We start from the raw sequence: 225,015 nt of genomic DNA on the forward strand, positions 1-225,015 counted from the left end.
GGTCCAGCGGCTCGTGGCCGCGGTCAACGAGCAGTTGTGGGTCGGGCACTTCGACCTGTGGACCACCACCGGCATGATCATGCACCGGCAGGCCCTGGTGCTGCCGGGCGGGCTCATCGCCTCCACCGGCCAGTGCGAAGCCATGCTCGCCGGCGCCATCCACGCCTGTGAACGCTATTTCCCGGCGTTCCAGTTCGTGGTGTGGGCGGGCAAGTCCACGACGGAGGCCATGGACGCGGCGATGTTCGACACGGTGGGCGAGGCGTAAGAGCACTCTCCCGAGGGCCGCGAGCGAGCCCAGCTTTCTCCCATCGTCGTCCTGGCGAAAGCCAGGACCCATACCGCGAGGTCTCTCCGTAGCTCGCGATGCTTGTTGCTCCGCCATCCATCCACTAGAACCAGCCGGGGTAATGGGTCCTGGCCTTCGCCAGGGCGACGGCGGTGGCAGCAGCGATGGCGAACAGCACTCTCGAAAACATCACCGGCACCATCCTGCTCGCCGGCGCCGGCAAGATGGGCGGCGCGATGCTGACCGGATGGCTTTCGGGCGGGCTCGATCCGCGCCGCGTCGCGGTGATTGATCCGCACATCTCGGCCGAGATCACCGCACTTGCCGCCAGGGGCGTTGCGCTCAATCCGGACATGGCGACGGCGGGCCAGGTCGAGACGCTCGTCGTCGCGGTGAAGCCGCAAATGTTTCGCGAGGCCGGCGCCAAGCTGAAGCCGTTCGTCTCCGACAAGACCTTGGTGGTGTCGATCATGGCGGGAACCACGATCGCCTCGCTTGAGGAGGTCTGCGGCGGGGCGGTGGTGCGCGCGATGCCGAACACCCCGGCCGCGATCGGTCGAGGCATCACGGTGGCTGTCGCCGCGAACAAGGTCAGCGAACCGCAACGCGCGGTGGCCGACGCGCTGCTGCGCGCCACCGGCTCAGTCGAATGGGTCGACGACGAGAGCCTGATGGACGCGGTGACCGCGGTGTCCGGCTCGGGCCCGGCCTATGTGTTTTTGCTGGCCGAAGAGCTCGCGCGCGCCGGCGTCGAGGCGGGATTGCCCGAGGCGCTGGCGACGAAACTCGCGCGCGAAACCGTCGCCGGCTCGGGTGAATTGCTCCACCAGTCGGAGCTTGCCTCCGGCACGCTGCGCCAGAACGTCACCTCGCCCGGCGGCACCACGGCCGCGGCGCTCGGCGTGCTGATGGGCGAGCCCGGCCTGCGCGAACTGATGATCCGCGCGATCGCGGCGGCGACGCAGCGGTCGAAGGAATTGGCGAAGTAGCTGATCCTCATCGTGAGGAGGCGCAAAGCGCGCGGCGGACGGTGCTGCGCACCGCCGCGAGAACCATGCAGGCCCGGCTCGCCTGTCGCCATCCTTCGAGACGACCGCTGCGCGGTTTCCTCAGGATGAGGGCAGCGCAGGCGGCTCCTACGTCGCCCCCAGCCGCTTGTTGAACATCTCGACATTGACGAGCCCGCGCGCGTGGCGGCCTTCGCCGAGTTTTCGCTTGCCCTCGAAGGCCTCGACCTCGAAGCGGATGACGCGGCGCTCGACTGCGACCACTTTCGCAGTGGTTCGCACCGTCGCACCGACCAGGGCTGCTGCGAGATGACGGATATCGACCTCGGTGCCGACGGTGACCCAGCCCGGCTGAAGCGCGGCGCGGATCGCATCGCCCGACGTCATCTCCATCTCCAGGATCATCATCGGCGTCGCATAGACCATCGGCATGCCGGGCACGAAATGCCCGACCGTGCGCTCTACCGGCACCACCAGCGTGCGTTCGGCACTCATGCCGACCTTGATGAAGTCGCGTGCGTCCATGGGGCCACTCCATCGTCCTGGACAAGCGAGCAAAGCGAGCGCCGATCCAGGACCCATTACCCCGACTCAACATCGTCACGCGCGGTCTAAACCACGACCTGCTGCAACAACTGCCGCTTGGGGTAATGGGTCCTGGCTTTCGCCAGGACGACAGTTGCGTTTGCAGTTACAGCGATGGCTACTTCTTCGCAGCCGCCGCGCGCTCCACGAACGTCTTGCCGCCCTTCATCTTGTGGCGGAGCGGGGCTTCATTGATCTGGATGACGACGGCGTCGGCATCGACGCCGAGATTCTTCACCAGCGCCTGGGTGATGTCGCGCATCATGCCGGCCTTCTGCTCGTCGGTGCGGCCTTCGGCCATGCTGACAGTGATCTCAGGCATTTTTCTCTCCCTTGGGCCGAACACCGGCCATTGACGGGCGCCATCAAACAGGAGGCGGATGCCCGGGACAAGCCCGGGCATGGCGGCGTCAGCGAATAGCTAGCCCCAGCTCACGTCATGGCGCGCTAGCACCTCGCGAACTTTGGCGACAAGATCGGCCTCGCTGCACGAGAACTGCGCCGGGCGGCTCTCACGCCATTCCTGGTTGGAAGCGATCGCGGCTGCCGCCTTCGCGCCCTCGATCAGATCCTTGATCTGCACCTCGCCACGCGCTTTTTCATCCGAGCCCTGGATGATGACGCAGGGCGCATTGCGGCGATCGGCATATTTGAGCTGGTTGCCCATGTTCTTGGGATTGCCGAGATAGAGCTCGGCGCGGATGCCGGCGGTTCGCAGCGATGCGACCATCTTCTGATAGTCGGCGACGCGGTCGCGGTCGAACACGGTGACGACGACGGGGCCGAACCCGGGCTTCGTGTCGAGCTTGCCGAGCAGCGTCAGCGCGGCCTGAAGCCGCGACACGCCGATCGAGAAACCGGTCGCCGGCACGGGCTCGCCGCGGAAGCGCGAGACCAGGCCATCGTAGCGTCCGCCGCCGCCGACCGAGCCGAAGCGCACCGGTCGGCCCTTGTCGTCCCTGGTCTCGAGCAGCAGTTCGACCTCGTAGACGGGGCCGGTGTAATATTCGAGGCCGCGCACGACAGAGGGGTCGATCTTGATGCGATCCGCACCGTAACCCGACGCCGTCACCAGTTTCGCGATCTCTTCCAGCTCGCTTACGCCGGCCTGACCGACTTCGCTCTTGGCTAGATAGGTTTCCGCCGCGGCAATGGCCTCTTTCCAATCGTCGCGCGGTTTGGTGATGGCGAGAACGACGTCAGCTTCCGACGCGCTTAGATTGGCGCCCTTCGTGAAGTCGCCCTTGCCTTCTTCGCCTCCATCCCATCTGCCGGGACCGAGGAGCTTGCGAACTTCCTCGGCGGGAAACTTATCGAGCTTGTCGATTGCGCGCAGCACGGTGAGCCTGCGCGCTGCGTTCTCTTCGCCGCCGAGCCCGATGGCTTCCAGAACGCCGTCGAGCACCTTGCGGTTGTTCACCTTCACGACATACGAGCCGCGCGCAATGCCCAGCGCCTCCATCGTGTCGGCCGCCATCATGCAGATCTCGGCATCGGCCGCCGGCGTTGCCGAGCCCACCGTGTCCGCATCGAACTGCATGAACTGGCGGAAGCGACCGGGACCCGGCTTTTCATTGCGGAAGACGTAGCCGACCCGGTAGCTGCGGTAGGGCAACACGAGAGCGTCGGTGCCGTATCGCTCGCCGACGTAGCGGGCGAGCGGCGCGGTCAAATCGTAGCGCAGCGAGATCCACTGCTCGTCGTCGTCCTGGAACGAGAACACGCCCTCGTTCGGACGATCCTGGTCGGGCAGGAACTTGCCGAGCGCATCGGTGTATTCCATCGCCGGCGTTTCCACAGGCTCGAACCCGTAGAGCTCGTAGACGGTGCGGATCTTTTCCACCATCTCGCGCGTCGCCCGGATCGCGGCGGGATCGCGATCCTCGAGCCCGCGCGGCAGGCGCGCCTTCAGTTTTTGGGGTTTTTTGGATTTCTCGGCCATGCGCGGCATTTACCAGCCGACGCGCGAAGCGGCAACTGCCGGGTAGGCCCTTACGGCTGCTCCATCCGTGCCCGCAGCGCATCGGCATCCGCTTTCGGCAGCGACTTCAGCGTTGGCTTGATGGTTTCCCCGCCGACGATCTTGCCGTTGCGCATGAACATCCAGTCCGAGATGTCGGCTTCAGTGAATTCGACCTTGTCGCCCGCCCGCTTGCCCGGCAGATCGCGTGGCTCGTTGGCGAAGAGGCCGGAATAGCCCCCATTGGGTAGCTTCTTCACCTCGGCCATCCAGATGTGCTCACCGCCTTTGCGGGTCGAAAAGTGCACCTTCAGGGCGTGCCCCGTTTCCGACGGTTTCGGCGCCTCGTAGGAGGCCCAGAAGGTCGGCAGCGTGCCGCGGGCGCGCGCGATCGCGGTGTTCATCTCCGGATCGGTGTTGCGCACGTCGACGACGGGCGAACGGCCCTCAGCGGAGACGTCCGGCTTGGGGCCGATGGTCAGGATGCCAAAGACGGTGACGCCGGTGATTGCGGCGAGAACGACCCATTTCAGGGACTGGGGAAGAGTGGATGTCATGATCGGATTGTCCGGAAAACTCGATGTCCAGGTATTCGAGGTCTCGGACTTTGTCGCACGATCATCGTGTCGCGTTCATTGCGCCTCTCTCTCCCCGCGAGCGGAGAGAGAGAGGGCAAAAATCAAGACAGATTGCGGATCCAGTTATGCGGATCGTTGGTGCGGCCGTACTGGATGTCGACGAGCTGCTTGCGCAGGCCCATGGCGACGGGGCCGGCGGCGCCGCCGCTGATCTCGAAATCGCCGCTCACTGAGCGCACCGTACCGATCGGCGAGATCACGGCGGCCGTGCCGCAGGCAAACGCCTCCTTCAGCTTGCCGCTTGCCGCATCCTTGCGCCACTGGTCGAGCGAATACGGCTCCTCGCGCACGGTTTTGCCGGCGTCTTTGGCCAGCGCAATGATGGAATCGCGGGTGATGCCGGGCAGGATCGTGCCGAGCGGCGGCGTCGAGAGCGAGCCGTCGTCGAACACGAAGAACACGTTCATGCCGCCGAGCTCTTCGATGTAGCGGCGCTCGATCGCATCGAGAAACACGACTTGGTCGCAGCCGTGCTGGATCGCTTCGGCCTGGGCGCGCAGGCTTGCGGCATAGTTGCCGCCGCATTTGACGGCGCCGGTGCCGCCGACGGCAGCGCGCGTGTAGTTCTCGGACACCCAGATCGAGACTGGCGCGGGGCCGCCCTTGAAGTAGGAGCCGACCGGCGAGGCGATCACCGCGAAGATGTATTCGGACGACGGCTTGACGCCGAGGAAGGTCTCGCTCGCGATCATGAACGGGCGCAGGTAAAGGCTGCCCTCGCCGCCCGGCATCCAGGCGCGGTCGATGCGCACGATTTGCTCGACGGCCTCGATGAAGACGTCTTCGGGGAGCTGCGCCATCGCCATGCGGTCCGCCGAGTCCTTGAAGCGCCGCGCATTGGCGTCGGGGCGGAACAGGTTCACGCCGCCGTCGTCGCGCTTGTAGGCCTTGAGGCCTTCAAAAATTTCCTGGGCGTAGTGCAGGACGGCGCCGGCCGGATCGAGCTGGAAATTGGCGCGGGCCTCGACACGCGCCTCGTACCAGCCGCCCTTGGCCTGGTTGTAGCGGACCACCGCCATGTGATCGGTGAAGACCCGCCCGAAGCCGGGGTCCACCAGCTTGGCGACCCGATCCTTCTCGGGGGTCGGATTGGATGCGGGCTGGATGTCGAATTTCATGCTCATGTCCTTGCCTCCCGCTGCCGGTAGCGGCGCCGTTGTGGCACCCACCTGCCCCGATTTGGGCCCGGCTGGCTCAATTGGTTTCTGGCCGGACCGCCGCCAGCCTTGTTACGGCCGGTTTCCGTGGCCAGCATGTCACCGAGGACATGCTTTTGCGGAAGACGGAAGTCCAGTATGTTTTGCCGAAATGCCGTTCGACAATCGCACGGTTGATCTGCTCCGGCCGTCGCCGCCTGTCTGGCCCACTGGGGCCGCCTTGCTTCGATGCCCACCCGACGCGAAACGATCTAAAATTTCGTACGGGCCGATCGTTTTGTAACATTGAGACCAAGATACGTCAATATGCCTGACATAAATTTCGCGACTCCTTCTCAAGAAGCTGCCGGGCCGCGGCCGGCCGCAGACGACGGAGGCAATTTGCGCTGGGATATCATCGAACTGCTGTTCTTCGCCTATCGCGATTTCGTCGGCGATCCCGACCAGGAGCTGGAGGCGTTCGGCTTCGGCCGGGCCCATCACCGCGTCATGCACTTTGTTTATCGTTATCCCGGCCTCAAGGTCGCCGACCTCCTCGACGTCCTGCGCATCACCAAGCAATCGCTCGGCCGGGTGCTCAAGCAGCTCCTGGACGAGGGCTATATCGTCCAGAAGACCGGCGACAATGATCGCCGCCAACGCCTGCTGTTTGCGACACCGAAGGGCGAGGCGCTGGTGCAGAAGCTCGCCGGTCTCCAGACCACGCGCATCACCAAGGCGCTCGCCGAGATGGCGCCGCAGGATGCCGAAACCGTCAAGCGCTTCCTGCGCGCGATGATCGACCGCGACGATCCCGACAAGGTGCTCGAAACGATCTTCGCCACCGTCAATCAGGACAAGGAGTGACCGTGCCGCTCGCTGCCACGCTCGCACGCCCGCCGGCACGCCCCGCCGACGATGCTCCGCATCTCCTGCTGGTTGACGACGACCGCCGCATCCGCGACCTGCTCTCGCGTTTCCTTGCCGGCGAAGGCTATCGCGTCTCGACCGCCGCCAGCGCCAGCGACGCCCGTTCCAAGCTTTTGGGCCTGCACTTCGACCTCTTGATCCTGGATGTCATGATGCCCGGCGAGACCGGCTTCGATCTCGCCCGTTTCATCCGGACTTCGTCCTCGGTGCCGATCGTGATGCTGACGGCGCGGCATGAAGCCGAAGCGCGCATCGAGGGCCTGCAGATCGGCGCCGACGATTACGTCGCAAAGCCGTTCGAGCCGCGCGAGCTTGCGCTACGCATCAACAACATCCTCAAGCGCGCTGCGCCGCCGCCGCAGGCCGCTGCAGTGGAGAAGATCGCGTTTGGCCCGTACATCTATCACCTCGACCGCGGCGAACTGCGCCAAGGCGAAGACGTCATTCACCTGACCGACCGCGAGCGCGAGATGCTGCGGATCCTGTCGGAGACACCGGGCGAGACCGTGCCGCGCAGCGCGCTAACCGGCAATGGCAGCGTCAACGAGCGCGCTGTCGACGTGCAGATCAACCGCCTGCGGCGCAAGATCGAAACCGATCCCGCCAATCCGCTGTTCCTCCAGGCCGTGCGCGGCATCGGCTACCGGCTGGTAGCCTCGCCATAAAGAGTGAAGCGCCACCGATGAGCACGATCGATAGCGGCCTGACGCTTTTGAAGAGCGCCGCCGGCCGCGTCTCCGCCGCCAATGGCTGGATGGGCAACGCCTTCAAGGGCTGGATGCCGACCGGCCTCTACGCGCGTGCGCTGCTGATCATGATCGTGCCGATGGTGATCCTGCAATCGGTCGTCGCCTTCGTGTTCATGGAGCGGCACTGGAACACGGTGACACGGCGCCTGTCGGCCGCGGTGGTGCAGGACATCGCCGCGCTGATCGACGTCTACAAGGGCTATCCGCAAGACAAGGATCGCGACCAGATCCGCCGCATCGCGCAGCAGCGCCTGGGCCTCGTCGTCGATTTCCTCCCGGCCGGCGACATGCCGCCGCCGGGACCCAAGCCGTTCTTCTCGCTGCTCGACCAGACGCTGTCGGTGCAGCTCGGCCGCCAGATCGGGCGCTCCTTCTGGATCGACACGGTCGGCCGCTCCAATCTGGTCGAGATCCGGATCCAGCTCGACGACGCCGTGATGCGCGTGTTCGCGCAGCGCAGCGCCGCCTATGCCTCGAACTCGGAGATCTTCCTGTTCTGGATGGTCGGAACGTCCTCGATCCTGCTGATCGTCGCGGTGCTATTCCTGCGCAACCAGATCAAGCCGATCCTGCGACTTGCCGACGCCGCCGAGAGTTTTGGCAAGGGCCGCGAGGCGCCGAATTTCCGCCCGCGCGGCGCGCGCGAGGTGCGGCGCGCGTCGGTCGCCTTCCTCGAAATGAAGTCGCGCATCGAGCGGACGATGGAGCAGCGCACCGCGATGCTCGCCGGCGTCAGCCACGATCTGCGCACGATCCTGACGCGGTTCAAGCTCGAGCTGGCGCTGATCGGCGACAGCCCCGAAATGGAGGGCATGCGCAAGGACGTCGACGAGATGTCGATGATGCTCGAGGACTACCTCGCGTTTGCTCGCGGCGATTCCGGCGAGCAGTCGCAGCCGACCGACATGGCCCAGGCGCTCGAGGAGCTGCGCAGCGACGCCGAACGCCACGGCCACACGGCGACAGTCGCATTCAACGGGCTGCCCGTGGTCACGGTGAAGCCGGCCTCGTTCAAGCGCTGCCTTGCCAACCTCGTCACCAACGCCGCCCGCTACGGCAAGAGCATCGCCATCACCGGCCAGCGCGATCACCGTTATTTGACCGTGACGGTCGACGACGACGGGCCGGGCATTCCCGCACACCTGCGCGAAGAGGTGTTCAAGCCGTTCCTGCGGCTGGACAACGCCCGCAACCAGGATGAAGGCGGCACGGGCCTGGGCCTCGCGATCGCCCGCGACATCGCCCGTTCGCATGGCGGCGACATCACACTTGGCGACAGTCCGATGGGCGGATTAAGAGCGAGCGTGCGGATACCGGTGTAACCGGTGATGTAGCCCGGATGGAGCGTAGCGAATCCGGGATTCTTTCTTCGCGATCGATGCACCGGTCCCGGATTTCGCTTCGCTCATCCGGGCTACGATCTTCCTTACTTCGGCAACAGCGCCTTCAGCTTGTCCATGTCGCGCACGTTCATCTTGAAGCCGCCGGGCATCACGATGTCGCCGGGCTTCTGGTCCGGCTTGCAGGCCCCTAGCCATTTCGCTTCGAGCTGCATGGTGGTGTCGCGGCCTGCCGCGCCGGCGGCGCCGCCTTGCGCGTGCGACGATGTCTTCACCGTATAGGCCGAATTGAAATCGCCAGTGATCTCAGCATGCGAGGTCGTGCTGATGCCGGCGACATTGCATTCGGAATCGCTGACATAACCGGTTGCGGTCTTCTTGATGTCCTGCTTGGCGCAGATCTGCTTGGCCATCGGGGAGATGTTGTTGTTCATCTCCTTGTCGACGGTCTCGTCGGTGCAGTGCTGCATGGTCATCTCGGGCACCGGCGTGCCGGTCCTGACCATCTTCAATTCCCACAGGCCCGCCTTGCGCACCGGCAGGTCGTCAGCGCGGGCGCTGGCTGCCGACAAGACGAGGCAAAGTGCGGAGCCGAGCAAAGCGAGTTTGCGTGTCATGTCGGAAGCTCCCGGCTGCGATGGCGGCGTTGCGAAAGCGCCTCAGTAGAGCGTGCGGATCGGCTGGTCGGCCGCGCCATAGGGCACCCAGCGGCAGGAGAACGAGATGTAGCCGCCCTCATAGGCCTGCATCGCCAGGAATTTGGCGACCTTGCCGTAGCGGGCGCAGTGATCGACCGCGACCTGCCGCGCATCGACCTGGGTTGCCATCGAATAGGCGATGATTCCGCCAGTGTCGTTGCCCTTGAACGGAGGCACCGGAAGCAGATCGGCGCGCGCCGACTGGCTCGCCATCATACCCAAGGCAAGTAGGCCCGCGGCCGCAATGATTCGCATTCCCGTCACTCCGATTGGTTGGCGGCAGTTTACGGTGTCGGCGCGGCGGTGGAAAGAACCGATGGCCGGTCCAACGCAGCATTGCGGTCAACTCGTCGGCAAGTGTTGCCGCGCTGCACTTGACCTCCCCCGGCCTTCGCGGCACCGTCCGACCCTTGCAGATCATGCTGTCTGGATCATCCATGCGCGCCTCGACCTTCCTGAAATCGCTCCGCTTTGCCGCCGTGCTCGGCCTCCTGTTCGGGGCGCTGTCGCTCGGTGAGGCCAGGGCCGCCAATCCGCTGGAGCTGAATTTCTGGCTGAGCGGGCCGCGTTATGACGGCAACGTTTCCGAATGCGACCGGGCGCTGCCGACGATCGCCAGCCAGTTCTGGGAGAAAGAAAGCTCGTTCTGGAATTCCTCGTTGAAGATCACCGGCTTCGCCGCGGTTCACGAGACCGCGTTCCGGCCTTGGGCATCGGATAACATCCCCCGCCGCTATTGCACCGGCGAGGCCATGCTCACGGACGGCAAGATGCGCAAGGTGCACTTCTCGATCGTCGAGGACGGCGGCTTCGCCGGCTACGGTCAGGGCGTGGAATGGTGCGTGGTCGGGCTCGACCGCAACTGGGCCTACAACCCGGCCTGCCGCGCCGCCAAGCAATAATTGCGCTGATCCGGACCGATCAGGCGGCCCAACGATGGTCGCCCGAAATTTGTTCTTGAAATGTTCCTATCGCCTGCTAGGCTCGTCTGCACAGTCTAGTTGAGGGGCGTCGCCATGTTTCATTCCAGATTGCATTCGTTCTCGCGCCTGATGATCTCGCTGACGCTTGCGGCCGGGCTGGCTGCACTGGCCGGCGGCGCAAAGGCCCAGGACAAGCGGCAGAACACGCCCGGTGAGTTCGACTTTTATGTGCTGTCGCTGTCGTGGTCGCCCTCCTTCTGCGAAGAGGCGGCGGAGCGCGGCGGCCGCTCGCAGATCCAGTGCAGCGGACGGCCCTACGCTTTCGTGGTGCATGGTCTGTGGCCGCAATATGAGAACGGTTTTCCGGAATATTGCCAGCGGCCTTCGCCGCGGCTGAACCGCAGCATCGTCTCCTCCATGCTCGATCTGATGCCGGCGCCGGGGCTGATCTTCAACGAATGGGACAAGCACGGCACCTGCTCGGGGCTCGCCGACCGCAGCTATTTCGAGACGATCCGGAAGGCGCGCGCCGCGATCAAGATTCCGGCCGAATATCTCGATCTATCGCAGGCCAAGACCGTGGCGCCGGCGGAAGTGGAGGAGGCCTTCATCAAGGCCAATCCGGGCCTCAGCAATGCCGCCGTCTCGATCACCTGCAACCGGACGCGGCTATCGGAAGTCCGCATCTGCCTCAGCAAGGACCTGCAATTCCGCGCCTGCGAGGAGATCGACCGCCGCGCCTGCCGTCGCGACCAGGTGGCGATGCCGCCGATCCGGGGTGGGTAGCCCAGGCGTCGTGCCTCTTTGCTCAGGCCGTCACGTGGCGTAGTGCTCTTGCATGAATTACCGCCACGCCTTCCATGCCGGCAGCTTCGCCGATGTCATCAAGCACATCGTGCTGGCGCGCATCATCACCTATCTCCAGGACAAGCCGGGCGCGTTCCGCGTCATCGACACCCATGCCGGCGCCGGCCTCTACGATCTCGAAAGCGACGAGGCGCGTCGCGGCGGCGAGTGGCTGACGGGCATTGCGCGGCTGATGCAGGCGCGGCTGTCGAACGACGCCATGGCGCTGACCAAGCCCTATCTGGACATCGTCCGCGCCTTCAATCCGAAGGGCGAGCTCAAGGCTTACCCGGGCTCGCCGCTGATCGCACGCGGCCTGCTGAGGCCGCAGGACCGCCTCTTGCTCTGCGAGCTCGAGCCGCAGGCGCGCAAGGCGCTGATCGGCGTGCTGCGCCACGACGAACAGGCCCGCGTGGTCGACCTCGACGGCTGGATGGCGCTGCCGGCTTTCGTGCCGCCGAAGGAACGGCGTGGGCTCGTGCTGATCGATCCCCCGTTCGAGGCGAAGGACGAGTTCGAAAAGCTCGAAGAGGCCTTCTCGACGGCTTTCGCGAAATGGCCGACCGGTATCTATGTAATCTGGTATCCCGCCAAGAGCCGGCGCGCCACCGACGCGCTGGTGCAATCAGTGGCGCGGCTCGCAGCCGCAGCAAAACCGCCGGGAAAATGCCTGCGCCTCGAATTCAGCGTGGCGCCACAAGCCGACGGCGCAGCCCTCACCTCCAGCGGGCTCTTGATCGTCAATCCCCCTTACACACTGCACGGCGAGCTCAAGACGATCCTGCCCGAGTTGGAAATGCCGCTCGGCCAAGGGGGCGCTGCCAGATTCCGATTAGAGGTGCCAAGGCCGTAACACTCCGGCATCTTGGGAAAAATATGCAGGAGCGGTGGTCAATCTGCAGAGAACCGTATTATGCTGTTGCGGTGACTGGCTTTACGTTCCGCTTCCGCGAATGGTTGCGGCGGAGTGAAGGCCTAAGAAAGATCCAGTCGGACCGAATGGTCTGCCCAAGGATGGCCAGCTCCCGGGCTTCGTAAGGCCCGGTCATGTCGTGACGTGCGTCTGCGTCACGACGGAGGAGCAATGAGGGGGAGTTTCCCGATGGCCATGACGGGAACGGTCAAGTTTTTCAACGGTGAGCGCGGCTACGGATTCATCAAACCGGACGACGGGGGCCGCGACGTCTTCGTGCATATTACTGCTGTGGAGCGGGCCGGACTGAAGGACCTTGCCGAAGGACAGCGTATTACTTTCGAAGTCGAACCGGACAAGAAGGGCAAGGGGCCGAAGGCGGTCGATTTGGTCATCCTTCCCTAGCGAGTCCGACGCGAAACACCGGCGCAAAAAAAAATCCCGGCCGCGAGCGGCCGGGAGGCTGTAGTCCGGTATTTTCTTCTTTGGGTATCAGAAGTGATAGTTCACGCCTGCGCGCACAACGCTGGCGCTATAGCCGTTTGACACGCCTGTAATCGCGAACTGACTCGTCGACAGATCGATGTAGAGATATTCGAGCTTGGCGCTCCAGTTCGGCGCGAAACCAACTTCCGCGCCGGCGCCGATGGTCCAGCCGGCGCTGGTATGCGACTCCGTCCAGCCGAACGTCTGCGCGCGCAGCTCGCCGAAGGCGAGGCCCGCCGTGCCGTAGAACAGCACGTTGCTGAGGGCATAGCCCGCGCGGCCGCGCAGGGTGCCGAACCACGGATTGGAGAACTTCCACGGCGCGAAGGTATCGTCGGCACCGGCGGCCTGGATGTCACCTTCGACACCGAACACCCACGGGCCGGTCTGGAAATTGTAACCGGCCTGAACGCCGCCGACGAAGCCCGACGGTTTTGCGGGATTGTTGTTCACCGAGCCCCATTCGTAGCCGAGATTGGCACCGAGATACGGACCGGCCCAGCTATAGGCGTTGAGCGGCTGATTGACCGTGTAGGGCGCACGCTGCCCGTAATTGAGATCGGCGGCCTCTGCCGAAGCCGTCCAGCCGACTGCAGCCAACGCGGCTGCGCCCACAACGAGCCTCTTCATCACATACTCCAACGCAACTGCCGTCACCCGGCGCGATGCCTGCGCCGCCGCGCGAGGCAAAACCGCATGGTTACGGAACCACAACTATTTCGCGTAACATTTATCGAGAGTTTTAAGTTAAAGGCCTGTTAAGCCGGGTTACCGCGCTGTTAACAGGCTTAAGCAAGCGTTACCGGGAACTGCGCCGCCATCCTGTGCGTGCCGCACGGCCGGAACTTCAAATCGGCACCCGCAACGCCTAAATTCGCACCATGGTTCACGATTCCACCGACAATCCGGACGACGCACGTGCGCGCAAACCCGTGCGCGGCAACGCGCCCGACGTCCCGCCCCAAGAGACGGAAGCGGCGCCGCCCGACCTCGATCCCGCCACAGCAAACGGGGACGACGAGGACGACGCACGGCTGCCGGACATCCTGGAAGAGAGCGGCACGGTCGGCGAAGAGCCGCTGGCGACCGGCCACGAGGCGATCGAACGCGCGGTCCGCCTCGCCCCCACCTCGCCCGGCGTTTACCGCATGCTCAATGGGAATGCCGACGTGCTCTATGTCGGCAAGGCCAAGAACGTCAAAAAGCGCCTGTCGAACTATGCGCGCCAGAGTGCGCCGCAGCCGGCGCGCATCCTGCGCATGATCGCCGCCACAGTTACCGTGGAAATCATCTCGACCCACACCGAGACCGAAGCGCTGCTGCTGGAGGCCAACCTCATCAAGCAGCTTCGGCCGCGCTTCAACGTGCAGCTGCGCGACGACAAGTCGTTTCCCTATATCCTGATCACGGGCGACCATTGGGCGCCGCAGATCCTGAAGCATCGCGGCGCGCAGACGCGGCCCGGTCGCTATTTCGGCCCGTTCGCCTCGGCCGGCGCCGTCAACCGCACCATCACCGCGTTGCAGCGCGCATTCCTGATCCGCTCCTGCACGGATTCCTTCTTCGAGAGCCGCTCGCGGCCCTGCCTGCTCTACCAGATCCGCCGTTGCGCCGGCCCCTGCACCCGCGAGATCGACTTCCCCGGCTACACGACCCTGGTGCGCGAGGCGAGCGACTTCCTGTCCGGCAGGAGCCATGCGGTGAAACAGGAGCTTGCCGCCGAGATGGAGAAGGCCTCCGGTGAGCTCGAATTCGAGAGCGCCGCGCTCTACCGCGACCGCCTCGCTGCGTTGTCCGCGATCCAGTCGCAGCAGGGCATCAATCCGCGCACGGTGGAAGAAGCCGACGTGTTCGCCATCCACCAGGAGGGCGGCTTCTCATGTGTCGAGGTGTTCTTCTTCCGCACCGGGCAGAACTGGGGCAACCGCGCCTATTTCCCGCGCGCGGAGAAGACGTATACGCCGGAAGAGGTGCTCGGCTCCTTCCTCGCCCAGTTCTATGACGACAAGCCGCCGCCGAGGAACATCCTGCTCTCGCACGAGATCGAGGAGAGCGAGCTGCTCGCCAACGCGCTGTCGATAAAGGCCGGCCGCAAGGTCGAGGTTTCCACGCCGAAGCGCGGCGAGAAGAAGGAGCTCGTCACCCACGCGCTCACCAACGCGCGCGAGGCCCTGGGCCGCAAGCTCGCGGACACCGCGACGCAGAGCCGCCTGCTGGACGCCATGGCTACGACCTTGAGCCTGCCGCATGCGCCGAAGCGGATCGAAGTCTACGACAACAGCCATATCCAGGGCACCAACGCGGTCGGCGCCATGATCGTCGCCGGCCCCGATGGCTTCGTCAAAAACCAGTACCGCAAGTTCAACATCAAGTCGGAAGGGATCACGCCGGGCGACGACTTCGCCATGATGCGCGAAGTGCTGGAGCGCCGCTTCAAGCGCCTGATCAATCCGCCCGAAGAGGGCGCGGCCAAAACCAAGGACGACGACTTCCCGCAATGGCCCGATCTCGTGATCATCGACGGCGGCCGCGGCCAGCTCAACGCGGTCCGGGAGATCTTTGCAAATCTCGGCCTGACCCAGGTGGCGCTGATGTCCGTGGCCAAGGGGCCGGACCGGGATGCCGGCCGCGAGACCCTGTTCATGCCGGAGCGCGAGGCGATCAAGCTGGAGCCGCGCGACCCCGTGCTCTATTTCATCCAGCGCCTGCGGGACGAGGCGCACCGCTTCGTCATCGGCTCGCACCGCAAGCTGCGCAAGAAGGACATCCGCGAGGCCGGCTTGCAGGAGATTCCGGGCATCGGCCCGTCACGCAAACGTGCCTTGCTGCATCATTTCGGAACCCTGAAGGAGATCGAACGGGCCTCGATCACCGATCTCGGCAAGGTTCCGGGGGTGAGCGCCGAGAGCGCCCGCAGGATTTTCGAGTATTTCCACCCTCAGCCGGGATGAAATAAAAGGGGGCCGCGGTCATATGGTCGTCGCATCCCGCACCCCATTTGGGAGCGGAACGGTTGACCTTCAGGCTGCAGCGGTATTGGTAGGACGGATGAACATCGCCACGACACGAGGGACCACCAGCCGCGCGATGTCCCTCCCGAACATCCTGACCTACGGCCGGATCGCCGCGATCCCGGTCGTGGTCGGGTGCATCTACGCACAGTCGATCATGGACGGTCCGCTGTGGCTGCGATGGGTTGCGGTCGCCATCTTTATCGCGGCTGCGGTCACTGATTACCTCGACGGCTATTACGCGCGGATCTGGAATCAGCAATCGGCGTTCGGCCGCATGCTCGATCCGATCGCCGACAAGCTTCTGGTCGCCTCGTGCCTGCTGATGCTGGCCGCCGACGGCATCATTCACGGCTGGTCGCTGTGGGCCGCCATCGTGATCCTGTGCCGCGAGATCCTGGTCTCGGGCCTGCGCGAATATCTTGCCGCGCTGCGCGTCAGCGTGCCCGTGACCAAGCTTGCGAAGTGGAAGACGACGGTTCAGCTCATCGCCATCGGCTTCCTGCTGGCCGGTCCCGCCGGCGATGAGGTGGTGCCCATGGTCTCGATGACCGGGCTGGCGCTGCTCTGGGCCTCGGCGATCCTCACCATGTACACCGGCTACGACTATTTCGGCGCCGGCATCCATCACCTCATCAAGGAGGATGAGGGATGAAAGTGAAGTACTTCGCCTGGGTGCGCGAGCGCGTCGGCAAGGCCGAGGAGACCATCGAGCCGCCCGCGACCGTGCGCACGGTGGAAGAGCTGATCGCCTGGCTGTCCGGCCAAGGCGAAGCCTACGCCTACGCGTTCGAGAAGCCGAAGGTGATCCGCACCGCGATCGACCATGCCCACGTCAAGTCGGACGCCGCGATCGCGGGCGCTCGCGAGATCGCGTTCTTCCCGCCGATGACCGGCGGCTAGACCATGCCCGCCACCACCTGTCGCGTCACCATTCGTATCCAGCAAGACGATTTCGACATCGCGCGCGAGATCGCGGTGCTGACCGGGAACCGCACCGACATCGGTGCAGTCGTGAGCTTTTCCGGCATCTGCCGCGGTGACGAGGACAGCGCCAAGATCGCCGCGCTCTCGCTCGAGCATTATCCGGGTATGGCCGAGGAAGAGATCAGGCGCCATGCCGACGAGGCCACCTCGCGCTGGCCGCTCAACGGCGTCACGGTGATCCATCGCGTCGGCCGTTTCATGCCCGGCCAGAACATCGTGCTGGTGCTGACCGCCTCGCAGCACCGCCAGGCAGCGTTCCAGGCAGCCGAGTTCCTGATGGATTATCTGAAGACCAACGCGCCGTTCTGGAAGAAGGAAGAGAGCGCCACCGGCACCGGCTGGGTCGAGGCCCAGGCCCGCGACGATGAAGCCGCCGCACGCTGGACCCGATCCTGATGGCAACGACATCCAAAAAGACCGTGCGCGGCCGCGCCGCGCCAAAGCTCGCGAAAGTGGGGCGCGGCGAGCTTCTCACGCTGATCGATTTCGTCCGCTATGCGGTGAGCCGCTTCAATGAGGCCAAGCTCGCCTTTGCCCATGGCACACCCGATCCGGTCGCGGAAGCGGCCTTCCTGGTCTGTGAAGCCCTGCACCTGCATCCCGAGCAGTTCGAGATTTTTGCCAACGCGCGCGTTACGGCCGCCGAGGGCAGGACCATCATCGATCTCGTCCATCAGCGCGTCACCACCCGCAAACCGGCCGCCTATCTCGTCAACAAGATCTACATGCGCGGCCTGCCGTTCTATGTCGATGAGCGCGTCATCGTTCCCCGCTCCTTCATCGGCGAGCTCCTGGAGTCGCATTTCGGCGGCGACGGCGAAGCCGGCTCGCTGATCGACGACCCCAGCGCGGTCGAACGCGTACTCGATCTCTGCACTGGGTCGGGATGCCTCGCGATCCTCGCGGCGCATCATTTTCCGAATGCCACGATCGACGCCGTCGATATCTCCAAGGGCGCGATCGACGTCGCCAGACGAAATGTCGGCGAATACGGGCTCGATGACCGGATCAGCCTGCATCGCGGCGACCTGTTCACCCCGCTCGGTGACGCCAAATACGACCTGATCATCACCAACCCGCCTTATGTCGATGCCGAAGGCATGGCGGCGCTGCCGCCGGAGTGCCGGGCCGAGCCGAAGCTCGCCTTTGACGGCGGCGCCGACGGTCTCGACGTTGTGCGCCGGATCCTGCGCGACGCGCCCGGCCATCTGACGCCGGATGGCGGGCTGATCTGCGAGATCGGCCGCGGCCGCGAGCTCGTCGACGAGGCCTTTCCTGAACTACCGCTGCTCTGGCTCGACACCGAGGACTCCGAGGGCGAAGTGTTCTGGATCGCGGCAGCCGATCTCGGCTGATCGATCACGACGGGCAGACCTCGTCGGAACAAGTCAAATACCGCCACGTTCATCCCCCGACGAATTTTCTCGCACTCGGAGGATCACCGCATGCTTGCGCCATCGGGCGAATTGCTGCGCGCCGGCGTCGCGCTCAAGCTCAACCATCTCAAGCGCGCCGCCCAATCCTATGCCCGCGACCGGAGCAATCAAGCCACGGGGCGCATGACGTCTTACGCGACTGCGGCCGGACTGCTCGCCGTTGCGGGCTTGTTCGTCGTCGCAGCCTTCTTTGTCGGATTGATCGCCCTGTACCGCTGGGTTGCGATCCATTACGGGCAATTCTGGGGATTCGGCGCCGCCGGCGGTGTCCTCCTAGTCCTGGCCGCCGCCTGCGCCGGCGTGGCCATGGCTCAGATGAAGCGCAAGACCAAGCCGATCTTGCCGCTTGCCAGCCGCCTACGGGTGGCGATCGCCACCCCGCGCATCCCGCGCGGAACGGTGAAGCAGGCCGTGAAAGAGGTCGCGACGACAATTCCCCTCGCGCCGCTCGCGCCGGGCGAACGGGGACATGACCGAGGACATGGCGGCAGCACGTGGCCGGCTCGGTCCAACCGGCCCGTGCAACTCGGGCTGATGCTCGCGGCCGTTGGGCTGGTCGGGCTGACGGCCGCGCGCCGGCGGCGTCACGGCCACGGAGCGGATACCTGAAAATGCCTCTGCGGCGCGCCGAGCAATTCGACAGCTGGCTGTTAGTGGCAGCCACGACCGTGTTCGTGCTCACCGCGGAACGGTATTTCCAGGATTCTGGCCTGATCCGGCCGGGACCTCCGCAAGACCACCGCAACGGCGAGGCGAATTCGCCGGAAACGAGCCCGACGGGCGCAGCCTCGCAGCCCGGCCGCGGCCGCCGTGCGAAAAGCCCGTTCGCGATCCCGTGGGCAGGCTGGAAGGACATCCTCTGGCGCACCTATCAGCGCATCGACGAGGATCGCCTGCTCGCGACCGCCGGCGGCGTCGTCTTTTTCGGGCTGCTCGCGATCTTTCCCGCCATCACAGCTCTGGTTTCATTCTATGGCCTGTTCGCCGATCCCTCGACGATCAGTTCCAACCTGCATTCGCTCGCGATGATGCTGCCCGAGGGCGCGTTCCAGATCGTCGAGGACCAGGTGGCGCGCGTCGTGTCGAACGGCGGCGCCACCCTTGGTGTCACTTTCCTGTTTGGACTCGTGCTCGCGATCTGGAGCGCCAATGCCGGCGTCAAAGCCATCTTCGACGCCCTCAACGTCGCCTATGAGGAGCGTGAAAAGCGCAGCTTCATCCGGCTGAACACGGTTTCGCTGGCCTTCACGGTCGGCGGCATCGTTGCCCTGCTGCTGATGGTGGGCACCGTCGTCGCCTTCCCGCTTGCGCTCAACCACCTCGGCATGGCGCCCGAAAGCAAGCTGATCGTGGCGCTGGCGCGATGGCCGGTGCTGTTCGTCATTCTCCTTGCGGCGCTCGCCATCCTCTACCGCTTCGCGCCCAGCCGCGACGCCCCGCGCTGGCAATGGCTGAGCCCTGGAGCGGTAACGGCGGCGATCCTCTGGATCGCCGGCTCGGCGCTGCTGTCCTGGTATCTCTCGGAATTCGCCAATTACAATGCGACCTACGGCTCGCTCGGCGCTGCGATCGGCTTGATGATGTGGATGTGGATGTCAGCCATCGTCATCATGTTCGGGGCCGAACTGAATTCGGAGATCGAACGGCAGACCCTGCGCGACACGACCGCCGGGGCGCCCAAGCCGCTTGGCACCCGCGAGGCGGTCTCAGCCGACACGGTCGGCGCTGCGGCGCCATCCTGACTCCGAGATCGGGCCGCTATCCCCTCGAATCAACAATGATGTTAAGCTCATGCCGCTTGGGGGAGCATGCGGCGTGACGGGATCGAGACGCCACCCGTGTTTTCCCGGTCAGGCAGTCAGCTCTTGAGGCGTAACGCGCGGCATGATTCGTATTTCGACGATCTTCATCGCCATCTGCATGGTTCTGGTCGCCGCCTCGCTTGGGCTCGTGCTCTATGCGGTCGCCGGCATCAGCGGAACCGAATCCGCGATCGTGGCGCTGACGGCGCTGACCTTCCTGATCCTCTACAATGCAGTGTCGATGCGACTGCGCGACCGCAGCGACGTCGGCGACCAGATCGCCGATCTTTCGCGCGGCACCGCCGATCTCGCCCGTCAGGTCGCCGAGTTCGGCCGCCGGCTCGCCACGATCGAAGCACGCATCGCCTCTTCCAATTCGGCCAACTCCGACCGCATCCAGTCGGTGGTCGGCGAGATCAACGAGCTCGGCGGACTGGTCAGGCAACTCGCCACCACCGTGTCGGCCCACGAGGATCTGATGGCCGGCAACGCGCCGGTGCCGGCCCCCGCGCCGGTCGCAAGGCAGGAGCCGGAGGCGCCGCTCGACCTGATGGCCACGCTTGAGGAGGAGCGGCCGGCTGCTCCTCCCCCGGTTCCCGCGCCGCCGCCGTTGCGGCCGGCAGCACCGGCGATCCAGACCCAGACCGCCAATCCGGTTCAGACCTCCAACGGCCGCAACCAGACCCAATTGCTGGCGACGCTCCGCAACGCGATCGACGAGAACCGCATCGACATCTTTCTCCAGCCGATGGTGTCGCTACCGCAGCGCAAGGTCCGCTTCTACGAGGCGGTGACGCGCCTGCGCGACGAGCGTGACCAGCTGGTCGCGGCGGAGGAGTTCATCAGCATCGCGGAGGCCTCCGGCCTGATCGGGCGCATCGACAACATGGTGATGCTGCGCTGCGTCCAGGTGCTGCGGCGCCTGATGGTACGCAACAAGGAGGTCGGCGTGTTCTGCAACGTCGCGGCTTCCACGCTCGGCAATTCCACGACCTTCGCGCAATACCTCGATTTCCTCGAAGCCAACCGGGCGCTGGCGCCGTCGCTGGTGCTGGAATTCAAGCAATCGACCTTCCGCAATCTCGGTCCGGCCGAGACCGAAAATCTCGCCGCGCTCGCCCAGCGCGGCTTCCGTTTCTCGATCGACCATGTCACCGATTTGCGCATCGAACCGCGCGAGCTCGCCGATCGCGGCGTGCGCTTCATCAAGGTGCCGGCTTCGCTGCTGCTCGACCCCAGGCAGGCTTCGGCCTCGGACATCCACCCCTCCGACCTTTCCGACCTGCTCGGCCGCTTCGGCATTGACCTGATCGCCGAGCGGATCGAGGGCGAGCGCGCCGTGATCGACCTGCTCGATTATGACGTGCGGTTCGGCCAGGGGTTCCTGTTCGCGCCGCCCCGGCCATTGCGGCCGGAGGGGCCATCTGCTACCGCCGCGCCGAACCAGGCACAGGACACTCAGGGATCCAATGGCTCCGGCACACCCAGCTCAAGCGCAACGTCGGCTGCGTCTGCGCCACAGCGCGTCACCGGCAACGCCGCGCTCGCGCGCCGCATCTGATCGGCCGCACGCATCATGACCACGCTGCATTTCGCTGAAAGCCTGCGTGAACTCGTGGCGGGCGTGGATGTCGTGCTCAGCGATATCTGGGGCGTGGTCCATAACGGCCTCGAATCCTTCCCCGAAGCCTGCGAGGCGCTGCATACCTATCGCAGCCGCGGCGGTACGGTCATCCTGATCACCAACGCGCCGCGCCCGGCCGACTCCGTGCAGCGGCAATTGCGCAAGCTTGGCGTCGCCGACGAGACCTATGATGCGATCGTGTCTTCAGGCGACCTGACGCGGCTCTATGTCGCCGACCATCCCGGCCGCAAGATGTTCTGGCTCGGGCCGGAGCGCGACAACTCGATCTACCGCGGCCTCGATGCGGTGATCGCGCCGCTGGAGGAGGCGGATTACATCGTCTGCACCGGTCTCTACGACGACGAGACCGAGACGGCAGAAGACTATCGCGGCATGATGCTCAAGGCGCGCGAGCGCAAGCTGACGCTGGTCTGCGCCAACCCCGACATCGTGGTGGAAAAGGGCGACCGCCTGATCTATTGCGCCGGTGCGATCGCGGAGCTCTATCGCGAGCTCGGCGGCGAGGTGATCTTCTACGGCAAGCCGCACCGGCCGATCTACGAGCGCGCGATGGCGCTCGCCGGCGAACGCCAGGGCCACCAGATCGACCGCAAAAAGGTGCTCGCGATCGGCGATTCCGTCCGGACCGACCTCACCGGCGCGCGCGAGTTCGGCATCGATTGCCTGTTCGTGACCCGCGGCATCCATGCCGAGGAGTTCGAGGGTCTCGACCAGCTCGACCCGGCTTCGGTGCTGGAATTGTTCGGCCATCCGCCGAAGGCGCTGATGCGCGAACTGAAGTGGTAGCGAGTTGATCGTCATTCCCGCTTGATATGGGGCATCGATTCCGGAACGACGAACCCGACGCAGAAAGCCCGGGACAATCGCCCGGGCCTTCCGAATTCAACCGATGGCTTCGATCGCGCCTTACGCGCTTGCCATGTCCGGGAAGACCGCCTCGATCTTGGTCTTCAGCGTCGCCGCGTTGAACGGCTTGACGATGTAGTTGTTCACGCCGGCCTTCTTGGCCGCGATCACGTTCTCGGTCTTTGATTCGGCCGTGATCATGATGAAGGGCGTGGTGGCGAGGTTCGGATCTGCGCGCACTTCGCGCAGCAGGTCGTAACCCGTCATCGGCTCCATGTTCCAGTCGGAAATCACGAGCCCGTACTTCTTGCCGCGCATCTTGTTCAGCGCTGCCGAACCGTCGCTTGCATCATCGATATTCTCGAAGCCAAGCTGCTTCAGGAGGTTCCTGATGATACGGATCATGGTGCTGTAGTCGTCAACCACCAGAACCGACATCGACAAATCAACCGCCATCTCGACTCCCCCAACGCAAACCCAGGAAATATTTACGATCGGACCTGCCGGGCCGGAGCCCCGCGGTTCCACGCCCAAGGACTAGCACCAAGGCGTTAAACAGCGCGTTAACTGGGAACGCCCCCGGTGGACTGAAATCGCTTTCGATGCGGGAGCTCCCTCCCGCTTGACTTCATCCGGCCCGCCGCGCCACGGTCCCGGCCGGTCCCGCCGGTTCGAGAATTCCCCTGATGGCTCCGCATTTTACCGTTATCCGCGACACCACGCCGGACTCTGCCATCGCAAGGGGTGCCGTGGTCGCTATGGGCAATTTCGACGGCGTTCATCTCGGCCATCGCGCCGTGATCGCCGCAGCCCTCGAAATGGGCAGGATCCATGGCCGCCCGGCGCTGGCATTGACCTTCGAGCCGCATCCGCGCCGGTTTTTCAGCCCCAACACCCCGCAATTCCGCCTGACCGACGAGCGGGCCAAGCTGCGGCTTCTGGCCGGCACCGGACTTGACGGCGCCGTGGTCATGACCTTCGACAAGTCCCGCGCCGGGACCAGCGCGCAAGACTTCATTCACCATGACCTGATCGGGCGCCTGGGCATCGGCGGGATCGCAGTCGGCTACGACTTCCACTTCGGCAAGGGTCGGGTCGGCTCGCCGAGCCTCCTTGTCAACGAGGCGCCCCGGCTCGGCATCGAGGTCGACGTGCAGCCGCATGTCGACATCGACGAGCGGCCGGTCTCGTCCAGCGCGATCCGGATCGCGCTCGCCGAAGGCCAACTCGACGAGGCCACGGCCATGCTCGGCGCGCCCTGGTTCATCACCGGCGAGGTCATCCACGGCGAGAAGCGCGGCCGCGACCTCGGTTATCCCACCGCCAACATCCGTCTCGATGCCAATTGCGGCCTCAAGCACGGCATCTATGCGGTGCGGGTCGGCCGCGGCGCGGAGCGGCTGGACGGGGTGGCAAGCTTCGGTCGCCGCCCGACGTTTGATAATGGCGCGCCGCTGCTGGAAATCTTCCTGTTCGACTTCAAGGGCGATCTTTACGGACAGACGCTCGACTGCGCCTTTATCGGCTTCATCCGCGAGGAGCTGAAATTCGACGGCTTGGAGGCCCTGATCCGCCAGATGGACGACGATTCCGCCTGCGCCCGCGCCATGCTCGCCGCCGCCCCGGACGCGTTTCCGAGGCTTGGCGTCATCGATTGAGGTCGAAAACCGGCCCGCCGAACCTTTTGCGCTTCCCCCGCCCCCCTGCTATGGAGAGCCCATGTTTGCGCGGCGCATCATAGGGATTAGCGGCCCGGCTTCCGCCTGAGCTTTCGGCTCGGCGCAAGACCGGGATGTTGTCGTTTCACCCGCGATTCCGCATCGCCATCCGTTCCCGCGCCTTTCCGAGCCAGTCAGCCTCATGTCCGACAAGCCACAAAAATCTCAAAAATCCGAAGCCAAAGACTATTCCAAAACCCTGTTCCTGCCGCAGACCGAATTCCCGATGCGCGCCGGCCTGCCGCAGCGCGAGCCGGAGCTGCTGAAATACTGGAACGACATCGGCCTCTACGACAGACTGCGCCAGGAAGCCCAGGGCCGCGCCAAATTCGTGCTGCATGACGGCCCACCCTACGCCAATGGCAACATCCATATCGGGCACGCGCTGAACAAGATCCTCAAGGACGTCGTGACCAAGAGCCAGCAGATGCTCGGCTTCGACTCCAACTATGTGCCCGGCTGGGACTGCCACGGCCTGCCGATCGAATGGAAGATCGAGGAAGAGAACTACCGCTCCAAGGGCAAGCAGAAGCCCGACTTCCGCGACTCCGCCGCGATGGTGGCGTTCCGCAAGGAATGTCGCGCCTATGCGACACACTGGATCAACGTGCAGCGCGAGGAATTCAAGCGCCTCGGCATCATCGGCGACTGGGATCATCCCTATCAGACGATGAGCTATCCCGCGGAGGCGCAGATCGCCCGCGAGCTGATGAAGTTCGCCGCCAACGGCACGCTGTATCGCGGCTCCAAGCCGGTGATGTGGAGCGTGGTCGAGAAGACCGCGCTCGCCGAGGCCGAGGTCGAGTACGAGGACTACACCTCCGACATGGTGTGGGTGAAGTTTCCCGTCACGTCCCCGGCACATGGTGCGCTCGCCAATGCTTCGGTCGTGATCTGGACGACCACGCCCTGGACACTGCCCGGCAACCGCGCGATCTCGTTCTCGCCGAAGATCGCCTACGGCCTCTACAAGGTCACGGATGCGGCCGCGGACAATTGGGCGAAGACCGGCGATCTCCTGATCCTGGCTGATGCGCTTGCCGCAGAGGTCTTCAAGCAGGCGCGCGTCACGGCCTATGAGAAGGTGCGCGACATTCCCGGCGACACGCTGGACGCCGTGGAGTGTGCCCATCCCTTGCGCGGCCTCGATGGCGGTTACACGTTTATCGTGCCGCTGCTCGCCGGCGAGCATGTCACCGACGATACCGGCACCGGCTTCGTGCACACTGCGCCGAGCCACGGCCGCGAGGATTTCGACGTCTGGATGGCCAACACCCGCGAGCTCGATGAGCGCGGTATCTCGACCGCGATCCCCTACACTGTCGACGAGAACGGCGCCTATACCGCGCAGGCCCCCGGCTTCACCGGCAAGCGCGTGCTCAACGACAAGGGCGAGAAGGGCGATGCCAACGAGGCCGTGATCAAGGCGTTGATCGAGGCCGGCAAGCTGCTCGCGCGCGGCCGCCTCAAGCACCAATATCCGCATTCATGGCGCTCGAAGAAGCCGGTGATCTTCCGCAATACGCCGCAATGGTTCATCGCGATGGACAAGGATGTCAGCGAGAATGGCCACGCCAGGAAGGGCGATACGCTGCGGGCCCGCGCGCTGCAGGCGATCTCGGTCACGCAATGGGTGCCGCCGTCGGGCGAGAACCGCATCAACGGCATGATCGCCAATCGTCCGGACTGGGTGATCTCGCGCCAGCGCGCCTGGGGCGTTCCGATCGCCGTGTTCGTGCGCGAGAAGAGCGACGGCTCGGCCGAGATCCTGCAGGACGAGATCGTCAATCAGCGCATCGCCGAGGCCTTCATGGAGGAAGGCGCTGACGCCTGGTACATGGAAGGGGCCCGCGAGCGCTTCCTTGGATCGCGCGCGAAGGAAGACTGGAAGAAGATCGACGACATCTGCGACGTCTGGTTCGATTCCGGCTCCACACATGCTTTCGTGCTCGAGGATCGCCAGAACTTCCCGCAGCTCGGCAACATCGTCCGCAAGGTCGATGGCGGCGACGACACCGTGATGTACCTGGAAGGCAGCGACCAGCATCGCGGCTGGTTTCATTCCTCGTTGCTGGAAAGCGCCGGCACGCGCGGCCGCGCGCCATATGACATCGTGCTCACCCACGGCTTCACGCTCGACGAGAACGGCCGCAAGATGTCGAAGTCGATCGGCAACACCGTTGAGCCTCAGAAGGTGATCAAGGATTCGGGCGCGGATATCCTGCGCCTGTGGGTCTGCGCCACCGACTATGCCGACGACCAACGCATCGGCCCGGAGATCCTGAAGAACACCATCGAGACCTATCGCAAACTGCGCAACACCGTGCGCTGGATGCTGGGAACGCTGGATCACTACAAGCCGGCCGACGCAGTCGCGCCCGCCGACATGCCTGAGCTCGAACGGCTGATGCTGCACGAGCTCGCGGTCCGTGCTGCCGTCGTCCGCAAGGCCTATCAGGAGTTCGACTACAAGACCGTGGTCGCGACCTTGTCCGCCTTCCTGAACAGTGAGCTCTCCGCGTTCTATTTCGACATCCGCAAGGACACGCTGTATTGCGATCCGCCGTCCTCGCCGACGCGCAAGGCGGCGCTGACCACGATCGACCTGTTGTGCAGCTCGATCCTGAAATGGCTGGCGCCGATCCTCAGCTTCACCGCGGAGGAGGCCTGGCGCATGTACAGGCCTGACGCCGAGCCCTCGGTGCACCTGACGCAGTTTCCCGACGACCTCGAAAGCTTGCGCGACGACAAGCTCGCCGCGAAGTGGGAAGCGATCCGCAACGTCCGCCGTGTCGTCACTGGGGCGCTTGAGCTCGAACGCGCCGCCAAGAACATCGGCTCGTCGCTGGAGGCCTCGCCGGTGATCTATGTCGCCGACCGCGACATGCTGGCGACGCTCTTCGACACCGACCTCGCCGAGATCTGCATCACCTCGAACTACGAGGTGCGCGAGGGCGAGGCGCCGGCGTCTGCGTTCCGACTCGATACCGTGCCCGGCGTCGCCGTCGTGGTGGAGAAGGCTGTCGGCACCAAATGCGCCCGTTCCTGGAAGATTTCGCCGACGGTGGGTGAAGACCCCGAATACCCCGACGTCACCCCGCGAGATGCCCAGGCGCTGCGCGAATGGAAGGCGCTGGGGGTCAGCATCTAGGTCTCACCGTCGTCCTGGCGAAAGCCAGGACCCATTATCACCGCCGCCAATTGCGACGAAGGCTGATGACCACAAGTCTTTCAAACAACGACCGCCTCGGCGTATGGGTCCTGGCTTTCGCCAGGACGACGACGGAGCGTGTTGTGGCCGACTGCCCATGACCCCGCTCCGCGCCGGCATCCTCGCGGCCCTGGTCACGCTCGTGGCCGACCAGGCCTCAAAGCTCTGGCTGCTGAACGTGTTCGACCTCGCCCGTCGCGGCGCGGTGAGCGTGACCCCGTTCTTCGACCTGGTGCTGGCCTGGAACATCGGCATCAGCTTCGGCTGGCTCCAGAACGACGGTCAGGCTGCGCAAATGGCGCTGATGGCTGTGAAGGTCCTCGCGGTGGTTGCGCTGGCGATCTGGATGGCTCGCTCCCACACCCTGCTGGCAACCATCGCGCTCGGCCTGATCATTGGCGGCGCCATCGGCAACGGCATCGACCGCCTCGCCTATGGCGCGGTGGTCGATTTCGCCCTGTTTCACATCAATATTGGCGGAAATACCTATAATTGGTACGTGTTCAACCTCGCGGACGTGGCCATCGTTGCTGGCGTGGCGGCGCTATTGTATGATTCCTTCCTGGGGGTACCCGCCGCAAAAGCGCCCTGATCCCGGCCGATACGGACCGGCAGGCGGAACCTTGCTGTTGCGAGGGATTATGCCGCGCGAGAGCGGCAAACTGCCACATTTTGGAACAGGTACAGTGATGCGCAGCTCGAAGACCAGCGGTTCGATGGTTGAAGACCCCCGGCAGGGGTTCTGGCGGGCGTTGAAATTGTCCGCTGTCGCGCTCGGCATCGGTCTCGTCATGTCGGCTGGCGCCGCCCGCGCCGGTGACGACGGCGAGGACGACGACGACATGACCTTCGAAGAGAAGCTCATCGACAATCTGATGTCGGGCATCGGCGCCAAGAGCATGGAGAAGAAGGGTATCGAATACCGCGAGCGGTCGCCGCTGGTGGTGCCGCCCAAGCTCGACCTGCCGCCGCCCGCCGGCGTTGAAGCCAAGAACGCACCGAACTGGCCGAAGGACCCTGACGAGAGACGCCGCAAGGAGGCCATCGCGCAGCGGAAGAAGGCCGTCAAGGCCACCGAGAGCTGGCAGGCAGGCCGGGCGTTGTCGCCCGCCGAGATGGAGGTCGGCAGGACAGCCGCACCCGAGCGCACCAGCAATGATCCTATTCAGCCGGGCACCAACGGCAATCCGTCGCTCAGCCCCGCCCAGCTCGGTTTCACCGGCGGTCTGTGGGGCATGATGTCGAACAACAAAGGCGAGGCCAAGCAATTCACGACCGAGCCGCCGCGCCAGTCGCTGGTCGAGCCGCCGCCGGGCTACCAGACGCCGTCGCCGAGCTACGCCTATGGCGCCGGAGAGGACAAGACACGGCGGACCTATTTCGACATCATGTCCGGCAAGGACAAGGAACAATAGCCTCCTGTCCCTTTGCGACATCCCGACAGACGCGGTCCCGCACCGGCGGCTCGTGCGCGCCGGACGCGGTCTTTGATTGCTTATCAGTAACTTGCGCCCGAGTTGAGTTCTCTGCTTCGTGACGCGAAGCGTTTGCCGCACGGTGTACCATGCCGTGCCTCCGAGCCGGACATCCGGGCTCGGCCTTTCATAAGGATCATGATGTCCTCTTACCGATCGGCTGCCCGCCTCCTTGCCGCGCTGCTTTCGACGTGTGTCCTCACGGCCGGCGCATCGCTTGCGCAGACCACGGTGACATCGGCTCCACCCGCCAGCTTCACGCTCGGAAACGGAATGCAGGTCGTGGTGATTCCGGACCACCGCACGCCCGTCGTCACGGAAATGATCTGGTACAAGGTCGGCTCGGCAGATGAGACGCCGGGCAAGTCCGGGCTCGCGCACTTCCTCGAGCACCTGATGTTCAAGGGCACATCGAAGCATCCGGTCGGCGAATTCTCCCAGACCGTGCTCCGCGTCGGCGGCAACGAGAACGCCTCGACCTCGGTCGACTACACCAACTACTACCAGCGCGTGCCGCGCGAGCAGTTGCCGACCATGATGGAGTTCGAGGCCGACCGCATGACCGGCCTGATCCTCAAGGACGAGAACGTGTTGCCCGAGCGCGACGTCGTGCTCGAAGAATACAACATGCGCGTCGCCAACAATCCGGACGCACGGCTGAACGAGCAGATCATGGCCGCGCTCTATCTCAACCATCCCTATGGCCGGCCGGTGATCGGCTGGCACCAGGAGATCGAGAAGCTCGATCGCGAGGATGCGCTCGCCTTCTACCGCCGCTTCTACGCGCCGAACAACGCGATCCTGGTGATCGCCGGCGATGTCGAGCCCGCCGACATCCGCCCGCTGGTCGAGCGTAATTTCGGCTCCATCCCGGCTCAACCCGCGATCCCGGCACGCCGCGTCCGCCCGCAGGAGCCGGAGCCCGCGGCGCCGCGCACCGTGACCCTGGCCGATCCGCGCGTCGAGCAACCCGGCCTGCGACGCTATTACCTGGTGCCCTCGGCGACCACGGCCGCGGCCGGCGAAAGCGCGGCCCTCGACGTGCTGGCGCAACTGATGGGCAGCGGCAGCAATTCCTATCTCTACCGCGCGCTCGTGGTCGACAAGCCGCTCGCGGTCTCCGCCAGTGCCAGCTATTCGAGCATCTCGCTCGACCCGACCCAGTTCGCGATCTCGGCTTCGCCCAAATCCGGCGTCAGCTTCGCCGAGGTCGAGCAGGTGGTCGACGGCGTCATCGCCGACATCGCGCAGAACCCGATCCGCGCCGAGGATCTCGAGCGGGTCAAGACCCAGCTCATCGCCGAGGCGATCTACGCCCAGGACAACCAGGCGGTGCTGGCGCGCTGGTATGGCGGCGCATTGACCACAGGCCTGTCGATCGAGGACATCCGGAGCTGGCCAGATCGCATCCGCGCCGTTACCGCCGAGCAGGTCCGCACCGTCGCGCAGAAATGGCTCGAGAAGAAGCGCTCGGTGACGGGCTATCTGATCAAGGACACCGGCGCCGCCAAGCGCGAGGAGAAGCGTTCGTGACCTATCCCTTCCTTCGACGTGTCTCATTCTCCCTCGTCACCGGCGCGGCACTCGCGCTTGCTACCGTCTCGCCGTCGCAGGCGGCAGCAAAGATCCAGCATTTGACCTCGCCGGGCGGCATCGAGGCCTGGTTCGTACAGGATGCGACTGTGCCGCTGATCGCCATGGAATATTCCTTTGCCGGCGGCTCGGCCCAGGACCCCAAGGACAAGTCGGGCGTCGCCAATCTGGTCGGCGATCTCCTCGACGAAGGCTCCGGCGATCTCGATTCCAAGACTTTCCATGAGCGGCTCGACCGCCGCGCCATCGAGCTCTCCTTCAGCGCCACCCGCGACACCTTCCGCGGCAGCCTGCGCATGCTGCGCGACAACAAGGACGAAGCCTTCGACCTGCTGCGGAGCGCGCTGACCTCGCCGCATTTCGAAACCGCCGATGTCGAGCGCATCCGTTCGCAGGTGATCTCGGGCCTGCGTCGCGAGACCACCAACCCGACCTCGCTGGCGAGCCGCAAATTCCTGGAGGTCGCCTTCGGCGATCATCCCTACGGTAGGCAGTCCAACGGCAACCTCGACAGCGTTCCGGCCATCACGGTCGCCGACATGAAGGATTATGTCGGCCGCGTGCTCGCCAAGGACACGCTGAAGATTGCAGTGGTTGGCGACGTGGATGCCGATACGCTCGGCAAGCTGCTCGACCACACGTTTGGCAGCCTGCCCGCCAAGGCCAATCTCGTGCCGGTCCCCGACGTCGAGGCCGCCAAGCCGCCGCAACGCGCTTTCGTGACGCTCGACGTGCCCCAGACCGTGATCACCTTCGGCGGCCCCGGAGTGAAGCGCAGCGATCCGAACTTCATGGCGGCCTATGTTGTCAACCACATCCTCGGCGGCGGCGGGTTGTCCTCGCGGCTCTATCGCGAGGTGCGCGAGAAGCGCGGGCTGGCCTATTCGGTGTTCGAATCGCTGCTCTGGATGGAGCATTCGGCGGTCTTCATCGGCAATACCGGCACCCGCGCCGACCGTGCCGGTGACACCATCGACGCCATCGACAAGGAAGTGCGCCGGATCGCCGAGGAAGGCCCGACGCAGAAGGAGCTCGACGAGGCCAAGTCCTACCTCAAGGGCTCGCAGATGCTGGCGCTCGACACCTCCTCGAAGCTCGCGCAGGCGCTGCTGCAATATCAGCAGGACAAGCTGCCGATCGACTATATCGAGAAGCGCAACGCCGTCGTGGATGCGGTCACCATGGACGACGCCAAGGCGGCCGCAAAGCGCCTCTGGGGCCAGGGCCTGCTGACCGTCGTCGTCGGCCGCGCTCCGCAGGCCGCGGCGCAACCCGCAGCCGCACCGGTGACGAAGTCGAACTGACGTCTTCCATACGCTTCCTGAAATGGCCGGGCTCGCCCGGCCATTTGCATTTCGGGGCGCCATTGCCGAACTTGGGCGTCCGGGATATGTCCGGGCATCACGAATGGTGCCACCATGCTGCGGATATCCCGCGATCTCGTCATCGACGAGGACGACATCGAGATCGGCTTCGTCCGCGCCTCCGGCCCGGGCGGGCAGAACGTCAACAAGGTGGCGACCTCGGCGCAATTGCGCTTCGACACCCGCAAGCTGACGCTTCCGGAGGATGCCGCGCTGCGCCTCGCCCGGCTCGCAGGGCAGCGCATGACCAAGGACGGCGTCATCGTGATCCAGGCCCAACGCTTCCGCACCCAGGAGCGCAACCGCCAGGACGCCATCGACCGCCTTACGGAGATGCTCGGAGAAGCCATGATCCGGCCGAAGCCCCGGCGCGCGACAAAGCCGACCTTTGGCTCCAAGCAGCGCCGGCTCGAGGGCAAGAAACACCGCAGCGACATCAAGTCGAAGCGCGGGCGCGGTTTCGACGACTAGCAGAGATTGCAAAAGAACTCCGGCCGCAGGGCGACCGGAGTTCTGCCGTCTTACTCCATTGGCTAGTAGCGCTTGCCCGTGGCTGCACCGCCCGGCGCGGAATCGTCGGCGGTCCCTTTGTGTGCAGCACTGCCCGTGGTGCCAACCGTGCCCCTGGTGCCCTTCGTCGGCTTCATGCCCGTCGTCTCGCCCGCCGTGCCCGGCTGGGCGTTCATCTCCTCGTCGCCGCTGCCCATCGTGCTACCTTGCATGGGTTTGCTTTGCACGGTGCCGCTAGGCTTGGCGCCAGACGACGTACCTTGCGCGAGAACAGGTGTCACAATGAGGGCCGAGACGGCGCATGCGATTGCGGAGGTCTTCACCAACTTCATCCATTTCTCCTGGATTTTCGCGATGATCGGTTCGGCGGCTTGATGCGCCGTCCGCCTGAGCCGAACCAATCCATCGCGTTACGAGCTCGAACGGCGCGACCGCAATGCAACCTGTCTCGTGTGGTGATCGTTTAGGGATTTGACGGCGGTTTCGCGGAATTGTCCTCCGCATATACGGCAACGCGGAACAACGCACCCGCGTGCACCTCCGCACGCAGCGAAACAGCCCGCTACTACCACCGCATGTTTTGCCGCGCCTAGAGTTTGCGCACGCGGAATTGACGTGGACGGGCGGACTTTTGACGATGCGCGCGATCGTGCTGGGATTGTGCACCGCGATGGTGCTGGTGGTGCGGGTGGCCGAGGCGCAGATGCCCTTGCCGGCTGCAAAGCCTCCGGATGGCGCAACACTGTTCAAGCAGCAATGCGCGGTGTGCCACACCACGAACCTGTCAGAACCGGTGCGGCAGGGTCCGCCGCTGGTCGGGATCGTCGGGCGGCCCGCCGGCAAGCTCGAAGGCTTTCACTATTCAGAGCCCCTCGCAAAAGCAGCCTTCGCCTGGGACGAGACGAAGCTCGACGCATGGCTGACCAATCCGCAAGCCGTGATTCCCGGCGTGGTCATGGTGTACCGGCAGGCGAAGCCGGAGACGCGCGCCGCCATCATCGCCTTTCTTAAGGAGCAGAACTGAATGGCAAAGCCGGTCCATTCCATGATCCGCGCACTCGACGAGGCGCGCTCACTCGACTTCTACAGACGGGCCTTTAGCCTGGAAGTCACCGAGCGTCTGAAGTTCGCAGACTTTGCCCTGATCTATCTGCGTCACCCCTCCTCACCCTTCGAGTTGGAGCTGACGGTCAATTTCGATCGCAAGGAGCCATATGCGCTCGGCGACGGCTACGGACATCTCGCCGTGGTGGTCGAGGATCTCGATGCCGAACATGCCCGCTTCGAGCGCGAGAAGCTCGCACCGGGTCCGCTGCGCGACTTCAAGCACCACGGCAAAACGCTGGCGCGCTTCTTCTTCGTCGGCGACCCCGACGGCTACAAGATCGAGGTGATCCAGCGCGGCGGACGTTTCAACTGATCGACCACAAAATTCAAATCACAAAAATCGAAGGAAGAATGCCATGAGGGAAGTCGATCGTCGAAGCAAGCACAGCCGCCGCGTCTTTCTCAAGGGCGCCGCGACCGCCGTGCCGGTCGCAGCAGTCGCGACCAGCGTCGCCGTCAGCATCGAGGGCGCATGGGCTGACGAGACAAGCGCGCTTTCGCCCGCGACGATGAAGACGCTGCTGAAGGTCGCGCGCGATATCTATCCGCACGACGTCCTCGGCGACAGCTATTACATCACCGCGATCAAGCCGTGGGACGGCAAGGCGGCGAAGGACGCGTCCGTCAAGTCGCTGATCAGCGACGGCATCACACGGCTCGATCAGAATGCGCGTGATCGTCACAAGGTGGCTTACGCTGAAGTGCCCTGGGAAGCCGATCGCGTGGTGCTGTTGAAGGAGATCGAGCAGAGCGACTTCTTCCAGAAGGTGCGCGGCGACCTCATCGTCTCTCTCTACAACCAGAAGGAGGTCTGGCCGCGGTTCGGCTACGAGGGCTCCTCCGCCGAGCACGGCGGCTACATCAATCGCGGCTTCGCCGATATCGACTGGCTGCCGAAGGCTTGAGGCCCACCCAAAGGTTCAGGAGAACGCATATGGCAAAATTCGATCTGAACGACTCCGGCGTTGTGGTGATCGTCGGCTCCGGTGCCGGCGGCGGCACGCTGGGCAACGAGCTTGCGCAGAAGGGCGTCAAGGTGGTCATCCTCGAAGCTGGCCCCCGCATCGAAAATCAGGACTTCGTCAACGACGAGTGGGAGAGCTTCTCTCAGCTCGCCTGGACCGATGCGCGCACCACATCCGGAACATGGCGCGTCGCAAAAGACTTCTCGGGTCTTCCCGCCTGGATCGTCAAGGCGGTCGGCGGCTCGACCACACATTGGGCCGGCGCATCGCTGCGGTTCGACGAGCACGAGTTCAAGGTGAAGAGCACCTACGGCAACCTTCCCGGCGCCAACCTGCTGGACTGGCCGGTCACCCTTGCCGAGATGGAGCCGTGGTATGCCAAGGCCGAGAACAAGATGGGCGTAACTCGCACCAATGGCATTCCCGGACTTCCCGGCAACAATAACTTCAAGGTGATGGAGGCCGGCGCAAAGAAGCTCGGCTACAAGACCGTGCATACCGGCAACATGGCGATCAACAGCCAGCCACGCGACGGCCGCGGCGCCTGTCAGCAGATCGGCTTCTGCTTCCAAGGCTGCAAGTCCGGCGCGAAATGGTCGACGCTTTACACCGAGATACCCAAAGGCGAGGCGACCGGCAATCTCGAGGTCCGTCCCGCGAGCATGGCGGTCAAGATCGAGCATGACGCCGGCGGCAAGGTCACCGGCGTGGTGTACGCCGACGAGACGGGCGCGATGCAGCGCCAGAAGGCCCGCATCGTTGCGGTGGCCGGCAATTCGATCGAAAGCCCGCGGCTGCTGTTGAACAGCGCATCCACGATGTTTCCCGACGGCCTCGGCAACTCATCGGGCCAGGTCGGCCGCAACTACATGCGCCACATGACCGGCAGCGTCTACGCCGTCTTCGAGAAATCGGTGCACATGTATCGCGGCACCACCATGGCCGGCATCATCCGCGACGAGGCCGCAAATAATCCGAAGCGCGGCTTCGTCGGCGGCTACGAGATGGAGACACTGTCGATCGGCCTGCCCTTCATGGCGGCGTTCCTCAACCCCGGCGCCTGGGGACGTCCGTTCACCGCAGCGCTCGACGGTTATCCCAGGATGGCCGGCATGTGGCTGGTCGGCGAGGACATGGCGCAGGAGACCAACCGCATCACGCTCGATCCGACCGTGAAGGACAAGTTCGGCCAGCCGGTCGCAAGCGTGCACTTCGACGATCATCCCAACGATCTCGCGATGCGCGCGCACGCGCACAAGCAGGGCGCTGCGGTCTACGATGCCGTCGGAGCCACCGTGAGTTATCCGACACCGCCCTATCCCAGCACGCACAATCTCGGTACCAACCGGATGAGCGAGAAGCCCAGGGATGGCGTGGTCAACAAGTTCGGGCAAAGCCACGACGTCAAGAACCTGTTCGTCTCCGACGGCAGCCAATTCACCAGCGGCGCAGCCTGCAATCCGACTCTGACCATCGTTTCGCTGGCGATCCGGCAGGCGGATTACATTGCCGGCGCGATGCAGAAGAAAGAGATCTGACGTCCGACGTCCATCGGCTCGGAATGGAGCACACCGTTCCCTTCCCGCCATTGCGAGCGACGCGAAGCAATCCAGAATCCCACCGCGGTGACGGCCTGGATTGCTTCGTCGCAAGAGCTCCTCGCAATGACGGAGGGGCTATTCAGCCGCATCAAGAATGGGTGCGACGGCGACCTTGAAATCCCGTACCGGCGCCAAGCTCCGGGAGCGATAGATCAGGCAGGAGCAGCGCAGCAACGAGGCAAAATTGTTGACCTCGCCGTGATGGTCGAGCACCTCGTTGTAGAGCGTCGTCAGGAATTTGCCGACGCTCATGTTCTCCTTGGCCGCGATCTCCTCCAGCGTGTCCCAGAACGCCATTTCCAGACGGATCGAGGTGCAATGCCCACCGATCCGTAAGGAGCGGGTCTGGGATTCATAGTCGCGTTGGGGCTGATGCGCGAAGAGATGGCACATGGCGTCCTCCCGTCCTGTTGCCGTTTTTTCGCGATGCTACACCGCAGCCCGGTACCCCACAATCGGGACGGCAGCCGGAGATCGATCCATCCCGGTTGCGCGATTTTCTCGAACGTCCAATCCCATCAATGCGATAGACAGCCCTTTTCCCCAGCCCGCCACGTTCCTGTTGCCCAACACATGCTTTTGACGCAACACGGCCTAGAATAGCGTCCCGAATCTGAAATCGAACTCATGCCCGTCCGCCAATTACCCGAACAGGTCGTCAACCGCATCGCCGCCGGCGAGGTGGTCGAACGTCCCGCTAGCGTGGTCAAGGAACTGGTCGAGAACGCGATCGATGCCGGCGCGAGCCGGATCGACGTCTTTACCGATGGCGGCGGGCGCCGGCGGATCGGCATCACCGACGACGGCGGCGGCATGACCGCCAAGGACCTGTCACTGGCGGTCGAGCGTCACGCCACCTCCAAGCTCGACGACGAGGACTTGCTGCAGATCCGCACGCTCGGATTCCGCGGCGAGGCGCTGCCCTCGATCGGCTCTGTGGCGCGGCTCGCCATCACCACGCGGCACGCCGGCGAGCCGCACGCCTGGGCGCTCAATGTCGAGGGCGGCGAGAAATCCGAGATCATGCCGGCCGCGCTCGCGCATGGCACGCGGGTCGAGGTCAACGACCTCTTCTACGCGACGCCGGCGCGGCTGAAGTTCTTGAAGACCGACCGGACCGAGGCGGAAGCGATCCGTGAGGTGGTGCGGCGCCTCGCGATGGCGCGGCCCGAAATCGCCTTCACGCTCGCGGGCGAAGAGCGCGCGCCGGTGACCTGGGCTGCGGCGCTGCCCGGCGTCGCCGGTCGCCTGACGCGTCTCGGCGACATTCTGGGGGCAGAGTTCCGCAGCTATGCCATCGAGGTCCATGCCGAGCGCGAGGGCGTGGTCGTCGCCGGCTATGCCGCAGCGCCGGCGCTGACCAAAGCCAACGCGCTCGGGCAATATCTCTTCGTCAACGGCCGCCCGGTGCGCGACAAGCTGATCCTAGGGGCAGTGCGCGGGGCCTATGCCGACTATCTGCCGCGCGACCGCCATCCGGTGCTGGCGCTGTTCGTCACGCTCGATCCGCGCGAGGTCGACGCCAACGTGCATCCGGCCAAGACCGAGGTGCGGTTTCGCAACGCCGGCCTCGTCCGCGCGCTGATCGTGCACGGATTGAAGGAAGGGCTTGCACGGGAGGGCCGGCGTACGGCGGCTAACAGCGGCGAGAGCGCGCTGTCGTCGTTCCGCCCCGCATTCACGCCGCGCCCGGCAAGCTGGGACTGGCGGGCGTCGCCATCCGCCCCGGTCGCGCCGATGCCGTCATTCGACGGCTCCGCCGTGCCGGCATTTACCGAACGGGCGCAAGCGGCGTTCGACGTCGGCGCACCCAGCGCGGACGTGCGGATCGAATCCCAGCCGGTCAGTGACCTGGTCGACCGCCCGCTCGGCGCTGCGCGCACCCAGATCCACGAGACCTATATCGTCTCGCAGACCCGCGATGGCTTAATCATCGTCGACCAGCACGCCGCGCATGAACGCATCGTCTACGAGCGGCTGAAAGCCTCGCTGGCGGAGAACGGCGTGCAGCGGCAGATCCTGCTGATCCCCGAGATCGTCGAGATGGACGAGGCCACGGTGGAGCGCCTGCTCGAGCGCAGCGAGGAGCTGGCGTCATTTGGCCTCGCGGTCGAATCCTTCGGCCCCGGCGCAGTCGCGGTGCGCGAGACGCCGTCGCTGCTCGGCAAGACCAATGCAGGCGGGCTCTTGCGCGATCTTTCCGAGCACATGGCCGAGTGGGACGAGGCGCTGCCTCTGGAGCGCCGCCTGATGCACGTCGCCGCCACCATGGCCTGCCACGGCTCGGTGCGCGCCGGCCGAAGGCTGCGGCCGGAGGAGATGAACGCCCTGCTCCGCGAGATGGAGGACACCCCGAACTCCGGCCAGTGCAATCACGGCCGCCCGACCTATGTCGAGCTGAAGCTGTCGGATGTCGAGAAGCTGTTCGGGCGAAGGTAATATTCGAAGTTACGGCCGCTTCAAAAACACGAACTCCGTGTCGTCATAAGCGCGCCGCTCCAATTCCTCGAAGCCCTCCGGCGTGACGAACTGCGCAACCTTTGCCTCTTCCACGACGAGCAGCGCACCCGGCGTCAGCCAGCCGCCGTCGCGCAAGCTCGCAAGCGCCTTCTCCGCAAACCCCTTGCCATATGGCGGATCGAGAAACACCAGCGAGAACGGCTCGACCGGATGCGCAGGGCCGAGATCGGTCGCATCGCGGCGATAGACTTTTGTCACGCCGCCCAAGCCCAGCGTCTCGACATTATTCCGCAGCAGGGCGCGCGCTTCCGCGCCGTTGTCGACGAACAGCACGAATTTCGCGCCGCGTGACGACGCTTCGATGCCCAGCGCGCCGGTGCCGGCGAAGAGATCGAGCACGCGCGCATCCGCAATCGGATCGTCATAGGCGTGCACGAGGATGTTGAACACGGACTCGCGCAGGCGGTCCGCCGTGGGGCGGATGTCGCGCGAGGACGGTGAGGCCAGATTGCGCCCCTTCAAGCGACCGCCGACGACGCGCAACGTCAGTCCTCCTTCGGCGCCAGATCGCGTTTGCCGTGGTAGCCGCGCTTGGGACGGCGCGGCGGGCCGTAGCCGCTCGCCTCAGCCTCGTTGCGCTCGCGCGCTTCCTCGCTCCCGGTGCGTTGCACCAGCACGCGGCGGCCCTTGCGGTCGTTGATCACGCCGCGCTTGGTCGCCGGCTTCTTCTCGCGCGGCGCGTCGTCTCCCTCATGCGAGGCAGATTTCTGCGGCACGTCGAACTGCGCGCCCGACTTCTCGATGATCTTTTCGCCGAGCTGGTCGCGCAGCACCCGGGACTTGATCTCCTCGACCTGGCCCTCGGGGACCTCGCCGAGCTGGAACGGGCCGTAGGACACCCGGATCAGCCGGTTCACCTCGAGTCCGAGATGAGCGCAGACGTTGCGCACTTCGCGGTTCTTGCCCTCGCGAATCGCGAAAACCAGCCAGACATTGGCGCCCTGGTCACGCTCCAGCGTGGCGTCTATCGGACCGTATTTGATGCCCTCGATCTCGATGCCGTTCTTCAGCTCGTCGAGCTGCGCCTGCGTGACGTCGCCATGGGCGCGGACACGGTAGCGGCGCAGCCAGCCGGTGTCCGGCAGCTCGAGCGTGCGCGCGAGCCCGCCATCATTGGTGAGCAGCAGCAGGCCCTCGGTGTTGAAGTCGAGCCGGCCGATCGAGATCAGCCGCGGCAGACCTTCGGGCAAATTGTCGAACACGGTCGGACGCCCCTCGGGATCGTCATGGGTCGTCATCAGGCCGCGCGGCTTGTGATAGAGGAACAGCCGCGTGCGCTCGCGCTCCGGCAACGGCTTGCCGTCGATGGTGACGACATCGTTGGAGGTGATGTCGAGCGCAGGCGAATTGATCACCCGGCCGTTGACGCTGACGCGGCCCTGCGTGACCATCTCCTCGGCGTCGCGGCGCGAGGCGAGGCCCGCGCGCGACAGCACCTTGGCGATACGCTCACCGGCCTTCTTCGGCTTGACCTCTTCCTCGCGGCGCGGTCGCCGCTCGGAATCACGATCGCGCTCTCGATAGGCGCCGCGACCGCCGAAGGCGGGACGCTTCTCGAAGATCCTGCTCTCGTCCTCGTTTTCGCGACGTGGACGATCGCCGGAAGGCGCTTCGCTGCGGGGATGCTCGTGCCAGTCGGAACGGCCCTCGGAACGCTCGCGCGGACGATCGAATTTCGGGCGATCGCCGCCGCGATCGAACCTCGGACGATCATCGCGCGGACGATCGAACTTGGGACGATCGAATTTGGGCCGCTCGCGGAACGGACGATCACCCGATGTGCGATCGTCGCGCGAACGCGAAAAGCGCGGACGGTCGTCGCCGCCGCCTTGCCGATCATCGCGCTTCTGCCAGGGCTTGTCCTGACCACGGTCGCTGCCGCCGAAATCCTTGCGCGGACCCTTGCTGAAGTCCTTGCGCGGCGGCCGGTCACCGCGCGGAGCCGCATCGCGCTTCTGCCAGGGTTTCGAATCGCTGCGCTCGCTGCGATTGCGGTCCGGTGCGCCGCGCGAAAACTTCCGCTCGCCGTCGAACTTGCGTTCCGGACGGTCGCCACGCGGCGCGTAAGGTCGCTTGTCGCCAAACTTCGCGTCACCGGTTCGGCCGGCCGGACGGGAATCGTCGCGATCCCTGCGCGGCGGACGGTCATCACGCCCATAGGACGGGCGATCACCGCGCGGCTTGAACGGCCGCTTGTCGCCATCGTGCGAGGGGCGATCAGAAAATGGGCGGTCGCCACGGGGCTTGAACGGGCGCTTCTCGCCGTCGCGCGACGGACGATCGGAAAACGGACGGTCTTCACGCGGCTTGAAGGGACGATCGCCGCGCGGCTTGAAGCTGCGCTCGCCACGATCCTCGCCGCGCGGCCGGTCTTCACGCGGCCGGTCTTGGCGATTGAACTTCGGGCGGTCGCTGAAGTCGCGGCGCGGGGCATCGCCCTCCTCGCGGCGGCGGAAGGGACGGCTGTCGCGGTCGCCGCGGGGCGGGCGGGCGTCGCCTTTGTCCCCGGGAGGGCCCCGCTTGGCGAACTTCTTGTCGGGCCCGCGTGGCTTGCCGGAGCGGCCCTTGGCGGGGCCGCCCTTGGCCGGGCCGCGATCACGCCGGCCGCGGGAATCGTTGTCTTTGTCGCTGTCGCGAGGCATGAATAATCTCACTCAGGGGGTGGCCAGAAAGCATTGTGCGCGCTCGTCTCGAGCCGCATGCTCAGGCAAAATCGGTAAGCACTTCTGCTGAAGGCGCAGCTACTAGCAGGTTTCTCGGGATGATACGAGGCTTGAAAGCCCCCTCTTTCATGGATTTGGCGCTCAAAACGGCCGAAAACGCCGGAAAGGCGGGCGAAGTTCCGATCGGATGCGTCGTGGTCCGCAATTACGAGGTCATCGCCACCGCGGCGAACCGGACGCTGACGGACTACGACCCCACGGCGCATGCCGAGATCGTTGCGCTGCGCGAGGCGGCCAAAAAGATCGGCAGCGAGCGCCTGGTCGACTGCGACCTCTACGTGACGCTGGAGCCGTGCACCATGTGTGCGGGCGCGATCTCGTTTGCAAGGGTGAGGCGCCTGTATTACGGCGCCGCCGACCCCAAGGGCGGCGCGGTTGAATCAGGCGTGCGGTTCTTCACCTCGCCGACCTGCCATCACGTCCCGGATGTTTATTCCGGGGTCGGCGAGAGCGAGTCGGCGCGGATGCTCAAGGACTTCTTTCGCGAGCGGCGCTAGGTCGCCGCGCACCGCTGTCATGCCCCGCGAAGGCGGGGCATCCAGTACGCCGCAGCTTATCGATTCAACAAGCACCGTCTCGGAATACTGGATCGCCCGGTCAAGCCGGGCGATGACAGTTGGGCCTAAGCCGAGAAGAACTCGCGCAGCGCCTTGGCGGTGACATCGGGGTTCTCTTCGGTGAGGAAGTGTCCGGAATCCACCGGCATGCCCGCGACGTTGGTCGCCCATTGCTTCCAGACATCGAGCGGGGTGGCGGCGGCTTGCGCGACGCCGGCATTGCCCCACAGCGCCAGCATCGGAATCGTGATCTTCTTGCCGGCCTCGAAATCGGCCTTGTCGAGATCGTAATCGAAATAGGCGCCGGCGCGATAATCCTCGCACATCGCGTGCACGCGGGCGGGATCGCGGAACGGGGCGATGTAGTGTTCGAGCGCGCGCGCGTCGATCGCCTCCAGCGTCTTCGACCTGGTCTGGCTCGCCATCTTGAAGCGCAGGAAGAACTCGCCGTTGCTCGAGATCAGTGTTTCCGGCAGCGGGGCCGGCTGCGCCAGAAAAGTCCAGTGATAGATCTTCAGCGCGTAGGCGCGGTTCATCCGCTCCCAGTAATTATAGGTCGGCAGGATATCGAGCACGGCAAGCTTCGACAGCCGGCCGGGATGATCGAGCGCCAGCCGATAAGAGACGCGGCCGCCGCGATCGTGGCCGGCGAGCGCGAAGTGCACATGGCCGAGGCGCTCCATCGCCTCGACCATCGCTTTCGCCATCGCGCGCTTGCTGTAGGGGATGTGCAGCGCATCGCTCTCGGGCATGTCGGACCAGCCATAGCCGGGCAGATCGGCGATGATCAGCGTGAACCGGTCAGCCAGCTGCGGCGCGACGCGGTGCCACATCACGTTGGTTTCGGAGAAGCCGTGCAGCAGCAACAGCGGCGGTCCCTTGCCGCCGACGCGGGCGAAGATGCGGCCGAAGGAGGTGTTGATCCATTCGGAGGCGAAGCCGGGATAGAGGTCGGCGAGATCGGACATCTTCTGCATCCTTATCTGTCAGCGCGGGATCTGTTCAGTCTCGAGAATGCCCCAAAACAAAAAAGTTGAAAAACAACCCCATGCACAGTAGCTAAGTCCAACAGCCGCCTACACAATTTCGGAGTGCCGTCGGGCGGGACCGCACATTGCGCGCGCGTGCGAAAAAAGCCTGTCAGCGCTCGCTCAGCTCTTGGACTTCTCGGCATCCACCGCCTGCCAGCCGATGTCGCGGCGGCAAAAACCTTCCGGCCAGTTGATGCGGTCGACGGCCTGATAGGCGCGCACCTGCGCCTCCGTCACGGTCTTGCCGAGCGCGCAGACATTGAGCACGCGGCCGCCATTGGCGAGGATGGCGCCGTCCTTCTCGACCGTGCCGGCGTGGAAGATCTCGGCGGTCTCGACCTTGGCGGCGTCATCGAGCCCCTCGATCCGCGTGCCTTTCTGATAGTCGCCGGGATATCCCTTCGCCGCCATCACCACCGTGAGCGCGGAGTCCGGATGCCAGCGGAGGTCAAAGTTCTTCAGCTGCCCGTCGCAGGCGGCGAGGAAGGCCGGCACGATGTCGGACATCATCCGCAACATCAGCACCTGGCACTCGGGATCGCCGAAGCGCACGTTGAACTCGAACAGCTTTGGGCCCTGCGTCGTCAGCATGATCCCGGCGTAGAGGATGCCGCGAAACGGCGTGCCGCGCTGCTTCATGCCTGATACCGTCGGCAGAATGATCTTCGCCATGATCGCGTCGTGGACCTGAGGCGTCACCAGCGGCGTCGGCGAATAGGCGCCCATGCCGCCGGTGTTCGGGCCGAGATCATGGTCGAACACGCGCTTGTGGTCCTGGGCGGACGCCAGCGGGATGGCGATCTCGCCGTCGCACAGCGCGAAGAAGCTGATCTCGCGGCCCGGCAGAAACTCCTCGATCACGACCTCAGTGCCGGCGTCGCCAAAGGCGCCCTCGAACATCATGGCGATGGCGTCCTCGGCCTCGCGCACGGTCTTGGCGACGACGACCCCCTTGCCGGCGGCAAGCCCATCGGCCTTGACCACGATCGGCGCGCCCTGGCTCTGGACATAGGCGCGCGCATCGGCGGCATTGGTGAAGCGCTGGTAGGCGCCGGTCGGAATACCGAATTCGGTGCAGAGCGCCTTGGTAAAACCCTTCGAGCTTTCGAGCTGGGCGGGGATTTTGTTCGGACCGAACGCCTTGATGCCGGCGGCGGTGAGGTCATCGACGATACCGGCCGCCAGCGGCGTCTCCGGGCCGACCACCACGAGCTCGACCGCATTCGTCTTGCAGAAGGCGATCACGGCGGCATGGTCGGTGACGTCGAGCGCCACGCATTCCGCCTCGCGCGCGATCCCGGCATTGCCCGGCGCGCACCAGAATTTGGTCACCAGGGGAGAGGCCGCGATCTTCCACGCCAGGGCATGTTCGCGGCCGCCGGAACCGAGCAGGAGAATGTGCATCGAAGGCTCGAAATGAGGGGTTTTGCTGGGGGCGGAGGTCGCATGAATCGGGGTGGGGCTCAAGGGGGAAACGCCCCCTCACTCCGGCGCTTGGCGAAGCCGAGAGCCCGGGATCCATCGTGCCGCGCCACGCGCACGGGTTGGCGACACTTACGAATTTTCCGCTTTCGGCGGAATACGAACATCGCCGAAGCTGCTACTGACCCCACCCGGTCGTGAATGACCAAGCGGGTCGCCTCTCTAATGACAATCGCACCCGATACACCGCCTCGACGGCGATCTGATTGCCGGTGTGGCGCTGCCGGCGCCAGCCGCGATCACCGCGCAGTGGCAGGCGGCAGCGAAGCGGCCGATTTTAGACGACATGAGGGATTCCAACACTTGCTGCAACGTCCGTTGACACCATTGTTAGTGGCGCGGGAATCGCTCGCCAACATGCGAAGTATCAGTCAAATCGACTCAGGAAAGAGCGTGATGAGCGCCAGTGTGGCTGCAGTAAATGCAGCGCAAGACGCGGCCGGATACGGGGCCATAGCATTCTATGAAAGGCTTCAAACTTGGTTCGGCGGTACGGGGGGAAGCAGTGAGCTGCCGCCGCGATGTCACCTCTGAGATAAGATACCCAATGCAATATCGACCGGGGCGAGGTTAGTGCATCAGATCTACCTGGAGGGCCCACTTCACCACGCGACTGCTTCTGTTTGAGCCGCGAACGGTTGCAGGTCATCGGCGCCATACCGCTCAGGGTGCTGGGTATGGTGAATCGGCTAAGCCCGGTATCGTCGGGACGGGTAGAAGATAGAAGGCTCTACTGCATCCTACAGGATTCTCGCGCCGTTTGCCTTTGGCCGTTCGCCATTATCAATCCAAAGGAAATCGATCGCAGAGTATTGCAGCTGCGAGATCAGATCTGTTCAGCAGTGGTCTCCAGCTTAGTCCCGCGGCTCGTCAGTAGGCGACGTGGATTTCTCAACGCGCTCATTTGTAGCGGAACTGGACCGGGAAGATGACGAAGGCTTCGACTGGCTAAGCCAAAACGGCAGGTTGCTCGCTCTTTGTTCAGCAGATTCAAGCTGACGAAATAGCCACCCGGACTCCAGCCTTACTGTGCTAGCCATTTTGCAACCCTCCATGGTGTTTCTTAAAAGGCCATGCCATGAAGTTGCATGATTCTCTCTGAGCGAGAGTAAATCCCGATTTGTTCTACACTACAACTGAAAAGAATTAAGGAAGAATTAAGGAAGTATTAACAAGTACAATTCCGGGGATAATTGATGAGTGTTGATAGAATTCCTCATCCTGAACTGTTTTACGGCTTGGTTGCCCCAGTCGGCGTTGATCTTGACATGATCATCGAGGTTCTAAACACGGAGCTTATACTTCAAAAGTACAATACGTCGATCATTCAGGTCACTGAAATTATGAGGGATGTACCCTCTAATATTGTCCTGAAGGATGAGCCGTACTTAGATCGGATAAATAGCCGTATCGAATATGCCGATGAGATATGTAGCCGAGTCGAGCGCGAAGACGCTCTCGCTGCAATTACCATCACGGCAATTCAGTCGATACGCGAGGGCCTCAATAAAGAGCTTTCCGACAAAAAGGGTGAAGCCCTCCCGGCAGACCCCAAGGCGCTTCAAGAAGCACTCCAACAGCCGATACCCCAACGCGCCTATATTCTGCGGCAATTCAAAAGACCAAAAGAAATTGCACTTCTAAGACAGGTATACGGGAAACAATTCTTTCAGATATCGGCCTACAGTTCTCCGGCTGAACGCGAACTCCTTCTCAAGAAGAAGATCAAAGCTTCTAATTTCGGCGGTCTCGAAGAAAGCGAGGCTGAGTGTCAAGCTATCGCATTGATGGCTAAAGATTACCAAGAGAGCGACCGAACTCACGGGCAGCAGATCAGGGAGACATTTCCGCTTGGCGATGTGTTCGTCGACGGCGTCAATCGCAAGAACTGCGAAGCTATGATCAAGCGCTTCGTGAATCTGATCTTCGGAGACAACTCTCTCACCCCGGACCGCCACGAGTATGGGATGTATCTCGCCAAGTCGGCCGCACTGAGGTCAGGAGACCTGTCGCGGCAAGTGGGAGCAGCCGTTTTCAGGGAAAGCGGTGAGGTCGCGACTCTCGGATGTAATGAGGTGCCCAAGTATGGAGGAGGAAGTTATTGGTCAGATGGATCGGATGACAAACGCGATTTTGCCCTAGGAGAGGACCCCAACGAGCGGATAAAGCGCGAGATCCTGCACGATACTTTAGAGACTCTATTCGAACGCAAAAAATTGGCTGAGCAAATCGATTCCATAGCGGCCGTCAGGAACATAATGGCGGATGATGCGCTTCGGAAATCAAAAATAATGGACCTGCTAGAATTCGGTCGAGTGATCCATGCCGAGATGTCTGCGATCACCGATGCGGCCCGCTTGGGGATACCTCTGAAGAATGGAAAACTCTTCTGCACCACGTTCCCCTGCCACATATGTGCGAAGCATATCGTGGCTTCCGGCTTAGACACGGTCGTATTCTTAGAGCCTTATCCCAAAAGTTATGCACGCGAACTCCACTCAGACTCAATCGAGATCGAGGGCGCCGAGGAGGCAGCAAAAGTCAAGTTCATCCCATTCCTGGGTATATCGCCATTACGCTATCGAGATTTTTTTGAGAAGGGGCGCCGAAAGAACAAGGATACTGGGAAGATTATCCGATGGGCTGCTGGGATTGGAGTGCCGATCATTGAAATCTATCATCCGGTGTACATCAATCTCGAAACGCTGGTTTCCAACGAACTCAAAAAAGATATTAGGCTGCGTACTAAACCTAGAGACGCGTGACTGCAGCTAACTCGAAATCGAAACTGGCTTGGCAATGGCCTTTAAGCTGCGGACAACCGTAGAGGCGACATGACTAGGCAACTGAAGTTAACGCGATTTAGAGACTTCTCTATCAACGATCCCTTCTTCGATAGTCTGAAACGCGGATATCCTAATTCGTTCGAGCGATGGTTCGTTCGAAAAGCCGACGAAGAACTTTACGTGGTGATCGACGACCTCAAACGCCTTAGCGGCATGATCTATTTGAAGGAGGAGTTTGGCGCCGTCGAGGATGTCGAGCCTAAGTTACCCGACGGTAGGTGGCTGAAGGTTGGGACGCTGAAAATAGAGGGACGAGGAACGAAACTAGGCGAACGTGTGCTCAAGAAAATTCTTGATACGGCAATCGGCGCTCGAATGTCAGGCGTCTATATGACGGTCTTCGACGTGCATGCGGAGCTGATTCAGCTATTCGAGCGGTACGGGTTTTCTAAACATTCCACCAAGAAAACTGCAGACGGTGAAGAGATTGTTCTCGTTAGGACTTTGGATCGTTTTGTCGGCGATCTAGTGGCCGACTATCCGTTCATTCGAACACGCGATCAAAGGGCCTGGCTGTTGGCAGTCTATCCGGAATATCACTCGCAGCTATTGCCGGACTCAATCTTGAGCAATGAACCGCGCGAGATACTCCGCGATGTTTCCCACACTAACACCATACACAAGGCGTATATCGGGAGAGTTCCCCTCAGCCGCATGCGGCGCGGCGACTCCATCGTAATTTACCGCACCACAGACGGACAAGGTCCCGCCTTTTATCGTTCAGTAGCGACATCTATCTGTGTCGTCGAAGAAGTTAAGAGCAAGAGTGATTTTGTCGACGCGGATCACTTCGTTTCGTACGCTGAAGCCCACAGCGTGTTTCCAGCGGATCAACTCAGAAACCAATTCGAAACCAATGATCGTTTATACATTGCTAAAATGATGTACAACGTAGCCTTCAGCAAGCGTGTGACCAGAGGGCGCTTGCTTGAAGAGGCTCAAGTCAGCGAACAGCCCCGTTGGGATCTGAGGGAGCTGACACGAGACCAGCTGCAGGCGATCATCAGATTGGGGAATGTTGATGCTCGTATTGTTATCGATTAGGCCCGTGCACGTTGCGAACATTTTGGCCGGGACAAAAACCTTCGAATTCAGGCGTAAAATTTTCGCTCGAAAAGACATAAAGCGTGCGCTGATCTATTGCACCAAACCGGTTGGCAGATTTGTAGGCGAGTTTGAAATTGCTGACATCCTTTGTGATCGCCCTGACAAGCTATGGCGGAAGACGAGATCAGGTTCTGGAATCTCAAAGCAATTCTTTGACAACTATTTTGAAGGGCGCGACCAAGGCTACGCGCTGAGAATAGGGCGTGTTGAGGCCTTTTCAAAGCAATTAATCCCGAACGAAGTGATGGACGGGTTTTGCCCTCCACAATCCTTCATGTATGTAAGCAGTCAATTGGGGACGGTCTGATCGGAGTTCGCTTGCATTGCGGCGGTTCATCGTATTCGGGGTGTCGGGAGTAGGTAAGACAACGGCCTGTCTTGACTTCGTGACGCGCCACCCACTCTTTCTCTTCTTGAGTGCTAGCTCTCTCATTGCCGAAGCGAAGGGAGTGTCTCTAAAGAGTCTCCGAACCGCCAGCGTACAGCAGTTGATAGCCAATCAAGAGGTGCTTCAACTAGCTGTCGAACACCGACTTCAAAAGCACGGCTCATCAAGTTTCATCCTTGATGGTCAATGTGTCCTTGATAACGGCAGTGAGATCGTCGTTCTTCCAGCAGAGGCGATAGCGCCGTTTCGTGCAAATGGGCTGATCCTGCTAGAGGCGCCCGCATCTACAATCTTTGATCGGCGGTCCAGGGACGATCGCGAGCGACCCCAACGTTCGATAGAGGAAATTGCGGAACAGCTGGCAATGAACAGAGAAGCTGTCCAGCGCTATGCAACGCATCTGAAAGTTCCATTCGTCTTTGCTGAGGCCAAGGAGGAGCTTAGCTTAGACGGGGTCGTCGAAGAACTCTCCAATTCGTTGTAGGCAAGCTCCACCGCATCGCGGACATAAAGGCCCGTGTGGGCAGAGGTCATTTGGAACTTATAATATTCGAAGATCCTTTCGAACGCAGGAAGCTTGCTCTCGCTCACTGTTAGATGCGGCCGGTCGCTGCCGAGCCAGTCGAGCAGGGCATCGAAAACTCGCAACCCGAGGCCGCGGCCAAAGTGTGACTCGGCAATTCGAACCGTACAAATCTTACTCTCCGTCTCGTCCTTCTTTCCTATTCCCACGCCGATAAGACTGCCATCACGCTCAATGCGAACGAGCTGCCGGCTTCGATTGCGCAAGCCGGGAACGACGCGCGTTAGATACCAATCCTCAAACCCAGGGTAATCGGCCGAGAGAGGTAGTAGAAATGCCAAAGCTTCGTTTTCATGTGGCGTGATCGTTGCCAGCAGTTTCGCTCGATCTTCCCTGTTTCGTACGGCTCGCTGCTCAGTCATTTTGGCCCCCAACCAAATTTGCGTTTCCATTAGCAGAAGATTGCTCGGCCTTCGCACTTACATCTGTGCCCCCGCGTGGTCGAGCATGCCGATCGTTCAAATCTCCTATTTTGACCTGTGAGGGTGGTTGAGTCCGCTCCCAAATCCATGAGGCAGATAGATTGCCAAGGATGCCAAAGATGAACGCTACTGCAAAAGAGGTGAGCAGCAGCGGCCAGCTGACTAAACGAGTCTGCATTTTGACAAAGGCAGAAAAGTCTCTGATTGGCTTTTCATCCTTACCTTCATCCTTCCAGTGGATGACGGTCATTCCACGCGGAATTCCGGTCGGGACATACTTGGTCCAGAGATCGTTTTCGAGCACTCTCTTCTTGTGCGTTTTATCCCAGCTAATCGTCGTTACGTCTGATTGAACAGGCACTGCGGTTAGAAACGCGACCAATATGGTTGGCACCAGCGTGCCATCGCCTTGACGCATCAGGGTTTCGATGCTTCCCGGCAGTGTTCTTGCCTCATTGAGACGGAAGTCCAAATATTCAACAACGCTGAAGCCGGTCTGAAGGAAACGATCGTATGGCTTGACCGTCTTGACGAAAGGATTCCTTTTATCGGCTCCCACGTAGTAGGCGCGAAGGCGGAAATATACTGGCTTGTCTGCCGGATGCTGGTAGCAAGCTTCCGTGATCGCCTTCTGAGTGATTGTTACTACCAGACCTTCTGCGTTTGGGCTTTGGATAAGCTGGGTCGGGTCAATCGAATCGCCGACTGTAGGAAAAACGTGAACGCGGCAGAAATTGCCGTTAGCTGCCTCGACTAAGTCAATCCGCTTCGGACCAGGAGCACCAAGCAAATGCGAGGAGAGCTGAAGGTTGAAAATGCCTTGCGCTATCTCCAGTTCGGCAAATCGATGGCCGCAATCCTCTAGTCGCCAATCGGTGCCGACGCCGGGCAAGTAAACTGAGAACTGGTCAACCTCGGCGGCGCCCCGCAAGAAAATGCCGATCTCAACAAAGTCTTTGCCTGCAATCTCGGAAAGCTTTTTGGCGTCCGAAGTTTTCTTAACTTTCGAGCCAGCGATACGCCAATAATTGAAATGAACCTCTACTGTGGCTGCGGTCGCAGTTCCAGCTTTCCGCCTGCCCCACACGGCCATACTGCCGTCAGCTGTCATGAGTCTGATTCTCCCCAACCGGGCGTGATCCTACCACATGTGGATGGCGTAGCTGCTAATTACGCAACTCTGGGTCGCCACGCCGAAGCGTATGCTGAGTTCTAAATGGATCGAAACCTAACGCAGCTTTTGGGCGTCGCCGATTTTGGGTTCTGTGGGGCTATCTCATTCTGGAATCTCAGAACAAAACTGTGTAACAATCTTGAAGATGAGGATGAAAACATCCATAGTATCAATATTTAAGCGGGTTGGCTAGGCAATCCTGTCCTGGGCACCATCTTCTTGAAGATCGCTGATCCCTCTACCAGTGTTGCCGATGGCTACACCTGCCTCCCCGCAATAATCTCCTGCAACGTCGCCACATGCCGCGCGAAGGCGGCGCGGCCCGCGGCAGTCGCGGTGACCGTGGTCTGCGGCTTCTTGCCGACGAAAGCTTTCTCCACCGAAACATAACCCGCCTTCGCCAGCGTCTCGATATGCGCGCCGAGATTGCCGTCGGTCGCGCCGGTGAGCTTTTTCAGCCGGGAGAATTCCAGGCCTGCGGTTGCCGGCAGCGCGTTCAGCGCCGCCATGATCTTCAGCCGCAACGGCTGGTGGATGATGTCGTCGAGCTCGGCCATCAGATCCGCCGCATCCAGAGGCCGCCGAGGATCAGGCCACCGCCGTTGACGAAGGCCATCCAGAGCGGGAACGCCTCGCCGATGTAGAAATAGCCGATCAGCGTCAGCGCGGAGATGCCTAGACCGATCGCAATGAAGGCATAGCCGAACCAGAGACCCGCCAGCGAATAGAACAGCATGAAGTAGAGCGGCCAGAACGTGCCCAGCTGGCGCGGACCGAAATGGCCGATCACGTTGGTGCATAGATAACCGAAGGCGAAGAACAGCAGGAACAGCAGAAGCAGTCTGATGTCGAAGCCGCGACCATGGGAGTGGCGCGGCGGATTGACCAGGCGGAGCACAACCATACCGACAACGCCGACAACATCCACGGCAACCCAGGCGTAGACGGCATAGACCGGCCAGAGCCAGGTCGCGAGATTGCCCGCGAACACCAATACGCCCCACCAGACGGCAGCATAGCTCGCCAGCTCGTAGAGCTGCGATTGCTTCACGCGCTGGACGATGTCGTCGATATCGGCCAGCGCTGCGGACGCCTCTTTGCTGTCGATCATGACTGCCCTGCCCCGCGCGTTGCCACATCATCGGCGATGATCGCGATCGCCTTCGGGTTGGTGACGATACCCATGTGGTTGATGCCGTCGATGATCTTGACATCGACCGACGGCTTGATGGCCTGCACTACTTCCGCATATTTGTCCGAGATCATCATCTCGTCCTCGGCGCCGCCGAAGATCGTGATCGGATGGGTCGTCGCCGGAAGATCGATGCGATAGCCGCGCGTGCCGAAATTGCGCGTCAGGCGGTCCGAATAGGTGGAGACGAGATACTTTGCCGAACTCGCCGGCACGGCGAGGGCGAGCACCGGAAGCTGCGCGCAACAGTCGATGCCGAGCTTGCGCAGGGTGGCGAGCCCGAGAAAGCGCGGCAGGTCGAAATTGGCCCAGCCGCCGGCACGCGGCTTGTTGGTCGGTGCGTCATAGCCGAGGTAGGGCGCCAGCAGCACCGTGCGCACGAACATGTCCTGCATGATCGGCGTCGCGGCGACGCGCAGCGAGAAGCCGGCGCCGGCGGAATGGCCGATCAAGGTGAGCGGCAGATCCGGCGCGCTCTTGCGCAATTCGGCGACGAAATCGACGAGGTCGTCTTCGAGCTGGCCGACATAACCGATGTCGCCGCGCGTGCCGGAGCCGCCATGGCCGCGGATGTCGAGCGCCCAGGTCTCCACCCCGCGCGAGGCGATCGCATGGGTCAGCGCATGATTGACGGTGCCGCTGGAGCCGGAGGAGCCGTGGATGAAGATCGCGCCACGGCCCGTCGCGGCTCCAATGGGGGCGTAGTGGCGGAAACCGATCCAGGTGCCGTCGCGGGCCTGAAAGCGTTCCAGGGCCGGCAGCGTGGACCAGTCGATGCCCTTGGCGGAGTCGGAGACCGATCGCATCTCCGGCGGTCGTTCCAGTGGCGTTGCAATCATCGCGGCCAGGATCAGCGCGACACCGCCGACCGCACACAAGGCCCATTTCAGTCCGCTCAAAACGCCGCGCAGCAGTCGAATGGCCATGATCAATTCTCCTCAAATCGGTTCAATATAGAGCACTCTATAGTACAGAGTACTCTTCTGGTCAATCCCCGGATTGGCGCCGTGCGGCGAAAATCCTTAACGTCGGGTCTGACCCCAAAATGCCGAATCGTTTGCCGATGCCGACTGCAGAGCCTCTGCTCAACACCCCCGAATTCACCGTTTCCGAGCTCTCGCAGTCCCTGAAACGGACGGTGGAGGACACCTATGGCCATGTCCGCGTCCGCGGCGAGATCTCCGGATTCCGCGGCGCGCACTCCTCCGGCCATTGCTATTTCGCGCTCAAGGACGAGAGCGCCAAGATCGAGGCGGTGATCTGGAAGGGCGTGCACGGCCGCATGCGCTTCAAGCCCCAGGAGGGGCTCGAGGTCATCGCCACCGGCAAGCTCACGACCTATCCGGGCTCCTCGAAGTACCAGATCGTGATCGAGGCGCTGGAGCCGGCCGGGATCGGCGCCCTGATGGCGCTGATGGAGGAGCGCAAGAGGAAGCTCGCCGCCGAAGGCCTGTTCGACGAGGCGCGCAAGCAGCTGCTGCCGTGGCTGCCGGAGGTGATCGGCGTCGTGACCTCGCCGACCGGCGCCGTGATCCGCGACATCCTGCATCGGCTGGAGGACCGCTTTCCCCGCCACGTGCTGGTGTGGCCGGTCAAGGTGCAGGGCGAAGGCTCGGCCGAGCAGGTCGCGGCCGCGATCCGCGGGTTCAATGCGCTGCCGGAGGGCGGCAAGATTCCGCGCCCCGACGTGCTGATCGTCGCGCGCGGCGGCGGCTCGTTGGAGGATCTCTGGTCGTTCAACGAGGAGATCGTGGTCCGTGCCGCGGCCGAGAGCATGATCCCGCTGATCTCGGCGGTGGGGCATGAGACCGACATCACGCTGATCGATTTCGTCGCCGACAAGCGCGCGCCGACGCCGACGGCGGCGGCCGAGATGGCGGTGCCGGTGCGCAGCGATCTCTTTGTCGAGGTCGGCGATCTCGGGCGACGCACCCGCGCCTATTGGCAGCGCAGCCAGGAGAGCCGTCGCAGCGAGTTGCGTGCGGCCGCGCGCGCGCTGCCGGCAGCCGGCGACCTACTGGCGATCCCGCGGCAGCGGCTTGATTCGGCCGGCGCGTCCCTGCCCCGCTGCCTCAAGGCCAACACGCACGCGCATTTCCGCAGGTTCACCGCCGCAGGCGCCAAGCTGACGCTGCGGGTGCTGCACGGCCAGATCGCGCAGGCCGATCATCGCCTCACGGTGTGCGGCGAGCGGCTCGGACTGTCCACGCGCTCGCTGCTGCGACGGCGACGCGACCGCTTTGCCGGGCTGGAGGTGCGCTTGCGTGCCTCAAAGCTCTCCAATGCGCAGGCGCAGCGCAACGCGATTCACCGCCAGCGCGAGCGCACGCATCGCCTTGCCGAGCGCGCGGGCCGCGCACTGGCGACGCTGTTGCAGCGGCTCGATGCCCGCGTCGAGAACAGCGGCAAGCTGCTCTCCGCGTTGTCCTATCGCGGCGTGCTCGCGCGGGGCTTTGCGCTGGTGCGCGACGAGGCCGGCCATCCGCTGCATTCAGCGGACGCGATCGGTCCCGGCGCAAGGGTCGAGATCGAGTTTGCGGATGGCCGTGTGGGTGCGACCGCGGATGCGGATCGGCCGGCGGCTGCAGCGAAGCGCGCGCCATCGCAAGCCAGGGCGGCGACGCAGGATTCCAAGCCCGCGCCGAAGCGCGTGGGCAAGCCGGTGGATCAGGGGAATTTGTTTTAGAGGCGCGAGGGCGTCGCGCCACCCTCGCCGTCATTCCCCGCCTTGTGCGCAATTGCGCACTGGAGCGGGGAATCCAGTACGCCGCGGCTTCTCCATGAATCACAGCCACCTCGGAATACTGGATCGCCCGGTCAAGCCGGGCGATGACAGTGAGTGTGTGGCGCGCGCATGCAGCGCCAACCTCGTCATTGCGAGCGCAGCGAAGCAATCCAGAATCTTTCCGCGGTGGGACTCTGGATTGCTTCGCTGCGCTCGCAATGACGGTGTGGCAGCAGTCCGCCTACCGGCAGGACAAGCCCGCGTCGATCGTGGTCCAGAAGCCGCAATGTTCCGGCGCACGCATTGGCGCGCCGGCATGGGCTTCGAACAGATGGGCTTCGAACAGGAAGACCGCGACGGTGAAGACGATCAGGGCGGAGGAGAACAGGACGAAGCGATTGCGCATGGGATTGCGTTTAATCGACATCGTGGTCGAATGATGGCGTCGTCACGGGTTGAAACCATCACGGCGCGGCAACCGTAGATTCACGGTCGGCCATTCTCCGTGCAGGGCGGTGGTCGATGCGGGGCTGTCCGCTGTTGTTCCCTCGGGCGGCCCCGCCTTCGCTTCTCACGAGCTAGGGCGCGGCGAGCCCGCTACCGCGCCAGCCACTCCACGACTTCCTTCTGCGACTCCGCGCGCGCTGCCGCATCGGTGCCGAGATGGCCGTGCTCGGGCGCGGCGGCATCAAGGCTGCCGGCGGCTGCGTGCAGCGGCGTGTTGGCGCGGTCGAAATCGTGATAGGCGCCGGGATAGACCACGATGCGCGCGAGCGCGCTGCGGCCATGCGCACCATCGACCATCTGGCGGCAGGCCGGCGGCGACGAGACGTCGTCATTGCCGCCGATCAGCACCAGGGTCGGCACCCGTGTGCTCCACCCCAGGCCTGCGGAAATCCTGCAGTCCGGATAGAACGCGATCGCGGCGCGGAAATCAGGGCCCGCCTCGCGCGCAAGGCTTTGCGGACGCACGGCCCAGAGCAGCGCGCTGGCGCCATTCGCCCAGCCCATCAGGCTGACGCGGTCGCGCGCAACCCAACTCTGCCGCATCAACCAGGCGCGCGACGCCGCGATGTCGGTGACGCGTTCGCGCCGCGCCTTGACGTGCATTTCCTTGACGCGGCATTGCGGCCCGAGCTCGCGCGAGCCGTAGCTGTCAGGAAGCAATACGGCGTTGCCGGATTTGAGCAGCCGCTCGGCCCATTCGCGATAGCGCGGCAGCACGGAATCGGAATGGCCACCGAGCCCGCCGCAGCCGTGCAGCGCGATCACGGTCGGAAACGGCCCCGCGCCCTCGGGCTTGTAGAGCTGCGCATGCAGCACGCCGGACGCCAGCGGAATCTCGACCTGCTGCGGCGCCGGCGACGCTTGCGCGGCCGAGATCAGGAACGTCAGGAACAGGGCGGTGAACGGAAGGCGCATCGAACTTTGCCGTTGGATCCTTCGCTCAAGCACTATCACGCGGAAACGGCGCCAAAACATCACAAACCGGTGGGTTTACCGGGCGGACAAGCCACCCTATCTATGCTACATCCCGTCCAACACATCGTGCCCTCCAAGGTGATCCCGGAGCGGCCTTCCACGGAGACTTTCGACCGTGCTGAACAAGTTCGGCCCCTCGGGCCATGGCGAAGCGCAGGTGCAGTATCTCGACGGCGATTTCCGCGTGATCTCGCCGGGGACTTTCGTGCGCTGCGCGATCACCGATACGCGGATCCCGCTCGACGAGTTGAAATACTGGAGCGTGGACCTGCAGGAAGCCTACGCCACGCCGGCCGCCGTGCTCGAGCGGCATTACCCGGGCGCGCCCAAGCCGCAAGCCTGAGGCGGCGGACGCGCGTCTATTGCTGCTCCGCGCCATGCGTGCCCACGCAGGTTTTGATGAAACTCTTCCTGGTCTCGCCGAGGATCTTCTGATCGATCGCCTGCTTCAGACAATCCAGCCGCGCCTGCGCCATGCAGAGCTGCATCTGGTCGCGCCTGTCCTGTGCCTTCAGAGCTGAGGCAGGTGACGCGCTTGGTCGCCGGGACCGGCACTGTGGCGCTCGGAGCAGCGGGCGACGTCGTCTGTGCAAGCACGGGCGCAGCGATCAGACACGCAACGCTGGCGACAACAATCGCGGACGGCAGTTTCATCGAATTCTCCCGATCGGTTCGAAACCGATAGGAGCTTTGCGATGAATGTCGCGTGAATGGCGGCTGCCGTCGGCTAGCAAAGCGCAGCTTCCCTGCCCACGTAGCACGACAGGTGCAGCTTATCGCGAGGCATGCGAATGGTCCGCCTCGGCGTCGCGACGATGTTCGCGCGCGCATGAAGTGCGCGTCTCACAGCAAATATCTCCGTCATGCCGATCCACGTTGCATCGAAGAGTGCTTGCACTCCGTGGTTAGTCATTTCGCGTTGTGGTTGGATTCTTTGTTGCGATTGGCGCTCTTAGGTTGTTTGACGAAGTCTTGGTGAAACAAAGCGCCGCTATGCTTCATCTTAGGTAATTGGCCCTGCTCTTTTTATCGCACAGACAATCAAGTCGGCCAAACGGCCACTGAGCTCTGAATTGGCGCAGTCTGTGAACGGGCTCATATCGAAGAGCCATCTGTCGGGCTACGATCACCTCGAAAATTCGCGGTGGAATATCTGTAAATCGAAAATCAACGATGGGGGTGATCATGCCCACCATATTAGACCTGCTCTATCGTGAATATTGCCGCGCCCGCCTCGCTGAAATGCGGAAACAGCTTCTGATCGCAGCTGAACGCTTTGAAGCTCTCGACGCGCATCATCATCCGGATCAGGGTGACGATGAGAGGACGGACGCACAACGCAAGACCGGTCGCCGCGCGCCGAATTGAAGCGGCCCGAGACCGGCGATCTCTCCCGCGCAGCAGTGACCAAGCAGTTGGCAACAGTTTGGGAGGCAGCAATGAATACACCCGAGTACTATACCGCCATGGTAGCCTGCGTCTCGTGCCTGACCATTATCGGATTGATGGCCGTTGGGGCGTGGTGAGCATGATTGACTGCTGAACCGCAATCGCAGGCGTTCGGAGGTCGCTGGCAACGGAGGCTGGAAGGCCTTCGCCTTGCCTCGGCTTGCAAACATTATTCTTGCTGTGAGGTGAAGCGTTGCCGCCGCTTCGGTTCGACTGCGGCGGCTTCGCTTCAGATCCGGATGTCAGCTTCCGGGCGGGGTATACGAAGAACGCAGCTTCGCCGCGTTCTGGCGGACCTGCTTGATCTCGTCCTGCGTGAACAGCCGCGTCAGTTTCACGTTCTGCAGGGTGCCCGCCGTGACGGTCAGGCCGGAAATGGCCGGAGCCGCACCCGGATCAGGCACATCGAAGATCACCAAAACGCCAGGGCCGTCGGCCGCAACGCTGAACATCGAAATCAGCTTTCCGCCGGCCGCTTCGATGAGTTTTCTTGCGGCCTCCTGACGATCGGTCTTGGGGTTCTCCAAAATGGCATTGAGAGCGCGTGGTGTGTATTGTCCGGTGAGGCAAAAATGCATGGCATGTTCTCCTCTGGGTTTTTGGCAATGACTTTCCCTGCCGTTCCGAACTCGTCGTTACGGCCGCTGCATCTGAAATGATGAAGGTACTGCCCGCCGTGGGCATAAACGCCGCCGATGATTTCCGGGAGTTCGGCACGTCCCGGTGACGGCTCTCATGAAAGGTTACATCAACTCTCGAACGTGCGGAAGGAAATTCATCGGCCGCGACATGTCGTCCCGATCAGATGTCGCCCACCTTACGAGATCATCGCCTGGAAAACCGCCGCTCGCGCGCTTTGTAGAGATGATCGCTGATCAACTGCCTGAGCGCAGCCGGGTCGTCGAATTCGAGCTGGACGGCGAAAGGCACGATGCCATCCGGCACGCCTTCGCGGCCGTGCAGGCGGGCGAGATCCTTTTCCGTCGTCACCAGCGTCAGCTGCCCGCGCTGCGCCTCCGCAGCGAGGGCCGCGATCTCGTCGTTCGAAAACATGTGATGATCGGCGAAGGCCCGCGTAGCCGCGACCTCGATGCCGCTGGCGCGCAACGTGCGAAAAAACCGTTCGGGATCGCCGATGCCGGCGAACGCGAACACCGGCTTGCCCAACAGTCTTGCGATCGATCCGGCGTCGGGTTTCAGCCGCGCGCGCAGCTCCGGCTTGTTGCGCCTGGCAAGCTCGGCGGCGACATCGTCGGCGGCGCGGCCGCCGCCGATCACGACCAGCGCGTCGGTGCGCGCGAGCTGCGCCTTTAGCGGCGCACGCAGGGGACCGGCCGGAAACACTTTGCCGTTGCCGAGGCCGCGCTCGCTGTCGATCACGATCAGCGAGGTGTCCTTTAGAAGACGCGGGTTCTGGAAACCGTCATCCATCAGGATGACGGTGGCGCCTTGCGACTTCGCCAGCACGACGCCGTCGAGGCGGTCGCGTGCGACCGTGACAGGAACGTCGCGCGCCATCATCAGCGGCTCGTCGCCGATGTCGGATGCGGTGTGACGCATCCGGTCGACCATCACCGGACCCTTGAGGCTGCTGCCATAGCCGCGACTGAGCACCACCGGCGTCTCGCCGAGCTCGCGCAGGAGCTTCGTCAGCGCCAGCACGGTCGGCGTCTTGCCGGCGCCGCCGACATGGTAGTTGCCGACGCAGATCACGGGGATGCCGGCATCGACGCCCTCGCGCAGCATCCGCCGTTCCGTGATCGCGCCATAGAGCGCACCCAGTGGCCCCAATGCGTACGATTCGAGGGAACGTGGCCGGTACCAGAAGGCCGGCTCACGCATTGGCGGCCCCCATCTCGATCCGCAACTGCAGAAGATAAGGCTCGAGCGCGGTCATGGTGCGATCGAGTGCGCCGCCGAGATCCTCGACCACGCCGGCGCCCGATCGCTGTATCTTCTGGCGCAGGGCAGGATCGGCAAGCAGCTGGCCGAGCTGCTTGATCAGCAGCTCCTGCGTGTCGGCCTGGCGCGCGCCGCCGCTGTGATCGAGCGCCTCGTAGACATCGGCAAAATTGAAGACGTGCGGACCATGGACGATGGCCGCGCCGAGCTTGATCGCTTCGATCGGATTCTGGCCGCCATGGTGGATCAGCGATCCCCCCATGAACACGATGTCCGAGAGGCGATAGAACAGGCCGAGCTCGCCCATGGTGTCGGCGATATAAACGTCGGTGGCCGCCGTCGGCAGCTCGTCGCGCGAGCGCAGGGCCGGCTTCAGGCCGGACGCCGTGATCAGGCCCGTGATCGAGGAGCCGCGATCCGGATGGCGCGGCACGATCACGCTCAGGAGCTGCGGGAAGAAACCGCTGAGGCTGCGATGCGCCGCTACCAGCATCTCCTCCTCACCCGGATGGGTCGAGGCCGCCACGATGATCGGACGCCCGCGCGTCATCGCCAGCAGCCGTTCGAGCTTGGCGAGATCGGCCGGCGGAGCCGGCACGTCGAGCTTGAGATTGCCGGTGGTGACGACGTCGCGGCCGCCGAGCGCCGAGAAGCGCTCGGCATCGGTCTTCGACTGCGCCAGACAAATGTCGAACCGCGACAGCAGCGCCGAGATGGTGCCCTGCATGCGGCGCCAGCGCGGGAACGAACGCGGCGACATCCGCCCGTTGATCAGCACCATCGGCACGCGGCGCGCGGCGCCGGCCAGGATCAGGTTCGGCCACAGATCGGATTCGATGAACAGCGCCAGCGACGGCTTCCAATGGTCGAGGAAGCGCGCGACATAACGCGGGGAATCATACGGCACGTATTGATGGATGACGTCGGGCGGAAAGCGCTTTGCCACAATCGCAGCCGACGTGACCGTGCCCGAGGTGAGCAGAATGCGCAGGTTCAGATCGCGCAAGCGCTCGATCAGGGCCGCCGCGGCGAGGACCTCGCCGACGCTGGCGCCGTGAATCCAGACCAGCGGACCGTGCGGCCGCACGTCCCGGGAGAGGCCCCGCCGTTCGCCGACGCGCGCGGGATCTTCCTTGCCCTGCTTCAGGCGCCGCTTGATCAGCACAGGCGCGAGCGGCACCAGGCCGCGCGCCAGGCGCCGGTACATCCGCAGCGTCAACGGCAGCGAGCCGGGCAGCGATTTAGGCATCTGCAGGTCCCGGCCGGCCGAGTTGCGCATAGGCGCGGCGGGTCGCCTCGTTCAAGGTCTCCTCCAGCTCGAGCCGCAGCGCTTCCATGGTGGCGGCGTTCGCATCCGGCGGAACGTGGATTTCCTTGATGCCGACCAACGCGCCCCGCCCGAACGGCAGGTTGATGGTGGTGCGGTCCCAGTTCTGGAGCCGGACGAAGCGGCTGGTCGCCATCGCAAAAGGCATGATCGGCCGCCCCGATTCCCGTGCCAGCATGATGATGCCGAGCCCGGCCACGCGCGAGCGCTTGGGGACGTCGGCGGTCAGCGCGACATTACAACCGTCCTGGAGCGTCCGCACCATTTCCTTGAAGGCACCGACCCCGCCTTTGCGGTGAAACGCGCCGCCATGGTCGCCGGACCCGCGGATGGTGCCGATGCCGAGCCGCTCGGCGGCAATCGCGTTGAACTCGCCGTCGCGGTGACGGGAGATCAGGACCCTGGCCTTGTACCAGTCCTTGTTCTTGATGAAGGGGGTGAGGAAATGCTGGCCGTGCCAAAACGCGAAGATCGCCGGGATCTGCGGCTCGACGCGGTCATAGACGTCGGGCGGATCGAACGTGAATTTGTTCGTCCGCCAGACCAGACGCAGATATTCGGCCGCCAGGATTCCGACGGCACGCTGGACGAAGCTGCTCCTCAGCGTATTGCGAAGCAGCTTTTTCAACGCGCCGGTTCTTGATTCGGGTCGAGCAGCCGGTGGAGATGGACGATGAAATAGCGCATCTGCGCGTTGTCGACCGTGCTCTGCGCCTTGGCGCGCCAGGCGGCGTGCGCGGTCGCATAGTTCGGATAGAGGCCGACGATCTCGACATCGTCAAGGTTCTTGAAGGTGTTGTGCTCGAGATCGACGAGCTCGCCGCCGACGACGAGGTGGAGCAGTTGTTGCGGGGCACTATCTGGCATCGGTTCTGTTCCTAACGGGCTGCCCGGCAAAGCAGTGTTCGACAAGCACGAGAAAGCGCTTCACGGCAAGGGGCGGTTTCGAAAATGCGAGACAATGTTCGCATGACGATCGCGACCCGCTGCCACCAGCACCCCATGCGTGACTTGCCGGCGGTTATAGAGGATGGGATCTCCGGAGAGATCGCTCATCCTACCATCGGCTTCCTGCACGATCAAATCCGCCGCCGCAAGGTCCCAATCATGACTGTTGCCGCCCGCAAAAGCCGCATCCAGCGCGCCATGGGAGACCCGGCACAGACGCAGCGCGAGCGAACCGATTCGCGGATGCAGCTTGATCTCGCCCAGTGACGGCTTCAGGCGCTCAACAAGGGGCTTCGGACCCGCGACCCGCGAGAAGTCGAGCTCGGATCCCGCCGTCGCCCGCACCGGCACCTCATTGAGGGTCGTGCCCCGGCCGCGGGCGGCGAAGAAGAACTCATCGCTCGTCGGTGCGAACACCGCGGCCAGCACCGGCGAGGCGTCCTCGACCAGCGCGACGCTGACGCACCATTCGTCATGGCCGTTGAGGTAATTGCGGGTGCCGTCGATGGGATCGACGATCCAGGTCAGTCGCCGCGACAGCCGCACCTCGTCGTCGGCGCTCTCCTCCGACAGCCAGCCATAGTCGGGCGTTGCCGCGCGCAGGCGAGCTTCCAGGAGATCGTTGACGGCAATGTCGGCTTCCGAGACCGGCGAGGACGCGCCCTTGGTCCACTTCTTCAGCTCGGTGCGGAACATCGACTGCGCGAGTGCGCCCGCCTCCCGCACCGTGTCTTGCAGCAGCGCGGCGTCGCGCGTCAGGATGGCTTCGCCTGTTGCGTTCGCGTCAACGTCCGCCAAGCGTCAAACCCTCGATGCGCACCGTCGGCGCATTGACGCCGTAGCGGAACTCGAGATTGTTCGCCGGCTGCATCGACTTGAAGATCTCGAATAGATGGCCGGCGATCGTCACCTCGCTCACGGGATAAGTGAGTTCGCCGTTCTCGATCCAGAAGCCGGAGGCGCCGCGACTGTAATCGCCGGTGACGCCGTTGACGCCCGAGCCGATCAAATCGGTGACGTAGAAACCCTGCTTGATGTCGGAGATCAGCTCGGCCGGCGTCGGCGTGCCGGGTTCAAGGTGCAGATTATACGGCCCCGGCGACGGCGAGGAGGAGACGCCGCGATGGGCATGGCCGGTGGTGGTGAGACCGAGCTCACGCGCGGTGGCGCAATCGAGTAGCCAGGTCGTCAGCACGCCTTCGTCGATCAGCGCGATCTTCTTCACGGCGACGCCTTCGGCATCGAACGTCTGCGAGCGCAGGCCGCGTTTGCGCAGGGGATCGTCGATGATGCGGATGTTCTTGGCGAACAGCTGCTGGCCGAGCTTGTCCTTCAGGAAGCTGGTCTTGCGCGCGATCGAAGCACCATTGATGGCGCCGACGACATGACCGACCAGCGAGCCCGCGACGCGCGGATCGAACACCACAGGCACTTTGCAGGTCTCGACCTTGCGCGGATTGGCGCGCGCCACGGTGCGCTCGCCCGCGGAACGGCCGACGATCTCCGGCGACAGCAGATCGGCACCATGCGGCGCCGAGGTGAAATCGTAGTCGCGCTCCATGCCTGTGCCGTCGCCGACAATGGCGGTGGCGGAGATGCCCTGGCTGGAACGCAGATAAGAGCCGTGGAAGCCGGTACTGGTGACGAGCACCATGCCGCCCATGCCGGCGGAGGCCGAGGCGCCGCCGGATTTGGTCACGCCCTTCACACCGAGCGCCGCAGCCTCGGCTTCGAGCGCGCGGCGCTCGAGTTCCGAGGTCGCGGGCACGTCGGGGTCGAGCAGATCGAGATCGGGGAAGTCGCGCGCGAGCAGTGCGGGATCGGCAAGGCCGACATATTTGTCGTCGGGCGCGACACGCGCCATCGCAACCGCTCGCTCGGCAAGCTTGGTCACGGCATCGCCGCTGGCGTCGTTGGTCGAGACCACCGCCTGGCGCCGGCCGACCAGCACGCGCAAGCCGACATCGTCACCCTCGGAACGTTCGGATTCCTCGACCCGGCCGTCGCGGACCTCGACGCCTTGCGAGACGCCGCGCACGGCGACCGCATCGGCCGCATCCGCGCCGGCGCGCCTGGCAGCCTCCACCAGCCGCTGCGCGAGATCGGAGAGCGCAGACTGGTCGAACAGGTCGCGACCGGCTGTGGACGAATCCTTGGGCGAAAGCGTCGAGCTTGGTGAAGGGTTCACAAACGAAATCCTGTTGGGGCGGGCTGCGGGACCGGAACCCACAGATGTGCCCTGATCGCGCGGACTTCAAGCATTTTCAGCCCACCAAAAGCTCAGATTCGCAGCTTGCGCGCAACGTCTCGTCAATCATGCGTGCCAAGGTCTTGTCAATCATGAGCGGCGGTGAGGTTGGATTAACCAGCCTTTTTAAGCGGTTTCGGAAAGGCTCGCGCTAAGGTCCTCACATCGACCGGGAACATAATCCCGGCGGGGAGAACTAAAGCCGTGAGGCGTCAAACAGCAACAAGCGGGATCGCTCCCGCCGGGTCGAGCCGCTCCCTGCGGCTCGACCCCCTTTCCCTTCCGGTCCGCTTCGATGCGCATGATCCGCGCGCCGACGGTTATGTCCGGCAGATCGAGCTTCATCGCGAACGTGTCGTGCTGCGCCGTGCCGTCCGCGGCATGCAGATGGCGATCAACGTCCGCGTCAGCGACTTCATCGGCGTCGCGCTGCGCGGTAACGACGAGGCCCAGACCCTCGTCCTGGTGCATCGCGATCCCTCGCTCTCCATTCCGCTGCTGGTCAGCGCCGATGGCGACGAACTCGTTGAGGCCTGGGCGATCTGGAGCGAGCTGTTTGCGCTTCCGCAGCTCGACGAAGGCGCACGCAAACCCGCGCCACGCCGCCGCCGCGCCAACGCGATCTGCGACCGCCGTCCAAAATTTCTGATGCGCCGCCGCACCGGTGTCGCACGGGAATTGTCGGTGCATCGCGATGAGCGCGAGATCATCGCGCGGAGTTAAGCCGCCCGCATCACCGCGTCGACCAATAACCCCGCAAACAACAACAGCCCCGCATCGCGGTTCGAATAGAACAGGCGCTTGCAGAGTTCGCCGTCGCTGATATTCAGCCGCGCGATCTGCGAGGCCAGATGCACGGCGAAGGCTCCAAGACCGAGCCAGGCCGGCCAGCGCGCATCGCCCGACGCCAGCGCCACGCCGATCAGCAGCACCGCCAGGCCGTAGAACAGGATCAGCGCCTGGTGCGTATGCGCACCGAACAGGCGCGCGGTGGACTTGATGCCAATCAGCGCATCGTCCTCGGCGTCCTGATGCGCATAGATCGTGTCATAGCCGATCACCCAGGAAATCGCGCCGGCATAGAGCACGAGCGCGGTGACGTCGATGCGCCCGAAGGTGACGGCAAATCCCATCAAGGCGCCCCAGGAGAACGCGAGCCCAAGCACGATCTGCGGCCACCAGGTGATGCGCTTCATGAACGGGTAGATCGCGACGATCAGCAATGAGGCGATGCCGGTCAGGATCGCGAAGCGGTTGAACTGCAGCAACACCACGAGCCCGATCAGCGCCTGCGCGACCATGAAGGCCAGCGCCTGCTTCGCGCTCACCTGGCCCGACGGCAGCGGCCGCGAGCGGGTGCGCTCGACCTTGTCGTCGAGGTCACGGTCGGTGATGTCGTTCCAGGTACAGCCTGCCCCCCGCATCACGAAGGCGCCGATGAAGAACAGGACGATGGTGAGCGGCAGGCCGCGGACGTCATGCGCCATGCCGGCGGCGAGCGCCGCCGACCACCAGCACGGCATCAAGAGGAGCCAGGAGCCGATCGGACGATCGAAGCGGGACAAGCGCAGATAAGGCCGCGCCCATTGCGGTGCGCGCGTATCGACCCAGTTGCCGGTGGAATCGGCAACGCGGGCGGATGTGTCGCTCATCGGGTCAGGACGTTGCCGTTGAGTGTGTCGAAGGTGCTGCCGCCCTTCTTGCCCGCATTGGCCTCGGGCGCCGAGGCCGAACCCAGCACTTCGCTCAGCGACGGACCGGCCGGACCGCGCGGCTGGTTCTGCATCTGCTGCGCAACATTGCAGACCTTCGCCGCCATGGCCTCGGTGTTCTTGTGGCCGTCCTTCATCTGCGCGCCGACCTGCGCCGGAATCCCGCACTTCGAGGCGTTGGCCTCGATGTACTTGATCATCTTGGTCTCGGCCTGGCTGAAGTTGCGGATCAGCTTGCAGGCCTCGTCAGGCGGGGCGTGACGGTCGCTCGCGGCCTTGATCAGCTTGCCGCGCTTTTCGGCATCCTCGCGCAAAGGCATGAAGGCCTTCATGCAGTCCTCGCCGGGACCGGCTTGCGTCGGCGGGGCCGCGCTGAAGGCGCCGGCGCCACCGACGGGCGCGGCGCCGTTCACGGGGAAGGACGATTGCGGCGCGCCGCCGACGGAGGCGACGGGCGCCGACCCGTTCACGGGCGGAAACGCGGAACTGGTTGGGGCCTGGCCCGGCAGCGGCGCGGGGAAACCCTGCGCATAGGCACAAACGGCGCCCATCGTGACCATGGCGGCAGTGATCGGAACCATCAAATGACGGATCATCAAGGCAGTCTCTCCGGCAGGAGCTTGCGGGGTTCGGCGTCTTCCAATTGAAGCGCAACCAGCGTGCTCGCGATTTTACGATTCCCGCCGGCCCTTAACAACCCGTTGAATAGGGCAGGAGCGCGGCGCGCCGACGCACCATTTTGGCAAAATTTACCCCGAAAGTACTGCTTTCGGCTAAGAACGGCGCCAAATCGGACCTTTGAACCATGCCCTCCCACGATTTCCGCGGCCCCCGCCTGTTCGTCGATGCCCCCCTCGCCCAGGACGGCAGGATCGAGCTCGACCGCGACCAGAGCAATTATCTAGGCAATGTGCTGCGGCTTGCCGCCGGGGCCGAGGTCTTGGCGTTCAACGGCCGCGACGGCGAGTGGCAGGCCGCCATCGAAGGCCGCAAGCGGCCGGATGGTCTCGTCATCCTCCAGCAGACCCGGCCGCAGGACCGGCTGCCCGACCTCGCCTACGTCTTCGCCCCGCTCAAGCATGCCCGGCTCGACTACATGGTGCAGAAGGCCATCGAGATGGGGGCGGCCTCGCTTCAGCCGGTGCTGACCAGGTTCACCCAGGCTTCCCGCGTCAACACCGAGCGGATGCGCGCCAATGTCGTCGAGGCGGCCGAGCAATGCGGCATTCTCAGCATCGCCGCCGTTGCCGAGCCGATGCCGCTGGAGCGCTTCCTCAGCCAGCGCGCCGCGGGCCGCCTGCTGATCTTCTGCGACGAGGCGGCGGAGCTCGAAAACCCCATTCACGGCCTGCAAGGCGCAGACGCGGCGGCAGGCGTCGACGTGCTGATCGGCCCCGAAGGCGGCTTTGCCGATGAAGAGCGGGCGCTGCTGCTGCGGCAGCCGAAAATCCTGCGGCTGGCGCTGGGACCCCGGATCATGCGGGCCGACACGGCCGCAGTGGCCGCGCTGGCGCTGGTGCAGGCGGTGCTGGGCGACTGGGCTGGCGAACGCGGCTAAGGCACGTTGCTATTCGCCTCGTAGCGATCGGTTTAGGGTCTCCGAAGGCAACTCTCCGAAAGCCTCTCTGTAGCTCGCTGCGAACTCGCTGAGATGCCAGAAACCATGCGCAAGCGCACAGGACTTCACACTCCGGCCCGCTCGACCGGTGCGCAGTTGCTTGCGCACCGACCAGAGGCGTAAGACCCGGCTATAGCGATGTGGGCTCATGCCGCAGATGGCCTGTGTCGCACTCTGGAGAGTCCGGACCGACACGCCCGCCTGCTCCGCCAGTTCGGTCGTCTTGTGCCAGATCATCAGATCGCGCCGAATCAGTTTCTCCATATCAGCTACGATCCGGCGATAATGCTCGGCGGTGGATGAGACAGGTCCGCTTGCGACGCTGGACCAGATCGCCGCGTCCATCGTGCTGAGCAGTGACTGTTCGACAAATTTTTGCGAAGCTGGCTCGTTCAAGAAGTCTGGGTCATTTGCTGCGGTTTCAAGCGAGATCGAGATCAGACGGCGCAGCGAGGCAAGCACGTCCGGCGCCGGATTCAGCAAATGGCATCCATCGCCCAATTCAGGCAATGGCTCCCGCCCGGATGGACTGAAGTAGACCACTGCCAGCAGACGCCCCTCCGGCTCATGCACCAGGCAATCTGAATCACCTTTCAATACGAGGACAGAACCGCCCATCGATTGCCCGTTGATGCGGGCAGAGGTCACGTGATCCATCGGTACCGCCACTGCGGCAGCATTGGTGAACTGATAGCCTCGAATGATCCGGGGGAAGGTTTTCAACAGCGACAGGGTCAGGGTCGGCAAGGTGAGCCGGGCACGCATGATCGCTGTCACCCCGGCCGACAACGGCATGCTCGATGCGCCGGCGTATTTCTCGGTCTCGCCGAAATGATCGATGTCATACGAATTGAGCTCGAGCGCCGAGGACGGCTTGAGATCCTGGAACGACATCAAGCGATCCGCCGCTCTCTTTTGCATTCCCTCGCGAGCAGGGACTAGACGGCTTTGATCCATGTTCTGCTGCTTACTTGGCCTTCTTCTTGGAAACGGGCGATTTAGCGCCACGCAAATCATCCGGCCCGTTGACGCCGGCGCGCCGCAGTCGCGGAGCATTGAGATGGCATGAACGATCAGAAGGTCGAGTGGATCGAATTCGTCTTAGTGCCGGAACATGTCGCAGATCGAAAACAGCATATAGGCCAGCGTGTGTCGCGCGACCGGATACCATCGGTTGCGTTGCACATGAATCGGAAACCAACTCGCATTGTAAACGAAGGCTCTGCGAACGGATCGTCCCCCTACCCAAATTGAGTATGCAACCGGTGGAGCATTCTCAAACGGGCCGAGCAGCTCGCGGATGGGGCGCCCCAGGCGACCCATTCCTCGTGGAGGCGCCCGGAGACGTCCCTGGCCCGAAATGAATGGGGGTGAGGTGAGCCTCCCTACCTACCTGGGTCGATTGCAGCGGGATGAACAGGTGCTGTATTACCTAGTTGGCGCCGGACCTGATTAGGCCGCCGCCTCCTCTGATCACCGCGCCTCGCTCCGACGCTGTTAAGCGAATGATCCTTTGGAGGTCGAAACCGCTTTCGGGCCATGCTAAGGCCTGCGGCAATTCGCTCCCCTTGCTTGCCCTGCCCGGTTCCACCGGGACGATGGACCCCTGAGATGACCGCGACCGCCACCTCACATGCTGCCGGCTCCGCCGCCTGGGCGGATACGCTGCTGCTGTCGTTCGCGCAGGCCGGCTATGTCAGGGCCGAGCCCGCCATCCTGCAGCCGGCCGAACCGTTCCTGGATCTCTCCGGCGAGGACATCCGCAAGAGCCTGTACCTGACCACGGACCTCTCCGGCGAGGAACTGTGCCTGCGCCCGGACCTTACCATTCCGGTGGCCCGCGATTACCTCAGCTCTGGCCGTGCCGGCCAGCCGGCCGGGTTCAGCTATCTCGGCCCGGTGTTTCGCTACCGCAACGGCCAGAGCAGCGAATTCCTGCAGGCCGGCATCGAATCGTTCGGCCGTCTTGACCGCGCTGCGGCCGATGCCGAGATGCTGGCGCTGGCGCTGGAGGCGACCGCCGCGTTCGGCGTCCGCGACGTCGAGATCCGCACCGGCGACGTGGCGCTGTTCAACGCGCTGCTCGACGCGCTCGACCTCTATCCGGTCTGGCGCCGCCGCCTGGTCAAGGATTTCAACCGCAAGATCAGCCTGGAGCAGGATCTCGAGCGGCTGGCAGCCGCGACCACCGCGACCCGCAGCGAATATGAGGGCGTGCTCGCGGCGCTCGCCGGCTCCGACCGCAAGGCGGCACTCGCTTTCGTCACCGATCTGATGTCGATCGCCGGCACCACCAATGTCGGCGGCCGCACCACCGCCGAGATTGCCGACCGCTTCCTCGAGCAGTCGACGCTGAAGGGCGGCGCGCTGCCGCGCGAGGCCATCGCCGTGCTCAAGCGTTTCCTGTCGATATCGGGTAACCCCGACGACGCCGTCGCCGAGCTGCGCGCACTCACCAATGATGCAAAGCTCGACCTCAGTGCTGCGATCGACCAGTTCGAAAGCCGGGTCGGCTTCATGGCCGCGCGCGGCATCGATGTGAAGGGGACGCGGTTTTCGACCGCGTTCGGGCGCGGGCTCGACTACTACACCGGCTTCGAATTCGAGCTGCATCACCGCGGCAACGGCGCCGAGCCGCTGGTTGCCGGCGGCCGCTATGACGGGCTGATGACCCAGCTTGGATCGTCCGAGCCGATCCCGGCGGTCGGGTTCTCGGTCTGGGTGGATGCGCTGACCCGGATCGGCCGCAAGGTGGGAGCTTAAGTCATGAGCGCGCCATTCGTTCTGGCCGTTCCCTCCAAGGGCCGCCTGCAGGAAAACACCGAGGCCTTCTTCGCCCGCGCCGGGCTGAAGCTGTCGAAGGCGGGCGGCGCCCGCGACTATCGCGGCACGCTCGCGGGCCTCGACAATGTCGAGGTCGCCTATCTCTCGGCGAGCGAAATCGCCTCGCAACTGTCCCGCGGCTCGGCGCATCTCGGCGTCACCGGCGAGGATCTGGTGCGCGAGACGATCGCGGACGCCGACAAGCGCGTCTCCCTGATCGAAGGCCTCGGCTTCGGCTATGCCGACGTCGTCGTCGCGGTGCCGCAGGCGTGGATCGACGTCCGCACCATGGCCGACCTCGACGACGTCACCACCGGCTTCCGCGAGCAGCATCACATGCGCATGCGGGTCGCGACCAAGTTCATCAACCTCACCCGCGCCTTCTTCCAGAGCCAGGGCATCACCGATTACCGCATCGTCGAAAGCACGGGCGCGACCGAAGGCGCGCCGGCCGCCGGCAGCGCCGAGTTGATCGTCGACATCACCACGACCGGCGCGACCCTCGCCGCCAACGGATTGCGGGTGCTCGACGACGGCGTGATCCTGCGCAGCCAGGCCAATCTGGTCGCCTCAAGAGACGCCGATTGGTCGCCGAAGGCGCGGGAGACCGCGCGAATCATCCTCGATCACATCGCGGCGCGGGCGCGGGCCAACAAATACCGCGAAGTCCGCACCCGCTTCCGCCAGTGCGACGCGGCCATGCTCGCCGAGGCCCACGAGCGCTTCGGCGTCGAAGCCCCGTTCGGCGGACCGACCTCGTCGGGCATGCTCACGCTGCACTGCCCGCCGGGCCAGCTCTACGCACTCGCAAGCTTCCTGCGCGGGCATGGCGCCGAGACCGTCTCGGTGGTTTCGCTGGATTATGTTTTCGACCGGGAGAACCCGCTGTTCGCCAGGCTCGAGGCGTTCCTGCGGCAGTGAGCCCAAAGTTTGTTGAGCAATTCCGTTCAGCGTAGCGACAGCAAACGACAGCTACCATATGCTGTTGAGATGACCTTGAACGCCTCTGGAACCTTGATCGATGACGCTGGGCTCTGACGTTTCCGGCATGACGACCATCGCGGCAAGCACCGCCGCGAAGGGACTGTCGATTGTCGTCCCGCTCTACAACGAAGCGGCGGGCCTCGCCGCCCTGCACCAGCGCATCTGCGATCTCGCAAAGACCTTGCGTCAGCGCTATCGCTTGGCTTGCGAGGTCGTCTATGTCGACGACGGCAGCGCGGACGCGACGCTGTCGATCGCCCGCTCGCTGCCGGCCGACGCGGTCGACGTCCAGGTGGTGTCGCTGTCGCGCAATTTCGGCAAGGAGGCCGCGCTGATGGCCGGCCTCGACCATGCCCGGCTCGGCGCGGTGCTGTTCATGGACGGCGACGGCCAGCATCCGCCGTCGCTGGTCGAGCGACTGGTGCGGCACTGGATCGAGGACGGCTACGACGTCGTCTATACCGCCAAGGCGCATCGCGACAACGAACCGTTCCTGCGGCGGCTCGCCGGGCGCGGCTTCTATGCGCTGATCAATTGGGGCGCGCGCCAGAAGATTCCCGAAGACGCCGGCGACTTCCGCCTGCTGTCGCCGCGCGCGGTCGCAGCACTGAGGCAATTGCCGGAGCGCAACCGCTTCTTCAAGGGCCTTGCGAGCTGGATCGGCTTCCGCCAGATCCGCGTCGATTACGAGCCCGCGCCGCGCACCCATGGCGTGACAACCTTCAGCGCCGCGCGTCTGCTTGGTCTTTCGATCGAAGGCGTCACCTCGTTCTCGGTGGCGCCGTTGCGCTTCGCCAGCCTGCTCGGCGTGATCCTCGCCGGCGGAGCGTTCCTGTTCGGTCTGTCGATCCTGTGGGAGGTCTTGACCACCGGCAAGCAGGTGCCCGGCTATCCCTCACTCGTGATCGGCCTGATGACGATCGGCGGCGTGCAGCTCATCATGATCGGCATCGTCGGCGAATATATCGGCAAGATCCTCTCCGAGCTGAAGGCGCGCCCGATCTACTTCGTCGCCGAGCACAGTGAAAAGCATTTCGAGACCGACAAGGCTGACGACGCCTCGAAGAGGACGGCGGCCGAATGAACGCGGCCGCGCCGCCGCGGCGGATCTGGCTCTGCGCCGACGATTACGGCATCAGCCCGGGTGTCAATCGCGCCATCCACGACCTGATCGAACGCGGCCGTCTCAACGCCACCTCGGTGATGATGGTGGGACCTGCGGTCGAGCGCAGCGAGATCGAAGCCCTCCAGACGGCAGCGCAAGCGAGCCCGCGCTGCGCGATCGGATTGCACGTGACATTGTCGGCACCGTTCCGGCCGCTCACCATGCATTTCCGCCCACTCGACGGCGACATGTTTCTCCCGTTTCCGAAGCTGCTGCGCGCGGGTCTTGCGCGAAGGCTCGACCGCGAATTCTTTCGCAACGAGGTCAAGGCGCAGCTGGCAGCCTTCGCGAAAGCGTTCGGGCGCGCGCCTGACTTCGTCGACGGCCATCAGCATGTGCAGCTCTACCCGCAGGTGCGCGACGGCTTTATCGACGCAGTCGCCGAAGTCGCGCCAAAAGCCTGGGTGCGCCAAGGCGGCCGCGACCTGCCGCTGATGCAGCGGCTGGCTTCACCGAAAGCCATGGTGCTCGATATCCTCAGTGCGCAATTCCGCCGCCGTGCCGGCAGGGCGGGCCTCAGCTTCAATCTCGGCTTCGCCGGCGCCTATGATTTCACGCAGGCGGCCGATTTCGGCGAGCTGATGCGGCAATTTCTCGAAGGCCTGCCGGATGGCGGCCTCATCATGTGTCATCCCGGCTTCGTCGACGACATCCTCACCGGGCTCGACCCGATGACGGATGTCCGCGAACGCGAGCACGCCTATCTCGCCGGCGATGCCTTCGCGCGCCTGCTGACGGACAGCGGCGTCACGCTGGGATGAAACCGGCGACTGTTTGCGAAAAGCCGCCCGCGGGGCAGCTTGTCGCATACCGAAATTTAATCCAGCCGGCACTGTTGGGGCCACAATGGAACCCTACATCTGCCTCGCGCTTGTTTTGCGCGAGGGAGACTGACCATGACGCCGCAGGAACGCCAGCTCGTCGACGAGCTTTTCGACCGGCTTTCGAAACTGGAAAATGCACCGCGCGATCCCGACGCGATCGCCGCGATCTCCGACGGCCTGCGCAAGGCGCCTGGCGCGATCTATGCGCTGGTGCAGACCGTGCTGTTGCAAGACGAAGCGCTGAAGCGCGCCCATGCCCGTATCCAGGAGCTCGAGGCGGCGCAGGCGCCCGAACAGGCGCAGTCCGGCGGTTTCCTGGACACCATGCGCGATACGCTGTTCGGCGGGGGTCCGTCGCGCGGCTCGGTTCCGAACGTGCCGCCGCGTGACTCGCGGCCGGTGTGGAACAGCGGCCAGGCGATGCAGCAAAGCCAGCCCGGTTATGGCCAGCCGCCCTACGGGCAGGCTTACGGTCAAGGTCCAGGTCAGGGCCCCGGTCAGGGCTATGGCGCGCCGCCGGTCGGCGGTGGCGGCGGTTCGTTCCTCGGCACGGCGGCGGCAGCCGCGGCCGGCGTCGTTGGCGGCTCGCTGCTGCTCTCCAGCATCCGCGGCATGATGGGCGGATCGCATCAGCAGGCCTTCGGCGACACCAATGCCCTGGGCGACCGCAGCGCTGGTGGAAGTCCCTGGAGCGGCAGCGATCAGTCCGGCGGCTCGCTCGCGCGTGATGCCGGCCTCGACGACATCGGCTCGAACCGCGGTGATGCGTCCCGGCAGGGCTTCGCCGACCACGCTTCGAACGACGACCAGAACTACAACGATCAGAACGACAATGACGGCGGCAATGTCGACCTCGCCGACGACAGCGATTTCGGCGGCGGAGATGATGGCGGCAGCGATTACGCCTGACGCTTTTTATCCTTGCTCCAAACGAGAACGGCCGCCGATGAGGCGGCCGTTTTGGTGCCGAGCGCTATGCGCCTACATCACGACGACCTTGGTGCCGACATTGACGCGGCCGTAGAGATCGATGACGTCCTCGTTGCGCATGCGGATGCAGCCCGAGGAGACGTTGGTGCCGATGGTCCAGGGTTCGTTGGAGCCGTGGATACGGTAAAGCGTCGAGCCGAGATACATCGCGCGCGCGCCGAGCGGATTTTCCGGGCCGCCTTCCATGTGCCTGGGCAGATCGGGGCGGCGCGCGATCATTTCCGCCGGCGGCGTCCAGGCCGGCCATTCGCGCTTGGCCGTGATCGACTTCACGCCGGACCAGGTGAAGCCGGGACGGCCGACGCCGATGCCGTAGCGCATCGCCCGGCCGTTGCCCTCGACAAGATAGAGGAATTTGTTCGGCGTATCGACCACAATCGTGCCGGCGCCTTCATTGCCGCTATAGTCAACGAGTTGTTTCTCGAATCTCGGGTCGAACTGACGCTGCCGCGGATCGACCGCCTCCTGCTGAAGACCTGCGCCCTGCGTCTGCGGCTCACCCATCGGCGGCAGGCGGCGCTGGTCATAATAACCAGGCTGCTGCTGATACATCGGCTGCTGCGGAGCGTAGGCCGGACCGCGACCGGGCCCGTCACCGAACATGAACTCGATGAAGCCGCCGCCCATGTTCGCATTGGAGGCGACACGCACCGGCGCAGGCGGCACTTGCGGCTGATAGAGCACCGCGGGCGGATCGTTCGGCACGCTATTGTCGAAGGCGCTGGCGCTGTTGGCGCCGGCAATGAAGGTGCAAGCGCTGCCAAGCAGCGCGACAGACATTTTCTTGAACATCGACGTACTCTGTACTGTTTCGTCTAGATCACATGCGTCGTGGCAAGCTGACCGCTGATCCGCACCCGCGACGTGGTCAATAAAGAGCAAAAGCCGTTTTGTTTGGTAAACGGAAACGCCATTTCGATTCACCACGTCGTCGGCAGCGGTGCAATTTGGCGATCAGCGTTTATTTTCGATGAACGCCTTGCACGCATGGTTAATCGCCCGTTTGCAAGCCGTCGCGCACAACCGAGACGACAGTTCCGGCTGTGAACTTCGTGTTAAATCGCTTCTGCCTACAAAGACGCGTGAGTGAGGTGGGGGGAGTTCTTGATGGCTATTCACCGCAAACGTTTTCGTGTCGAGGAGGCTATTGTCGGCGAGATGCCCAGCCCCGAAATGATTGAGGAGGCTGCGCCGATGCATAGCGAGATCATGGCCGAGTTGCGTGCGATCCGTGCACAGATGGCGAAGGGCACCGCGCCCTTGTCCGGCAGCGCCGCCATGGCGGCGATCGACGCCTCCACTGCCCACGAGCTCTCCGAAGCCCGTACCATGCTCGATACTTACCGGGCGCAGATCGAGCAGTGCGAGAAGCTGAAGGTCGAGCTCGACCTCATCCACGACGCCATCGACCGCACCAAGCGCGAGATCGCGACACTGCACGGCAAGAGCTTCGACGGCGGCGAAATGGCCAAGGTCAATGGCGAGCTCGGCGCGGTCGTCGGCGGCACCGAACAGGCGACCCAGCAGATCCTCGAAGCCGCCGAGTCGATCGACCAGGCGGCCAGCGCGATGGCCAAGGTGCAATCGGCCGATCAGCAGAAGCGGCTGGCCGACGATATCCAGGAACGCGTCATCTCGATTTTCGAAGCCTGCAACTTCCAGGACCTGACCGGCCAGCGCATCAGCAAGGTCATGAGCACGATGAAGTTCATCGAGCAGCACATCAATTCCATGATGGAGATCTGGGGCGGCGTCGACGCGATCAAGTCCCACGTCGTGCCGCAGGTCGACACCCGCAGCGATGACGACAAGCTTCTCAACGGCCCGAAACTCGCCGGCGACGTCGGTCACGCCTCGCAGGACGACATCGACGCGCTGTTCGACTGAGCGGACGCGACACTCCGGAAAAACAAAACGCCGGCGCAAGCCGGCGTTTTTTTTGTTTTGGACGTCATTGCGAGCGAAGCGAAGCAATCCAGACTGTGTCCGCGGAGGCAGCCTGGTTGCTTCGTCGCTTCGCTCCTCGCAATGACGAGTGGCTAGGCCGGCGCCGCGACTACGCCCTCGGCGCGCAGCGGACGTAGACCATGTTGCCGTAGCGGGTGGCGGCGTCCTTGTCGATGAAGCGGGTGATGAGGACGCGGCCGTCGAAGGAGACGATCTCGCGGTCCTGCTCGCCGGGCGTCGGACCCGCCGGCCCGATATAGTTCTTGCCGCTCGGCGAACCCTTCAGCCGCAGCTCCTGCGGTGTTGCCTGGTCCGCCAGATGCATGATCACGCCGCCGGAGGAGCCGGCGGTGATCACATAAGGATTTTTGCATTGGGCCCGGGCGGCAGCCTCGGTGCGGGCGCGGTCGGCCGGGTTCTGGAACGAGGCGAGGCCCCAGCGCCCGACGATCTCGTCGGCGCGGATCGACGCGGGCATTTCCGGACCGGTGCCGGGCTCGGCCTCGGGGGGCGGTGAGGACGAAGAAAAGGACGGCAGGCTCATGCCGCCGCCGCAGGCGCCAAGCAGCAGCGCCAGGCAAGAAGCCGCCGCCAGATTGGCGACCGTGCGCGCGTGAGCTGAACTGATCATGGCATTCCCCCGGACAAAACCATGGCCGCACCCCTTCCGCAGCCAAGCGCAAAACCGCTGCCGGAGCAATGACGTCCTTTAATACGCCGGCGCCCCGAACAAGTTTCCAATGTCACCATCCTATATCCGTCTCACCAATCGCTTAACCACCTTTGCTTGACAGGATCGCGGCCAAGCCATATTCCCGGACGCACCATTAGCACTCTGAAAGATGGATTGCTAACGCGCGCCGATCGATCCTCGGGAAGGGTGGACGGCAGCGCCGCCCGCCCACTTTCACTCCTTCCGAAACGAGCCTCCAAAGGGAAACGTCATGACTAAATCCAAATTTCGTCCGCTGCATGACCGTGTCGTGGTCAAACGTATCGACGCCGAGTCAAAGACCAAGGGCGGCATCATCATTCCGGACACGGCCAAGGAAAAGCCGTCCCAGGGCGAAGTCGTCGCCGTCGGCCCCGGTGGCCGCGACGAGGCCGGCAAGCTGATCCCGATCGACCTCAAGGTCGGCGACCGTGTGCTGTTTGGCAAGTGGTCGGGCACCGAGGTCAAGATCGACAACGATGAGCTCCTGATCATGAAGGAGTCGGACATCATGGGCGTGATGGCCTAAGGCCAGACGCCTGAACGGCCGCTGAATGCATGCCCGGGTCACTCGATCCGGGCATGCATCATTCCGCCGGGTTCGATCGCGGCCCCGGAATGAGGCGGCCCAATAAGCAAGACACATCACGAAACAAGAGGAATTGCAGACCATGGCTGCCAAAGACGTCAAGTTTTCCGGAGACGCGCGCGATCGCATGCTGCGCGGCGTCGACATTCTCGCCAACGCCGTCAAGGTGACGCTCGGCCCGAAGGGCCGCAACGTGCTCATCGAGAAGTCGTTCGGCGCGCCCCGCATCACCAAGGACGGCGTCACCGTTGCCAAGGAGATCGAGCTCGAGGACAAGTTCGAGAACATGGGCGCCCAGATGGTGCGTGAGGTCGCCTCCAAGACCAACGACCTCGCCGGCGACGGCACCACCACCGCGACCGTGCTGGCCCAGTCCATCGTGCGCGAAGGCGCCAAGTCGGTTGCCGCCGGCATGAACCCGATGGACCTCAAGCGCGGCATCGACATCGCGGTCGCCGCCGTCGTCAAGGACATCGAGAAGCGCGCCAAGCCGGTCGCCGCCTCCTCCGAGGTCGCCCAGGTCGGCACCATCTCGGCCAACGGCGATGCCGCCATCGGCAAGATGATCGCGCAGGCGATGCAGAAGGTCGGCAACGAGGGCGTCATCACCGTCGAGGAGAACAAGTCGCTCGACACCGAGGTGGACATCGTCGAGGGCATGAAGTTCGACCGCGGCTATCTGTCACCCTACTTCGTCACCAACCCCGAGAAGATGACCGCCGAGCTCGAGGATGCCTACATCCTCCTGCACGAGAAGAAGCTGTCCGGCCTGCAGGCCATGCTGCCGGTGCTGGAAGCCGTGGTGCAGTCTGGCAAGCCGCTCGTCATCATCGCCGAGGACGTCGAGGGCGAGGCTCTGGCTACCCTGGTCGTCAACCGCCTCCGTGGCGGCCTGAAGGTCGCCGCCGTCAAGGCGCCGGGCTTCGGCGACCGACGCAAGGCCATGCTCGAGGACCTCGCGATCCTCACCGGTGGCCAGCTGATCTCCGAAGACCTCGGCATGAAGCTCGAAAACGTCACGGTGAAGATGCTTGGGCGCGCGGGCAAGGTGGTGATCGACAAGGAGAACACCACGATCGTCAAGGGCGCCGGCAAGAAGCCGGAGATCGAGGCCCGCGTCGGCCAGATCAAGGCCCAGATCGAGGAAACCACCTCGGATTACGACCGTGAGAAGCTCCAGGAGCGCCTCGCCAAGCTCGCAGGCGGCGTCGCGGTGATCCGCGTCGGCGGTGCCACCGAGATCGAGGTCAAGGAGAAGAAGGACCGCGTCGAGGACGCGCTCAACGCCACCCGCGCCGCGGTGCAGGAGGGCATCGTTCCCGGCGGCGGCGTCGCGCTGCTCCGCGCCAAGAAGGCGGTTGGCCGTCTCACCAACGCCAATGCCGACGTCCAGGCCGGCATCAACATCGTGCTGAAGGCGCTGGAAGCCCCGATCCGCCAGATCTCCGAGAACGCGGGCGTGGAAGGCTCGATCGTCGTCGGCAAGATCCTGGAGAACAAGTCCGAGACCTTCGGCTTCGACGCCCAGACCGAGGAGTATGTCGACATGGTCGAGAAGGGCATCATCGACCCCGCCAAGGTGGTGCGCACCGCGCTCCAGGACGCCGCCTCGATCGCCGGCCTGCTGGTGACCACCGAGGCCATGGTCGCCGAGTCGCCGAAGAAGGACGCCGCGCCCGGCATGCCGGCCGGTGGCGGCATGGGCGGCTTCTAAGACCGATCCTTAGCCCACAGTGTTGCGAAGGCCGCCTCCGGGCGGCCTTCTTTTTTGGCAATCATGGCCCGTGCTTTCCAATTCAACCGGCGGCCAAAACCCACTACGGTGACGCCCGATTCGAATTGTTTGGGCCTGATCTCAACGGAAAACCGCTTCACACTTTCCGGATCATGCCCCATTGCCCCGGGGATTTCGTCGATGCGCGCGCTTGTGTTTTGCTCCACGGCCGTTCTGGCGGCTCTGCTTGCAGGTTCGCCTGAGGTCGCCTCCGCCCAAATGAAGCTGGCGCCCAAGGCTACGGCGCCCGGCGGCGTCGAGACGCGCTATTTCACCTCGATCGACGGGTTGATGGACGGCAATGCCGATGTGATCCTGAAGGAGACACGCCAGGGCAAGACCGTCACCGCAGCCGTGCTCGACGTCTGCTATCCCGTCGCGAAGAATTCCGACCGCAAGGACCGCTTCGTCGTCAATCTCCAGGTCGTGGGCCAGAACCTGGCGGGTACGACGCAGAGCCTCGGCGCGAAGGCGCCGGTCACCGTCAAGCTGCTGCGCAAACAGGCCGGAGACACGTTCGAATTCCGCGGCCAGATCAGCATTGGCCAGGCCGTGACCGAGGTCACCTCGCCCGACAATTCCGATCTCAGCGAGAAGGAATTCCTCGACAACCAAACCTCCGACGACGGCATCACGCCGCAGCCGAAGGATTTCACCGACGTCTCGCCGGAAGCGATCGCGGTCAAGGTCAAGCTGGATGCCGCGACCGAGTTCCTGAAGAGCCTGAAGGGCCAGGACGTCGAGGTGACGCTGGCGAGCCTCACCGTCGGCTGCGACGCGTTGCGCGCGGGCGAGCAGACCATCAACATGTCGGTCGATCCGGAGCGCGCCGGTGCGCTGCTGGCAAAATTCAAGGCGACGCCCGGCGTCACCGCCGCGGGCTGGACCGCGGGCATGACCGAGATGGATCGCACCATCCGCATTCCCGCCGCCGACTGGCGCGAGGGCGACAAGATCAACCGCGACAAGCTCGCGGCCGCGGTGGCTGGCGTGCTGAGCAGGACGCTCGCGGCAAAGCCGGTCTCGCAAAGCTTCAACCCGGCGACCGGCAAGCTCAAGCTGGTGTTCAAGCGGCCGAACCAGGACTTTCCCGCGCTCGAGCTCACCGACACGATCGAGGTTGCGGGTCTCGTCTCGCCCGACAAGCCGGGCACGACCGACAAGCTCATGCTCTGGGTCGGGAGTCCCGCGACCACGACCACCGACGAGAGCAGCGGCGCCAAGCTCAATCTCTCGGACGAAGCGACCGCCGACGAGGAAGGCGATCAGCCCGACGACAACGGTTCGGTCGAGGCGCTCGCCAAGGAGCTGAAGGGCCAGCGCTGGGACGCCGACAAGTCGGTGTGGAAGTAGACGCAAACACCCCCTGTCAGTCATCGCCCGCGAAGGCGGGCGATCCAGTACTCCGAGACGGCCGTGGTTGAATCGATAGGCCGCGGCGTACTGGATTCCCCGCTTTCGCGGGGAATGACAGCGGTGGCTAATTTCCGTTGACGCGAAAACGCAGCGGCTTGGGGCCGACGAGCGTCAGCACGTCGCCCTGGCGCTTCCAGGTCTCGACGCTGCCGAGGGCTGCAACGAGATCGTCGTCGGCCTGGGCCCTTGCGGGCGGGCAGGAGCGGTCCTGGATCTGGCCGGGGACGAAGATCACGGTATTGCCGGCGACCGAGAACTGGCCCTTGCCGCCCTTGCACCAGAGCTCCAGCACGACCTCACCATTGTCGCCGATCTCGATGTTCGGAATCCGCTTCGAGCCCGGCTGCGGCAGCGCCTCCAGCGTCATCTCGGTGCCGAACGGAAAACCGTCCTCCGCACGCGCGAGCGTGGACATCGCGAGCATTGCAACCGCCGCACACACCATCTGCCTGAACGAAACCATGAAACCTCTCGACCGACCTGATTTGCGGCACCTTCTATAAGACGGCGGCGCCGTTGAGAAGGTTCGCGCATACGCGACGCAAAAATCCCCGCGGGGACGAATCCGCGGGGATTTGCTTCGAAGCGAATTGTGACCTGCTACTTCAGCACCATCGCCGTGAACGGCCAGACATAGGCCTGCAACGTCACGAACACGCCGACCAACGAGGCCAGCACGATCGAGTGCCAGAACACGAAGCGCAGGATCGTGCCTTCGTGCCCGTACCAATTCGTCGCAGTGGACGCGACCACGATCGACTGGGCGTCGATCATCTTGCCCATCACGCCGCCGGACGAGTTCGCCGCGGCCATCAGGATCGGCGACAGGCCAAGCTGCTCGGAGGTGATCTTCTGAAGATTTCCGAACAGCACGTTGGAAGCGGTATCCGATCCCGTCAGCGCCACGCCCAACCAGCCGAGCAGCGTGCCGAAGAAAGGATAGAGCACGCCGGTTGCAGCAAAGGCGAGGCCGAGCGTCGCGTCCACGCCGGAGAGCCGCGTCAGCGTGCCGATCGCGAGCATCGCCGAGATCGTGATCAGCGAGATCGCGCACAGCCGGATGGTGCGGCCGTACTGAATCACGAGCTTGCCGGGTCCGACGCCCATCAGGAAGCCGGAGATGATCGCGGCAATCAGCATGCCTGTGCCGGTGAACGAGAGATAGGTGAAGCCGAACACCGCACTCTCTTTCGTCGGCCCTGGTGCGACCGGCGGCATCTTGTTGATCATCTGATGCAGCTCGGGAACGGGGTAGTTCCAGGTGAAGATCGAGTTCGCCCAGGTCTTGAAGGCACCGTTGCCCCAGATCAGCATCACGATGCAGACGATGATCCAAGGCAGCAGCGCGCTGAACATCTCGCTCTGCGTGAGCGGCGTCTTGTCGAGCGGTTTTGCGGCCGCCATGGTGGAGGTCGATTCATCACGGCTGCGCAGCGCCGGCGACAGCCAGAGCTGCCTGGGCTGCCACACCTTCAGGAACAGGATCAGCGCGCCCATCGAGATCAGCGACGCACCGATGTCGACGATCCAGGGGTTGACGAAGTTCGAGATCACGAATTGCGGGACTGCGAACGACACGCCGGTGACGAGAATCGCCGGCCAGACGTCCTTCATGCCCTTCCAGCCCGCGAACGCCCACACCACCCAGAACGGCACGATCAGCGAGAAGATCGGCAACTGCCGTCCGACCATCGCGCCGAGGATGTAGGGATCGAGCCCGGTGACCGAAGCGAGGCCCTGGATCGGCGTACCCAGCGCGCCAAAGGCGACCGGTGCTGTGTTGGCGATCAGCGACAGGCCGGAGGCCGCGAGCGGCGAGAAGCCGAGGCCGATCAGGACGGCACCGGTGATCGCGACCGGGGTGCCGAAGCCCGAAGCACCCTCGAAGAAGGCGCCGAACGAGAACGCGATCAGCAGCAATTGCAGCCGCCGGTCCTCGGTGACGCCGCCGACCGCGCGCTTGAGCAATTCGAAGCGTCCAGTGGTCACCGTCACCTGGTAAAGGAAGATGACGTTGAGAACGATCCAGCCGATCGGAAAGAAACCGGTGACGATGCCCAGCACCGAAGCGCGGATCGACATGTTGGCCGGCATGGTGAAGACGAAGATCGTGATCAAATTGGCCACGATCACGGCGATGACCGCCGCGATATGAGCCTGGACGCGGCCGCTCGCGATCAGGACCAGCAATGTGACGACAGGGACTGCCGCCGCGATCGTCGACAGCACAGGGCTGTGCAACGGGTCATAAACTTGATTCCACATGATCTTCCTCCCCCACGCATGTGTGCTGCAGGCGGCCCGCGTGGACAGCCGATCCTGCTTGACGCTGAAGCGATAACCCCCGAGCTGGACGCGAATTCCTCGCGAATGCAGCGGTTCCCGTCCGCTCACAAGCTCGCGAAATCCCGAAGGCCCCCACCCCGCGCCGATGCGCCCCATGCTAGGGTTGCAAGCTGCGACAAGCCAACGCAAATTGCAGGACTTGCGACTTTAGTCTAAGCGCGCCGATTTTCGCTGTCGTCCCAAGTCTTTGGCCCCGGGCAGTTGTGCACATCCCCTCAGGAGACAGAGCTCTGTGAAGAACATCAGCGCCACGCTCGCGATCGTCTGGCGAATCGCCGCCCCCTATTTCCGGTCGGAGGACAAATGGGCCGGCCGCGGCCTGCTCGCCGCTGTCATCGCGATGGAGCTGGCGCTGGTCGCGATCGACGTCCTAGTCAATCAATGGCAGAACCGGTTCTACAGCTCACTGCAGGCAAGTGACTGGGATAGTTTCGTCAGGGAGATCTGGATCTTCATCGGCCTCGCCTCCGCCTTCATCGCGCTGGCCGTCTACAAGCTGTATCTGAACCAGTGGCTTCAGATCCGCTGGCGGCAATGGCTGACCCGGCACTATCTGGGCGAATGGCTGCAAGGCGCCACCCACTACCGCATGCAGCTCAAGGGCGATGCGGCCGACAACCCGGACCAGCGCATCACCGAGGACGTCAAGAATTTCGTCGAGCAGACCCTGACCATCGGTCTCGGCCTGCTCTCGTCGATCGTGACGCTGTTCTCGTTCGTGATCATCCTCTGGGGGCTTTCCAACGCCGCGCCGTTGCACCTGTTCGGCGCCGATCTCATGATCCCCGGTTATCTGTGCTGGGGCGCGCTGGTCTACGCGATCTTCGGCACGGCGCTGACGCACTGGATCGGCGCCCCGCTGGTCAATCTCAATTTCGAGCAGCAGCGCTATGAAGCCGACTTTCGCTTCAATCTCGTCCGGGTCCGCGAAAATTCCGAGCAGATCGCGCTGCTCAAGGGCGAAGGCGCCGAGCGCGGCCGGCTGCTGGAGCGCTTCGGTTTCGTGATCGGCAATTGGTACGCCATCATGAGCCGTACCAAGCGCCTCACCGCGTTCACCGCGAGCTATCAGCAGGCCGCCGTGATCTTTCCCTACGTGCTGGTGGCGCCGGCCTTCTTCGCCAAGAAGATCCAGCTTGGCGACATGATGCAAACCGCGTCCGCCTTCTCCAGCGTACAAGGCGCATTGTCGTTCTTCGTCACAGCGTACCGATCGCTGGCGGAATGGCGCTCGATCGTTGCCCGCCTCGACGGCTTCGAGATGTCGGTCGACGCGGCCGCGCACCTGCCGCCGCACGAGCCTGCGATTGCCCTCAAGGCCGCCGGCGGCAATCGCAATATCTCTCTCGAACAGCTCTGCGTGAACCTGCCGAGCGGCACGCCGCTGGTCGCCGCCGACGCGTTCTCCGTCCAGACGCCGGAGCGCGTGCTGGTGACCGGACCGTCGGGCTCCGGCAAGTCGACGCTGTTCCGGGCCATCGCCGGCATCTGGCCGTTCGGCACCGGCAGCATCTTCGTGCCGGAAAAGGCGAAGCTGATGATGCTGCCCCAGCGCCCCTATTTCCCGGTCGGCGTGCTGCGCGACGCGGTGGTCTACCCGGCCGCGCCGGGCGCGTTCGAAACCTCACGCGTCAGGGACGCGCTGATCGCGGTCGGGCTGCCCGACCTCGCCGAGCGGCTTGAGGAGGACGGTCATTGGAACCGGATGCTGTCGCTGGGCGAGCAGCAGCGCCTCGGGCTCGCCCGCGCGCTGCTGCACGCGCCGGACTATCTGTTCCTGGACGAGGCCACGGCCTCGCTGGACGAGCCGTCCGAGGCCCGCCTGTACCGGTTGCTGGCGGAGAAGCTGCCACAGGCCACCCTCGTCTCGATCGGCCACCGCTCGACGCTGGAAGCCTTCCATACCCGCAAGGTGACGATGGTGAAGCACGGCGCGATCCACGTCCTCGGTGACGGTGGTGTGCCGGTCGAGAAGGAGCCGAGCGCGGCACGCTGAGACGGCTCGACCAAGCCCTGAGGCTATGGCCCTTCGTTGCAGCCATCCTTCGACACGCCCGCCTTTGGCGGGCCCTCAGGATGAGGTCTGTCCTCGCGGTGAAATCCGTGCCCCTCATGGTGAGGAGCCCGCCGGAGGCGGGAGTCTCCAACCATGCAGGCGCCCCGGCCTGCGCCCAAAAGCAAAAGGGCGGCAGGTTTGCCCTGCCGCCCTCATCAAGTCGCTTCGGGAAGAAGCTTACTTCAGGTTGCTCATCGCCGTCAGGTCGAACGACAGCTTGGCAATGCCGGCCGCGCCGCACCAGTTGGAGCCAGCGCCGCCCGGATTGATCGCGGTGACGTTGGTGGTGCCGGTGGCGTTGAAGGCGCTGGTGAAGGCGTTGCAATCACCCTTGTTCAGGTCCGTGTCGGAGTAACGCAGGTCCAGCGTGAACACCTTGTAGGTGAAGCCGATGCCGATGTTCCAGGTGTTGTAGTCCTTGTAGGGGATGCCGTTGGCGAAAACAGTGCCGACGCCGGTGCCGTAGAAGGCGTCCGAAGTACCGAACCACTGCCGGCCGAACTCACCCGACACGTACATGCCCATGCCGGAGGGACCAAAGGCCGTGCTGGGCGCCGTGTATTTGGCGGTCAACGAAGCGTAGTTGCCCCAGGCACCCGAGTTCAGGAAGTTCGGCGAGTAGTACTCGGTCGCGCCGACCGTGAAGCTGTCGTTGATGGTGTAGTTCACCTTGCCGTAGACTTCGACGAAGCTGACGTCCTTCTTCATGACGTTGCCGTCGGCGAGGAAGATCGTGGTCGTGCTGACGCCGCAGACGTTGCCGCCGGGAATGCCGCCGGTGAGCACGTTGTCGGCGCAGCTTCCACCCGGATACAGGTAGCCCCAGACGCCGATGTCGAACGCGAAGGCGCCGAAGGTCGGGCGGATACCGCCGTAGATGTCGACTTCAGCAGCGGCACGATTGGCGAAGGAGATGCTCTCGGCGGACACGCCGACGTAGAGCTGGAGGTCCTTGTTGATGTTGTAGCGCGGCTCGAAATAGGCCGCGACCGACGGCTTGTGGTTCGACTGCGTGACGCCGCGGAAGATGTAGTCGCTCATGATGGCGCCGCCGAAGGCGATATCCCAGGGGTCAAACGCGACCACCGGCGGGGCCTTCAGTGCCTTCACTCGCATGTCTGCCGCGAAAGCCGAGCCCGTCACCATTGCCAGCGCCGTTGCCAACAAAGCCACTTTTTTCATTTCGATCCCCATCACCAGTTCTAAGACCCCAGCCGGATCCCGGAAGCCCCCGGAACGCACGACCTGATTGCAAATTTCGTAACTGCGGCAATCTGGATGGAGTGGCGTAAACCGAGAAGCAAAAAACGCGGGCATCTGCCGACTTTTTGGGCGTTCTGACGATTCCACGAAAGGTTGTCAGCCTGTGTGTCTTCTCGACCACATTATTTGCATTGCAAAGTGCACTGGCAGGCCCGGGTTAGTACGGGCCCGGCGGTACCGTGCTGGCCGCGCCACGAATCAGGCTGCTCCAGGACAAACACGCCGTCACGCCGATGCAAAAAGGCCGCAGCATCACCGCTGCGGCCTTCCTGTCGTCGATCATGGTCGTCGGATTGGATCCAGCCCTTGGCCTAATCTTGGGCCTAACCTTTGGCCTAACCTTGTCCTTCGGCCGGCGTCGTTTCCGCAGAAGACGAAGGCATCGCCCAGCTTGTCTCGGCGGCGGGCTCGGGAGCCGGAGCTGCCGGCGTTGACGGCTTCGGCGCGGGAGCTGCCTTCGCCTTCTTCGGCGCCGCCTTTTTCGCAGCCTTCTTGCCGGCCTTCTTAGGGGCAGCCTTCGTAGCGGCTTTCTTGGCAGACTTCTTGGCGGCCTTCTTCGGCGCGGCCTTCTTGGCAGATTTCTTTGTGGCTTTCTTGGCAGACTTCTTCGCGGACTTCTTGGCTGCCTTCTTTGAGGTCTTCTTCGCCGCTACCGCCTTCTTGGCTTTTTTGGCCTTCTTGCTTTTTTTCTTCTTCGCTTTCGCCATCGTGGTCCTCCTGTTGCCGCCGAACAATGGTCGATCCGGGCGTCTTCAGCCGTCACCTCCGGACGAAAGCTCAGCCCTCGAAAGCTCAGTCTTCGAAAGCTCAGTCTTGCGCGTTCAATGCCGGCCGCGACCCGCCCGTAGCCCAATCGAGAAGCTCAATCGTGTGTACGACCGGAACTGACGTGCCACTGGCAATCTGCACCATGCAGCCGATATTGCCTGCGGCAATCATGTCCGGCTTGACGCTCGCGATGTTGGCGACCTTGCGATCACGCAACCGGCCCGCAAGCTCGGGCTGGAGAATGTTGTAGGTCCCCGCCGAACCGCAACACAAATGGCTCTCCGGCACATCTTTCACCACGAATCCATTATTGGAAAGCAATTCTTTCGGAAGGCCCGTGATTTTCTGCCCGTGCTGCAACGAACACGCAGAGTGATAGGCGACGACGATGTTATCCTGTCGCGCGGTGGCCACGAGTCCAAGGCCGGCGACGTATTCAGTGATGTCCTTGGCGAGCGCGGAGACCTTCGCCGCATCGGCGGCAAACGCAGCGTCCTCGCGCAGAAGATAGCCGTAGTCCTTGATCACGGTGCCGCAGCCTGACGCCGTCACCAGGATGGCGTCGAGCCCCTCGCCGGCCGCTTCCGCGCGCCACGCCGCGACATTGGCGCGAGCCCGCCCCAATGCGTCCTGGTCGTTGCCGAGGTGATGGGTCAGCGCGCCGCAGCACTGCTCGTCCCTGACGAGGACGACCTCGATGCCGTGGCGCGTGAGGAGACTGATGGCGGCCTGGTTGATGCGCGGCGCCAGCACCTGCTGGGCGCAGCCCTGGAGCAGCGCGACCCGGCCGCGCTTCTTGCCGAGTGCCGCGAACACACTGCCGGCGGCGGGCCCCGGTGGCGGCAGCCGGTCTGGCGCCAGCGCCAGCATCGCCTTGAGGCGCAGGATCAGGCCGGGTGTCGCCGACGGCCGGGGCGTCGGCAGGAACGCGGCCAGCGGGCGGGCCAGCCGCGCCAGCCACATGCTGGCGCGGAAACGCTGCGGGTCCGGCAGGACGAAGGCCAGCCCCCGGCGCAGCAGCCGCTCGGCCAGCGGCCGCTCGTAACGCTGCTCGATCCTGACCCGGGCCTGATCGACCAGATGCATATAATTCACCCCCGAGGGGCAGGTCGTCATGCAGGCCAGGCACGACAAGCAGCGGTCGACATGTTTGACCACTTCGGCGGTCGGCGTCTGGTCCTTCTCTAGCATCTCCTTGATCAGATAGATGCGGCCGCGCGGGCTATCGAGCTCGTCGCCAAGCAGCACATAGGTCGGACAGGTTGCGGTGCAGAAGCCGCAATGGACGCAGGCGCGCAGGATCTTGTCGGCTTCCGCGATGTCGGGATCGGCGAGCTGCGCGAGTGAGAATTCGGTCTTCATTCAGCAAGCGTCCCGCGTCAGCCGGCCCCGGTTGAGGATGGTCTTCGGATCGAAACTGGCGCGGACCCGCTCGCTCAACGCGGCAAGGCCAGGAGCTTGCGGGTGGAATACATCGATCGTGCGCCTGATGTCCTCGGCCGCCCGGATCAGCGTGGCGTGCCCGCCGGCCGCATTCGCACGTTCGCGCACGGCCGTGGCATGCGCGTCCGGCTTCGGTGGCAACGCCGCCCAGATCAGTCCACCACCCCAATCGTAGATCACGTCGCCGCCGGTCTCGCGCGCCAGCAGCGTCCCGAGCGCCGCGCCCGACGCCGGCGGACAGACGATCCGCCAGACCGGCCAAGCCCCCAGCGCGCCGCCGGCCGCGAACGGCAGGACGTCGCGGATCGTGGTCCACAGCGCCGCCGACATCGTGTCCTCGACGAGCGTTGCGGTTCCGAACGGCGCCAGCAATTCGCGCAGCGAGCCGGCACGGTGGGCGGCCGAGGCGGTAATGCCCTCGAGCCGCAGCACTGTCAGCGCCTCGCTTTGGCCTGCGATATCGCCGAGCCCTTCGATCTTGGTCCGGAACGCCGATGTCGGCAGGTGCGCGGCGCCCGAGACGTCGAAGGGCGAGCCGAGCGCCGCCGTCATCGCCTTGTTGGCCGCGGCATCGTCGAGGCCGCGCAGCAACAGCGTCCGCTCGGCCTCCGGCTTCGGCATCACCTTCAGCGTGACCTCGGTCATGACCGACAGCGTGCCCCAGGAACCGGCGAGAAGCTTGCAGAGGTCGTAGCCGGTGACGTTCTTCACCACCTTGCCGCCGGTCTTGAAGCTATCGCCGAAACCGGAGACGGCATGCGCCCCGAGCAGATGGTCGCGCGCCCCGCCCGCCTTGATCCGGCGCGGACCGGCCAGGCCAGACGCAATCATGCCCCCAATGGTGCCGAGCGCGGGCGTGCCGAGCAGCGGCGCGGTGTTCATCGGCTCGAAGGCGAATTGCTGGTTCTTGGCATCGATCAGCGACAGCACGTCGGCCAGCGGCGCCCCGGCCTGCAGCGTGACAATGAGTTCGTTGGGCTCGTAGGCGGTGATGGCATTCAGCGCGGAAACGTCGAGCACCGCGTTGGTCGCCATCGCATGGCCGATGCCGCGCTTGGAGCCATGGCCGATGATCTCGAGCGGCTGCTCATTGGCAATCGCCGCGCGCACCACCTCTTCGACGTCTTTGGCGTCTCTGACCTTGAGCGTATCCACGCCTGTAGCGGGTAACGAAGTTCGCAGCGAAAATCAAATTTGGCGCGTTGCAGCGAGGCGACGCTAGAACCGCGGAATGTCCGGGAATGCCAGCTTGCCGGCGTGGACGTGCATGCGGCCGAGCTCGGCGCAGCGGTGCAGGGTCGGAAACACCTTTCCGGGATTGAGCAGGCCCTGCGCGTCGAAGGCGCATTTCAGGCGCTGCTGCTGGTTGAGGTCGATCTCGCTGAACATCTCAGGCATCAGATCGCGCTTCTCGATACCGACGCCGTGCTCGCCGGTGAGCACGCCGCCGAACTCGACGCAGGCGCGCAGGATGTCGGCGCCGAAGGCTTCGGCGCGCTCGATCTCGCCGGGCTTGTTGGCGTCATAGAGGATCAGCGGATGCAGGTTGCCGTCGCCGGCATGGAACACGTTGGCGCAACCGAGCTGGTATTTTTCCGATAGCTCGCGGATGCGCGCCAGCGCTTTCGGCAGCGCACCGCGTGGGATGGTGCCGTCCATGCAGAGATAGTCCGGCGAGATGCGGCCGACGGCGGGGAACGCGGCTTTCCGGCCGGCCCAGAACAGATTGCGCTCGGCCTCGGAGGTCGAGATCTGGCAGGTGGTCGAGCCGCAAGCGTTCGCAATCGTCTCGACCCGCGTGATCAGCTCGTCGACCTCGATCTTGGGACCGTCGAGCTCGATGATGAGGAGGGCCTCGACATCGAGCGGATAGCCGGCATGGACGAAGGCCTCCGCGGCGTGGATCGCGGGCTTGTCCATCATCTCCATGCCGCCGGGAATGATGCCGGCGCCGATGATGCGCGCCACGCATTCGCCGGCCGCCTCGACTTGCGCGAATCCGACCATCAGCGCGCGCGCCGTCTCCGGCTTTTGCAGGATGCGCACCGTGATCTCGGTGATGACACCGAGCAGGCCCTCCGAGCCGGTGATGACGCCCATCAGGTCGTAGCCGGAGTTCTCCGCCGATTTGCCGCCGATGCGCAGGATCTCCCCGCTCATCAGCACGATCTCGCAGCCGAGCACGTTGTTGGTGGTCATGCCGTATTTCAGGCAGTGCACGCCGCCGGAATTCTCCGCGACATTGCCGCCGATCGAGCAGGCGATCTGCGAAGACGGATCCGGCGCGTAGTAGAACCCGGCATGAGCGACGGCCTGGCTGATCGCGAGGTTGGTGACGCCGGGCTCGGTGACGACGGCGCGGTTGTCGAAATCGATCTCGCGGATGCGCTTGAACTTGCCGAGGCCCAGGAGCACGCCGTCTTCCAGTGGCAGCGCGCCGCCGGACAGGGAGGTGCCGGAGCCACGCGGGACTACCTTGATGCCCTGCCCTGCACAATATTTCAGGACCAGCGAAACCTGCTCGGTCGTGTCGGGCAGCACCACGACCATCGGCGGCTGCCGATAGGCCGTTAATCCGTCGGATTCATAGGCTCGCATCTCGGCGGCGCTATCGATCACGCCTTCGCCCGGTACGATTGCGCGCAATGCAGCCACGATTTCGGCGCGGCGCGCGAGCACGGCCTGGTCACTCGCGGGCATCATGATGGCCATAGCATTTCCTTCATGGCATATCGTTCCGGCCGAGGCCGCACGATCGATTTGTCGCGGTAAATCAACCACGTCCGCGGTGGTTTGGGTAGGCCATCCGAAAGTCAGATCGACGATCTTGCGCGAGTTCGCTCTGGGACAAGTAGGAAATCGTGAAACCTGCCATGGTTTGGCGGCTTGTCCAATCTGAGCAGGCCTGCCAAAACCGGCAGGTCCGACCATTGCCGATCAGGCATGCAACTGACCAGCCCCAGGGAAGAAACGAAGAGCACCCGATGACAAAACTGATTTTTGGCGCATTGACCATCCTCGCCGCGATTGCCACCGCACCCAGCGCGATGGCGCAGGACGTCGCGGCCGGCAAATCTTCGTTCAACAAATGCCTGGCCTGTCACGCGATCGGCGAAGGCGCCAAGAACAAGGTCGGCCCCGAGCTCAACGGCCTCGACGGCCGCAAGTCCGGCACCGCGCCGGACTACAATTACTCCGACGCCAACAAGAATTCCGGCATCACCTGGAACGAGGCCGTGTTCAAGGAATACATCAAGGACCCCAAGGCCAAGATCCCCGGCACCAAGATGGCTTTCGCCGGCATCAAGAACGAAACCGAGATCAACAATCTCTGGGCCTATGTGTCGCAGTTCGACAAGGACGGGAAGATCAAGCAGTAAGCGCGCGACAGGCGGTCGCTGGAGCTTCGGTTCTGAACCGAAGCTCCAGCTTCTTGTTTTGACGCGTTTTCTTCACGCAAACCGGCATCCACTTCGCTCGAAAACGCTCTAATCGGCGGCCGCCTGCACCGGGACGATTTTCCCGATCAGCGTCTCGATCTCGGTCTTCACGAGATCGGGCACCGCGTTCTGCACCATGTGGCCGAGATCGGGCAGCACGATCAGCTTGGCGTTCTGCACGGTGGCGGCGAACGGCCGCGCGTGAATGTCGGTCTTCACCGTCTTGTCGGGTTCGCCGGCGATGATCGTGACCGGCGCCGATATCTCGCCGTAGCGCGCGACCTGCGCGGCGACCGCTTCCTTCAGCGTCACCAGATCATACGCATTGGCGATGAACTCGCGCGGGCGCAGCAGCAGCGGCGTCGCGGAGTCCTGCACGAAACCATCCGGCATCATTTGCGGCAGGAAGACATTGCGCGCGCCGGGCTCGCTCAGGAAATAGCCCAGCGGCAGGGTTATGGTGTAGGCGAGCAGCGGGCCGATCACGGGCGTTGCGATGATCTCGTTGTAGCGGCCGACGCCGCCGCGCCAGGGATGGGTGACGGGCGCGAGCATCACAAGGCCCGCGACGCGGCCGGGATGATCGAGCGCCAGCCGCGCGCCGAGCGCGCCGCTCCAGGAATGCACCACGAACACCGCGCGATCGATCCCGAGCTTGCCGAGCGCCTCATCGATCATCCGCGCCTGGACCTCCGGGGTCGAATCCTGCCGCCGCGCCCGCGTGCTCCAGCCGTGACCGGGACGGTCGATCAGGATGACGCGATGGTGCCTGGCGAGGAGATCGCCGAGCGGCCGCCGCATCGCTTCGAGGTTGGAGCTCGCGCCGTGCAGCATCACGACCGGCAAGCCCGAATCGCGCGGTCCGAGATCGACGAGGTGAAGCACGGCCCCATCGACCTCGATCATCCGGCCTTGCGGTGGAAAGGCGCGTTGCACGGCGAGGACGCCGGCCTGCGTGACCAGCGCCAGCACAACCAGCGCGGTCACGACTGACATCACGATCATGGATGGAATCCGGGCGATCCAGGGCACAGGGCAGTTACGTGGCTTGCGGGCGCCAGTTTCGCCCGGGGAGCCCCCACGCTCCACTTGAAATGCCGGGGCTGTGGATATGTGCATAATTCAAGCGGGAAAAACGCAATCAAATCAATGCTGCTCCCCGGAGCACGCAGGCTTCGAAAAGCTTCATGCCGTCGTCATCGCGGCTTCCTTATAATCGCCACGGTCGGTTCCGCCATTTAGACGCGGGTGGGCGCCGATCGTGCTCGCAACCCTCGGGGATGCGGGAAAGACCGGCAGGATTTATCCTGATTTGAACCGGAGAATTTCGATGAGCCTGAGGTCCAAAGATACTGCGATCGACGAGATCGTGGCAAGCTGCCACGGCGACCTGCGCGGTGCCGTGCGCGCGCTGCTGCTGATCAACGAGCACCTCGAGACGGAGCTTGCAAAGGCTTACGCCGCAGCGGTCGATCGCGGCCTCGCCGAGCGCGAAGGCAGCGTTTTGCACTAGGTTGCTGTCGACCTAGTTCGTGCTGTCCTCGTCCTTTTCCTCGTCAGGCGTGGGTGCGGGACAGGCGCGGATGGTCGAACGGGCAAGCTTGGCGTCGGCCTTCGATTTGTAGGGACCGTCACCGAACCAGACATCGCCGATGATCACGGGATTGCTGGTCACGATGTTGCATTTTCCGGTGGCGCGGTTGCCGACCACCCAGAACAGTCCGTCGGCGAGGCTCGCCGTGCTCGACGCCAGCAGCAATATAACTGCAAAGATCAAACGCTTCATGGCTGTGCTCCCGCGATGAAGGTAGGCCTGCGGCGGGGCAACCCATATCCCTCGTAACGCGGCGCGTGTCATCGTGGTTAATCGGCTAGCGCCGCATTTGCTCGAGCAATGATCGACTTGTCCGCTAAATGTCGCGGCCTTCGACCTTCTCGGTCAGCGCCTTGACCTGGTCGGGGATCTTCTCGAGGTGCGGGTTGACGGCGAGCGCCTTGCGATAGGCTTCGAGCGCGCGCTTTTCGTCGCCGACCTCCTGCATGATCATGCCGAGGCCTGCGAGCGCGCCGAAATGGCGGGGCTCGCGGATCAACACCTCGCGGATGTCGGCGAGCGAGCGGCCATAATCGTTCTGCATGTAGTAGAGCGTCGCGCGACGATTCCAGGCCTCGATGTAGTCGGGCCTGAGCTTGACGACCGAATCCAGCAGCTTGATCGCAACCTCGATCTTCTTTGCGTCGACCGCGGTCTTGGCCCGCGCCATCAGCAGCGCCGCGGTGTCGCTCGGGGTCTGGATCCAGATCGCCCAGATCCGCGCCTCGACGTGCTTGGCGCTGGCCTCGTCGGGCGCGGCTTTCAGCGCGCCGAATAGGAAATCGAGATTCTTGGTGCGATCGACCTTGGGCAGCTTGGCCGGCGCTTCCGGAAGTTTCTTCTGCTTGCCGGGCGGAGTCGGTGGATCAATCTGCTGTGCCAGCGCCGGAGCGAGTCCGGCGGCTCCCAGTACGAGAGCCAGACACAGGGTGCGCGCGATGAAGAATCTCACTGCCATGGTCGAAGTCTAAACGCGCAAAGCCGCCCTTGCAAAGCAGGGGCGGCGTCAAACTCGTGTGAGACCGTGGTCTTGCGGGGCGCGCGCGGGCGTCCGGCAGGGCGAAATCAGCCCTGGCGAGCCTTGAAGCGGCGCTGCACCTTGTTGATCACATAGACCCGGCCCTTGCGGCGGACCAGGCGGTTGGCGCGATGGCGACCGCGCAGCGATTTCAGCGAGTTACGGACCTTCATGGCAGAATCCTGAACGTTCGAAAGGCCGTGTTCGGCACTACCGTTTCGGCACGCGCGAATGAGGCAAAATGAGATTTTCCCGCTGGCGGACCGACCGCCCGGGACGGGGCGGTTCTTAAGGCATGGGAGGACCGGATGTCAATGTTAACTGCCCCGATCCCACCCACCAAATTCTGGAAAACAACCCCATGCAAAGTAGAAGCGGCCGGATCGGCCCAATCTGGCGCGGACGACGCCTGTCCTACAACGCTTGGTCCCACAACGCCTTGTCCCACAATGTCTTGCCAAGTTCGTTATATCATATAATCAATTCGGCAACCCGTCGGGAGGAAACCCATGCCGAAGCTGAAGCTGCCGAACATCGACGACGTCGTCGCCATCGACATCCACACCCACGCCGAGGAGCCCTGCGGCACCCATCCCGACGACGGCTATGACGATTTTCAGGCGCAGATGGCGGACTATTTCAAGTCGCCGCACAAGCATCCGCCGACCGTGCCGGAGACCGCCGCCTACTATCGATCCAAGAACATCGCCGCGGTGATCTTCCCGGTCGACGCCGAGCGCGAGACCGGCTTCCGCCGCTACAAGAATGAGGAGATGCTGGAGATCGCCTCCGACCATCTCGACGTTCTCATCCCCTTCGTCTCGATCGACCCGCACAAGGGCAAGCTCGGTGTGCGCGAGGCGCGCAAGCTGATCGAGGAATACGGGGTGCGCGGCTTCAAATTCCATCCGACCATGCAGGGCTTCTACGCCAACGACCGCATGGCCTATCCGCTCTATGAAGAGATCAACAATGGCGGCGCGATCGCGCTGTTCCACACCGGCCAGACCGGCGTTGGCTCCGGCATGCCCGGTGGCATGGGGATGCGGCTGAAATATTCCAACCCGATGTACATGGACGACGTCGCGGCTGATTTCCCCGACCTCAAGATCATCCTCGCCCATCCCTCCTTCCCCTGGCAGGAAGAGGCGCTGTCGGTCGCGACCCACAAGCCCAACGTCTACATCGACCTCTCGGGCTGGTCGCCGAAATATTTCCCGCCGATCCTGGTGCGCTATATCAACTCGATCCTGCAGGACAAGATGCTGTTCGGTTCGGACTGGCCGGTGATCACGCCCGACCGCTGGCTGTCGGATTTCGCCAAGATCGAGATCCGCGACGAGATCCGGCCGAAGGTATTGAAGGCCAACGCGCGCAAGCTGCTGGGGATCTAGGCGCGTACTCGTCAGCGCATCGAGGGCTTCGACGCTGCTATCGAAGCCCTCATGCTCAGGCCCTCAAGGCCTAATACTTTGGCGCGGTGAATCCGATAGCCGTTGCGTGCGATCAATTCACGCTTGCCAGATAGCCCGCCAAAATTGTCCGGCTTTGGCTGAGCGTCTCGATACGTTCGTCGATCAGGCCGACCTGCTGCTTGAGTATTTTTCGCAGCTCGTTGCACGGCGTGAAAGCCGGATCGTTGTTCCGCACGCAGGGGAGCAACCGCTTGATAGTTTCGAGCGTCATCCCGGCGCCGCCGAGCATCTTGATGCGCCGCACCGTTTCCTCTTCGGCCTGGCCGTAATCGCGATAGCCGGAGTTCGTCCGCAGCGGCGCGAGCAGTCCTTCGCCTTCGTAGTAGCGCAGCATTCGGACGCTGACCCCCGTCCGCCGGGAGAGTTCGCCGATCTTCATCTGAAGCCTCTTGACCCTGACAGCACTGTCAGACCCTACAGACTTTGCTCGTCCAAGTGAATGCACTTGTGAAGGGAGCAACGATGAAAGCCTACCATTTGAATAGCCATGCTGCTGCTGGCCGCCTTGCGCGCGTCGAAATCAGCAAACCCGAACCCGCCAATGGCGAGGTCCGCATTCGGGTTGAAGCGGCAAGTCTGAATTACCGCGACCTCCTGATCCTCGACCGTGCAGGCCAAGGCGAGCTCAAGGGCCGCGTGCCACTCTCCGACGGTGCGGGTGTCGTTGACGCCATCGGCACCGACGTCTCGCAATGGCGGCTCGGAGACCGCGTCGCTGGGTCTTTCTTCCGCGATTGGATCTCGGGGCCATTCAACTCCAGCTATATTCCGTCATCCCTCGGTGGCAACACGATGGACGGAATGCTGGCTGAGTACGTCGTGCTGCCGGCGACCGCGCTGGTCTCAGTGCCGGCGCATCTGTCCGCGGTAGAGGCAGCGACCCTGCCCTGTGCCGGCGTCACGGCTTTCCATGGCCTCATCGCACGCGGCGGGATGCGCAAAGGCGACACGCTGTTGGTCCAGGGAACAGGCGGCGTCGCGCTGTTCGGGCTTCAACTCGCGGTGGCGCTGGGGGCGCGTGCGATCGTGATATCCTCCTCGGATGAAAAACTCGCCCGCGCCAAGGCGCTGGGCGGCTCGATCCTCATCAACTATCGCGAGACGCCTGACTGGGATGTCGCCCTGATGAAGGCGACGAATGGCGCCGGGGCCAGTCATATCCTCGAACTCGGCGGTCCCGGCACCTATGATCGATCGCTGCGATCGGTCGCTTCGGGTGGCAAGATCGTCCAGATTGGTGTCTTGACGGGGTTCGGTCCCAAGCCCGACCTCGCGCGCCTTCAGTGGGAGAATGCCGACATCATCGGTGTCACCGTCGGATCGGTCGAACACTTTGCCGCGATGAATCGCTTCCTGACCGAACACGCGATCCACCCGATCGTCGATCGGATCTATGGTTTCGATGAGGCACCCGAAGCGTATGCGCACCTGCGGACCGGCTCACATTTCGGCAAGGTCGTGATCAGGCTTTAGAAACCAGGGCCCAAGTCGCGATTCCGTCTTGGACCGATTTCGGGGCGCCTTGTATAGTCCGTGGACCGCAACGATCCCGGAGGACAGGTCAATTGAGCCTCAAAGCCGTTGTCTTCGATGCCTACGGAACGCTCTACGACATCCAGTCGGTCGCCGAGACCACCGAGGATGCGTTTCCGGGCTACGGTGAGATCATCACGCAGATCTGGCGGATCAAGCAGCTCGAATACACCTGGTTGCGCTCGCTGATGCGGCGCTACCAGGACTTCGCAGCCATCACGCGCGACTCGCTTGCCTATACGCTGCGCGTGCTCGGGCTCGCTTACGAGAACGAGGCATTCGAGCGCGTGATCGAGAAATATCTGCATCTCGATCTCTATGCGGATGCGACGGCCGCGCTCACGGCTCTAAAACCGCGAAAACTCGCCATCCTCTCCAACGGCAGTCCGGATATGCTGAATGCGCTCGTGCGCAACTCCGGCCTCGACGCTCTGCTCGACGCCACGATCAGCGTCGACGCGAAGAAGATCTTCAAGCCGAGCCCGGAAGCCTATGAGCTGATCGGCGAGGTGCTCGGCACCGCGCCGCATGAGGCGCTGTTCGTCTCCTCCAACCCCTGGGACGTCGCGGGCGCGAAAGCGTTCGGACTGAACGTTGCCTGGATCGAACGGGTGACGCCCGAAGCGATGGCGCTGGCTTGCGTCGAGAACGAACTCGTGGCACCGCTGACGATGTTCAAGGCGATCCGCACCCAAATGGACGAACTCGGATTTGCGCCCGATCATCGCGTCCGGGCGCTCTCGGAGCTGCCAAGGATTGCTTAGGCATCGCCGCCCGCCCATAAGTCTGGAATGAGCCGACCTGAATGAGCCTACAATCCGTTCGCGCCTTCTTCGCTGAAAAAGCCCCCGACATATCAGTCATCGAATCCCCGATCAGCTCCGCGACAGTGGCGCTGGCCGCCGAAGCCTATGGCGTCGAACCCGGAATGATCGCCAAGACGCTGTCGTTGCGGATCGGCGAGCGCGTGATCCTGATCGTCGCGGCCGGCACCTCGCGCATGGACAACAAGAAGGTGAAGGCCGCGTTCGGCGGCAAACCGAAGATGCTGGGACTGGAAGAGGTCGCGGAGGTCACCGGCCACGAGGTCGGCGGCGTCTGCCCGTTCGGACTGAAGGCGCCGCTGCCGGTCTATTGCGACGTCTCGCTGAAAGCGTTCGACGTGGTGGTGCCGGCCGCTGGCTCGACCCACAGCGCGGTGCGCATCACGCCGGAGCGGATGGCCGAGCTGACTGCGGCGGAATGGGTCGATGTCTGCGAAGTCAGGTCCGAAGCGCCCTAATCATCCTCGTCGTAAGGCCGGGGCTGGGTCGCCGGAGGCGGTGGCGCATTGTTATATCGTGGCGCCGGCGCGGCGCGATTGCCCGGAACCTGCTGCTGCGGCGGCATCTGGTTGTTGGACTGGAACACCGCGCGACAACCTCTGGAGAGCTGGGGCGTGTTCTGCCGCAAGCAGGCCGTAATGCGGCTCACATCAGGGATCTGGTCGCTGCACAGCCGCCACACATCCGGCGTGCAGGCCATCTGCTGCTCCATGGTTCCGCGATACTCTTCAGCGGATGCAGTGCCCTGCGCGACGATGCCGCCGATCGCAAGCGCCACACCCAGCGCAATCCGCTCTGTTCGCATGTCCGATTCCTTCGCGAGTCTCTCGAATTCTCTTCAATCAATGAGACGCGGAGAGGTTCTGGACCAACAAAAAATTGTGAAAACGGGCCAGGAACCTATTCTACCTTGCCGATCTTCTTCACTGCCGTAATCAGCCGCGCGCTGTCGACCGCCACGAACTCGGCAAACGCCGGCGCGTCCTGATAGGCAACGAGGCTGCCCGACATTTCGAAGGCCTTGAGCACGTCCGGGCTCGTCATCACCTGCGCCATCGCCTCGCGCAGGCGGGTCGCGATCGGCGCCGGCAGCGCGCTCTGCGCAAACAGCCCGGCCCAGATGTACATCTCGACGTCCTTGTAGCCGAGCTCCTGGAAGGTCGGTACATCGGGGAAGCTTGCGATGCGCTTGGCGCCGCAATTGCCGAGCATGCGCAGCTTGCCGTCCTCCACTTGCGGCTTCAGCGTTCCCGGTGCGGCGGCGATCGCTTGCACGGTGCCGCTGAGCAGCGCGGTGAGCGCTGGACCGGCGCCGCGAAACGGCACATGCAGCAGCTTGATGTCGGCGCTGCTCGCAAACATTTCCATCGCCACGTGCAGCGTGCCGTAAGGCCCGGACGAGCCATAGGCGATCTGGCCCGGGCGTTTCTTTGCGTCTTCGACGAAATCCTGCGCGGTCTTCCACGGCGCCGAGGCCGGCACGGCGAGCAGCGTGGGATCGGCCAGCACCCGCGCGATCGGCATGAACTGCGAGACCTCGTAGGCGACCGGACGATCGAACAGCCGGTCGGCCTCGGGGAGCACCGCAAGCGAGGACAGCGTCATCAGTAGCGTGTAGCCATCGGGCTCCGCGCGTGCGGCGGCGGCGTTGCCGACCGATCCGCCGCCGCCTCCGGCGCGGTTATCGACGATGACCGGCTTGCCGAGGATTCGCTCCAGCGCCTGTGCGACCGGGCGCGCCGCGAGGTCCGCCTGGCCGCCGGCCGGAAACGGCACGATCATGGTGACGTTGCGCGCGGGATAGGCTTGCGCGAAAGCCACGCTCGACAACGCAGGCAACAACGGCAATGCGGCAGCGGCGCGCAGGACATCGCGTCGATCCATGGCAGATTTCCCCCTGTTTTCTTATTCGCCGCCAGCCTAGCGTGATCGTCCGCAAGAACAAGACGCGCGGCGGAATTAACGAAGCATTATCCATGTTCCGCCCGGTCAGGAACGCCCCCCGGACTCTACCGTTGCCTCCCAGGGAGAGTGGACCGATGAATAGACTTCAGACCATTGACGTGGCGCTGGACGAGATGCTGGTGAATCTCGCCGCTATCGTCTTGCGGCTTTCAAAGCCCGACGTGACGCGGACGCCGGAAGCGCGACGCGCCTTGGCGCAATCCGTGCATCAATACGCAGTCTGCGCGAAGCGCTCGCGCGATCCGCGTGTCCATGATTTGAAGTCGCAGTTGGAAGAAACGTTGAAGCCGAACTTGCGCGTGGTCGCGCGTAATGATGTGACGGTGTCTTAGTCCAACTCCGTCATTGCGAGCGAAGCGAAGCAATCCAGAATGCCTCCGCGGAGACATTCCGGATTTGCTTCGTCGCTTCGCTCCTCGCAATGACGGAGGTCGCTGAAGGCACTCACTCTACGACGGCTTTGCTACGACGGCTTTGCCTTTCCGCGCACTTGCCGCTTGCACGTACCCGGCAGCTTCGCTGCGAGAAAATCGCCGAGCGCCTCGACGCGTGCGGGACGCGGGCCGCCAGGTGGCGTCACCAGATGTACGGCGCCTTCAACCTGCTTCCAGTCCTTCAGGACCACTTCGACCTCGCCGGAGGAAATGGCCTCGCCGACGATGAATTCCGGAAGGTCGGCGATGCCGAGGCCGGCGATCAGCGCCGGCATTACCGCTTCGCCGTTGTTGACGCGGAGCTGCCCGCCCGGACGCACGCTTGCCTGCTCGCCGGCCGAATTGGTGTAGTGCCAGACGTTGGGCGTCGAGAGATAGGCGTAGCTGAAGCATTTGTGCTCGGCCAGATGCATCGGATGCGTCGGCCGTCCGTATTGCCTAAGATAGGACGGCGCGGCGACCGTAAAGCGCGGCATCGTGAAGAGCCGCCGCGCAATCAGCGAGGAATCCGGCAGCCGCGCGATCCGCACCGCCATGTCAAAGCCCTCGCCGATCAAATCGATGGTCGCATCGCTCAGGTGCAGATCGACCGAGACCTCCGGATAAGCCTCGAAGAACTCCGGCAGCAATGGCGCCACCGCCTTGATCCCGAATGTCATGGGGACGGCGAGCCGCACCAGGCCCCGCGGCGCTACCGACTGCGCCAGTGCTTCGTTCTCCGCCGCCTCGCCGTCGGACAGCAGGCGCGTCGCACGCTCGGCGAGCTTATGCCCGGCATCGGTCAGCGCGAGCCGGCGTGAGGTACGGTTGAACAGCCGGGCGCCGAGCCGCTCTTCGAGGCGCGTGACCGCCTTGGACACCGTCGCCTTGGACATCGCGAGTTCGCCCGCGGCCCCCGCAAACGACCGTAATTCCACGACTTTTGCGAAAATCGCGAGTGCCTCGAAATCGGGGAGTTTGGCCATAGAAGGGGATCCAACCGGGCTGTTTAAGGAAACAATGCGTTTCAACAGTTTCTATTTCTATACCACAGGCGAAGGCTTATCCAAGGGTCATCAGAAATTCAGGAATGGAGAAATCCAATGACCAAGAAGCTCTCAGGCAAGGTTGCCCTCGTCACCGGCGGCTCGCGCGGTATCGGCGCAGCCTCCGCCCGTGCACTCGCCGATCAAGGCGCGGACGTCGCCATCAGCTACGTCGCCTCTCCCGAAAAGGCGGAAGCGGTCGTCACCGAGTTGAAGGCCCGGGGCGTCAAGGCGCGCGCCTTCCGGGCGGACCAGGCCTCGGCCAAGGACGTGACGCAACTCGTCAAAGACGTCGCGAAGGAGTTCGGCCATCTCGACATCCTCGTCAACAATGCCGGCGTCGCTTGCGGAAGCGCGATCGACGATGCCAATGCCGACATCGAAGCGCTCGCCCGCCAGGATGCCATCAACGTGCATGGCGTGATCGCGGCGATCCGCGCCGCTTCGCAATTGATGGGGGAAGGCGGCCGCATCGTCACCGTCGGCTCGATGCTTGCCGATCGCGCCTCGTTCCCGGGTCTTGCGGACTACGTCGCCACCAAGGCCGCCGTGGTCGGTTACACCAAGGGCGCAGCCCGCGACCTCGGCCCGCGCGGCATTACCGTGAATGTGGTGCAGCCCGGCTCGATCGACACTGACATGAACCCGAAGGACGGTGGCGAGTTCGCCGAGACCCAGCGCAAGCAGCATGCGCTGCAGCGCTTCGGCCGCCCCGAGGAAGTCGCGGCTGGCGTCGTGTTCCTCGCAAGTCCGGAAGCCTCCTTCGTCACTGGCACGGTGCTCAACGTCGACGGCGGTTTCGGCGCCTGATCAACGCGCCGCCCGCCCAAACAAGGAATTACGCAGATGATCGAACTCAGACCCTTCGCAAAGCTCGGCGGCGCTGATCACGGCTGGCTCAATGCCAAGCATCATTTCTCCTTCGCAAGCCATTATGACCCCCACAACATGGGTCACGGCGCCCTGCGGGTGTGGAACGATGACGAGATCGCGCCCAACACCGGGTTTCCCGCCCATCCCCACGCCAACATGGAAATCATCACCTATGTGCGCGAGGGCGCGATCACTCATCAGGACAGCCTCGGCAACGAAGGCCGCACCGAAGCGGGCGACGTGCAGGTGATGAGCGCCGGCAGCGGCATCCGCCACTCCGAATACAATCTCGAGCCGACCAGGACACGCATCTTCCAGATCTGGATCGAGCCGACCGCGCGCGGTGGCCAGCCGACCTGGGGCTCGAAGCCGTTTCCGAAAGGAGACCGCTCGGGCAAGCTCGTCACCATCGCGAGCGGCTTCGAGAATGACACGGACGCTCTGCCGATCCGCGCCGATGCGCGGGTGCTCGCCACCACACTGAAGGCGGGCGAGAGCGCGGAGTACGCGCCGGACAAGTCACGGCACCTTTATCTCGTGCCCGCGGCGGGGTCAGTCGAGATCAACGGCGTGCGCGTCAACGCCCGCGACGGTGCGGCGATCCGCGACGAGGACAGGCTGAAGATCACGGCACTGGAAGATTCCGAGATCGTGCTCGTCGACGCGGTTTAGCAACGCCTTCGTCATGCAGGCTTTGTCCCGGCATGACGCTCCCGACACCGACGCATCAAATCTGCATCCAACGGAGACCATCATGACCAAAGTTCTCGTCCTTTATTATTCCGCCTATGGCCACATCGAAGCGATGGCCAATGCCGTCGCCGAAGGCGCGCGCGAAGCCGGTGCCACCGTCGACATCAAGCGCGTGCCCGAGCTGGTGCCGGCCGAGGTCGCCAAGGCGTCCTATTACAAGCTCGACCAGACCGCCCCCGTCGCGACGATCGAGGACCTCGCAAACTACGACGCAATCATCGTCGGCACCGGCACCCGCTTCGGCCGCATGGCCTCGCAGATGGCGAACTTCCTCGACCAAGCCGGCGGTCTCTGGGCCAAGGGCGCGCTGCACGGCAAGGTCGGCGGCGCCTTCACGGCGACCGCGACCCAGCATGGCGGCCAGGAGACGACGCTGTTCTCGATCATCACCAACCTCTTGCATTTCGGCATGGTCGTGGTCGGCCTGAACTACGGCTTTGCCGGCCAGATGAAGCTCGACGAGGTCACCGGCGGCGCACCTTACGGCGCCACCACGATCACCGGCGGCGACGGCAGCCGGCAGCCCAGCGCCAACGAGCTCGCCGGCGCACGCTATCAGGGCCGCCAGATCGCGGAGACAGCCAGGAAGCTGCACGGCTGAGCTACACGGCTGAGCTGCACGTCTGATGCGAGGGGAGCGCCCGTCAGCGCGTCCCCTTGCCAATCGCCTTCGCCGCAAAGGCAGCGAGCCTGGGATGACGGCGCAGGGCCTGGGCGGCGTGGTCACGCCACGCGAAGGGCACGCCGCGCCAGGACAGCGCGACGCTGACATCAGTCAGCGGCACCGGCTCGGCGCCGAATCGGCGCTTGTACTCCTGGTTGCCGATGCTGAGGTCGAAACGGCGCACGCCCTCCGCATGCAGCGCCGCCATGGTGCGCTCGGTCACGAGCAGCCCCGGCGAGCAGTTCGACCAGGAATCGCCGGCATGGCTGATGCGCAGCAGGAAATAGGCCGCACCGAACCTGACGCCGAACGTGGTGGCGACGACGGCCTCGTCGCAGACCAGGGCCGAGATGACGGCATAACCGTCCGCGACGCCCTGACGCGCGACCTCGCGATAGAACTGCGCATGGGTTTCGTCGTTGAGGACGAAGCGCGAACCAAGCTTTCGCATGCGCGCCTGCTGCTGGGCATCCATCACGTCCAGCAGCTCGCGCGCACGCGCGACATCGGTAGCGATCTCGAATCGCGCGCCGGCGTGACGGCTGAAGACGCGCCAGCAGCGTGGCATCTGCATGCGCTTGATCGAGGCCTGGTAATCTTCATAGTCGTCACCGGTCAGCACGACGTTGCCGTTGAGCGAGCAGGATCCGACCCGGCCGAGCGACACCAGCGGGTTCGGGTTGCCGCCGATCTGGGCCGGCATCTTCTTCAGGCGCAGCAAATCGAAGCGGTCCGGCAATGCGCGCAATGCGTCGATCAGCGCCTTGCCGATCGCCTCCGTCGCCGCCGCGTCCAACGCGGCATCGAGCGCCAGGATTGGCGCGTTGTTGTCGGAGACGCCGAGATCGGCGAATTCGACGATGCGGATGCCGCGCCTGAGGTGGCTGATCATCGGCACCATTGCGATGTCCCTGCCGGTCGTGGCATCGGAGATCAATGCAATCAGCGGCGAGAGACCGTGGAACGCCTCGTACCAGGCGCCGAGCCAGTAGCCATGCTGGAATGCAGTGCGATGGCCTGCGTTCAGGCGCGATGCGGCCCGCGGCCAATCACGCACAAAATCGACCGCGATTCCCGACGTGCTGGACACAAGACCATCTGGTTGCTCGACGCTGAGGATCGTCATCCGCGGGACATGCGATTACTGGGTGTTTCCAGATAGATTATGTTTTGTCGCGGCCACAAGTGACCTCACGGCTTATCGTTAAGCCGATGCAACTGCGGCGGCACCGGCTGCGACAAGTCGTCCGGTTCCGTTTCCGCGACGCATTGGAACCTGGCCAGGAAGTGCAGGCCGGCCACGGCAACTGCGAACATGAACCAGATCGGATTCTGCCGTTCGAGCAGGAAGGTTTCGGTGGCCCCGTAGTACAGGCCGAACAGCCACACGGTCAGGAACAGCTTTGCCAACGCACCGCTGCGGTTGTGAGTTCGGGCCGTCTGGAAATTGCCTAGCGGCGCGAGCACGAAGACGAGGATCACCAGCAACAGCCCCGGCAGCCCGATCGTGACAGCGAGGTCGAGATAGCTGTTGTGGCTGTGCGCCGCGCTCGTCGCCCATTCGGCGCCCTGCGCGGTCTGCCGCGCGGTCACGTCGTCCCAGAACGCGGCGTAGCCGTGACCGATGATCGGCTTCTCGGCGACGGCTGCGAGCGCGAACTCCCAGATGGCGGAACGGCCGGTGAAGGTGGGATCGAGTGGAAGTAGCCGCGTCATCGCCCCGAGCGCCGGGCTCAGGACGCTGCCGACCGTCAACAGGTTCATCACGATCAGCGGCACGAAGCAAATGATCCGCTTCAGCCACAGGCTCGGTGTGACGCAGACCAGCGAGGCGAGCGCGTAGATCGCAAGACACAGCACCGACGACGTCTTGCCGCCGGTGAAGATCAGGAAGAGTCCTGCCAGCGCGGCGATGGCCGGCCCCATCACGAACGAACCAATGGCAGACAAGTAAATGCCGACATAGATCAGGATGGTCATCACGGGCGAAGCGATGTTCTTGTGGCCGAAGCTGCCGCGCCAGTCGCCGGCCAACTGCGGCTCGGTGACGTCCAGTGCGGTGTGCATCGAATATTGCGGCGCGAGGAAGACGCCGAGATAGCAGAGCGCAAGCAGTGCGAGCGCGGCGCCGCCAAGACACAGATTGAAGCTACGCTGCGTCGGCGGCAACAGCGGCAACAACACCGCGAGCGACATCACGCTGGCTGCGAGCACGAAGCGCTGCATCGAGACTCCGCGATTCTCGGAGAAGACGATGTTGATCACCAGCCAGCCGACCAGGCAGAGATGCAGTGGCGTCACCAGGGTCTTCAGCGCGGGCGCATCCGTTGCGGCGACGAACAATACCGCGACCACGGCCAATAGACCCCAGGAGACATAGGTGAGCGCCATTCGCCCGCCGACCACGGTGGTGACATCCTCGTTGCGCAGGTCAGGAAACGGATCGAGCGTCACCAGCACGAGGAGCAGGGCTGCGACTGCGACGAGGCAGCGCGCCGCCCGCACGGCGTTGACCCCCGCAAGCCCAACGCGCAGGACGTCGCCGAACGATCGGGCCTCGACGTCGGTCATGTCAGTGGCGCTGCGATCCATGGCTCGAGGTTGGTGGTGAAGCCGGGGGAAGCCCGAAGTCCTAGCCGATCCCTGTTAAGCATCCGTCAACCAGTCCGAGCTCTGCGGCGCCTGCTGCCGCACGATGCTCCGCGCGATCTCGTAATATTGCAGGGCACGCTGTTCCAGCGTGAGGTTGTCGAGCACGAAACCGCGCGGATCGAACGTATCGGCGGCGCACCCGGCCCAGAAATCATCCCAGCCCGCCTCAAACCCTGCGATGTCGACGAACTTGGCGCCGCAACGATCGTCCCAGTACGGCACCGACGACACCGGCGCGAACTGAACGCGATGCGGATAATAATCGGGGTCCCGCCAAGGGCCGCCGGGATCCCAGGCCAGCACCGGCACGCCGCAAGACAATGCCTGCTGGTAGGCAATGCCCTGGCTCTCGTTCTGGCAGAGGAAGATCATCGCACGCGATTGCGCGAGCGCGGCCCGATAGTCTTCTTCCTTGTAGCTGCCGTAACGCAGCTCGGTGAACGAGCGGCCTTCCCTCGTGAGCCGGGCGCGGACGGGCTCGATCAGCTCCGTCGCATGGCGATCGCGGTCCCAGTGCACCTTGTCGTAGATCAGGACGTCGACGTTCTTTTGAGACGTCGGCGACGGCGCCCAGAGATCCGTGTCGATGCCGATCGGCCAGGCCTCCGTGTCGGGCCAATGCGGTCGATACATGTCGGCGTACCACGGGCCGGGCACCACGACCTTCTTGACCGGCAGGCGCTTGAACAGGTCGGGATCGTCGAGTGGATGATTGTGGGCGGCGACGCCGAGCAGGATCGGATTTTTCCAGGCGAACTTGTCGAGCAGGAAGGTGCGGCCGATGATGCAGGCGAGTTCGCCCGGATGCCGCGCGATGTAGCCATAGTCGTTGACGCGATAGCGGATACCGAGCCGGTCGAGCCCCGCACAGAGATTGAGGAACACGCGGAGCTGCCCGCTCATGCGCGGCTCGCCGAGCAGCATGCGACGCGCCATGCGCCGCAAATGCCGATCGCCGGGAAACCAGCGATCGTCCTTGTCCTCGTAGAACAGGTTGAGGACCATGTCGTCGGGATCGTAGTCGAATGTCTTTGCGGGCACTGGGGTCCATCCGCGGCGGCCTGATGCGCATTCTCGCATGGGACCGGCTGCCGCACTCTTCCAAATTTGCCACAGGCTTAATGCCGGCGGCTTAACGCTAATTGACGAAACCAGCGCTGCGTTAGCCTTCACGGCGACGTTTTTTTCCCAATGCGAGTATCATTCACGACGGCCAAGGTTGCGATCGATCGCATTGCCAACGCGCCAAAGCGCCCTGGTTAACAGACGGTTAAAGGCGAGTCGTATCTTGATCACCGCGGAAGAAATTCTCGAATTGCCCGCCACATCACGCGTCGTTCCGGCAGCGCGCCTCCCGCTGCAAGTCGGCTCAACCACATCGGTTTCCGTCGTCATTCCGGCCAAGAACGTTGCGGCCTATGTCGGCGAAACCCTCGCCAGCGCACTGGCTCAGGCCGAGGTCAGCGAAGTGATCGTCGTGGACGACGGCTCGACCGACGACACTACCGCCATCGTCCGCGCCATTCGTGACCCGCGACTGCGCCTGATGACCAACGGCGCAGCCGGCGTATCGGCAGCGCGCAATCTCGGCGCACACCATGCGAGCGGCCAATGGCTGCTCTTCCTCGATGCCGACGATCGCCTGCGGCCCGGCGCGGTCGCGGCGCTGCTGGCGGCTGCGCGGGGTGCGCCGCGAGCGGTTCTCGTCTACGGTGACTACAACACGATCGACAGCGAGGGACGGCAGATCGGCCGACGGGATCTGCTGAAAGCACGCCGCAAACCGTCCGGCGACGTGCTGGCGCGGCTCGCGGCCGGCAACTTCATCGTCAATGGCGGCATTGCGCTCGCGCGTGCAGAGGCTTTCCGCGCCATCGGTGGCTTCGACGTCTCGCTCAGATATTGCGAGGACTGGCACTGCTGGTGCCGTCTTGCCGCGATCGGCGAATTCGAATTTGCGCCAAACCTGCTGCTCGACTACCGCCTGCACACGGCCAACACCATGAACGCGGCGGTGCGGACGCCACAGGATTTCTTTCCGGCGATCGCGCGGGTGTTCAACGACGGGCTGATCATGGCGCGATTGCCCGCGGGCATGGCAGCCGGGCTGCGCCAGGCCGCCGAGGTTCATCTCGTCACGTATTCGGCGATGCAAGCGGTCCGCTTCGGTAGATATCGCCAGGCCTTCGCCTATCTCGGGATGGTCGGGCGCCGCTCGCTCAAATCGCTGCCACGCTCCGCAGTCAGGGTCGCCCTCGCCTGCTTTGGTATTTAGCCCGCCGCCTCGGCGTCAGGACACGATCTTCGAAGCCTCGTAGGGCTTCGGCTCGATGCCGAACGCGGCGAGCACCGAGCCGAGCGCGACCATCACGGGATGCATCGCGACGACGGCCTTCGACGATTTCAGCAAAGCGGCCGCGCGCACCAGCGACAGCGGCAACCTCCCGAGCATCTGCGCAAACACCCACACGCGCGCCGCCGCGCCCTGCGCGGCCTTGGCCTGCACGCGATAATTGATCGCGCCGATGCGCAGGCCTCGCTTCACGATCCAGCCGAAACTGGTGCGGCTTTGCGGCACCGTCTCGGTGATGACTGCCTCCGCCGTCCAGTGGAACGTCATGCCGGCATCGCGGCACCGCACGAAGAAATCGCAGTCACCGCCCCCGAGGAAGTTGAAGCGGGGGTCGAAGGCGGGACGGGCGAACCTCTCGAACGCCGCACGCGTGATCAGGCAATTGCCACAGCCGTAGATCAGGGGCACAGCGCCGCTGTACTCATAGGCGGGACAGAAAACGGGGTGGCGCGAAAGCCAGGGCATGCTGCGGTCCTCGAAGACCGGCAGCACCGGCCCGCCGACCAGATCGGCGCCGGTCGCCTCCGCGGTGCGGACCATCAGCTCGAGCCAATCGGGCGAGGCGATCTCGTCGTCGTCGATCATCAGGAACCGGGTCGCGGCGGGAAACAGCGCCAGCGCCGTCTCGAACGCGGCGTTGATCGCCTGGACGTTGCCTTGCCGTTTCTCGACCAGGCAGACACCCTGAAGCCTGCCATCGGCGAGATATTCCGCGGCCACCGGCGCGCTTTCGCGCCGGACCGCATCGTTCTCGACCATGACGACGCCGAAGGAGCGCGGGGTGCCCTGGCTGGCGAGCGAGTCCAGCGTCAACCGCAGATGCTGCGGGCGGCGGAAGCAGGGGATGCAGACGACGATACCAACCGACAGGTCGATAATCCGGGAGCTGGCCGCGATCTCCCGGTTTGGATCGCGCACGGCATCCGAGATACGCGTGGCGGACAGGTCTGTCGGAATCAATGTCATGACGTTCTAGATGTCCGAGATAGATTGAAAAAGCCCTGCTTCGATCCAGGGGATCAGCGCCGTCCCGCGACGGCACATCGCCGCGGGACAGGCACGTCCCAAAATGAACGGCCGGTTTGAGCCTCGCGACGGCGCCACGCCGCCGATTTTCCGCCATCCATGCACTTAACTGCTTCCGGGTGTTTTTGCTGCGAAACCTTGCGCGCGTAATACTGCAATTCGCGGTCCACGGCGCCGATGGCGGCTGGCGCGGAAGATACCGTAGTTAACGCACATGCTCATTAACCTGACCGTAAGCACTGCGACGGGTGAAGCGTCGCGGCATCGGATTTGCTCTACGGGTACACGAGATTATTCCTGTAAATTTAAGTCGAACAAGCGCGGTCGGAAAAAAATGAACAAGCCAGCCACGATCGATTTCGCGACAGCCACGGCGGTCCAAATTCCCGCGGCCGTTGCACACACTCAGGCGCTGCACGATCTCGTCCCCGGTGAAGCCCGCGATAGCCTGCTCGCCGTTCACGACGTGCTGCGCCGCGAACTGCCGCAGGGCCAGCTCGCCACCTACGAAGCCGGAGGCGGCTCGTGCAGCGTACTGCCACCGGAATTGCTGAGCCGCAGCAAGGTCACCGTCGTCGACATCGACGAGGACCAGGTTCGCAACAACAGCTACGCGGACGAAGCAATCCTCGGCGACGTCCAGACCTACCGCTTCGGGCGCGAGACCTTCGATCTGGTGATCTGCTACAACGTGATCGAACATCTTCCCAACGTCGACGCCGCACTCCTGAATTTCCGCGATGCGCTCAAGCGCGGCGGGATGATCCTGATCGGCGCGCCCAACCCGCGTTCGCTGTCCGGGGTCGTCACCAAATACTCGCCGCACTGGTTCCACGTCTGGTTCTACCGGCACATTCGCGGCATCAAGGATGCCGGCTTGCCGGGCGAACCGCCGTTCCCGACCTTCTTTCATCCCCTGGTGTCGCTGCCGGCGCTCGAAGCGTTCGCCGCCGCCAACGGCCTCGAGATGATCTACCGCCGTGAGGTCGAGAGTCCGCGCTATCCAGAGATGCGCCGGCGCAAGCCGCTGTTCGCAGCCTTGGTCGACGCCGGCACCGCCGTGCTCAACGCCGTGCTCCCGCGCGGGACCGACGTCCGCCGCGGCGATTATCACGTCATCCTGCGGAAAAGCTGACGGCCATGGTGCGCGCGCGGCCGATGGCAAGACCAGCGAACCCTCGCGGCCACGACGCACGCGGTAACGAACCGTTAATCTCTGAAGGACCGCGTCATCGCACGCGTCACGACGACGCGTCGAAGAGTGGCATGCGCTTAAACGCTTTGTTTGCCATTTCGGTGAATAGTCCCTCAATGAGTATGGTTAATTTTCTCTGTTGCGTTGAGTGGGCACCTATATTTGCGGTGCGTGGCGTAGAGCGAAGAGTACCCCCTCAGCACGCGGCACTTGGAATGAAAGCTGGGGATCATGCTTGACTACAACCAGCCGATAGACCGGGCCAGACCGGAGGCTCCGCAGCAGCGGCCTCGGGCCGGCTTCAACGTGCTGGAGCTGGTCAATCTGCTCTGGCGGCGGAAGATCGCGATTGCCGTTGCCGCGCTGCTCGGTGCGACGCTTGCCGTCACCGTGGGCAAGAGCCTGGCGCCCCGCTACACCGCCACCGCCCAGCTCTATGTCGACCCGCGCGAGCTTCAGCTCGTCGATCGCGAACTAACGCCTCGCGCGCAGGACGTCTCCGGCATGTCGATGGTGGTCGAGAGCCAGGCGCGCCTGATCACCTCCAACAGCGTGCTGCTCCAGGTGATCCAGCAGGCTGATCTGGACAAGGACCCCGAATTCGGCGGGGCCGATGGCAAAGGCGTGATGTCGTCGCTGCTCGGCCTGATCGGCCTTCAGCCCCACGCGCCCTCCGCCACGGAGAAAAAGGAAGTGCAGCTCGCCGCCCTCGAGGCGCTGAACCGGCACATCACGATCCGCAAGACCGAGAAGAGCTTCATCGTCGACATCGAGGTCTGGTCGACCGATCCGGCGAAAGCGGCGATGCTCGCCAACACGCTGACCAGCGCCTACCTCGCGGAATCCCGCAACTCGCAGGCGTCGGCCGCACGGCGCGCCACCAACGATCTCTCCGGCCGCCTGAAGGAGCTGCGCGAGCGGCTGCGCAACGCCGAGACCGTGCTTGCGACCTACAAGGCCCAGAACAATTTCGTCGGCACCCAGGATGCGCTGATCAGCGACCAGCAGCTTTCCGCCAGCAACCAGCGGCTTTCCGCCGCCCGCGCCGCGACGATGGACGCGCAGGCGCGCCTCGACCAGATCGAGGCGAGCCGACGCACCACGGCAGATGCAGGCGCAAACTCCGAGGCGCTGCAATCGCCGACCATTGCGAACCTGCGCGCGCAGTATGCCGATGCGCGCAAGAAATATGCGGAGCAAGCCGGCGAGCTCGGCCCGCGTCATCCGGCGCTGCGCCAGACCGAGAAGCAGGTCGAGGATCTCAAGCGCACCATCAACGAAGAGATCGACCGCTTCGCCCAGTCCGCCAAGAACGATCTGACGCGCGCCCGCGACTTTGAAGCCTCGCTCAGTCGGGCGCTGGAGGCGCAGAAGCGGCAGAGCGTCCAGCTCAGCCAGGCCGCCGTGCGCCTGCGCGAGCTCGAGCGCGAGGCCGATGCCAGCCGTGACGTCTATCAATCCTTCCTCAAGCGCTCGCGCGAGACCGAGGAGCAGGAGACGCTGAACACCTCGGCGGCCCGCATCATCGGCGAAGCGACGGTGCCGCAGCGGCGCTCGTTCCCGCCGGCGATGAGCCTGTTCGCCATGATCGGTTTCATCTTCGGCGCAATCGCTGCATCAAGCTGGTTCGTCGCGGCCGAACTGGTGTTCGCCGGTGCGTTCGTGCCGGCACCGGCGCCGGCCCGTCCCAATCGTACTCCGTTGCCGCAAGCTCCGCGAGCTCCAGAGCCTTCGCGGGCGCCGGAGACTGCCCGGGCCCAGCCGGTCTCGCGAGCCCCGGAAGTCGCGGAGGCACTGCCGGAACTCGCCGCCCCGCCGCTGCAACCTTCGATGGTCGAGAAGCCCCTGATCGAAAAGCCGCTGATCGCGCGCCTGCAGGAGGCCGACGTCATCCACACGCTTGGTGCCATTCTCGCCACCGGCGGCGGCATCGACCTCACCCGGCTGGGCTGGCCGACGCTGCGCCCCGGCTTTCCACTGACGACGCTGCTCAACGCCTGGCGCGACATGCGCACTACGGCGGCCCGGCGCGCCGGCGGAAAGACAATGCCGGTCATCGCGCTCGTCGGTGCCAGCGAGACCACCGGGCGCAGCGTGACGGCGCTCAATTTCGCGCTCGCGGCCGCGCGCGACGGCGCCCGGGTGCTGATGATCGACGCCGACCATCAGGCGCACTCGCTCTCGAACAAGGTCAACCGTCCCCGCAAGAGCGAGCCGAGCAAGGTCGGATGGCTTTCGATCGGCAGCAAGGCCGCACGCGAGATCAAGACACTCAACGGCATCTCGGTATTGCCGGCCGTCGAAGGCGACGCTGGCAAGGCCACTGACGCCATCCGCAAGGCCATCGAGCAGGCGCGCTCCGCCGGCGGCTATGACCTCGTGATCCTCGACGGCCCCACGGCGCCACTCACGGCCGGCAGCCGTAAGCTGCTCGATGATGCCGACGCGCTGGTGGCGGTGTTGCCGACCAGCCTCGACATCAACGACGGCCTGGAAGAGATATTGAGCACGCTCGGCCGCGCCGAGCGCAAGCTCGTCGGCGTCGTGCTCGACGAACTCACCCCTATGGCCCAAGCTCGCCAACGAGGCAGACAATATGCTTGAGCGCCGCATCAATCTCGATGGCCGGGCCGCAACCGCCGACGTGCCGCGGATCACCATCGGCGGCCTTCGCATGGCCACGCTCGACCTGGAAGCGACCGCAGATTTCATGATCGAGGCGACCGATCCGCGCCATCGCATCGGCCGTCCGCTGCACCTGACCTCGGCCAATGGCGAGGTCCTGGCGCGATGCTCGACCGAACCGGAGACCGAGCGCCTGTTCCGCGGCGCCGACCTCATCAACGCCGATGGTCAGCCGCTGGTGGCGGCGTCAAGGCTGCAATCCTGGTTTCCGCTGCCCGAGCGCGTCGCCACGACGGATCTGTTTCACGTCGTCGCGCGCAAGGCGGAAGCGGTCGGCCGCACCTTTTACATGTTCGGCGCCAGCGAGGACGAGAACGCCGCGGCGGTCGAGAACGTCCGGAAGATGTATCCAAACCTCAAGATCGTCGGCCATAGCCACGGGTATCTCCGTGGCGATGCACTGCGCGCGAAGGTCGACGAGATCAACGCGCTAGCGCCGGATTATCTCTGGGTTGCGCTGGGCGTGCCAAACGAGCAGGCCTTCGTCGAGGAATTCACGCCGCATCTCACCAATGTCGGCGTCATCAAGACATCCGGCGGCCTGTTCAACTTCTTGTCGGGAAGCCGCGCCCGCGCGCCGCGATGGATGCAGAAGATCGGCCTGGAATGGGCCTGGCGCACCTTGCTCGAGCCCCGCCGGCTGTTCTGGCGCTATCTGACCACCAACCCTCGCGCGATCTATCTGCTGTTCAGCCGCAACGGGCCTTTCAATCGCTGAGTTGGCAACGACATGACCGCAGCCGGTTATCAGCCCCGCCTGCGCTATTTCAACGCCAGCGGCGCCGGTATTGCGCCTTGCAGGTCGGGCTCATAAGCGGCTAAAGAGACTGTCACAGTCGGCGTCGGCAACTTTCCCGGGCGCCGCATGTTTTTGTATGGCCGTCGACACAAGCGGCACAATCGGCTCAGCCAATAGTGCGAGCCAGCTTTTCAAAGCGAAGGCCACGATCGAGTCCGCGCATCGGCCTGCTTTCAGGCGCGACCCAAGGGAGCACGGAACGAATGCATCAGGCCGCAAGCCTGCAATTCGAGCGCATGATGGACGAGCTCGTCCTCTGGCATGCCGTGCCGGAGGCCGAACGATCGCCGGCGCCGGCCTGGTGGTGGGGTCCGGCGATGGCGGTGCTCGATACGCACGAGCCGATGCGACAGGTGTGGTGTCGTGAGCTCGGCCTTGGCGACGGCTCGAGCGTTGCCGAAGGCGCGCATGTCCTTATCACGCTCTTCGCCGAACAAACCTCACTTCCGTGGCCGGATGATTTTCCACGCAAGGCGGAGATCAGGGACGAGGACGTCCGCGAGCTGCACCCACAGCCATCAGACGACAGCGCTTTTCAACCGTAGCGCCGCGGCCGCGGTGGCGGCATGGTCCCGCTCCGGCTGGAGCGGCGGCGCGCCGGGCAGCTCCATCGGCCGCAGCAGCTCGGCCATCTGCCGCGCCGGAACGGGCTTGGAGATCAGGAAGCCCTGCATCTCGTCGCAGCCATGGGCGCGCAGGAACGCCTCCTGCTCGGCGTTCTCGACGCCTTCCGCCACCACGGTCATGCCGAGCGCCTTGCCCATGCTGATGATCGCCTGCGCGATCGCCTGATCCTCCGCATCCTGCGGCAAGTCGCGCACGAAGGAGCGGTCGATCTTGATGGTGTCGATCGGGAAATGCTTCATCAGCGACATCGACGAATAGCCGGTGCCGAAATCGTCGATCGCCAGGCGAATGCCGCGGCTCTGGATGGCGTCGAGCACCTTGAGCGCGCGCCCGACGTTGCGCATCATCATGCTCTCAGTGACCTCCAACTGGAGCAGCACGGGCGACATGCCACTGGCGGCCAGCGCCTCGTCGACGTCCTGCAACAAATGCTCGTCGACAAACTGCCGCGGTGACAGGTTGACCGCCATCGACACCGGCAACAGGCCGAGGCGCTGCCAGGCCATGGCCTGCGCGCAGGCCTCCTTCACCACCCACCGGCCGATCGGCACGATCAATCCGGTCTCTTCCGCAAGCGGAATGAACTGCGCCGGCGAGATGCTGCCGAGATCGGGGTGCGTCCAGCGCAGCAGGGCTTCCACGCCCGTGATCTGGCCGGTCTCCATGTCCACCTTGGGCTGGTAGTTCAAAGTGAACTGATTCCGCTCCAGCGCCCGGCGCAGCGCGCTCTCCAGCGACAGCCGCTCGATCGACTGCGTGTTCACTTCCTTGGAGAAGAAGCGATAGCCGTTCTTGCCGTCCTCCTTGGCGAGATACATCGCCATATCGGCGTTCTTCGTCAGCGTCTGCACGTCGGCGCCGTTGGCCGGATACATCGCGATGCCGATCGATGCCGTGGTATGGCACTCGTGCCCGGCCAGCTCCATGGGCTCGGCGAGTGCCGTCAGCAGCTCGGTCGCGATACGCTGGACGTCGTCGATCTCGCCGCACTGGTCGAGGATCACCACGAACTCGTCGCCGCCGAGCCGCGCCACCACGTCGCTTGCCCGCAGCGCACCGCGCAGCCGATTCGCCACTTCGAGCAGGAGCAGGTCGCCGGCCTCGTGACCCAGGGAATCGTTGATGACCTTGAAGCGGTCGAGGTCGATGAAAAGCACCGCGAAGCGGTGATCGTGGCGCTGCGCCGCGTCGATCGCCTCGCGCAGCAGCCCGTTGAACGTCTCGCGGTTCGGCAGGTCGGTTAGGCTGTCGTGAGAGGCGAGGTACTCGATCCGCTCGTCCGCCTCGTTCTTCTCGTCTGCGCGATCGAAATTTTCCATCGCGAAGGAGACGTTGTCGGCGAGGCGCTGCAACAACTCGACGAACTCGGCCGTGAAGGTGCCCGGTTCGGTCGACATGTAGATCATGACGCCGACGGCCTGATCGTGCGCGACGAGCGGAAACGCCGCGCCCGACCGTGCGCCGTCGCTGCGGACGATGGCGTGGAAGACGCGGACGCGGTCGTCGTTGAGATAGTCGTTGCTGATGCAGGGCTGGCGGGTGCGGAACGCCGTGCCGCTCATTCCGCGCCCTTCGGGCCGCTCCGGGTCGATTGACAAGCGGACATTGCGCGTGGTGTCAGACGACGGTCCGGCGCTCGCCACGATCTCTAGCTGGTCGCTGTCGCCCCTCGCCAGCGCAATGGTCGTCGAGGTAAACTTGGCGCCGTTCGACGCGGCGAGACAGACGAGGTCGAACAGTTCGGCGCGCGACTTGGCCCGCATGATGGCCTCGTTGGTCGCGCTCAGCGCCGCGAACATACGAGCCAAGCGCTCCCTCTGCGCCTCGGTGCGGGCCTTTTCCCCGGCGCGATCGAAATTATCGAGTGCGAACGAAACGTTCTCGGCCAGACGCCCGAGCAGCTCGACCATATCCGGTGTGAACGTATTCTCTTCCGGCGCGAGGAAAAGCAGAATGCCGATCGGCTCCTGACCTGCGCGCAGCAGCGGGAAGCTGGCAGCGGCTCGCGTTCCGTCTTCGGTTGCCTTGTAATGCCAGTGCGCCGATCGCGGGTCGTGGAGATAGTCGTTGATCACACTGGGCCGTCGCGTACGCAACGACGTGCCGATGATTCCCTGCCCCTCCGGATGATCTGGAGAGACGTCGCAGGTACGTCCAACCATTCGCTCCTGGAGCCGCCCCTTGACCGCGACGACGCGAACCAGCTCACTTTTTTCGTCCAGGATTCCGATGGTCGCTGACGCGAAGACGCCGCCGAGCACGGCCGCCTGACACGCAACCTCGAATAGCTCCTCGCGAGTCTTGGCGCGCATGATGGCTTCGTTCGTGGCGCTCAGTGCCTCGAACATGCCGCTCAACCCGTTACGCTGCTTGTCGGCCTTGGCCTTCTCGTCGGCCCGGTCGAAATTCTCCAGCGCGAAGGCGACATTGGCCTGGAGCTTGCGCAGCAGCTCGATGAATTCGCCCGTGAAGGTGTCGCGCTCCGGAGAGTTGAACAGGAACACGCCTTCGACCTGGTCACCGTTGAAGAGCGGCAACGCCGCGGAGGACGCGATCCCGTTACGGCGGGCGCTGGCCTGCCACGGCGCAATGCGGTCGTCGGCGAGCACATCGTTGCTGACGGCGGGCTGGCGCGTGCGGAACGAGGTGCCGGTCAGCCCGCGGCCTTCGGCCACCTCGTCCGAGGTAGAGAACGTGAAGTTGCGAACCTGATCCGCGTTCGGTCCGTAGCAGGAGACGACACGCAGCAGTTCGGCGTGATGATCGGCGAGCGCAATGGTGACCGAAGTGAACTTGGCTCCCTTCGCCGTCGCCTCGCAGACGAGGTCGAACAGCTCGGAGCGCGACCGCGCACGCAAGATCGCCTCGTTGGTGGCGCTGAGCGCCGCATACATGCGTGCCAGGCGCTCTTCTTCCCTGGCGATCCTGGCTTTTTCGGCCTCGCGTGCAAAATTCTCGAGCGCGAACGAGACGTTCTCAGCCATGCGCAGGAGCAGCGCAACGATCTCCTCGTCCGTGGCCCAGGATCGGCTGATGAAGAACAAGAGCACGCCGACACTTTCACCGTGCCTGATCAGCGGCGCGACCACGCAGGCGACGACGCCGGTGTTGACGTTGGCGTGCTCCCACGGAGTGCCCCTGGTGCGGCGAGCGAGATCGTCTTCGACGATTGGCTTCTGCGTCCGGAACACTTCGCCGGATATGCCCTTGCCGTAGGGATTTTCCGGATCGATCGAATAGCGTGCCTGGGTGACCAGCTCGAGGTTCTGCCCGGTGGAGGCGACCGGCTTCATCCAGTGAGAATCCTGCTCGCGCAGCAACACGATGGTCGCCAGCGATTCGCCGCTGTGCACGGAGGCGTCGCACACGAGCTGATACAGCTCTTGCTCGGTCTTGGCGCGCAGGATGGCTTCGTTGGTTGCGCTGATCGCTCCGTACATGCGGTTGAGCCGGCGCATCGCCCGCTCGCCGGCCTGCCGTGCAGTCTCGCGCGCGAAATTGTCCAGCGCATAGGAAATGTTGGCCGACATGCGCTCGAACAACGACACCATCTGATCGCTTAGCGAACCGGCCTCGCTGCGGGTCACGAGCAGCACGCCGACGCTCTTGCCGCGGCACAGAAGCGGCAACGCCGCCGCGGCGCCGACATGCGCCTTGACCGCGCCCTCGCGCCACGCGAGCGAGCGCGGGTCGTTCAGAAAATCGTTACTGATGCAGAGCTTCCGGCTGCGGAAGGCCTCCCCGCTGACGCCCGAGCCCTCGGCACTTCCGGCTTCCGTGGTGATCTCGATTGCGCTCAGCCGTGCGACGTCGTCGCCGCGACCGGCGGCAAAGCGCAGCCGACGGCCGTCTGGATCCACCAGGAACACGGCGACCGCCATGAAGTCCCCGCTCGAAAACCCGGCGTCGCAGACCTTCTGGTACAGCTCGTCCTGCGATGTCGCGTAGAGGATCGCTTCGTTTATGGCGCTCAACGCCGCAAAGGTGCGCGCGAGTGTCGTCGGCACGATCTCAACTCCCCGGGCATTTCTGCCTTTTTTTCCCGGGTGACGTTATGACCGGCGATCGCCTAAGTGGTCGTTATTGCGCGCCGCAAACCCTCGATCAAAGTGAACGAGCTGCGAACAACCGGCGCGAAACTGTCGAAAATGCCGCCGCACGGGACGAATCTTCGACCAAAGGCACGTGCTCTCTACGAATTTGCAGCCCTGTATTGGTTTACGGGAGATTGATATCGCAGCCGTGCTTTGAGACGATGGCTCTCAGCAACCGCCCACCAAGGGCGATGACCGAGGAAACGCGATGCCCGTCGTCAAGGCCGACCGCCTCACGCGCATCAGCGCCGCGCTGCTTCGTGCCGCCGGGGCTTCCGAGGAAGAGGCCGACGCGGTCGCAAGCGGCTGCGTCAACGCCAATCTCGCCGGCCACGACTCCCACGGCGTGATCGCCATTCCCACCTATGTCGACCGGATCAACGCCGGCCACATCGTGCCCGGCGCCAAATGGACCATCGTGCAGGAATCGCCGACGACGACCGTAATCGACGGTCAGTGGGGGTTTGGCTTCCACGTCAACGCCAAGGCGATGGCGTTGACGATCGAGAAAGCGAAGACGGCGAATGTCGCCGCCTGCACCGTGTTCCGGCAAAGCCATGTCGGCCGCCTCGCCGCCTATCCGCTGATGGCGATGCGCGAAGGGATGATCGGGATTGCAACGGCGGATTCCGGCCGTTCGCCGAAGCATGTGGCGCCGTTCGGCGGCAAGGAGGCACGGCTCGGCACCAATCCGATCTCGATCGCGGTGCCGTCCGATCTCGATGCGCCTTTCTACCTGGACATGGCGACCTCTGCGGTCGCGGCCGGCAAGATCCAGCTCGCGGTCGCCCGCGGCGAGGAGATCCCGCCGGGGTGGATCATCGATGCCGAAGGACGGCACACTACCGATCCAACCCAGTATCGCAAGGGCGGCGCGCTACTGCCGCTCGGCGGCACCGAGGGCTACAAGGGCAGCGGCCTCGCCGCCATGGTCGAGGTCCTGTGCGGCCTGCTCACCGGCCTCGGTTTCGGCGTAGAGCCCACGGGCCGGCACAATGACGGCTGCTTCATGGCCGTGTTCAACGTCGCCGCGTTTCGCCCGCTGCACGACTTCAAGCGCGAGGTCGCCGAGTTCGCGCACTATCTCAAATCGACCCCGCCCTCCGAGGGCAGCAAGGGCGTGTTCTATCCCGGCGAGATCGAGGGCGTGCGCGAGCAGCAGCGCCTGCGCGACGGCATCGAGATCGAGGATGCCACCTGGGAAAAGCTGCGCGCGCTGGCGCGCGAGTACAGGCTCGATACGGTCCTCGACCTGGCCTGACGGATTTCGGCCTGACGCAATTCGGAGAACAGCAGCATGACGCGGCAGATGGTACTGGTCGGCTTCCTTCAAGCCCAGAACTGCACGAATTTGCCGAGCTCGTGGCGTCATCCGGACTCGCGCGACGATTCGATGTCGGCGGACTATTATCAGGAGATCGCCAAAATCCTCGAAGCCGGCAAGTTCCACATGGCCTTCTTCGACGACCGGCTGGCGATGCCGGACCGCTACGGCAACGATCACGCCCACACCGTCGAATACGGCATCCGCTGCGTGAAGATGGATCCGCTGATCGTGCTGACCACGATGGGCATGGTTACAGAGAAGCTCGGGTTGGGGGCGACCGGCTCGACCACGTATTTCGAGCCCTTCGACATCGCCCGCCGCTTCGCAACGCTCGACCTGATGTCGGGCGGACGCGCCGGGTGGAACGTCGTCACCTCGCTCAATGACGGCGAGGCACACAACATGGGGCGGGACTCTCATCCCGAACATGATTCCCGCTACGACCGCGCCGACGAATTCATGGAGATCGTGCTCGGCCACTGGGATACCTGGGAAGACGGCGCGCTCATCATGGACAAAAAGAGCGGCCGCTTCGCCGATCCAGCCAAGGTGAAGCGGCTCGATCACAAGGGCCCATTCTACAAGTCGCGCGGTCCCTTCACGGTGCCGCGCTCTGATCAGGGCCATCCCGTGATCATCCAGGCCGGCGCGTCCGGCCGCGGCCAGCGCTTTGCAGGACGGTGGGGCGAGGTTATCTTCACCGCTGCACGCAATCTCGCCGCCGCCAAGGAAGGCTATGCGTCGGTGCGTAACGAGGCCGCGAAAGCCGGCCGCGATCCGGAGGCGATATTTCTCTGCAACCTGACGACACCGGTTTGCGCCGCGACCAAAGCCGAGGCCGAAGACAAGATGGCGCTGATCAACAAGCTGCCGCTGCAGATCGACGCGCTGTCGCTGCTGGCCGAAGCGCTCAACTACGATTTCGCCTCCAAGGATCTCGACGAGCCGCTGACGACGGAAGAATTGAAGAGCATGCAGGGCATTCTGGGCATCCGCGACGGCGTGCTCAAGAACTCCGGCAAGAGCAATCCGAGCGCGCGCGACTTCGTCACCTTCTCCGGCCGCGGTCAGGTCCAGGATGCGATGGTTGGCGGCCCCAAGGAGATCGCGGACAAGCTCGAAGAAATGTTCGTCGAACGCGGCTGCGACGGGTTCGTCATCGCCGCGACCTATGTGCCCGGCTCCTATGCCGATTTCGTGCAACATATCGTACCGGAATTGCAGCGGCGCGGATTGTTCCAGAAGGAATATCGCGGCAAGACGCTGCGTGAAAATCTCGGGCTCAAGCGGCCGGCTGCCGGCGACTGGAAAGTGCAGCCGCGCGATGCCGCGGAATAACAACGGAGACACGGCATGCGCTGGCTGAAATTCACCGCCGCGGACAAGACGTCCTGGGGAATCGCCGAGGGTGACCAGGTCATCGCGATCGAGGGCGATCCCTTCGGCGAATGGCAACGCACCTCGCGCACGCATCCGCTGTCGCAGGTCAGAATCGACCTGCCGCTGATTCCGCGCACCTTCTACTGCGTCGGCTTGAATTACCTCAAGCATCTGAAGGAAGCCGCCGACAAGCGCGGCGAAGTGCCTGCTGTCCCCGACCGCCCCGAGATCGGCTATCGCGCGCAAAACGCGCTGATTGCGCATGACGAGGACGTGGTGATTCCGTCCTTTGCTACGGACAAGATCCACTACGAAGGCGAACTCGTCGTCGTCATCGGCAGAAAGGTCAAGCATCTCACCAATCAGAATGCCATGGATTGCGTGTTCGGCTACACCATCGGCAACGACGTCAGCGAGCGCAGCTGGCAGAAGGCCGACCGCAGCCTGTGGCGCTCGAAGAACGCCGACACGTTCAAGCCGATGGGCCCGTGGATCGAGACCGAAGCCGACCTCGACAAGATGGAAACGATCGTCCGGGTCAACGGCAAGGAGACCAACCGCTTCCACACCAACGACATGATCTTTGGCGTGGTGCCGTTCCTGGTCGAGTTGACCAAATACTTTACGTTATGGCCCGGCGACGTGATCTGGATGGGCACGGACGGAGCCTCGCCTGATATCAAGCACGGCGACGTCGTGGAGATCGACATCACCGGCATCGGCACGTTGCGGAACAGGTTCGTGCGGGAGGAGCGGTAGCCCACGTTGCACCAACAGTGTCGTCCCGGCGAAGGCCGGGAACCATGCGCCGCAGCAGATGTTTTTGATTAGGACTCGTCGTTACGGCAAGGCAATTGGCATTCGTGGTTATGGGTCCCGGCCTTCGCCGGGACGACGAAGCGCTGCCCTCAAAACGGCAGGGCCACACCCGTCTTGATCTCTTTCAGAACCACGTTGCTTCTCACATAGCGAATGCCGGGAATGCGGAACATGAAGTCGTCGAGGAATCTGTTGTAGGCCGCCATGTCCTGCACGACGACGCGCAAATGGTAATCGGCATCGCCCGTGGTCGCAAAGCACTCCAACACCTCACGCCGCGTGGTCACCCGCGCGACGAACTCGTCGACGAATTTTGCGTCGTGCCGTTCCAACGAGACGTGGAGGATCGCGGACATCGCAAAGCCGGCCTGCTCGCGCGCCACCAGCGCCGCATAGCCCTGGATGGCACCGCTCTCCTCCAACGCGCGCACCCGGCGCCAGCAGGCCGAGGTCGACATGCCGACCGCGTCGGCGAGTTGCTGGTTGGTGGCGCGGCCGTCCTTCTGGAGATAGGCGAGAATCCGCGCGTCTTGGTCTTCGATCATGGAAAGCACCAAAATGGATTAATCTACCGTTCTGTAGGCTATATCGGATAATTCTACCACAAGGGAGGTTCTATTCGGGAAAATAGGTAGGACCTACCAGTCGCCCAGGCCTACCCTTCTCCCATGGCAAGGATGCCGCGGGAGGTCCGCATGGACGCCATTTCGTCACTCGACGCCTACGAGCTTTCCGACCGCTACGATCGCGAAGTGGGCCGCGTCTTCCTTACAGGCACGCAGGCCATCGTCCGCATTGCGCTCGATCAGGTGCGGCGCGACCGTGCCGCGGGGCTGAACACGGCGGGCTTCATTTCGGGCTATCGCGGTTCGCCGCTCGGCGGCATCGACCTCGAACTGTGGCGCATCCAGGAACGACTGAAGCGGGACCACATCGAATTCCTCCCGGCAGTGAACGAAGACCTTGCCGCAACCGCCGTGCTCGGCTCGCAACAGGTCGAGACACAAGCCGACCGCGCGGTCGATGGTGTGTTCGGGCTCTGGTACGGCAAAGGCCCCGGCGTTGATCGCTCCGGCGATGCGCTGAAACACGGCAACGCCTACGGCTCCTCGCCGCATGGCGGCGTGCTGGTGGTCGCCGGCGACGACCATGGCTGCGTCTCGTCCTCGATGCCGCACCAGTCCGACGTGGCCTTCATGAGCTGGTTCATGCCGACGCTCCACCCCGCAAGCGTCAGCGAATATCTCGAATTCGGTGAATATGGCTACGCCCTGAGCCGCTTCACCGGCATGTGGGTCGGCTTCAAGGCGATCTCTGAGATCGTCGAATCCGGCGCGTCCGTTGCGCTGCGCCCGCCGCGCACCTTCCACGCGCCGGACTTCACGCCGCCGCCCGGCGGCTTGCACTATCGCTGGCCCGATCTACCCGGCCCACAGATCGAGGAGCGGCTGGAGGCGAAGAAGCATGCGGTCTACGCCTTCGCCAAGGCCAATCCGATCGATCGTCACATCTACGACATCCCGGGCGCCACCTACGGCATCGTCACCACGGGCAAGGCGCATCTCGATCTGATGGAAGCGCTGCGGCTGATGGGTCTCGAGGAAGCAGCCTGCCGCAGCATCGGCATCGACATCTACAAGGTCGGAATGGTCTGGCCGCTGGCGCTGCATGACGCGATGGCGTTCGTGAAGGGCAAGCGCGAGATCCTCGTGGTCGAGGAGAAGCGCGGCATCATCGAAAGCCAGTTCAAGGAATATTTTTACGATTATCCGGGCGAAAAACCCGAGCGCATGGTCGGAAAGCACGACGAAACCGGCGCGCGGCTGATCTCCTGGATCGGCGAATTGTCGCCGCGAGCGCTGGCGTCCGTGCTGGCGCGACGGCTCGATCCGATGTTTCCGGGCCTCAATCTCGCCGCGCGTGCAGCCGCGCTGCTGCCGGAGGCCGCGCGCACGATCAACGTCTCTGGTGCGACGCGCACGCCCTATTTCTGCTCGGGATGCCCGCACAATACATCGACAAAGGTGCCCGAGGGATCGAAGGCGCTAGCTGGCATCGGCTGCCATTTCATGGCGAGCTGGATGGACCGCGAGACATCGTCCCTGATCCAGATGGGCGGCGAAGGCGTGAACTGGGCCGCCTCGTCACGCTTCACCGGCAACAAGCACGTTTTCCAGAATCTCGGCGAAGGCACCTATTATCATTCGGGCTCGATGGCGATCCGGCAGGCGATCGCGGCCAAAGCCAACATCACCTACAAGATCCTGTTCAACGATGCCGTCGCGATGACCGGCGGCCAACCCGTCGACGGCCCGATCAGCGTCTACGCCATCGCGCTCAGCGTCCGCGCCGAGGGCGTTGCGCGCATCGCGCTGGTGTCGGACGATCCAGCGCAATTTTCGCCCAGCGACTTGCCGTTCGGCGTGTCCATCCATCCGCGCGAAGAGATGGACAATGTGCAGCGCGAGCTGCGCGAAATCTCAGGCGTCTCGGTGCTGATCTATCAGCAGACCTGCGCGACGGAGAAACGGCGTCGCCGCAAGCGTGGCCAGATGGCCGATCCCAAACGCTTCGCCTATATCAACGATCTCGTCTGCGAGGGCTGCGGCGACTGCTCGGTCGAATCCAACTGCCTCAGCGTGGAGCCCAAGGAGACGCCGTTCGGCCGGAAGCGCCGGATCAATCTCTCATCCTGCAACAAGGACTTCTCCTGCCTCAACGGGTTCTGCCCGAGCTTCGTCACCGTCGAGGGCGCGACGCGCCGGAAGAAGGGCGCGAGCCGGATCAACCCGGTCGGCCACGCGGCCACGCTTCCGCTGCCCGCGCCCGCACCGCTCGACCGTCCTTATGATCTGCTCGTCACCGGCGTCGGTGGCACCGGCGTGATCACGGTCGGCGCGCTGATCGGCATGGCGGCGCATCTCGAACGAAACGGCGTCTCGGTGCTGGATTTTACCGGCTTTGCGCAGAAATTCGGGCCGGTGCTGAGCTACATCCGATTGGCTGCATCCCCCGACGCGTTGCATCAGGTCCGCATCGACCAGGGCGCGGCCGATGCGCTGATCGGCTGCGACCTCGTCGTCAGCTCCTCGCCAAAGGCATCCGGCACCTATCGGAAAGGCACGCGCGCCGCGGTCAACACCGCGGAGATGCCGACCGGCGACGTCGTCCGCTTCCGCGACGCAGATCTCGCCTCACCTGCCCGCCTGCGCGCGATCGGCCAGGTGATCGGCGACGGCAATCTCGACACCATCAACGCCAACGCGCTGGCCGAGCGCCTGCTCGGCGACGCCGTCTATGCCAACATCGTCATGCTGGGCTTTGCCTGGCAGCACGGGCTGCTGCCGGTCTCGCTGTCGGCGCTGTTGCGCGCGATCGAGCTCAACGGCGTCGCGGTAGAACGCAACAAGCAGGCTTTCGCCTGGGGCCGGATTGCAGCGGCCGATCCCAACTTCTTGCCGAAGATGGACGACGCGCCCAAGGCAGAGACGCTCGACCAGCTGATCGACCGCCGCGCCGACTTCCTCACGGCCTATCAGAACGATGCGTATGCAACGCGCTATCGAGCACTCGTTGCAAACGTTCGCAAGGCCGAAGCCAAACTGAATAGCGGAGCATTGACCGAAGCGGTCGTGCGCGCGCTGTTCAAGTTGATGGCCTACAAGGACGAATACGAGGTGGCACGGCTGCACATGCAGAGTGGTTTCCTCGACGAATTGAAAGGCGAGTTCGAAGGCGAATTCAGCATCCAATATCACCTCGCCCCGCCGTTCCTGCCGTCGAGGCGCGACGCCCGCGGACGTCCGCGCAAGCGCGCCTTCGGGCAGTGGGTCCAGATACCGCTTGCCATGCTGGTGCGATTGAAGGGATTGCGCGGGACGCCGTTCGACCCGTTCGGCTACACGGCGGAACGGCGCGCCGAGCGGGAACTGATCACTTGGTACGACGGCATCATCAAACGGCTGCTCGGCGGGCTCGAGGCGGCGCATCTGCCAAGTCTGGTCGCCATTGCAAAAGCGCCGATGGATATCCGGGGCTACGGGCCGGTTAAGGACGCCGCGATCGGGAAGGTGAAGGCCGAGGTCGAGCGGCTGTTCGCCGAGCTCGACGCCCCATCACCTGCAAAGATGCGCGTCTACGGTTGACGGGGCGCCGACGAAGCTTCAGCCTCTGGAGCCGAGGCGCGCCCTGATGGCGCTCCTGCAACGGGGTGACGCCTCATGGATTTCGACCAGTTGACCCTGACCCAGGCTGTGGCCGACCTCCGCGCCGGAAAAATCACGAGCACCGCACTCACGACGGAAGCTCTCGCCCGCGCCACGGCCAATGCCGATCTGAATGCCTTCGTCACCCTGGACGAGGCCGGCGCCCTGAAAGCTGCGGCCGCATTCGACGCGAACGACAACAAGGACAACAAGGACAAGCCGCTCGGCGGCGTTCCCATCGTGATCAAGGACAATATCGAGGTCGCGGGACTCCCCTGCAGCGCGGGAACGCCAGCGCTGAAAAATTACGTTCCGAGGGCCGACGCGCCGGTGGTCGCAAAGCTGCGTACGGCGGGCGCGGTCATCATCGGCAAGACCAGCATGCACGAGCTCGCCTTCGGCATCTCCGGCTACAACACCGCATTCAAGACCGGCGCGGAGTTCGGCGTGCGCAACGCCTATGACCGCGCCCTGATTGCCGGCGGCTCCTCCTCCGGAACGGGCGCCGCGATCGGCGCACGGATCGTCGCGGGCGGGCTCGGCACCGACACTGGCGGATCGGTCAGGGTTCCCGCCGCGCTGAATGGATGTGCCTCGCTCCGCCCGACGGTCGGACGCTATCCGCAAGCTGGCATCGCGCCGATCTCGCACACCCGCGACACCGCGGGTCCGATGGCAGCGACCGCGGCGGATGTCGCGCTGCTCGACCGCGTCATTGCAGGCGGCGATGCCATCGCGCCGGCCGATCTGACGCTGGTGCGGATCGGCATCGTAAAGACGATGCTGAGCAATCTCGACGCCGACACCGACGCCGCATTCCAGGCAGCCCTCACGAAAATGAAGACGCAGGGCGTCACGATCGTTGAGATCGAGATGCCGCATCTGGCCGAACTCAACGGCCAGGTCGGCTTTCCCGTCGCGCTGTACGAGGCCTATGACGACATGGTGGCCTATCTGGCGCATAGCGCCACCGGCATCACCATTGACGCACTGGCGCGGGAGATCGCGAGCCCCGACGTCAAGGGCACCTATGACGGCCTCGTGATCCCGCGCAAGCTGCCAGGTCCAGACAATACGCTGGTCGATGCCGAGCCGATCTATGACGCGGCCATCAGGTCCGCGCGACCCGCCCTGCAGGCGCTCTACGGCAGGACCTTTACGGACAACCGGCTCGATGCCATCGCCTTCCCGACCACGCCGCGTATCGCCATTGCCTCCAATCCCGATTCCAGCAGCCTGGAGAATTTCGCCCTGTTCATCCAGAACACCGATCCCGGCAGCAATGCCGGCATTCCCGGCATCCAGATTCCGATCGCGCTCGGCGCCCGGAGCAAACTGCCGATCGGGCTTGAATTGGACGGCCCCGCGGGCAGCGATCGCAGCCTGCTTGCGATCGGCATGGCACTCGACGCCGTGTTCGAGCGATTGCCGCCGCCGCGCCACTCATGAATACGGATTGATCAGCTTCTGCTGCTCGGCGCTGTGATGCACGAGCATGTCGATGAAGGTCCTGACCTTCGCCGACAGATGATGCCGGTGCGGATAGACGGCGTTCATCGACATCTCGACCGGCCGGTACTCGGGCAGCAGTCGAACGAGCCGACCGGCTTCGAGATCGTCTCGAACGAGAAAGCCGGCCATCAGGCAGACGGCAGCGCCTTCCAGCGCCACCTTCCGCAAGGCCTCACCGCTGTTGGTGATGAAGCTGCCGGAAATCCGTGCCGATGCCGGCGCGCCCTTGCGATCGAAAAAGCGCCAATCGTCGCCGAAGGGATAGTTCAAATGGCGCCCGCAATTGTGCGCCGTGAGCTCATCGAGCTTCTGCACGCGACCGTGCTTGTCGAGATAATCGTGCGAGCAGCACAGCACGTGACGCCAGGTGGCAAGGCTGCGGACGATCAGGCTCGAATCCGGCGGCGCGGTCATGCGCAGGGCAACGTCGTAGCCTTCTTCGATGAGATCGATGTCGGCTTCGCCCATGCGCAGATCGATCTTGAGCTCTGGATAGGCCGACAGCAGCTTCGCCACCACGGGCGCGACGAACGGCACCATGTGCGTGGCGACGTGGATCCGCAGCGTCCCGCGCGGCACCGACTGCAATTCGCTCGCGATATCGTCGGCCTGTTCGATATCGGCGAGGATCTGGATGCAGCGGTCGTAGTAAGCCTTGCCGATCTCGGTGAGATTGACCTTACGCGTGGTGCGCTGAAGCAGCCTCACCCCGAGCCGGTCTTCCAGCGCCTGAACGTGATTGCTCACCATCGTGGTCGACATGTTGAGCTTGCGGGCTGCTGCAGAGAAGCCGCCGGTCTCGACCACCCGGCTAAAGACTTCGAGGCTCGTCAATCGGTCCATACCGACTGATTATCCGCTCTTGGTCGATAATCGCAAGGAATTCTGTCCGATTATCCATCAGATTAGCTCGCGCGCGGATGGCGGATGGGTTAGCCGCAATCCTGCGACAGAGGCGGCAATCGCTCTGGGGCAGTCGCACCTCCGGCTCGGTAGACCATACGCGAAGGCGGGATTCCCGGACTATCCACTCTCAGCGGATAATCCTTCCGGTATTTCGCTGATTATCGATCGCGCGAAGAAGACCGATAGTCTCAGCCACCCGACAGGAGACTGCCATGTCCGAGATGCCCCGCACCGAAAACTTCCAGCAAGCGACTGAGGTACTGCAAGCTTCACCGCCGGTGCCGGTGCGTGGTCCGACCCGGAATATGGTCCGGCGGGCGGCGTTGGCGCTCGCGTTCCTCGCGGGCACAGCAGCGATTGTCCATTACGGACACGACTACTGGGTCAACGGCCGTTATCTCGAGACAACCGACGACGCCTATGTGAAGGCCGACTCCACGATCGTCGCGCCAAAAGTCTCGGGCTACATCGCCAAGGTGCTGGTCAGCGACAACGAAAAGGTCAAAGCGGGCCAGCTGCTGGCGAAGATCGACGACCGTGACTTCAAGGCGGCGCTCGACCAGGCCCGCGCCGATGTCGCTGCGGCGGAAGCGTCGGTGCGCAACCTCGACGCCCAGCTCGAACTCCAGCAGCCGATCATCGAGCAGAGCACGGCCGATGTCGCTGCTGCCGACGCGAATCTGAAATTTGCGCAGGAGGAGCGCGCCCGCTACGACGATTTGATGAAGTCGGGATCCGGCACGATTCAGCGCGCACAACAGACTGACGCCGCGTTGCGCGCCAGCAACGCGCAACTGCAACATGCCAGGTCGGGCCTTGTGGCCGCGCAACGCAAGATCGACGTGCTCACCACCCAGCGCGCGCAGGCCATAGCCCAGCTCGAGCACGCGCGCGCGGTCGCGGAGCAGGCAACCCTGAATCTCTCCTACACCGAGATTACGGCGCCGGTCGACGGCACGGTCGGCGCCCGCTCACTGCGCGTGGGACAGTTCGTGCAAGCCGGCACGCAATTGATGGCGGTGGTGCCGCTCGATGCAGTCTATGTCGTGGCGAATTTCAAGGAGACGCAGCTCACTCATGTCCGCGCCGGCCAACCAGTCGAGCTGCACGTCGACAGTTTTCGCAATCAGACCCTGCGCGGCCATGTCGACAGCCTTTCGCCGGCGAGCGGCCTTGAATTCGCACTGCTGCCGCCCGACAACGCCACCGGCAATTTCACCAAGATCGTGCAACGGGTGCCGGTGAAGATCGTGCTCGACGACCACAGCTTGACCGGGCTGCTGCGCCCCGGCATGTCCGCGGCGCCCACTATCGACACCAAACAGGCCGTCATGGCCGAGCGCGAGACGGCCAAGCGCCTCGCCGACAATGCGACGCGACCCAACGGAGGCTAAAGGCCCACTCCGGCAGCAATATCAAGTCCTGCCGGATGATCCTTCCCACGCTTCCCCATGATCGAAGCCATCCGCCTGATGCATCCTGTCTCCGTACCCGAGACGAGGCCCTTCATGAGCACGCTCCAACCCGCCCTGAACGCCGCTTCCGCCGCCAGCTTTCCTGCTCCGGCCGCGGCCGCCACGCCGGTGGTTTCCACCAAGACCTGGATTGCCGTGATCGGCGCGACACTCGGCGCCTTCATGGCGGTGCTGAACATCCAGATCGTCAATGCCTCGCTCGCCGACATCCAGGGCGCGATCGGCGCCGGCATCGACGATGGCGGCTGGATCTCGACCTCTTATCTGATCGCGGAGATCGTGGTCATCCCGCTCTCGGGCTGGCTGGCGCAGGTGTTCTCGATCCGCATTTATCTGCTCACCAACGCGGTCCTGTTCCTGATCCTGTCGGCCGCCTGTGCGCTGGCGCAGGACCTGCCGCAGATGATCGTGCTGCGGGCAGTGCAAGGTTTTACCGGCGGCGTGCTGATTCCGATGGCGTTCACGCTCATCATCACATTGCTGCCGCGCGGAAAGCAGCCGGTCGGCCTTGCGCTGTTCGCGCTGTCGGCGACGTTCGCGCCCGCGATCGGCCCGACCATCGGCGGCTATCTCACCGAAAATTTTGGCTGGCAGTACATCTTCTACGTCAATGTCGTCCCGGGCGGGATCATGCTCGGCATGCTCTGGTACGCGCTCGATGCAAAGCCCATGAAGCTTGGGCTGCTGCGCGACGGCGACTGGGCCGGCATCATCGCCATGGCGATCGGACTGTCGGCGCTGCAGACCGTGCTCGAGGAAGGCAACAAGGACGACTGGTTCGGCTCGCCCTTCATCGTCAAGCTGTCCGTTATCGCGATCGTGGCGCTGATCGCCTTCCTGATCATCGAGCTCACTGTGAAGAAGCCGCTCCTCAACCTGCGCCTGCTGGTCCGCCGCAATTTCGGCTTCGGCATGCTCGCGAACTTCCTGCTGGGAATCGCGCTCTACGGCTCGGTGTTCATCCTGCCGCAATATCTGGCCCGCATCCAAGGCTACAATGCCGAGCAGATCGGCATGGTGCTGGCATGGACGGGCCTGCCGCAGCTCCTGCTGATCCCGCTGGTGCCGCGGCTGATGCAGAAGCTCGATGCGCGGCTCATCATCGGCGTCGGCTTCGTCCTGTTCGCGGCTTCCAACTTCATGAACATCTACATGACCGGCAACTATGCCGCCGATCAATTGCTCTGGCCCAATGTGGTTCGTGCGATCGGCCAGGCGCTGGTGATGGCGCCACTGTCTGCGGTGGCGACCTCAGGCATTGAACCGGAGAACGCGGGCTCGGCCTCCGGCCTGTTCAACATGATGCGCAATCTCGGCGGCGCCGTCGGTATCGCGTTGTTGCAGACCCTGCTGACCAAGCGCGAGCAGTATCACTCCAACGTGCTGATGCAGTCGGTCTCGCTGTTCGAGCAGACGACGCGGACACGGCTGGAACAGCTCACCCAATACTTCGTCAATCACGGCATTCTCGACCGGGCGGACGCGTTGCATCGCGCCTATGTTGCGATCGGCCATATCGTGCAGAAGCAGGCCTATATCCTCGCCTTCAGCGACACCTTCTATCTGCTCGGCGTGGCACTGATCGTCGCGCTGATCGCCACCCTCTTCCTGAAGAAGGCCGGCCCCGCCTCGGCCGGCGGCGCCCACTGACATCACCCCAGCAAGCAAGGAGAACGACCATGAAACCCCGCATGAATTTCTACCAGGCCGCACCCGACACGATGAAGGCGCTGATGGCGCTGGAAGAGCAGATCCAGTCGACCGGCCTCGAGAAATCGCTGATCGAGCTCGTCAAGATCCGCGCGTCGCAGATCAACGGCTGTGCCTTCTGCATCAACATGCATACCGAGGACGCCCGCAAGCGCGGCGAGACCGAGCAACGCATCTATCTGCTCAACGCCTGGCGCGAATCCCCGCTCTACACTGACCGCGAGCGCGCCGCGCTGGCCTGGACCGAATCGGTGACGCTGATTTCCGAGACCCACGCGCCCGATGACGTCTACGAGCAGGTCCGCGCGCAATTCTCCGACGCGGAGACGGTGAACCTGACCATGCTGATCGGCGCCATCAATGCCTGGAACAGGATCGCGATCGCGTTCCGTGCGGTTCATCCGGTGAAGGTGAAGGCGTCGGTGGCGTAAGATGTTCTTGGCTGTCATGCCCCGCGCAGGCGGGCATCCAGTATTCCAGAGACAGCGAGATTAATCACCGCCCGCGCGGCGTACTGGATCGCCCGCCTTCGCGGGCGATGACACCGAGTGCGCCGCTTAAATCGCCGTCGCCTTGGCGAACTCCACGTAGATCTCGCGCAGCCGCGCGGCAAGCGGGCCGGGCTTGCCGTCGCCGACCTTCTTGCCGTCGATCGCAACCACCGGCTGGACGAACAGCGACGCCGAGGTGGCAAAGGCTTCCTTGGCGGCGAGCGCCTCGGCGACCGTGAAGGAACGCTCCTCGACGCGGAGCTGACGCTCTTCCGCCAGCGCCACCACCGCCTTGCGGGTGCAGCCCGGCAGGATCGCGTTGGAGTTCTTTCGGGTCACGATGACGTCGTCCTGGGTCAGGATGAACGCCGAAGACGAGCCGCCTTCGGTGACGTAGCCGTCTTCCAGCATCCAGGCCTCGCCCGCACCGGCTTCGGCCGCGGCCTGCTTTGCCAGCACTTGCGCGAGCAGTGCCACGCTCTTGATGTCGCGCCGCTCCCAGCGGATGTCGGGCACGGTGATCACGTTGATGCCGGTCTTGGCCGAGGCGGCGTTGATGATGTCCTTCTCCGACGTGAACATCACCAGGCTCGACTTGACGTCGCCCTTGGGGAAGGCGAAGTCGCGGCCCTTGTCGGCGCCGCGGGTGACCTGAAGATAGACGAGCCCGTTCTCGACATTGTTGCGCGCGATCAGCTCCTTCTGGAGCTCGGTGATGCGCTCGACCGTCTCGGGCAGCTTCAGCTGGATCTCGCCGACCGAGCGCTCCAGCCGCGTCAGATGCGAGGCATTGTCGATCAGCTTGCCGTCGAGCACGGCCGAGACCTCGTAGATGCCGTCGGCAAACAGGAAGCCGCGATCGAGCACCGAAATTTTGGCGTCCGAGAGCGGGACGAATGAGCCGTTGACATAGGCGATCGGATCCAAGGCAGGTCTCCTGGCGGGAAGAGAGATTTGGTGCGGTTATACCGGATTTGGCGACGCCCTGAAACCCGCCTTCGGCGCATCCCGGAATAACGCGAGAATTAATGCGATAGGATCTTCGACAAGAACTTCTGCGCGCGGTCGCTGCGGGGCTTGCCGAAGAAATCGTCCTTCGGGGCGTCCTCGACGATCTCGCCGCGGTCCATGAAGATCACGCGGTTGGCAACCTTGCGGGCAAAGCCCATCTCGTGGGTGACGACCATCATGGTCATGCCCTCATGGGCGAGGTCCACCATGACGTCGAGCACCTCGCTCACCATTTCGGGGTCGAGCGCCGAGGTCGGCTCGTCGAACAGCATGACAATGGGATCCATTGCGAGCGCGCGAGCGATCGCCACTCGCTGCTGCTGGCCACCGGACAGGTTCGCGGGATACTTTTGCGCCTGCTCCTTCAGGCCGACGCGCTCCAGCAACTGCATGCCTTTTGCCATCGCCTTGTCGCGCGACCGGTCGAGCACCTTCTGCTGTGCGAGACAGAGATTGTCGATGATCTTCAGATGCGGAAACAGCTCGAAATGCTGAAACACCATGCCGACACGCGAGCGCAGCTTGGGCAGATTGGTCTTGGGATCGTTGACCTTGGTACCATCGACGCTGATGTCGCCTTTCTGGAATGGCTCCAGCGCGTTAACGCATTTGATCAGCGTCGACTTGCCTGATCCCGAGGGACCGCAGACCACGACCACCTCGCCCTTGGTGACGCTGGTGGTGCAGTCGGTCAGCACCTGGAAGCTCGGGCTGTACCATTTGTCGACGTGGCTGATCTCGATCATGACAAACTCTATCGAATGATGGCGATGCGCGCCTGCAGGCGGCGAACGCCGAAGGACGCAACACAGGAAATGGTGAAGTAGACGATCGCTGCGAACAGATACATTTCGACCAGACGGCCGTCGCGCTGCGCGACCTTGCTCGCGGCACCGAGGAAATCGGTGATCGACAGCACGTAAACCAGCGAGGTGTCCTGGAACAGCACGATGGTCTGCGTGATCAGGACCGGCAGCATGTTACGGAAGGCCTGCGGCAGCACGACGTAGCGCATGGTCTGGGCGTAGGTCAGGCCAAGCGCGTTGGCTGCGGCCGGCTGACCGCGCGAGATCGACTGGATGCCGGCACGCATGATCTCGGAGAAGTACGCGGCCTCGAACAAGATGAAGGTGATGAGCGAGGACGCGAACGCGCCGACACTGATCGGGCGCGACGCGCCGGTCACCCACTGCCCGATATAGGGCACCAGGAAGTAGAACCAGAAGATCACCAGCACCAGCGGCAGCGAGCGCATGAAGTCGACATAGACCCCGGCGATGCGGCCCAGGATCTTGAAGCCAGACAGCCGCATCAGCGCGATTGCCGTGCCGAAGATCAGGCCGCCGAGCGCCGCAAGTCCCGTGAGCATCAGCGTGAACGTCATGCCCTCGTAGAACAGATAAGGCAGCGTGCGGCGGATGACGTCGAAATCGAAATTGCTGAACATGGTGCTATTTCCCCGTGATGTAGCCGGGGATCGCGACGTAGCGCTCGAGGAAGCGCATTGCGGTCACGACGACGGCGTTGACGAGGAGATAGAGAAGGGTCGCGGCGGTGAAGGCCTCGAACACCTGGAACGAGAATTCCTGCATCGAGCGCGCCTGTCCGGTCAACTCAAGCAAGCCGATGGTGATGGCCACAGCCGTGTTCTTGATGGTGTTGAGGAACTCGGACGTCAGCGGCGGCAGGATGATGCGAAAAGCCATCGGCAGCAAGATGTAGCGATAAGCCTGCAAGGTCGTCAGGCCGAGCGCGGTCGCCGCCATTTTCTGGCCGCGTGGGAGCGATCCGATGCCGGCCTGCAACTGCACGGCGACGCGCGCCGACATGAAGAACCCGATGCCGATCGCCGCCGTCCAGAACGGCGCATTCGGCAGCTGCTTCAGCCAGAGGCCGGCAGATTTCGGCAGCAGTTCCGGCAGCACGAAGAACCACAGGAAGAGCTGCACCAGCAGCGGCATGTTGCGGAAGAATTCGACATAGGCAAAGCCGAACCAGTACGCTCCCTTCGACGGCAGCGTGCGCATCACGCCGACGATCGAGCCCATGATCAGCGCGATGATCCATGCGAGCGCACCCGTCTTGAGGGTCAGCACCAGGCCCGACAACAGCATGTCGAGATAGGTGCCGGTCCCCATCGGGTTCGGCTCGAAGAAAATTCCCCAGTTCCAGTGGTAGTTCACGTGTCCCCCGCGCGAACGCGCCAGTCATGGATGTCCTGGCGCCTATGCAAATGTCCGGCCACCTTGGAGTCAAGATGGCCGGACACGATCCGGATCGAAAGATCGCGGTTATAGCTTACTTATAATCGTCCGGGTTCGGCGAGTCGGTCGGCTTGGCGAACTCGTTCTTCAGCTCGGCCGAGATCGGGGTGTTGAGGTTCAGACCCTTCGGCGGGATCTTCTGGGTGAACCACTTCTCGTAGATCTTCTGGCCTTCCCCGGAAGTATAGAGCGCTGCGGTCGCCGCATCGACCACCTTCTTGAACGCCGCGTCGTCCTTGCGCAGCATGATGCCGTAGGGCTCAGGCTTGGAGAACGCGTCCTTGGAGATGACGTAGTCGTCGGGCGACTTCGAGCCGGCAACGAGGCTCGCGAGCAGGATGTCGTCCATCACGAAGGCGACGGCGCGGTCGGTCTCGACCATCAGGAAGGATTCGGCGTGGTCCTTGGCCGGGATGATGTTGGCGCCGAGGCTTTTCGCAACATTGGCTTCGGTGAGCTGCTTGATGTTGGTGGTGCCGGCGGTCGAGACCACCGTCTTGCCCTTGAGATCGTCGATCGACTTCAGGCCGCTCGACTTCTTGAAGACGTAGCGGCTGGCGGTCAGGTAATGGGTGTTGGTGAAGGCAACCTGCTTCTGCCGCTCGGCATTGTTGGTGGTCGAGCCGCATTCGAGGTCGATGGTGCCGTTGGCCATCAGCGGAATACGCGTCGCCGAGGTCACCGGATTGAGCTTGACCTCGAGCTTGTCGAGCTTGAGCTCCTTCTTCACGGCGTCGACGATCTTGTAGCAGATGTCCATCGCGAACCCGATGGGCTTCTGGTTGTCATCGAGATAGGAGAACGGGATCGAGGAGTCGCGGAAGCCGAGCGTAATGGCGCCGGTGTCCTTGATGTTCTTCAGCGTGCCGGTCAGCTCCTCGGCCCCGGCCTGGCTGACAGCGAAGGTCGCGGCGAGCGCGAGGCCGATGCTACGGAAATGTTTCACTTTTGGGTCCCCTTTCAGGATGATGCCGGCGGGATGCAAGCACAAATTGGATTGGAATAGAATGTGACTTTTGGCTGGATCGCGGCTCCGGTTAACGGCTCAGGCCGGCGGGCGCGTTAGCGGGCTTGTTAGCGGGCTTGGCAATTCCCCGAGATCCCAGAACAGGCCGGCCATCACCGTCAAGGCCTCTTCGGTCAATGGCAGCAGGATGTGCTCATTGGGCGCATGCTGGGAGCAGCCGGGATAGGAGTGCGGCACCCAGATCGTCGGCAGGCCCAGGATCTCGGAGAACACGTCGTTGGGCAACGAGCCGCCGAAATTGGGCAGTACCGCCGGGACCTTGCCGGTGGTCTGACGAACCGAATCCGCCGCCCATGTGATCCAGGGGCTGTCGAAATCCGTGCGCGAGGCGGCAAAGCTCTGCGCCGCCCGCACCTCGACCATCGGAAAGCCCTTCTGCGCCAGATGCGCGCGGATCGCCTCGATCAGCCCATCGATCCTGGTGCCGACCACGAAACGCAGTTGCAGCACGGCATTGGCGTGGCCGGGAATGGCGTTGGCCGGCTTCTCGATATTGCCCGACGACATCGCCAGCACTTCGAGCGTGTTCCAGGCGTAGAGCCGCTCGGCCGCCGAAAGACCCTCCTCGCCCCAGCCCTCGGCCAACGCCGGCTCGTCCTCGGTCGGCACCACCTGCACGTCCGCAAGATAACTGCGGATCTGGTTGGTGAGGCGCGGCGGCTTCAGCGCATCCAGCTGAAGGCGGCCGTGGCCGTCGACCAGCGTCGAGATCGCGTTGACCAGAATGGTCGCGGGGTTGGCGAGCACACCGCCCCAATTGCCGGAGTGATGGCCGCCGTCGCGAAGGTTCACATCGAGATGAATGCGGATGCCGCCGCGGCAGCCGAGGAACAGGGTGGGACGGTCGGCGGACAGGCGCGGCCCGTCGGAGGCCATGAACAGATCGGCCTTGAGCGCATCGCGATTGAGATCGCAGACCTTGCCGAGATCCGGCGAACCGATCTCCTCGCCCATCTCGACGATGAACTTGGCGTTGAAGCCGAGCTTGCCGCCGCGGGCCTCGCGCACCGCGCGGAGTGCGGCCATGTTGATGCTGTGCTGCCCCTTATTGTCGGCCGTGCCGCGACCGTAAAGACGCGTGCCCGAAACCGTGGTGCGCCAGGGATCGCGGCCGTCGCGCCACTCGCCTTCCATGCCGTCGACGACGTCGCCATGGCCGTAGATCAGCACGGTCGGCGCCGTCTCGCTCTCGTGGTGTTCTGCGAACAGGAACGGCGCCTTGCCGCTGGGAGATTCGATCATCCGGCTTTGGAAATCGAGCGCGGCGAAAGCGGGCACCATCTCCTGTTCCAGATAGGCGCGCAGCTCGACGCTCCGGTTCGGATTCTGGCTCTCGGTCCGGTAGGCGACGCGACGGTCGAGTTCAGCGAGGAACGCGCCGGATTTGAAATCGTCACGGGCGCGGGCGATGGCATCGGCTCTGGTCATTATTTTCTTTTTTAGGTTGCGAGGCGAAGGAGCATACCCGATACGGGCAGGCCTCCGAAAGTGGCGGGGACTTCGATAGTCTTGGGATTTCGTTCTTGCTCTCTTGAGATTGGCTTGCCAAGCGCGGCAGCGCCGCTGATTTTGGCCTTGCCAACGTCGCGCTATATGCAAGAACTTCGCCAAGTTCGGGCGCAGCTCTATCATTCGAAGAGCGCCCGGTACAGGGCGCCGGGGGACCATCATGGCCAAGCAGATCAGGCTCAATGCATTTGCGATGAATTGCGTCGCGCACCAATCACCGGGCTTGTGGACCCATCCGCGTGACCGCACTGCCGAATATAACCGCCTGCCCTACTGGATCGATCTTGCCAAAACGCTGGAGCGCGGCCGTTTCGACGGACTGTTCCTGGCCGACGTGCTCGGCGTCTATGACGTCTACGGCAACAGTCCTGACGCAGCCTTGCGCAATGCAGCCCAGTCGCCATCGAACGATCCGCTGCTGCTGCTGTCGGCAATGGCGGCGGTCACGCAGAATCTCGGCTTCGGCGTCACCAGCAATCTTTCCTTCGAGCCGCCCTATCCGTTCGCGCGGCGGATGTCGACGCTCGATCATCTTACCGAGGGGCGTATCGGCTGGAATGTCGTCACCGGCTATCTCGACAGCGCCGCGCGCGGCGCCGGCAAGGACAAGCAGATCGGGCACGACGACCGCTACGAGATCGCCGACGAATATATGGAGGTCGTCTACAAGCTCTGGGAAGGAAGCTGGGAGGACGACGCCGTGCTGCGCGACCGCACGCGCGGCATCTTTACCGATCCCACAAAGGTCCATCGCGTCAACCACGAGGGCGCCAACTACCGCATCAATAACACCATCCACCTGAGCGAACCGTCGCCGCAGCGGACGCCCGTGCTGTACCAGGCCGGCACCTCGCCGCGCGGACGGAGGTTCGCGGCACAGCACGCCGAATGCGTGTTCATGTCGGGGCCGTCGGCCAAGGTGATCGCGCCGCGGGTGTCGGCGATCCGTCAGGAGGCCGCCGCGTTCGGGCGCAATCCGGCGGAAATCCTGATGTTCTCGATGATGACGATCATCCTCGGGCGGACGGAGGCCGAGGCGAACGAAAAATATGCCGACTATCGGCGCCACATCAGCCCCGAGGGCGCGCTCGCGCTGATGTCGGGATGGACCGGAATCGACTTCTCCGGCTACGAGCTCGATCAGCAGGTGCGCCATGTCCAGAACGACGCCGGCCGCAGCGCACTGGATAACGTCACCCGCGCCGATCCCGATCGCGTCTGGACCGTGCGCGACGTCATCGAGCATGTCGGCGTCGGCGGCGCCGGTCCCGTCGTGGTCGGCACGCCGGAGATGGTCGCGGACAAGATCGAGGCGTGGTTCGAGGCGACCGATGTCGACGGCCTCAACGTCGCCTTCGCGATCTCACCCGGCGATTTCGAGGACATCGCCGACATGCTGGTGCCGGAGCTGACGCGGCGTGGGCGGTACAAGCCGGAATATGCAAAGGGCACGCTGCGGGAGAAGCTGTTCGGCGAAGGGCGTGCAAGGCTGGGTGCGCCGCATCCGGCGGCGGGGTTCAGGGTGGGGAGGAAGGGGTAGAGCCACCGCAGTCGTCCTGGCGAAAGCCAGGACCCATAACCCCAGGGAGCAGTTTGGCGAAGCCTGATCGTTCAGGATTAGCACCACCCGCAATCGATAGATCACGCGGTATGGGTCCCGGCCTTCGCCGGGACGACCCCAGGGCTACACCTTCCCGTCCACCATCACCTCGATCAGCTTCGTGCCAGGCCGGCCGAACGCCGACACCAGCGTCGCCTTCAACTCGCGGGGATCGCTGACCTTGATCGCCTCGCATCCCAACGCCTTCGCCACGCCCGCGAAATCCACCGGGGGATCGACGAAATCCATGCCGACGTAATTATCGTCGCCATGGAAGGCGAGCAGGCGCTGCTTGATGATGCGGTAGCCGCCATTGTTGGCAATGACGACATTGAGCGGCAGCTTGTGATGCGCCGCCGTCCACAGCGACTGGATCGAATACATCGCGCTGCCGTCGCCGGAGAAGCAGACGACGGGGCGATCGGGATTGGCGATGCTGGCGCCGACGGAGGCCGGCAGGCCCCAGCCGATGCCGCCGGAGGCAAGGCCGTGATAGCCGAAGCGGTCGCGGTGCGCACGCAGCGCCGTGATCTGGCGGCTCGAAGTGAGGCCTTCGTCAACGAGGATGGCATTGGCTGGCATGGCCTCGACCATCTGCAGCACCAGCCAGTCCGGATCGATGGGGCTGCGGTTCGCGGCCTTCCCGATCTGCTCGACCAGCGCGGTGCGCCTTGCGGTCCAGTTCTTCGGCGCGAGCTCGGCGAGACGTTGCCTCGCACGTTGCGCCAGGGCAGCGCCGCCCATCTCCTTCAACACCGGGATCAGCGCGCGCAGCGTTTCCTTCAAATCCGCCTTCAGCGCGATCTCGGCACCGTAGTTCTTGGCGATCTCCCAATCGCCGAGGCCGATCTGCACGATGCCAAGGCCCTCCGGCAGCGCATCGACCTCGCTGTAGACCGACATCCGCAGGGGATCGCCGCCGAGCGCGATCAAGAGGTCGTACGGCGCAAGCGTGTCGCGCGCGACTTTCTGAACCCGTGCCAGCGTGCCGACGAAGCTCGGGCTCTCCGAGAGGAAGTGCGAGCCGTAGGGCGTCGAGGATTGGTACGCGGCCGCGCCCAAAAGCTCGGCGAGTTCGGCGGCCTCCTTCAGCGCATCGCTCTTCACCACCTCGTCCATGGTGACGATCACGGGACGCTCGGCCCTCAGTAGTCGCGCGGCGAACGCCTTGAGTGCCTCATCCGATGGCCTTGTGCGAGCGTCGATGCGGGTGGAGCGACCGAGATCGATACCGGCCTCGCTGTTGAGGATGTCGCCGGGCAACGAAATGAACACCGGCCCGGTCGGCGGCGTGGTCGCGACTTTTGCGGCGCGGCGCACGATGCGCGGCAGATCCTCGAGCCGGGTCACCTCGACCGCCCATTTCACCAGCGGCTCGGCCATGCGCACCAGCGGGCCGTAGAGCACCGGCTCCATCAGTCCGTGGCCCTGCTCCTGCTGGCCCGCGGTGAGGATCATCGGCGTGCCCGTGAACTGGGCGTTGTAGAGCGAGCCCATCGCGTTGCCGAGGCCGGGCGCGACATGGACGTTGCATGCGACGAGCTTTCCGGAGGCGCGGCTATAGCCATCCGCGATCGCCACCACCAGGCTCTCCTGCATCGCCATCACATAGGTGAGATCGGGATGGTCCTTCAGCGCGTGCATGATCGGCAGTTCGGTGGTGCCGGGATTGCCGAACAGATGCGTGATGCCCTCGTCCTTGAGCAGCGCGAGAAAGGCGGAGCGGCCGGTGATCTTGTTCTTCATGTTTCCTCCAGAGGCGGACGTTGCCGCAAGGCAGGAAGCATGATGGCCGAAATCGCGGGAGGCGCGCAAGGAAGCGCGGTCATGGCTGCGTTGCGTGGGCGCAGCACGCTACATCTCCTCGCGCCCCAGCTCGAACGGATCCTCGCCGCCCGCCCGCTTCTTCTTTTTCGAGCGCTGCCAGACCACACCGGGAAAGCCCTTCAACGGTACCAGCGGCTCGCCGGTATAGGTCCATTCCTGCAGCTCCTCGATCGCGATGTGATAGAGCGGCTGGCGGCCGGTGCGCTCTTTGAACAGCGCACGGGGGATGTTGACCATGTGCGGCCCGCGCGGGCGCTCATATGCGATCGGCGTGCCGCAATGCGCGCAGAAGCTGCGCGCGGTCTTCGTTGTCTTATCTTCGTAGCGGGTCAGCGCCGTCTTGCCTGCGGTGATGCGAAACCGTTTCTTCCAGCTTCCGACATAGGTCGCATAGGCAGCGCCGTGGGCGCGACGGCTGGCAGCGGAGTGATCGTGCCAGGCCCAGCGTGCGGGAACGTCGATCTCGAAGGTGACCTTGCCGCAGAGGCATTGGCCGGTGGCAACTCCTGCGGCAGCTGCGGCTTTGGCCATGGGTGCTTCCCTCATCGCTCGCAATGACGGAATTCGTGGTGTCCGTCGGGGCAACACAATAACTCAGCAGCGTCAGACCGGCGTCAGCTCGTCATACACCGGATAGTCCGTATAGCCCTTCTCCTCGCCGCCGTAGAACGTCGCACGGTTATACGGCGTGAGAGGGTAGTCGTGCTGCAGGCGGCGCGGCAGATCGGGGTTGGAGATGAAGATGCGGCCGAAGGCGATGAGGTCGGCGTGTCCCTCTGCGATCGCGGCGTTCGCCGTCTCGCCCGTAAACCCGCCTGCCGTCATCAGCACGCCGCTGTAGAGCGGGCGGAATAGCAGCATTGCCGACGGCACGTTCTGCCAGTTGACTTCGGCGCGCCCGGAGCCGCTGGAGCGCGGTTCGATGAAATGCAGATAGGCGAGACCGAGCTTGTCGAGCGCCTTGACCACGTGCGTGTAGAGCGGCATCGGATCGGGCTCGCCGGAATCATTGGCGATGCCGTGGGGCGACAGCCGCACGCCGACGCGGCCCGCGCCCCAGACGTCGATCGCCGCCTGGGTCACTTCGAGCAGAAGCCGCGCGCGGTTCTCGATCGAACCGCCATATTGATCGGTGCGCTGGTTGCTGCGTGATTGCAGGAATTGCTCGAGCAGATAGCCGTTGGCGCCGTGGATCTCGACGCCGTCGAAGCCCGCGGCCAGCGCGTTCTTCGCACCCTGCCTGAAGGCCTCGACGATGCCCATGACCTCGTTCGTCTCCAGCGCGCGCGGCGTCTCATAGTCGGAGATCTTGCCGTCGGCGGTCATTGCCTTCATGCCTTCGGCCTTGATCGCGATCGCCGACGCCGAGACCGGCAGCTCCCCGCCGTGGAAGGAAGAATGCGAGACGCGGCCCACGTGCCAGAGCTGGAGAAAGATGATGCCGCCCTTGGCGTGCACGGCGTCGACAACCTTGCGCCAGCCCGCGATCTGCGTCTCCGAATAGATGCCGGGCGTCGCCGGATTACCGCGACCATGCGAGAGCACAGGCGAGGCCTCGGCAATGAGCAGGCCGCCTTGGGTGGCGCGCTGACCATAATATTCGGCATTGAGCGGCCGCGGCGAAAAGCTCTCGCGCTCGGCTCGCATGCGCGTCAACGGCGCCATCGCGACGCGGTGCGCGAGCTTGTACGGACCGACCTGCAACGGTTGAAACAACGCCTCGAATTTCATTCCGGCCCCAAAATGATTGGATGAGAGGACGGGGATCATAAGAGAAAGGTCCGCAGCTCGGAAGCTGCACGGGGGAATGGCTGGCCAGCCAAAAGAGGCGGCGAATAAAAGAAGCCCCGGGGCCGGGCCCGGGGCTTTCGTCTATTCGGATTGCAGGTCAGTATTTCGCAACGACCGCGCCTGGGCCGAACTTGTAGTTCAAGCCAACACGCGCGATGTGGCCCGTGAAATTCGCGGTAGAGTCAAAGCCACGCGCCGGGCCGGGCGTGAACGGGAACAGCGGATTGAAGATGGTGTATTTCTCGCTGCCGAGATCGTAGTAGAGATATTCGAGCTTGACGCTCCAGTTCGACGCAATGCGGTACTCGCCGCCGCCGCCGACCGTCCAGCCCACGCGCCAGCTTTCCACCGCGCCTGCGCTACAGATCACATTGAGGCAAGGCGTGCCGCTCCCACCCGTAGGATCCACGATCGACGTCGACGCCTTGACATGCCCATAGGCAAGACCGCCGGTCGCGTACAGCATCAAGTCGGGCACAACGGTGGCACCGATCCGGCCGCGCACGGTCCCCAGCCAGTCGACCTTCTGATCTTGCGTGGTCATGATCGTCGGGAAGACCGGCAAGGTTCGGGTCACCGTTGAGCTACCCTTGGTGTCGGCCGCCGCAATATCGGCTTCGACGCCCCACACCAACGAGCCCGTCTGCACATTGTAGCCGGCCTGCAAGCCGCCCAGCACACCACGCGCGTCTGTTGCCAGCGAAGCCGGGACAAGGCCGCCCGCCAGTGCGACGTCGAGCACGCCCGCAGTGAAGACCGGATCATGGGGCGCGAGATTGTTCGCACCATCGCCCCACCCATACCCGACATTCACGCCGGCGTAGAAGCCCGACCAGTTGTAGGCAACGGGCAGTGGCGACGCCTTGTACGCTGGCGCACGTGCGGTCATATCGGCCGCAAGAGCGGGCTGCGCCGAGGCGACGCCCAAAGCCACAAACACGATCGGAGCAAAGCGAAGCATTATCGAGATTCCAATTCCGAAGATTGACGTTGACCAGAACTAACCGGCCGACATTCGAAATGGGATAGCAAGCCTTGCAAAATCGCGGACAACGCGAGCTTTCAAAATCGCATGTAGCGTCCGGGCAACAACCTTTGGTCGCCGCAAGCGGACTCGCGTCGCCGCAGGCAAGACCGATCGCTGAAGTCCGGACGCGATGGCGCGTCAGGCCGTCTTGATCCAGACGGCCTTCACGTTGAGATATTCCTCGACGTGCTGCTTGCCGGATTCGCGGCCGTAGCCGCTCATCTTGTAGCCGCCGAAGGGCACAGCCGGGTCCATCGCCTGGTAGCAGTTCACCCACACCGAACCGGCACGGAGCCTCTTCGCGACCGCATGCGCCTTGCTGACGTCCCGCGTCCACAGGCCCGAGCCGAGACCGAACGTGGTGGCGTTGGCGCGCTTGACCAGCTCGTCCATGTCCTTGAACGCGATCGCGGAGATGACGGGACCAAAGATCTCCTCTTGCGCAATGCGCATGTTGTCCTGGACGCCAGCGAACACCGTCGGCGACACGAAGAAGCCTTTTGCAAGCGCGCCTTCGGTGACGCGACCACCGCCGGCGAGCGCCTTAGCGCCTTCCTTCTGGCCGATGTCGAGATAGCTGGTGACGCGCTCGAGCTGCTGCTCGGAGACCAGCGGTCCGATCTGGGTGTTGGGATCGAGGCCGTTGCCGACCTGCAGCTTCTTGCCGAACTCGGCAACACGTCCGACGAATTCCTCGTAGATCGGCTGCTCGACGAACAGCCGGGTGCCGGCGCTGCAGATTTGCCCCGAATTGGCGAACACCGCCATCGCGGCGCCCGGCACGGCCGCATCGAGATCGGCATCCGCGAACACGATGTCCGGCGACTTGCCGCCGAGCTCAAGCGAGACGCGCTTGAGGTTGCCGGCCGAGGCGCGGATGATCGACTGGCCCGTGACATGCGAGCCGGTGAAAGCAACCTTGTCGACGTCGTGGTGCGAGGCAAGCGCGGCGCCCGCGGTCTCGCCGTAGCCGGGCACGACGTTGATGACGCCGGCCGGAACGCCCGCCTCCATCGCGAGCTCGGCGATGCGCAGCGAGGTCAGCGGCGCCTCCTCGGCGGGCTTGAGCACGACGGTGCAGCCGGTCGCGATCGCCGGACCGATCTTCCAGATCGTCGCAGTCAGGGGACCGTTCCAGGGAATGATGGCGCCGACGACGCCGATCGGCTCCTTCAGCGTGTAGGAAAAGATCTCGCCGGGCAGCGAGTTCTCGATGGTCTCGCCATGAATCGCGGTGGTCTGGCCGGCATAATAGCGCAGCATGCCGACAGCGCGCAGGCGATAGGCACGGGTACGGCTGAGCGGCGCGCCCATGTCGAGCGTGTCGAGCTGCGACAATTCGTCGAAATTCTTCTCGACGAGGTCGGCAAGCTTCAGGAGCAGATTCTGCCGCTCGAACGGCTTGACCTTGCTCCAGGGACCTTCAAAGGCGCGGCGGGCGGCAGCAACTGCGCGATCGATATCTTCCTTGTCGCCCTCCGCCACTGTTGCAAGCAGTTCGCCGGTCGCGGGGTTGTGGGTCTCGAAGCGCTTGCCGGAGGCAGCATCGACCCACTTCCCGTCGATCAGCATCTGCTTGTAGGACCCGTTGGCGAACGGATGGCGCGTGATCGGAATAGCCTGCGACACAGCCATGGCTGAACTCCCTGTCAAATGATTGATTGGTTCGATCTGGGCGGGATCGTTAAGTCGATAGAATACTGCGATGCCGGACAGGCGTAAAGGAGAGGCGTAAAGTCGGCGCGGAACGAAGACCTCCCATGCCGACTTGTGCAGGGTCGCGCGAGTGCCATGTTATGGCACGACCGAGCCCCTCCCCGGAGACCGATCCATGCCGCACCCCGCCATCGTCAAAGACAATGTTGCCGTGATCACCGGCGGTGCGTCCGGCATCGGATTCGCCGCCGCCGCAGCCTTCGCGCGCGACGGAATGAAGGTGTGTATCGCCGATGTGGATCAGGCGGGACTGGCGGATGCCGCGACAAGACTCTCATCCCTGACGTCCGCCACACACGTGATGACCTTCGCGATTGACGTCAGCAAGGCCGAGAGCGTGATGGAACTGGAGCGCGCCGTGCGCGAGCGCTTCGGCGGCACCGACATCCTCATGAACAACGCGGGCATCCAGCCCGGCAGTACGCTGTTCGGCGAACCCGACAACTGGCAGCGCATCATCGGCGTCAACATGTGGGGCATCATCAACGGCTCGCGCATCTTCGCGCCCAACATGGTCGCGCGCGGCAGGGCGGGGCTCATCATCAACACCGGCTCGAAGCAGGGCATCACCACCCCGCCCGGCGATCCCGCCTACAACGTCTCCAAGGCCGGCGTGAAAGCTTTTACGGAAGCGCTCCAACATGAGCTGCGCAACACTGCGGGTTGCCGCATCACCGCGCATCTGCTGATTCCCGGCTTCGTCTTTACGGGCCTTACCGCGAAGGGCCGGACGGAGAAGCCGGCCGGCGCATGGACGGCCGAGCAGACCGTGAATTTCATGCTGATGCGGCTGGAGGCCGGCGATTTCTACATCCTGTGCCCGGACAACGATGTCCCGCGCGCGCTCGACGAAAAGCGCATGCTGTGGGCCGCCGGCGATATCGTGGAGAATCGCCCGCCGCTGTCACGCTGGCATCCGGACCATGCGGATGCATTCGCGAAGTTCGTGAAGGGGGATTAGGCTGTTTGATCCTCATGGTGAGGAGCGCGGAATGCGCGCGTCTCGAACCATGCAGGCCCGGTTGGGCCTCGATCCTTCGAGACGCCCGCTTCCAGCGGGCTCCTCAGGATGAGGGTTTACACGGGGGACGCTCTACAGCGTCTCTTGCTGATGCCCGCAATTCTTGCAGGCGAACTTGATGCGGGTCTGGCCCTTTGGCGCCTGCACGCGGTTCGGGGCGCCGCATTTACCGCAGACGGCCTCGATGCGGGTATCGCCCTGCTTGACGACGACGGTTTTCTTTTCCATCGATTCGCGGATCAGGCGCTCGGCCTCCTCACGCAGGGATTGTTTGGACAAAGCTCGTCTCCGCCATAAATGCGGGCGAGGCTTATCCCACCTGCGGCGAAATCACAATCCGAAACGGCTGCTCAGACCTCGACAATCACGTAGCTGTCCTCGACATGCACCGGAAACGTCTCGGCGACATACGGACCTTTCTGGAGTTCCTCGCCCCGCTCCACCGCGACCGGATATGACCTAATCTTGACGCGCTTCGGGTCGAACCAGGATTGGCCGTTGCGCATGTCGAACTCCCAGCCATGCCAGGGACAGCGCAGCATCTCGCCGACGCGCGAGCGCTGATAGATGCCGGGCTCGGGCGAGGTCAGTCGCGCGACACAGGCCGCTTTCTCCAGCGGCGCGCCTTCGTGCGGACAGCGGTTCAGCAAAGCGAAGAACTCGCCATTGACGTGGAACACGACAATGTCGCGGCCGGCGACATCGACGACCTTGTTGCCACCGGGTGGGATCTCCGAGGTGGACGCGACGATGTGACGGGCCATACCGTGCAGACCTCCTCAGAACTTATAGACCGCGCGGGCATTGGTGCTGAAGATCTTCTTTCGCTCGGCTTCCGTCAGCGGCGTCTTGAAGGCGAAGCGCGGATCGTCGAAATCCCAGTGGGGATAGTCCGACGAGAACAGGAGACGATCGATGCCGACCCATTCGATCAGCGAGCGCAGGTGCCGGGCTTCGTCAGGTTCGTCGATCGGCTGCGTCGTGAACCAGAAATGCTCGCGGACATATTCTGACGGCTTGCGCTTTAGATGCGGCACCTCGCTGCGGAAGCGCTCGAAATGCTGGTCCATCCGCCACACCGCGGACGGGATCCAACCGAAGCCGCCCTCGATGAAGACGAACTTCAATTTTGGAAAGCGCTCCGGCACGCCCTCGATCACGAGGCTGGCAAGCTGCGCCGCAATCGTGTGCGCGTTGGACTGGTGCTCCTCGACATAATAGGACGGCCAGCCGCCACCGGTCGGCGCATGCCCGCCATAGCCGCCGACATGGATGCCGAGCGGCAAGCCCAGCGCCTGCGCACGTTCGTAGATGGGCCAATAGCGGCGGCGGCCGAGCGGCTCGTTGGCGCGCGGCGAGACGTTGATCTGGACGTACTCGCCGATTTTCGCGCAGCGTTCGATCTCGGCAATGGCGAGATCAACGCCGTCCTGGCCGACCAGGATCGAAGCTTTCAGACGCGGGTCGCGATGCGACCAGAACGCCAGTTGCCAGTCGTTGATGGCGCGCTGGATCGCGGCGCCGAATTCGAGGTTCTGCTGCGAGAAGATGAAGAGATCGAGCACCTGCAAAATCCCGAACTCGACGTCGAGCGGATCGAGATGCTGCTTCTGCATGAAGGCGAGATCCGAGCCGGGCGGTCCGCCGGTCGGCGGCCAGGCATCGCGGCGCGCGATCAGCGGCGAGGAGCGCGGATAGGGCGTGGTGAACAGATAGGGCGTGCGCAAATGGCTGCCATATTCCTTCAGATGCTGCTGCCAGCGTTTGGGCAAGAACTCGTTGAGGTCGTCGGGCGAATGCAGGCTCGGATGGACGTCGCAATCGACGATGCGCAGCCGCGAAGCGGCGGGCTTCTCGTCTTCCCGCAGCGGGCGGTCGATGACCTCATCCATGCGAACCTCCAAAGTCAGTTGGCGAGCGACAGCCGCGGAAACGTCTCCAGCGGGTTGTCGACGCACATCTTCGAGATAATGCTATTCGGCAGGTTCGGCGGGATCGGATCGTCGCCGTCGAACTGCCAGTGCGGATAGTCGGACGCGAACAGGAACATCTTTTCCGAGCCGATCTGGTCGATGATCTCCTCGACGCTTCTGGCGTCGCCCGGCGCATCAAACGGCTGCATGGTGACGCGGAAATTCTCGCGAATGATCTCAGCCGGCTCGCGCTCGACCCAGGGCACCTCGACGCGCACTCCGCGCCAGGTCTTGTTGGCGCGCCACATGAAGGCCGGCAGCCAGCTTACGCCGGATTCCATCAGCACGACCTTGAGGTTCGGAAACTTGCCGAACACGCCCTCATAGATCAGGCTCAAGATCTGCGCCTGAAACGCCTGCGCCTCGACGAAGTAATATTCGTAGCGGTGCGACGGCCATCCGGCCGAACTCGGCGCCTGCCGATATTGCGTGCCGGCGTGGATCGCGAGCGGCAGCTTGTACTTTTCCGCGAGCCGATAGACCGGCCAGAAATGCCGCCGTCCCAAGAGCGTCTCGCCCTGTGCCAGCACGAGGATCGAGACGAAGCGGTGATCGCCGGCGCGACGTTCGATCTCGTCGACCGCCAAATCCGGGTCCTGCATCGGCACCACGATCGAGGCACGCAAGCGCGGATCGCGCGACAGCCACTCAGTCGCGATCCAGTCGTTGATCGCCTTGCAGAAGTCGGCCGCCATGTAGGGATCGAACACGGCCTGAGCGCCGTAGAGCACGTTGAGAATCGCGTGGCTGGCACCCAACTGCTCGAATGCGCCCTTCTGTACCATCGCAAGATCGGAACCCGGCTTTGCGCCGTTCGCCGGACGCCAGTCGGTACGGCCCGCCAGCGGCATGCTCGGTGGATAGGAGGTGAGATCGAGTCCATCGATGGCGCGGCTCACCACCTGCTCTTTCCAGTGATCGCTGAGATAGGGCAGCAGCGTCGTGCGCGTGCCACCAACCGCCGGGTGGATGTCGCAGTCGATGCGCGTCGCTGCCATGAGGTTCCTCGCCGAGATCTTGTAAGCACATCTTATTGGCGGCGTTCTTGTGCGCCGCCTGTGAAGACTGCCCCTGCCCGTGCGGTTGCGCAAGAGCGCACGCCCGCGCGATCGTCATGGCTATGTTGCATTTCGCGGGCGCGATATGAGGTGTGGCGAAATGCGTTCCGACGCCGAAGCCGCGGAGCGCATTGCTCCGCTGCTTCCTTGCGGATTGTCTATGCCAGTCAAGCAGCCTTGGAGACTTCCATCAGCAGACGTTCCGCCTTGGCATCCTCGATGCGGTTCACCATCCGGCTACTTTCATGGTTGTCGCGGACCGTCTTGGTCAGGGTGATGCAAGTCTGGATCAGCATGACGATGCCCATGGTGAGATAACCCTTCATCCAGAGGTCGATCGGGAGGAAGAAGATGCCGATGGCAATGAGGAACGCGGAGGCTGCGAAGGACGCGTAAGTGAAAGTCACCCAGGCGCCGCTGTGGGGCTGGCCGTTCTGGTTCATGATGGTCTCCTGTTGGTTCGAATGATGGAGTTGGGATCAGGCAGTCGGCATGCGCTTGGACTTCAACCGCGCCAGCACGTCGTCCGCGGTCGTCTTGAGCCGGGGGCCAAAACCCTGCTCGGCGAGTTTTTCGGCGGTGGCGAGCGGACCGGTGGCCGCATCGAGCTCGACCAGCGCGTCGTCGGCGGCCTGGGCTTCCATCTGCCGCTCACGAAGTCGCCTCAAAGTGCTCTCCGCCTCCGGCAGCGTGGATTCGTAGGGGCGTGCCGCCTCGATGCCGCTGCGGCGAAGCGAGCGCACCGCCTCCGAGGCACGGGCGACGCGGCGGCCGCGGTCGAGCTCGGTGATGCGGGCCTGCGCGCTTGCGACGTGCCGCTTCAGCCGCGCGATTTCGGTTGCGAACAGCGCACGTGCCGTCAGTGCCGCATCGCGATCGGCCTCAAGGCCTGCGATGGCTTCGGCGGCATCGTTGGCGAGATCATCCCGGCCGCCATCGAGCGCCGCAACCGCGCGGGTCTCGAGATCGGCGATGCGGGCGATGGTCGCCTGGAGCTTGCGATCTTCCTGCTGGTCCTGTGCGATCGCCAGCGCCAGCGTCCGTTTGCCGCGCTCGACGGCGGCGGCCGCGTCGCGCATCTGTTGATCGAGGATCAGAAGGGCCGTCCGGTCTTCCAGCTCCTCGCCAGCGGCGGCTACGCTGCCGCGGAAAAGTGTCACTACGGTCTTGAACATCTGAAGCTCCCTGTTATGAGCGTTGCTCACGGATGGTTTGTAGCAAGAAACTTGAACATCGTTCAACAAATATTTTGAGCAATGCTCATAAATTTGGCTGTAGATGACTAAAGCATTGGAACGCCGAGAGAAACTTCGGTTCGATTTGATCCTGGCGGCGGAACGAATGATCGCCGACAGGGGATTGGCGGGCCTGAAAACCCGCGATCTCGCCCGCGAGATCGGCTGCGCCAACGGCGCGGTCTACAATCTCGTCGCCGATGTGGATGAGCTGATCCTGCGCGTGGGCTCGCGCACTTTGCGTCGGCTCGACCAGGCGCTGAGCACAGCGGAAAGCGCGGGCGAGCCGTCGCCACAGGAGACTCTGGTCCGCATCGCCCTCGCCTATTGCGATTTCGCCGCGGAAAATCTCGAACTCTGGCGCGCGCTGTTCGAGCACCGCATGGACCCCGACAAGCCCCTCCCCGACTGGTCCATCGACGACCAGCTGCAGCTGTTTCGCCACGTCTACCAGCCGCTGGCCGCGCTGTTTCCACAACGTAGTCGGGAGGAGCTCGGCATCACCGCGCGCAGCCTGTTCTCGGCGGTGCATGGCATGGTGGCGCTGGGCCTGGAGCAGAAGCTGGTCGCGGTACCGCTGCCGGCGCTCCGGAAGGAAATCGCGGACCTGGTGCGCGCGATGATTGACGGACTGATCGCGCGGGCGGCGTAGAGGCCGGGACAGCACAGCTCAACTGTCGGCCACGCCTGACTAAAATTTCACCTGTCGCGGCGCATGCAGCGCGCCTAGCTTCGCGAGGTTCACGCCTCTCTCCGGAGCCTCCCATGCCCCTCCTCATCCGCGGCGGCACCGTCGTCAATCATGATCATTCGCGCCGCGCGGACGTGCTGATCGACGGCGAGACCGTCGTCGCGGTCGGGCGGTCGCTCGATGCGGCGACGGGGTGCGAGATCATCGATGCGGGCGGCGCCTACGTCATCCCGGGCGGCATCGATCCGCACACCCATCTCGAAATGCCGTTCATGGGCACGGTCACCGCGGACGATTTCGAATCGGGAACCAAGGCGGCGCTGGCCGGTGGCACCACCATGGTGGTGGATTTCTGCCTGCCCGATCCAGGCCAGTCGATGCTCGCGGCCTATCAGGAGTGGCGACACAAATCCGAGAAGGCGGCCTCCGACTACGGCTTCCACATGGCCGTAACGTCCTGGTCGAAGCAGATACATGACGAGATGGAGACCGTGGTCAAAACCTACGGCATCAACACCTTCAAGCACTTCATGGCCTACAAGGGCGCGCTGATGGTGAACGACGACGAGCTCTACAACTCGTTCGCTCGCTGCGCCCATCTCGGCGCCATGCCCGTCGTGCATGCGGAGAACGGTGACGTGGTCGCCCTGATGCAGGAGGCGCTGATCGCGCGCGGTGTCACCGGGCCCGAGGGACACGCTTATTCACGGCCGCCGGAGGTCGAGGGCGAAGCCACCAACCGCGCCATCATGATCGCCGACATGACTGGGACGCCGGTCTACATCGTGCACACGAGCTGCCGCGAAGCGCATGAGGCGATCGCGCGCGCACGTGCGGCGGGCAAGCGCGTCTACGGCGAGCCGCTGATCCAGCACTTGCTGCTCGACGCGGGTGAATATCAAAACAAGGATTGGAATCATTCCGCGCAGCGCGTGATGTCGCCGCCGTTCCGCGACAGGTCGCATCAGGATAGTCTTTGGGCCGGCCTGCAAGCCGGCTCGCTGCAGGTGGTCGCGACCGACCACTGCGCCTTCACCACCGAGCAGAAGCGGTTCGGGCTCGGCGACTTCAGGAAGATCCCGAACGGCACCGGCGGCCTCGAAGATCGCCTCGCGCTGCTGTGGACCGCGGGCGTCACTACGGGGCGGCTGACGAAGGAAGAATTCGTCGCAGTGACCTCTGCGAACATCGCCCGCATCCTCAACATCTATCCGCGCAAAGGCGCGGTCGCCATCGGCTCGGACGCGGATATCGTGGTTTGGGATCCCAAGGCGAGCAGGACCATCAGCGCGAAGCGGCAGATGAGCCGGATCGATTACAACGTGTTCGAGGGCTTTTCATGCACCGGCGGACCGGCGGCGACGCTGTCGCGCGGCCGCATCGTCTGGAAGGATGGCGATCTGCGCGCCGAGGCCGGCGACGGCCATTATGTCGAACGCCCGGCGTTCTCGCCCGTGCATGTCGCCAATTCCACCTGGAAAGAGCTGATCGCCCCGCGCGCCGTGAGCCGCGGAGCGGTGACGCCGTAGGATTGAAGATCCGCGCAGCATGCGACGCCGTGAAGCGCGGCCGATGGCATGCGCCTTGCCTCTTTATGGTGCAAATCTCTCTGGAGTGAGGCACCCATGAGCGCATCATCTTTCAACCTAAACCGCCGCGGCGTGCTCGGCGGTCTCGGCCTTGCCGGAATGACCGCCCTCGCTCCGCGCTTTGCCTCGGCGCAGGGGCGCAGCGAGACGCTGCTGGTGGTGCAGGAGCTCGGGCCGAACTCGCTCGACATGCAGGGCGTCGGCTCCAACCAGACCGTGAACGGGCTGTCCTGGAATTGCTACGATCGCCTGCTGAGCTACGCCTCGAAGACGCTCCCCGACGGCACCCTGTCTTATGACCGCGAAAAGCTCGCGCCTGAACTCGCCGAGAGCTGGGAGGTTGCAGCCGACGGCATGTCCTGCACTTTCAAGCTACGGAAGGACGCCAAATTCCACGACGGTACGCCGGTCACGGCGAAAGACGTCAAATGGTCGTTCGACCGCGCGGTGAAGGTCGGCGGCTTTCCGACCTTCCAGATGTCGGCGGGATCGCTGGAAAAGTCCGAGCAGTTCATCGTGGTCGACGACCACACCTTCCGCATCGACTATGTGCGCAAGGACAAGATGCTGCTGTTCAACGTCGCGGTGGTCGTGCCCTTCATCATCAACTCGGAGCTCGCGAAAAAGAACGCGACGTCGGAAGACCCGTGGGCACTGGCGTGGCTCAGGAACAACGAGGCCGGCGGCGGCGCTTACAGGATCGAAAGCTGGAAGCCGGGCAGCGAGACGGTGCTGGCGCGCTTCGACGATTGGAAGAGCGGACCTCTCCCGAAGCTCAAGCGCGTGATCGCGCGCGACGTCCCCTCCGCCGGCACCCGCCGCGCCATGCTGGAGCGGGGTGATGCGGATATCTCCAGCGGCTTTGCGCCGCGCGACTTCGAGCAGATCATCAAGGAAGGCAAGGTCAAGGTCTCGGGCGTGCCGATCCCGAACGCGCTCTGGTCCGTCGCGCTGAACACGGCAAAGCCGCCGTTCGACAATGTGAAGCTGCGCCAGGCCGTCGCCTGGGCGATGCCCTATGAGCAGATCCAGAACAGCGCGTTCTTCGGACGCGCCGTGCCCATGTATGGCGGAGCAGCGGACGTCTCAAAGCCGGTCTGGCCGCAGGCGTTTCCCTACGCCACCGATCTCGACAAGGCCAAGGCCCTGATGAAGGAGGCAGGCTTCGAGTCAGGGCTGGAGACGACGTTGTCACTCGACACGGGCACCGCCACGGTCGGCGAGCCGACCGCCATCCTGATCCAGGAAAGCCTAGCCAAGATCGGAATCAAGGCGGCGATCGAAAAGATTCCCGGCGCGAACTGGCGCACCACGCTGAACAAGAAGGAACTGCCGCTCGCGCTGAATCGTTTCAGCGGCTGGCTCGATTATCCCGAATATTACTTCTACTGGAATTTCCACGGCAACAACTCGATCTTCAACATCTCCTCCTACCAGAACAAGGAAATGGACGCGCTGATCGACAAGGCGCGGTTCACCACGGATGCCGCCGAGTACGACAAGGCCGTGAAGGATTTCATCGCGCTCTGCATGCGCGATGTTCCCGTCGTCCCGCTCAACCAGCCGATCCACGATGTCGCCATGCAGAAGGCCATCACCGGTTACGAGTTCTGGTTTCATCGCGAGCCGGACTACCGCCAGTTCGCGAAGGGCTAGTTTTGGCGGGCGATGCTGACGGTGCTTGAGACGGCTCGCGCCTGCTCGGACGGGAAACCCCGCGCGAGCCGCGCTTCGCTCGCGCGCAGCATCGCCGTATTGAGCTTGCCCTGCCGCGATCCATCCAAGGCGCAAGCAAAAATCCGGTAGAATTGCGCGCCGTCATAGGCGACCAGCAGCAGATCGACGCCCGCGTTGATGGCCTCGACAACGGCCTGGCAGACGTCGTGCTGGTAGATCGCGCCCATCACGAGATCGTCGGTCATGACGACGCCCTGATAGCCCCATTTGTCGCGAATAATCTCCTCGACGACACGCTTCGAATGCGAGGCGGCGCGATCGGGATCGACGGCCGTGAGCGTGACGTGGCCGACCATGAGCGCGCTGCGCGAATGCGACAGCACCTCGCGGAACGGAAGCCAGTCGGTTGCTTCCAACTCCTTCACCGGCGTATCAAGATTGGCGCTGAAATGATGCGTGTCGGTGCGCACGCGCCCGATGCCGGGAAAATGCTTGAGCGTGGCGCCGACGCCGGATTGTTCCAGCCCGCGTACATAGGCGCTCGCGATCGCGCTGACCACGGCGGGATCGGTCGCAATCGCGCGCTGACCGATCAGGGTGTGGAAGTCGAGGCGATTGCGCCGGACCGGCGGCTTGAGATCGAGCACCGGTGCGAGATTGAGGTTGACGCCGAGCCCGGCGAGGTCACGACCGTGGATGCGGCCGAACTCTACCGCTTTGGCCTGCTGGTCATCGGGAGCAAGCCCGGCAAGCGTCGCCAGCGCCGGCAGCTTCGTCAGCGGCGGCGCAAGATGCCCGACGATGCCGCCCTCCTGGTCCGCCGCAACGACCAGCGGCGGCAGGCCGGCGGCGCGCCGCTTGTCCTGTAGCGCCGCGATCTCGGCACGCAGCGCCTCGACTGTCCGGCCCCGGATGTTGTGCCGGGTGAGGTAGACACCGCCGATCAAGCCTTGTTCGGCGAGGCGCGCGACCTCCGGGAGGGAGGAATAGCCGACCATGAAGTGAGGTCCGAGCTGACCCGCCTCGGCCGCACTGGCGGCAAGAACATCGTGCTTGCGCAGTTCGAATTTCAGGTGCGCCGCCGACATCAGGAGCGGCGGAACGCACCAGAGCATGACGAGCAGCTTGCCGGCGGTTGTGCACCAACGTCCCCTGCGCAGCAGCACGATGACGATCACGATGCTTGTGACGACAAGCGCGATGTTTCCGGCGCCGCGCAGCACGAGCAGATAGGGATCGTTCTTGTTAGCGGCCGCAAATGCGACGAGAGGGGCGGCCAGCCAGAGCAGGATGAGACCGGTGCGGTTGAGGAGCTGCATGATGCGTCACGCCCAAGGTGATGTATGCATCGCACCTATCAAAGCGATTTGCGCCGCGTAAGGACTAAAGCCGCGCCTGCACATAATCTGCAAAAGACTCCTGAAGCCGTGCAGACGACGATCCCGCCTTCTGCACAAACGACGTTCAGACTTCGTGATGCCACCCATCACGAAAGGTCTTCTTGAAATGACGAGCCTGGCTTCGACAATTGCAGCGGAAATCCAGCCGATCAGGCATTCCTCGATCCCGGCCAAGGTCGGCCTCGCGCTGGTTCTCGCTGCGCTCGCCGACTGGCTATTCTATGGTCCGAAGATCGGGCTGTCGCTGACGCTGTTTGTGATCGCGATGGCTTGCGTGTCGATGCTGTTCAATCATGCGGCTCTGGATCTGCGGCGCGCCATGATCGGCGCGGCCATTCTCGTCGCCGGCCTCGCACCGGCGGTCGAGGAGCTCAACATGCTGTCCTTCCTGATCCTCACCATGGCGCTGGCCATTGCGCTTCTGATCGCGACCAATCCGGAAACGACCGGGCTCACTGAACGTGCGCGCGCGCTGCGCAATTTCTTCCTGCTCGGGCCCTTCAGATTCTTCCTCGACGCGCTGCAGATCTTCAACATGTCGGGGTTCACCCGGGGCATCGCCCTCTGGCTGATGCCTGCTGTGATGAGCACCGTCTTCGTCGCGCTGTTCGCGGCGGCCAATCCGGTGATCGAGCAGTGGGTGTCTCTGCTCAATCCAAAGCTCATCTTCGAGTATATCAGCATCCCGCGCGTGCTGTTCTGGACCATGATGCTGGCCCTGGTCTGGCCGTTCATCCATGTGCGCTGGCGGCGCAGGACGATTGCCACCACGACGGTCGTCGATGGCTCCGTGCCGCCGCCGCTGCCGTCCCAAGTCTCGGCTGAGTTCCTGGGCCCCTCCACCATCCTGCGCTCGCTGATCCTGTTCAATCTGCTGTTCGCGGCGCAGTCCATTCTCGATGGCATCTATCTCTGGGGCCATGTGGCGCTGCCGGCCAACATGACTTATGCGGCCTATGCCCATCGCGGCGCCTACCCGCTGATCGCCACCGCCCTGCTCGCCGCCGCATTCGTGCTAGTGGCGATGCGTCCGGGTGGACCGGCCGAAAAATCAAAGGTGATCCGGCCGCTGGTCTATCTCTGGGTCGGGCAGAATGTGCTTCTGGTCGCGTCCTCCATCCTCCGCCTCGACCTTTACGTCGACATCTACATGCTGACCTACTGGCGCATCGCCGCCTTCATCTGGATGGGGCTGGTGGCGCTCGGGCTGATCCTGATCATGGCCCGTATCGTGCTCGACAGGTCCAACCAATGGCTAGTCGGCGCCAATCTGATCGCGTTAACGATCGCGCTGTATGGCTGCTCGCTGATGAACTTCGATGCGTTCATCGCCGACTATAATCTGAGCCACAGCAACGAAATGTCGGGTAAGGGCCTGAGCATCGACGCCAACTATCTCCTCACACTCGGACCACAGGCGCTGCCTGCCCTCGACAAGGTCATCGCTCATCGCCCGGGCGACGACTGCCTTGTGTCGCGGCGCGATCGGCTTGTAGAAGTCCAGCGTCAGGATATGGCCTGGCGGAGCTGGGGCTTTCGGAACTGGCGGCTCCAGCGCAGGCTGTACACGCTGGAGAAAGTTCGGCCGGCAGGCTGACGGGGAGCGGAGAGGTTCTTGGCGCATCGCATTCTCATCGTGGACGACGAGGGCCACATCCGCGAGGTCATCCGCGTTGCGCTAAAGAAAGCCGGCATGGACGTAATCGAGGCGCGCGACGGCAAGGAGGCGCTGAGCCGCTTTGCCGCCGACAGACCTGACCTGATCGTGCTCGACATCGGCATGCCCGAATTCGACGGCCTCGACGTCTGCCGCGAGGTGCGCAAAGGCTCCGACGTGCCGATCCTGTTCCTGTCGGCGCGCGACGAGGAGATCGACCGCATCCTCGGCCTCGAGATCGGCGGCGACGACTACGTGACGAAGCCGTTCAGCCCGCGCGAGCTGGTGGCGCGGGTCAACGTCGTCCTGCGCCGTCTCGGCCCGCGCAATGGCGAGGCCAAGGCGGGGCCGTCGGCACTCGCGCAAGGCGGCCTGTTGATCGATCCCGAGCAGCATGTCGCGTCGTTCGCCGGCACGCCGCTGAAGCTGACCGCGATCGAGTTCGGCATCTTGCGCGCGTTCCTGACCCGGCCGACCTCGGTGTTCAATCGCGAGCAGCTGATGCGGGCCGCCTACCAGCTCAACATCCAGGTCTCCGACCGCACCATCGACAGCCACATCCGCAACATCCGCGCCAAGCTCGCGGCGCTGGCCTGCGACAATGCCATCGAGACCATCCACGGCGTGGGCTTCAAGCTCGGCCGCTGCGAGAAAGAGGCATGAGCGCGGCGCCGGACAAATGGCGGCCGTCGCTCACCCTGGTGATCTTCACGGTGCTGGCGACCGTCGGCGTGCTGCCGCTGGTCGGCCTGTTCTTCTTCCGTCTCTACGACAACCAGCTGATCCGCCAGACCCAGGCCGAGCTGATCGCGCAGAGCCGCGTGCTCGCGACGATCTACGCGCAGGAAGTCACAGCAAGGCTCGATAGGGGCCTCACGCTCGGTGCCGAAGTGCCGACGAACGTGCTGCCTGATCCAGGCGACCAGGTCACCCCGATCCGTCCCGCGCTTGACCTCACCGCCAACGACCTGCTGCGGCGGCGGCCCGAGGCGCAAGCCGCTCCACAGCCGCCGCAGCCCGTCTATGTCGAGATCGGCGCAAAGCTGACGCCGATCATCCGCGAGACCCAAAAGGTGACGCTGGCAGGCTTTCGCATCCTCGATCCCCAAGGCGTGGTGATCGCCGGGCGGCAGGAGGTCGGGCAGTCGCTCGCCCACATCGAGGAGGTCGCGGACGCGCTGCATGGGCAATACCGCGCCACCCTGCGCAACCGCGTGCCCGACAAGCCGCCGCCGTCGATCTACTCCTTCAGCCGCGGCCTCGGCGTCCACGTGTTTTCGGCAATGCCTGTCATCGTCAACAACCGCGTCGCGGGGGTGATCTACACGACGCGGACGCCGAGCAACATCTTCGACCATCTCTATCAGGAGCGGGCCAAGTTCGTGCTGGCGGGGCTCGCCGTGGTTCTCGGCACGATCGCGATCGGCCTCGTATTCTCGCGCACCATCACGCTGCCGATGCGCGAACTGATCGATCGTGCCACCAGAATAGGCCGCGGCGACCGCGAGGCGTTCAGGCCGCTCCGGCATTACGGCACCCGCGAATTCGCCCAGCTCTCGCACAGCTTCCTCGGCATGGCCGAGCAGCTGGCGCGGCGCTCGGACTATATCGCGACCTTCTCGGCCCACCTCACCCACGAATTGAAATCGCCGCTGACCTCGATCAAGGGCGCCGCCGAGCTGTTGCAGGATTCGGTTCAGGGCAAAGCGGGCAGCCTGACGCCGGCCGAGCAGGAGACGTTCATCGCCAACATCCTGTCCGACACAAAGCGGCTGGAAGCGATGGCGCAGCGGCTGCGCGAACTCGCGCGTGCCGAAAGCCTGCCGCAAAACGAGCGCACGGAATTGGCGCCGGTGATTGCCGACCTCAGGAGCCGATTTCCGGCGAGCTCGATCGAGGCCAGCGGCAGCCTCGACCTGATGATCGGCATGTCGGCCGAGAAGGCGCTGATCGTGCTGTCGCATCTCGCCGATAATGCGATGCGACACAAGGCTGGGACAATCTGGCTGAAAGCGATCGACGAGCGTACGACCCTGCGTCTGACCGTGACCAATGACGGCGAGGCGATTTCGGCGCCGAACCGCGACAGGATCTTCGACGCGTTCTTCACCACCCGCCGCGACCAGGGCGGCACCGGGATGGGTCTCGCGATCGCGCGCGCGGTGATGGCGAGCCATGGCGGCTCGATCAGCCTCAAGCCGACCGATCAGGGCGCGGCGTTCGAGCTCCAGTTTCCAATGGGCTAGATCGCGAACACCCAGGCGGCGACGATGGTGCCGATGGTGACCAGACCGGCGATGGTCCAGCCGGCGGCGTATTCCAGCTCAGGATGACCGGTCGCCCGCATGATTTCTGCCGGATCGGCGGTATGCTTCTCTGCCATGACAGCCTCGCACGTTACTTTCCGCGTCATATGTAAGTCGCATCAGCCACCATTAGGTTCCATCACGGAAATGCGAGGAATGACGCAGCTTGGTTTGTTCGCCGATCGGCAAGCGGGGCCTGCAGGCCTTTGCTACACCGATGACTTCGTCGAGGCCGCCGTCGAGCAGGCGCTCATCGGCTGCATCGCAGCATTGCCGCTCCAGCGCTTCCAGTTCGGCGCCTTCGAGGGCAACCGCCGGGTGGCGTCCTTCGGCTATCGCTATGACTACACAGAGCAGCGGCTGGCCGAGGCCGAGCCGATCCCGGACTGGGTGCTTCCTGTCGCGCGGCAGGTCGAGGCATGGGCGGGTCTCGCCGGCGGCAGCGTGCGGCAGGTGCTCTGCACGGAATACGACGCCGGCGTCGGCATCGGCTGGCATCGCGACAAGGCGCATTTCGACAAAATCATCGGCCTGTCGCTGGGCTCGTCCTGCAAATTCCGCTTCCGCCGCCGTAGCGGCGACAAATGGGAGCGCCATACGCTCGAAGCCTTGCCGCGCTCGCTTTACATGATGGACGGCGAGGCGCGGTCGCAATGGGAGCACAGCATCCCGCCGGTCGAGGCGCGCCGCTATTCCATCACCTTCCGGACGATGGCCTGACCGGCCGGCCAAACAAAAAAACGCGAAAACAACCCCATGCACAGTAGAACGGCCGTGTCGGCGCGAGGCTCGGCCCCGCGGCGTAACCGTTTGACACCTCGGGGCAAAACAGCCGCACCGCGCAAAGGCGCAAGGCCCGGCGAACTTGCCTTCCAATTCGCGTTTACATGCTAAACTGGTTCCACGCGCCGCCCGGAAGGGAAGCCGCGATGGCAGGCCCAGGGAGGCAAGATGAAAGCCGGTCGATTGATCCTCGCCTGCGCCCTCGTTGTCGGAACTGCCTCCGGCGTCGCCGATGCATCCGACGCGACGCCCGCAAAAGTCTCGGGCTCGACGGCGCTGGCGCTCGCGGGGGTGATCGCGCCGCTGTCATCGGTCCTGTCCGGCGCCGAGAAGAAGGCGATGGCGATGCTGTTCGCCGCCAACAGCGACATTCCCTACAAGAAGCCGATCGTGGTGACCGCCGATCGAATCGTCTGTCGCGCCGGTAATGTGGACATCACCATCCGGAACTGCGAGGTCACCTTCGGCAAGAAGACCAGGACGGTGAACGGCTCCACGGCCGGCGAGATCTTCGCCACCGAAGCCCTGGCCGGCATTCCGCCCGACGGCGCCGCAGGATCGAATTTCGAGAGCCTGACCAAGCTGAGTTGCACGATCGACCCCAACGCCATCCGCCGGAAGGACGGCAGCGGCGCGGATTGCACGTTCCAGCCGGGGAATTGAACCACGCGTGGAGGACGCGCCGAGAGAACCATGGGTGCCGTGAAATCGCCTCATGACCAACTAACTAATAAGGCGAATTGAAAAGACGGGCCAAACGCGCGAGCCCATATCGGGCACGCAGGGCCAACACCGACATGAAGAATTTTCTCGCATTTTTTCTGATTCTGGGCGTGACGGCAGCCTCCGCACACGGTCCGCTTCCGATGCCGCCGGCCGCGCCGTCCGATCTCGTCCGGGTCGGCCTCACCGACAGCGACACCACCGCAGGCGGCACCGCGCGGCTGTGCGAGCAGGTCACCTTCTCGCGCGGCCTGCGCTACGGCGAGAGCGAAGCCAATGTGCTCGATGTCGCCACCGCCACGACCAAGGCGGATACGCCGCGGCCGGTGCTGCTGTTCGTGACCGGCGACACCTTCACTGGCGACCGCGCCGCGCCGGAGCTGTCGCGCCAGATCCAGGACCAGGCCATGTGCTTTGCCGCCCGCAACGACATGATCGGCGTGCGCGTCAACTACCGGCTGGCGCCCTCGGCGACGTGGCCGGCGGGTGCGACCGACGTGGCCGCGGCGCTGTCGTGGGTCCACGGCAATATCGACCTGTTCAACGGCGATGCCCGCGAGATCGTCGCGGTCGGCTACGGCGCCGGCGCCTTCCATGTCGCCACCCTGCTGGCCCATCCCGAACTCCAGACCGACCGCGCCGATGTCGCGGCGGTCGTGCTGGTATCCGGGGTCTACCGCGCCGGCAAGGACGCGAGCGACAGCGAGAAGGCCTATCTCGGCAGCGACGCCAGCCAGTACAACAAGCGCTCGGTCTTCCCTGGCATCCTCAATGTCGACGTCCCGATCGTGCTGGCCTGGGCTGCGGATGATTCCGCCGGCATCACGGCGCAGGGCGAAACCTTGAAGAAGACGCTCTGCGGCGCCGGCCATTGTCCGCGTAGCGCGCTGCTGCGCAGCCGCGATGGCATCGCGAGCGCCTTCGGCCTCGACGGCTCCGGCGACAGCCTCGCCGAGCCGACGCTGCTGCTGGTGCATCAGCTCGAGGCGCGCGGGCTGCCGTAGCGGTGTTGCGGACGCAGCTCCTGCAATGTCATGGCCGGGCTTGTCCCGGCCATCCACGCCTTCCTCGCGGCACAAAGCACGTGGATGCCCGGGACAAGCCCGGGCATGACGACCTCTTGCAGCCCGTCAGCACGCCTGTCGCTTTCGCCCGGGCTGCGACGCGCCGCATCGAAGCGCGCCATCCGGCCACAGCTTTGACAAACGCTTGACGTAGATCAACTCGCCTTGCTGCGGACTGAGCCGACCTCGTTGGGGGCCAACGACAAGGTGTTGAGCATGCGCGTCACCGGCAGGATGCTGTTCGTCTCGATGATCGCCTTGGCCTCGCTCGGAGCGATGTCGCAGCAACAACACTCGGATCAATCCACCGCCGAAAACGAAATCCGTATCGGCAATGTCATGCCGTATTCGGGACCGCTCTCGGAGTTCGGCGCTATTGGCCAGGCGGAAGCGGCCTATTTCGACATGGTCAACGCGCGCGGCGGCATCAACGGCCGCAAGATCCGCTTCATCACGCGCGACGACAATTCCGATCCGGCGACGGCGCTGGAGCTGACGCGCAATCTGGTCGAGACGGACGACGTGCATTTGATGTTCGGATCGTTCGGCACGCCCGGTAATCTCGCCACGCGCTGGTATCTGAACGCAAAGAAGATCCCACAACTGTTCGTCGCCTCCGGCGACGAGGAGCTGAGCCAGGCCAAGGCGTTTCCCTGGACCATGGGCTGGCAGCCGTCGTTCCGGTCGGAGGGGCGCATCTACGCCAACTATCTTCAGGCCTATTATCCCAGGAAGAAGATCGTGGTGCTCTGGCAGAACGACCAGTTCGGGCGTGCGCTTCTCAAGGGCATGGAGGAAGGACTTGGCGATCTGAACCGTCTCGTCCTCGTCGACATCGCCTTCGACATTGCCGATGAGCATCTCGACGGACACGTCTCGATCCTCAAGCGCGCCGGCGCCGATATTTTCGTCTTTCTCGGTGTACCGTCGACGGCGTCCAAGGTGATCAAGCTGGCGGCGGCAATGAAATGGCGCCCGGTCTTCATCGTCAACGACGCCTCGGCCTCGATCGCAAATGCGATGGCGCCCGCAGGCCTGGAGAATTCCTCCGGCGTGATCTCGGCGGCTTTCCTCAAGGATCCGAGCGATCCCGCGTGGAAAGACGATCCCGCCATGAAGGACTGGTTCGCCTTCATGGACAAATACCATCACGACGAAAGCACCAACAACAGCGCCGCGCTCTATGGCTACGCCGCGGCCGAGGCGCTGACGCAGGTGCTGAAGCAATGCGGCGACGATTTATCGCGCGAGAACATCATGCGTCAGGCGGCTTCGCTGAGGAATTATCAGCCCTCGGTCGCCCTGCCCAACATCAGGATGAACACCTCGCCGACCAGCTACCTGCCGATCAGGCAGATGCGGTTGGTCCAGTTCGACGGCCGTTCCTGGCAACCCTTCGGCGACGTGATCGAAACCGCCTTCACGGAAGGCGCGGCGCGGTGAGTTGCTTCACGCTGGCAGCGGTAGCGCACGGAGAAAACGTGACTGGGAGCTCGCCCGCGGCCATCCTTCGAGACGCCCGCCCAGGCAGGCCCTCAGGATGAGGTCGCGTTTACGCAGCGAGAAATCCGACCCTCATGGTGAGGAGCCCGCCAGAGCGGGCGTCTTGAACCATGCACGCCGAGCACGTTCGACAACCTCAACTGCGACTGCGACAGCCCTGCCTCACACCGGCTTCAGCGAGGCCAGCGCGTTCTCCAGCAGCGAGCGCACCCGCGCTGCGTCGCCGGATTTCACCACCGCGGGGTCGAGATAGAGCTCCAGCCCGGGGGCACGCTCGGTAATGATGCCGCTTGTCTCCACTGAAGCGTCGTTCAGCGCATCCACGGAGTACGGAATCACTTCGCGGCTGATGCCTTTCATCGTGATCGCGGGCAGCGCGTGGGCGCGGACGATATCGCTGACCAGCGCGAAGGTTTCATAGCTCAGCACGATGCCGCCGGGCTCGGCGATCGATTGCAGGCGCGCGGCGAGGTTCGCCTCCGCACCGATGATGGTGTAGTCCATGCGATCGCTGCTGCCGAAATTGCCGACATTGCAATAGCCGGAATTGATGCCCATGCGCGCCTTGAACGGCAGCTCGATGCCGGAGGCGCGCCATTTCGCATTGAGCTCGGTGAGACGTTGCTGCATGCGCCAGGCCATGCGGAGGCAGGCCTGGGCGTCGGCGCGGTCGCCCTTGGTCTCGGGATCGCCGAAGAAGATCAGCATGGCATCGCCGATGAATTTGTCGATGGTGCCGCCAAATTCGTGGGCGACCCCCGACATCTCGGTGAAATACTCGTTGAGAAGCTGGGTCAGCAACTCCGGCTGGAGCCGCTCCGCCGTCGCGGTGAAGTTCTGGATGTCCGAGAAGAAGATGGTGAGCTTCTTGCGTTCGGTGTGGATGGTGACGTCCTTCTGGCCAGAGAAGATGCTTCGGTAGACTTGCGGCGGAATGTAACGCGAGATCTTCATCGAGAGTGAGGCGAGGAAATCGTTGGCAGATTCGAGCTCCTTGTTCATGCCCTTGATGCGGCTCGCCTGACGGCGCTGCAGCGAGAGAAACGACAAGCCGCTGCCAGCCGCGATCAGGAAATAGGCCAAGAGGAATTTGAACGAGAAGATGTTGGCGGCGATCGGCTGGGCGATGATCACCTCCTGGATGCCCCTGACGTCACCCACCTTCCAGTCCTTCTTCGGACTTTCGGGGTGGCTGTTGTGGCAGCTGACGCAGGCCGGGCCCATCGTCACCGGAGCGATCAAGCGGACCTTGTCGTTGAACAGCGAGGTCTCGGTCTCGACGATCTTCTGCTCGGGATCGTTGCGAAGCGATTCGAGCGCATCCTTCTCGAACTTGTCGAGCTGGTGCGGGGCGCGATTCTGGAACGGGAAGTCCGAAACGAAACGGTAGATGATGTTTTCCTGCTGCGCTCCGATTACCCGCCCGAGCTCCAGCGACAGCGTGGCCGGGATCGGGACCCCGCCGGGGACGGATTCGTAGTTGTGAACCACCCTGGTCGTGCCGTTTGGATTGGCGATGATGCGCCCGACCACGTTGGTCGCGTAATAGCTGCGCACGCTCGTGATCACCGAATTCAGGTCGATCGCCTGCCGGCGCAGCGCGGTCTTGCTGAGTTCGGTCAGGTCCAGCCACACTGCGAGCGGCAAAGCGAGCAGGAGGAAGGCGACCGCGGCACCGGTCAGGATGCCACTCTTGCGCTGTTCTTCGGAGATCTCTTGCTTCACTCTTTGGCTCCGTGATGAGCGTTCTTGCCTCGAACTCGGGGGATGCGGAACAGAGCCAATAAACACGCTCCCGCGCAACCCCATTTTATGGTGGTCGCGCCAAGCGGCTTTTCGTTTCATGGCGAATGTTTAAGATCGGCATTAATCTGCATTCACTCCACCGGGAGATCCATCAAATGACCGAGACCATCCGTATCAAGCGCTTCAATGCGCGCCCCGTGATCGTGCCGATGAACCTCCCGCTCAAAACCTCGACCGGAGCGGTCGCAAAGGCGCCTCTGGTGCTGATCGACTGCGAGACCGACCTGGGCGTGCGGGGGCACGCCTATCTGTTCTCGATCACACCATCGGCCTTGAAGCCATTGACGGCGATGGTCGCGGAGATGTCAGAGCTCGTCGCGGGCGATGAACTGCTGCCGTTCGAGATCGAGCGCAAGCTGACCCAGCGCTTCACGCTCTTGGGTTTGGCCGGCCTGCAGCGGCTGGCGCAATCCGGCATCGACATGGCGGCATGGGATGCGCTGGCCCGCGCTCGAAGCCTGCCGCTGGCGCGCCTGCTCGGCGGCGCGCCGAAACCGGTTCGGGCCTACAATTCGAAAGGTCTCGGCATCATGCCGGCGGGTGCCGCGGTGGAGGAAGCCCACAAGCTGCTGGCCGAGGGTTTTCAAGCCGCAAAGATCCGCGTCGGCCGTCCCGATGCGCGGGAAGACCTGAAGGTGGTGCGCGCGGTGCGCAAGGCCGTCGGCGACGACGTGACCTTGATGTGCGACTACAATCAGGCGCTGACGGTCAGCGAGGCCATTCGCCGCGGCGAGATGCTCGACGACGAGGGGCTCACCTGGATCGAGGAGCCGATTCGTCACGATGACTATGCCGGCTGCGCCCGCATCGCGGATGCGCTGCGCACCCCGGTCCAGATCGGCGAGAACTTTGACAGCGCGTTCGCGATGCAATCCGCGCTGTCGGCGGAAGCCTGCGACTACGTGATGCCCGACGTGCAGCGCATCGGCGGTGTCACCGGCTGGCTGCGCGCCGCCGCGCTGGCGCATGCCGCCGGCATCGAGATGTCGACGCATCTGTTCTCGGAAGTCAGCGCGCATCTGCTCTGCGTAACGCCCACCGCGCACTGGCTGGAATATGTCGATTGGGCCGACGCGGTGCTGGCAACCCGTTTGCAGATCAAGGACGGCTTTGCCCTGCCAAGCGGGGAACCCGGCAACGGCATTGCGTGGGACGAGGCCGCGGTGAAGAAGTATCTGGTCGAATAGGCCGCGTTCGTCGCGGCGCATCACATCGCGGACTTCGGAACCTGACGATCACCGAGCGAACATGCCATCTACGACCGAACAGCGGCAATCATACTCAGCTCGACCGGTGCGCCCCGCGGCAACTCGGCGACACCAACAGATGTACGCGTATGACGACCGCGATCACCTAGGCGCTCGATCAGCCGGTCGGAGGCGCCGTTCATGACTTGCGATTGCTGCGTAAATCCAGGCGCCGAGGCGATGTATCCAACGAGCTGCAGGACCTGGACGATCCTGTCCTCGCCGCCCGCTGCGTGGTTGATGGCCGCAATGCAGAGATCAGCGCAGAGGGCTGCCGCCTCCTGTGCGGCAGCGATGTCGACACCGGCGCCGACCTTGCCCGCGTACAGCAGGTCTTCGCCGCGACGCGGCAGCTGACCGCTGACATAGGCAATTCCGCCATGGATGATCACGGGCAGATAGTTGCCGCCGGGCTTGTTCACGCTGCTCATCTCGATGCCCTGCCTTCTTCTCACATCCGGTGGAGCGTAGCGGAAGATCGGACCATGGCAGGCGCCGAGTCCCGGATCAAGGCTGCGAGGCTCTTTCCGCACATTGCGCAGCGGCAGCGCGCACTATAACGATCCCCTATGACCGCATGGCGCCCTCACCCGCACATCCGGGTCGTCGCGATCGGCCTGCACTGGCGTGACGGGCGGCTGCTCGCGGCCGAGGTTCGCGACGACGCGGGCCGGATCAAAGGCGTGCGCCCGCTCGGCGGCGAGATCGAGTTTGGCGAGAGCTGGCGGACGGCGCTCGTGCGGGAATTTTACGAAGAGCTCGGCATCGACATCACCATCACGGGCGAGCCATCGATGATGGAGAACATCTTCCTGCACGAGGGAGCGACCGGGCATGAGGTGATGTTCATCGCGGAGGTCGCGTTTCCCGGCGGCGCGTTCAGTGGCCAGGATCGAATCAATTTCCGCGAGGATAACGGGGAGCAGATCATCGCCCGCTGGTTCGACCTCGCCGACCTCGACATCGAGGGCGGGCCGAGCCTCTATCCGGCCGGGCTAAAGGACTTGCTCGCCCCGAAGAAGAAGTCCAACTGACAAACGCTCTCGCTACCACGTCTCCGCGCCCGGGATTTGCTTGCGCACCGCCCGGCGCTGGATCCAGATGCAACGCCGCACGGCCGTATTGGAGCGGCCGACTGCGGATATCCCTTGGCCGGCCTGCAGCAGTGGCGCCATGGTTTCACGTAGCGCGCGGCAGCGCTGGAACTCGGCCTGCCAGTCAATGGCGGCTGCGTCGGCCCGCGACGCAATCAGCGACAATACAGCTAGGGCAAGACAGCCCGTTCGCATGGGTCGGAGTTCCTTCACCGTGATCCGCCCGGATCGCGCCGGTAGCGGAAGTCGCAATGCGGAGCGCCTTGCATGATGGTCTGCGTTCGCGTCAGCGCGACGTCGGGGCCGAAACCTTCGGCGGTCGCAAAGTCGGCGGTGCAGACCAGGAGAAAGCCGAGCTTGGGCTCGCCCAGCGCCTTGTAGAACTCGGCATAGGCGCATCGCTTCACATCAAGCGCGAAGACGTCCTCGGTCTGCTCGACAATATTGTAAGCGAGCGCGTCGTCACGGGCATAGGTCTGGAAGGCGGAGGACACCGCCTTGCCGAGATTGTTCTCGTTCTTGGCTTTCCAGAATTCCTCGCCGAAACCGCGATAGAGATCGCCGAGCGCCTTGCGCACCAGCGCGTTGGCATGCGTCTCGCCGAGCTCGGCCTGGAGCGCCTTGACCAAGGGCACCAACACCTGCGCCTGGATTCTGACCTGTTCGAGCACGGAAATGCTCATGGCAAACTCACGTCGCGGACCAAGAGGATCATAGATCCTATGGGTGACGGGTAGCGATAACCCACTCCCCCAGAGGATCACGGAGTGCAGCAATCATAGCCGCGAATAGCGACGATTTGCTAACTTTCCGCGGGATAAACCAAGCGGCCGTCAGCCATCATGTGCGCCGCCGGATTCATCTCGGCCAGTTTGACCTGCCCGGGTCCCATAATGTGAAACACGCTCTCGCCGCCGGCGAGCAGGTAATCGGTGATGATCCGCCGGTGGCAGCGCCACCATACCGTCTCGGCACACATGATGGCGCATCGCTGCGCCTGCCCGAGTTCGCGCAGATGCGCGAGCCCCTCGCGAAAGCTCTCGCTCACCGCATAGTCGGCATAGTTGTGAAAGCTGTCGTTCTGCCAGAAAGCATTGGTCTCGCGCGGTATCTCCCGCTTGCGGCTGCGCAGGCCGCCGAGCGAGGCGATATGCTCATAGTCGATCGAAACGGCCCCGAGTGCTTGCGACAGGGCCTCGCGATTGTATTGGGGATTGGTGCGCGAGCGGGGCACGGTGCGGACGTCGACGAGATGCGTGACGGACACGCTCTGCAACAGGACAACGAATTCACCGATTGGACGTGTGCCGTGGCCGATCGTGAAGAATGGGTGAGCCATCGCCCGTCAGCTCCGGAGCAAGTGCAACGCCCGGCCCTTATGCAAGGCGACGTGATCGGTCTTGTCGCTTTTGATCTCGTATTGCGGATCGTCGGGGCTGGCATGGTGGACGTAGCCCTTGTACTCGACGTCCTTGGTGTGCACGCGGAGGATGTGGCCGCGCACCCGGCCGGCCTCGGAATTCCAGCTGACATGGTCGCCACGCTTGAACACTTTCGGCATGGCGAACCAATGCGGGAGCGCGTCTGGACGTTCCAGGCAGCGGAGCAGAACGCCCCAATCCGTCTACGCTCTTCGAGCTACGCCGGACACGCTTCGCCCGAGAGGTCTTGGCTGTGCCACGCGAAGCCGAAGGCGAAGCGTGGTGGGCGCGACAGGGATCGAACCTGTGACCCCTACCATGTCAAGGTAGTGCTCTCCCGCTGAGCTACGCGCCCTAGATGTCGTCTAGATCGGGTCGGGTCCCTATAACGGCTCAGGGGAGCCGGTGCAAGGACGGAAGGGGGCCGATTTAGGCCGCCAGCATCTTGTTCACTTCGCTGACCAATTCGCGCAAATGCACGGGCTTGGACAGCACCTTGGCGTTCTTGGGGGCGTCCGAATCCGAGTTCAGGGCGACCGCGGCGAAGCCGGTGATGAACATGATCTTGATGTCGGGGTCGAGTTCCGAGGCCCGGCGGGCGAGCTCGATGCCGTCCATCTCCGGCATCACGATGTCGGTGAGCAGCATCTCGAACGGCTCTTCCCGCAGCCGCTGATAGGCGGCCATGCCGTTATCGTGGGACGAGACCTGAAAACCGGCGTTTTCCAGCGCCTTGACCAGGAAACGGCGCATGTCGTTGTCGTCTTCGGCGAGCAGGATCTTTGGCATGGCGGAAATGTCGAATCCCCAGAGGATATCAGCGGAGGTCACTAAGCCCGACGGAGGGTAAATTTGGGGTGAAAATCTTTACCCTCCGCAGCTCGCGCTGCCGGACTCTTGTGAACCGGAATACGGCACGAAGCAATCGAGCCGTACCTGCCGGTCCCCACCTCGCTGCCCGCAGGGTTAAGACATGTTCCAGCGCAGATCTCATCTTTTCGCTTGGCAGGATGGTTGCGATTCCGGACAATGACGACACATAAGAGCCGCCTGATCGGCCGAATCAATGCGTTAAGGCCGGTGCTGGGCTTGTTGGATCGTGCGGCGCCAAGGGCGAAGCCTGATACGGAGAGGTGAAGCCTGATACCAAGGGGCGAAGCCTGATTGCCAAGGGATGAAGCCTGACACCAAGGGACGAAGCCTGAGAAGATGACCCGGTTTGACGGCGACAAGTCGCCCGCCTTCGAGATCGTTGAGCCCGCGCAATGGCGCGCGCCGATTATCTTCAACTCGCCCCATTCCGGCTCGACCTATCCGGACGAATTCCTCAGCGCCTCCAGGATCGACCTGCCGACGCTGCGGCGTTCCGAAGATTCCTTCATGGACGAGCTGATCGGCCATCTCAGCGAGCGCGGCTTTCCGACCGTGCGGGTCAACTTTCCGCGCTCCTATGTCGACGTCAATCGTGAGCCCTATGAGCTCGATCCCCGGATGTTCACCGGGCGCCTGCCGAGCTTTGCCAACACCCGCTCGATGCGGGTCGCCGGCGGGCTCGGCACCATTCCGCGCGTGGTCGGCGACGGCCAGGAGATCTATCGCGAGCGCATCCTGGTCGACGACGCGCTGGGGCGGATCGAGACGCTGTACAAGCCCTATCATCGCGCGCTGCGCCGGCTGATCAACAAGGTGCACCAGATGTTCGGCACCGTCGTGCTGGTCGACTGCCATTCGATGCCCTCGGTCGGCGTCTCCCGCGACGAGCCGCGGCGGCCCGACATCGTGATCGGCGACCGCTACGGGACGAGCTGCACGCCGCTATTGCCCGACCGGGTCGAGGAGACCATGGCCGGGCTCGGCTATTCGATCGGCCGCAACAAGCCCTATGCCGGCGGCTTCATCACCGAGCATTACGGTAACCCGGCCAGCGGCCTCCACGCCGTGCAGCTCGAGCTCAACCGCGCGATCTACATGGACGAGCGGCGGCGCGAGCGCAGTCCGCGCTTTGCGCAAGTGGCGTCGGACTTCGGCGTGCTCGCCGACGTGCTGGCGACCACGGTCCCGTTCGGCGATCTCGGCCCGTTCCAGGCCGCGGCGGAATAAGCGCGACGTTTTCTGCGAATGATTGTGTTGGGTGCGATCAGCGCGAACGCGTTTCGCGGCGCGCATTGAAATGAAAGCCCACGCTGAAAGAAATGAGAGGCTGAAAGAAAAAAGGGCCGCTTCTAATGAAGAAGCGGCCCAAGTCTAGGGAGGAAACGCCCAAGGAGGGCAGCAGTAACGCGAGAAGCGCTACCGCACCGCAACAATATGCGGCCGCGACGCACAAAGTGCAAGGGCTTTCGAGCGGTTTCCCATGCAATGAGGACATAGCTCGGTTGCTTCCAGAGAAACCCGGATTCAGTTCCTTTGATAAGTAAATTCAATGGGTTGATAATCATTTGCATACCAACGAGGCAGATCCGGAACTAAGGTTTCAATTCAATGATCGATATTTGCCCAGCGGGTGTCTTTGACGAGGCGAACGCTTCCCGCATCCAAAATACCAGGGTGCAAAGGCAAGACAGCGCTGCACGATCCTTCCGATTTGAGCTAGGCAGGAGTGAGCTTCACCCGACTTTCGCTTTTTGAGGATACGCCGTGACGGTGATCGATTTCTCCGCCTTCATCGGACGGCTCGCCACCGCCTCCGGCGAAACCATCCTGCCGTTCTTCCGCACCTCGCTGTCGATCGAGGACAAGAGCAAGACCAAGGATTTCGACCCCGTAACCGAGGCCGACCGCGCCGCGGAGGCGGTGATGCGGCGTCTGATCAAGGCCAACTTTCCCCAGCACGGCATCGTCGGCGAGGAATTCGGCAACGAGCGCGAGGATTCGGATTACGTCTGGGTGCTCGACCCCATCGACGGCACCAAATCCTTCATCGGCGGCTTTCCGATCTGGGGCACGCTGATCGCGCTCCTGCACAAGGGCACGCCGGTCTACGGCATGATGCACCAGCCCTTCATCGGCGAACGCTTTTCCGGCGACAGCGGCTCGGCTCATTATAATGGCCCCTCCGGCGAGCGCCGGCTCCAGGTCCGGCGCTGTGCTTCGCTGTCGGAGGCGACGACCTACACCACCAGCCCGCTGCTGATGAACGAGCGCGACCGCGCCATCTTCGGCCGCATCGAGAAGGGCGCGCGGCTGTCGCGCTATGGCGGCGACTGCTACTCCTATTGCATGCTGGCGGCGGGTCACGTCGATCTCGTGGTCGAGACCGAGCTGAAGCCTTACGACATCGCAGCCCTGATCCCGATCGTGACCGGCGCAGGCGGCGTCGTCACCACCTGGGAAGGCAAGCCGGCGCAGGGCGGCGGCCGCATCGTCGCGGCCGGCGACGCCAGGGTTCACGAAGAAGCACTGAAACTACTCAACGGATAGGCGATTTATTGTTTGCGCATGATCCTCTCGGAAAACCGCTGCACACTTTTCCGGATCATGCTTCAGGGAGCCTGCATGACCAACCGGCGCACGCTCCTTCTCGCGGCCTTGCTTCTGTTTCCGACACTGGCCTGCGCCCAGAATTTCCCGGCCAAGCCAATCAAGCTGATCGTGCCGTTCCCGGCCGGCGGCCCCAACGACATCATCGCGCGGGTGATCGGCCAGCGCATGTCGGAGCTGTCAGGGCAGCCGGTGCTGATCGACAATCGCGGCGGCCAGGGCGGCGTGCTTGGTACTGACGCGGTCGCCAAGAGCGCACCTGACGGCTATACCATCGCGATCTCCTCGGCCGGCGCGCTCGCCATCAGCCCGAGCATGGAGCGGGTCGCCTACGATACGCTCAATGACCTCACGCCGGTGACGCTGGTCGCAACCGTGCCGGAAATGTTGGTGGTGGCGACCAATGTGCCCGCAAAGGACATCGGCGAATTGATCGCGCTCGCCAAGGCGCAGCCGGGAAAACTCAACTTCGCCTCCTCCGGCCCCGGCAGCCTGCCGCATCTCGCCGGTGAATTGTTCAAGCTGACGGCCAAAATCGACATCGTGCACGTGCCCTATCGCGGCGCGGCGCCGGCCGTGAACGATCTGCTGGGCCAGCAGGTGCAGATGACGTTCCTGGACCTCCCCGTGCTGCTGCCGCAGGTCAAGGCGGGCGCCCTGCGACCGATCGCAGTTGGCTCCGCCGAGCGTTCGCCGACCGCGCCTGATGTGCCGACCACCGCGGAAGCCGGCTTTGCCGATCTGCGCATCGAGAACTGGTACGGCATGGTCGCGCCGAAGGGCACGCCGAAGGAGATCGTCGCCGCGCTGCATGGTCTGGCCACGAAGGCGATGGCGGATCCCGCGGTGAAGGAAAAGCTTGCCGCCCAGGGCGCCACCCTGGTCGGCGATGAGCCGGAGCATTTTCGCACATTCATCGCAGACGAGACCAAGAAATGGGCGAAGGTGATCAAGGACGCTGGCGTGGAGACGGCGAAGTAACTGTGTCTTGCCCCTCCTGAAGGGGCGGGGAAATCTTGGAGCTCACACCGCCGCAGCCCGCAAATGCTCCACCAGCATCTTGGCCGGGCGCGGTAGCGTCTTGAAGCTTCGCGCGCAGATCACGAGTTTGCGGTTGGCCCAGCTATCGCGCAGGCGGACCATGGCGAGCGGCATCAGTTTTGCGCAGCGGCGGGCCGCGGCTTCGGGCACCAGCGCGACGCCCACATCGGCGGCGACCATCTGGCAGATCGCGTCGAAGTCGCGCAGGCGCGCGCGGTAATGCGGCCGCATGCCGAGCCGGGCGGCGTGCTTCGAAATATGCACCTGAAGCGCGGTGGCGCTGGTCAGCCCGACGAACTCGCAAGCACCCGCCTCCTGGAAATCGATCGCGCGGCGGCCCGCGAACGGGCCGCGCCTGGACGTCACCAGCGTCAGGCGATCCTCGCTGAAGGCGAATCGCTCGATATGATCGGGCAGCGCGTGCTCGGCGGCAAAGCCGAGATCGGCCGCGCCCGCAGTGATCGCGGCCGCGATGTCAGTGCTCTCGCGCTCCTCGATGTCGATGGCGACGTCGCGGTGCTCGCGCAGGAAGCCGGCAAGCGCCTTCGGCAGATGCTCCGAGAGGCCGGAGGTATTGGCGAGGAAATGCACGCTCGCGCGCACGCCGCTGGCAAAGCCGGCGAGATCGCCGCGCATGGCGTCGATCTGGTGGATGACGAGACGGGCGTGATCGAGCAGGCTCTCGCCGGCCGCGGTCAATTCGACGCCGCGGCGCCCGCGCTTGAGCAGCGCGACGCCGAGTGCATCCTCCAGCCCCTTGATGCGCGCGCTGGCCGAGGCAAGGGCCAGATGCGACCGCTCCGCGCCGCGGGTGATGCTGCGCTGGTCGGCGACCGCGATGAACAGCTGGAGGTCGACGAGGTCGAAGCGCATCCCGGGTCCCTTCAGCCTTCGTTCCAGACGAAGGTTTTCTCCGTAAGCTACAGATTGTGCCGAAGCGCGGCATCGGTCAATGTGCAGATATGATCGACCCGCTCCTCGTTCTCATCGCCGCCGTTTTCCTGATTGCCGGATTCGTCAAGGGCGTGGTCGGACTCGGCCTGCCGACGGTGTCCATGGGCCTGCTCGCGGTGAGCATGGCGCCAAGCCGCGCGATCGCCATCGTGATCGTGCCCGCCATCCTCACCAACATTTGGCAGACTTTCGTCGGCCCCCATTTGCGCGACATCCTGAGGCGGCTGTGGCCACTGATGATTGGCACCGTGATCGGCTGCTGGCTCAATGCCGGCGCGCTCACCGGTCCGCATGCGCGCTACGGCACGATCGTGCTCGGCGCACTCCTGGTCATCTACGCAATCATCGGGCTGAACAAATTCCAGTTTCACGTTGCGCCAAAGAACGAGAAATGGGTCGGCGGCGTGGTCGGCTTGGTCACCGGCGTGATCTCGGCCTCGACCGGCGTGCAGGTGATCCCCTCGATGCCGTTCATGCAGGCGATCGGCATGGAGAAGGACGAGCTGGTGCAGGCGCTCGGCGTGTTTTTCACGACAGCGACACTGGCGCTCGCCTTCAACCTCACCGCCGGCGGATTGCTGACGCCGGCCAACGCGGTGCCGGGCGCCGTCGGCATGGCCTGCGCGTTTGCCGGCATGTATATCGGCCAAACGGTGCGGGCGCGGATGCCGGCGGAAGCGTTTCGCCGCTGGTTCCTGATCGCGATGATCCTGCTCGGCCTCTATCTCGCCGGCAGCGCGCTGCTGAAGGAATTCGCGTAAAGGACGTTACCGCGTCTCCAGCATGGCGACGCGAATGCCGAGATAGATGAAGAGGCCGCCGAGGGCACGGTTGACCCAGGCGACCGCGCCTTCGGAGCTCCGCAAGCGGTGGGCGGCCTTTGCCGCGAACGCCGCCAGCACCAGGCACCACAGCGTTCCCGTGCAGATGAAGATCAGGCCGAGCGTCAGGAAGGCGAGCGGCTTGTGCGCCGAGTCGGCTGCGACGAATTGCGGCAGGAAGGCCAGGAAGAACAGCGCGACCTTGGGATTGAGCGCGTTGGTGAAGACGCCCTGGAGGAAAACCCGCCGCAGCGAGCTCTGCACCGGCTCGTCGATGGCCGAGGTCGGCACCGGGCGCGACCACAGCATCTGAAGCCCGGTCACGACGAGATAGGCCGCTCCGACCAGCTTCAGGATCGAGAACGCGGTCGACGAGGCCATCAGCAGGGCCGAAAGGCCGATCGCGGCGCCCGCGACATGGAAAAAGCAGCCGCAACTGATGCCTAGCGCGGCCGCGGCACCACCTCGCCAGCCCAGCTGCATGCTGCGGCCGATCACATAGACCGTATCAGGCCCTGGCGTGATGTTGAGCAGCACGCCTGACAGGACGAAGAGCCAGATTTCGTGAATGCCCAGCATGTGTGACGTGCCTCCGTCGCCCAACCATGGCCCAAGAGGCCCGCTTAGTGGGTTCGCTCGGCCCCGTCCACTGCCGGGATTGCCGAGGATTTACCTCGAATTTGCAATGCGGTTCGTACTTTCGCTCGGCCTCATCTGCTCTATAAGGAACGGGTTCTTTGAACGCGGGATTCGAGGCGACTGCCACGCCGTGGCCGGTCCTCGATTTCTTCCAAGTCTCTTGCAAGTCTCTTGGAGCTCCGGAATATGGAAAGACGTCTGGCTGCCATTGTCTGCGCCGATGTCGCCGGCTATTCGCGCATGATGGGCACCGATGAGGCCGGCACCCATGCCGCCTTCAAGGCCCATCGCAGCGCGATCCACCCCATCATCCTCAATCACGGCGGCCGCGTCGTCAAAAACACCGGCGACGGCTTCCTGCTGGAATTCCCCTCGATCGTCGGCGCCACCGAGGCCGCGATCGCGATGCAGACGCTGATGGCGGAGCGCAATCACCATCTGCCCGCCGATCGCGCCATGCAATTCCGCCTCGGGATCCATATGGGTGACGTCATCGCCGACGAGGACGAGGTCTTCGGTGACGATGTCAACATTGCCGTCCGCCTCGAAGCCGTGGCGAGCCCCGGCGGCTTCGCGATCTCGGCCAAGGCCTACAAGGAGGCCAGCAAGCATCTCACCGTGCCGCTGGTCGATGCCGGCAACCACCGCTTCAAGAACATCAAGGATCCGATCGGGGTCTGGACTTGGACACCTGAGGGTGCACCGGCGCTTGCGCCCGCGCTGAGGGAGGCATCCGCCCTCTCGCAGCAGTACCGCACGGCGATCGTCGGCGTGCTGCCCTTTGCCAATCTCAGCGACGCACAGGACGAGTATTTCTCCGACGGCCTGACCGAGGATCTGATCCACGCGCTGTCGCTGCAATCCTTCTACCGCGTGCTGAGCCGCAACTCGACCTTCGTGTTCAAGGGCAACAACGTCAGCACCCGCCTGATCGCGCGGGAGATCGACGCTAGCTATCTGATCCAGGGTTCGGTGCGGCGTGCCGGAGCCAAGATCCGCGTCACCGCCGAGCTGATCGCGCCGGAGACCGGCGAGCAGCTCTGGACTGGCCGCTACGACCGCGACATCGGCGATCTCTTCGCGATGCAGGACGAGATCACCACCAACCTGTCCGCCGCCATCGCCACCGAGATCGTCCGGGCCGAGGCCTCGGCGCCGGCGCGGCTCTCGACCGACGTCACCGCCTGGGACCGCTTCCTCAAAGGGCTGTCGCACTATTATCGGCAAACCAAGGAAGACCTGGCCATCGCCGTCGACCTGTTCCGGGAGGCCATCAGGCTCGAGCCCAAGCTGTCGATTGCGCACGCCTATCTCGCCACGATCCAGATCCAGAGCATCCAGTTCGGCTGGGTCAAGGGCACGCGCGAGATGTGGGCCGAGGCGATGAAGCTTGCCGAAACCAGCGTCCGGCTCGATCCGCGCTCGTCATTTGCGTTCTCGATCCTGTCCTGGACCCACGCGCTGGAGGGCCATTACGAGGCCGCGATGGACGCCGCCAAGCGCGCCGTCGCGCTCAACCCCTACGACAACGGCGCGCGCGGCGTGCTCGGCATCTGCCATTTCGCCATCGGCGAGCACCGCGAGGCGATCGAGCTGTTCTCGCTGGCCGCACAGCGCGACAACAGCGATCCGCGCTACCAATGGGCCGCGCTGAACGCCTTCAGCCATTATCTGCTGGGCCAATATGACGCGACCCTGTCATGGGCTCGAGAACAGCTCTACATCAACCCGAACCATTTGCAGGCGCTGGCAATCCGCGCCGCGGCGCTGGCGCAATTGGGGCGTGGCGACGAGGCGGTCGAGGCGACCCGCGTGCTCATGGCTAACTACCCGACTCTCAATGTCGACCGCCATTTGCGCAATTTCCACTGGAAGCGGCCCGAGGACCTCGCCCATTACCGCGCCGGACTCTTGAATGCGGGGGTACCGCTCGGCAAACTGACCCTGGTTTCGAGCGACGTCAAACGCGTCGCCGAATCCTGAGGGCCAGCCGCGGCCACGCGGCAATGTCCCCTCCGCCTTTATTGACACGACAGTGAATTCAGCCACACTCCGCCACACGCTGAAGTAGTATAACGTGTTGTCGGTTTGTCAGGACTTTCCGCGCTCTATCGCCGCGTCTGTATTTCACGATTCGCCGTTTCCAGGATTTTGGGCCATGCATGACTCCGCTCCGAAGCCCCCCTTCGACCCCTCGATCCAGGTCTCGCCGAACAATCCCTGTCCATTTCTCCGCGGCCTCGTCGGCGAGGGGTTTGTTGACGGCGGAGCCGTCCCGCTCGGCACGCTGTCGCAAACGATCGCGAATGCGAGCGGCGAGACCGGGCTGAAGAAGGTCTCGGCCCGCATCCAGGTCCGCGGCGTCGCGCTTATCGCCAACGGTCTGGGTCACATCCTGAAGAGCATATTTTCGGGCGCGCAGCTCGACGCGTTGCGTGGCGGTCCCCTCGACAAGCGCGGTTCCGGCTCGCGCGTCCTCGGCGTCGACGGCAAGGTCGATGAGGACGAGCTTGCGCGGTTTGCGAGCTTCGGCCGGACCTACCAGGATCCGAACGGCGGCGGCTCCGAGCCGGGTCTCAACGCCTCGGAAATCGGCGTCTTCATGCGCGACAACCTCAAGCGTGCCGGCAGCGCTGCGCGCTGGTACTATCCCCTGCTGATGAAGTTCGAATGGCCGATCCTCCTGAAGATCGTGGGCAAGGGCGCGGGTGAGGACCGCTATCTCAGCGTGGCCGACGTGCGCACTCTGTTCAACGAGCGGCAATTCCCTGCTCGCATCAACCAGCGGCTAGTAGCGCAGCCGGTGCTGTCGACATGCCAGCGCGTGGTGCGGGGCGCCCTCAAGGTTGCGGCCCTGCTCGTCGCCATCGGTCTCGCCTTGCTCGTTGCGGTCGCCGAATTCCCCGACCAGGTGCGCGCCATGCTGCCCCAAAAGGGAATTCTCGTGAATCTCCTGCCGCCGCCCTTGCCCACGGTCCCCGAGACGAAGGCGGCCTTTTGGCTCGAACAGAACTGGTCGCTGAAGGACAGGCACTGGTTTCACCATGCCAGTCAGGGCACCGCGACCTTCCCGGTGCCTTACGAATGGTTCATGGCGCTGGAGCAGCCGCGCCTGCATTTGTTCTCGCAGCCGGGCATGATGACGGACAGCGCCTATCTCGAGCGCTTCGGGTTCATCCCGAGCCCGCAGTCGATCCAGACCGATGCGACGTCACTACGCCACTTCGGCTACGCCAATGTCTACGAGACGACGCAGGCGCCGGACTGGTCGACCAGGTGGACGCCGGCGGAGAACGTCGACGGCCTGCCGGTCGGCTTCGCACGGATGACCGGTGTCATCGATCCCGCGACGGGCCGTCGCGAAGAGGACAAGATCGGACTGACCTGCGCGGGCTGCCATACCGGCCAGATCCACTACCAGGGCGTGGACGTGCGTTTCGACGGCGGCCCGGCCATGACCGATCTGAAGAAGCTCGAGCTCTCCACCGGCCTGTCGATCGCCTACACGCTTTACGTGCCGTTCCGCTTCCAGCGCTTCGCCGATCGCGTGCTCGGCCCCGATGCCAGCAAGGCTGACCGCGCCGCGCTCAAGCAGAAGCTCAGCGCGATCGGCAACTTCCTGATCGACTGGGCGCAAACCCAGCAAAAGACGATTGAAGGCAAGAAGACCTGGAACGGCAGGCAGCAGCAGGACACCGAGGAAGGGTTCGGTCGCCTCGACGCTCTCAATCGCATCGGCAATCAGGTTTTTTCGCAGGATCTCGCGCTGAGCGGGATCAAGGGATTCGAGAAGAACCTGCACGCCCAGGACGCCCCGGTCAGCTATCCCCCGATCTGGACCGTGCCCTGGTTCAAGTTCGCCCAGTACGACGCCTCGATCGAGCAGCCGCTGATCCGCAACGCCGGCGAAGCCCTCGGCGTGACGGCGCTGCTCAATCTGTCCGACGCCTACCCTGAGGACAGGCTGTGGCGGTCCTCCGTTCATATCAACACGCTCGGCTGGATCGAGGACATGCTCAGGGGGCCCGATCCGTTCAAGACGGCCGATCCCTCCACCGGTCCGAAGTTCGGCGGCCTGCTGGCGCCGAAATGGCCCTCGCAGATACTCGGCGACAATTGGAGGCTCGATCAGAAGAAGGTCGACAACGGCCGCAATATCTACGCCGAGATGTGTTCCGGCTGCCATCTGCCGGTGATCGACACCCCGGCTTTCTGGTCTTCGGGACATTGGGAGCCCAGCGGCGACAGCAAGGTGCTGAACGCGGTGACGATCCCCCTCGACGAGATCAAGACGGATCCCGAACAGTCGCTCGTGCTCAGCAACAGGATCGTCGATCTGCCCGGCTTCCTGAAGGTGAATACGGCCGACCTCCAGAAATGGTGGCAATGCGACGTCTCGACCGCAAGCTCGCCGACCGAGATGGTGTATGCGCTCGGGCTGATGACGGTGGTGGATCTCGTCGCCCGCAAATGGATGGACGACGAGAAGACTCCGGACGCCGAGCGGGCGAAATTGTGGAATCTCGCGCGCAAGAACTGCCTCAATCCGGTGGGGGGAGCACGCTATCGGGCACGGCCGCTGAACGGCATCTGGGCCACGGCGCCCTATCTGCACAACGGCTCGGTGCCGTCTCTCTATTGGTTGCTGAAGCCTGCAAGCGAGCGCCCGCAAAAATTCTGCATGGGCCGCCGCGACTATGATCCGGTGACCGTCGGCTTTGCGGTCACCGCCGACGAGAAGTGCAAGACGGGTGAAACCGAGTTCTCGGCCGGGTCGGACAAGGATCCGATCCAGGGGAACAGCGTGCTCGGCCATTCATTCGAGCGCAAGCCGGGCGAGCAAAAACGTCCCGGCGTGATCGGCCGCGTGTTCAAGGACGACAACGAGCGCTACGATCTGATCGAGTATCTGAAGACGCTGTAGCGAGTGATTCTACTTCCTCGTCATGGCCGGGCTTGTCCCGGCCATCCATGATCTGCCTCACGGCGCTAAGAACGTGGATGCCCGGGACAAGCCCGGGCATGACGTCGTGTGGTCGCAGGGAAGCATCGCTCCCCCTCACTTGAACAGCGGCGTGCCCGGCACGAAGGCGTCGAAGGCCGCCCAGAATTGGGAACGGTAGCGGTCCTGCTCCTGGAGTATCTCGTGCTTGGCACCGGCGATCACGAGATGGGAGCCGGCGCGCAAATGATAGGCGAACTCCTCGATCGCCGCGATCGAGACCACGGTGTCGCTGGAGGCCGCCAGCATCAGGATCGGTTGACGGATATCGGACGGGTAGTTTTTGCCCTTGAAGGTGTTCATCGCGCGGAAGGCGGTATCGGCCCAGGCGACCGTCGGTGACGCGAGCCCGAGGGTCGGATCCTCCTCCAGGATCGCGGCATTGCGCGCATAGCGCACGGGATCGCTGGTCAGCGGATTGTTGATGAAGGGATTGAGCCCGGTGATCTGGTCGGTGCCGCCGGGGACATAACGGCCGCCCATCCCCAACACGCGCATCGTCTTCAGCAGCGCCCGCGCCGGAAACGAGGTGGCGCGGCCGGGCAGGTCGATCATCGGCGCCGACAGCACCATGCGGTCGAACCAGCGCTTGCCCGCATGCGCCACCCGCAGCATCACCGTGCCGCCCATGGAGTGGGCGAGCGCGAAGAAGGGCGGCGGGCAATCCGGCAGCACCACCTGCTGCACGAAGGTCTCGACGTCGATCTCGAAATCGGCGAAGTCGCGAACATAGCCCTTGCGCGGATCGCGCAGGCGGCGCGAGGAGTGGCCCTGCCCGCGCCAGTCGATCATCGCCACCGCAAAACCGCGGTCGCGCAGGTCGCGCACGGTCTCAAAATATTTCTCGATCTGCTCGCTGCGTCCGGTGAAGACGCAGACGGTGCCCTTGCGGTTCGCCGGCGGCGCCCAGCGCGCAAAGCGCAGCTCGACGCCATCAGGGGTTTTGATGGTGCCGCTGACGACGTCTTCGGGAACGGGATTGGATGGTATCGAGACCAGCGTCATGATGGGGAGGGCTTGGGCACGAAGTGCTGCAAATCAGGGGGCGGGAGCGCCGAAAAGGCTAAGTATCCGCCCTCTTGAACGCCGTTCTCGTCAACCCATATCACCTTGGTGCAGGCCGCTACCAGTGTTTCGGAACCGGAACATCAGGCTGCACACAGACGAAAGCCCGGCCCGATTGGCGGGCGGGTTACTCAACAGTCGCTCAATGGAGGACTTGACCATGCGTACGTACGACCTGACCCCCTTCTACCGTTCCACCGTCGGCTTCGACCGCCTCTTCAACCTGCTCGACCAGGCCGGTTCGGACGGCAGCCCCGGTTATCCCCCCTACAATATCGAGCGCACCGGCGAGAACGACTACCGCATCACCGTTGCGGTCTCGGGCTTTGCCAAGGATGAGCTCTCCATCGTCGCGAAGGAAAACACGCTGACGATCAAGGGCGAAAAAGTCGCCAACGAGAACTCGAAGGCCGAAGTGCTGTACCGCGGCATCGCCGCGCGTGCTTTCGAGCGCGCATTCCAGCTTGCCGATTTCGTGCAGGTGAAGAACGCCTCGCTCGAGAACGGGCTGCTTCACGTCGACCTCGTCCGCGAGATTCCCGAGGCGAAAAAGCCGCGCCAGATCGCGATCAACACCGGTGCGCAGGGCGCACAGGTGATCGAGAACTCGGTAGCCGCGTAAATCACGGACGCCACTTCCAGGTTGCGAAAACGCCCCGGTGCCCCGGGGCGTTTTTTTGCGTGTTCAGTCGTTGGCTCGCGAAAGCTGCAAGTAGCCGCAAATCCTGCGGCCGGCAGCTGGTTTTCGGTTGAAATCGAAATACAGGTTTGGGTCTGTTGTTCTACGTTACCCACACACCGCATGAGCTCGCCTGCGTGTCTCGTACGCGCCCGACCAAGGCGGTTGTCACAGGTGAGTGACCAAGCGTAACGCCGCCGCTCCGCACACCGTCCTTTGAATATCGAACACAAAATGAGACGGAGAACGATCATGACACTTTGGCGCAGCCTTTTCGTCGCCGCGAGCCTGCTGGCGGCCCCCATCAGCCTTGCTCACGCACAGACCCCGCAAACGGTGAAGGCCAAGAACATCGTGCTGGTGCACGGCGCCTGGGCCGACGGCTCGAGCTGGTCGGAGGTGATCCCGATCCTCCAGGCCGCAGGCTTCAACGTAACTGCCGTGCAGAATCCACTGTCGTCGCTGTCGGACTCCGTCGAGGCGACCAAGCGCGCGCTGGCCGAGCAGGATGGTCCAACCGTGCTGGTCGCGCATTCCTGGGGCGGCACCGTCATCAGCCAGGTCGGCAACGACCCGAAGGTCACTGGCCTCGTCTATGTCGCCGCCCGCGCACCCGATGCCAACGAGGATTTCGTCGCCCTGTCCAAGCAATTCCCCGCGGGACCGGTGCGCACCGGCGTCGTCGAGCGCGACGGTTACACCAGGCTCTCGGAAGACGCCTTCCTGAAGTATTTCGCCAATGGCGTGAAGCCGGAGCAGGCGAAGGCGCTCTACGCGGTGCAATGGCCGACGGCCGCCTCGATCTTCGCCGGTCGCACCACAGAGGCGGCATGGCATTCCAAGCCGAGCTGGTACGCGGTGTCGAAGAGCGACTACACCATCAATCCCGATTTCGAACGCTTCCTCGCCAAGCGCATGAACGCCACCACGATCGAGCTCGACGCAGGCCACCTCTCGCTGGTGTCTCATCCGAAGGAGGTGGCGAATTTGATCCTGGAAGCGGCGGGGTATGGGCGGAGCTGAGCGGCGCTTGTCATGGTGCAAAGGCGCCTGAGTGCTCAGGCGCCTTTTGTTTTGCTCCGCTCTCTCCCCAACGTCGTCCTGGCGAAAGCCAGGACCCATTACCCCAATGGGATGTTTGGCGAAGACTCGTCGTCCGGTACTCACACCACGAACAATCGACAGACCTCGCGGTATGGGTCCTGGCTTCGCCAGGACGACACCGTTGGTGTGATGCGTAGCGTCCTAATCCAGCCCCTGCGCTGCCGGCATGTCCTGTGTCGGCAGGATGGTTGGAGCAGGTTTGGCCAGACCGACGGTTGGAGCAATGACCTGCGGCGCGGCCTCGGCGGGCTTTGCCGGCACGGCCGCCACGGTCTGCGTGGCAGGTTGAGCCTGCGCTGCCGGCTGCGTCGCCGGCTCGGCCGGCTTCGCCGCTGTGACCGGCGTCTCGCCGCGCGGCGGAGCCGCCTTGGGCAGCGGCACGGAGCGGCTGGCGACATGCGGAATCGGAGCCGGTGGGCGGGGCGGACCACTGCGGACCATGGTCGGCGGCGGCAGCGCGCTTTGCGGGCGGTAAGGCGCAACCGCAGGCTGCTCGTAGCCGGGCGCCATGCCGTAGGCGTCGGCAGCCGGCATGAAGCGCAAAATCCTTCCGTCGCGGGCATCGATCACGAGCCGGCCGTCCTCCCCGCGGCGGTCAATCACCGCGATCGTGTAGACGCTGCCGCGCAGGCGCGGGATGCCCAGTGGAGAGAAGCCGTTCTCGCGCAGCACCGCGTAGACCTCGGTCGATGGCAGCAGCACCGGGGCCGGCCTGCGTTCTTCGTAGCCATAGCCGTAGCGCGGCGGAGGCGGCGCGGCCTCCGGCGGCGCATAGGGGGCGTCGAAATCCGAGACCGCGATCATCGCCCCTCGCGCTGGAACCTGCGCTTGAGCCGCGGTCGCGGCCAGCGCCAGCGTGGCGGCGGCCACACATCCTGTGAAAAACTTCATGGTCGAGACGCTCCTGTCAGGCCCCCGGATGGATCGCGCTCTTTCGCTTCTTGCGGCGTGGCGCGTCTTCCAGAGGGTTGATCCGAAGCTTCATTGGGGATTCCGGCGTCGGCGGGGCCGGATCAGGGCGTGTTTGCTTCTAAACCGGGGCCGCGCAACTTCTGGAAAGCGATCGATTGATCTATGGGGAATCGGGACTTGCGCGCGCTTGTGTGATAGACAAAAATTTGGCAAGGTGACGGTTAGGACAGGAAGACTGTCTCAATTTTGCTTGCGGTTCCGGCATAGGGATTGCAACGAAAGTCGGTGCTTTCGAGCGCCAAGAAGGCAACAGGCAAAGCCGTTCTCGGGGACGAAGAACGCCTTGGCCTGAATTTAAGAAAATGCGGCTCGCGAGCGGACGAGCGGTGACCCAGAAGCGGGTGCCGCGGGACGCCCAAGGTGCGCCGAAGATGGCGGTGAGGCAGCTTGCCGCATGGAGAGGACGAGAACATGAACGGGTCGCAAGTCGAGCGCGGAAACATCGTGGCAGAACAACTGTCGGCGACGGTCGCCTCGAAAACGACCGATCCGATTCAGGAACACAATTCACGGCCGCCGGCCGTAGGCCTCTACGATCCGAGCCTGGAGAAAGATTCCTGCGGCGTCGGCTTCATCGCCAACATCAAGGGCCAGAAGTCGCACGAGATCGTTGCGGACGCGCTCAGCATCCTCTGCAACCTCGAGCACCGCGGCGCCGTCGGCGCCGACCCGCGCGCCGGTGACGGCGCCGGCATTCTGGTGCAGATCCCGCATGCGTTCTTCAGCCGCAAGGCGAAGGAGCTCGGCTTCGCGCTGCCCAATCCGGGCGAATACGCCATCGGCGCGCTTTTCATGCCGCGCGACACCGCGTGGCGCAACGTCATCAAGAGCATCATCGCCGACCAGATCAAGGAAGAGGGCCTGACGCTGCTCGGCTGGCGCGACGTGCCGACCGACAATTCCTCGCTCGGCGTCACCGTGAAGCCGACCGAGCCCGCCTGCATGCAGGTGTTCATCGGCCGCAACGGGACCGCCAAGACCGAGGACGATTTCGAGCGCCGGCTCTACATCCTGCGCAAGTCGATCTCGCAGGCCATCTATCAGCGCCGCGACCGCGGCCTCGCCGGCTATTATCCCTGCTCGATGTCCTGCCGCACCGTGATCTACAAGGGCATGTTCCTCGCCGACCAGCTCGGCAAGTACTATCCCGATTTGCATGAGAAGGATTTCGAGAGCGCGCTGGCGCTCGTGCACCAGCGTTTCTCGACCAACACCTTCCCGGCGTGGTCGCTGGCGCATCCCTACCGCATGATCGCGCATAACGGCGAGATCAACACGCTGCGCGGCAACGTCAACTGGATGGCGGCGCGCCAGGCCTCAGTGAGCTCGGAGCTGTACGGCAAGGACATCAACCGGCTCTGGCCGATCTCCTACGAAGGCCAGTCGGACACCGCCTGCTTCGACAACGCGCTCGAATTCCTGGTGCAGGGCGGCTACTCGCTGCCGCACGCCGTCATGATGATGATTCCGGAGGCGTGGGCCGGCAATCCCTTGATGGATGAGAAGCGCCGCGCCTTCTACGAATATCACGCAGCCCTGATGGAGCCGTGGGACGGCCCCGCCGCGATCGCCTTCACCGACGGCCGCCAGATCGGTGCCACGCTCGACCGCAACGGCCTTCGGCCGGCGCGCTATCTCGTCACCAAGGACGACCGCATCGTGATGGCGTCCGAGATGGGCGTGCTGACGATTCCCGAGGACCAGATCATCACCAAGTGGCGCTTGCAGCCCGGCAAGATGCTGCTGGTCGATCTCGAGCAGGGCCGCCTGATCCCCGACGACGAGATCAAGGCCGAGCTCGCCAGAAGCCATCCCTACACGGAGTGGCTGGAGCGGACCCAGATCGTGCTGGAAGATCTGCCGAAGGTGCCGACCACCGGCGTGCGCTCCAACCTGTCGCTGCTCGATCGCCAGCAGGCGTTCGGCTACAGCCAGGAAGACATCACCATCCTGATGACGCCGATGGCCTCCACCGGCGAGGAAGCCGCAGGTTCGATGGGCAACGACACGCCGATCTCGGCGCTGTCGGCCAAGGCCAAGCCGCTGTTCACCTACTTCAAGCAGAACTTTGCACAGGTCACCAATCCGCCGATCGACCCGATCCGAGAGGAGCTGGTGATGAGCCTCGTCTCCATCATCGGACCGCGGCCGAACCTGTTCGACCTGCAAGGCCTAGCCACGACCAAGCGCCTCGAAGCGCGCCAGCCGATCCTGACCGACGCGGACCTCGAAAAGATCCGCTCGATCTCCGAGGTCGCCGAGTCGCACTTCAAGTCGCGCACGCTGGACACCACCTTCCACGCCGGCCTCGGCGCGGCAGGCATGGACCAGGTGCTGGATGAGCTCTGCGCACGCGCGGAGAGCGCGGTGCGCGAGGGCGTCAACATCATCATCCTGTCCGACCGCATGGTCGGCACCGACCGGGTTCCGATCCCGTCGCTGCTGGCCTGCGCCGCCGTGCATCATCATCTGATCCGCACCGGATTGCGCACCTCGGTCGGCCTCGTCGTCGAATCCGGCGAGCCGCGCGAGGTGCATCATTTCGCCTGTCTCGCCGGCTACGGCGCGGAAGCGATCAATCCGTATCTGGCGTTCGAGACCATCATCGCGATGAAGGACCGCCTGCCCGGCTCGCTCGACGACTACGAGATCGTCAAGCGCTACATCAAGTCGATCGGCAAGGGCCTGCTCAAGGTGATGTCCAAGATGGGCATCTCGACCTACCAGTCCTATTGCGGCGCGCAGATCTTTGACGCCATCGGCCTGAAGGCGGAATTCGTCGGCAAATTCTTCGCCGGCACCCACACCCGCGTCGAGGGCGTCGGTCTTGGCGAGATTGCCGAAGAGGCGGTGCGCCGTCATGCCGACGCGTTCGGCGATGCCCTCGTTTACAAGACTTCGCTCGATGTCGGCGGCGAATACGCCTATCGCAGCCGCGGCGAGGACCATGCATGGACCGCCGAGTCGGTGGGGCTGCTGCAGCACGCCGCGCGCGGCAATTCGCTGGAACGCTACCGCGCTTTCGCGAAGATCCTCAACGAGCAGTCGGAGCGTCTCCTGACGCTGCGCGGCCTGTTCCGGATCAAGAACGCGGACGAAGAGAAGCGCAAGCCGATACCGCTCGACCAGGTCGAGCCGGCCAAGGACATCGTCAAGCGTTTCGCCACTGGCGCGATGAGCTTCGGCTCGATCTCGCGCGAGGCGCACACCACGCTCGCGATTGCCATGAACCGGATCGGCGGCAAGTCGAACACCGGCGAAGGCGGCGAGGAAGCGGACCGTTTCAAGCCGCTGCCGAACGGCGACAGCATGCGCTCGGCGATCAAGCAGGTCGCCTCGGGCCGCTTCGGCGTCACCACGGAGTATCTCGTCAACTCCGACATGATGCAGATCAAGATGGCGCAGGGCGCAAAGCCCGGCGAAGGCGGCCAATTGCCCGGCCACAAGGTCGACGCGACCATCGCCAAGGTCCGGCATTCGACGCCGGGCGTCGGCCTGATCTCGCCGCCGCCGCACCACGATATCTACTCGATCGAGGATCTGGCGCAGCTCATCTACGACCTCAAGAACGTCAACCCGGATGGCGCAGTCTCGGTCAAGCTCGTCTCCGAGATCGGCGTCGGCACCGTGGCCGCGGGCGTCGCCAAAGCGCGCGCCGACCATGTCACCATCGCGGGCTTCGAGGGCGGCACCGGCGCTTCGCCGCTGACCTCGATCAAGCACGCCGGCTCGCCGTGGGAGATCGGTCTCGCCGAAACCCACCAGACGCTGGTGCGCGAGCGGCTGCGCAGCCGCATCGTGGTGCAGGTCGACGGCGGCTTCCGCACCGGGCGTGACGTCGTGATCGGCGCGCTGCTGGGCGCCGACGAGTTCGGCTTCGCCACCGCGCCCTTGATCGCGGCCGGCTGCATCATGATGCGCAAGTGCCATCTCAACACCTGCCCGGTCGGCGTCGCGACCCAGGACCCCGTCCTGCGCAAGCGCTTCACCGGCCAGCCCGAGCATGTGATCAACTACTTCTTCTTCGTCGCCGAAGAGGTCCGCGAGATCATGGCCTCGCTCGGCTTCCGCAGCTTCAACGAGATGATCGGCCAGGTGCAGCTGCTCGACCAGACCAAGCTGGTCGCGCACTGGAAGGCCAAGGGGCTCGACTTCTCCAAGCTCTTCGTCAAGCAGAAGGAAGAGAAGGGCCAGAAGATCTATCACTCCGAACGCCAGAACCATCATCTGGAAGCGGTGCTCGATCGCACGCTGATCGAGCAGGCGACGCCTGCGCTCGACCGCGGTGCGCCGGTGAAGATCGAGGCCAAGATCAACAGCACCAACCGCTCCGCGGGCGCGATGCTGTCGGGTGCGGTCGCCAAGATCTACGGCCATGCGGGTCTGCCGCATGAGACCATCCATGTCAGCCTCAAGGGCACCGCGGGCCAGGCCTTCGGCGCGTGGCTGGCGCAGGGCGTCACCTTCGAGCTCGAGGGCGAAGCCAACGACTATGTCGGCAAGGGCCTCTCGGGCGGCAAGATCATCGTCAAGCCGCCGGCCAACAGCGGCATCGTGCCGGAAGAGAGCATCATCGTCGGCAACACCGTGATGTACGGCGCCATTCAAGGCGAGTGCTACTTCCGCGGCATCGCCGGCGAGCGCTTTGCCGTGCGCAATTCCGGCGCCGTGGCGGTGGTCGAGGGCGCCGGCGACCATTGCTGCGAATACATGACGGGCGGCATCGTGGTCGTGCTCGGCAAGACCGGGCGCAACTTCGCGGCCGGCATGTCCGGCGGCATCGCCTATGTGCTGGACGAGACCGGCGACTTCGACAGGCTGTGCAACATGGCGATGGTCGAGCTCGAGCCGGTGCTGTCGGAAGAGCTGATCAACGCCGGCACCTATCATCACTCCGGTGACCTCGAGGCGCACGGCCGGGTGGACGTGTTCAAGGACCTGCTCGCCTCCGACGTCGAGCGGCTCCACGTCCTGATCACGCGCCATGCCAAGGCAACCGGCTCCAGGCGTGCCGCCGACATCCTGGCCAATTGGAAGGACTGGCTGCCCAAATTCCGCAAGGTGATGCCGGTCGAATACCGGCGCGCGCTGCGCGAGATGGCCGCCAACGCGGACGCCGAGCCGAAAATCGCGATCGGGGCGTGAGCATCACACCCCGTCATTGCGAGCGTAGCGAAGCAATCCAGACTTTCTCCTCTGATGCGGAATGGATTGCTTCGAAGCTCACGCTCCTCGCAATGACGACGAGAGAGAAACACAACGAATTTAAGCGGCAGGGACTTCGGGTTTAATGGGCAAGATCACGGGTTTTCTCGAAATCGAACGGCATGACCGCAAGTACACCCCGGTCGCCGAGCGCGTGAAGCATTTCCACGAGTTCGTCGTTCCCCTCTCCGAGAAGGAAACGCGCGACCAGGCCGCGCGCTGCATGAACTGCGGCATCCCCTATTGCCACGGCACCGGCTCGGTCTCGCCCGGCACGCCCGGCTGCCCGGTCAACAACCAGATCCCGGACTGGAACGACCTCGTCTATCAGGGCAACTGGGAAGAAGCCTCGCGCAATCTGCACTCGACCAATAATTTCCCGGAGTTCACGGGGCGCATCTGTCCGGCGCCGTGCGAAGCCTCCTGCACGCTCAACATCGACGACAACCCCGTCACCATCAAGACCATCGAATGCGCGATCGTCGACCGCGCCTGGGACAATGGCTGGCTGAAGCCGGAAGTGGCGGCCGTGAAGACCGGCAAGAAGATCGCGGTGATCGGCTCGGGTCCGGCCGGCATGGCCTGCGCGCAGCAGCTCGCACGCGCCGGCCACGACGTGCATCTGTTCGAGAAGTTCGCCAAGGCCGGCGGCCTGCTCCGCTATGGCATTCCCGACTTCAAGATGGAAAAGAACGTCATCGACCGCCGGGTCACGCAGATGGAGGGCGAAGGCGTCACCTTCCACTACAACAGCCATGTCGGCGTCGACGGCAATGTCGACCCGCGCGAGATGCTCAACGAGTACGACGCCGTGGCGCTGACCGGCGGCGCCGAAGCCCCGCGCGACCTGCCGGTCCCCGGCCGCGATCTCGCCGGCATCCACTACGCCATGGACTTCCTGCCGCAGCAGAACCGCCGCGTGTCCGAGGAACCGTTGAACGGCGTCCAGGAGATTTTGGCCGGTGGCAAGCATGTCGTCGTCATCGGCGGCGGCGACACCGGATCCGATTGCATCGGCACCTCGCTGCGCCAGGGCGCGCTCTCCGTGACCCAGCTCGAGATCATGCCCGCCCCGCCGGAGCACGAAAACAAGGGCCTCACCTGGCCGAACTGGCCGCTCAAGATGCGGACGTCCTCCAGCCAGGCCGAAGGCGCGGTTCGCGAATTCGCCGTGCTGACGCAGAAGTTCACCGGCGAGAACGGCCAGGTCAAGAAGCTGCACTGCGTCCGCGTCGACGACAAGTTCAAGCCGATCGCCGGCACCGAGTTCGAGCTGGATGCCGACCTCGTCCTGCTGGCGATGGGCTTCGTCCATCCCGTGCACGAGGGCCTGCTCAAGATGCTCTCGGTCGAGCTCGACCCGCGCGGCAACGTCAAGGCCAACACGCTCGACTACCAGACTTCGCGCCCGAACGTGTTCACGGCCGGCGACATGCGCCGCGGGCAATCGCTGGTGGTCTGGGCCATCCGCGAGGGCCGGCTGTGTGCAAGGTCGATCGATACGTTCCTGATGGGGAAGACGGATCTGCCGCGGTAGCTGTTCGCTCCCCGTTAGATTTACGAACGGTATCATCGCCCGCTTACGCGGGCGATTTCTTGTGCTTCTCCCCTACAGATTCGAATTTCCAGCCACTTTAGTAGAACAGGGCTTGCTTCGCAGGCATCGCACAGCTTTAGATTGCGATAAGCAATTTGAGATTGGGGGAGGAAGCAGCTGTGACTATTGCCGGCGAACTTATTTTCAAGGTGGTTGGTAGCTTTGCGAGTGACGGACTGAAGAAAACCTACCAGGAAGTTCGTGGCGGAATACGCCGCAGACAGACGGTAGACAAAGTGCTGTCTGACGAGCTTGGCTCGGGGGACGATCGCCTCAAACGAGCAATGAACGACCTTCATATCGTCATTGGCAATTCAAGAGGGCAGCTGAATGAGACCATGGCCGCCTTTCTACGCGAAGTTGAACGAAGCGCCATACCGGAAGCGTTGATAAAATCGATTCTGACAAATATCGAGCCAGATAAGTTCTTCCCAGCATTCGATCTGATCTACCAGCCTTTCAAAGATCAGCTTCCGTTTACCAGCGAGAAATTTTTCAAAGCCTTCTACACCGCGGTTAAGCTTAGCGTCGAAGCCGAAGTTAAGGACCCAGCTCTCCTCGAGTTTGTACAGGCTCAGAACTCCGAGTTGGCCAGACAACTCGCAGACATGTCAAAAGCCCTCGAGGCAAGTAAGCTCCTGCTAGATCCTCCTAACCTTAAAGAGATATTCGAGGGGAGGACACGCCTCGCAAGATCTCTTGAAGTCGCCAACAGATATTTGTCAGTTGAGACGGTGAAGGGCGTAAAGCGGTGTAGAATTCGTCAACTCGTTGTTCCTCCCCGACTGTCAACGTCGAAGAAAGTAGAGGTAAAAAAGGCGAACTCTCAGCCCAGAGACTCGGATTATATTTCATATGTTACCTTTAAATCGAGCGTTAGACGCGCCGTCATTTTAGGCGACCCTGGTGGTGGCAAATCGACATTGACGCAACTACTGAGTTTCGACAATTCGAACTCAATCCTGCTTGAATCGAATTATCCAGGCAAGACTGAGCCATCAGCGCTCAAGCTGCCGCTGCGGATAGTCCTTAGGAGCTTTGACAAGCGTCGGCAATCTACTCCGGGATACAGTCTTCTGGATCATCTGGTAGATCAAGCAAAGGACGTATTTGACGGCGACGTCGACTACACATCGAGAATGCTTCGTCACTTCATGGCACTCGGAAGCGCACTTCTAATTTTCGATGGGCTGGACGAAATACTAGAGGTCGACCGACGACGCGAAACCGTGTCGCTAATCGAACAATTCACTACCGTGTATGCAGCGTGCCCGAGCATCGTCACATCCCGGCTAGTTGGATACGAAGATGCGCCGATGAACGAAGATTTCTCATTCTATTATTTGTCGACGTTCAACAACGAAGAGGTCGAAATATTTGCACAGAAATTTATCAAGTTTGTTGAGGGACTAAAGAAGCCCGAAGCAAAGGAGAAATCCAAAAAGTTTTTATCCCAAACAAACAACATTGCCGCAGACTTGCGAGAAAATCCTCTGATGCTGGGATTGATGGTCTATCTGTTCGTTTACAAGGGAGACGTCCCAGCCAATCGTCCGGAGATTTACAAAGAGTGCGCTACACTCATGTTCGAGAAATGGGATCAAAGGCGCGACATTATCTTCAAGATACCGGTCGATTTCGAGCTACTCGATCTCTTCGCCTTTCTGGCCAGCAAGATCTTCGGCTCCGCTCAAACAGATGACGGAGTATCGAGAGAATGGATAACCAACCAGCTCAGGATATTCTTCGAGGATTGGTACGTCGACAAAGCTAAGGCCCTGCAAGCAGCCAAAGCGCTAGTTGAGTTCATTACTGGCCGCGCTTGGGTCATGTTCGAAGTTGGCCCGAATGTCTACAAGTTCACGCATAGAACTTTTCTAGAATACTTTTTTGCTCGACACTTACTTTCATCAAGTCAAAGCGTCGATCAACTTTTCAGAGACAAGCTTTTAGCGCACGTCGTCAAACTTGAGTGGGATGTCGTTTGCCATCTGGCTCTCCAAACGGCTGTCTACCGCGACTCCGGAAAGATAATCCAAGCGACAGAAACTATCGTGTCCTTGATCAAGGGCCCGAATTTATCTGACAAGGAAGAGTTGGGCCTCCTTGCCTTCGTCGCCACAGCGTTGGACTACTTAATCCTTCCGGAGATACGCTATCGGGACTTAGTGCGATTGATTGTATCGAGAACGACGGGACTTGGAACTCACACCGGCGCAGCCCCTTACGGCGTGATCACCTCCGCAATTCGCAGCTCAAAGAGGAGAGAGGCATTAGCAAAGGATGTTATCTACTCATCGATTCAGCAAGCTATCAGGAGCAGTGATCTCGCAGAGCACTACGTTGCTATGTTGGCTATTGCTAAGGACTCTATGCCACGCCTCGTCCCGCACCATCGTGCGCGGTCGATTTCTCCAGGGTCACCGCTGCCTGCGTGGGTCGGCGCTCGGAGCAATTCCGAATACTTTCAAGAGTTGCGGGACTCAACTCAAGGCGAGAATTTTGCTCGAGCAGTGAAGTCAGCGTCCGAAGCACGCGCTTATTTGTTCAGCTACGGCCAGCGGCACCTCGAGTTGTTTCATAAACACAGGTGGCAAGCTTTCTACGGTTCGACTGAATACTCGCCTCTGATTGAAATGCCGAACTTGTTCTTAGAGACGCTCTGCTTTTACGTCAATTCTGATCCGGCGATTCCGCTCTGGCGACGCAGCGCACCGCATGGGAGCAATAGTGACGAAAATTGGGAACTGATAAGGCTTCTCGCGGAAGATGTTCTCGCAGGTAGGACGCCAGCAATCCCCTCATCCGCGGATGACTATCGAGTATACCTCGAAGCACTACTCGATGAAGTTATCGTCGGCATTTACCACGCCATCTTGAGATCCAAGACAAAGAACCCGTCGGTTCGAGACCGCTATATCAATCTGCTTTTAGCGGCTGCTTTCGCAATCGAACAAATGGAGCCGGATTTGCAACAAGGGGGGAGGAGAAAGAAGCGGAATCGTCTCGATTATTGCCTTCCTGAACATGTGGCAACTAGGCTCCTTGAAGCTGTTCAAGGTCACCAACATGGGCCCCTTCTCGCTGATTGGCATCAGCACAAGAAAGATTTCACGACAACTCCGAATGTTGCCAGAGGTGAAAGCTGATTGGGGCCGACAATAGGTCGATATTTCTACGCTGTGACAATCGTTGTCTCAGTTCTGCAGCCTCACCCCGACCATCACCACCGTCCCCTGCGAGCTTGACCCCGCCTGGTTCGAATCCAGGATGTCGTGGCGGAGCGTGCCCTTGATCCAGATGTTGCGATTGAGCTTGTAGATCAGATTGCTTTCGAACGAGTAGGTCTTGTCGTTGCGATTCTGGCCCTGATAGTCGTAGGTGCCGTAGGTGAACTTGCCCACTGCCGTAAGCCAGCGGCGGAAGTCGTGATCGACTTCGGCGGCGTAGGTGTGCACCAGCACGCCGGAGGAGCCGGGGATGGTGGTCTCGGCGATCTGCGTGTCGGTGGCGAATTTCACCGTGGTCAGGCCGCTCGCATTCCAGATCAGCGAGCCCGAGGTCAGGAAGCCCGCGAGCTGGCTCAGGCGCGGATCGACATAGTTGCGCGCGGAATAGCCGACCGAGACCTCGCCGGTGAGGATCCGCGAGAACTCGAAGGACGTGCCGACCTTGGCGTAGCCGCCGTTCGAATCGCGGAAGAAGCCATTGCGGTCGGCGGCCTGGTCGTGGACGCGTGTGTCGCCCTGGATCTCGACGAACGGCTTCAGGCCCGGCTTGAGATCGTAGGAGAAGCGCCCCACGCCGCCATATTGGTTGAAGTCGCGGTCATCGTTGCTGAAGGTCGAGCCGTCGGTGAGTTTTGAGTTGGTGTAGGCGGTGCGATCCGCGGTGGCGCCGGCCGCGACCTGGAAGCGGTTGAAGGTCTGGTCGAAGCCGACGGTCGTGCCATAGGTCGCGTAAACAGGATATTTCTGCAGGCCGGCCTGCACGTTCGGGCTGCCGGGATTATCGGTGGCGAGCCGCAGGCGCAGTTGCGTGGTCAGCTTGAGATCGCGATTGACGTCGATGCGGCCGTCGACATGGCCGTTGAAGTCGGGGCGGTCCACCTCGACCGGCGAGGGCGAGGCAAAGCCGTCGATCGTCGCCGGCATGTTGTTGGTGTAGCCCGAGAACGAGCCGCGCAGATCCGCGACCAGCGCGTGGCGCTCCCAGTCGGACGCCACGAGGAGATCGGGCGCGACCACATAAACCGGCGAGCCGACCGGCTTGCTCAGACGCGCCGGATTGGTGTCGTAGCCGGTGGAGAGCTCGAGCCCGCCCTTGATCAGGAAGCTGCCGGCATAGTCGCCGACCGCGCCGAATGCATCGTCATCGATCTTGAGGCGGCGGCGCAGCGGCTGGCCGGGCACGTTGCCGGCCATCGCCGGGGCGACCGGAGTCTTGTGCGCCGTCTCGGAGGGCGGCGGCGCGATGCGTGGCGGGCCGAGCGTTCGCTCCGGCGTCGCCGGCGGCACCGGCGAGCCGGGGCCGACCGGACGCTTCGGCTTCGCCTGTCCGGGATAAAACTTTGGCTGCTGTCGCTTGCGGTTGAGCGAGTCGTAGCCGGAAGCGCTGGCGCCATTGGCGGCGGGCAAGCCGTAGATCGGGACCTGACCGGTCGGGCTTTGGTTGGTCGGGTTTTGGCCCACGCGCGCCGGCGTCTGCTGGCGTTTGCGCAAATCGGCGTTGGGATCGGGCAGTGTCGGCAGCGCATCCGACGGTGCCTGCGGCACGCCCGCGGTACGGCGCGTCGGCAGCGTGTCGGGCGAGGCGAAGCCACCGCGGTTGGGACTGAACAGGTCTGGGGTGAGGCTCTGGCCGGCCACGGGGGCGCTTCCAAGGACCGTCAGCGCAAAGCACGGCAAAGCCGCGCGCAGGAAATGCGCGCGTTTGCTCCGGCTCGTGCCTGGAGACGACCCCACGATGGAAGAACTCCAACGAAATCAAACACTTTCGCGATCGTCCCCACCGATCGGCGGGAACCATCGTTAATGGAGTTAAAACAATTATGGTTAACGACCGGTTGAGGGCTGGGGAGCCCTCGTCGCCTCGAAGGCCCTGGCGTGCTAAGCAGACGCCAACGGGCAAACGCCCCTCCTCCCTGGACCAGAACATGCCGAGTTCGAAACCGCTGATGACCCAATCATCCGGCCCCATTCCCGACAGCGTCGAATCCGCACTCCGCACCCTGGAAACGGAGAGCGGCGGTATCAACGCGCTCGCCGCCGCCCTACGCGGCCCGCTTGGCGCGAGCTTCGCCAAGGCGGTCGATCTGATCCGCAACGCAAAGGGCCGCGTCATCGTCACCGGGCTCGGCAAGTCGGGCCATATGGGTCGCAAGATCGCGGCAACGCTGGCCTCGACCGGCACGCCCGCCTTCTTCGTCCATGCCGCCGAAGCCGGTCATGGCGACCTCGGCATGATCACGCCCGACGATGTCATCATGGCGCTGTCCTGGTCCGGCGAGCAGCCGGAGATGAAGACGCTGGTGAACTATTCGGCACGGTTCGCCATTCCCATGATCGCGGTGACGTCGAACGCGGCGTCCTCGCTGGGACAAGCCGCCGACATCGTGATCGAGCTGCCGAAGGCGCGCGAGGCCTGCCCGCACAATCTGGCGCCGACCACCTCGACCCTGATGCAGGCCGCGATCGGCGATGCCATTGCGATCGCGCTGCTCGAAGGCCGCGGTTTCACCGCGCTGGAGTTCGCGCATTTCCACCCCGGCGGCAAGTTAGGGGCGATGCTGAAATTCGTCCGCGACTACATGCGCACCGGTGCGGAGATCCCGGTCAAGCCGCTCGGCACCAAGATGTCGGACGCGGTGATGGAGATGTCGGCCAAGGGTCTCGGCTGCGTCTGCATCGTCAACGATGCGGCAGAGGCCGTCGGCATCATCACTGACGGCGATCTACGCCGCCAGATGCGGCCGGACCTGCTGGCGGCGTCGGTCGACGACATCATGACCAGGCAGCCAAAGACCGTGCCGCCCTCGATGCTCGCCACCGAGATGATCGAGGTGCTTAACACCCGCAAGATCACGACGCTGGTCGTGACCGAGGCGGACAAGGTGGTGGGCATCGTGCACCTGCACGATCTGCTGCGGGCGGGCGTGGCTTAAGACACGCTCTCTCCGCTCGTCATTGCGAGCGCCGCGAAGCAATCCAGACTGTCACCGCGGAAAGACTCTGGATTGCTTCGCTACGCTCGCAATGACGGTGGTTAGAGCAACGCCGGAAATCTTGCCGCCGTGTCCTCCAGCGGCAGCCGCAGCCCATTCGCCAGATACGACACCGTGCGGTAGAAGCCGCACAGCAGCATGATCTCCAGGATCTGCGCCTCGTCGTAATGCGCCGACAGCGCGGCGAACTCGGCGTCGTTAAAGGTCGCGCGGTGATGCAGCGCGTCGACGGCGGCGATCAGCGCCTGCTCGGCCGGGGACCAGCACGGCGACCTCGCATCGCCTCGCACGGTGGCGTGCACTTCCTCCTCGGTGAGTTTCGCTGGCCCGGCAAAGACCGCGGCGTGCACGCCCCATTCATATTCGCATTGGTTCAGCGCGCAGGTGCGGTCGATCACGACCTCGCGCTGGCGCAACGAGAGCGGGCCGGGATCGAGCAGGCCGCCGGCGCGAAACTTGTCCCAGGCGCGGGTGTGGCCCGCCATCACCCGGAACAGCAGCAGCGGCGGCGCACCGCGCATGATGCGGTCGAACTGCGCCTGGATCTCCGGGGGATAAGGCGGGGTGAGCGGGGCAATGCGCGGTGTGGCCTGGGACATCGGCCGCCTCTCTTGCTACATTTACTGTAGCAGTACGCTACACTATTTGTAGCATCACGCAAGAGGGCGGCGATGGCGAAACAGACCACTTCGAGATCGCGCGGCGTCCGTAGCTCGCGCACCGGGCGGCCTGTCATGGTGCTGCTCGACCTCCTGGGACGACGCTGGAGCCTGCGAATCCTGTGGGAGCTGCGCGACGCCCCCCTCACCTCGCGCGCATTGCGAGCGGCCTGCGACGAGGCCTCGCCGACGGTGCTGCAGGCGCGGCTGGACGACTTGCGCGAAGCGGGGTTCGTGGAGCTCGGCGAAGCCAGCGGTTACGGGCTGACGGCGCTGGGGCGGGAATTGTGCGAGACGTTCATGCCGCTGCATAGGTTTGCGGAGCGCTGGCGAAGCAAGAGCGGCGCGTAAGTCTGGCGATGCCGTCCCGACAAGCTTGTCATTGCGAGCGAAGCGAAGCAATCCAGACTGTCGCCGCGGAAAGATTCTGGATTGCTTCGCTTCGCTCGCAATGACGGCGACCTAAGCCGCCGCCACGGTCAGATTCGCACCATCGACCTGCACCACCTTCACACGCGTGCCCGCCGGCGTATCAGGACCTGCGACGCGCCAGACGGTGTCGCCGATGCGCATGGTGCCGTTGCCGTCGACGATCGGCTTCTCCAGCGTGAACTCGCGGCCGAGGAGCGCATCCGCGCGCTTGTTGAGGAAGGGGCTGGCGGCAATTGCATCCGGCTTCGGCCGGGCGAGCCGGCGCCAGACCGGCACGGCGGCGGCGGCGAAGATCGCGAACATCACGAGCTGGATCTGCCAGGATATCGCTACTCCGAACGAGATCAGCCCGACCAGCAGCGCGGCGAGCCCGAGCCAGAACAGGAACACGCCCGGCGCCAGCACCTCCAGCGCCATCAGGATGAAGCCGAAGATCAGCCAATTCCAGGTGCCGAGCGATACGAACATGTCGGTCATGACACGACCTCTTTGAAATGGCGCATGCCCTTGTCGGAAAACCGGTGTCCACTTTTCCGGGGCATGCGCTTTACCCCTGCCGCGGCGGCACCGCCGGCGGCGTGCTGCCGGTCGTCGGCACCGCCCCGCGACGAGCGGCGGCAACCGCGGATGCCGCACTCTCGCCGAACGTGGCTTTCGCGATCTCGCCGATGCCGGCGAGCGAGCCGAGCATGCTGGTGGCTTCGATCGGCAGCATGATGATCTTCTGGTTCGGCGAGTCCGCGAACTGGCCGAACGCCTTGATATACTTGTCGGCGATAAAATAGTTCAGCGCCGCAACGTCGCCCTTGGCGATGGCTTCACTGACCATCTGCGTCGCCTTGGCCTCAGCTTCCGCCGACCGCTCGCGTGCTTCGGCGTCGCGGAAGGCGGCCTCGCGGCGGCCTTCCGCCTGGAGGATCTGGCCCTGCTTGGCACCCTCGGCGCGCAGGATCTCGGACTGGCGTGCACCTTCAGCCTGAAGGATGTCGGCGCGTTTGACGCGCTCAGCCTTCATCTGTCGGCCCATCGCTTCGACGAGGTCTGCCGGCGGCACGATGTCCTTGATCTCGATACGATTGACCTTGAGGCCCCAGGGTGAGACGGCGGCATCGACCACACGCAGCAGGCGCTCGTTGATTTCGTCGCGGTGCGACAACACCTGGTCGAGATCCATCGAACCCATCACCGAACGGATGTTGGTCATGGTCAGCACGGTGACGGCCTGGGTCAGGTTGGAGACCTCGTAGCTCGCTTTGGCCGCGTCGAAGACCTGAAAGAAAGCGACGCCGTCGACCGTCACGGTGGCGTTGTCCTTGGTGATCACCTCCTGCTCGGGGATGTCGATCACCTGCTCCATCATGTTGATCTTGCGTCCGACGCGATCGAAATAAGGCACGATCAGATTGAGCCCGGGGCTCAGCGTCTGGGTGTATTTGCCGAACCGCTCGATGGTCCAGTCATAGCCCTGCGGCACCGTCTTCACGCCGGCCACCAGCGTGACGATGACCAGCAAGACCAGCACAATTGCGAAAATGTCGAAACCGCTCATATTTCCTCCAAGGCGGGAAAGATTGTCGGGAAAAGGCCTTTTCCGCGCTGTCATTGGTCGGGATCACGACCCCAAGGGTTCAGTAAAGCGTTCAGTAAAGAGCTCAGAAGATTCAAGGCTCAGCGGTCGTGCCTGATCTCGGCATCGGCAGAATTCTACACAAGACGCCGGGAGAGGGAATGGTCGCGATTATGTATTTGCGAGGCGCTCTTGAAAGCGTGCTGGCGTAGACCTAGCGCCGACGTTAACGAATCCGGCCATGCCGGCCGTCGCAGCCGAATCCTACTCGATGACCTCGTTCGCGGTTGCGAGCAGGCTGGGCGGAAGCGTGACGCCGATCGCCTTCGCAGTCTTCAAGTTGATCGCGAGCTCGAACGTGGTGGGATTCTGGACCGGCAAGTCGGCCGCTCGCGCACCCTTCAGGATGCGATCGATATAGGAGGCGGCACGGCGGAGCTGCTCGGCGCTATCGGTACTGTAGGACATCAAGCCACCCTCGTCGACGAAGGTGCGGCTCCAGAACACCGCCGGCACGCGCGCTTCATTGATCGCCGCTAGCAGAAGCGCACGGTTGGACATGGTGAAGAAGTCCGGCAGCACCAGTAGGCCGCCGTCTTTCCGTAGGGCCAGGGCGGCGATCGAGGCCGTGTCATGGACCGGCACGGGCTCCACCGTCACATCGAGCGCGCGGCCGGCGTCCTCGATCGTACGCAGCATCAGCGGCGCGAACGGCGCGGTGGCGGGATTGTAGACGACCAAGACACGGGACGGTTTTGGCGTGACCTGCGTCAGCATCTCCAGCCATTTGCCGGCCAGCGGGCCGTCGTAATCGGTGAAGCCGGTGAGATTGCCGCCGGGATGGGCGAGATTCTGGACAAAGCCCTGGCTGACGGGATCGGTGACGACGGCGAAAACGATCGGGATGGTCGTCGTGCGCCGGCGCAGCTCCTCGACCGAGGGCGTGCCGACCGCAAGCAGGATGTCGGGCTTGAGCGCCACGAGTTCGTCGGCGAATTGCGCGATCCGTGCGCGGTCGCCGCCGCCGTTGCGCCAATCAATCTTGAGGCTGTCGTGCTCCTTCCAGCCATGGCCGGCAAGCGCCTCGACCAGAACCGCGCTACGCGTCTGACCGATCGCATCGTCGGCCGCAGTGACCGAGAGCACGCCGAGCCGGCGCGCCGCATTCGTTTGCGCCAGCACCGAGGCCGGCAGCGCCGCAATCACCCCAAGAAGCGCCAGAACCTCGCGGCGGTTCATGGGGCGCTCCTCGGATCCAGGCTCACTAGATCCAGCCCTGGAGCTCGCGCAGCACCAGCGTTCGGATCACATCCATGCCGGGGTCGCTGTCGTTGAGGCAGGGGATCGCGGAAAACTGCTCGCCGCCATTGTGCTTGAAGATCTCGGCATTCTCCTGCGCGATCTCCTCCAGCGTCTCGAGGCAGTCGGCGGAAAAACCCGGCGTGATCACCGCGATGCGGCGCACGCCCTCTTTCGCCAGACGCTCCATGGTCTTGTCGGTGTAGGGCTGCAGCCACTCGTCGAATCCGAACCGCGACTGGAAGGTCAGCAGCAGCTTTGTCTCATCCATGCCCAGCCGGCGGCGCAGCGCCTCGGTGGTCGCGACGCATTGGCCCTGATAGGGATCGCCCTTGTCGACATAGGCCTTCGGCATGCCGTGGAATGAGGCGACGATCAGCTCCGGCTTGAAGGGCAGGCTCGCCAGATGCGTCTCGATCGAGGTGGCGAGCGCCTCGATATAGGCTTCGTCCTCGTAGTAAGGCGGCGTCACCCGCAGCGTCGGCTGCGCGCGCAGCCGCGCAAGCACGCGAAACACCTCGTCGCAGACGGTGGCGGATGTCGCAGCCGAATATTGCGGATAGAGCGGTACGGCAAGGATGCGATCGCAGCCCTTCGCAATCAGGGCATCGATGCCCGACTTGATCGAAGGATTACCATAGCGCATCGCCCACTCCACCGTGACCTGGTCGCGGTCCGAAAGCATGGCCGCGAGCCTGTCGCTCTGCGAGCGCGTGATGGTCTTGAGCGGCGACTCGTTCTTCTCGGTGTTCCAGATCTTGAGATAGTCGCGTGCCTTGGCGCGGGGGCGGGTGCGCAGGATGATGCCGTTCAGCACCGCCTTCCAGATCAAGCCTTGATTCTCGATGACGCGGGCGTCCGAGAGGAACTCCTTCAGATAGACCCGCACGCCGCGCGCGTCGGCGGTATCGGGCGTGCCGAGATTGACCAGGAGCACACCGACGCGCGAGGGGCCGGGCTGCGTGGCCGGCATCGCGGCCTGGCTGGGAGCGATTGTCATCATGATCCGTTGCGTCGCGCGTTGTTCCGAACTTGTCAAGATTGGGGCGGTTTCGCTAGGGTCAGTACACAGGGGGAGAACCATGACGCTGGCGGAATGGTGCGTTTTCGGGGCGCTGCTGCTCTATCTCTTAACGATCGTCTCGATCAAATGGATCAGATTTCGCGGCTTCGACAATTCGCGGCCGCGCGATCCAGCCTTCTTCGAGGACGCCATCGCTCAGCGCGCGCTCGGCGCGCATCAGAACGGCATCGAGACCTTTCCGTTCTTCGCCTTTGCGGTGCTGCTCGCCGAATACAGGGATTCGCCGCAGCGCCTGATCGACGAGCTCGCGGTGCTGTTCCTGATCGTACGGATCGCCTATGTGCTGACCTATCTCGGCAACCGCCCGACGCTGCGCTCCATTCTCTGGAGCATCGGCTTTGCGATCAATCTCGGGATCTTCTTCATGCCAGCGTTGAAGCAGTTCTTGCCGGTGTGACACCTTTCCTTCCTTCTCCCTTGCGGGAGAAGGTGAGGGAAAAACTCAGAAACACGTCGTCCGTTCGGCCGCGACGTAGCCCAACAACAGACCCGCGCCGAACAGCAGCACGACGCCGGCGGCGGCGAATTCGATGCCGCGCATGAACAGTGCGCCGCCGCCGTCGCGTCCGGCGCTCAGGCGGGCGGCGATGTCCTTGGCGGAGACGGCGACCACAGCGATGGCCGCGACCGTGATCGCGGTGCCGAGCCCCATCAGCAGGGTCGCGGCAATGCCGGCCCAGAACAGGCCCTGGGCCAGCGCGAACACCAGCACCAGGATCGCGCCCGAACAGGGGCGGATGCCGACGGTCAGGATCGCGGCAAAGCCGCGTCCCCAGCCACCGGAGCCGGCGAGTTCGCTCGGCGTGGGACCGTGGGAATGGCCGCAATGCTCGTCGTGAACGTGGTCATGCTGGTGGTGATGATGGGCCTGGGCGTGATCGTGGCCATGATGATCGTGCGCATCGTGATGGTGGTGATCATGCGGCACGCCCGCGATCGCCGGCACCGGCTGAACCGCCTGCAGCGTACGGATGAAAGTGCGGCCTTTGACCCAGACCAGGCGCAGGCCGAACAGCGCGATCAGCGCGTAGCTTGCGATCTCGATCGCGCCTTCCGCCTTACACATGGTCTTGGCGGTCGCATTCAGCACCCAGGCCGAGATGCCGACGATCAGGATGGCCACCAGCGACTGCATCAACGCGGAGGCAAACGACAGCACGATGCCGCGCCGGGCGGTCTCGCGATTGGCGACGAGATAGGAGGCGATCACCGCCTTGCCGTGCCCGGGACCAGCCGCGTGGAAGATGCCATAGGCAAACGAGATGAAGAGCAGCGTCCACACCGCGGAGCCATCGGACTTCGCGGCGCGGATGGTCGCCGACATCTGGCGATAGAATTCCGACTGTTTTGCCAACAGCCAGCCGATCAAGCCGCCGGCCTCGGGCTGGGCAGCTTGTGGCGAACGCGGCGCGCCGAACGGGTTCTGCGCGAGGAGATCGTGGAGCGCCGCATCGGTCACGCTCACGACGAGAAGAACGCCGGCGCAGACAGCGAGCCCGCGCGCCATGGGCGTGAGTTGCGGCTTCAAGGGCAATCCACCGTGATCTTGTTGGCGAACATCATGCCGAAACTGGAATTCTCGCCGTTCATAAAAGTCTGCTCATTGAGCTTCTGCGCGGTCGCGGTGCCGTCGCTCGGCCGGTCAAGTTTCATCTGGCAGCCGGCGGGCGCGCCGACCAGCTTGACCGGATTGTCCTTGGCCATCTGGAAGTCGATGAAGAAGGAGCGGTCGAACACTTCGAGCACCAATTGCCTGGGCTTGACCGGGTTCTTCAGGGGCAGCGTGAAGTGCAGGGTCAGGACCGTATCCTTGTAGTCGAGGAAGTAGTCAACCGGCTCCTGGAATCGCTCCTTCTTGCCGTCGGCTCGCGCGAAGGTGAAGTAGGCATATTCCTTCAGCGACTCGACATTGGTCTGCGCCAGTGAACCCAGCTCCTCGCGCGTATAGGCACCCTTGGCCTTGCTCTCCAACCCCTGCACGGCATAGGCCGAGAACATGTCGTCAAACGTCCAGGCGTGGCGCACGCCGGTGATGGTGCCGTCCTCGGCGTAGAGCAGTTCACTGGTCGCGGTGATCCAGACATGCGGATGCGCCTGCGCCGCGCCTGCCGCGAGCGACAGGGCGACAGCGAGCAGCAGCCCGAACAGGGCGCGCATGCCCATCAGGCCGCCTTCGGAGCGTCGAGCAGGCCGCGGCGGCGCAGCAGCGCGTCCGGCTCCGGCGGCCGGCCGCGGAAGGCCTCATAGGCCGCTTCCGGATCAACCGATCCGCCGCTCGAGTAGATGTCGTCGTGCAGACGTTTTGCGACGGCCGGATCGAAGATGTCGCCGGCTTCCTCGAATGCACCGAAGGCGTCGGCGTCCATCACCTCAGACCACATGTAGCTGTAATAGCCGGCGGCATAATGATCGCCGGTGAAGATGTGACCGAATTGCGTCGGCCGATGACGCAGCGAGATTTCCTCGGGCATGCCGATCTTTTCCAGCTCGCGTCTCTCGAAGGCGCGGACATCCTGCGCGGCGGAGGCCGGCTGGGTGTGGAATTCGAGATCGACCAGCGCCGAGGAGACGAACTCGACGGTAGCAAAACCCTGGTTGAATTTTCGCGCGGCGAGGAAGCGTTGCAGGAGGTCGTCCGGCAGCGGCTCGCCGGTCTGGTAATGGCGCGCGAACTGCTGCAGCACCTCCGGCCGCTCCTGCCAGTGCTCGTACAGCTGCGAGGGTAGCTCGACGAAGTCGGTGAATACTGAGGTGCCCGACAGCGACGGATAGGTCACGTTGGAGAGCATGCCGTGCAGGCCGTGGCCGAACTCGTGGAACAGGGTGCGGGCGTCGTCGGGCGACAGCAGCGAGGGTTCCCCATCCGCGCCCTTGGAGAAGTTGCAGATGTTGAGGATCAGCGGCGCGACCTCGCCGTCGAGCTTCTGCTGGTCCCGCAGCGATGTCATCCAGGCGCCGGAGCGCTTCGACGGCCGGGCGAAGTAGTCGCCATAGAACAGCGCCTTGTGCTTGCCGTCCCGCCCCTTCATCTCCCAGACCCGGACGTCCGGATGCCAGACCGGCACGTCCTTGCGCTCCTCGAAGGTGACGCCGAACAGGCGCGTGGCGCAGTCGAAGGCGGCGGCGATCATGTGGTCGAGCGCGAGATACGGCTTGATCGCCGCGTCGTCGAAATTGGCGCGCTGAAGACGCAGCTTTTCGGCGTAGAAGCGCCAGTCCCAGGGCGCGAGCTTGAAATTGCCGCCTTCCTCCGTGATCAGCACCTGCATGTCGTCGCGGTCGGCGAGCGCCCGCGCCCGCGCCGGCTTCCAGACCCGCTCCAGAAGGCCGCGCACCGCTTCCGGTGTCTTGGCCATGGAATCCTCGAGCCGGTAGGCCGCGAAGGTCGGGTAGCCCAGGAGATTGGCGCTCTCCTCGCGCAGCTTCAGGACCTCGACGATGGTCGCGTTGTTGTCGTTGTAATTGCCGTTGTCGCCCCGCGCGGTGAAAGCCTTGTAGACCTTCTCGCGCAGGTCACGCCGGGCCGAGCTCTTCAGGAACTGTTCGACCGAGGAGCGCGACAGGGTGACGATGGCCTTGCCGGCCATGCCGCGTTCTTCTGCCGCAGCCTTGGCGCTGGCGACAAAACTCTCCGGCAGGCCCTGGCGGTCGGCTTCGCCGAGCTCCATGAACCATTCCTGCTCGTCGCCGAGCAGATGATGACTGAAGCTGGTCCCGAGCTGGGCGAGTCTCTCGTTGATCTCCGCCATCCGCGTCTTGGCCTCCTCGGAGAGGCCGGCGCCGGAGCGGTGGAAGCGGGTGTAGGTGCGCTCGAGCAGGCGGAGCTGTTCCGGTGTCAGACCGAGATTGGCGCGGTTCTCGTGCAGCTGGGCGATGCGGCCAAACAGCACGGCGTTCATCATGATCGGATTCCAGTGCCGCGCCATCCGCAAGGAAACCTCCTTGTCGATCTCCAGGATGGCCGGGTTGGAATGCGCCGAGACGAGGTCGTAGAAGACCGACGCGACCTTGCTGAGCAGCTTGCCCGAGCGCTCCAGCGCCGTGATGGTGTTGGCGAAGTCGGCCGCGGTCGGGTCGTTGGTGATCGCTGCGATCTCGGCGGAGTGGTCGGCGAAGGCCTGCTCGAAGGCCGGGAGGAAGTGCTCCGGCTTGATCTCGTCGAAGGGCGGGGTCGCAAATGGCGTCACCCAGGCCTTCAGCAGCGGGTTGGTCTCGGAGTCCGTAGTTTGGCGGGGTTCTGACATTACAAGTCCCGATTTGTGGCTCGATTGTTGCGGCCAGCTATAGCACGCGATGGGGCTTTTTTGGGCCATTTGCCCTTGCTCCCGACTGCCTTTTCGGGGAGATTGCGGCCCTCCAAGCCTAGGACCCCTGAGCTCATGAACGCGACCTCCTCGTCTTCCCGTCGGATCGTCTGGCCGAGCGTCATCACCGTCATCAGCGCCGCCATCCTGATCGGCGCCGAGGTGTTCGGCGCGGCGTTTGCCGGCGGCTGGGCGCTCGCGATCCTGTTCGGGCTGGGCGAGCAGGGCACGCACATCCTTCAGGCCGCGCTGTTTGCACTCGGCGTGCTCGTGATGACTGCCTTCATCCGCGCCGCTCAGCGCGTCGAGCCGTTCACGAAGCGCGGCTGAAGCGCGCACGCGCGCGAGTGACGCGCGCCGCACAGAAAACTTAACGCGCGTTCATCTTCCGCGTCGCTCGCGCAACACTGCGCAAGCAGATGTTAGGCAATTCTGTTCGCAGTCTAAAAAATCTCTTGCGAAGCAGAGTCAAAACACTTATGTGCGGATTGCCCAATTTCGCACGTGCCTGTGGTCGTGTGTCAGTCGGTAGGTATCCGGACAAGAGGCCGGACAGCCGCCAAGGGGTGAAGAAGCCGAGGGGCTCTTCGGAAGTGCGGAAGTCGGAAGGCTGATAGCCGGAAGACGAAAGCAAACCCGGAGCGTCCAGCATCTCTCTCAAAGAGATGCCTTGTCGAAGGTGACTTTGCTCTTTGCAACCGTGACTGGCAGCCGGAGGCGAACCGGCGCACCCCGCTCTCAACGGGGGACGCGACTTAAAGCAACGACGGATCGGGCTTTTTTGGTCTCTACCGGCAGTCCAACGCCGGCGCGGGCTACTGAAAAGGCTTGTCCTTCATTGCCAGGTGTGCGGGCGGGAACATTCCCAACCAATCCACGGCAGCACAGTCTGATGTGAGTCTTTGGCTCGTCGCGCCTCCATCGCGCGATCTGGCCGGAGCGCTCTTATCCGACGTCATTTTTTGAACGGATCCCCGTCGCTGGGCCGTTTGGGAGAGTGCTATGACCGACCGTATTCAGGAATTCCTGCGCAACCGCCGCAGCGAGGGCCTCGACACCGAACCGTGCCTCGTCGTCGACCTCGAAGTCGTGCGCGACAATTACCAGACCTTTGCCAAGGCGCTGCCCGACAGCCGCGTGTTCTATGCCGTCAAGGCGAACCCGGCGCCGGAAGTGCTGGCTTTGCTCGCCTCCATGGGCTCCTGCTTCGACACCGCCACGGTCGCCGAGATCGAGATGGCGCTGGCCGCCGGTGCGACGCCCGACCGCATCTCCTTCGGCAACACGATCAAGAAGGAGCGCGACATCGCGCGCGCCTTCGCGCTCGGCATTCGGCTGTTCGCGGTCGATTGCACCGCCGAGGTCGAGAAGATCGCCCGTGCCGCGCCCGGCGCAAAGGTGTTCTGCCGCATCCTCTACGACTGCGCCGGCGCCGAATGGCCGCTGTCGCGCAAGTTCGGCTGCGACCCGGAGATGGCCGTCGACGTGCTCGACGTTGCCAAGCGTCTGGGCCTGGAGCCGTGCGGCATCTCCTTCCATGTCGGCTCGCAGCAGCGCAAGGTGAAGGCGTGGGACCGTGCGCTGGCGATGGCCTCGCAGGTGTTCCGCGACTGCGCCGAGCGCGGCATCAACCTGACCATGGTCAACATGGGCGGCGGTTTCCCGACCAAGTACCTGAAGGACGTGCCGCCGGTGGTGACCTACGGGCGCTCGATCTTCCGCGCGCTGCGCAAGCACTTCGGCAACCAAATTCCGGAGACCATCATCGAGCCGGGCCGCGGCATGGTGGGCAACGCCGGCATCATCGAGTCCGAAGTCGTGCTCATCTCGAAGAAGAGCGACGAAGACGAGGTGCGCTGGGTCTATCTGGACATCGGCAAGTTCGGCGGTCTCGCCGAGACCATGGACGAGTCGATCCGTTACGCCATCCGCACCCCGCATGACGGTGCGGACATGACGCCGTGCGTGCTCGCGGGCCCGACCTGCGACAGCGCCGACGTGCTGTACGAGAAGAACCCGTATCCGCTTCCGGTGACGCTCGAGATCGGCGACAAGCTGTTGATCGAAGGCACCGGGGCCTATACGTCGACCTACTCGGCGGTGGCGTTCAACGGCATCCCGCCGCTGAAGACCTACCATATCTGATCGCCTCTCTTTCCGAGGCCTGACGAACCCGGGAGCCGGCTTGCCGGCTCCCTCCCTGACATTTCGATTTCTGACGACGCCTTGGACCGGCGTGCTTTGGGCACGTCCGTTTCAAGCGGGGACTGACGCGCCATGACTGCTCTTCGAAAGACACAGGTTGATCCCACCTCGAAAGCCGCTCCGTTCGCGATCCGTGCGGAGCGTGCGGCCGACGTTGCGATGCGTGAAGCGCTGCTCGATGCGTCCTTTGGCGAGAACCGCCATGGCCGCACCTGCCAGCGCCTGCGTGACGGACGCGCACCCGCAGCCGGCCTCGCGCTGACCGCGATGCGCGAGGGGAAGCTCGTGGGAACCGTGCGGCTGTGGCACGTCAGCGCCGGAGGCAGGCCCGCTCTGGTCCTCGGACCGCTGGCGGTGGACCCTGCCTGCCGCGAGCTCGGGATCGGCGCCGCGCTGATGCAACAAGCGCTGGCTGCCGCCCGGGCGCGCGGGCATGCCGCCGTGATCCTGCTCGGCGATGCCCCTTATTACGCCCGCTTCGGCTTCTCCGCCGCCAACACCGGCGAGCTGTCGCTGCCCGGTCCGTTCGAGCGCGACCGCCTGCTGGCGATCGAATTCCATGCCGGTGCGCTGGATGGCGCCGAGGGGATGATCGTCCCGACTGGCGCGGCCCTACCCAAACGGAGGGTAGTTCGCGGCCTCGAGGCGCGCGCGGCGTAAGGGATTGCCATGATGGCGATACCGAAGCCGCGCCGAGCGGAGATGCTCGCGCGTGCCCTTTGCTTTAGGGTTGCGCGGGCCTGAGAAACGCCCTTTAACCCGCCAAACGCCCCCTTCAGTCGAGGCCCACGACCAATGTCCCGCCGCCTGATTTCCACCGGCTCCCCGTTCGAGAAGACCGCCGGCTACAGCCGCGCCGTGATCGACGGCGAGTTCGCCTTCGTCGCGGGGACCACCGGTTACGACTACACCACGATGACAATGCCGGCCGATGTCACGAACCAGTCACGCAACTGCTTCAAGACCATCGAAGCTGCCCTGAAGGAGGGTGGCTTCGAGATGGCCGACATCGTCCGCGTGACCTACTACCTCACCGACATCAAGGATGCGGACGCGCATTTCGCGGTCTGCGGCGAAGTCCTCGGCGAGATCCGCCCGGCCGCCACGCTTCTCGTCGTCTCGGCGCTCTACAGGCCCGAGATGAAGGTCGAAATCGAAGCCACTGCCAAGCGCCGCAGCGCCTGAGCCATCCCTCACCATTTGTTCGCCCGCACGTTCCGGAGAAACCATCCCATGAGCCCCGCCTCGCAGATCTACGCGAAGATCACTGGTCCCATCGTCATGGTCGGCTTCGGCTCCATCGGCAAAGGCACGTTGCCGCTGATCGAGCGGCATCTCGATTACGACAAGTCGCGCGTTACCGTGATCGATCCGAAGGACGAGGGTCGCAAGGCTCATTGCGAGAAGCACAATGTGCGCTTCATCCAGAAGGGCGTGACCAAGGACAATTATCGGGAGTTGCTGACCCCGCTGCTCACTGAGGGCGGCGGCCAGGGCTTTTGCGTCAATCTCTCGGTCGACACCGGTTCAACCGACATCATGGAGCTCTGCAACGAGCTCGGCGCTCTCTATATCGACACCGTCAACGAGCCCTGGCTCGGCTTCTATTTCGACTCCTCGAAAGGCCCGGAAGCGCGCTCCAATTACGCCCTTCGCGAAGCAACGCTGGCCGCCAAGAAGGCGCGCCCTGCAGGCTCGACGACAGCGGTCTCCTGCTGTGGCGCCAATCCCGGCATGGTCTCGTTTTTCGTCAAGCAGGCGCTGCTCAACGTCGCCGCTGACCTGAAGCTCAATGCCCCCAAGCCGAAGACCAAAGCCGAATGGGCGGACTTGATGCGACAGGCCGGCATCAAGGGCATCCACATCGCCGAACGCGACACCCAGCGCTCCAAGAAGCCGAAAGAGCCCGATGTCTTCGTCAACACCTGGTCGGTGGAAGGTTTCCTGTCGGAAGGCGTGCAGCCATCAGAACTCGGCTGGGGCACCCACGAAAAATGGATGCCCGAGAATGCGCGCACCCACGAATCCGGCTGCGGCGCCGCCATCTATCTGATGCAGCCCGGCGCCAATACCCGCGTGCGCACCTGGTGCCCGACCCGCGGCGCGCAGTATGGCTTCCTTGTCACCCACAACGAGTCGATCTCGATCGCGGACTATTTCACCGTGCACGACGCATCGGGCACGGCGGTCTATCGTCCGACCTGCCACTATGCCTATCATCCGGCTGACGATGCCGTGCTGTCGCTGCATGAAATGTTCGGCCGCGCCGCTAAGATGCAGGAAAAGCACCACATCCTCGACGAGAACGAAATCGTCGACGGCATCGACGAACTCGGCGTGCTGCTGTTCGGCCATGACAACAATGCCTATTGGTTCGGCTCGCAGCTCTCCATCGAGGAGACCCGCAAGCTCGCGCCCTATCAGAACGCCACCGGCCTGCAGGTGACCTCCGCCGTGCTCGGCGGCATGGTGTGGGCGCTGGAAAACCCGAACGAGGGCATCGTCGAAGCCGACGAGATGGATTTCGACCGTCTGCTGGAAATTCAGCTGCCGTATCTCGGGCCGGTCAAGGGTTTCTACACCGACTGGACCCCGCTGACGGATCGTCCTGGACTGTTTCCGGAAGATATCGACACCAGCGATCCCTGGCAGTTTCGGAACGTTTTGGTGCGGTGATCATGCCGTCATGCCAGGACTTGTCCCGGGCATCCGCGCACTTTCTTTCTCGCGATTCCAAGAACGTGGATGGCCGGGACAAGCCCGGCCATGACGCCACAACTGGCAGTTAGCTACTTCCTCTCGATCGGCGGCGCGATCTTCTCGGCTGGCGCCGGCGGCAATGCTGGTTTAGGCGCACCGGCAGCGCCCTGCGTCTGCGGGTCGGGTCGCGCCGGCTCTGGGGCGGGCGTGGTCGGCCGGTCGCCGCCGGGCTTGGCTTCCGCGGGCTTGTTCTGATCGTCAGACGGCGTGCCCTGAAGGGGCTGCGTCGCCTGGGCCGTCTGCATCCGGGTCTCGGCGCGGATTTGCGCCAGCGACATGCCCGAGACCACAACTCCTGCTGCGAACAGCGAGCAGGCAACCATCAGGTCGAGCTTCAGTCTGCGCTTGTCATATTGGCCGGGCATGTCGATATCCGCCTTTGTCCGTGGGATCAACGAAATCGCCGGTCCGCGGTTCCCTGCCCGTGGTGCGGGAACTCGGCGGCTGCGCGCCCAATCGCCGCGCTCAGTCCGTGGTGCTGACTTCCCAGGTGGCGTGGCGGACGCCGGGCAGGTGCTGGAGATCGGTGGCCACTGCATTCAGCTCGTTTGGATCGACGGCGCTCGCGACCAGCTTTGCCACGATCTCGATCAGATCATCCCCGGTTTCGACCATTTCGATATCGGCCACCAGATATTTTGCGCCCTCGAGCTTCTCAACGAGCCGGTCACGCATTTCGGGCAAGGCGTCCGGTGCGACCGCGAGCTTGAAGTAATAGGTCGCCTCGGAGGTCTTCTCGTTGAGAGGGATGCGGTTGATGGCGTTGACCAGCGGCCGCAGCATGGTGTTGCCGGCAATGACGAAGACGGTGAGCGCCGCGGCCTGCGCGACCATGTCGGCGCCGGCGCAGGAGCCGACCGCGGCCGAAGCCCACAGCGTCGCCGCGGTATTGAGCCCGCGCACGTCCATGCCCTGCTTCATGATGACGCCGGCGCCGAGAAAGCCGATGCCCGAGACAACGTAGGAGATCACCCGCACCGCGCCGTCGGCGCCGGTCAGGTGCATGGCGAGATCGACGAAGGCGGCGGCGCCGACCGCGACCAGCACGTTGGTACGCAGGCCCGCGGTGCGCTGCCGGTATTGCCGCTCGGCACCGATCAGCGTGCCCAGCACGAAGGCCGTGAACAGGCTGACCAGCGTGTCCGCGAAGTCAGCGAGCTGGAAGGTCGTCAGAAACCGCATGGCCCCATCTACGGTCAAACGATGACAGATTAAAGCTCGAGCAGGCCGCCGTCGCCATTTTCGTCGGCAAACGCCAGCAGCGTCCCCTTGGCATTCCAGGCGAGCGCGGCCACCGGCGGGGTGCCATTGCGGCGGACGAGGATCTCGGCGCCGTCCTCCAGACGCACCATCAGCACGGTGCCGTCGCTATAGCCGGCGGCGAAGATGTCGTTCCTGGGATGGCAGGCAACGACCGACACGCGCGCCTGGAGCGGCGCGAGCATCGCAGGCTCCTTGCCCATCGGGCCGTCCTTGCTGGCGAACGGCCATATGATGACGGTGTCGGCGCCCGAAGTCGCGAGCCCCTTGCCGCCCGCGCTCCACGACATCGAGCGGACGCGGCCGGGATAGCCGGTCATGCGCATGTGCCTGTTGTCGGCAAGCCGCCAGCCGTGCAGCGCCGATTCGTGCATCGTGGTGACCAGGAATTTGTTGTCCGGGCTGAAGGTGACGCCGAGATGCGAGCCGGCCCAGGGCAGGAATTCCGCCGATCCCGCCATGTTGGGAAACCACAGCGTCGCGCCGTTGTAATGAGCAATCGCGAGACGCTGGCCCTTCGGCGCAAACGCGAGGCCGCCGACGGTCGAGGGCACCTCGAGCGACTTCTCCTCGCTCTTGCCGCTGTTGAAGAAAGCAGTCTTGCCGGCCGACCAGGCGTAGGCACCGTCCGGATGCAGCGCTACCGCATCGATCCAGCGCCGCTTCGGGTCGGTGGCAAGCAGCGTCACTTCGCCCTTGGCGTCGAGCGATACGACTTTTCCATCGTCGCCGCCCATCATGAGGCGCTTGCCGTCGGAGGCGGCCGAGAGAATGCCGCCGCTGTGCACGGCGACCTTGCTGATCTCGCCCTGGCCATCCACGAACGCGACGTTCTCCTCGCCGCCGACGAAGGCAGCGCGGGGCCCAAGGAAATGCACGGAGGTCACGACCATCCCGAGCGCGAGCGGTTTGACGCGCTCGGTGACGGAGACGATCGAGGCGGAATCGGCGGGCGGCGTAAACTCTTTCATCACGAGACGATGCAGCTCTCAAAACCTTGGCGAATGAGATCTTGCGGCAATTCGCGGCCGATGAAGACGAGGCGGCTCTCGCGCGGTTCGCCGTCCTTCCACTTCCGCTGGTGGTTGCCCTCCAGCATCATGTGGACGCCCTGGAAGACGTAGCGGTCGTCGTCGTCGTGGAAAGCGAGGATGCCCTTGGAGCGCAGGATCTTGCCGCCCTCGACCTGCACCAGGTTCTGGAGCCAGGGCATGAACACGTTCGGATCAAGCGGCTTGTCGGTCTTGAGCGACAGCGATTGCATGTCCTCGTCGTGATAGTGCTTCAGGCCGTGGCCGTGATCATGATCGTGATGATGGTCGTGACCGTGGTGATGATGATCATGGTCGTGGTCCTCGGCATTCAGGAAGTCCGGCTCGATGTCGAGGATGCGGTCGAGATCGAAGGCGCCGCGGTCGAGCACGTCCGCCAAAGCCACCGAGCAGCGCTCGGTGCGGTGCAGCTTCGCATAGGGGTTGATGGCGCGGATGCGGGCCTCGACCTCGGCAAGCTCGCCCTTGGTTACGAGATCGGTCTTGTTCAGCACGATGACGTCGGCAAAGGCGATCTGGTTCTTGGCCTCGGGCGCGTCCTTGAGACGGTCGGACAGCCACTTGGCATCCGCGACCGTCACGACCGCGTCAAGGCGCGCGTTCTTCTGCACGTCCTCGTCGACGAAGAAGGTCTGGGCCACCGGTGCCGGATCGGCAAGACCGGTGGTCTCGACGATGATGGCGTCGAACTTGCCCTTGCGCTTCATCAGGCCTTCCATGATGCGCACGAGATCGCCGCGCACGGTGCAGCAGATGCAGCCGTTGTTCATCTCGAACACTTCCTCATCGGCGCCGATGATGAGGTCGTTGTCGATGCCGATCTCGCCGAATTCGTTGACGATGACGGCGTACTTCTTGCCGTGGTTTTCCGACAGGATGCGGTTCAACAGCGTGGTCTTGCCGGCACCGAGATAGCCGGTCAGGACGGTCACGGGAATTTTTGGGGCGGTCGCTTCAGACATAACAACTCCGGACTTCGGGCTTTTCACGCGACGCGAGGCGGGGTGGCCCCTGCCCTAGTGGTCAAGCGCGCTGGTCAGGGCCTTTATATTGTGCCTGACCATATCAATGTAAGTGGGTGCAGGCCCCTTTTCGCCGGTCAAACCGTCCGAAATCAGGGTCCCGCCGACTTTTGAGCCGGTCTCCGCCGCGATCCGCCGGATCAGCCGGTCGTCGCTGATATTTTCCAGGAACACGGCCGGGATTTTTTGGGCCTTGATCTGGCCGATGATGGTGGCGATGTCCCGCGCGCTGGGCTCGGTTTCCGTGGAGACGCCGAGCGGCGCGATGAACTGGACGCCGTATTCGGCGGCGAAATACCCGAAAGCGTCATGGGTCGAGATCACCTTGCGCCGCTCTTGCGGGATTTTGGCCACGGCTTCGCGGACCTCGCGGTCGAGCGTTTCGAGCTTTTCCAGATAGGCCTTGGCCTGGGCGCGGAAGAACTCCGCATCATCGGGGTCGGCCGCAGCCAGCGCATCGGCGATGTCGGTGACATAGACCTTCGCGTTGGGGACGGACTGCCAGCCATGGGGGTCGGCGGCCGAGCCGAACTTGAGCGGCGCGATGCCGGCGCTCGCGTTGACCACCTGCGCCTTGCTGCCCGAGGACTGCACGAGGCGCGGCAGCCAACCCTCGAGACCAAGTCCGTTGACGACGACGAGCTTTGCGTCCGCGATCCGCTTCGCATCGCTTGGCGCGGGCGTGTAGACATGGACGTCGCTGTCGGCCCCGACCAGCGTCGTCAGATTGATCCGGTCGCCGCCGACATTGCGGACGAAATCGGCGAGGATCGAGAAGCTCGCGACGACCTTCAGTTGCTCCGCGGCGTGCAGCGGCGAGGCAATCAGCAGAAGCACACAAAGCAGGATGCGCCGCATCGCTATCACGCTTCCAGATGCCGGCCGGGAAACAGCTGCCTGACGACGCCGCCGACCCGGCCGAACAGGACGGAGACGGTGTAAAGCGCGCTCGCCACCAGAATGATCGCAGGGCCCGAGGGCACACGGGTCTGGAACGACAGCACGAGGCCGGCATAGCCGGAGACTGCGGCAGCGACGACCGCGATGCAGATCATGACGGTGAGATCGCGCGACCAGAACCGCGCGATGCCGGCCGGCAGGATCATCAGACCGACCGCGAGCAGCGTGCCGAGCGCCTGAAAGCCGTTGACGAGGTTGATCACGACCAGCGCGAGGAAGGCGAGATGCGCAGGCCCGCCAGCCCGGCTCACGGTGCGCAAGAACAAGGGGTCGACACTTTCGATCACCAGCGGCCGGTAGATCACCGCGAGCACCAGCAGCGTCACCGTGGCGTTGAAGGCGACGACCAGCAGCGTCTGGTCGTCCATCGCGAGTATATTGCCGAACAGCACGTGCAGCAGGTCGATATTGGTGCCCTTGATCGAGACGATCGTCACGCCCAGCGCCAGCGATGCCAGATAGAAGGTCGCGAGCGAGGCATCCTCCTTCAACCCGGTCGAGCGCGCGACGAGGCCTGCGAGGATCGCGACGGCAAAACCTGCGATCAGGCCTCCGGCCGTCATCGCGAACAGATTGAGACCTGAGAGCAGAAAACCGACAGCGGCGCCGGGAAGGATTGCATGTGCCATGGCGTCGCCGACCAGGCTCATCCGCCGCAACATCAGGAACACGCCGATCGGCGCACCCGCGAGCGACAGCGCGATGACGGCCGCAAGCGCACGTCGCATGAACTCGAATTCGGTGAACGGGCCGATCAGCGCGTCATAGAGCATCGGATATCAAGCCGCCCGTGAGCGGGCATCATCGGCCGAGCAGGCGGCGGCGCTGTCGTCGAAGGCTTCGCACATCCGCATCGCGACCATCAGGTTTTCCGGCGTCAGCACCTCCGCCGTCGGCCCCCACGCCACAGGGCCGCGCGCCAGCACCAGCGTCTCGCTGAAATGGGTGCGCACCATCTCCATGTCGTGCAGTGCGGCGAGCACGGTGCGGCCCTCGCCATGCCAGTGCTTCACCAGCGTCAGCAGATCGGCCGTGGTCTTGCTGTCGATGGCGTTGAAGGGCTCGTCCAGCACGATCAGCCGCGCGTCCTGGAGCAGTACGCGCGCGAACAGCACGCGCTGCATCTGGCCGCCCGAGAGTGTGCCGATCGGGCGGTTCTCGAAGCCGTTGAGGCCAACGGAAGCGATGGCGCGGAGGATCTTTTCGCGCGCCGCCTTGCCGATGCCGCCGAACAGGCCGGTCCCACGCCACAGACCGGTGGCAACGAAGTCCAGCACCGAGATCGGGAAGCTGCGGTCGATCTCCGCGCTCTGCGGCAGATAGGCGATATCGCGGCTGTCGAGCCCGCCGAGATGGATGCTGCCGTCGAGCGGCCTGAGGATGCCGACGATGCCGCGCAGCAGCGTCGACTTGCCGGCGCCGTTCGGGCCGATCACGGCCAGCAACGCACCCGGCGCGACCTCACCATTGAGATGGTGCACGGCCGGATGGCGGTCATAGCCGAGCGTAACGTTGTGAAAATGCAGCGCCGCCATGGTCACCTCATTGCCAGGAAGACCACGCCCCAGAGCACGGCGCAGACCGCGAGCGCGGCCGCGAGGCGGGCGGCCATCGTCATGCGCAGGATCGACCAGTGCGCCGCCTGAGCCGGATGCGGAGAGGCCGCATCGTGGACATGGGCGTGGGTGTTAAGCGGGTGGCTGTGATCGTGTCCGTGCGAATGCCCGTGATCATGGGAATGGCCATGAGCATGGTCGTGATGATGGGCTGGGGACGCGGCGGGAACCATGCCGAAACGTTATATTATAACATTACCCCTGTCCACGCCGGGCTCAAGGCTTGCCAATCACCATGGAAATGGCGGCGGCGACGAACGGGAACGGCAGCGAGACCGCACAGCGGAACCAGACGAAACGGCCCGGCATGAAGGGAATTTCCCACAAAATCACCCGCTGGAAGGCAAACAGCGCCCAGGCGACGACATAGGCGACCACCTGCGGCACCCCACCGCCCGATTTCAGCGCCACCGTACCGATGGAGAACCCGATCACCGGGCCGCCGGGCGTCGCGGCCCCGGCGACCACGGCAGTCGCGACCCCGAGCCAGCCGCTGTCCGGGCCTAGCCAGCCGCTGATCACCTCCTGCGGGATGATGGCGGCGATGTAGCCGGAGCCGATCACCCCCAGCGCGATCCGTGGCACGATGTTGATGAAGTCCATCGAGCCTTCGCGCAGCGAGGCCTTGAACACCGGTGGGCCGCGGCGATAGGCGATCAGGCCAACGCCGAACACCGAGCCCCACAACAGGATGTCGATCAGAAGCGCGGCGCTCAATTCTCGTCGTCCTTGGTGGCCGGCTTCGGATAGAGCCGGACATAGACGAAGCGGCCGAGCGCGCCTGCGAGCACCGGCAACGGCAGCGAGATGACAATGCGCCATAGCGTGAAGTCGGTGCCCATGATCGGGATTTCCCAGGCCACGGCCCGGCCATAGCCGATCAAGGTCCAGCTCACGACCATGGCGATGGTGGCACCGAAATCGGCGCCGACCGCGAGCAGCGCACTCGCCACGGGATAGGCGGTGAAGGGACCGCCGGGCAGGATCGCGCCGAAGGCGGTGCCGATCAGAAGGCCTTTCAGGCCCGATTTCGGCCCGAGCGCGCGCGACACTTTTTCGTGCGGCAGGATCTCGGAGATGAACGCACCGAGCAGGCAGCCGGCCAGCACGCGCGGCAGGATGCCGCTGAACAGCGAGAGATCGTGGGTCAGTATGTCGAGAACACCGTCGGTGCCGTCACGCCGCCAGACCAGACCCGCGCTCACCGCCACCAGCGCTGCGATGATGATGGTCGACCAGCCGATCGGCTTGCGCACGCGGCCCGGCCGCGGCTCGGATTCCGCGTCCTCGGCGGGCGCCGGGTCTTTCGGGGAGGGTTCTGACAACGGGCGCGTTCGGCTCGAGGGTGATGCCCGTCCTGATTAAGGGCGCCGCGGATGCGATGCAAACAGTACGATGACGGGAGCGATGCGCACCTCGCGCAGAGCCATGCGAGGCGAAGTGCGAATTCCGCACAGCAAAAAGGCGGCCGCGCCTGCGACCGCCTTTTCAATTCCGTCATTCCGGAGCGGCAAAGCCGACCCTGGAATGCGTGAAGCCCCGGGCCCTGTCGAGCTCAGGCCTTGTCGAGCTCAGGCCTTGTCGAACAGGGACTCGACGTATTCCCAGTTCACGAGGTTCTCGACAAACGCCTTCAGATAATCGGGACGGCGGTTGCGATAGTCGATGTAGTAGGAGTGCTCCCAGACGTCGCAGCCGAGGATCGGGGTGGCGCCGTGCACCAGCGGATTCTCGCCGTTCGGGGTCTTGGCAATCTCGAGCTTGCCGTTCTTGACCTGGAGCCAGCACCAGCCGGAGCCGAACTGGCCGACGCCGGCCGCCTGGAAGTCGGTCTTGAACTTTTCGAAGCCGCCGAGGTCCTCGTTGATCTTCTTCTCGATCTTGCCCGGCAGCTTGGTGCCGCCGCCATTCGGCTTCATCCAACTCCAGAAATGGATGTGGTTGTAGTGCTGGCCGGCATTGTTGAACACCGCGGGGTTCTTGCCGAACGAGCCCTTGACGATCTCCTCAAGGGACTTGCCTTCCCATTCGGTGCCCTTGAGCGCGTTGTTGCCATTGGTGACATAGGCCTGATGATGCTTGTCGTGGTGGAATTCGAGCGTTTCCTTCGACATGAATTGTCCGAGGGCGTCATAGGCGTAGGGGAGGGGGGGCAGCGTAAAGGTCATGGGTGTTGTCCGCGACTGATGGGGGAACGAGACTTAACGGTCACCCCTTATAGAAGGTTCCGTGGCCGTTAAATACCGCGATTTTTCCAAAAGGCGCAGTGCGGCGGCTTGGCCGGATTGCATAAAATCGTCGCAAGGATGTCGGCATTTCAACCAGGCCGTAAAATATCATTGCCTTTGAGGTGGTTATGGCAGAACGAAACGCACCGACGGCGCGGAGATGCGAAAGAGAGAGCGATGAGCATCGAGATCGACATTTTGAACGGCGACGCCTCGTGGCGGATGGCGGAGCCGCTGCATCGGGCGGTCTTCGGACCTGATATCGTCGGGAAGCAGCCCTGGGCTCACGTCAAATGGGCCAATGCCGACCTGCGCGTGCTCATCGAGACGCCCGAGGATGGTCTCGTCTGCCACGTCGGCATCTACTTCCGCACCGTCACCTGGAATGGGCAGAAGGTTCACATCGGCGGCATCGGCGGCGTCTGCACGCGGGAGGACCGGCGCGGCCGCGGCTATGCGACCATGGCGATCGACGCCGCGCTGCACACCATGCGCGCCAACGAGGCGGTCCGCTTCGCGCTGCTGTTCTGCGAGCCGCACAATGTCGGCTTCTACGAGGCCCGCAGCTGGCTCCCCTTCAAGGGCGAGGTCTATTGCGAGCAGCCGGAGGGGCGGATCCGCTTCACTCACATGGCGCCCTATGTCTGCAACATCGTCAGCGCGCCGACACTCGGCACTATCGACCTCTGCGGCCTGCCCTGGTGAGCCCTGCGTGAGGCGCGGCTGGTGCCGGGGGTGCGCGCCATATAATATGTCGATCATCATCTAATATTCCGCGCGGTGACACATGACGATCGACGCCTCCCTGGACGCCGTGCCGCCGCCTGCCCCGGCCGCCTCCCCCATCGCCAGTCTTTTGACGGCACCGATCCTGCCGACGCTGCTGCGGCTTGCGATCCCCAACATGATCGCGATGGTCGGCAGCACGTTGGTTGCGATCGCCGAGACCTCCTATATCGGCCGGCTCGGCACCATCCCGCTCGCAGCGATCGCGCTGGTGTTTCCGTTCGCCATGCTGACGCAGATGATGAGCGCGGGCGCGATGGGCGGCGGCGTCTCGTCTGCGATCAGCCGCGCGCTCGGCGCAGGCGATCGGACCCGTGCGGCGACGCTGGCGCTGCATGCCGCCATCATCGGCCTCTGCGGCGGGCTTTTCTTCACGGTGACGATGCTCGTCTTCGGCCGCTCGTTCTTCACGCTGCTGGGCGGGCGCGAGCGCGTGCTCGAGGAAGCCAGCGGCTATTCGCAAATGCTGTTCTCCGGCGCGGTCGCGATCTGGCTCGTCAACACGCTGGCCTCGGTGATCCGCGGCACTGGCGACATGCGCCTGCCCTCGATGGCGCTGATCGGGACGAGCGTGCTCCAGATCGCGCTCGGCGGCACGCTGGGGCTCGGCCTGTTCGGTGTGCCGCAATTCGGCATGCCCGGTGTCGCCGCCGGTCAGTTGATCGCGTTCACCTGTGCCGCGATCTTCTTCCTCTGGTATCTCTGGTCCGGCCGCAGCCGGCTGCCGCTGGATTTCCGCGCCTTCCATTTCGATCGCGCGTTGTTCTTCGACATCCTCAAGGTCGGCGCGGTGGCCTGCCTGTCGCCGCTCCAGACGGTACTCACCATTTTGATCTTCACCAAGATCCTGGCGACCTTCGGCACCGAGATGCTGGCCGGTTATGGCATCGGCTCGCGGCTGGAATTCTTGCTGATTCCGATCACCTTCGCCTTCGGCATCGCCTCGGTGCCGATGGTCGGCATGGCGATGGGCGCCGGACAGGTGAAGCGCGCGCGGCGCGTGGCCTGGACCGCGGCCGCGGCCTCGGGAATCACGGTCGGCCTGATCGGTGTCGTCATCGCGCTCGATCCGTCACTGTGGGTTTCGCTCTTCACCAGGGATCCCGGCGTTGCCGCCGCCGCGCACAGCTATTTCCATTGGGCCGGCCCGACCTTCGTGTTCTTCGGCATGGGCGTGTCGCTTTATTTCTCCTCGCAAGGCGCGGCGCGCGTCGGCGGTCCCGTGCTCGCCTCCACCGCGCGGCTTCTGATCGTCGCGATCGGTGGCGGCGGCCTCATGATGGCGCAGGCTCCGGCCTGGACCCTGTTCGCGCTGGTTGGCGGCGCCATGGCGGTGTTCGGGCTATCGACCGCGGCCTCGGTCGCCTTGGTGCGCTGGGGCAAATGAGCACAGGTCAATGCACGCAGGCAAATAAACGCGGGAATGTGATTCCATCCAGCGTTGCACTATCCTGCTAGGCTGCTATGGAGGCGCTCCACTTTGGGGCTCTCCATGACTTCCAGATTCGCTGCTCTCATCGTCCTTCTGGCTGCGCTCCTTGGCGCGACTGCCGCCCATGCGCAGAGCGCCGACGGGACCTGGCTGACCCAGGCCGGCGACGCCCGCGTCAAGATCAGCAAATGCGGCGGCGGCATCTGCGGCAATGTCGTCTGGCTGCGTGAACCCCACGACACCGCGACCGGCCAGCCCGCCACCGACAGCAAGAATCCCAATCCCGCCCTCGCCAGGCGCCCGATGATCGGCTTGCCATTGTTCAGCGGCATGCAGCCGTCAGGGCCGAGCAAATGGTCGGGTCAGATCTACAATGCCGACGACGG

Annotated in this window: 213 protein-coding genes, 1 tRNA gene and 2 pseudogenes (2 of these 216 cut by a window edge); 108 read left to right on the forward strand and 108 right to left on the reverse strand. The window is 63.9% G+C overall.

Going from position 1 to position 225,015, the window contains the following annotated elements; genetic code table 11:
• A protein-coding gene (locus tag IVA75_RS29015) for a YbjN domain-containing protein (RefSeq protein WP_007614845.1) crosses the window boundary here: on the forward strand, positions 1 to 268 show its 3' portion. It extends 233 nt beyond the left edge of the window; 268 of the gene's 501 nt are visible here — the last part of the coding sequence; the start codon falls outside the window, past its left edge; the stop codon is at positions 266 to 268.
• Between the two features lie 185 nt (positions 269 to 453).
• Positions 454 to 1,278: a pyrroline-5-carboxylate reductase gene (gene proC, locus IVA75_RS29020; protein ID WP_247284414.1), complete on the forward strand. Its 825-nt coding sequence runs from the start codon at positions 454 to 456 to the stop codon at positions 1,276 to 1,278.
• 147 nt (positions 1,279 to 1,425) lie between these two features.
• Here the strand turns inward: proC and IVA75_RS29025 are convergent, their stop codons facing one another.
• The 5 genes from IVA75_RS29025 to IVA75_RS29045 all read right to left on the reverse strand — a co-directional run bounded on the left by IVA75_RS29025 (position 1,426) and on the right by IVA75_RS29045 (position 5,603).
• Positions 1,426 to 1,821, reverse strand: coding sequence for a hotdog domain-containing protein (locus IVA75_RS29025; protein ID WP_247284418.1), 396 nt, complete (start codon positions 1,819 to 1,821; stop codon positions 1,426 to 1,428).
• A gap of 178 nt (positions 1,822 to 1,999) precedes the next feature.
• On the reverse strand, positions 2,000 to 2,284 hold the full coding sequence (locus IVA75_RS29030; RefSeq protein WP_256378942.1) for a tautomerase family protein: 285 nt from the start codon (positions 2,282 to 2,284) through the stop codon (positions 2,000 to 2,002).
• An 18-nt stretch (positions 2,285 to 2,302) separates the two neighbouring features.
• On the reverse strand, positions 2,303 to 3,823 hold the full coding sequence (gene hisS / locus IVA75_RS29035; RefSeq protein ID WP_247284436.1) for a histidine--tRNA ligase: 1,521 nt from the start codon (positions 3,821 to 3,823) through the stop codon (positions 2,303 to 2,305).
• 50 nt (positions 3,824 to 3,873) lie between these two features.
• Positions 3,874 to 4,398 (reverse strand): DUF2314 domain-containing protein, encoded by a 525-nt coding sequence (locus IVA75_RS29040; RefSeq protein ID WP_247284438.1) that lies wholly within the window; start codon positions 4,396 to 4,398, stop codon positions 3,874 to 3,876.
• Between the two features lie 122 nt (positions 4,399 to 4,520).
• Positions 4,521 to 5,603 (reverse strand): branched-chain amino acid aminotransferase, encoded by a 1,083-nt coding sequence (locus IVA75_RS29045; protein WP_027565383.1) that lies wholly within the window; start codon positions 5,601 to 5,603, stop codon positions 4,521 to 4,523.
• A 339-nt stretch (positions 5,604 to 5,942) separates the two neighbouring features.
• Between IVA75_RS29045 and IVA75_RS29050 the strand changes: the two genes are divergently transcribed.
• The 3 genes from IVA75_RS29050 to IVA75_RS29060 are packed head-to-tail and all read left to right on the forward strand — an operon-like array spanning position 5,943 to position 8,616.
• A complete protein-coding gene (locus IVA75_RS29050; RefSeq protein ID WP_247284440.1) occupies positions 5,943 to 6,482 on the forward strand; it encodes a MarR family transcriptional regulator in 540 nt (179 codons plus the stop codon).
• Positions 6,479 to 7,210, forward strand: a complete 732-nt coding sequence (locus IVA75_RS29055; RefSeq protein WP_018453502.1) for a response regulator transcription factor — start codon at positions 6,479 to 6,481, stop codon at positions 7,208 to 7,210. The genes IVA75_RS29050 and IVA75_RS29055 overlap by 4 nt, the downstream gene beginning before the upstream one ends.
• A gap of 17 nt (positions 7,211 to 7,227) precedes the next feature.
• Positions 7,228 to 8,616: an ATP-binding protein gene (locus IVA75_RS29060; protein WP_027520375.1), complete on the forward strand. Its 1,389-nt coding sequence runs from the start codon at positions 7,228 to 7,230 to the stop codon at positions 8,614 to 8,616.
• Positions 8,617 to 8,720: 104 nt separating this feature from the next.
• Here IVA75_RS29060 and IVA75_RS29065 read toward each other — a convergent pair whose 3' ends face one another.
• Positions 8,721 to 9,251: a DUF3617 family protein gene (locus IVA75_RS29065; protein ID WP_247284451.1), complete on the reverse strand. Its 531-nt coding sequence runs from the start codon at positions 9,249 to 9,251 to the stop codon at positions 8,721 to 8,723.
• Positions 9,252 to 9,293: 42 nt separating this feature from the next.
• Positions 9,294 to 9,587 (reverse strand): hypothetical protein, encoded by a 294-nt coding sequence (locus tag IVA75_RS29070; protein WP_007596852.1) that lies wholly within the window; start codon positions 9,585 to 9,587, stop codon positions 9,294 to 9,296.
• Positions 9,588 to 9,769: 182 nt separating this feature from the next.
• On the opposite strand from IVA75_RS29070, the gene IVA75_RS29075 reads away from it, so the two are divergent.
• The 4 genes from IVA75_RS29075 (at position 9,770) to IVA75_RS29090 (ending at position 12,419) form a co-directional block, all read left to right on the forward strand.
• The gene (locus IVA75_RS29075; protein ID WP_027565385.1) at positions 9,770 to 10,234 is read left to right on the forward strand and encodes a hypothetical protein; all 465 of its coding nucleotides are present in this window, start codon (positions 9,770 to 9,772) and stop codon (positions 10,232 to 10,234) included.
• A 114-nt stretch (positions 10,235 to 10,348) separates the two neighbouring features.
• Positions 10,349 to 11,041 carry a ribonuclease T2 gene (locus IVA75_RS29080; RefSeq protein WP_247284454.1) on the forward strand — a complete coding sequence of 231 codons (693 nt, stop codon included), beginning with the start codon at positions 10,349 to 10,351 and terminating at the stop codon, positions 11,039 to 11,041.
• 52 nt (positions 11,042 to 11,093) lie between these two features.
• Positions 11,094 to 11,954, forward strand: a complete 861-nt coding sequence (gene rlmJ / locus IVA75_RS29085) for a 23S rRNA (adenine(2030)-N(6))-methyltransferase RlmJ (RefSeq protein ID WP_247284467.1) — start codon at positions 11,094 to 11,096, stop codon at positions 11,952 to 11,954.
• A 249-nt stretch (positions 11,955 to 12,203) separates the two neighbouring features.
• Complete coding sequence (locus tag IVA75_RS29090; RefSeq protein ID WP_007614865.1) at positions 12,204 to 12,419, forward strand: cold-shock protein; 216 nt, start codon at positions 12,204 to 12,206, stop codon at positions 12,417 to 12,419.
• 87 nt (positions 12,420 to 12,506) lie between these two features.
• Here IVA75_RS29090 and IVA75_RS29095 read toward each other — a convergent pair whose 3' ends face one another.
• Entirely contained in the window at positions 12,507 to 13,130 is a 624-nt protein-coding gene (locus IVA75_RS29095; RefSeq protein ID WP_247284470.1) for an outer membrane protein, read from the reverse strand.
• Between the two features lie 251 nt (positions 13,131 to 13,381).
• On the opposite strand from IVA75_RS29095, the gene uvrC reads away from it, so the two are divergent.
• From uvrC to IVA75_RS29140, 9 genes are all read left to right on the forward strand, one after another.
• Positions 13,382 to 15,451: an excinuclease ABC subunit UvrC gene (gene uvrC / locus IVA75_RS29100; protein ID WP_247284474.1), complete on the forward strand. Its 2,070-nt coding sequence runs from the start codon at positions 13,382 to 13,384 to the stop codon at positions 15,449 to 15,451.
• A gap of 97 nt (positions 15,452 to 15,548) precedes the next feature.
• Positions 15,549 to 16,166: a CDP-diacylglycerol--glycerol-3-phosphate 3-phosphatidyltransferase gene (gene pgsA / locus IVA75_RS29105; protein ID WP_027565390.1), complete on the forward strand. Its 618-nt coding sequence runs from the start codon at positions 15,549 to 15,551 to the stop codon at positions 16,164 to 16,166.
• Positions 16,163 to 16,414 (forward strand): molybdopterin converting factor subunit 1, encoded by a 252-nt coding sequence (gene moaD, locus IVA75_RS29110; RefSeq protein WP_027565391.1) that lies wholly within the window; start codon positions 16,163 to 16,165, stop codon positions 16,412 to 16,414. Before pgsA ends, moaD begins: the two co-directional genes overlap by 4 nt.
• Positions 16,415 to 16,417: 3 nt before the next feature.
• Positions 16,418 to 16,894, forward strand: a complete 477-nt coding sequence (locus IVA75_RS29115) for a molybdenum cofactor biosynthesis protein MoaE (protein WP_247284477.1) — start codon at positions 16,418 to 16,420, stop codon at positions 16,892 to 16,894.
• Positions 16,894 to 17,853 carry a 50S ribosomal protein L3 N(5)-glutamine methyltransferase gene (gene prmB / locus IVA75_RS29120; RefSeq protein WP_247284490.1) on the forward strand — a complete coding sequence of 320 codons (960 nt, stop codon included), beginning with the start codon at positions 16,894 to 16,896 and terminating at the stop codon, positions 17,851 to 17,853. Before IVA75_RS29115 ends, prmB begins: the two co-directional genes overlap by 1 nt.
• A gap of 90 nt (positions 17,854 to 17,943) precedes the next feature.
• A complete protein-coding gene (locus tag IVA75_RS29125) occupies positions 17,944 to 18,543 on the forward strand; it encodes a phage holin family protein (protein WP_247284502.1) in 600 nt (199 codons plus the stop codon).
• Positions 18,544 to 18,545: 2 nt separating this feature from the next.
• Positions 18,546 to 19,676 (forward strand): YihY/virulence factor BrkB family protein, encoded by a 1,131-nt coding sequence (locus tag IVA75_RS29130; RefSeq protein WP_247284520.1) that lies wholly within the window; start codon positions 18,546 to 18,548, stop codon positions 19,674 to 19,676.
• A 142-nt stretch (positions 19,677 to 19,818) separates the two neighbouring features.
• Positions 19,819 to 21,297 carry an EAL domain-containing protein gene (locus tag IVA75_RS29135; RefSeq protein ID WP_247284524.1) on the forward strand — a complete coding sequence of 493 codons (1,479 nt, stop codon included), beginning with the start codon at positions 19,819 to 19,821 and terminating at the stop codon, positions 21,295 to 21,297.
• Between the two features lie 15 nt (positions 21,298 to 21,312).
• On the forward strand, positions 21,313 to 22,167 hold the full coding sequence (locus IVA75_RS29140) for a TIGR01459 family HAD-type hydrolase (RefSeq protein ID WP_027565397.1): 855 nt from the start codon (positions 21,313 to 21,315) through the stop codon (positions 22,165 to 22,167).
• 120 nt (positions 22,168 to 22,287) lie between these two features.
• Here the strand turns inward: IVA75_RS29140 and IVA75_RS29145 are convergent, their stop codons facing one another.
• Positions 22,288 to 22,683, reverse strand: a complete 396-nt coding sequence (locus tag IVA75_RS29145; protein ID WP_007596883.1) for a response regulator — start codon at positions 22,681 to 22,683, stop codon at positions 22,288 to 22,290.
• 230 nt (positions 22,684 to 22,913) lie between these two features.
• On the opposite strand from IVA75_RS29145, the gene IVA75_RS29150 reads away from it, so the two are divergent.
• The 7 genes from IVA75_RS29150 (at position 22,914) to arfB (ending at position 32,059) form a co-directional block, all read left to right on the forward strand.
• Positions 22,914 to 23,885, forward strand: coding sequence for a bifunctional riboflavin kinase/FAD synthetase (locus IVA75_RS29150; protein WP_247284527.1), 972 nt, complete (start codon positions 22,914 to 22,916; stop codon positions 23,883 to 23,885).
• A 202-nt stretch (positions 23,886 to 24,087) separates the two neighbouring features.
• Positions 24,088 to 27,096: an isoleucine--tRNA ligase gene (gene ileS / locus IVA75_RS29155; RefSeq protein ID WP_247284529.1), complete on the forward strand. Its 3,009-nt coding sequence runs from the start codon at positions 24,088 to 24,090 to the stop codon at positions 27,094 to 27,096.
• 157 nt (positions 27,097 to 27,253) lie between these two features.
• A complete protein-coding gene (lspA, locus tag IVA75_RS29160; RefSeq protein WP_247284532.1) occupies positions 27,254 to 27,748 on the forward strand; it encodes a signal peptidase II in 495 nt (164 codons plus the stop codon).
• A 97-nt stretch (positions 27,749 to 27,845) separates the two neighbouring features.
• On the forward strand, positions 27,846 to 28,571 hold the full coding sequence (locus tag IVA75_RS29165) for a hypothetical protein (protein WP_027565401.1): 726 nt from the start codon (positions 27,846 to 27,848) through the stop codon (positions 28,569 to 28,571).
• Positions 28,572 to 28,769: 198 nt separating this feature from the next.
• Positions 28,770 to 30,164 (forward strand): pitrilysin family protein, encoded by a 1,395-nt coding sequence (locus IVA75_RS29170; protein WP_247284535.1) that lies wholly within the window; start codon positions 28,770 to 28,772, stop codon positions 30,162 to 30,164.
• A complete protein-coding gene (locus tag IVA75_RS29175) occupies positions 30,161 to 31,528 on the forward strand; it encodes a pitrilysin family protein (protein ID WP_247284538.1) in 1,368 nt (455 codons plus the stop codon). Before IVA75_RS29170 ends, IVA75_RS29175 begins: the two co-directional genes overlap by 4 nt.
• A 114-nt stretch (positions 31,529 to 31,642) precedes the next feature.
• Positions 31,643 to 32,059, forward strand: a complete 417-nt coding sequence (gene arfB / locus IVA75_RS29180; RefSeq protein WP_018453479.1) for an alternative ribosome rescue aminoacyl-tRNA hydrolase ArfB — start codon at positions 31,643 to 31,645, stop codon at positions 32,057 to 32,059.
• A gap of 62 nt (positions 32,060 to 32,121) precedes the next feature.
• Here arfB and IVA75_RS29185 read toward each other — a convergent pair whose 3' ends face one another.
• Positions 32,122 to 32,430, reverse strand: a complete 309-nt coding sequence (locus IVA75_RS29185; RefSeq protein ID WP_247284547.1) for a hypothetical protein — start codon at positions 32,428 to 32,430, stop codon at positions 32,122 to 32,124.
• Positions 32,431 to 32,735: 305 nt separating this feature from the next.
• On the opposite strand from IVA75_RS29185, the gene IVA75_RS29190 reads away from it, so the two are divergent.
• From IVA75_RS29190 to IVA75_RS29205, 4 genes are read left to right on the forward strand one after another with little or no spacing between them, the layout of a single operon-like run.
• Positions 32,736 to 33,122 carry a c-type cytochrome gene (locus tag IVA75_RS29190; protein ID WP_247284549.1) on the forward strand — a complete coding sequence of 129 codons (387 nt, stop codon included), beginning with the start codon at positions 32,736 to 32,738 and terminating at the stop codon, positions 33,120 to 33,122.
• Positions 33,123 to 33,518, forward strand: coding sequence for a VOC family protein (locus tag IVA75_RS29195; RefSeq protein ID WP_247284551.1), 396 nt, complete (start codon positions 33,123 to 33,125; stop codon positions 33,516 to 33,518).
• A 43-nt stretch (positions 33,519 to 33,561) separates the two neighbouring features.
• Positions 33,562 to 34,110 carry a gluconate 2-dehydrogenase subunit 3 family protein gene (locus IVA75_RS29200; RefSeq protein WP_247284553.1) on the forward strand — a complete coding sequence of 183 codons (549 nt, stop codon included), beginning with the start codon at positions 33,562 to 33,564 and terminating at the stop codon, positions 34,108 to 34,110.
• Between the two features lie 29 nt (positions 34,111 to 34,139).
• Entirely contained in the window at positions 34,140 to 35,708 is a 1,569-nt protein-coding gene (locus IVA75_RS29205; RefSeq protein ID WP_247284555.1) for a GMC family oxidoreductase, read from the forward strand.
• Between the two features lie 138 nt (positions 35,709 to 35,846).
• Here the strand turns inward: IVA75_RS29205 and IVA75_RS29210 are convergent, their stop codons facing one another.
• On the reverse strand, positions 35,847 to 36,164 hold the full coding sequence (locus IVA75_RS29210; RefSeq protein WP_027565409.1) for a ribbon-helix-helix domain-containing protein: 318 nt from the start codon (positions 36,162 to 36,164) through the stop codon (positions 35,847 to 35,849).
• Between the two features lie 234 nt (positions 36,165 to 36,398).
• Between IVA75_RS29210 and mutL the strand changes: the two genes are divergently transcribed.
• The gene (gene mutL / locus IVA75_RS29215) at positions 36,399 to 38,210 is read left to right on the forward strand and encodes a DNA mismatch repair endonuclease MutL (RefSeq protein ID WP_247284557.1); all 1,812 of its coding nucleotides are present in this window, start codon (positions 36,399 to 36,401) and stop codon (positions 38,208 to 38,210) included.
• 9 nt (positions 38,211 to 38,219) lie between these two features.
• Here mutL and rsmD read toward each other — a convergent pair whose 3' ends face one another.
• Entirely contained in the window at positions 38,220 to 38,774 is a 555-nt protein-coding gene (gene rsmD / locus IVA75_RS29220) for a 16S rRNA (guanine(966)-N(2))-methyltransferase RsmD (protein ID WP_247284559.1), read from the reverse strand.
• Between the two features lie 2 nt (positions 38,775 to 38,776).
• Positions 38,777 to 40,933 (reverse strand): pseudouridine synthase, encoded by a 2,157-nt coding sequence (locus IVA75_RS29225; RefSeq protein ID WP_247284571.1) that lies wholly within the window; start codon positions 40,931 to 40,933, stop codon positions 38,777 to 38,779.
• Positions 40,934 to 41,052: 119 nt separating this feature from the next.
• Between IVA75_RS29225 and IVA75_RS29230 the strand changes: the two genes are divergently transcribed.
• Positions 41,053 to 41,511 (forward strand): nucleoside deaminase, encoded by a 459-nt coding sequence (locus tag IVA75_RS29230; RefSeq protein ID WP_039798664.1) that lies wholly within the window; start codon positions 41,053 to 41,055, stop codon positions 41,509 to 41,511.
• 125 nt (positions 41,512 to 41,636) lie between these two features.
• On the opposite strand, the gene IVA75_RS29235 is transcribed toward IVA75_RS29230, so the two are convergent.
• Both IVA75_RS29235 and purD read right to left on the reverse strand, forming a co-directional pair.
• Positions 41,637 to 42,539 (reverse strand): alpha/beta hydrolase, encoded by a 903-nt coding sequence (locus tag IVA75_RS29235; RefSeq protein WP_247284575.1) that lies wholly within the window; start codon positions 42,537 to 42,539, stop codon positions 41,637 to 41,639.
• Positions 42,540 to 42,722: 183 nt separating this feature from the next.
• Positions 42,723 to 44,006, reverse strand: a complete 1,284-nt coding sequence (purD, locus tag IVA75_RS29240; protein ID WP_247284578.1) for a phosphoribosylamine--glycine ligase — start codon at positions 44,004 to 44,006, stop codon at positions 42,723 to 42,725.
• Positions 44,007 to 45,280: 1,274 nt separating this feature from the next.
• On the opposite strand from purD, the gene IVA75_RS29245 reads away from it, so the two are divergent.
• From IVA75_RS29245 to IVA75_RS29255, 3 genes are all read left to right on the forward strand, one after another.
• On the forward strand, positions 45,281 to 46,849 hold the full coding sequence (locus tag IVA75_RS29245; protein WP_247284581.1) for an anti-phage dCTP deaminase: 1,569 nt from the start codon (positions 45,281 to 45,283) through the stop codon (positions 46,847 to 46,849).
• Positions 46,850 to 46,918: 69 nt separating this feature from the next.
• The gene (locus IVA75_RS29250) at positions 46,919 to 47,974 is read left to right on the forward strand and encodes an N-acetyltransferase (protein ID WP_247284592.1); all 1,056 of its coding nucleotides are present in this window, start codon (positions 46,919 to 46,921) and stop codon (positions 47,972 to 47,974) included.
• A 4-nt stretch (positions 47,975 to 47,978) separates the two neighbouring features.
• Complete coding sequence (locus IVA75_RS29255) at positions 47,979 to 48,344, forward strand: hypothetical protein (RefSeq protein WP_247284594.1); 366 nt, start codon at positions 47,979 to 47,981, stop codon at positions 48,342 to 48,344.
• A 468-nt stretch (positions 48,345 to 48,812) separates the two neighbouring features.
• Here the strand turns inward: IVA75_RS29255 and IVA75_RS29260 are convergent, their stop codons facing one another.
• From IVA75_RS29260 to IVA75_RS29280, 5 genes are all read right to left on the reverse strand, one after another.
• Positions 48,813 to 49,370, reverse strand: a complete 558-nt coding sequence (locus tag IVA75_RS29260) for a GNAT family N-acetyltransferase (protein WP_247359556.1) — start codon at positions 49,368 to 49,370, stop codon at positions 48,813 to 48,815.
• Positions 49,363 to 50,541 carry a hypothetical protein gene (locus tag IVA75_RS29265; protein WP_247284598.1) on the reverse strand — a complete coding sequence of 393 codons (1,179 nt, stop codon included), beginning with the start codon at positions 50,539 to 50,541 and terminating at the stop codon, positions 49,363 to 49,365. Before IVA75_RS29265 ends, IVA75_RS29260 begins: the two co-directional genes overlap by 8 nt.
• Positions 50,542 to 50,861: 320 nt before the next feature.
• Positions 50,862 to 51,161: a transcriptional regulator gene (locus tag IVA75_RS29270; protein ID WP_247284601.1), complete on the reverse strand. Its 300-nt coding sequence runs from the start codon at positions 51,159 to 51,161 to the stop codon at positions 50,862 to 50,864.
• Positions 51,161 to 51,715, reverse strand: a complete 555-nt coding sequence (locus IVA75_RS29275) for a hypothetical protein (protein WP_247284613.1) — start codon at positions 51,713 to 51,715, stop codon at positions 51,161 to 51,163. Before IVA75_RS29275 ends, IVA75_RS29270 begins: the two co-directional genes overlap by 1 nt.
• Entirely contained in the window at positions 51,712 to 52,722 is a 1,011-nt protein-coding gene (locus IVA75_RS29280; RefSeq protein WP_247284615.1) for an alpha/beta fold hydrolase, read from the reverse strand. Before IVA75_RS29280 ends, IVA75_RS29275 begins: the two co-directional genes overlap by 4 nt.
• A 119-nt stretch (positions 52,723 to 52,841) precedes the next feature.
• Between IVA75_RS29280 and xseA the strand changes: the two genes are divergently transcribed.
• The gene (xseA, locus tag IVA75_RS29285) at positions 52,842 to 54,482 is read left to right on the forward strand and encodes an exodeoxyribonuclease VII large subunit (protein WP_247284626.1); all 1,641 of its coding nucleotides are present in this window, start codon (positions 52,842 to 52,844) and stop codon (positions 54,480 to 54,482) included.
• Between the two features lie 280 nt (positions 54,483 to 54,762).
• Here xseA and IVA75_RS29290 read toward each other — a convergent pair whose 3' ends face one another.
• Positions 54,763 to 54,927 (reverse strand): hypothetical protein, encoded by a 165-nt coding sequence (locus tag IVA75_RS29290; RefSeq protein WP_106941443.1) that lies wholly within the window; start codon positions 54,925 to 54,927, stop codon positions 54,763 to 54,765.
• A gap of 191 nt (positions 54,928 to 55,118) precedes the next feature.
• A complete protein-coding gene (locus IVA75_RS29295; protein ID WP_247284629.1) occupies positions 55,119 to 55,943 on the reverse strand; it encodes a dienelactone hydrolase family protein in 825 nt (274 codons plus the stop codon).
• A gap of 175 nt (positions 55,944 to 56,118) precedes the next feature.
• On the opposite strand from IVA75_RS29295, the gene IVA75_RS29300 reads away from it, so the two are divergent.
• Positions 56,119 to 56,346, forward strand: coding sequence for a DUF2093 domain-containing protein (locus tag IVA75_RS29300; protein WP_007596922.1), 228 nt, complete (start codon positions 56,119 to 56,121; stop codon positions 56,344 to 56,346).
• A 16-nt stretch (positions 56,347 to 56,362) separates the two neighbouring features.
• Here IVA75_RS29300 and IVA75_RS29305 read toward each other — a convergent pair.
• Positions 56,363 to 56,657 (reverse strand): annotated as a pseudogene (locus tag IVA75_RS29305) (hypothetical protein).
• 519 nt (positions 56,658 to 57,176) lie between these two features.
• Between IVA75_RS29305 and IVA75_RS29310 the strand changes: the two are divergent.
• Positions 57,177 to 57,371: a hypothetical protein gene (locus IVA75_RS29310; protein ID WP_083926320.1), complete on the forward strand. Its 195-nt coding sequence runs from the start codon at positions 57,177 to 57,179 to the stop codon at positions 57,369 to 57,371.
• A 323-nt stretch (positions 57,372 to 57,694) separates the two neighbouring features.
• Here IVA75_RS29310 and IVA75_RS29315 read toward each other — a convergent pair whose 3' ends face one another.
• The 7 genes from IVA75_RS29315 to IVA75_RS29345 all read right to left on the reverse strand — a co-directional run bounded on the left by IVA75_RS29315 (position 57,695) and on the right by IVA75_RS29345 (position 63,817).
• Positions 57,695 to 58,030, reverse strand: a complete 336-nt coding sequence (locus tag IVA75_RS29315; RefSeq protein ID WP_007596925.1) for a GYD domain-containing protein — start codon at positions 58,028 to 58,030, stop codon at positions 57,695 to 57,697.
• Positions 58,031 to 58,277: 247 nt separating this feature from the next.
• On the reverse strand, positions 58,278 to 59,294 hold the full coding sequence (lpxK, locus tag IVA75_RS29320; RefSeq protein WP_247284630.1) for a tetraacyldisaccharide 4'-kinase: 1,017 nt from the start codon (positions 59,292 to 59,294) through the stop codon (positions 58,278 to 58,280).
• Entirely contained in the window at positions 59,287 to 60,633 is a 1,347-nt protein-coding gene (locus IVA75_RS29325) for a 3-deoxy-D-manno-octulosonic acid transferase (RefSeq protein ID WP_247284631.1), read from the reverse strand. The genes lpxK and IVA75_RS29325 overlap by 8 nt, the downstream gene beginning before the upstream one ends.
• Positions 60,596 to 61,309, reverse strand: coding sequence for a lysophospholipid acyltransferase family protein (locus IVA75_RS29330; protein WP_027565427.1), 714 nt, complete (start codon positions 61,307 to 61,309; stop codon positions 60,596 to 60,598). The genes IVA75_RS29325 and IVA75_RS29330 overlap by 38 nt, the downstream gene beginning before the upstream one ends.
• Entirely contained in the window at positions 61,306 to 61,548 is a 243-nt protein-coding gene (locus IVA75_RS29335; protein ID WP_007596929.1) for a DUF4170 domain-containing protein, read from the reverse strand. The genes IVA75_RS29330 and IVA75_RS29335 overlap by 4 nt, the downstream gene beginning before the upstream one ends.
• Before the next feature lie 60 nt (positions 61,549 to 61,608).
• On the reverse strand, positions 61,609 to 62,427 hold the full coding sequence (locus IVA75_RS29340; protein ID WP_027565428.1) for a 3'(2'),5'-bisphosphate nucleotidase CysQ: 819 nt from the start codon (positions 62,425 to 62,427) through the stop codon (positions 61,609 to 61,611).
• The gene (locus IVA75_RS29345; RefSeq protein ID WP_027565429.1) at positions 62,414 to 63,817 is read right to left on the reverse strand and encodes a TldD/PmbA family protein; all 1,404 of its coding nucleotides are present in this window, start codon (positions 63,815 to 63,817) and stop codon (positions 62,414 to 62,416) included. The genes IVA75_RS29340 and IVA75_RS29345 overlap by 14 nt, the downstream gene beginning before the upstream one ends.
• Before the next feature lie 264 nt (positions 63,818 to 64,081).
• Here IVA75_RS29345 and IVA75_RS29350 point away from each other — a divergent pair, with 264 nt between their 5' ends.
• Positions 64,082 to 64,600: a DUF6101 family protein gene (locus tag IVA75_RS29350; protein WP_247284632.1), complete on the forward strand. Its 519-nt coding sequence runs from the start codon at positions 64,082 to 64,084 to the stop codon at positions 64,598 to 64,600.
• On the opposite strand, the gene ubiA is transcribed toward IVA75_RS29350, so the two are convergent.
• Both ubiA and IVA75_RS29360 read right to left on the reverse strand, forming a co-directional pair.
• The gene (ubiA, locus tag IVA75_RS29355; protein WP_247284633.1) at positions 64,597 to 65,529 is read right to left on the reverse strand and encodes a 4-hydroxybenzoate octaprenyltransferase; all 933 of its coding nucleotides are present in this window, start codon (positions 65,527 to 65,529) and stop codon (positions 64,597 to 64,599) included. The genes IVA75_RS29350 and ubiA overlap by 4 nt on opposite strands.
• Positions 65,526 to 66,185, reverse strand: coding sequence for a hypothetical protein (locus IVA75_RS29360; RefSeq protein WP_247284634.1), 660 nt, complete (start codon positions 66,183 to 66,185; stop codon positions 65,526 to 65,528). Before IVA75_RS29360 ends, ubiA begins: the two co-directional genes overlap by 4 nt.
• 209 nt (positions 66,186 to 66,394) lie before the next feature.
• Between IVA75_RS29360 and IVA75_RS29365 the strand changes: the two genes are divergently transcribed.
• Positions 66,395 to 67,147 carry a 16S rRNA (uracil(1498)-N(3))-methyltransferase gene (locus IVA75_RS29365; RefSeq protein WP_247284635.1) on the forward strand — a complete coding sequence of 251 codons (753 nt, stop codon included), beginning with the start codon at positions 66,395 to 66,397 and terminating at the stop codon, positions 67,145 to 67,147.
• Between the two features lie 9 nt (positions 67,148 to 67,156).
• Here the strand turns inward: IVA75_RS29365 and IVA75_RS29370 are convergent, their stop codons facing one another.
• Positions 67,157 to 68,101 (reverse strand): helix-turn-helix domain-containing protein, encoded by a 945-nt coding sequence (locus IVA75_RS29370; protein ID WP_247284636.1) that lies wholly within the window; start codon positions 68,099 to 68,101, stop codon positions 67,157 to 67,159.
• Between the two features lie 717 nt (positions 68,102 to 68,818).
• Here IVA75_RS29370 and IVA75_RS29375 point away from each other — a divergent pair.
• The 5 genes from IVA75_RS29375 to IVA75_RS29395 all read left to right on the forward strand — a co-directional run bounded on the left by IVA75_RS29375 (position 68,819) and on the right by IVA75_RS29395 (position 73,912).
• The gene (locus IVA75_RS29375) at positions 68,819 to 69,970 is read left to right on the forward strand and encodes an ATP phosphoribosyltransferase regulatory subunit (RefSeq protein ID WP_247284637.1); all 1,152 of its coding nucleotides are present in this window, start codon (positions 68,819 to 68,821) and stop codon (positions 69,968 to 69,970) included.
• Between the two features lie 3 nt (positions 69,971 to 69,973).
• Entirely contained in the window at positions 69,974 to 70,951 is a 978-nt protein-coding gene (gene hisG, locus IVA75_RS29380; protein ID WP_247284638.1) for an ATP phosphoribosyltransferase, read from the forward strand.
• 100 nt (positions 70,952 to 71,051) lie between these two features.
• Positions 71,052 to 72,098 carry a glycosyltransferase family 2 protein gene (locus tag IVA75_RS29385; protein WP_247284639.1) on the forward strand — a complete coding sequence of 349 codons (1,047 nt, stop codon included), beginning with the start codon at positions 71,052 to 71,054 and terminating at the stop codon, positions 72,096 to 72,098.
• The gene (locus IVA75_RS29390) at positions 72,095 to 72,940 is read left to right on the forward strand and encodes a ChbG/HpnK family deacetylase (RefSeq protein ID WP_247284640.1); all 846 of its coding nucleotides are present in this window, start codon (positions 72,095 to 72,097) and stop codon (positions 72,938 to 72,940) included. Before IVA75_RS29385 ends, IVA75_RS29390 begins: the two co-directional genes overlap by 4 nt.
• 135 nt (positions 72,941 to 73,075) lie before the next feature.
• Positions 73,076 to 73,912, forward strand: coding sequence for a DUF2076 domain-containing protein (locus IVA75_RS29395; protein ID WP_027565439.1), 837 nt, complete (start codon positions 73,076 to 73,078; stop codon positions 73,910 to 73,912).
• 72 nt (positions 73,913 to 73,984) lie between these two features.
• On the opposite strand, the gene IVA75_RS29400 is transcribed toward IVA75_RS29395, so the two are convergent.
• Entirely contained in the window at positions 73,985 to 74,785 is an 801-nt protein-coding gene (locus IVA75_RS29400) for a L,D-transpeptidase (RefSeq protein WP_247284641.1), read from the reverse strand.
• 315 nt (positions 74,786 to 75,100) lie between these two features.
• On the opposite strand from IVA75_RS29400, the gene IVA75_RS29405 reads away from it, so the two are divergent.
• Positions 75,101 to 75,880 carry a protein phosphatase CheZ gene (locus tag IVA75_RS29405; protein WP_007614982.1) on the forward strand — a complete coding sequence of 260 codons (780 nt, stop codon included), beginning with the start codon at positions 75,101 to 75,103 and terminating at the stop codon, positions 75,878 to 75,880.
• Between the two features lie 169 nt (positions 75,881 to 76,049).
• On the opposite strand, the gene IVA75_RS29410 is transcribed toward IVA75_RS29405, so the two are convergent.
• Positions 76,050 to 76,571, reverse strand: a complete 522-nt coding sequence (locus IVA75_RS29410; RefSeq protein WP_007596953.1) for a hypothetical protein — start codon at positions 76,569 to 76,571, stop codon at positions 76,050 to 76,052.
• Positions 76,572 to 76,884: 313 nt separating this feature from the next.
• Between IVA75_RS29410 and IVA75_RS29415 the strand changes: the two genes are divergently transcribed.
• The 3 genes from IVA75_RS29415 to IVA75_RS29425 all read left to right on the forward strand — a co-directional run bounded on the left by IVA75_RS29415 (position 76,885) and on the right by IVA75_RS29425 (position 80,368).
• Positions 76,885 to 77,181: a co-chaperone GroES gene (locus IVA75_RS29415; protein ID WP_007596954.1), complete on the forward strand. Its 297-nt coding sequence runs from the start codon at positions 76,885 to 76,887 to the stop codon at positions 77,179 to 77,181.
• Between the two features lie 142 nt (positions 77,182 to 77,323).
• Positions 77,324 to 78,955: a chaperonin GroEL gene (gene groL / locus IVA75_RS29420; RefSeq protein WP_027520435.1), complete on the forward strand. Its 1,632-nt coding sequence runs from the start codon at positions 77,324 to 77,326 to the stop codon at positions 78,953 to 78,955.
• Positions 78,956 to 79,156: 201 nt separating this feature from the next.
• The gene (locus tag IVA75_RS29425) at positions 79,157 to 80,368 is read left to right on the forward strand and encodes a hypothetical protein (RefSeq protein WP_247284642.1); all 1,212 of its coding nucleotides are present in this window, start codon (positions 79,157 to 79,159) and stop codon (positions 80,366 to 80,368) included.
• A 127-nt stretch (positions 80,369 to 80,495) separates the two neighbouring features.
• Here the strand turns inward: IVA75_RS29425 and IVA75_RS29430 are convergent, their stop codons facing one another.
• On the reverse strand, positions 80,496 to 80,894 hold the full coding sequence (locus IVA75_RS29430; protein ID WP_027565442.1) for an META domain-containing protein: 399 nt from the start codon (positions 80,892 to 80,894) through the stop codon (positions 80,496 to 80,498).
• Between the two features lie 137 nt (positions 80,895 to 81,031).
• Positions 81,032 to 82,696, reverse strand: a complete 1,665-nt coding sequence (locus IVA75_RS29435; protein ID WP_027565443.1) for an L-lactate permease — start codon at positions 82,694 to 82,696, stop codon at positions 81,032 to 81,034.
• 313 nt (positions 82,697 to 83,009) lie between these two features.
• Between IVA75_RS29435 and IVA75_RS29440 the strand changes: the two genes are divergently transcribed.
• The gene (locus IVA75_RS29440) at positions 83,010 to 84,773 is read left to right on the forward strand and encodes an ABC transporter ATP-binding protein/permease (protein WP_247284643.1); all 1,764 of its coding nucleotides are present in this window, start codon (positions 83,010 to 83,012) and stop codon (positions 84,771 to 84,773) included.
• A 237-nt stretch (positions 84,774 to 85,010) separates the two neighbouring features.
• Here the strand turns inward: IVA75_RS29440 and IVA75_RS29445 are convergent, their stop codons facing one another.
• The 5 genes from IVA75_RS29445 to IVA75_RS29465 form a co-directional block, all read right to left on the reverse strand.
• Positions 85,011 to 86,015, reverse strand: coding sequence for a TorF family putative porin (locus tag IVA75_RS29445; protein ID WP_247284644.1), 1,005 nt, complete (start codon positions 86,013 to 86,015; stop codon positions 85,011 to 85,013).
• Between the two features lie 416 nt (positions 86,016 to 86,431).
• A complete protein-coding gene (locus tag IVA75_RS29450; protein WP_247284645.1) occupies positions 86,432 to 86,803 on the reverse strand; it encodes a histone in 372 nt (123 codons plus the stop codon).
• Positions 86,804 to 86,903: 100 nt separating this feature from the next.
• Positions 86,904 to 88,226 carry a glycolate oxidase subunit GlcF gene (gene glcF, locus IVA75_RS29455; protein ID WP_247284646.1) on the reverse strand — a complete coding sequence of 441 codons (1,323 nt, stop codon included), beginning with the start codon at positions 88,224 to 88,226 and terminating at the stop codon, positions 86,904 to 86,906.
• Positions 88,227 to 89,462 carry an FAD-binding protein gene (locus IVA75_RS29460; RefSeq protein WP_247284647.1) on the reverse strand — a complete coding sequence of 412 codons (1,236 nt, stop codon included), beginning with the start codon at positions 89,460 to 89,462 and terminating at the stop codon, positions 88,227 to 88,229.
• Between the two features lie 63 nt (positions 89,463 to 89,525).
• Complete coding sequence (locus IVA75_RS29465; protein WP_085350117.1) at positions 89,526 to 91,019, reverse strand: FAD-linked oxidase C-terminal domain-containing protein; 1,494 nt, start codon at positions 91,017 to 91,019, stop codon at positions 89,526 to 89,528.
• 272 nt (positions 91,020 to 91,291) lie between these two features.
• Between IVA75_RS29465 and cycA the strand changes: the two genes are divergently transcribed.
• The gene (gene cycA / locus IVA75_RS29470; protein ID WP_247284648.1) at positions 91,292 to 91,687 is read left to right on the forward strand and encodes a cytochrome c-550 CycA; all 396 of its coding nucleotides are present in this window, start codon (positions 91,292 to 91,294) and stop codon (positions 91,685 to 91,687) included.
• Between the two features lie 108 nt (positions 91,688 to 91,795).
• Here cycA and IVA75_RS29475 read toward each other — a convergent pair whose 3' ends face one another.
• Positions 91,796 to 92,752 carry an alpha/beta hydrolase gene (locus IVA75_RS29475; RefSeq protein WP_247284649.1) on the reverse strand — a complete coding sequence of 319 codons (957 nt, stop codon included), beginning with the start codon at positions 92,750 to 92,752 and terminating at the stop codon, positions 91,796 to 91,798.
• 325 nt (positions 92,753 to 93,077) lie between these two features.
• Between IVA75_RS29475 and IVA75_RS29480 the strand changes: the two genes are divergently transcribed.
• On the forward strand, positions 93,078 to 93,260 hold the full coding sequence (locus IVA75_RS29480) for a hypothetical protein (protein WP_007596968.1): 183 nt from the start codon (positions 93,078 to 93,080) through the stop codon (positions 93,258 to 93,260).
• 12 nt (positions 93,261 to 93,272) lie between these two features.
• Here IVA75_RS29480 and IVA75_RS29485 read toward each other — a convergent pair whose 3' ends face one another.
• The 3 genes from IVA75_RS29485 to ykgO all read right to left on the reverse strand — a co-directional run bounded on the left by IVA75_RS29485 (position 93,273) and on the right by ykgO (position 94,532).
• Entirely contained in the window at positions 93,273 to 93,533 is a 261-nt protein-coding gene (locus IVA75_RS29485; protein WP_247284650.1) for a hypothetical protein, read from the reverse strand.
• Positions 93,534 to 93,657: 124 nt separating this feature from the next.
• Positions 93,658 to 94,299 (reverse strand): tetratricopeptide repeat protein, encoded by a 642-nt coding sequence (locus IVA75_RS29490; protein ID WP_027565451.1) that lies wholly within the window; start codon positions 94,297 to 94,299, stop codon positions 93,658 to 93,660.
• Between the two features lie 107 nt (positions 94,300 to 94,406).
• Positions 94,407 to 94,532, reverse strand: a complete 126-nt coding sequence (gene ykgO / locus IVA75_RS29495; RefSeq protein WP_006611362.1) for a type B 50S ribosomal protein L36 — start codon at positions 94,530 to 94,532, stop codon at positions 94,407 to 94,409.
• A gap of 336 nt (positions 94,533 to 94,868) precedes the next feature.
• On the opposite strand from ykgO, the gene IVA75_RS29500 reads away from it, so the two are divergent.
• Positions 94,869 to 95,753 (forward strand): amidohydrolase family protein, encoded by an 885-nt coding sequence (locus IVA75_RS29500; RefSeq protein WP_027565452.1) that lies wholly within the window; start codon positions 94,869 to 94,871, stop codon positions 95,751 to 95,753.
• Between the two features lie 112 nt (positions 95,754 to 95,865).
• Here IVA75_RS29500 and IVA75_RS29505 read toward each other — a convergent pair whose 3' ends face one another.
• Positions 95,866 to 96,213: a MerR family transcriptional regulator gene (locus IVA75_RS29505; RefSeq protein ID WP_247284651.1), complete on the reverse strand. Its 348-nt coding sequence runs from the start codon at positions 96,211 to 96,213 to the stop codon at positions 95,866 to 95,868.
• 83 nt (positions 96,214 to 96,296) lie between these two features.
• Here IVA75_RS29505 and IVA75_RS29510 point away from each other — a divergent pair, with 83 nt between their 5' ends.
• From IVA75_RS29510 to IVA75_RS29520, 3 genes are all read left to right on the forward strand, one after another.
• The gene (locus tag IVA75_RS29510; protein WP_247284652.1) at positions 96,297 to 97,307 is read left to right on the forward strand and encodes an NAD(P)-dependent alcohol dehydrogenase; all 1,011 of its coding nucleotides are present in this window, start codon (positions 96,297 to 96,299) and stop codon (positions 97,305 to 97,307) included.
• 92 nt (positions 97,308 to 97,399) lie between these two features.
• Complete coding sequence (locus IVA75_RS29515; protein WP_247284653.1) at positions 97,400 to 98,131, forward strand: haloacid dehalogenase type II; 732 nt, start codon at positions 97,400 to 97,402, stop codon at positions 98,129 to 98,131.
• 41 nt (positions 98,132 to 98,172) lie between these two features.
• Complete coding sequence (locus IVA75_RS29520; RefSeq protein ID WP_027565458.1) at positions 98,173 to 98,649, forward strand: YbaK/EbsC family protein; 477 nt, start codon at positions 98,173 to 98,175, stop codon at positions 98,647 to 98,649.
• Here IVA75_RS29520 and IVA75_RS29525 read toward each other — a convergent pair.
• Positions 98,646 to 98,996, reverse strand: coding sequence for a hypothetical protein (locus tag IVA75_RS29525; protein ID WP_247284654.1), 351 nt, complete (start codon positions 98,994 to 98,996; stop codon positions 98,646 to 98,648). The two genes, IVA75_RS29520 and IVA75_RS29525, sit on opposite strands and share 4 nt — an antisense overlap.
• A 95-nt stretch (positions 98,997 to 99,091) precedes the next feature.
• Positions 99,092 to 100,075, reverse strand: a complete 984-nt coding sequence (locus IVA75_RS29530) for a tripartite tricarboxylate transporter substrate binding protein (RefSeq protein WP_247284655.1) — start codon at positions 100,073 to 100,075, stop codon at positions 99,092 to 99,094.
• Between the two features lie 155 nt (positions 100,076 to 100,230).
• Between IVA75_RS29530 and IVA75_RS29535 the strand changes: the two genes are divergently transcribed.
• A complete protein-coding gene (locus IVA75_RS29535) occupies positions 100,231 to 100,488 on the forward strand; it encodes a hypothetical protein (RefSeq protein ID WP_027520456.1) in 258 nt (85 codons plus the stop codon).
• A gap of 131 nt (positions 100,489 to 100,619) precedes the next feature.
• Here the strand turns inward: IVA75_RS29535 and IVA75_RS29540 are convergent, their stop codons facing one another.
• A complete protein-coding gene (locus IVA75_RS29540; protein WP_247284656.1) occupies positions 100,620 to 101,555 on the reverse strand; it encodes a LysR family transcriptional regulator in 936 nt (311 codons plus the stop codon).
• Positions 101,556 to 101,672: 117 nt separating this feature from the next.
• On the opposite strand from IVA75_RS29540, the gene IVA75_RS29545 reads away from it, so the two are divergent.
• From IVA75_RS29545 to wrbA, 3 genes are all read left to right on the forward strand, one after another.
• Complete coding sequence (locus IVA75_RS29545) at positions 101,673 to 102,425, forward strand: SDR family oxidoreductase (protein WP_247284657.1); 753 nt, start codon at positions 101,673 to 101,675, stop codon at positions 102,423 to 102,425.
• A gap of 36 nt (positions 102,426 to 102,461) precedes the next feature.
• Complete coding sequence (locus IVA75_RS29550; protein ID WP_247284658.1) at positions 102,462 to 103,160, forward strand: pirin family protein; 699 nt, start codon at positions 102,462 to 102,464, stop codon at positions 103,158 to 103,160.
• Positions 103,161 to 103,242: 82 nt separating this feature from the next.
• Positions 103,243 to 103,842, forward strand: a complete 600-nt coding sequence (gene wrbA, locus IVA75_RS29555) for an NAD(P)H:quinone oxidoreductase (protein WP_247284659.1) — start codon at positions 103,243 to 103,245, stop codon at positions 103,840 to 103,842.
• Positions 103,843 to 103,885: 43 nt separating this feature from the next.
• On the opposite strand, the gene IVA75_RS29560 is transcribed toward wrbA, so the two are convergent.
• From IVA75_RS29560 to IVA75_RS29570, 3 genes and pseudogenes are all read right to left on the reverse strand, one after another.
• Positions 103,886 to 105,031 carry a GNAT family N-acetyltransferase gene (locus IVA75_RS29560; RefSeq protein ID WP_247284660.1) on the reverse strand — a complete coding sequence of 382 codons (1,146 nt, stop codon included), beginning with the start codon at positions 105,029 to 105,031 and terminating at the stop codon, positions 103,886 to 103,888.
• Positions 105,032 to 105,096: 65 nt separating this feature from the next.
• Positions 105,097 to 106,497: an O-antigen ligase gene (locus IVA75_RS29565; RefSeq protein WP_247284661.1), complete on the reverse strand. Its 1,401-nt coding sequence runs from the start codon at positions 106,495 to 106,497 to the stop codon at positions 105,097 to 105,099.
• 40 nt (positions 106,498 to 106,537) lie between these two features.
• Positions 106,538 to 107,598: pseudogene (locus IVA75_RS29570) on the reverse strand (glycosyltransferase family 1 protein).
• A 247-nt stretch (positions 107,599 to 107,845) separates the two neighbouring features.
• On the opposite strand from IVA75_RS29570, the gene IVA75_RS29575 reads away from it, so the two are divergent.
• Positions 107,846 to 108,832 (forward strand): glycosyltransferase, encoded by a 987-nt coding sequence (locus tag IVA75_RS29575; protein WP_247284737.1) that lies wholly within the window; start codon positions 107,846 to 107,848, stop codon positions 108,830 to 108,832.
• 15 nt (positions 108,833 to 108,847) lie between these two features.
• Here the strand turns inward: IVA75_RS29575 and IVA75_RS29580 are convergent, their stop codons facing one another.
• Complete coding sequence (locus IVA75_RS29580) at positions 108,848 to 109,876, reverse strand: glycosyltransferase (protein WP_247284662.1); 1,029 nt, start codon at positions 109,874 to 109,876, stop codon at positions 108,848 to 108,850.
• A gap of 394 nt (positions 109,877 to 110,270) precedes the next feature.
• Between IVA75_RS29580 and IVA75_RS29585 the strand changes: the two genes are divergently transcribed.
• From IVA75_RS29585 to IVA75_RS29600, 4 genes are all read left to right on the forward strand, one after another.
• Positions 110,271 to 111,071, forward strand: coding sequence for a methyltransferase (locus IVA75_RS29585; RefSeq protein ID WP_247284663.1), 801 nt, complete (start codon positions 110,271 to 110,273; stop codon positions 111,069 to 111,071).
• Between the two features lie 291 nt (positions 111,072 to 111,362).
• A complete protein-coding gene (locus IVA75_RS29590; RefSeq protein WP_247284664.1) occupies positions 111,363 to 113,735 on the forward strand; it encodes an exopolysaccharide transport family protein in 2,373 nt (790 codons plus the stop codon).
• Positions 113,728 to 114,534 (forward strand): WecB/TagA/CpsF family glycosyltransferase, encoded by an 807-nt coding sequence (locus IVA75_RS29595; RefSeq protein ID WP_247284665.1) that lies wholly within the window; start codon positions 113,728 to 113,730, stop codon positions 114,532 to 114,534. Before IVA75_RS29590 ends, IVA75_RS29595 begins: the two co-directional genes overlap by 8 nt.
• A gap of 284 nt (positions 114,535 to 114,818) precedes the next feature.
• Positions 114,819 to 115,160: a hypothetical protein gene (locus tag IVA75_RS29600; protein WP_247284666.1), complete on the forward strand. Its 342-nt coding sequence runs from the start codon at positions 114,819 to 114,821 to the stop codon at positions 115,158 to 115,160.
• On the opposite strand, the gene IVA75_RS29605 is transcribed toward IVA75_RS29600, so the two are convergent.
• A complete protein-coding gene (locus IVA75_RS29605; RefSeq protein WP_247284667.1) occupies positions 115,134 to 119,249 on the reverse strand; it encodes a GAF domain-containing protein in 4,116 nt (1,371 codons plus the stop codon). The two genes, IVA75_RS29600 and IVA75_RS29605, sit on opposite strands and share 27 nt — an antisense overlap.
• Before the next feature lie 295 nt (positions 119,250 to 119,544).
• On the opposite strand from IVA75_RS29605, the gene IVA75_RS29610 reads away from it, so the two are divergent.
• The 3 genes from IVA75_RS29610 to IVA75_RS29620 are packed head-to-tail and all read left to right on the forward strand — an operon-like array spanning position 119,545 to position 122,802.
• Positions 119,545 to 120,597 carry an Ldh family oxidoreductase gene (locus IVA75_RS29610; RefSeq protein WP_247284668.1) on the forward strand — a complete coding sequence of 351 codons (1,053 nt, stop codon included), beginning with the start codon at positions 119,545 to 119,547 and terminating at the stop codon, positions 120,595 to 120,597.
• Positions 120,598 to 120,633: 36 nt separating this feature from the next.
• A complete protein-coding gene (locus IVA75_RS29615) occupies positions 120,634 to 122,001 on the forward strand; it encodes an LLM class flavin-dependent oxidoreductase (RefSeq protein ID WP_247284669.1) in 1,368 nt (455 codons plus the stop codon).
• Between the two features lie 15 nt (positions 122,002 to 122,016).
• Complete coding sequence (locus IVA75_RS29620; protein WP_247284670.1) at positions 122,017 to 122,802, forward strand: fumarylacetoacetate hydrolase family protein; 786 nt, start codon at positions 122,017 to 122,019, stop codon at positions 122,800 to 122,802.
• Between the two features lie 149 nt (positions 122,803 to 122,951).
• On the opposite strand, the gene IVA75_RS29625 is transcribed toward IVA75_RS29620, so the two are convergent.
• On the reverse strand, positions 122,952 to 123,407 hold the full coding sequence (locus IVA75_RS29625) for an Lrp/AsnC family transcriptional regulator (RefSeq protein WP_211396773.1): 456 nt from the start codon (positions 123,405 to 123,407) through the stop codon (positions 122,952 to 122,954).
• A 150-nt stretch (positions 123,408 to 123,557) separates the two neighbouring features.
• Between IVA75_RS29625 and IVA75_RS29630 the strand changes: the two genes are divergently transcribed.
• Complete coding sequence (locus IVA75_RS29630; RefSeq protein ID WP_247284671.1) at positions 123,558 to 127,007, forward strand: indolepyruvate ferredoxin oxidoreductase family protein; 3,450 nt, start codon at positions 123,558 to 123,560, stop codon at positions 127,005 to 127,007.
• Between the two features lie 75 nt (positions 127,008 to 127,082).
• Entirely contained in the window at positions 127,083 to 128,516 is a 1,434-nt protein-coding gene (iaaH, locus tag IVA75_RS29635; protein WP_247284672.1) for an indoleacetamide hydrolase, read from the forward strand.
• Here the strand turns inward: iaaH and IVA75_RS29640 are convergent.
• The gene (locus IVA75_RS29640; protein ID WP_247284673.1) at positions 128,511 to 129,422 is read right to left on the reverse strand and encodes a LysR family transcriptional regulator; all 912 of its coding nucleotides are present in this window, start codon (positions 129,420 to 129,422) and stop codon (positions 128,511 to 128,513) included. The two genes, iaaH and IVA75_RS29640, sit on opposite strands and share 6 nt — an antisense overlap.
• A gap of 275 nt (positions 129,423 to 129,697) precedes the next feature.
• On the opposite strand from IVA75_RS29640, the gene IVA75_RS29645 reads away from it, so the two are divergent.
• The 3 genes from IVA75_RS29645 (at position 129,698) to IVA75_RS29655 (ending at position 133,101) form a co-directional block, all read left to right on the forward strand.
• Complete coding sequence (locus IVA75_RS29645; protein WP_247284674.1) at positions 129,698 to 130,879, forward strand: HlyD family secretion protein; 1,182 nt, start codon at positions 129,698 to 129,700, stop codon at positions 130,877 to 130,879.
• 114 nt (positions 130,880 to 130,993) lie between these two features.
• Positions 130,994 to 132,610: an MDR family MFS transporter gene (locus tag IVA75_RS29650; protein ID WP_247284675.1), complete on the forward strand. Its 1,617-nt coding sequence runs from the start codon at positions 130,994 to 130,996 to the stop codon at positions 132,608 to 132,610.
• 29 nt (positions 132,611 to 132,639) lie between these two features.
• A complete protein-coding gene (locus tag IVA75_RS29655; protein ID WP_007615070.1) occupies positions 132,640 to 133,101 on the forward strand; it encodes a carboxymuconolactone decarboxylase family protein in 462 nt (153 codons plus the stop codon).
• A gap of 126 nt (positions 133,102 to 133,227) precedes the next feature.
• Here the strand turns inward: IVA75_RS29655 and IVA75_RS29660 are convergent, their stop codons facing one another.
• The 6 genes from IVA75_RS29660 to IVA75_RS29685 all read right to left on the reverse strand — a co-directional run bounded on the left by IVA75_RS29660 (position 133,228) and on the right by IVA75_RS29685 (position 138,891).
• Positions 133,228 to 134,088, reverse strand: coding sequence for a D-amino-acid transaminase (locus IVA75_RS29660; RefSeq protein ID WP_247284676.1), 861 nt, complete (start codon positions 134,086 to 134,088; stop codon positions 133,228 to 133,230).
• 98 nt (positions 134,089 to 134,186) lie between these two features.
• Positions 134,187 to 134,918, reverse strand: coding sequence for an amino acid ABC transporter ATP-binding protein (locus IVA75_RS29665; protein WP_007597027.1), 732 nt, complete (start codon positions 134,916 to 134,918; stop codon positions 134,187 to 134,189).
• 8 nt (positions 134,919 to 134,926) lie between these two features.
• Positions 134,927 to 135,619, reverse strand: a complete 693-nt coding sequence (locus IVA75_RS29670) for an ABC transporter permease subunit (RefSeq protein WP_027565486.1) — start codon at positions 135,617 to 135,619, stop codon at positions 134,927 to 134,929.
• A gap of 4 nt (positions 135,620 to 135,623) precedes the next feature.
• Positions 135,624 to 136,355, reverse strand: a complete 732-nt coding sequence (locus tag IVA75_RS29675) for an amino acid ABC transporter permease (RefSeq protein ID WP_027565487.1) — start codon at positions 136,353 to 136,355, stop codon at positions 135,624 to 135,626.
• Between the two features lie 115 nt (positions 136,356 to 136,470).
• Positions 136,471 to 137,382 carry an amino acid ABC transporter substrate-binding protein gene (locus IVA75_RS29680; protein ID WP_027565488.1) on the reverse strand — a complete coding sequence of 304 codons (912 nt, stop codon included), beginning with the start codon at positions 137,380 to 137,382 and terminating at the stop codon, positions 136,471 to 136,473.
• Positions 137,383 to 137,481: 99 nt separating this feature from the next.
• Entirely contained in the window at positions 137,482 to 138,891 is a 1,410-nt protein-coding gene (locus IVA75_RS29685) for a M20 family metallopeptidase (RefSeq protein ID WP_247284677.1), read from the reverse strand.
• A 241-nt stretch (positions 138,892 to 139,132) separates the two neighbouring features.
• Here IVA75_RS29685 and IVA75_RS29690 point away from each other — a divergent pair, with 241 nt between their 5' ends.
• A complete protein-coding gene (locus tag IVA75_RS29690; protein WP_247284678.1) occupies positions 139,133 to 140,512 on the forward strand; it encodes an LLM class flavin-dependent oxidoreductase in 1,380 nt (459 codons plus the stop codon).
• Between the two features lie 144 nt (positions 140,513 to 140,656).
• Here IVA75_RS29690 and IVA75_RS29695 read toward each other — a convergent pair whose 3' ends face one another.
• The 5 genes from IVA75_RS29695 to IVA75_RS29715 all read right to left on the reverse strand — a co-directional run bounded on the left by IVA75_RS29695 (position 140,657) and on the right by IVA75_RS29715 (position 146,852).
• Complete coding sequence (locus IVA75_RS29695; RefSeq protein ID WP_247284679.1) at positions 140,657 to 142,318, reverse strand: thiamine pyrophosphate-binding protein; 1,662 nt, start codon at positions 142,316 to 142,318, stop codon at positions 140,657 to 140,659.
• A 108-nt stretch (positions 142,319 to 142,426) separates the two neighbouring features.
• Positions 142,427 to 142,930 carry a GFA family protein gene (locus tag IVA75_RS29700; RefSeq protein WP_247284680.1) on the reverse strand — a complete coding sequence of 168 codons (504 nt, stop codon included), beginning with the start codon at positions 142,928 to 142,930 and terminating at the stop codon, positions 142,427 to 142,429.
• Between the two features lie 72 nt (positions 142,931 to 143,002).
• Positions 143,003 to 144,130, reverse strand: a complete 1,128-nt coding sequence (locus tag IVA75_RS29705; protein ID WP_247284681.1) for an alkene reductase — start codon at positions 144,128 to 144,130, stop codon at positions 143,003 to 143,005.
• A gap of 157 nt (positions 144,131 to 144,287) precedes the next feature.
• Positions 144,288 to 145,151 (reverse strand): outer membrane beta-barrel protein, encoded by an 864-nt coding sequence (locus IVA75_RS29710; RefSeq protein WP_247284682.1) that lies wholly within the window; start codon positions 145,149 to 145,151, stop codon positions 144,288 to 144,290.
• 204 nt (positions 145,152 to 145,355) lie between these two features.
• Positions 145,356 to 146,852: an aldehyde dehydrogenase family protein gene (locus IVA75_RS29715; RefSeq protein WP_247284683.1), complete on the reverse strand. Its 1,497-nt coding sequence runs from the start codon at positions 146,850 to 146,852 to the stop codon at positions 145,356 to 145,358.
• A gap of 196 nt (positions 146,853 to 147,048) precedes the next feature.
• Between IVA75_RS29715 and IVA75_RS29720 the strand changes: the two genes are divergently transcribed.
• The gene (locus IVA75_RS29720; RefSeq protein WP_247284684.1) at positions 147,049 to 147,894 is read left to right on the forward strand and encodes an SDR family NAD(P)-dependent oxidoreductase; all 846 of its coding nucleotides are present in this window, start codon (positions 147,049 to 147,051) and stop codon (positions 147,892 to 147,894) included.
• A 132-nt stretch (positions 147,895 to 148,026) separates the two neighbouring features.
• Here IVA75_RS29720 and IVA75_RS29725 read toward each other — a convergent pair whose 3' ends face one another.
• The 6 genes from IVA75_RS29725 to IVA75_RS29750 form a co-directional block, all read right to left on the reverse strand.
• Positions 148,027 to 148,233 (reverse strand): hypothetical protein, encoded by a 207-nt coding sequence (locus IVA75_RS29725; RefSeq protein ID WP_007615092.1) that lies wholly within the window; start codon positions 148,231 to 148,233, stop codon positions 148,027 to 148,029.
• A 71-nt stretch (positions 148,234 to 148,304) separates the two neighbouring features.
• Complete coding sequence (locus IVA75_RS29730; RefSeq protein ID WP_027565497.1) at positions 148,305 to 148,718, reverse strand: Rieske (2Fe-2S) protein; 414 nt, start codon at positions 148,716 to 148,718, stop codon at positions 148,305 to 148,307.
• A gap of 15 nt (positions 148,719 to 148,733) precedes the next feature.
• Entirely contained in the window at positions 148,734 to 149,846 is a 1,113-nt protein-coding gene (locus IVA75_RS29735) for an amidohydrolase family protein (protein ID WP_247284685.1), read from the reverse strand.
• A gap of 14 nt (positions 149,847 to 149,860) precedes the next feature.
• Positions 149,861 to 150,925 (reverse strand): amidohydrolase family protein, encoded by a 1,065-nt coding sequence (locus IVA75_RS29740; RefSeq protein WP_247284686.1) that lies wholly within the window; start codon positions 150,923 to 150,925, stop codon positions 149,861 to 149,863.
• 227 nt (positions 150,926 to 151,152) lie between these two features.
• Positions 151,153 to 151,428 (reverse strand): YiaA/YiaB family inner membrane protein, encoded by a 276-nt coding sequence (locus IVA75_RS29745; protein ID WP_027565500.1) that lies wholly within the window; start codon positions 151,426 to 151,428, stop codon positions 151,153 to 151,155.
• A 36-nt stretch (positions 151,429 to 151,464) separates the two neighbouring features.
• Positions 151,465 to 152,160, reverse strand: coding sequence for a PspA/IM30 family protein (locus IVA75_RS29750; protein ID WP_247284687.1), 696 nt, complete (start codon positions 152,158 to 152,160; stop codon positions 151,465 to 151,467).
• A 103-nt stretch (positions 152,161 to 152,263) separates the two neighbouring features.
• Between IVA75_RS29750 and IVA75_RS29755 the strand changes: the two genes are divergently transcribed.
• The 3 genes from IVA75_RS29755 (at position 152,264) to IVA75_RS29765 (ending at position 156,156) form a co-directional block, all read left to right on the forward strand.
• The gene (locus tag IVA75_RS29755) at positions 152,264 to 152,872 is read left to right on the forward strand and encodes a TetR/AcrR family transcriptional regulator (RefSeq protein ID WP_247284688.1); all 609 of its coding nucleotides are present in this window, start codon (positions 152,264 to 152,266) and stop codon (positions 152,870 to 152,872) included.
• 113 nt (positions 152,873 to 152,985) lie between these two features.
• Positions 152,986 to 154,440, forward strand: a complete 1,455-nt coding sequence (gene hydA, locus IVA75_RS29760; RefSeq protein WP_247284689.1) for a dihydropyrimidinase — start codon at positions 152,986 to 152,988, stop codon at positions 154,438 to 154,440.
• 96 nt (positions 154,441 to 154,536) lie between these two features.
• Positions 154,537 to 156,156, forward strand: coding sequence for an ABC transporter substrate-binding protein (locus IVA75_RS29765; protein WP_247284690.1), 1,620 nt, complete (start codon positions 154,537 to 154,539; stop codon positions 156,154 to 156,156).
• Here the strand turns inward: IVA75_RS29765 and IVA75_RS29770 are convergent.
• Positions 156,153 to 157,496 (reverse strand): glycoside hydrolase family 3 N-terminal domain-containing protein, encoded by a 1,344-nt coding sequence (locus IVA75_RS29770; protein ID WP_247284691.1) that lies wholly within the window; start codon positions 157,494 to 157,496, stop codon positions 156,153 to 156,155. The two genes, IVA75_RS29765 and IVA75_RS29770, sit on opposite strands and share 4 nt — an antisense overlap.
• A 187-nt stretch (positions 157,497 to 157,683) precedes the next feature.
• On the opposite strand from IVA75_RS29770, the gene IVA75_RS29775 reads away from it, so the two are divergent.
• Genes IVA75_RS29775 through IVA75_RS29785 form a run of 3 tightly spaced genes read left to right on the forward strand, consistent with a single transcriptional unit; the run spans position 157,684 to position 161,480 of the window.
• Entirely contained in the window at positions 157,684 to 159,174 is a 1,491-nt protein-coding gene (locus tag IVA75_RS29775; protein ID WP_247284692.1) for a DUF4173 domain-containing protein, read from the forward strand.
• 18 nt (positions 159,175 to 159,192) lie between these two features.
• On the forward strand, positions 159,193 to 159,897 hold the full coding sequence (locus IVA75_RS29780) for a response regulator transcription factor (RefSeq protein WP_247284693.1): 705 nt from the start codon (positions 159,193 to 159,195) through the stop codon (positions 159,895 to 159,897).
• Positions 159,894 to 161,480, forward strand: a complete 1,587-nt coding sequence (locus tag IVA75_RS29785; RefSeq protein WP_247284694.1) for an ATP-binding protein — start codon at positions 159,894 to 159,896, stop codon at positions 161,478 to 161,480. Before IVA75_RS29780 ends, IVA75_RS29785 begins: the two co-directional genes overlap by 4 nt.
• Here IVA75_RS29785 and IVA75_RS29790 read toward each other — a convergent pair.
• On the reverse strand, positions 161,477 to 161,617 hold the full coding sequence (locus IVA75_RS29790; RefSeq protein ID WP_007597071.1) for a hypothetical protein: 141 nt from the start codon (positions 161,615 to 161,617) through the stop codon (positions 161,477 to 161,479). The two genes, IVA75_RS29785 and IVA75_RS29790, sit on opposite strands and share 4 nt — an antisense overlap.
• 79 nt (positions 161,618 to 161,696) lie before the next feature.
• Between IVA75_RS29790 and IVA75_RS29795 the strand changes: the two genes are divergently transcribed.
• The 4 genes from IVA75_RS29795 to IVA75_RS29810 all read left to right on the forward strand — a co-directional run bounded on the left by IVA75_RS29795 (position 161,697) and on the right by IVA75_RS29810 (position 165,553).
• Entirely contained in the window at positions 161,697 to 162,260 is a 564-nt protein-coding gene (locus IVA75_RS29795) for an alpha-ketoglutarate-dependent dioxygenase AlkB (protein ID WP_247284695.1), read from the forward strand.
• 231 nt (positions 162,261 to 162,491) lie between these two features.
• Positions 162,492 to 162,986, forward strand: a complete 495-nt coding sequence (locus IVA75_RS29800; RefSeq protein ID WP_247284696.1) for a hypothetical protein — start codon at positions 162,492 to 162,494, stop codon at positions 162,984 to 162,986.
• Between the two features lie 134 nt (positions 162,987 to 163,120).
• Positions 163,121 to 164,050, forward strand: coding sequence for a carboxylesterase family protein (locus tag IVA75_RS29805; protein WP_247284697.1), 930 nt, complete (start codon positions 163,121 to 163,123; stop codon positions 164,048 to 164,050).
• A gap of 276 nt (positions 164,051 to 164,326) precedes the next feature.
• Entirely contained in the window at positions 164,327 to 165,553 is a 1,227-nt protein-coding gene (locus IVA75_RS29810) for an ABC transporter substrate-binding protein (protein ID WP_247284738.1), read from the forward strand.
• Positions 165,554 to 165,775: 222 nt separating this feature from the next.
• Here the strand turns inward: IVA75_RS29810 and IVA75_RS29815 are convergent, their stop codons facing one another.
• A complete protein-coding gene (locus tag IVA75_RS29815) occupies positions 165,776 to 167,338 on the reverse strand; it encodes an adenylate/guanylate cyclase domain-containing protein (protein ID WP_247284698.1) in 1,563 nt (520 codons plus the stop codon).
• Between the two features lie 176 nt (positions 167,339 to 167,514).
• Here IVA75_RS29815 and IVA75_RS29820 point away from each other — a divergent pair, with 176 nt between their 5' ends.
• Positions 167,515 to 168,606, forward strand: coding sequence for an enolase C-terminal domain-like protein (locus IVA75_RS29820; RefSeq protein ID WP_247284699.1), 1,092 nt, complete (start codon positions 167,515 to 167,517; stop codon positions 168,604 to 168,606).
• 68 nt (positions 168,607 to 168,674) lie between these two features.
• Here the strand turns inward: IVA75_RS29820 and IVA75_RS29825 are convergent, their stop codons facing one another.
• Positions 168,675 to 169,097 (reverse strand): RidA family protein, encoded by a 423-nt coding sequence (locus tag IVA75_RS29825; protein WP_247284700.1) that lies wholly within the window; start codon positions 169,095 to 169,097, stop codon positions 168,675 to 168,677.
• A 138-nt stretch (positions 169,098 to 169,235) separates the two neighbouring features.
• Here IVA75_RS29825 and IVA75_RS29830 point away from each other — a divergent pair, with 138 nt between their 5' ends.
• The gene (locus tag IVA75_RS29830; RefSeq protein ID WP_247284701.1) at positions 169,236 to 169,700 is read left to right on the forward strand and encodes an NUDIX hydrolase; all 465 of its coding nucleotides are present in this window, start codon (positions 169,236 to 169,238) and stop codon (positions 169,698 to 169,700) included.
• A gap of 12 nt (positions 169,701 to 169,712) precedes the next feature.
• Here the strand turns inward: IVA75_RS29830 and IVA75_RS29835 are convergent, their stop codons facing one another.
• The 6 genes from IVA75_RS29835 to IVA75_RS29860 all read right to left on the reverse strand — a co-directional run bounded on the left by IVA75_RS29835 (position 169,713) and on the right by IVA75_RS29860 (position 171,970).
• The gene (locus tag IVA75_RS29835) at positions 169,713 to 169,955 is read right to left on the reverse strand and encodes a hypothetical protein (protein WP_247284702.1); all 243 of its coding nucleotides are present in this window, start codon (positions 169,953 to 169,955) and stop codon (positions 169,713 to 169,715) included.
• A gap of 14 nt (positions 169,956 to 169,969) precedes the next feature.
• Entirely contained in the window at positions 169,970 to 170,443 is a 474-nt protein-coding gene (locus tag IVA75_RS29840; RefSeq protein WP_027565517.1) for an L-2-amino-thiazoline-4-carboxylic acid hydrolase, read from the reverse strand.
• A 119-nt stretch (positions 170,444 to 170,562) separates the two neighbouring features.
• Positions 170,563 to 171,099 carry a DUF488 domain-containing protein gene (locus IVA75_RS29845; RefSeq protein ID WP_247284703.1) on the reverse strand — a complete coding sequence of 179 codons (537 nt, stop codon included), beginning with the start codon at positions 171,097 to 171,099 and terminating at the stop codon, positions 170,563 to 170,565.
• A gap of 6 nt (positions 171,100 to 171,105) precedes the next feature.
• Entirely contained in the window at positions 171,106 to 171,321 is a 216-nt protein-coding gene (locus tag IVA75_RS29850) for a DUF2945 domain-containing protein (RefSeq protein WP_027565519.1), read from the reverse strand.
• Between the two features lie 140 nt (positions 171,322 to 171,461).
• Positions 171,462 to 171,536 (reverse strand) — tRNA-Val (locus IVA75_RS29855).
• A gap of 74 nt (positions 171,537 to 171,610) precedes the next feature.
• Positions 171,611 to 171,970: a response regulator gene (locus IVA75_RS29860; RefSeq protein WP_007597092.1), complete on the reverse strand. Its 360-nt coding sequence runs from the start codon at positions 171,968 to 171,970 to the stop codon at positions 171,611 to 171,613.
• 420 nt (positions 171,971 to 172,390) lie between these two features.
• Here IVA75_RS29860 and IVA75_RS29865 point away from each other — a divergent pair, with 420 nt between their 5' ends.
• The 3 genes from IVA75_RS29865 (at position 172,391) to IVA75_RS29875 (ending at position 175,642) form a co-directional block, all read left to right on the forward strand.
• Entirely contained in the window at positions 172,391 to 173,281 is an 891-nt protein-coding gene (locus IVA75_RS29865) for an N-formylglutamate amidohydrolase (RefSeq protein ID WP_027565520.1), read from the forward strand.
• Positions 173,282 to 173,818: 537 nt separating this feature from the next.
• Positions 173,819 to 174,601, forward strand: a complete 783-nt coding sequence (gene hisN, locus IVA75_RS29870) for a histidinol-phosphatase (protein WP_247284704.1) — start codon at positions 173,819 to 173,821, stop codon at positions 174,599 to 174,601.
• Positions 174,602 to 174,676: 75 nt separating this feature from the next.
• A complete protein-coding gene (locus tag IVA75_RS29875) occupies positions 174,677 to 175,642 on the forward strand; it encodes a tripartite tricarboxylate transporter substrate binding protein (protein WP_027565522.1) in 966 nt (321 codons plus the stop codon).
• Positions 175,643 to 175,684: 42 nt separating this feature from the next.
• Here IVA75_RS29875 and IVA75_RS29880 read toward each other — a convergent pair whose 3' ends face one another.
• Positions 175,685 to 176,575, reverse strand: a complete 891-nt coding sequence (locus IVA75_RS29880) for a LysR substrate-binding domain-containing protein (RefSeq protein WP_027565523.1) — start codon at positions 176,573 to 176,575, stop codon at positions 175,685 to 175,687.
• An 89-nt stretch (positions 176,576 to 176,664) separates the two neighbouring features.
• Between IVA75_RS29880 and IVA75_RS29885 the strand changes: the two genes are divergently transcribed.
• On the forward strand, positions 176,665 to 177,417 hold the full coding sequence (locus IVA75_RS29885) for a sulfite exporter TauE/SafE family protein (RefSeq protein WP_247284705.1): 753 nt from the start codon (positions 176,665 to 176,667) through the stop codon (positions 177,415 to 177,417).
• Between the two features lie 6 nt (positions 177,418 to 177,423).
• Here IVA75_RS29885 and IVA75_RS29890 read toward each other — a convergent pair whose 3' ends face one another.
• Positions 177,424 to 178,056 carry a LysE family translocator gene (locus IVA75_RS29890; protein ID WP_247284706.1) on the reverse strand — a complete coding sequence of 211 codons (633 nt, stop codon included), beginning with the start codon at positions 178,054 to 178,056 and terminating at the stop codon, positions 177,424 to 177,426.
• A 246-nt stretch (positions 178,057 to 178,302) separates the two neighbouring features.
• On the opposite strand from IVA75_RS29890, the gene IVA75_RS29895 reads away from it, so the two are divergent.
• Both IVA75_RS29895 and IVA75_RS29900 read left to right on the forward strand, forming a co-directional pair.
• Entirely contained in the window at positions 178,303 to 180,099 is a 1,797-nt protein-coding gene (locus IVA75_RS29895; RefSeq protein WP_247284707.1) for a tetratricopeptide repeat protein, read from the forward strand.
• A gap of 175 nt (positions 180,100 to 180,274) precedes the next feature.
• Positions 180,275 to 183,040 carry a di-heme-cytochrome C peroxidase gene (locus IVA75_RS29900; RefSeq protein ID WP_247284708.1) on the forward strand — a complete coding sequence of 922 codons (2,766 nt, stop codon included), beginning with the start codon at positions 180,275 to 180,277 and terminating at the stop codon, positions 183,038 to 183,040.
• A gap of 135 nt (positions 183,041 to 183,175) precedes the next feature.
• Here IVA75_RS29900 and IVA75_RS29905 read toward each other — a convergent pair whose 3' ends face one another.
• The gene (locus IVA75_RS29905) at positions 183,176 to 184,123 is read right to left on the reverse strand and encodes an alpha/beta hydrolase (protein ID WP_247284709.1); all 948 of its coding nucleotides are present in this window, start codon (positions 184,121 to 184,123) and stop codon (positions 183,176 to 183,178) included.
• Positions 184,124 to 184,343: 220 nt separating this feature from the next.
• Between IVA75_RS29905 and IVA75_RS29910 the strand changes: the two genes are divergently transcribed.
• Both IVA75_RS29910 and IVA75_RS29915 read left to right on the forward strand, forming a co-directional pair.
• Complete coding sequence (locus IVA75_RS29910) at positions 184,344 to 184,805, forward strand: Hsp20 family protein (RefSeq protein WP_007597127.1); 462 nt, start codon at positions 184,344 to 184,346, stop codon at positions 184,803 to 184,805.
• Between the two features lie 309 nt (positions 184,806 to 185,114).
• Positions 185,115 to 185,885 (forward strand): alpha/beta hydrolase, encoded by a 771-nt coding sequence (locus IVA75_RS29915; protein WP_247284710.1) that lies wholly within the window; start codon positions 185,115 to 185,117, stop codon positions 185,883 to 185,885.
• 222 nt (positions 185,886 to 186,107) lie between these two features.
• Here IVA75_RS29915 and IVA75_RS29920 read toward each other — a convergent pair whose 3' ends face one another.
• Positions 186,108 to 186,857 (reverse strand): hypothetical protein, encoded by a 750-nt coding sequence (locus IVA75_RS29920; RefSeq protein WP_247284711.1) that lies wholly within the window; start codon positions 186,855 to 186,857, stop codon positions 186,108 to 186,110.
• Positions 186,858 to 187,349: 492 nt separating this feature from the next.
• Here IVA75_RS29920 and gltB point away from each other — a divergent pair, with 492 nt between their 5' ends.
• From gltB to IVA75_RS29935, 3 genes are all read left to right on the forward strand, one after another.
• The gene (gltB, locus tag IVA75_RS29925; protein ID WP_247284712.1) at positions 187,350 to 192,083 is read left to right on the forward strand and encodes a glutamate synthase large subunit; all 4,734 of its coding nucleotides are present in this window, start codon (positions 187,350 to 187,352) and stop codon (positions 192,081 to 192,083) included.
• 145 nt (positions 192,084 to 192,228) lie between these two features.
• A complete protein-coding gene (locus tag IVA75_RS29930; protein ID WP_247284713.1) occupies positions 192,229 to 193,680 on the forward strand; it encodes a glutamate synthase subunit beta in 1,452 nt (483 codons plus the stop codon).
• A 179-nt stretch (positions 193,681 to 193,859) separates the two neighbouring features.
• Entirely contained in the window at positions 193,860 to 196,889 is a 3,030-nt protein-coding gene (locus tag IVA75_RS29935) for an NACHT domain-containing protein (protein ID WP_247284714.1), read from the forward strand.
• Between the two features lie 48 nt (positions 196,890 to 196,937).
• On the opposite strand, the gene IVA75_RS29940 is transcribed toward IVA75_RS29935, so the two are convergent.
• Positions 196,938 to 198,704 (reverse strand): outer membrane beta-barrel protein, encoded by a 1,767-nt coding sequence (locus tag IVA75_RS29940; protein ID WP_247284715.1) that lies wholly within the window; start codon positions 198,702 to 198,704, stop codon positions 196,938 to 196,940.
• 191 nt (positions 198,705 to 198,895) lie between these two features.
• On the opposite strand from IVA75_RS29940, the gene IVA75_RS29945 reads away from it, so the two are divergent.
• A complete protein-coding gene (locus IVA75_RS29945; protein ID WP_027514060.1) occupies positions 198,896 to 199,903 on the forward strand; it encodes a KpsF/GutQ family sugar-phosphate isomerase in 1,008 nt (335 codons plus the stop codon).
• Between the two features lie 101 nt (positions 199,904 to 200,004).
• Here the strand turns inward: IVA75_RS29945 and IVA75_RS29950 are convergent, their stop codons facing one another.
• Entirely contained in the window at positions 200,005 to 200,562 is a 558-nt protein-coding gene (locus IVA75_RS29950; RefSeq protein WP_247284716.1) for a carboxymuconolactone decarboxylase family protein, read from the reverse strand.
• Between the two features lie 72 nt (positions 200,563 to 200,634).
• On the opposite strand from IVA75_RS29950, the gene IVA75_RS29955 reads away from it, so the two are divergent.
• Positions 200,635 to 200,973, forward strand: coding sequence for a helix-turn-helix domain-containing protein (locus IVA75_RS29955; RefSeq protein ID WP_247284717.1), 339 nt, complete (start codon positions 200,635 to 200,637; stop codon positions 200,971 to 200,973).
• Positions 200,974 to 201,084: 111 nt separating this feature from the next.
• Here the strand turns inward: IVA75_RS29955 and IVA75_RS29960 are convergent, their stop codons facing one another.
• From IVA75_RS29960 to hemH, 4 genes are all read right to left on the reverse strand, one after another.
• Positions 201,085 to 201,531 (reverse strand): NfeD family protein, encoded by a 447-nt coding sequence (locus IVA75_RS29960; protein WP_007597152.1) that lies wholly within the window; start codon positions 201,529 to 201,531, stop codon positions 201,085 to 201,087.
• Between the two features lie 70 nt (positions 201,532 to 201,601).
• Complete coding sequence (locus tag IVA75_RS29965; RefSeq protein ID WP_247284718.1) at positions 201,602 to 202,603, reverse strand: SPFH domain-containing protein; 1,002 nt, start codon at positions 202,601 to 202,603, stop codon at positions 201,602 to 201,604.
• 282 nt (positions 202,604 to 202,885) lie between these two features.
• Positions 202,886 to 203,860, reverse strand: a complete 975-nt coding sequence (locus IVA75_RS29970) for an ABC transporter substrate-binding protein (RefSeq protein WP_247284719.1) — start codon at positions 203,858 to 203,860, stop codon at positions 202,886 to 202,888.
• Positions 203,861 to 203,885: 25 nt separating this feature from the next.
• Positions 203,886 to 204,923, reverse strand: a complete 1,038-nt coding sequence (gene hemH, locus IVA75_RS29975) for a ferrochelatase (RefSeq protein ID WP_247284720.1) — start codon at positions 204,921 to 204,923, stop codon at positions 203,886 to 203,888.
• 79 nt (positions 204,924 to 205,002) lie between these two features.
• Between hemH and IVA75_RS29980 the strand changes: the two genes are divergently transcribed.
• Positions 205,003 to 205,401, forward strand: a complete 399-nt coding sequence (locus IVA75_RS29980) for an MAPEG family protein (RefSeq protein ID WP_027565541.1) — start codon at positions 205,003 to 205,005, stop codon at positions 205,399 to 205,401.
• 45 nt (positions 205,402 to 205,446) lie between these two features.
• Here the strand turns inward: IVA75_RS29980 and IVA75_RS29985 are convergent, their stop codons facing one another.
• From IVA75_RS29985 to IVA75_RS29995, 3 genes are read right to left on the reverse strand one after another with little or no spacing between them, the layout of a single operon-like run.
• Positions 205,447 to 206,532, reverse strand: coding sequence for a nickel/cobalt transporter (locus IVA75_RS29985; protein ID WP_247284721.1), 1,086 nt, complete (start codon positions 206,530 to 206,532; stop codon positions 205,447 to 205,449).
• Positions 206,529 to 207,167, reverse strand: a complete 639-nt coding sequence (locus tag IVA75_RS29990; RefSeq protein ID WP_247284722.1) for a DUF1007 family protein — start codon at positions 207,165 to 207,167, stop codon at positions 206,529 to 206,531. The genes IVA75_RS29985 and IVA75_RS29990 overlap by 4 nt, the downstream gene beginning before the upstream one ends.
• A complete protein-coding gene (locus IVA75_RS29995; RefSeq protein WP_247284723.1) occupies positions 207,167 to 209,248 on the reverse strand; it encodes a M3 family metallopeptidase in 2,082 nt (693 codons plus the stop codon). Before IVA75_RS29995 ends, IVA75_RS29990 begins: the two co-directional genes overlap by 1 nt.
• 135 nt (positions 209,249 to 209,383) lie before the next feature.
• Between IVA75_RS29995 and IVA75_RS30000 the strand changes: the two genes are divergently transcribed.
• From IVA75_RS30000 to IVA75_RS30020, 5 genes are all read left to right on the forward strand, one after another.
• Complete coding sequence (locus IVA75_RS30000; protein WP_007597166.1) at positions 209,384 to 209,638, forward strand: hypothetical protein; 255 nt, start codon at positions 209,384 to 209,386, stop codon at positions 209,636 to 209,638.
• A gap of 672 nt (positions 209,639 to 210,310) precedes the next feature.
• A complete protein-coding gene (locus IVA75_RS30005) occupies positions 210,311 to 211,453 on the forward strand; it encodes a type III PLP-dependent enzyme (protein WP_247284724.1) in 1,143 nt (380 codons plus the stop codon).
• 132 nt (positions 211,454 to 211,585) lie between these two features.
• On the forward strand, positions 211,586 to 212,173 hold the full coding sequence (locus tag IVA75_RS30010) for an N-acetyltransferase (protein WP_247284725.1): 588 nt from the start codon (positions 211,586 to 211,588) through the stop codon (positions 212,171 to 212,173).
• Between the two features lie 135 nt (positions 212,174 to 212,308).
• Positions 212,309 to 212,698: a RidA family protein gene (locus IVA75_RS30015; protein WP_247284726.1), complete on the forward strand. Its 390-nt coding sequence runs from the start codon at positions 212,309 to 212,311 to the stop codon at positions 212,696 to 212,698.
• A gap of 48 nt (positions 212,699 to 212,746) precedes the next feature.
• The gene (locus IVA75_RS30020) at positions 212,747 to 214,189 is read left to right on the forward strand and encodes a homospermidine synthase (protein ID WP_247284727.1); all 1,443 of its coding nucleotides are present in this window, start codon (positions 212,747 to 212,749) and stop codon (positions 214,187 to 214,189) included.
• 113 nt (positions 214,190 to 214,302) lie between these two features.
• Here IVA75_RS30020 and IVA75_RS30025 read toward each other — a convergent pair whose 3' ends face one another.
• From IVA75_RS30025 to IVA75_RS30075, 11 genes are all read right to left on the reverse strand, one after another.
• A complete protein-coding gene (locus IVA75_RS30025) occupies positions 214,303 to 214,638 on the reverse strand; it encodes a hypothetical protein (RefSeq protein WP_247284728.1) in 336 nt (111 codons plus the stop codon).
• Positions 214,639 to 214,738: 100 nt separating this feature from the next.
• On the reverse strand, positions 214,739 to 215,455 hold the full coding sequence (locus tag IVA75_RS30030) for an MgtC/SapB family protein (protein WP_247284729.1): 717 nt from the start codon (positions 215,453 to 215,455) through the stop codon (positions 214,739 to 214,741).
• A 29-nt stretch (positions 215,456 to 215,484) separates the two neighbouring features.
• Positions 215,485 to 216,504: a WD40 repeat domain-containing protein gene (locus tag IVA75_RS30035; RefSeq protein ID WP_247284730.1), complete on the reverse strand. Its 1,020-nt coding sequence runs from the start codon at positions 216,502 to 216,504 to the stop codon at positions 215,485 to 215,487.
• Positions 216,504 to 217,547 carry a GTP-binding protein gene (locus IVA75_RS30040; protein WP_247284731.1) on the reverse strand — a complete coding sequence of 348 codons (1,044 nt, stop codon included), beginning with the start codon at positions 217,545 to 217,547 and terminating at the stop codon, positions 216,504 to 216,506. Before IVA75_RS30040 ends, IVA75_RS30035 begins: the two co-directional genes overlap by 1 nt.
• A 54-nt stretch (positions 217,548 to 217,601) precedes the next feature.
• Positions 217,602 to 218,465, reverse strand: coding sequence for a zinc ABC transporter substrate-binding protein (locus tag IVA75_RS30045; protein WP_247284732.1), 864 nt, complete (start codon positions 218,463 to 218,465; stop codon positions 217,602 to 217,604).
• Between the two features lie 5 nt (positions 218,466 to 218,470).
• Positions 218,471 to 219,340, reverse strand: coding sequence for a metal ABC transporter permease (locus IVA75_RS30050; protein ID WP_007597190.1), 870 nt, complete (start codon positions 219,338 to 219,340; stop codon positions 218,471 to 218,473).
• Between the two features lie 6 nt (positions 219,341 to 219,346).
• Positions 219,347 to 220,102, reverse strand: a complete 756-nt coding sequence (locus IVA75_RS30055) for an ABC transporter ATP-binding protein (RefSeq protein WP_247284733.1) — start codon at positions 220,100 to 220,102, stop codon at positions 219,347 to 219,349.
• Positions 220,103 to 220,104: 2 nt separating this feature from the next.
• Positions 220,105 to 220,356 (reverse strand): hypothetical protein, encoded by a 252-nt coding sequence (locus IVA75_RS30060; RefSeq protein ID WP_035961020.1) that lies wholly within the window; start codon positions 220,354 to 220,356, stop codon positions 220,105 to 220,107.
• Positions 220,357 to 220,399: 43 nt separating this feature from the next.
• A complete protein-coding gene (locus IVA75_RS30065; protein WP_247284734.1) occupies positions 220,400 to 220,900 on the reverse strand; it encodes a hypothetical protein in 501 nt (166 codons plus the stop codon).
• Positions 220,897 to 221,508 (reverse strand): permease, encoded by a 612-nt coding sequence (locus IVA75_RS30070; RefSeq protein WP_247284735.1) that lies wholly within the window; start codon positions 221,506 to 221,508, stop codon positions 220,897 to 220,899. Before IVA75_RS30070 ends, IVA75_RS30065 begins: the two co-directional genes overlap by 4 nt.
• A 246-nt stretch (positions 221,509 to 221,754) precedes the next feature.
• Positions 221,755 to 222,351: a superoxide dismutase gene (locus IVA75_RS30075; protein WP_007615200.1), complete on the reverse strand. Its 597-nt coding sequence runs from the start codon at positions 222,349 to 222,351 to the stop codon at positions 221,755 to 221,757.
• A 237-nt stretch (positions 222,352 to 222,588) separates the two neighbouring features.
• Between IVA75_RS30075 and IVA75_RS30080 the strand changes: the two genes are divergently transcribed.
• From IVA75_RS30080 to IVA75_RS30090, 3 genes are all read left to right on the forward strand, one after another.
• Entirely contained in the window at positions 222,589 to 223,116 is a 528-nt protein-coding gene (locus IVA75_RS30080) for a GNAT family N-acetyltransferase (RefSeq protein WP_247284736.1), read from the forward strand.
• Positions 223,117 to 223,198: 82 nt separating this feature from the next.
• Positions 223,199 to 224,584: an MATE family efflux transporter gene (locus IVA75_RS30085; RefSeq protein WP_247359564.1), complete on the forward strand. Its 1,386-nt coding sequence runs from the start codon at positions 223,199 to 223,201 to the stop codon at positions 224,582 to 224,584.
• A 105-nt stretch (positions 224,585 to 224,689) separates the two neighbouring features.
• Positions 224,690 to 225,015: the 5' portion of a DUF2147 domain-containing protein gene (locus IVA75_RS30090; protein WP_027565559.1), read on the forward strand. 109 nt of this gene lie beyond the right edge of the window; the window shows 326 of its 435 coding nt (coding positions 1-326); the start codon lies at positions 224,690 to 224,692; the stop codon falls past the right edge of the window.

The sequence above is a fragment of the Bradyrhizobium sp. 134 genome (assembly GCF_023074155.1).
Classification (GTDB): domain Bacteria; phylum Pseudomonadota; class Alphaproteobacteria; order Rhizobiales; family Xanthobacteraceae; genus Bradyrhizobium.

Bases quoted from the DNA above. Each gene is read 5' to 3' on its own strand.
- proC (WP_247284414.1), top strand. From the start codon at position 454: ATGGCGAACAGCACTCTCGAAAACATCACCGGCACCATCCTGCTCGCC.
- IVA75_RS29025 (WP_247284418.1), bottom strand. From the start codon at position 1,821: ATGGACGCACGCGACTTCATCAAGGTCGGCATGAGTGCCGAACGCACG.
- IVA75_RS29030 (WP_256378942.1), bottom strand. From the start codon at position 2,284: ATGCCCGGGCTTGTCCCGGGCATCCGCCTCCTGTTTGATGGCGCCCGT.
- hisS (WP_247284436.1), bottom strand. From the start codon at position 3,823: ATGGCCGAGAAATCCAAAAAACCCCAAAAACTGAAGGCGCGCCTGCCG.
- IVA75_RS29040 (WP_247284438.1), bottom strand. From the start codon at position 4,398: ATGACATCCACTCTTCCCCAGTCCCTGAAATGGGTCGTTCTCGCCGCA.
- IVA75_RS29045 (WP_027565383.1), bottom strand. From the start codon at position 5,603: ATGAGCATGAAATTCGACATCCAGCCCGCATCCAATCCGACCCCCGAG.
- IVA75_RS29050 (WP_247284440.1), top strand. From the start codon at position 5,943: ATGCCTGACATAAATTTCGCGACTCCTTCTCAAGAAGCTGCCGGGCCG.
- IVA75_RS29060 (WP_027520375.1), top strand. From the start codon at position 7,228: ATGAGCACGATCGATAGCGGCCTGACGCTTTTGAAGAGCGCCGCCGGC.
- IVA75_RS29065 (WP_247284451.1), bottom strand. From the start codon at position 9,251: ATGACACGCAAACTCGCTTTGCTCGGCTCCGCACTTTGCCTCGTCTTG.
- IVA75_RS29070 (WP_007596852.1), bottom strand. From the start codon at position 9,587: ATGCGAATCATTGCGGCCGCGGGCCTACTTGCCTTGGGTATGATGGCG.
- IVA75_RS29075 (WP_027565385.1), top strand. From the start codon at position 9,770: ATGCGCGCCTCGACCTTCCTGAAATCGCTCCGCTTTGCCGCCGTGCTC.
- IVA75_RS29080 (WP_247284454.1), top strand. From the start codon at position 10,349: ATGTTTCATTCCAGATTGCATTCGTTCTCGCGCCTGATGATCTCGCTG.
- rlmJ (WP_247284467.1), top strand. From the start codon at position 11,094: ATGAATTACCGCCACGCCTTCCATGCCGGCAGCTTCGCCGATGTCATC.
- IVA75_RS29090 (WP_007614865.1), top strand. From the start codon at position 12,204: ATGGCCATGACGGGAACGGTCAAGTTTTTCAACGGTGAGCGCGGCTAC.
- IVA75_RS29095 (WP_247284470.1), bottom strand. From the start codon at position 13,130: ATGAAGAGGCTCGTTGTGGGCGCAGCCGCGTTGGCTGCAGTCGGCTGG.
- uvrC (WP_247284474.1), top strand. From the start codon at position 13,382: ATGGTTCACGATTCCACCGACAATCCGGACGACGCACGTGCGCGCAAA.
- pgsA (WP_027565390.1), top strand. From the start codon at position 15,549: ATGAACATCGCCACGACACGAGGGACCACCAGCCGCGCGATGTCCCTC.
- moaD (WP_027565391.1), top strand. From the start codon at position 16,163: ATGAAAGTGAAGTACTTCGCCTGGGTGCGCGAGCGCGTCGGCAAGGCC.
- IVA75_RS29115 (WP_247284477.1), top strand. From the start codon at position 16,418: ATGCCCGCCACCACCTGTCGCGTCACCATTCGTATCCAGCAAGACGAT.
- prmB (WP_247284490.1), top strand. From the start codon at position 16,894: ATGGCAACGACATCCAAAAAGACCGTGCGCGGCCGCGCCGCGCCAAAG.
- IVA75_RS29125 (WP_247284502.1), top strand. From the start codon at position 17,944: ATGCTTGCGCCATCGGGCGAATTGCTGCGCGCCGGCGTCGCGCTCAAG.
- IVA75_RS29130 (WP_247284520.1), top strand. From the start codon at position 18,546: ATGCCTCTGCGGCGCGCCGAGCAATTCGACAGCTGGCTGTTAGTGGCA.
- IVA75_RS29135 (WP_247284524.1), top strand. From the start codon at position 19,819: ATGATTCGTATTTCGACGATCTTCATCGCCATCTGCATGGTTCTGGTC.
- IVA75_RS29140 (WP_027565397.1), top strand. From the start codon at position 21,313: ATGACCACGCTGCATTTCGCTGAAAGCCTGCGTGAACTCGTGGCGGGC.
- IVA75_RS29145 (WP_007596883.1), bottom strand. From the start codon at position 22,683: ATGGCGGTTGATTTGTCGATGTCGGTTCTGGTGGTTGACGACTACAGC.
- IVA75_RS29150 (WP_247284527.1), top strand. From the start codon at position 22,914: ATGGCTCCGCATTTTACCGTTATCCGCGACACCACGCCGGACTCTGCC.
- ileS (WP_247284529.1), top strand. From the start codon at position 24,088: ATGTCCGACAAGCCACAAAAATCTCAAAAATCCGAAGCCAAAGACTAT.
- lspA (WP_247284532.1), top strand. From the start codon at position 27,254: ATGACCCCGCTCCGCGCCGGCATCCTCGCGGCCCTGGTCACGCTCGTG.
- IVA75_RS29165 (WP_027565401.1), top strand. From the start codon at position 27,846: ATGCGCAGCTCGAAGACCAGCGGTTCGATGGTTGAAGACCCCCGGCAG.
- IVA75_RS29170 (WP_247284535.1), top strand. From the start codon at position 28,770: ATGATGTCCTCTTACCGATCGGCTGCCCGCCTCCTTGCCGCGCTGCTT.
- arfB (WP_018453479.1), top strand. From the start codon at position 31,643: ATGCTGCGGATATCCCGCGATCTCGTCATCGACGAGGACGACATCGAG.
- IVA75_RS29185 (WP_247284547.1), bottom strand. From the start codon at position 32,430: ATGAAGTTGGTGAAGACCTCCGCAATCGCATGCGCCGTCTCGGCCCTC.
- IVA75_RS29190 (WP_247284549.1), top strand. From the start codon at position 32,736: ATGCGCGCGATCGTGCTGGGATTGTGCACCGCGATGGTGCTGGTGGTG.
- IVA75_RS29195 (WP_247284551.1), top strand. From the start codon at position 33,123: ATGGCAAAGCCGGTCCATTCCATGATCCGCGCACTCGACGAGGCGCGC.
- IVA75_RS29200 (WP_247284553.1), top strand. From the start codon at position 33,562: ATGAGGGAAGTCGATCGTCGAAGCAAGCACAGCCGCCGCGTCTTTCTC.
- IVA75_RS29205 (WP_247284555.1), top strand. From the start codon at position 34,140: ATGGCAAAATTCGATCTGAACGACTCCGGCGTTGTGGTGATCGTCGGC.
- IVA75_RS29210 (WP_027565409.1), bottom strand. From the start codon at position 36,164: ATGTGCCATCTCTTCGCGCATCAGCCCCAACGCGACTATGAATCCCAG.
- mutL (WP_247284557.1), top strand. From the start codon at position 36,399: ATGCCCGTCCGCCAATTACCCGAACAGGTCGTCAACCGCATCGCCGCC.
- IVA75_RS29225 (WP_247284571.1), bottom strand. From the start codon at position 40,933: ATGCCTCGCGACAGCGACAAAGACAACGATTCCCGCGGCCGGCGTGAT.
- IVA75_RS29230 (WP_039798664.1), top strand. From the start codon at position 41,053: ATGATACGAGGCTTGAAAGCCCCCTCTTTCATGGATTTGGCGCTCAAA.
- IVA75_RS29235 (WP_247284575.1), bottom strand. From the start codon at position 42,539: ATGTCCGATCTCGCCGACCTCTATCCCGGCTTCGCCTCCGAATGGATC.
- purD (WP_247284578.1), bottom strand. From the start codon at position 44,006: ATGCACATTCTCCTGCTCGGTTCCGGCGGCCGCGAACATGCCCTGGCG.
- IVA75_RS29245 (WP_247284581.1), top strand. From the start codon at position 45,281: ATGAGTGTTGATAGAATTCCTCATCCTGAACTGTTTTACGGCTTGGTT.
- IVA75_RS29250 (WP_247284592.1), top strand. From the start codon at position 46,919: ATGACTAGGCAACTGAAGTTAACGCGATTTAGAGACTTCTCTATCAAC.
- IVA75_RS29260 (WP_247359556.1), bottom strand. From the start codon at position 49,370: ATGACTGAGCAGCGAGCCGTACGAAACAGGGAAGATCGAGCGAAACTG.
- IVA75_RS29265 (WP_247284598.1), bottom strand. From the start codon at position 50,541: ATGACAGCTGACGGCAGTATGGCCGTGTGGGGCAGGCGGAAAGCTGGA.
- IVA75_RS29270 (WP_247284601.1), bottom strand. From the start codon at position 51,161: ATGGCCGAGCTCGACGACATCATCCACCAGCCGTTGCGGCTGAAGATC.
- IVA75_RS29275 (WP_247284613.1), bottom strand. From the start codon at position 51,715: ATGATCGACAGCAAAGAGGCGTCCGCAGCGCTGGCCGATATCGACGAC.
- IVA75_RS29280 (WP_247284615.1), bottom strand. From the start codon at position 52,722: ATGGCCATTCGACTGCTGCGCGGCGTTTTGAGCGGACTGAAATGGGCC.
- xseA (WP_247284626.1), top strand. From the start codon at position 52,842: ATGCCGAATCGTTTGCCGATGCCGACTGCAGAGCCTCTGCTCAACACC.
- IVA75_RS29290 (WP_106941443.1), bottom strand. From the start codon at position 54,927: ATGCGCAATCGCTTCGTCCTGTTCTCCTCCGCCCTGATCGTCTTCACC.
- IVA75_RS29295 (WP_247284629.1), bottom strand. From the start codon at position 55,943: ATGCGCCTTCCGTTCACCGCCCTGTTCCTGACGTTCCTGATCTCGGCC.
- IVA75_RS29310 (WP_083926320.1), top strand. From the start codon at position 57,177: ATGGGGGTGATCATGCCCACCATATTAGACCTGCTCTATCGTGAATAT.
- IVA75_RS29315 (WP_007596925.1), bottom strand. From the start codon at position 58,030: ATGCATTTTTGCCTCACCGGACAATACACACCACGCGCTCTCAATGCC.
- lpxK (WP_247284630.1), bottom strand. From the start codon at position 59,294: ATGCGTGAGCCGGCCTTCTGGTACCGGCCACGTTCCCTCGAATCGTAC.
- IVA75_RS29325 (WP_247284631.1), bottom strand. From the start codon at position 60,633: ATGCGCAACTCGGCCGGCCGGGACCTGCAGATGCCTAAATCGCTGCCC.
- IVA75_RS29335 (WP_007596929.1), bottom strand. From the start codon at position 61,548: ATGCCAGATAGTGCCCCGCAACAACTGCTCCACCTCGTCGTCGGCGGC.
- ubiA (WP_247284633.1), bottom strand. From the start codon at position 65,529: ATGAGCGACACATCCGCCCGCGTTGCCGATTCCACCGGCAACTGGGTC.
- IVA75_RS29360 (WP_247284634.1), bottom strand. From the start codon at position 66,185: ATGATCCGTCATTTGATGGTTCCGATCACTGCCGCCATGGTCACGATG.
- IVA75_RS29365 (WP_247284635.1), top strand. From the start codon at position 66,395: ATGCCCTCCCACGATTTCCGCGGCCCCCGCCTGTTCGTCGATGCCCCC.
- IVA75_RS29370 (WP_247284636.1), bottom strand. From the start codon at position 68,101: ATGTCGTTCCAGGATCTCAAGCCGTCCTCGGCGCTCGAGCTCAATTCG.
- IVA75_RS29375 (WP_247284637.1), top strand. From the start codon at position 68,819: ATGACCGCGACCGCCACCTCACATGCTGCCGGCTCCGCCGCCTGGGCG.
- hisG (WP_247284638.1), top strand. From the start codon at position 69,974: ATGAGCGCGCCATTCGTTCTGGCCGTTCCCTCCAAGGGCCGCCTGCAG.
- IVA75_RS29385 (WP_247284639.1), top strand. From the start codon at position 71,052: ATGACGCTGGGCTCTGACGTTTCCGGCATGACGACCATCGCGGCAAGC.
- IVA75_RS29390 (WP_247284640.1), top strand. From the start codon at position 72,095: ATGAACGCGGCCGCGCCGCCGCGGCGGATCTGGCTCTGCGCCGACGAT.
- IVA75_RS29395 (WP_027565439.1), top strand. From the start codon at position 73,076: ATGACGCCGCAGGAACGCCAGCTCGTCGACGAGCTTTTCGACCGGCTT.
- IVA75_RS29400 (WP_247284641.1), bottom strand. From the start codon at position 74,785: ATGTTCAAGAAAATGTCTGTCGCGCTGCTTGGCAGCGCTTGCACCTTC.
- IVA75_RS29405 (WP_007614982.1), top strand. From the start codon at position 75,101: ATGGCTATTCACCGCAAACGTTTTCGTGTCGAGGAGGCTATTGTCGGC.
- IVA75_RS29410 (WP_007596953.1), bottom strand. From the start codon at position 76,571: ATGATCAGTTCAGCTCACGCGCGCACGGTCGCCAATCTGGCGGCGGCT.
- IVA75_RS29415 (WP_007596954.1), top strand. From the start codon at position 76,885: ATGACTAAATCCAAATTTCGTCCGCTGCATGACCGTGTCGTGGTCAAA.
- groL (WP_027520435.1), top strand. From the start codon at position 77,324: ATGGCTGCCAAAGACGTCAAGTTTTCCGGAGACGCGCGCGATCGCATG.
- IVA75_RS29425 (WP_247284642.1), top strand. From the start codon at position 79,157: ATGCGCGCGCTTGTGTTTTGCTCCACGGCCGTTCTGGCGGCTCTGCTT.
- IVA75_RS29430 (WP_027565442.1), bottom strand. From the start codon at position 80,894: ATGGTTTCGTTCAGGCAGATGGTGTGTGCGGCGGTTGCAATGCTCGCG.
- IVA75_RS29435 (WP_027565443.1), bottom strand. From the start codon at position 82,696: ATGTGGAATCAAGTTTATGACCCGTTGCACAGCCCTGTGCTGTCGACG.
- IVA75_RS29445 (WP_247284644.1), bottom strand. From the start codon at position 86,015: ATGAAAAAAGTGGCTTTGTTGGCAACGGCGCTGGCAATGGTGACGGGC.
- IVA75_RS29450 (WP_247284645.1), bottom strand. From the start codon at position 86,803: ATGGCGAAAGCGAAGAAGAAAAAAAGCAAGAAGGCCAAAAAAGCCAAG.
- glcF (WP_247284646.1), bottom strand. From the start codon at position 88,226: ATGAAGACCGAATTCTCACTCGCGCAGCTCGCCGATCCCGACATCGCG.
- IVA75_RS29465 (WP_085350117.1), bottom strand. From the start codon at position 91,019: ATGGCCATCATGATGCCCGCGAGTGACCAGGCCGTGCTCGCGCGCCGC.
- cycA (WP_247284648.1), top strand. From the start codon at position 91,292: ATGACAAAACTGATTTTTGGCGCATTGACCATCCTCGCCGCGATTGCC.
- IVA75_RS29475 (WP_247284649.1), bottom strand. From the start codon at position 92,752: ATGATCGTGATGTCAGTCGTGACCGCGCTGGTTGTGCTGGCGCTGGTC.
- IVA75_RS29480 (WP_007596968.1), top strand. From the start codon at position 93,078: ATGAGCCTGAGGTCCAAAGATACTGCGATCGACGAGATCGTGGCAAGC.
- IVA75_RS29485 (WP_247284650.1), bottom strand. From the start codon at position 93,533: ATGAAGCGTTTGATCTTTGCAGTTATATTGCTGCTGGCGTCGAGCACG.
- IVA75_RS29490 (WP_027565451.1), bottom strand. From the start codon at position 94,299: ATGGCAGTGAGATTCTTCATCGCGCGCACCCTGTGTCTGGCTCTCGTA.
- ykgO (WP_006611362.1), bottom strand. From the start codon at position 94,532: ATGAAGGTCCGTAACTCGCTGAAATCGCTGCGCGGTCGCCATCGCGCC.
- IVA75_RS29500 (WP_027565452.1), top strand. From the start codon at position 94,869: ATGCCGAAGCTGAAGCTGCCGAACATCGACGACGTCGTCGCCATCGAC.
- IVA75_RS29505 (WP_247284651.1), bottom strand. From the start codon at position 96,213: ATGAAGATCGGCGAACTCTCCCGGCGGACGGGGGTCAGCGTCCGAATG.
- IVA75_RS29510 (WP_247284652.1), top strand. From the start codon at position 96,297: ATGAAAGCCTACCATTTGAATAGCCATGCTGCTGCTGGCCGCCTTGCG.
- IVA75_RS29520 (WP_027565458.1), top strand. From the start codon at position 98,173: ATGAGCCTACAATCCGTTCGCGCCTTCTTCGCTGAAAAAGCCCCCGAC.
- IVA75_RS29525 (WP_247284654.1), bottom strand. From the start codon at position 98,996: ATGCGAACAGAGCGGATTGCGCTGGGTGTGGCGCTTGCGATCGGCGGC.
- IVA75_RS29530 (WP_247284655.1), bottom strand. From the start codon at position 100,075: ATGGATCGACGCGATGTCCTGCGCGCCGCTGCCGCATTGCCGTTGTTG.
- IVA75_RS29535 (WP_027520456.1), top strand. From the start codon at position 100,231: ATGAATAGACTTCAGACCATTGACGTGGCGCTGGACGAGATGCTGGTG.
- IVA75_RS29540 (WP_247284656.1), bottom strand. From the start codon at position 101,555: ATGGCCAAACTCCCCGATTTCGAGGCACTCGCGATTTTCGCAAAAGTC.
- IVA75_RS29545 (WP_247284657.1), top strand. From the start codon at position 101,673: ATGACCAAGAAGCTCTCAGGCAAGGTTGCCCTCGTCACCGGCGGCTCG.
- IVA75_RS29550 (WP_247284658.1), top strand. From the start codon at position 102,462: ATGATCGAACTCAGACCCTTCGCAAAGCTCGGCGGCGCTGATCACGGC.
- wrbA (WP_247284659.1), top strand. From the start codon at position 103,243: ATGACCAAAGTTCTCGTCCTTTATTATTCCGCCTATGGCCACATCGAA.
- IVA75_RS29560 (WP_247284660.1), bottom strand. From the start codon at position 105,031: ATGACGATCCTCAGCGTCGAGCAACCAGATGGTCTTGTGTCCAGCACG.
- IVA75_RS29565 (WP_247284661.1), bottom strand. From the start codon at position 106,497: ATGGATCGCAGCGCCACTGACATGACCGACGTCGAGGCCCGATCGTTC.
- IVA75_RS29580 (WP_247284662.1), bottom strand. From the start codon at position 109,876: ATGACATTGATTCCGACAGACCTGTCCGCCACGCGTATCTCGGATGCC.
- IVA75_RS29585 (WP_247284663.1), top strand. From the start codon at position 110,271: ATGAACAAGCCAGCCACGATCGATTTCGCGACAGCCACGGCGGTCCAA.
- IVA75_RS29590 (WP_247284664.1), top strand. From the start codon at position 111,363: ATGCTTGACTACAACCAGCCGATAGACCGGGCCAGACCGGAGGCTCCG.
- IVA75_RS29595 (WP_247284665.1), top strand. From the start codon at position 113,728: ATGCTTGAGCGCCGCATCAATCTCGATGGCCGGGCCGCAACCGCCGAC.
- IVA75_RS29600 (WP_247284666.1), top strand. From the start codon at position 114,819: ATGCATCAGGCCGCAAGCCTGCAATTCGAGCGCATGATGGACGAGCTC.
- IVA75_RS29610 (WP_247284668.1), top strand. From the start codon at position 119,545: ATGCCCGTCGTCAAGGCCGACCGCCTCACGCGCATCAGCGCCGCGCTG.
- IVA75_RS29615 (WP_247284669.1), top strand. From the start codon at position 120,634: ATGACGCGGCAGATGGTACTGGTCGGCTTCCTTCAAGCCCAGAACTGC.
- IVA75_RS29620 (WP_247284670.1), top strand. From the start codon at position 122,017: ATGCGCTGGCTGAAATTCACCGCCGCGGACAAGACGTCCTGGGGAATC.
- IVA75_RS29625 (WP_211396773.1), bottom strand. From the start codon at position 123,407: ATGATCGAAGACCAAGACGCGCGGATTCTCGCCTATCTCCAGAAGGAC.
- IVA75_RS29630 (WP_247284671.1), top strand. From the start codon at position 123,558: ATGGACGCCATTTCGTCACTCGACGCCTACGAGCTTTCCGACCGCTAC.
- iaaH (WP_247284672.1), top strand. From the start codon at position 127,083: ATGGATTTCGACCAGTTGACCCTGACCCAGGCTGTGGCCGACCTCCGC.
- IVA75_RS29640 (WP_247284673.1), bottom strand. From the start codon at position 129,422: ATGGACCGATTGACGAGCCTCGAAGTCTTTAGCCGGGTGGTCGAGACC.
- IVA75_RS29645 (WP_247284674.1), top strand. From the start codon at position 129,698: ATGTCCGAGATGCCCCGCACCGAAAACTTCCAGCAAGCGACTGAGGTA.
- IVA75_RS29650 (WP_247284675.1), top strand. From the start codon at position 130,994: ATGAGCACGCTCCAACCCGCCCTGAACGCCGCTTCCGCCGCCAGCTTT.
- IVA75_RS29655 (WP_007615070.1), top strand. From the start codon at position 132,640: ATGAAACCCCGCATGAATTTCTACCAGGCCGCACCCGACACGATGAAG.
- IVA75_RS29665 (WP_007597027.1), bottom strand. From the start codon at position 134,918: ATGATCGAGATCAGCCACGTCGACAAATGGTACAGCCCGAGCTTCCAG.
- IVA75_RS29670 (WP_027565486.1), bottom strand. From the start codon at position 135,619: ATGTTCAGCAATTTCGATTTCGACGTCATCCGCCGCACGCTGCCTTAT.
- IVA75_RS29685 (WP_247284677.1), bottom strand. From the start codon at position 138,891: ATGACCAGAGCCGATGCCATCGCCCGCGCCCGTGACGATTTCAAATCC.
- IVA75_RS29690 (WP_247284678.1), top strand. From the start codon at position 139,133: ATGGCCAAGCAGATCAGGCTCAATGCATTTGCGATGAATTGCGTCGCG.
- IVA75_RS29695 (WP_247284679.1), bottom strand. From the start codon at position 142,318: ATGAAGAACAAGATCACCGGCCGCTCCGCCTTTCTCGCGCTGCTCAAG.
- IVA75_RS29700 (WP_247284680.1), bottom strand. From the start codon at position 142,930: ATGGCCAAAGCCGCAGCTGCCGCAGGAGTTGCCACCGGCCAATGCCTC.
- IVA75_RS29705 (WP_247284681.1), bottom strand. From the start codon at position 144,130: ATGAAATTCGAGGCGTTGTTTCAACCGTTGCAGGTCGGTCCGTACAAG.
- IVA75_RS29710 (WP_247284682.1), bottom strand. From the start codon at position 145,151: ATGCTTCGCTTTGCTCCGATCGTGTTTGTGGCTTTGGGCGTCGCCTCG.
- IVA75_RS29715 (WP_247284683.1), bottom strand. From the start codon at position 146,852: ATGGCTGTGTCGCAGGCTATTCCGATCACGCGCCATCCGTTCGCCAAC.
- IVA75_RS29720 (WP_247284684.1), top strand. From the start codon at position 147,049: ATGCCGCACCCCGCCATCGTCAAAGACAATGTTGCCGTGATCACCGGC.
- IVA75_RS29730 (WP_027565497.1), bottom strand. From the start codon at position 148,718: ATGGCCCGTCACATCGTCGCGTCCACCTCGGAGATCCCACCCGGTGGC.
- IVA75_RS29735 (WP_247284685.1), bottom strand. From the start codon at position 149,846: ATGGATGAGGTCATCGACCGCCCGCTGCGGGAAGACGAGAAGCCCGCC.
- IVA75_RS29740 (WP_247284686.1), bottom strand. From the start codon at position 150,925: ATGGCAGCGACGCGCATCGACTGCGACATCCACCCGGCGGTTGGTGGC.
- IVA75_RS29745 (WP_027565500.1), bottom strand. From the start codon at position 151,428: ATGAACCAGAACGGCCAGCCCCACAGCGGCGCCTGGGTGACTTTCACT.
- IVA75_RS29750 (WP_247284687.1), bottom strand. From the start codon at position 152,160: ATGTTCAAGACCGTAGTGACACTTTTCCGCGGCAGCGTAGCCGCCGCT.
- IVA75_RS29755 (WP_247284688.1), top strand. From the start codon at position 152,264: ATGACTAAAGCATTGGAACGCCGAGAGAAACTTCGGTTCGATTTGATC.
- hydA (WP_247284689.1), top strand. From the start codon at position 152,986: ATGCCCCTCCTCATCCGCGGCGGCACCGTCGTCAATCATGATCATTCG.
- IVA75_RS29765 (WP_247284690.1), top strand. From the start codon at position 154,537: ATGAGCGCATCATCTTTCAACCTAAACCGCCGCGGCGTGCTCGGCGGT.
- IVA75_RS29770 (WP_247284691.1), bottom strand. From the start codon at position 157,496: ATGCAGCTCCTCAACCGCACCGGTCTCATCCTGCTCTGGCTGGCCGCC.
- IVA75_RS29775 (WP_247284692.1), top strand. From the start codon at position 157,684: ATGACGAGCCTGGCTTCGACAATTGCAGCGGAAATCCAGCCGATCAGG.
- IVA75_RS29785 (WP_247284694.1), top strand. From the start codon at position 159,894: ATGAGCGCGGCGCCGGACAAATGGCGGCCGTCGCTCACCCTGGTGATC.
- IVA75_RS29790 (WP_007597071.1), bottom strand. From the start codon at position 161,617: ATGGCAGAGAAGCATACCGCCGATCCGGCAGAAATCATGCGGGCGACC.
- IVA75_RS29795 (WP_247284695.1), top strand. From the start codon at position 161,697: ATGACGCAGCTTGGTTTGTTCGCCGATCGGCAAGCGGGGCCTGCAGGC.
- IVA75_RS29800 (WP_247284696.1), top strand. From the start codon at position 162,492: ATGAAAGCCGGTCGATTGATCCTCGCCTGCGCCCTCGTTGTCGGAACT.
- IVA75_RS29805 (WP_247284697.1), top strand. From the start codon at position 163,121: ATGAAGAATTTTCTCGCATTTTTTCTGATTCTGGGCGTGACGGCAGCC.
- IVA75_RS29810 (WP_247284738.1), top strand. From the start codon at position 164,327: ATGCGCGTCACCGGCAGGATGCTGTTCGTCTCGATGATCGCCTTGGCC.
- IVA75_RS29820 (WP_247284699.1), top strand. From the start codon at position 167,515: ATGACCGAGACCATCCGTATCAAGCGCTTCAATGCGCGCCCCGTGATC.
- IVA75_RS29825 (WP_247284700.1), bottom strand. From the start codon at position 169,097: ATGAGCAGCGTGAACAAGCCCGGCGGCAACTATCTGCCCGTGATCATC.
- IVA75_RS29830 (WP_247284701.1), top strand. From the start codon at position 169,236: ATGACCGCATGGCGCCCTCACCCGCACATCCGGGTCGTCGCGATCGGC.
- IVA75_RS29835 (WP_247284702.1), bottom strand. From the start codon at position 169,955: ATGCGAACGGGCTGTCTTGCCCTAGCTGTATTGTCGCTGATTGCGTCG.
- IVA75_RS29840 (WP_027565517.1), bottom strand. From the start codon at position 170,443: ATGAGCATTTCCGTGCTCGAACAGGTCAGAATCCAGGCGCAGGTGTTG.
- IVA75_RS29845 (WP_247284703.1), bottom strand. From the start codon at position 171,099: ATGGCTCACCCATTCTTCACGATCGGCCACGGCACACGTCCAATCGGT.
- IVA75_RS29850 (WP_027565519.1), bottom strand. From the start codon at position 171,321: ATGCCGAAAGTGTTCAAGCGTGGCGACCATGTCAGCTGGAATTCCGAG.
- IVA75_RS29860 (WP_007597092.1), bottom strand. From the start codon at position 171,970: ATGCCAAAGATCCTGCTCGCCGAAGACGACAACGACATGCGCCGTTTC.
- IVA75_RS29865 (WP_027565520.1), top strand. From the start codon at position 172,391: ATGACCCGGTTTGACGGCGACAAGTCGCCCGCCTTCGAGATCGTTGAG.
- IVA75_RS29875 (WP_027565522.1), top strand. From the start codon at position 174,677: ATGACCAACCGGCGCACGCTCCTTCTCGCGGCCTTGCTTCTGTTTCCG.
- IVA75_RS29880 (WP_027565523.1), bottom strand. From the start codon at position 176,575: ATGCGCTTCGACCTCGTCGACCTCCAGCTGTTCATCGCGGTCGCCGAC.
- IVA75_RS29885 (WP_247284705.1), top strand. From the start codon at position 176,665: ATGATCGACCCGCTCCTCGTTCTCATCGCCGCCGTTTTCCTGATTGCC.
- IVA75_RS29890 (WP_247284706.1), bottom strand. From the start codon at position 178,056: ATGCTGGGCATTCACGAAATCTGGCTCTTCGTCCTGTCAGGCGTGCTG.
- IVA75_RS29895 (WP_247284707.1), top strand. From the start codon at position 178,303: ATGGAAAGACGTCTGGCTGCCATTGTCTGCGCCGATGTCGCCGGCTAT.
- IVA75_RS29900 (WP_247284708.1), top strand. From the start codon at position 180,275: ATGCATGACTCCGCTCCGAAGCCCCCCTTCGACCCCTCGATCCAGGTC.
- IVA75_RS29905 (WP_247284709.1), bottom strand. From the start codon at position 184,123: ATGACGCTGGTCTCGATACCATCCAATCCCGTTCCCGAAGACGTCGTC.
- IVA75_RS29910 (WP_007597127.1), top strand. From the start codon at position 184,344: ATGCGTACGTACGACCTGACCCCCTTCTACCGTTCCACCGTCGGCTTC.
- IVA75_RS29915 (WP_247284710.1), top strand. From the start codon at position 185,115: ATGACACTTTGGCGCAGCCTTTTCGTCGCCGCGAGCCTGCTGGCGGCC.
- IVA75_RS29920 (WP_247284711.1), bottom strand. From the start codon at position 186,857: ATGAAGTTTTTCACAGGATGTGTGGCCGCCGCCACGCTGGCGCTGGCC.
- gltB (WP_247284712.1), top strand. From the start codon at position 187,350: ATGAACGGGTCGCAAGTCGAGCGCGGAAACATCGTGGCAGAACAACTG.
- IVA75_RS29930 (WP_247284713.1), top strand. From the start codon at position 192,229: ATGGGCAAGATCACGGGTTTTCTCGAAATCGAACGGCATGACCGCAAG.
- IVA75_RS29945 (WP_027514060.1), top strand. From the start codon at position 198,896: ATGCCGAGTTCGAAACCGCTGATGACCCAATCATCCGGCCCCATTCCC.
- IVA75_RS29950 (WP_247284716.1), bottom strand. From the start codon at position 200,562: ATGTCCCAGGCCACACCGCGCATTGCCCCGCTCACCCCGCCTTATCCC.
- IVA75_RS29955 (WP_247284717.1), top strand. From the start codon at position 200,635: ATGGCGAAACAGACCACTTCGAGATCGCGCGGCGTCCGTAGCTCGCGC.
- IVA75_RS29960 (WP_007597152.1), bottom strand. From the start codon at position 201,531: ATGACCGACATGTTCGTATCGCTCGGCACCTGGAATTGGCTGATCTTC.
- IVA75_RS29965 (WP_247284718.1), bottom strand. From the start codon at position 202,603: ATGAGCGGTTTCGACATTTTCGCAATTGTGCTGGTCTTGCTGGTCATC.
- IVA75_RS29970 (WP_247284719.1), bottom strand. From the start codon at position 203,860: ATGAACCGCCGCGAGGTTCTGGCGCTTCTTGGGGTGATTGCGGCGCTG.
- hemH (WP_247284720.1), bottom strand. From the start codon at position 204,923: ATGATGACAATCGCTCCCAGCCAGGCCGCGATGCCGGCCACGCAGCCC.
- IVA75_RS29980 (WP_027565541.1), top strand. From the start codon at position 205,003: ATGACGCTGGCGGAATGGTGCGTTTTCGGGGCGCTGCTGCTCTATCTC.
- IVA75_RS29990 (WP_247284722.1), bottom strand. From the start codon at position 207,167: ATGGGCATGCGCGCCCTGTTCGGGCTGCTGCTCGCTGTCGCCCTGTCG.
- IVA75_RS29995 (WP_247284723.1), bottom strand. From the start codon at position 209,248: ATGTCAGAACCCCGCCAAACTACGGACTCCGAGACCAACCCGCTGCTG.
- IVA75_RS30000 (WP_007597166.1), top strand. From the start codon at position 209,384: ATGAACGCGACCTCCTCGTCTTCCCGTCGGATCGTCTGGCCGAGCGTC.
- IVA75_RS30005 (WP_247284724.1), top strand. From the start codon at position 210,311: ATGACCGACCGTATTCAGGAATTCCTGCGCAACCGCCGCAGCGAGGGC.
- IVA75_RS30010 (WP_247284725.1), top strand. From the start codon at position 211,586: ATGACTGCTCTTCGAAAGACACAGGTTGATCCCACCTCGAAAGCCGCT.
- IVA75_RS30015 (WP_247284726.1), top strand. From the start codon at position 212,309: ATGTCCCGCCGCCTGATTTCCACCGGCTCCCCGTTCGAGAAGACCGCC.
- IVA75_RS30020 (WP_247284727.1), top strand. From the start codon at position 212,747: ATGAGCCCCGCCTCGCAGATCTACGCGAAGATCACTGGTCCCATCGTC.
- IVA75_RS30025 (WP_247284728.1), bottom strand. From the start codon at position 214,638: ATGCCCGGCCAATATGACAAGCGCAGACTGAAGCTCGACCTGATGGTT.
- IVA75_RS30030 (WP_247284729.1), bottom strand. From the start codon at position 215,455: ATGCGGTTTCTGACGACCTTCCAGCTCGCTGACTTCGCGGACACGCTG.
- IVA75_RS30035 (WP_247284730.1), bottom strand. From the start codon at position 216,504: ATGAAAGAGTTTACGCCGCCCGCCGATTCCGCCTCGATCGTCTCCGTC.
- IVA75_RS30040 (WP_247284731.1), bottom strand. From the start codon at position 217,547: ATGTCTGAAGCGACCGCCCCAAAAATTCCCGTGACCGTCCTGACCGGC.
- IVA75_RS30045 (WP_247284732.1), bottom strand. From the start codon at position 218,465: ATGCGGCGCATCCTGCTTTGTGTGCTTCTGCTGATTGCCTCGCCGCTG.
- IVA75_RS30050 (WP_007597190.1), bottom strand. From the start codon at position 219,340: ATGCTCTATGACGCGCTGATCGGCCCGTTCACCGAATTCGAGTTCATG.
- IVA75_RS30055 (WP_247284733.1), bottom strand. From the start codon at position 220,102: ATGGCGGCGCTGCATTTTCACAACGTTACGCTCGGCTATGACCGCCAT.
- IVA75_RS30060 (WP_035961020.1), bottom strand. From the start codon at position 220,356: ATGGTTCCCGCCGCGTCCCCAGCCCATCATCACGACCATGCTCATGGC.
- IVA75_RS30075 (WP_007615200.1), bottom strand. From the start codon at position 222,351: ATGACCTTTACGCTGCCCCCCCTCCCCTACGCCTATGACGCCCTCGGA.
- IVA75_RS30080 (WP_247284736.1), top strand. From the start codon at position 222,589: ATGAGCATCGAGATCGACATTTTGAACGGCGACGCCTCGTGGCGGATG.
- IVA75_RS30085 (WP_247359564.1), top strand. From the start codon at position 223,199: ATGACGATCGACGCCTCCCTGGACGCCGTGCCGCCGCCTGCCCCGGCC.